The 213,501-nt window shown below is 70.3% G+C and carries 196 protein-coding genes and 4 tRNA genes (2 of these 200 only partly in view); 114 read left to right on the top strand and 86 right to left on the bottom strand.

The window, feature by feature from the left end; genetic code table 11:
- From folP to DEIGR_RS13570, 4 genes are all read left to right on the top strand, one after another.
- On the top strand, window positions 1-450 hold the 3' portion of the coding sequence (gene folP, locus DEIGR_RS13585) for a dihydropteroate synthase (protein WP_058978065.1). 411 nt of this gene lie to the left of the window's left edge; only the last 450 of its 861 coding nucleotides appear in the window; its start codon lies off the left edge, out of view; the stop codon is at window positions 448-450.
- Between the two features lie 23 nt (window positions 451-473).
- Window positions 474-857: a dihydroneopterin aldolase gene (gene folB, locus DEIGR_RS13580; protein ID WP_058978063.1), complete on the top strand. Its 384-nt coding sequence runs from the start codon at window positions 474-476 to the stop codon at window positions 855-857.
- On the top strand, window positions 854-1,369 hold the full coding sequence (folK, locus tag DEIGR_RS13575; protein WP_058978061.1) for a 2-amino-4-hydroxy-6-hydroxymethyldihydropteridine diphosphokinase: 516 nt from the start codon (window positions 854-856) through the stop codon (window positions 1,367-1,369). The genes folB and folK overlap by 4 nt, the downstream gene beginning before the upstream one ends.
- Window positions 1,370-1,460: 91 nt before the next feature.
- On the top strand, window positions 1,461-1,955 hold the full coding sequence (locus tag DEIGR_RS13570; protein ID WP_058978059.1) for a hypothetical protein: 495 nt from the start codon (window positions 1,461-1,463) through the stop codon (window positions 1,953-1,955).
- 210 nt (window positions 1,956-2,165) lie between these two features.
- Here the strand turns inward: DEIGR_RS13570 and DEIGR_RS13565 are convergent, their stop codons facing one another.
- Genes DEIGR_RS13565 through DEIGR_RS13550 form a run of 4 tightly spaced genes read right to left on the bottom strand, consistent with a single transcriptional unit; the run spans window position 2,166 to window position 3,921 of the window.
- On the bottom strand, window positions 2,166-2,480 hold the full coding sequence (locus DEIGR_RS13565) for a hypothetical protein (RefSeq protein WP_058978057.1): 315 nt from the start codon (window positions 2,478-2,480) through the stop codon (window positions 2,166-2,168).
- 24 nt (window positions 2,481-2,504) lie between these two features.
- A complete protein-coding gene (locus DEIGR_RS13560) occupies window positions 2,505-2,846 on the bottom strand; it encodes a YraN family protein (RefSeq protein WP_058978056.1) in 342 nt (113 codons plus the stop codon).
- On the bottom strand, window positions 2,843-3,508 hold the full coding sequence (locus tag DEIGR_RS13555) for an HAD family hydrolase (RefSeq protein ID WP_407638326.1): 666 nt from the start codon (window positions 3,506-3,508) through the stop codon (window positions 2,843-2,845). The genes DEIGR_RS13560 and DEIGR_RS13555 overlap by 4 nt, the downstream gene beginning before the upstream one ends.
- The gene (locus tag DEIGR_RS13550; protein WP_058978055.1) at window positions 3,505-3,921 is read right to left on the bottom strand and encodes a putative dsRNA-binding protein; all 417 of its coding nucleotides are present in this window, start codon (window positions 3,919-3,921) and stop codon (window positions 3,505-3,507) included. The genes DEIGR_RS13555 and DEIGR_RS13550 overlap by 4 nt, the downstream gene beginning before the upstream one ends.
- Window positions 3,922-3,951: 30 nt before the next feature.
- Here DEIGR_RS13550 and DEIGR_RS13545 point away from each other — a divergent pair, with 30 nt between their 5' ends.
- Both DEIGR_RS13545 and DEIGR_RS13540 read left to right on the top strand, forming a co-directional pair.
- Window positions 3,952-4,428: a hypothetical protein gene (locus DEIGR_RS13545; protein WP_058978054.1), complete on the top strand. Its 477-nt coding sequence runs from the start codon at window positions 3,952-3,954 to the stop codon at window positions 4,426-4,428.
- 105 nt (window positions 4,429-4,533) lie between these two features.
- Window positions 4,534-5,775 carry a uracil-xanthine permease family protein gene (locus DEIGR_RS13540; RefSeq protein ID WP_083524066.1) on the top strand — a complete coding sequence of 414 codons (1,242 nt, stop codon included), beginning with the start codon at window positions 4,534-4,536 and terminating at the stop codon, window positions 5,773-5,775.
- A gap of 64 nt (window positions 5,776-5,839) precedes the next feature.
- Here DEIGR_RS13540 and uvrB read toward each other — a convergent pair whose 3' ends face one another.
- Entirely contained in the window at window positions 5,840-9,421 is a 3,582-nt protein-coding gene (uvrB, locus tag DEIGR_RS21615; protein WP_174518662.1) for an excinuclease ABC subunit UvrB, read from the bottom strand.
- A 135-nt stretch (window positions 9,422-9,556) separates the two neighbouring features.
- Here uvrB and DEIGR_RS13530 point away from each other — a divergent pair, with 135 nt between their 5' ends.
- Entirely contained in the window at window positions 9,557-10,777 is a 1,221-nt protein-coding gene (locus DEIGR_RS13530) for a TCR/Tet family MFS transporter (RefSeq protein ID WP_058978052.1), read from the top strand.
- Window positions 10,778-10,836: 59 nt separating this feature from the next.
- Here the strand turns inward: DEIGR_RS13530 and DEIGR_RS13525 are convergent, their stop codons facing one another.
- Window positions 10,837-11,739 (bottom strand): LysR substrate-binding domain-containing protein, encoded by a 903-nt coding sequence (locus DEIGR_RS13525; RefSeq protein WP_058978050.1) that lies wholly within the window; start codon window positions 11,737-11,739, stop codon window positions 10,837-10,839.
- 154 nt (window positions 11,740-11,893) lie between these two features.
- On the opposite strand from DEIGR_RS13525, the gene aceE reads away from it, so the two are divergent.
- Together aceE and aceF are read left to right on the top strand one after the other, a co-directional pair.
- Complete coding sequence (gene aceE / locus DEIGR_RS13520) at window positions 11,894-14,584, top strand: pyruvate dehydrogenase (acetyl-transferring), homodimeric type (protein WP_058978755.1); 2,691 nt, start codon at window positions 11,894-11,896, stop codon at window positions 14,582-14,584.
- Between the two features lie 102 nt (window positions 14,585-14,686).
- A complete protein-coding gene (gene aceF, locus DEIGR_RS13515) occupies window positions 14,687-16,408 on the top strand; it encodes a dihydrolipoyllysine-residue acetyltransferase (RefSeq protein ID WP_058978048.1) in 1,722 nt (573 codons plus the stop codon).
- Window positions 16,409-16,480: 72 nt separating this feature from the next.
- Here aceF and DEIGR_RS13510 read toward each other — a convergent pair whose 3' ends face one another.
- From DEIGR_RS13510 to DEIGR_RS13500, 3 genes are all read right to left on the bottom strand, one after another.
- Complete coding sequence (locus DEIGR_RS13510) at window positions 16,481-17,344, bottom strand: carbohydrate ABC transporter permease (RefSeq protein ID WP_083524064.1); 864 nt, start codon at window positions 17,342-17,344, stop codon at window positions 16,481-16,483.
- A complete protein-coding gene (locus DEIGR_RS13505; RefSeq protein ID WP_058978047.1) occupies window positions 17,334-18,272 on the bottom strand; it encodes a carbohydrate ABC transporter permease in 939 nt (312 codons plus the stop codon). The genes DEIGR_RS13510 and DEIGR_RS13505 overlap by 11 nt, the downstream gene beginning before the upstream one ends.
- A 90-nt stretch (window positions 18,273-18,362) precedes the next feature.
- Window positions 18,363-19,658, bottom strand: coding sequence for an ABC transporter substrate-binding protein (locus DEIGR_RS13500; protein ID WP_083524063.1), 1,296 nt, complete (start codon window positions 19,656-19,658; stop codon window positions 18,363-18,365).
- Window positions 19,659-19,840: 182 nt separating this feature from the next.
- On the opposite strand from DEIGR_RS13500, the gene DEIGR_RS13495 reads away from it, so the two are divergent.
- Window positions 19,841-20,677: an NAD(P)H-binding protein gene (locus tag DEIGR_RS13495; RefSeq protein WP_058978044.1), complete on the top strand. Its 837-nt coding sequence runs from the start codon at window positions 19,841-19,843 to the stop codon at window positions 20,675-20,677.
- A 19-nt stretch (window positions 20,678-20,696) separates the two neighbouring features.
- On the opposite strand, the gene DEIGR_RS13490 is transcribed toward DEIGR_RS13495, so the two are convergent.
- A complete protein-coding gene (locus DEIGR_RS13490; RefSeq protein ID WP_058978042.1) occupies window positions 20,697-21,368 on the bottom strand; it encodes a glycerophosphodiester phosphodiesterase in 672 nt (223 codons plus the stop codon).
- A gap of 104 nt (window positions 21,369-21,472) precedes the next feature.
- On the opposite strand from DEIGR_RS13490, the gene DEIGR_RS13485 reads away from it, so the two are divergent.
- From DEIGR_RS13485 to DEIGR_RS13475, 3 genes are all read left to right on the top strand, one after another.
- Window positions 21,473-22,306, top strand: a complete 834-nt coding sequence (locus tag DEIGR_RS13485; RefSeq protein ID WP_058978041.1) for a MerR family transcriptional regulator — start codon at window positions 21,473-21,475, stop codon at window positions 22,304-22,306.
- Window positions 22,307-22,419: 113 nt separating this feature from the next.
- Complete coding sequence (locus DEIGR_RS13480; RefSeq protein WP_153013746.1) at window positions 22,420-23,355, top strand: SDR family oxidoreductase; 936 nt, start codon at window positions 22,420-22,422, stop codon at window positions 23,353-23,355.
- A 69-nt stretch (window positions 23,356-23,424) separates the two neighbouring features.
- Complete coding sequence (locus DEIGR_RS13475) at window positions 23,425-24,513, top strand: App1 family protein (RefSeq protein ID WP_058978037.1); 1,089 nt, start codon at window positions 23,425-23,427, stop codon at window positions 24,511-24,513.
- Between the two features lie 94 nt (window positions 24,514-24,607).
- On the opposite strand, the gene glgX is transcribed toward DEIGR_RS13475, so the two are convergent.
- From glgX to DEIGR_RS13460, 3 genes are all read right to left on the bottom strand, one after another.
- Entirely contained in the window at window positions 24,608-26,725 is a 2,118-nt protein-coding gene (glgX, locus tag DEIGR_RS13470; protein WP_058978035.1) for a glycogen debranching protein GlgX, read from the bottom strand.
- 250 nt (window positions 26,726-26,975) lie between these two features.
- A complete protein-coding gene (locus DEIGR_RS13465; protein WP_058978034.1) occupies window positions 26,976-27,797 on the bottom strand; it encodes a hypothetical protein in 822 nt (273 codons plus the stop codon).
- Window positions 27,798-27,879: 82 nt separating this feature from the next.
- The gene (locus DEIGR_RS13460) at window positions 27,880-28,854 is read right to left on the bottom strand and encodes an ABC transporter substrate-binding protein (RefSeq protein ID WP_058978032.1); all 975 of its coding nucleotides are present in this window, start codon (window positions 28,852-28,854) and stop codon (window positions 27,880-27,882) included.
- 121 nt (window positions 28,855-28,975) lie between these two features.
- Here DEIGR_RS13460 and DEIGR_RS13455 point away from each other — a divergent pair, with 121 nt between their 5' ends.
- Both DEIGR_RS13455 and DEIGR_RS13450 read left to right on the top strand, forming a co-directional pair.
- Window positions 28,976-29,215 carry a hypothetical protein gene (locus tag DEIGR_RS13455; RefSeq protein ID WP_058978030.1) on the top strand — a complete coding sequence of 80 codons (240 nt, stop codon included), beginning with the start codon at window positions 28,976-28,978 and terminating at the stop codon, window positions 29,213-29,215.
- A 48-nt stretch (window positions 29,216-29,263) separates the two neighbouring features.
- On the top strand, window positions 29,264-31,492 hold the full coding sequence (locus DEIGR_RS13450) for an esterase-like activity of phytase family protein (RefSeq protein ID WP_058978027.1): 2,229 nt from the start codon (window positions 29,264-29,266) through the stop codon (window positions 31,490-31,492).
- A 65-nt stretch (window positions 31,493-31,557) separates the two neighbouring features.
- Here DEIGR_RS13450 and DEIGR_RS13445 read toward each other — a convergent pair whose 3' ends face one another.
- The 3 genes from DEIGR_RS13445 to DEIGR_RS13435 all read right to left on the bottom strand — a co-directional run bounded on the left by DEIGR_RS13445 (window position 31,558) and on the right by DEIGR_RS13435 (window position 35,309).
- On the bottom strand, window positions 31,558-31,971 hold the full coding sequence (locus tag DEIGR_RS13445; protein WP_160329943.1) for a GNAT family N-acetyltransferase: 414 nt from the start codon (window positions 31,969-31,971) through the stop codon (window positions 31,558-31,560).
- A gap of 23 nt (window positions 31,972-31,994) precedes the next feature.
- The gene (proS, locus tag DEIGR_RS13440; protein ID WP_058978024.1) at window positions 31,995-33,479 is read right to left on the bottom strand and encodes a proline--tRNA ligase; all 1,485 of its coding nucleotides are present in this window, start codon (window positions 33,477-33,479) and stop codon (window positions 31,995-31,997) included.
- Between the two features lie 195 nt (window positions 33,480-33,674).
- Window positions 33,675-35,309, bottom strand: coding sequence for a carboxypeptidase-like regulatory domain-containing protein (locus tag DEIGR_RS13435; protein WP_160329942.1), 1,635 nt, complete (start codon window positions 35,307-35,309; stop codon window positions 33,675-33,677).
- 865 nt (window positions 35,310-36,174) lie between these two features.
- On the opposite strand from DEIGR_RS13435, the gene DEIGR_RS13425 reads away from it, so the two are divergent.
- The 5 genes from DEIGR_RS13425 to DEIGR_RS13405 all read left to right on the top strand — a co-directional run bounded on the left by DEIGR_RS13425 (window position 36,175) and on the right by DEIGR_RS13405 (window position 40,385).
- On the top strand, window positions 36,175-36,402 hold the full coding sequence (locus tag DEIGR_RS13425; RefSeq protein ID WP_160329941.1) for a VOC family protein: 228 nt from the start codon (window positions 36,175-36,177) through the stop codon (window positions 36,400-36,402).
- Between the two features lie 63 nt (window positions 36,403-36,465).
- On the top strand, window positions 36,466-36,966 hold the full coding sequence (locus DEIGR_RS13420) for an NADAR family protein (RefSeq protein WP_058978019.1): 501 nt from the start codon (window positions 36,466-36,468) through the stop codon (window positions 36,964-36,966).
- Window positions 36,967-37,017: 51 nt separating this feature from the next.
- Window positions 37,018-37,281 (top strand): DUF2171 domain-containing protein, encoded by a 264-nt coding sequence (locus tag DEIGR_RS13415; protein ID WP_058978017.1) that lies wholly within the window; start codon window positions 37,018-37,020, stop codon window positions 37,279-37,281.
- A 202-nt stretch (window positions 37,282-37,483) separates the two neighbouring features.
- Complete coding sequence (locus DEIGR_RS13410; RefSeq protein WP_058978015.1) at window positions 37,484-38,320, top strand: alpha/beta fold hydrolase; 837 nt, start codon at window positions 37,484-37,486, stop codon at window positions 38,318-38,320.
- Window positions 38,321-38,438: 118 nt separating this feature from the next.
- Window positions 38,439-40,385, top strand: coding sequence for an alpha-amylase family protein (locus DEIGR_RS13405; RefSeq protein ID WP_058978013.1), 1,947 nt, complete (start codon window positions 38,439-38,441; stop codon window positions 40,383-40,385).
- A gap of 16 nt (window positions 40,386-40,401) precedes the next feature.
- On the opposite strand, the gene DEIGR_RS13400 is transcribed toward DEIGR_RS13405, so the two are convergent.
- A complete protein-coding gene (locus DEIGR_RS13400) occupies window positions 40,402-41,589 on the bottom strand; it encodes a sensor histidine kinase (RefSeq protein WP_058978012.1) in 1,188 nt (395 codons plus the stop codon).
- 116 nt (window positions 41,590-41,705) lie between these two features.
- On the opposite strand from DEIGR_RS13400, the gene DEIGR_RS13395 reads away from it, so the two are divergent.
- Complete coding sequence (locus tag DEIGR_RS13395; protein WP_058978010.1) at window positions 41,706-42,140, top strand: response regulator; 435 nt, start codon at window positions 41,706-41,708, stop codon at window positions 42,138-42,140.
- A gap of 72 nt (window positions 42,141-42,212) precedes the next feature.
- Here DEIGR_RS13395 and DEIGR_RS13390 read toward each other — a convergent pair whose 3' ends face one another.
- Complete coding sequence (locus tag DEIGR_RS13390) at window positions 42,213-43,208, bottom strand: inorganic phosphate transporter (protein ID WP_058978008.1); 996 nt, start codon at window positions 43,206-43,208, stop codon at window positions 42,213-42,215.
- 8 nt (window positions 43,209-43,216) lie between these two features.
- A complete protein-coding gene (locus tag DEIGR_RS13385; protein ID WP_058978006.1) occupies window positions 43,217-43,855 on the bottom strand; it encodes a DUF47 domain-containing protein in 639 nt (212 codons plus the stop codon).
- Window positions 43,856-44,043: 188 nt separating this feature from the next.
- Between DEIGR_RS13385 and DEIGR_RS21170 the strand changes: the two genes are divergently transcribed.
- Genes DEIGR_RS21170 through DEIGR_RS20885 form a run of 4 tightly spaced genes read left to right on the top strand, consistent with a single transcriptional unit; the run spans window position 44,044 to window position 49,554 of the window.
- Entirely contained in the window at window positions 44,044-47,385 is a 3,342-nt protein-coding gene (locus DEIGR_RS21170) for an eCIS core domain-containing protein (protein WP_058978004.1), read from the top strand.
- A gap of 3 nt (window positions 47,386-47,388) precedes the next feature.
- Window positions 47,389-48,291 carry a hypothetical protein gene (locus tag DEIGR_RS13375; RefSeq protein WP_153013745.1) on the top strand — a complete coding sequence of 301 codons (903 nt, stop codon included), beginning with the start codon at window positions 47,389-47,391 and terminating at the stop codon, window positions 48,289-48,291.
- 59 nt (window positions 48,292-48,350) lie between these two features.
- Entirely contained in the window at window positions 48,351-49,247 is an 897-nt protein-coding gene (locus DEIGR_RS13370; protein WP_160329940.1) for a hypothetical protein, read from the top strand.
- Between the two features lie 16 nt (window positions 49,248-49,263).
- Window positions 49,264-49,554, top strand: a complete 291-nt coding sequence (locus DEIGR_RS20885) for a hypothetical protein (RefSeq protein WP_160329939.1) — start codon at window positions 49,264-49,266, stop codon at window positions 49,552-49,554.
- Window positions 49,555-49,614: 60 nt separating this feature from the next.
- Here the strand turns inward: DEIGR_RS20885 and DEIGR_RS13360 are convergent, their stop codons facing one another.
- A complete protein-coding gene (locus DEIGR_RS13360; protein ID WP_322787159.1) occupies window positions 49,615-52,689 on the bottom strand; it encodes an alpha-amylase family glycosyl hydrolase in 3,075 nt (1,024 codons plus the stop codon).
- Between the two features lie 98 nt (window positions 52,690-52,787).
- Between DEIGR_RS13360 and DEIGR_RS13355 the strand changes: the two genes are divergently transcribed.
- Window positions 52,788-53,072 (top strand): DUF427 domain-containing protein, encoded by a 285-nt coding sequence (locus DEIGR_RS13355; protein WP_058977996.1) that lies wholly within the window; start codon window positions 52,788-52,790, stop codon window positions 53,070-53,072.
- A 14-nt stretch (window positions 53,073-53,086) separates the two neighbouring features.
- On the opposite strand, the gene DEIGR_RS13350 is transcribed toward DEIGR_RS13355, so the two are convergent.
- Both DEIGR_RS13350 and DEIGR_RS13345 read right to left on the bottom strand, forming a co-directional pair.
- Window positions 53,087-54,433, bottom strand: coding sequence for a TrkH family potassium uptake protein (locus DEIGR_RS13350; protein ID WP_058977994.1), 1,347 nt, complete (start codon window positions 54,431-54,433; stop codon window positions 53,087-53,089).
- Entirely contained in the window at window positions 54,430-55,845 is a 1,416-nt protein-coding gene (locus DEIGR_RS13345) for a TrkH family potassium uptake protein (protein ID WP_058977992.1), read from the bottom strand. Before DEIGR_RS13345 ends, DEIGR_RS13350 begins: the two co-directional genes overlap by 4 nt.
- Before the next feature lie 52 nt (window positions 55,846-55,897).
- Between DEIGR_RS13345 and DEIGR_RS13340 the strand changes: the two genes are divergently transcribed.
- From DEIGR_RS13340 to DEIGR_RS13330, 3 genes are all read left to right on the top strand, one after another.
- Window positions 55,898-56,971, top strand: coding sequence for a methyltransferase domain-containing protein (locus DEIGR_RS13340; RefSeq protein WP_058977990.1), 1,074 nt, complete (start codon window positions 55,898-55,900; stop codon window positions 56,969-56,971).
- Between the two features lie 127 nt (window positions 56,972-57,098).
- Window positions 57,099-58,091 carry a Gfo/Idh/MocA family protein gene (locus tag DEIGR_RS13335; RefSeq protein ID WP_058977988.1) on the top strand — a complete coding sequence of 331 codons (993 nt, stop codon included), beginning with the start codon at window positions 57,099-57,101 and terminating at the stop codon, window positions 58,089-58,091.
- A 39-nt stretch (window positions 58,092-58,130) separates the two neighbouring features.
- Window positions 58,131-59,066 carry a hypothetical protein gene (locus tag DEIGR_RS13330; RefSeq protein ID WP_058977986.1) on the top strand — a complete coding sequence of 312 codons (936 nt, stop codon included), beginning with the start codon at window positions 58,131-58,133 and terminating at the stop codon, window positions 59,064-59,066.
- 42 nt (window positions 59,067-59,108) lie between these two features.
- Here DEIGR_RS13330 and DEIGR_RS13325 read toward each other — a convergent pair whose 3' ends face one another.
- Window positions 59,109-60,044 carry a phosphotransferase family protein gene (locus DEIGR_RS13325; protein WP_160329938.1) on the bottom strand — a complete coding sequence of 312 codons (936 nt, stop codon included), beginning with the start codon at window positions 60,042-60,044 and terminating at the stop codon, window positions 59,109-59,111.
- Window positions 60,045-60,109: 65 nt separating this feature from the next.
- On the opposite strand from DEIGR_RS13325, the gene xpt reads away from it, so the two are divergent.
- Together xpt and DEIGR_RS13315 are read left to right on the top strand one after the other, a co-directional pair.
- Window positions 60,110-60,691 (top strand): xanthine phosphoribosyltransferase, encoded by a 582-nt coding sequence (xpt, locus tag DEIGR_RS13320; RefSeq protein WP_058977982.1) that lies wholly within the window; start codon window positions 60,110-60,112, stop codon window positions 60,689-60,691.
- Between the two features lie 48 nt (window positions 60,692-60,739).
- Window positions 60,740-61,306: a peptidylprolyl isomerase gene (locus DEIGR_RS13315; protein WP_083524059.1), complete on the top strand. Its 567-nt coding sequence runs from the start codon at window positions 60,740-60,742 to the stop codon at window positions 61,304-61,306.
- Window positions 61,307-61,381: 75 nt separating this feature from the next.
- On the opposite strand, the gene DEIGR_RS13310 is transcribed toward DEIGR_RS13315, so the two are convergent.
- From DEIGR_RS13310 to gnd, 3 genes are all read right to left on the bottom strand, one after another.
- The gene (locus DEIGR_RS13310; RefSeq protein ID WP_058977979.1) at window positions 61,382-62,635 is read right to left on the bottom strand and encodes a cation:proton antiporter; all 1,254 of its coding nucleotides are present in this window, start codon (window positions 62,633-62,635) and stop codon (window positions 61,382-61,384) included.
- 73 nt (window positions 62,636-62,708) lie between these two features.
- The gene (gene rpoZ / locus DEIGR_RS13305) at window positions 62,709-63,008 is read right to left on the bottom strand and encodes a DNA-directed RNA polymerase subunit omega (RefSeq protein WP_046844154.1); all 300 of its coding nucleotides are present in this window, start codon (window positions 63,006-63,008) and stop codon (window positions 62,709-62,711) included.
- A gap of 120 nt (window positions 63,009-63,128) precedes the next feature.
- A complete protein-coding gene (gene gnd / locus DEIGR_RS13300; RefSeq protein WP_058977977.1) occupies window positions 63,129-64,604 on the bottom strand; it encodes a decarboxylating NADP(+)-dependent phosphogluconate dehydrogenase in 1,476 nt (491 codons plus the stop codon).
- Between the two features lie 127 nt (window positions 64,605-64,731).
- On the opposite strand from gnd, the gene DEIGR_RS13295 reads away from it, so the two are divergent.
- The 8 genes from DEIGR_RS13295 (at window position 64,732) to DEIGR_RS13260 (ending at window position 72,080) form a co-directional block, all read left to right on the top strand.
- Window positions 64,732-66,351 carry a glycoside hydrolase family 10 protein gene (locus DEIGR_RS13295; RefSeq protein ID WP_058977974.1) on the top strand — a complete coding sequence of 540 codons (1,620 nt, stop codon included), beginning with the start codon at window positions 64,732-64,734 and terminating at the stop codon, window positions 66,349-66,351.
- 232 nt (window positions 66,352-66,583) lie between these two features.
- Window positions 66,584-67,060, top strand: coding sequence for a flavin reductase family protein (locus tag DEIGR_RS13290; protein ID WP_058977973.1), 477 nt, complete (start codon window positions 66,584-66,586; stop codon window positions 67,058-67,060).
- 101 nt (window positions 67,061-67,161) lie between these two features.
- Window positions 67,162-67,398 (top strand): hypothetical protein, encoded by a 237-nt coding sequence (locus tag DEIGR_RS13285; protein WP_236704751.1) that lies wholly within the window; start codon window positions 67,162-67,164, stop codon window positions 67,396-67,398.
- 206 nt (window positions 67,399-67,604) lie between these two features.
- Entirely contained in the window at window positions 67,605-68,339 is a 735-nt protein-coding gene (locus DEIGR_RS13280) for a metallophosphoesterase family protein (protein WP_058977971.1), read from the top strand.
- Between the two features lie 4 nt (window positions 68,340-68,343).
- Window positions 68,344-69,252, top strand: a complete 909-nt coding sequence (locus DEIGR_RS13275) for a DUF5984 family protein (RefSeq protein ID WP_058977969.1) — start codon at window positions 68,344-68,346, stop codon at window positions 69,250-69,252.
- Window positions 69,253-69,319: 67 nt separating this feature from the next.
- Window positions 69,320-70,705 (top strand): D-alanyl-D-alanine carboxypeptidase/D-alanyl-D-alanine-endopeptidase, encoded by a 1,386-nt coding sequence (locus DEIGR_RS13270; protein WP_058977966.1) that lies wholly within the window; start codon window positions 69,320-69,322, stop codon window positions 70,703-70,705.
- Between the two features lie 93 nt (window positions 70,706-70,798).
- Window positions 70,799-71,398 (top strand): RdgB/HAM1 family non-canonical purine NTP pyrophosphatase, encoded by a 600-nt coding sequence (gene rdgB, locus DEIGR_RS13265; protein WP_058977965.1) that lies wholly within the window; start codon window positions 70,799-70,801, stop codon window positions 71,396-71,398.
- Window positions 71,399-71,537: 139 nt separating this feature from the next.
- Window positions 71,538-72,080 (top strand): hypothetical protein, encoded by a 543-nt coding sequence (locus DEIGR_RS13260; RefSeq protein WP_058977964.1) that lies wholly within the window; start codon window positions 71,538-71,540, stop codon window positions 72,078-72,080.
- A 65-nt stretch (window positions 72,081-72,145) separates the two neighbouring features.
- Here DEIGR_RS13260 and DEIGR_RS13255 read toward each other — a convergent pair whose 3' ends face one another.
- The gene (locus tag DEIGR_RS13255) at window positions 72,146-72,592 is read right to left on the bottom strand and encodes a SufE family protein (protein WP_058977962.1); all 447 of its coding nucleotides are present in this window, start codon (window positions 72,590-72,592) and stop codon (window positions 72,146-72,148) included.
- A gap of 138 nt (window positions 72,593-72,730) precedes the next feature.
- Between DEIGR_RS13255 and DEIGR_RS13250 the strand changes: the two genes are divergently transcribed.
- The 6 genes from DEIGR_RS13250 (at window position 72,731) to DEIGR_RS13225 (ending at window position 78,375) form a co-directional block, all read left to right on the top strand.
- Window positions 72,731-73,594, top strand: a complete 864-nt coding sequence (locus DEIGR_RS13250) for a sulfurtransferase (RefSeq protein ID WP_058977960.1) — start codon at window positions 72,731-72,733, stop codon at window positions 73,592-73,594.
- Between the two features lie 327 nt (window positions 73,595-73,921).
- Complete coding sequence (locus DEIGR_RS13245) at window positions 73,922-75,208, top strand: alpha/beta hydrolase family protein (RefSeq protein ID WP_236704750.1); 1,287 nt, start codon at window positions 73,922-73,924, stop codon at window positions 75,206-75,208.
- Window position 75,209: 1 nt separating this feature from the next.
- A complete protein-coding gene (locus DEIGR_RS13240) occupies window positions 75,210-75,464 on the top strand; it encodes a hypothetical protein (RefSeq protein ID WP_058977956.1) in 255 nt (84 codons plus the stop codon).
- Between the two features lie 91 nt (window positions 75,465-75,555).
- Window positions 75,556-75,978, top strand: a complete 423-nt coding sequence (locus DEIGR_RS20430) for a hypothetical protein (RefSeq protein ID WP_058977954.1) — start codon at window positions 75,556-75,558, stop codon at window positions 75,976-75,978.
- Window positions 75,979-76,046: 68 nt separating this feature from the next.
- Window positions 76,047-77,450: a DNA-3-methyladenine glycosylase 2 gene (locus DEIGR_RS13230; RefSeq protein WP_058977952.1), complete on the top strand. Its 1,404-nt coding sequence runs from the start codon at window positions 76,047-76,049 to the stop codon at window positions 77,448-77,450.
- A gap of 73 nt (window positions 77,451-77,523) precedes the next feature.
- A complete protein-coding gene (locus tag DEIGR_RS13225; RefSeq protein WP_058977950.1) occupies window positions 77,524-78,375 on the top strand; it encodes an isocitrate lyase/PEP mutase family protein in 852 nt (283 codons plus the stop codon).
- A 91-nt stretch (window positions 78,376-78,466) separates the two neighbouring features.
- Here DEIGR_RS13225 and lepB read toward each other — a convergent pair whose 3' ends face one another.
- The 3 genes from lepB to DEIGR_RS13210 are packed head-to-tail and all read right to left on the bottom strand — an operon-like array spanning window position 78,467 to window position 79,829.
- Window positions 78,467-79,177, bottom strand: a complete 711-nt coding sequence (lepB, locus tag DEIGR_RS13220) for a signal peptidase I (protein WP_083524057.1) — start codon at window positions 79,175-79,177, stop codon at window positions 78,467-78,469.
- Window positions 79,174-79,515, bottom strand: coding sequence for a hypothetical protein (locus tag DEIGR_RS13215; protein WP_058977947.1), 342 nt, complete (start codon window positions 79,513-79,515; stop codon window positions 79,174-79,176). The genes lepB and DEIGR_RS13215 overlap by 4 nt, the downstream gene beginning before the upstream one ends.
- The gene (locus DEIGR_RS13210) at window positions 79,512-79,829 is read right to left on the bottom strand and encodes a PadR family transcriptional regulator (protein ID WP_058977945.1); all 318 of its coding nucleotides are present in this window, start codon (window positions 79,827-79,829) and stop codon (window positions 79,512-79,514) included. The genes DEIGR_RS13215 and DEIGR_RS13210 overlap by 4 nt, the downstream gene beginning before the upstream one ends.
- Window positions 79,830-79,947: 118 nt before the next feature.
- Between DEIGR_RS13210 and DEIGR_RS13205 the strand changes: the two genes are divergently transcribed.
- The 7 genes from DEIGR_RS13205 (at window position 79,948) to DEIGR_RS13180 (ending at window position 87,086) form a co-directional block, all read left to right on the top strand.
- Window positions 79,948-81,312, top strand: a complete 1,365-nt coding sequence (locus DEIGR_RS13205; protein WP_058977943.1) for an FAD-binding domain-containing protein — start codon at window positions 79,948-79,950, stop codon at window positions 81,310-81,312.
- A gap of 218 nt (window positions 81,313-81,530) precedes the next feature.
- Window positions 81,531-82,046, top strand: a complete 516-nt coding sequence (locus tag DEIGR_RS13200; RefSeq protein WP_236704749.1) for a DinB family protein — start codon at window positions 81,531-81,533, stop codon at window positions 82,044-82,046.
- Entirely contained in the window at window positions 82,043-82,420 is a 378-nt protein-coding gene (locus DEIGR_RS20425) for a hypothetical protein (RefSeq protein ID WP_153013743.1), read from the top strand. The genes DEIGR_RS13200 and DEIGR_RS20425 overlap by 4 nt, the downstream gene beginning before the upstream one ends.
- A gap of 135 nt (window positions 82,421-82,555) precedes the next feature.
- Window positions 82,556-83,008: a hypothetical protein gene (locus DEIGR_RS19715; protein WP_153013742.1), complete on the top strand. Its 453-nt coding sequence runs from the start codon at window positions 82,556-82,558 to the stop codon at window positions 83,006-83,008.
- Window positions 83,009-83,033: 25 nt separating this feature from the next.
- The gene (locus DEIGR_RS13190) at window positions 83,034-83,618 is read left to right on the top strand and encodes an NUDIX domain-containing protein (protein WP_058977941.1); all 585 of its coding nucleotides are present in this window, start codon (window positions 83,034-83,036) and stop codon (window positions 83,616-83,618) included.
- Between the two features lie 2 nt (window positions 83,619-83,620).
- Complete coding sequence (locus DEIGR_RS13185; protein WP_058977939.1) at window positions 83,621-84,235, top strand: IMPACT family protein; 615 nt, start codon at window positions 83,621-83,623, stop codon at window positions 84,233-84,235.
- A complete protein-coding gene (locus DEIGR_RS13180) occupies window positions 84,228-87,086 on the top strand; it encodes an ATP-binding protein (protein WP_058977937.1) in 2,859 nt (952 codons plus the stop codon). Before DEIGR_RS13185 ends, DEIGR_RS13180 begins: the two co-directional genes overlap by 8 nt.
- A gap of 9 nt (window positions 87,087-87,095) precedes the next feature.
- Here DEIGR_RS13180 and DEIGR_RS13175 read toward each other — a convergent pair whose 3' ends face one another.
- From DEIGR_RS13175 to DEIGR_RS13165, 3 genes are all read right to left on the bottom strand, one after another.
- Complete coding sequence (locus DEIGR_RS13175) at window positions 87,096-87,551, bottom strand: hypothetical protein (RefSeq protein WP_058977935.1); 456 nt, start codon at window positions 87,549-87,551, stop codon at window positions 87,096-87,098.
- Between the two features lie 34 nt (window positions 87,552-87,585).
- On the bottom strand, window positions 87,586-88,056 hold the full coding sequence (locus DEIGR_RS13170) for a hypothetical protein (RefSeq protein ID WP_058977933.1): 471 nt from the start codon (window positions 88,054-88,056) through the stop codon (window positions 87,586-87,588).
- Window positions 88,057-88,212: 156 nt separating this feature from the next.
- Entirely contained in the window at window positions 88,213-88,977 is a 765-nt protein-coding gene (locus tag DEIGR_RS13165; RefSeq protein WP_058977931.1) for a diguanylate cyclase domain-containing protein, read from the bottom strand.
- A 168-nt stretch (window positions 88,978-89,145) separates the two neighbouring features.
- On the opposite strand from DEIGR_RS13165, the gene ispF reads away from it, so the two are divergent.
- From ispF to DEIGR_RS13140, 5 genes are all read left to right on the top strand, one after another.
- On the top strand, window positions 89,146-89,664 hold the full coding sequence (gene ispF / locus DEIGR_RS13160; RefSeq protein ID WP_058977929.1) for a 2-C-methyl-D-erythritol 2,4-cyclodiphosphate synthase: 519 nt from the start codon (window positions 89,146-89,148) through the stop codon (window positions 89,662-89,664).
- Window positions 89,657-90,139 carry a tRNA (cytidine(34)-2'-O)-methyltransferase gene (locus DEIGR_RS13155; RefSeq protein WP_058977927.1) on the top strand — a complete coding sequence of 161 codons (483 nt, stop codon included), beginning with the start codon at window positions 89,657-89,659 and terminating at the stop codon, window positions 90,137-90,139. Before ispF ends, DEIGR_RS13155 begins: the two co-directional genes overlap by 8 nt.
- A gap of 89 nt (window positions 90,140-90,228) precedes the next feature.
- Window positions 90,229-90,471 carry a hypothetical protein gene (locus DEIGR_RS13150; protein WP_236704748.1) on the top strand — a complete coding sequence of 81 codons (243 nt, stop codon included), beginning with the start codon at window positions 90,229-90,231 and terminating at the stop codon, window positions 90,469-90,471.
- Window positions 90,468-91,049: a DUF2087 domain-containing protein gene (locus tag DEIGR_RS13145; RefSeq protein ID WP_058977923.1), complete on the top strand. Its 582-nt coding sequence runs from the start codon at window positions 90,468-90,470 to the stop codon at window positions 91,047-91,049. The genes DEIGR_RS13150 and DEIGR_RS13145 overlap by 4 nt, the downstream gene beginning before the upstream one ends.
- Before the next feature lie 10 nt (window positions 91,050-91,059).
- Window positions 91,060-92,307 (top strand): aminopeptidase, encoded by a 1,248-nt coding sequence (locus DEIGR_RS13140; protein ID WP_058977921.1) that lies wholly within the window; start codon window positions 91,060-91,062, stop codon window positions 92,305-92,307.
- 63 nt (window positions 92,308-92,370) lie between these two features.
- On the opposite strand, the gene DEIGR_RS13135 is transcribed toward DEIGR_RS13140, so the two are convergent.
- The 4 genes from DEIGR_RS13135 to DEIGR_RS13120 all read right to left on the bottom strand — a co-directional run bounded on the left by DEIGR_RS13135 (window position 92,371) and on the right by DEIGR_RS13120 (window position 96,132).
- On the bottom strand, window positions 92,371-93,288 hold the full coding sequence (locus DEIGR_RS13135; protein ID WP_046844179.1) for a ferritin-like domain-containing protein: 918 nt from the start codon (window positions 93,286-93,288) through the stop codon (window positions 92,371-92,373).
- 167 nt (window positions 93,289-93,455) lie between these two features.
- Window positions 93,456-93,662: a hypothetical protein gene (locus DEIGR_RS13130; protein WP_058977920.1), complete on the bottom strand. Its 207-nt coding sequence runs from the start codon at window positions 93,660-93,662 to the stop codon at window positions 93,456-93,458.
- Window positions 93,663-93,818: 156 nt separating this feature from the next.
- A complete protein-coding gene (locus DEIGR_RS13125) occupies window positions 93,819-94,811 on the bottom strand; it encodes a malate dehydrogenase (RefSeq protein WP_058977918.1) in 993 nt (330 codons plus the stop codon).
- A 499-nt stretch (window positions 94,812-95,310) separates the two neighbouring features.
- Window positions 95,311-96,132 carry an enoyl-CoA hydratase/isomerase family protein gene (locus tag DEIGR_RS13120; RefSeq protein ID WP_058977916.1) on the bottom strand — a complete coding sequence of 274 codons (822 nt, stop codon included), beginning with the start codon at window positions 96,130-96,132 and terminating at the stop codon, window positions 95,311-95,313.
- 145 nt (window positions 96,133-96,277) lie between these two features.
- Between DEIGR_RS13120 and DEIGR_RS13115 the strand changes: the two genes are divergently transcribed.
- Window positions 96,278-96,928, top strand: a complete 651-nt coding sequence (locus tag DEIGR_RS13115) for a CAP domain-containing protein (protein ID WP_058977914.1) — start codon at window positions 96,278-96,280, stop codon at window positions 96,926-96,928.
- 66 nt (window positions 96,929-96,994) lie between these two features.
- Here DEIGR_RS13115 and wrbA read toward each other — a convergent pair whose 3' ends face one another.
- On the bottom strand, window positions 96,995-97,603 hold the full coding sequence (gene wrbA, locus DEIGR_RS13110) for an NAD(P)H:quinone oxidoreductase (protein WP_058977912.1): 609 nt from the start codon (window positions 97,601-97,603) through the stop codon (window positions 96,995-96,997).
- 134 nt (window positions 97,604-97,737) lie between these two features.
- Window positions 97,738-98,751 (bottom strand): class II fructose-bisphosphatase, encoded by a 1,014-nt coding sequence (gene glpX / locus DEIGR_RS13105; RefSeq protein ID WP_058977910.1) that lies wholly within the window; start codon window positions 98,749-98,751, stop codon window positions 97,738-97,740.
- Between the two features lie 306 nt (window positions 98,752-99,057).
- Between glpX and pgm the strand changes: the two genes are divergently transcribed.
- From pgm to DEIGR_RS13055, 10 genes are all read left to right on the top strand, one after another.
- A complete protein-coding gene (gene pgm, locus DEIGR_RS13100; RefSeq protein ID WP_058977908.1) occupies window positions 99,058-100,707 on the top strand; it encodes a phosphoglucomutase (alpha-D-glucose-1,6-bisphosphate-dependent) in 1,650 nt (549 codons plus the stop codon).
- A gap of 451 nt (window positions 100,708-101,158) precedes the next feature.
- Window positions 101,159-101,968, top strand: a complete 810-nt coding sequence (locus tag DEIGR_RS13095; RefSeq protein WP_058977906.1) for an MHYT domain-containing protein — start codon at window positions 101,159-101,161, stop codon at window positions 101,966-101,968.
- A gap of 156 nt (window positions 101,969-102,124) precedes the next feature.
- Window positions 102,125-102,487: a response regulator gene (locus DEIGR_RS13090; RefSeq protein WP_058977905.1), complete on the top strand. Its 363-nt coding sequence runs from the start codon at window positions 102,125-102,127 to the stop codon at window positions 102,485-102,487.
- Window positions 102,487-102,867 (top strand): chemotaxis protein CheW, encoded by a 381-nt coding sequence (locus DEIGR_RS13085; RefSeq protein WP_058977903.1) that lies wholly within the window; start codon window positions 102,487-102,489, stop codon window positions 102,865-102,867. The genes DEIGR_RS13090 and DEIGR_RS13085 overlap by 1 nt, the downstream gene beginning before the upstream one ends.
- Window positions 102,868-102,919: 52 nt before the next feature.
- Entirely contained in the window at window positions 102,920-105,136 is a 2,217-nt protein-coding gene (locus DEIGR_RS13080) for a methyl-accepting chemotaxis protein (protein ID WP_058977901.1), read from the top strand.
- Window positions 105,137-105,152: 16 nt separating this feature from the next.
- The gene (locus tag DEIGR_RS13075; RefSeq protein WP_153013741.1) at window positions 105,153-107,864 is read left to right on the top strand and encodes a hybrid sensor histidine kinase/response regulator; all 2,712 of its coding nucleotides are present in this window, start codon (window positions 105,153-105,155) and stop codon (window positions 107,862-107,864) included.
- On the top strand, window positions 107,861-108,613 hold the full coding sequence (locus DEIGR_RS13070; RefSeq protein WP_058977897.1) for a DUF4388 domain-containing protein: 753 nt from the start codon (window positions 107,861-107,863) through the stop codon (window positions 108,611-108,613). The genes DEIGR_RS13075 and DEIGR_RS13070 overlap by 4 nt, the downstream gene beginning before the upstream one ends.
- Window positions 108,610-109,515, top strand: a complete 906-nt coding sequence (locus DEIGR_RS13065) for a response regulator (protein WP_058977895.1) — start codon at window positions 108,610-108,612, stop codon at window positions 109,513-109,515. The genes DEIGR_RS13070 and DEIGR_RS13065 overlap by 4 nt, the downstream gene beginning before the upstream one ends.
- Before the next feature lie 293 nt (window positions 109,516-109,808).
- Entirely contained in the window at window positions 109,809-110,030 is a 222-nt protein-coding gene (locus tag DEIGR_RS13060; RefSeq protein WP_058977893.1) for a hypothetical protein, read from the top strand.
- Window positions 110,027-110,857 carry a DUF421 domain-containing protein gene (locus tag DEIGR_RS13055; protein WP_083524051.1) on the top strand — a complete coding sequence of 277 codons (831 nt, stop codon included), beginning with the start codon at window positions 110,027-110,029 and terminating at the stop codon, window positions 110,855-110,857. The genes DEIGR_RS13060 and DEIGR_RS13055 overlap by 4 nt, the downstream gene beginning before the upstream one ends.
- Window positions 110,858-110,956: 99 nt before the next feature.
- Here the strand turns inward: DEIGR_RS13055 and DEIGR_RS13050 are convergent, their stop codons facing one another.
- From DEIGR_RS13050 to DEIGR_RS13000, 11 genes are all read right to left on the bottom strand, one after another.
- Window positions 110,957-111,340: a 2Fe-2S iron-sulfur cluster-binding protein gene (locus DEIGR_RS13050; protein WP_058977891.1), complete on the bottom strand. Its 384-nt coding sequence runs from the start codon at window positions 111,338-111,340 to the stop codon at window positions 110,957-110,959.
- A 258-nt stretch (window positions 111,341-111,598) separates the two neighbouring features.
- Window positions 111,599-113,248, bottom strand: a complete 1,650-nt coding sequence (locus DEIGR_RS13045; protein WP_058977889.1) for a sensor domain-containing diguanylate cyclase — start codon at window positions 113,246-113,248, stop codon at window positions 111,599-111,601.
- A gap of 107 nt (window positions 113,249-113,355) precedes the next feature.
- Window positions 113,356-115,023 carry an adenine deaminase gene (locus DEIGR_RS13040; RefSeq protein WP_058977888.1) on the bottom strand — a complete coding sequence of 556 codons (1,668 nt, stop codon included), beginning with the start codon at window positions 115,021-115,023 and terminating at the stop codon, window positions 113,356-113,358.
- A 49-nt stretch (window positions 115,024-115,072) separates the two neighbouring features.
- Window positions 115,073-115,987 carry a DUF1266 domain-containing protein gene (locus DEIGR_RS13035; RefSeq protein ID WP_058977886.1) on the bottom strand — a complete coding sequence of 305 codons (915 nt, stop codon included), beginning with the start codon at window positions 115,985-115,987 and terminating at the stop codon, window positions 115,073-115,075.
- A 72-nt stretch (window positions 115,988-116,059) separates the two neighbouring features.
- Window positions 116,060-116,875, bottom strand: coding sequence for a hypothetical protein (locus DEIGR_RS13030; protein WP_058977884.1), 816 nt, complete (start codon window positions 116,873-116,875; stop codon window positions 116,060-116,062).
- A gap of 75 nt (window positions 116,876-116,950) precedes the next feature.
- Window positions 116,951-117,802, bottom strand: coding sequence for a serine protease (locus tag DEIGR_RS13025; protein ID WP_058977882.1), 852 nt, complete (start codon window positions 117,800-117,802; stop codon window positions 116,951-116,953).
- 84 nt (window positions 117,803-117,886) lie between these two features.
- Window positions 117,887-119,422, bottom strand: a complete 1,536-nt coding sequence (locus tag DEIGR_RS13020) for a S8 family peptidase (RefSeq protein WP_058977880.1) — start codon at window positions 119,420-119,422, stop codon at window positions 117,887-117,889.
- Between the two features lie 682 nt (window positions 119,423-120,104).
- A complete protein-coding gene (gene tmpR / locus DEIGR_RS13015) occupies window positions 120,105-120,860 on the bottom strand; it encodes a bifunctional dihydropteridine reductase/dihydrofolate reductase TmpR (protein ID WP_236704747.1) in 756 nt (251 codons plus the stop codon).
- Entirely contained in the window at window positions 120,857-121,267 is a 411-nt protein-coding gene (locus tag DEIGR_RS13010) for an NUDIX domain-containing protein (RefSeq protein WP_058977878.1), read from the bottom strand. Before DEIGR_RS13010 ends, tmpR begins: the two co-directional genes overlap by 4 nt.
- A 46-nt stretch (window positions 121,268-121,313) precedes the next feature.
- Complete coding sequence (locus tag DEIGR_RS13005; protein ID WP_058977876.1) at window positions 121,314-122,795, bottom strand: ABC transporter permease subunit; 1,482 nt, start codon at window positions 122,793-122,795, stop codon at window positions 121,314-121,316.
- Complete coding sequence (locus DEIGR_RS13000; protein WP_058977874.1) at window positions 122,792-123,718, bottom strand: DMT family transporter; 927 nt, start codon at window positions 123,716-123,718, stop codon at window positions 122,792-122,794. Before DEIGR_RS13000 ends, DEIGR_RS13005 begins: the two co-directional genes overlap by 4 nt.
- A gap of 250 nt (window positions 123,719-123,968) precedes the next feature.
- Between DEIGR_RS13000 and DEIGR_RS12995 the strand changes: the two genes are divergently transcribed.
- The 4 genes from DEIGR_RS12995 (at window position 123,969) to DEIGR_RS12980 (ending at window position 127,040) form a co-directional block, all read left to right on the top strand.
- Window positions 123,969-124,775: a hypothetical protein gene (locus DEIGR_RS12995; RefSeq protein ID WP_058977872.1), complete on the top strand. Its 807-nt coding sequence runs from the start codon at window positions 123,969-123,971 to the stop codon at window positions 124,773-124,775.
- Window positions 124,772-125,962, top strand: a complete 1,191-nt coding sequence (locus DEIGR_RS12990) for an XRE family transcriptional regulator (protein WP_083524050.1) — start codon at window positions 124,772-124,774, stop codon at window positions 125,960-125,962. The genes DEIGR_RS12995 and DEIGR_RS12990 overlap by 4 nt, the downstream gene beginning before the upstream one ends.
- A 120-nt stretch (window positions 125,963-126,082) precedes the next feature.
- A complete protein-coding gene (locus DEIGR_RS12985) occupies window positions 126,083-126,274 on the top strand; it encodes a hypothetical protein (protein WP_058977868.1) in 192 nt (63 codons plus the stop codon).
- Window positions 126,275-126,392: 118 nt separating this feature from the next.
- Window positions 126,393-127,040: an SRPBCC family protein gene (locus tag DEIGR_RS12980; RefSeq protein ID WP_058977867.1), complete on the top strand. Its 648-nt coding sequence runs from the start codon at window positions 126,393-126,395 to the stop codon at window positions 127,038-127,040.
- A gap of 58 nt (window positions 127,041-127,098) precedes the next feature.
- Here the strand turns inward: DEIGR_RS12980 and DEIGR_RS12975 are convergent, their stop codons facing one another.
- Genes DEIGR_RS12975 through DEIGR_RS12965 form a run of 3 tightly spaced genes read right to left on the bottom strand, consistent with a single transcriptional unit; the run spans window position 127,099 to window position 128,528 of the window.
- Window positions 127,099-127,569, bottom strand: a complete 471-nt coding sequence (locus tag DEIGR_RS12975) for a hypothetical protein (RefSeq protein ID WP_058977865.1) — start codon at window positions 127,567-127,569, stop codon at window positions 127,099-127,101.
- A 57-nt stretch (window positions 127,570-127,626) separates the two neighbouring features.
- Window positions 127,627-127,950: a hypothetical protein gene (locus DEIGR_RS12970; RefSeq protein WP_058977863.1), complete on the bottom strand. Its 324-nt coding sequence runs from the start codon at window positions 127,948-127,950 to the stop codon at window positions 127,627-127,629.
- The gene (locus DEIGR_RS12965; protein WP_058977861.1) at window positions 127,947-128,528 is read right to left on the bottom strand and encodes a TetR/AcrR family transcriptional regulator; all 582 of its coding nucleotides are present in this window, start codon (window positions 128,526-128,528) and stop codon (window positions 127,947-127,949) included. The genes DEIGR_RS12970 and DEIGR_RS12965 overlap by 4 nt, the downstream gene beginning before the upstream one ends.
- A 159-nt stretch (window positions 128,529-128,687) precedes the next feature.
- Between DEIGR_RS12965 and DEIGR_RS12960 the strand changes: the two genes are divergently transcribed.
- Together DEIGR_RS12960 and DEIGR_RS12955 are read left to right on the top strand one after the other, a co-directional pair.
- Window positions 128,688-129,773, top strand: a complete 1,086-nt coding sequence (locus tag DEIGR_RS12960; RefSeq protein WP_058977859.1) for a pyridoxal phosphate-dependent aminotransferase — start codon at window positions 128,688-128,690, stop codon at window positions 129,771-129,773.
- Window positions 129,770-130,114, top strand: coding sequence for a YkgJ family cysteine cluster protein (locus DEIGR_RS12955; protein ID WP_236704746.1), 345 nt, complete (start codon window positions 129,770-129,772; stop codon window positions 130,112-130,114). Before DEIGR_RS12960 ends, DEIGR_RS12955 begins: the two co-directional genes overlap by 4 nt.
- A 128-nt stretch (window positions 130,115-130,242) precedes the next feature.
- Here the strand turns inward: DEIGR_RS12955 and DEIGR_RS12950 are convergent, their stop codons facing one another.
- Window positions 130,243-131,475, bottom strand: coding sequence for a phosphotransferase (locus DEIGR_RS12950; RefSeq protein ID WP_058977857.1), 1,233 nt, complete (start codon window positions 131,473-131,475; stop codon window positions 130,243-130,245).
- A complete protein-coding gene (locus tag DEIGR_RS12945) occupies window positions 131,465-131,998 on the bottom strand; it encodes a flavin reductase family protein (protein ID WP_058977855.1) in 534 nt (177 codons plus the stop codon). The genes DEIGR_RS12950 and DEIGR_RS12945 overlap by 11 nt, the downstream gene beginning before the upstream one ends.
- 45 nt (window positions 131,999-132,043) lie before the next feature.
- On the opposite strand from DEIGR_RS12945, the gene DEIGR_RS20420 reads away from it, so the two are divergent.
- The gene (locus DEIGR_RS20420; RefSeq protein ID WP_058977853.1) at window positions 132,044-132,724 is read left to right on the top strand and encodes a hypothetical protein; all 681 of its coding nucleotides are present in this window, start codon (window positions 132,044-132,046) and stop codon (window positions 132,722-132,724) included.
- Window positions 132,725-132,892: 168 nt separating this feature from the next.
- Window positions 132,893-133,723: a CAP domain-containing protein gene (locus DEIGR_RS20880; RefSeq protein WP_160329937.1), complete on the top strand. Its 831-nt coding sequence runs from the start codon at window positions 132,893-132,895 to the stop codon at window positions 133,721-133,723.
- A gap of 57 nt (window positions 133,724-133,780) precedes the next feature.
- Here DEIGR_RS20880 and msrB read toward each other — a convergent pair whose 3' ends face one another.
- The 4 genes from msrB to DEIGR_RS12915 form a co-directional block, all read right to left on the bottom strand.
- On the bottom strand, window positions 133,781-134,233 hold the full coding sequence (gene msrB / locus DEIGR_RS12930) for a peptide-methionine (R)-S-oxide reductase MsrB (RefSeq protein WP_058977850.1): 453 nt from the start codon (window positions 134,231-134,233) through the stop codon (window positions 133,781-133,783).
- A 127-nt stretch (window positions 134,234-134,360) separates the two neighbouring features.
- Window positions 134,361-135,923, bottom strand: a complete 1,563-nt coding sequence (locus tag DEIGR_RS12925; RefSeq protein WP_058977849.1) for an acyl-CoA carboxylase subunit beta — start codon at window positions 135,921-135,923, stop codon at window positions 134,361-134,363.
- A gap of 139 nt (window positions 135,924-136,062) precedes the next feature.
- Window positions 136,063-137,070, bottom strand: a complete 1,008-nt coding sequence (gene zapE / locus DEIGR_RS12920) for a cell division protein ZapE (protein ID WP_058977847.1) — start codon at window positions 137,068-137,070, stop codon at window positions 136,063-136,065.
- Window positions 137,067-137,765, bottom strand: a complete 699-nt coding sequence (locus tag DEIGR_RS12915; RefSeq protein ID WP_058977846.1) for a S4 domain-containing protein — start codon at window positions 137,763-137,765, stop codon at window positions 137,067-137,069. Before DEIGR_RS12915 ends, zapE begins: the two co-directional genes overlap by 4 nt.
- Window positions 137,766-137,941: 176 nt before the next feature.
- Between DEIGR_RS12915 and DEIGR_RS12910 the strand changes: the two genes are divergently transcribed.
- The 3 genes from DEIGR_RS12910 to argB all read left to right on the top strand — a co-directional run bounded on the left by DEIGR_RS12910 (window position 137,942) and on the right by argB (window position 142,580).
- Window positions 137,942-140,566: a sensor domain-containing protein gene (locus DEIGR_RS12910; protein ID WP_236704745.1), complete on the top strand. Its 2,625-nt coding sequence runs from the start codon at window positions 137,942-137,944 to the stop codon at window positions 140,564-140,566.
- A gap of 225 nt (window positions 140,567-140,791) precedes the next feature.
- Window positions 140,792-141,778 carry an MBL fold metallo-hydrolase gene (locus DEIGR_RS12905; protein WP_058977844.1) on the top strand — a complete coding sequence of 329 codons (987 nt, stop codon included), beginning with the start codon at window positions 140,792-140,794 and terminating at the stop codon, window positions 141,776-141,778.
- 52 nt (window positions 141,779-141,830) lie between these two features.
- Entirely contained in the window at window positions 141,831-142,580 is a 750-nt protein-coding gene (gene argB / locus DEIGR_RS12900; protein WP_058977842.1) for an acetylglutamate kinase, read from the top strand.
- A 3-nt stretch (window positions 142,581-142,583) separates the two neighbouring features.
- Here the strand turns inward: argB and DEIGR_RS12895 are convergent, their stop codons facing one another.
- The 3 genes from DEIGR_RS12895 to DEIGR_RS12885 all read right to left on the bottom strand — a co-directional run bounded on the left by DEIGR_RS12895 (window position 142,584) and on the right by DEIGR_RS12885 (window position 146,701).
- Window positions 142,584-143,156 carry a GNAT family N-acetyltransferase gene (locus DEIGR_RS12895; RefSeq protein WP_058977840.1) on the bottom strand — a complete coding sequence of 191 codons (573 nt, stop codon included), beginning with the start codon at window positions 143,154-143,156 and terminating at the stop codon, window positions 142,584-142,586.
- Window positions 143,157-143,355: 199 nt separating this feature from the next.
- On the bottom strand, window positions 143,356-145,425 hold the full coding sequence (locus DEIGR_RS12890; RefSeq protein WP_153013740.1) for a cation:proton antiporter: 2,070 nt from the start codon (window positions 145,423-145,425) through the stop codon (window positions 143,356-143,358).
- Window positions 145,426-145,459: 34 nt separating this feature from the next.
- Window positions 145,460-146,701, bottom strand: coding sequence for a sensor histidine kinase (locus DEIGR_RS12885; protein WP_153013739.1), 1,242 nt, complete (start codon window positions 146,699-146,701; stop codon window positions 145,460-145,462).
- Window positions 146,702-146,944: 243 nt separating this feature from the next.
- On the opposite strand from DEIGR_RS12885, the gene DEIGR_RS12880 reads away from it, so the two are divergent.
- The 4 genes from DEIGR_RS12880 (at window position 146,945) to DEIGR_RS12865 (ending at window position 150,279) form a co-directional block, all read left to right on the top strand.
- Window positions 146,945-147,904: a carbohydrate kinase family protein gene (locus DEIGR_RS12880; protein ID WP_058977835.1), complete on the top strand. Its 960-nt coding sequence runs from the start codon at window positions 146,945-146,947 to the stop codon at window positions 147,902-147,904.
- The gene (gene mltG / locus DEIGR_RS12875) at window positions 147,901-148,920 is read left to right on the top strand and encodes an endolytic transglycosylase MltG (RefSeq protein WP_407638325.1); all 1,020 of its coding nucleotides are present in this window, start codon (window positions 147,901-147,903) and stop codon (window positions 148,918-148,920) included. Before DEIGR_RS12880 ends, mltG begins: the two co-directional genes overlap by 4 nt.
- Before the next feature lie 299 nt (window positions 148,921-149,219).
- Window positions 149,220-149,579: a hypothetical protein gene (locus DEIGR_RS12870; protein WP_058977833.1), complete on the top strand. Its 360-nt coding sequence runs from the start codon at window positions 149,220-149,222 to the stop codon at window positions 149,577-149,579.
- 76 nt (window positions 149,580-149,655) lie between these two features.
- Window positions 149,656-150,279, top strand: a complete 624-nt coding sequence (locus DEIGR_RS12865) for a hypothetical protein (RefSeq protein ID WP_058977831.1) — start codon at window positions 149,656-149,658, stop codon at window positions 150,277-150,279.
- Here DEIGR_RS12865 and mutL read toward each other — a convergent pair.
- The 4 genes from mutL to DEIGR_RS12845 form a co-directional block, all read right to left on the bottom strand.
- Window positions 150,266-151,936, bottom strand: a complete 1,671-nt coding sequence (gene mutL / locus DEIGR_RS12860) for a DNA mismatch repair endonuclease MutL (RefSeq protein WP_058977829.1) — start codon at window positions 151,934-151,936, stop codon at window positions 150,266-150,268. The two genes, DEIGR_RS12865 and mutL, sit on opposite strands and share 14 nt — an antisense overlap.
- Before the next feature lie 50 nt (window positions 151,937-151,986).
- Complete coding sequence (locus DEIGR_RS12855) at window positions 151,987-153,375, bottom strand: FAD-binding oxidoreductase (protein ID WP_058977827.1); 1,389 nt, start codon at window positions 153,373-153,375, stop codon at window positions 151,987-151,989.
- Between the two features lie 26 nt (window positions 153,376-153,401).
- Window positions 153,402-155,957, bottom strand: a complete 2,556-nt coding sequence (gene mutS / locus DEIGR_RS12850; protein WP_058977825.1) for a DNA mismatch repair protein MutS — start codon at window positions 155,955-155,957, stop codon at window positions 153,402-153,404.
- Window positions 155,958-156,027: 70 nt separating this feature from the next.
- Window positions 156,028-156,549, bottom strand: coding sequence for a hypothetical protein (locus tag DEIGR_RS12845; protein WP_058977823.1), 522 nt, complete (start codon window positions 156,547-156,549; stop codon window positions 156,028-156,030).
- 61 nt (window positions 156,550-156,610) lie between these two features.
- On the opposite strand from DEIGR_RS12845, the gene DEIGR_RS12840 reads away from it, so the two are divergent.
- From DEIGR_RS12840 to DEIGR_RS12810, 7 genes are all read left to right on the top strand, one after another.
- A complete protein-coding gene (locus DEIGR_RS12840; RefSeq protein WP_058977821.1) occupies window positions 156,611-157,339 on the top strand; it encodes an SDR family oxidoreductase in 729 nt (242 codons plus the stop codon).
- 228 nt (window positions 157,340-157,567) lie between these two features.
- The gene (locus DEIGR_RS12835) at window positions 157,568-157,798 is read left to right on the top strand and encodes a twin-arginine translocase TatA/TatE family subunit (RefSeq protein ID WP_058977819.1); all 231 of its coding nucleotides are present in this window, start codon (window positions 157,568-157,570) and stop codon (window positions 157,796-157,798) included.
- Window positions 157,799-157,818: 20 nt separating this feature from the next.
- Window positions 157,819-158,604 carry a twin-arginine translocase subunit TatC gene (tatC, locus tag DEIGR_RS12830; protein ID WP_058977817.1) on the top strand — a complete coding sequence of 262 codons (786 nt, stop codon included), beginning with the start codon at window positions 157,819-157,821 and terminating at the stop codon, window positions 158,602-158,604.
- 103 nt (window positions 158,605-158,707) lie between these two features.
- Window positions 158,708-159,628 (top strand): prolipoprotein diacylglyceryl transferase, encoded by a 921-nt coding sequence (gene lgt, locus DEIGR_RS12825; protein ID WP_058977816.1) that lies wholly within the window; start codon window positions 158,708-158,710, stop codon window positions 159,626-159,628.
- A 115-nt stretch (window positions 159,629-159,743) separates the two neighbouring features.
- A complete protein-coding gene (glmU, locus tag DEIGR_RS12820) occupies window positions 159,744-161,192 on the top strand; it encodes a bifunctional UDP-N-acetylglucosamine diphosphorylase/glucosamine-1-phosphate N-acetyltransferase GlmU (protein WP_058977815.1) in 1,449 nt (482 codons plus the stop codon).
- Between the two features lie 89 nt (window positions 161,193-161,281).
- Window positions 161,282-162,070, top strand: coding sequence for an ABC transporter ATP-binding protein (locus DEIGR_RS12815; protein WP_058977813.1), 789 nt, complete (start codon window positions 161,282-161,284; stop codon window positions 162,068-162,070).
- Window positions 162,067-163,758 carry a putative ABC transporter permease subunit gene (locus DEIGR_RS12810; RefSeq protein ID WP_058977811.1) on the top strand — a complete coding sequence of 564 codons (1,692 nt, stop codon included), beginning with the start codon at window positions 162,067-162,069 and terminating at the stop codon, window positions 163,756-163,758. Before DEIGR_RS12815 ends, DEIGR_RS12810 begins: the two co-directional genes overlap by 4 nt.
- Window positions 163,759-163,765: 7 nt before the next feature.
- Here the strand turns inward: DEIGR_RS12810 and DEIGR_RS12805 are convergent, their stop codons facing one another.
- On the bottom strand, window positions 163,766-164,062 hold the full coding sequence (locus DEIGR_RS12805) for a YciI-like protein (protein WP_058977809.1): 297 nt from the start codon (window positions 164,060-164,062) through the stop codon (window positions 163,766-163,768).
- Between the two features lie 76 nt (window positions 164,063-164,138).
- The gene (locus tag DEIGR_RS12800) at window positions 164,139-165,356 is read right to left on the bottom strand and encodes a saccharopine dehydrogenase family protein (RefSeq protein WP_058977807.1); all 1,218 of its coding nucleotides are present in this window, start codon (window positions 165,354-165,356) and stop codon (window positions 164,139-164,141) included.
- A 152-nt stretch (window positions 165,357-165,508) separates the two neighbouring features.
- Here DEIGR_RS12800 and DEIGR_RS12795 point away from each other — a divergent pair, with 152 nt between their 5' ends.
- From DEIGR_RS12795 to DEIGR_RS12765, 7 genes are all read left to right on the top strand, one after another.
- Window positions 165,509-165,829, top strand: coding sequence for a hypothetical protein (locus DEIGR_RS12795; protein ID WP_160329936.1), 321 nt, complete (start codon window positions 165,509-165,511; stop codon window positions 165,827-165,829).
- A gap of 120 nt (window positions 165,830-165,949) precedes the next feature.
- Window positions 165,950-167,569 carry a catalase gene (locus tag DEIGR_RS12790; RefSeq protein WP_083524049.1) on the top strand — a complete coding sequence of 540 codons (1,620 nt, stop codon included), beginning with the start codon at window positions 165,950-165,952 and terminating at the stop codon, window positions 167,567-167,569.
- 477 nt (window positions 167,570-168,046) lie between these two features.
- On the top strand, window positions 168,047-168,934 hold the full coding sequence (locus DEIGR_RS12785; RefSeq protein WP_058977802.1) for an FAD binding domain-containing protein: 888 nt from the start codon (window positions 168,047-168,049) through the stop codon (window positions 168,932-168,934).
- Window positions 168,931-169,494, top strand: a complete 564-nt coding sequence (locus DEIGR_RS12780) for a (2Fe-2S)-binding protein (RefSeq protein WP_058977801.1) — start codon at window positions 168,931-168,933, stop codon at window positions 169,492-169,494. The genes DEIGR_RS12785 and DEIGR_RS12780 overlap by 4 nt, the downstream gene beginning before the upstream one ends.
- The gene (locus DEIGR_RS12775) at window positions 169,491-171,863 is read left to right on the top strand and encodes an aerobic carbon-monoxide dehydrogenase large subunit (RefSeq protein ID WP_201785753.1); all 2,373 of its coding nucleotides are present in this window, start codon (window positions 169,491-169,493) and stop codon (window positions 171,861-171,863) included. The genes DEIGR_RS12780 and DEIGR_RS12775 overlap by 4 nt, the downstream gene beginning before the upstream one ends.
- Before the next feature lie 155 nt (window positions 171,864-172,018).
- Window positions 172,019-173,149: an XdhC family protein gene (locus tag DEIGR_RS12770; RefSeq protein WP_058977799.1), complete on the top strand. Its 1,131-nt coding sequence runs from the start codon at window positions 172,019-172,021 to the stop codon at window positions 173,147-173,149.
- A 105-nt stretch (window positions 173,150-173,254) separates the two neighbouring features.
- Complete coding sequence (locus DEIGR_RS12765) at window positions 173,255-173,944, top strand: HAD family hydrolase (protein ID WP_058977797.1); 690 nt, start codon at window positions 173,255-173,257, stop codon at window positions 173,942-173,944.
- A gap of 51 nt (window positions 173,945-173,995) precedes the next feature.
- Here the strand turns inward: DEIGR_RS12765 and DEIGR_RS12760 are convergent, their stop codons facing one another.
- Together DEIGR_RS12760 and DEIGR_RS12755 are read right to left on the bottom strand one after the other, a co-directional pair.
- Complete coding sequence (locus DEIGR_RS12760; RefSeq protein ID WP_058978728.1) at window positions 173,996-176,479, bottom strand: glycoside hydrolase family 3 C-terminal domain-containing protein; 2,484 nt, start codon at window positions 176,477-176,479, stop codon at window positions 173,996-173,998.
- 294 nt (window positions 176,480-176,773) lie between these two features.
- Entirely contained in the window at window positions 176,774-177,199 is a 426-nt protein-coding gene (locus DEIGR_RS12755) for a hypothetical protein (protein WP_058977795.1), read from the bottom strand.
- 131 nt (window positions 177,200-177,330) lie between these two features.
- Here DEIGR_RS12755 and DEIGR_RS12750 point away from each other — a divergent pair, with 131 nt between their 5' ends.
- The 4 genes from DEIGR_RS12750 to DEIGR_RS12735 are packed head-to-tail and all read left to right on the top strand — an operon-like array spanning window position 177,331 to window position 181,404.
- Complete coding sequence (locus tag DEIGR_RS12750) at window positions 177,331-178,299, top strand: NAD-dependent epimerase/dehydratase family protein (RefSeq protein WP_058977793.1); 969 nt, start codon at window positions 177,331-177,333, stop codon at window positions 178,297-178,299.
- Window positions 178,296-179,108 (top strand): MBL fold metallo-hydrolase, encoded by an 813-nt coding sequence (locus DEIGR_RS12745; RefSeq protein ID WP_058977791.1) that lies wholly within the window; start codon window positions 178,296-178,298, stop codon window positions 179,106-179,108. The genes DEIGR_RS12750 and DEIGR_RS12745 overlap by 4 nt, the downstream gene beginning before the upstream one ends.
- Entirely contained in the window at window positions 179,105-180,409 is a 1,305-nt protein-coding gene (locus DEIGR_RS12740) for a F390 synthetase-related protein (protein WP_058977789.1), read from the top strand. The genes DEIGR_RS12745 and DEIGR_RS12740 overlap by 4 nt, the downstream gene beginning before the upstream one ends.
- The gene (locus tag DEIGR_RS12735) at window positions 180,406-181,404 is read left to right on the top strand and encodes a 3-oxoacyl-ACP synthase III family protein (protein ID WP_058977787.1); all 999 of its coding nucleotides are present in this window, start codon (window positions 180,406-180,408) and stop codon (window positions 181,402-181,404) included. The genes DEIGR_RS12740 and DEIGR_RS12735 overlap by 4 nt, the downstream gene beginning before the upstream one ends.
- Before the next feature lie 270 nt (window positions 181,405-181,674).
- Here the strand turns inward: DEIGR_RS12735 and tnpC are convergent, their stop codons facing one another.
- Window positions 181,675-183,069: an IS66 family transposase gene (gene tnpC / locus DEIGR_RS19705; protein WP_083523938.1), complete on the bottom strand. Its 1,395-nt coding sequence runs from the start codon at window positions 183,067-183,069 to the stop codon at window positions 181,675-181,677.
- A gap of 240 nt (window positions 183,070-183,309) precedes the next feature.
- Here tnpC and aroA point away from each other — a divergent pair, with 240 nt between their 5' ends.
- The 5 genes from aroA to DEIGR_RS12705 all read left to right on the top strand — a co-directional run bounded on the left by aroA (window position 183,310) and on the right by DEIGR_RS12705 (window position 191,397).
- The gene (gene aroA / locus DEIGR_RS12725) at window positions 183,310-184,635 is read left to right on the top strand and encodes a 3-phosphoshikimate 1-carboxyvinyltransferase (RefSeq protein WP_058977785.1); all 1,326 of its coding nucleotides are present in this window, start codon (window positions 183,310-183,312) and stop codon (window positions 184,633-184,635) included.
- A gap of 267 nt (window positions 184,636-184,902) precedes the next feature.
- Window positions 184,903-185,184, top strand: coding sequence for a YiaA/YiaB family inner membrane protein (locus DEIGR_RS12720; protein WP_046844247.1), 282 nt, complete (start codon window positions 184,903-184,905; stop codon window positions 185,182-185,184).
- 78 nt (window positions 185,185-185,262) lie between these two features.
- The gene (locus tag DEIGR_RS12715) at window positions 185,263-186,381 is read left to right on the top strand and encodes a PQQ-dependent sugar dehydrogenase (RefSeq protein WP_083524048.1); all 1,119 of its coding nucleotides are present in this window, start codon (window positions 185,263-185,265) and stop codon (window positions 186,379-186,381) included.
- 229 nt (window positions 186,382-186,610) lie between these two features.
- A complete protein-coding gene (locus DEIGR_RS21080) occupies window positions 186,611-191,002 on the top strand; it encodes an SNF2-related protein (protein WP_058977783.1) in 4,392 nt (1,463 codons plus the stop codon).
- 149 nt (window positions 191,003-191,151) lie between these two features.
- Window positions 191,152-191,397, top strand: coding sequence for a hypothetical protein (locus DEIGR_RS12705; RefSeq protein WP_058977781.1), 246 nt, complete (start codon window positions 191,152-191,154; stop codon window positions 191,395-191,397).
- A gap of 63 nt (window positions 191,398-191,460) precedes the next feature.
- On the opposite strand, the gene DEIGR_RS12700 is transcribed toward DEIGR_RS12705, so the two are convergent.
- On the bottom strand, window positions 191,461-196,080 hold the full coding sequence (locus DEIGR_RS12700; RefSeq protein WP_058977779.1) for a DNA-directed RNA polymerase subunit beta': 4,620 nt from the start codon (window positions 196,078-196,080) through the stop codon (window positions 191,461-191,463).
- A gap of 122 nt (window positions 196,081-196,202) precedes the next feature.
- Window positions 196,203-199,658: a DNA-directed RNA polymerase subunit beta gene (rpoB, locus tag DEIGR_RS12695; protein WP_058977778.1), complete on the bottom strand. Its 3,456-nt coding sequence runs from the start codon at window positions 199,656-199,658 to the stop codon at window positions 196,203-196,205.
- Window positions 199,659-200,005: 347 nt separating this feature from the next.
- On the opposite strand from rpoB, the gene DEIGR_RS12690 reads away from it, so the two are divergent.
- Genes DEIGR_RS12690 through DEIGR_RS12665 form a run of 6 tightly spaced genes read left to right on the top strand, consistent with a single transcriptional unit; the run spans window position 200,006 to window position 203,217 of the window.
- Window positions 200,006-200,797 carry a tetratricopeptide repeat protein gene (locus DEIGR_RS12690; protein ID WP_058977777.1) on the top strand — a complete coding sequence of 264 codons (792 nt, stop codon included), beginning with the start codon at window positions 200,006-200,008 and terminating at the stop codon, window positions 200,795-200,797.
- The gene (locus DEIGR_RS12685; protein WP_058977776.1) at window positions 200,794-201,303 is read left to right on the top strand and encodes a hypothetical protein; all 510 of its coding nucleotides are present in this window, start codon (window positions 200,794-200,796) and stop codon (window positions 201,301-201,303) included. The genes DEIGR_RS12690 and DEIGR_RS12685 overlap by 4 nt, the downstream gene beginning before the upstream one ends.
- A gap of 23 nt (window positions 201,304-201,326) precedes the next feature.
- Window positions 201,327-201,743, top strand: coding sequence for a hypothetical protein (locus tag DEIGR_RS12680; RefSeq protein WP_153013735.1), 417 nt, complete (start codon window positions 201,327-201,329; stop codon window positions 201,741-201,743).
- 60 nt (window positions 201,744-201,803) lie between these two features.
- Window positions 201,804-202,355 carry a DUF2239 family protein gene (locus DEIGR_RS12675; RefSeq protein WP_058977771.1) on the top strand — a complete coding sequence of 184 codons (552 nt, stop codon included), beginning with the start codon at window positions 201,804-201,806 and terminating at the stop codon, window positions 202,353-202,355.
- The gene (locus DEIGR_RS12670; RefSeq protein ID WP_058977769.1) at window positions 202,352-202,657 is read left to right on the top strand and encodes a GIY-YIG nuclease family protein; all 306 of its coding nucleotides are present in this window, start codon (window positions 202,352-202,354) and stop codon (window positions 202,655-202,657) included. The genes DEIGR_RS12675 and DEIGR_RS12670 overlap by 4 nt, the downstream gene beginning before the upstream one ends.
- Window positions 202,615-203,217: a hypothetical protein gene (locus tag DEIGR_RS12665; protein WP_153013734.1), complete on the top strand. Its 603-nt coding sequence runs from the start codon at window positions 202,615-202,617 to the stop codon at window positions 203,215-203,217. Before DEIGR_RS12670 ends, DEIGR_RS12665 begins: the two co-directional genes overlap by 43 nt.
- Window positions 203,218-203,264: 47 nt before the next feature.
- Here the strand turns inward: DEIGR_RS12665 and rplL are convergent, their stop codons facing one another.
- The 12 genes from rplL to DEIGR_RS12605 all read right to left on the bottom strand — a co-directional run bounded on the left by rplL (window position 203,265) and on the right by DEIGR_RS12605 (window position 208,850).
- Window positions 203,265-203,627, bottom strand: a complete 363-nt coding sequence (rplL, locus tag DEIGR_RS12660) for a 50S ribosomal protein L7/L12 (RefSeq protein ID WP_058977765.1) — start codon at window positions 203,625-203,627, stop codon at window positions 203,265-203,267.
- Between the two features lie 66 nt (window positions 203,628-203,693).
- On the bottom strand, window positions 203,694-204,188 hold the full coding sequence (rplJ, locus tag DEIGR_RS12655) for a 50S ribosomal protein L10 (RefSeq protein WP_058977763.1): 495 nt from the start codon (window positions 204,186-204,188) through the stop codon (window positions 203,694-203,696).
- A 225-nt stretch (window positions 204,189-204,413) separates the two neighbouring features.
- Window positions 204,414-205,115 (bottom strand): 50S ribosomal protein L1, encoded by a 702-nt coding sequence (gene rplA, locus DEIGR_RS12650; protein WP_058977761.1) that lies wholly within the window; start codon window positions 205,113-205,115, stop codon window positions 204,414-204,416.
- On the bottom strand, window positions 205,108-205,542 hold the full coding sequence (gene rplK, locus DEIGR_RS12645) for a 50S ribosomal protein L11 (RefSeq protein WP_046844262.1): 435 nt from the start codon (window positions 205,540-205,542) through the stop codon (window positions 205,108-205,110). The genes rplA and rplK overlap by 8 nt, the downstream gene beginning before the upstream one ends.
- Before the next feature lie 186 nt (window positions 205,543-205,728).
- Entirely contained in the window at window positions 205,729-206,301 is a 573-nt protein-coding gene (nusG, locus tag DEIGR_RS12640) for a transcription termination/antitermination protein NusG (RefSeq protein ID WP_058977759.1), read from the bottom strand.
- On the bottom strand, window positions 206,298-206,477 hold the full coding sequence (gene secE, locus DEIGR_RS12635) for a preprotein translocase subunit SecE (RefSeq protein WP_046844264.1): 180 nt from the start codon (window positions 206,475-206,477) through the stop codon (window positions 206,298-206,300). The genes nusG and secE overlap by 4 nt, the downstream gene beginning before the upstream one ends.
- Before the next feature lie 78 nt (window positions 206,478-206,555).
- The gene (gene rpmG / locus DEIGR_RS12630; RefSeq protein ID WP_022800165.1) at window positions 206,556-206,723 is read right to left on the bottom strand and encodes a 50S ribosomal protein L33; all 168 of its coding nucleotides are present in this window, start codon (window positions 206,721-206,723) and stop codon (window positions 206,556-206,558) included.
- A gap of 348 nt (window positions 206,724-207,071) precedes the next feature.
- Window positions 207,072-208,289 (bottom strand): elongation factor Tu, encoded by a 1,218-nt coding sequence (gene tuf / locus DEIGR_RS12625; RefSeq protein ID WP_058977756.1) that lies wholly within the window; start codon window positions 208,287-208,289, stop codon window positions 207,072-207,074.
- Window positions 208,290-208,450: 161 nt separating this feature from the next.
- Window positions 208,451-208,525, bottom strand: a tRNA-Thr gene (locus DEIGR_RS12620).
- A 16-nt stretch (window positions 208,526-208,541) separates the two neighbouring features.
- Window positions 208,542-208,614, bottom strand: a tRNA-Gly gene (locus DEIGR_RS12615).
- 7 nt (window positions 208,615-208,621) lie between these two features.
- Window positions 208,622-208,707, bottom strand: a tRNA-Tyr gene (locus DEIGR_RS12610).
- Between the two features lie 70 nt (window positions 208,708-208,777).
- A tRNA-Thr gene (locus DEIGR_RS12605) sits at window positions 208,778-208,850 on the bottom strand.
- A 348-nt stretch (window positions 208,851-209,198) separates the two neighbouring features.
- Here DEIGR_RS12605 and DEIGR_RS12600 point away from each other — a divergent pair.
- Both DEIGR_RS12600 and DEIGR_RS12595 read left to right on the top strand, forming a co-directional pair.
- The gene (locus DEIGR_RS12600; RefSeq protein WP_058977754.1) at window positions 209,199-211,121 is read left to right on the top strand and encodes an ABC transporter ATP-binding protein; all 1,923 of its coding nucleotides are present in this window, start codon (window positions 209,199-209,201) and stop codon (window positions 211,119-211,121) included.
- Window positions 211,118-212,977 carry an ABC transporter ATP-binding protein gene (locus tag DEIGR_RS12595; protein ID WP_058977752.1) on the top strand — a complete coding sequence of 620 codons (1,860 nt, stop codon included), beginning with the start codon at window positions 211,118-211,120 and terminating at the stop codon, window positions 212,975-212,977. The genes DEIGR_RS12600 and DEIGR_RS12595 overlap by 4 nt, the downstream gene beginning before the upstream one ends.
- A gap of 80 nt (window positions 212,978-213,057) precedes the next feature.
- On the opposite strand, the gene DEIGR_RS20875 is transcribed toward DEIGR_RS12595, so the two are convergent.
- Window positions 213,058-213,501 carry the end of an extracellular catalytic domain type 1 short-chain-length polyhydroxyalkanoate depolymerase gene (locus DEIGR_RS20875; protein ID WP_160329935.1) on the bottom strand. Its footprint extends 1,386 nt past the window's final position, so only the last 444 of its 1,830 coding nucleotides appear in the window; the start codon falls outside the window, past its right edge — the gene reads right to left on this strand; the stop codon is at window positions 213,058-213,060.

Here is a 213,501-nt window from a genome sequence, read left to right as displayed (position 1 = left end):
CGCGCGGTCTGTGCCGACGCCGGAGCGCCCGCCTGCGTGATGCACATGCAGGGCGAACCGCGCACCATGCAGCGCGACCCGCACTACGCCGACGTGGTGCAAGAGGTGCATGATTACCTGCACGTCCAGGCGCGCGAGGCCCTGGCCGCCGGGGTGCCGGACGTGATCCTCGACCCGGGCATCGGCTTCGGGAAGACGCTGGAGCACAACCTCGCGCTGCTGCGGGCCCTGCCCGACCTGACAGGCGGGCCGCACCCCGTCCTGATCGGCGCGAGCCGCAAACGCCTGATCGACTTCATTGCGGACGTTCCGGTCGCGGCCGACCGCGATCCAGGCAGCCTCGCGCTGCACCTGCACGCCGCGCGCGGCGGCGCGGCCATCGTGCGCGCCCACGCCGCCGCCGCGCACGTGCAGGCGCTGCGGGTCCAGACCGCACTGAACGCGGGCTGACCCGCACCCACTACACTCGTGAGATGACGACCCCCACCCCCCCGCACAGCCGCGTCGTGCTGCAGGGCCTGGAATTCCACGCCCGGCACGGCGTGTTCGACACCGAGGCCGTCCTGGGCGCCCGCTTCATCGTGGACGCCGAACTGCACTACCCCTTCGCCGGACTGACCGACGACCTGAACGAGGCCGTGAACTACGCCGAGGTGTACGCCGCCATCCAGCAGGAAGTCACCGTGCCCCGCCATCAGCTGATCGAGGTGCTCGCCGACCGGATCGCGCGGCGCGTCCTGCGCGACCAGCCCAGGGTGACGCACGTCACCGTGCGCGTCCACAAGCCCTTCGCGCCGCTGCCCGGCGTGTTCCGCGACGTGTACGCCGAACTGACCCTGCGCCGCGAGGACCTGTGACCACCCCGCAGACCGCCGCGTTCATCGCGCTGGGCGCCAACCTGGGCGACCCCTTGACCACTCTGCGCCGGGCCGTGACCGAATTGCGCACCCTGGGCACCGTGAAGGCCCTGTCGCGGCTGTACCGTACCGCGCCCGTCGGCGGGCCCGCCGGGCAGCCCGAGTACCTGAACGCCGCCCTCTGTCTGCACACCCCCCTGAGCGCCCACGCCCTCCTGGCGGGCCTGCACGACATCGAGGCCCGCGCCGGACGCACCCGCACCGAACGCTGGGAGGCCCGCACCCTGGACCTCGACCTGATCCTGCACGGCACCCTGATCAGCGACAACCCCGCCCTGCACCTGCCGCACCCGCGCGCCTGGGACCGCGCGTTCGTGCTGGCCCCCCTGAGCGACCTGCACCCGCACCTGCCGCACCCCGTGACGGGCGAGACCGTCAGTGCCGCGCTGGCCCGCGCCGACCGCCGGGGCGTGGAAGCCCACATCGACGACTGGTTCAACGACTGGCACTGACCCGCGCCCTGATTCGTTCCCCGACCGGTGACCACACTGCGGCGCCGCCCGCCATTCCCAGGCGGCGCGGGACGCTATGCTGGGCGGTGACATGAGCAAGCACACCACATCCACCAGCCACGGAGGCGCTGGCCGCGCGCTGCTGTGGGTTGCCATCATCCTGACCGTGGCCCTCCTGGGCTTCGTGACCGCCACCGCCGTCCGCGCCAACCCCATCTACAGCGACCGGGACGCCAACGGCATCAGCAAGTACAAGTTCATCGAGGCCTGCAAGGAAATCGCCGAGGACACCGAGGAACTCACCGTCGGCGCCATGGGTCAGGCCATTCCCCTGAAGACGCTGGTCGAGCAGAGCAGCCCCCTGAAAGCCGGGGATGAACTGCACGCCGCCGTGGAGGCGGAACCCGCCGAGATCATCAAGGCCACCCAGACCGTCGAGGGTGGCGGCTGGACCCTCACCGCGCCCGTCACGATCGCCGTGCACAGCGGCGAACGCGTGAACACCCTGGGTCAGCTGCCCATGGCCTGCACGCACGACAAGAAGACCGGCAAGACCACCGCCACCCTGAACCTCCCCGGCCAGTAAGTACGAGACACAGCAAGGCCCCGGCAGACGCACTGCCGGGGCCTTCGCCTGTTCCGGTGACAGCCCGGCGCCCTTATAAGGATTCCGTCTGTTTCGTTGACAGATCGGAACGCCACCGATCTGCCAACTCCACGCCCGGAACCCGCTTCGCTCCTTCTCGCATCCGCTCGGGTTGAACGGTTTTTGCAAACCATTCAACCGGAGTCCGTATTACAGCACGACGTCCAGGCCGCTCAGGCACTCCTCGGCAATCGCGCGGGCCAGCGGATCACGCGTGCTGCGCGCGTAACTGACGCCCAGCTGCAGGTGCCGCTGTCCATCCGGGCCGCCCAGCAACTCCAGCGTCTGGTAGAACGCCAGGTGCGTGTGCGCCAGCAGCACGTCCCGCGTCCGCTCGGGCGGCAGCACGCACAGCAGGTCCAGCGCCTCGCGGTACAGGCGCAGCGCGCGGCCCTGATCGCCCTCCACGGCACTCTCCCGCCCCAGTTGCAGGGCGCGGGCGGCCGACAGGTAATCACTGCGCATGCCGGGGATTCTAGCGCGGGCCAGTCACTCAACCGCGTGCAGGCTCAGCGTGCCGTCCCCGGCGCTGCCGTCGATGGTCAGCACCTCCAGGCGGCACGGGAGGTCGTCGCGGCCCAGTTCGCGCGTCAGGTAGGTCAGCGCGGCGCGCTGCATCAGCGCCAGCTTGCGCGGCGTGACGGACTCCGCCGCGCTGCCGAAACGCGCCGAGCGGCGCTGGCGGACCTCGGTGAACACCAGCGTCCCGCCCGGCTCGCGCGAGATCACGTCGATCTCCCCGCCGGGAATGCGGTAGTTGCGGGCCAGCACCTCGCGGCCCAGCCCGCTCAGGAACGCGGCGGCGCGGTCCTCGGCCTGCGCGCCCTTCACGCCAGCCAGTCGGGCCAGGACGTGAAGTCCGCCGCGGCCAGCGCCGCCCCCGCCGCCAGCAGCGCCGACTCCGGCGCGGTGGTCGTCAGGGCCACAATCCGGCAGCCCGCCCCGGCCGCGCTGCGCACGCCGTTCACGGCGTCCTCGTGCGCGAGGCAGTCGGCGGCATTCAGGCCCAGCCGCTGCGCGCCCAGCAGGAACGGCTCCGGGTGAGGTTTGCCGCGCGTGACGTCCTCGCCCAGTACCCGCGTCACGAAGCGCGGCCCGAAACCCAGCTGCTCCATGCCGAACGCCACGTTCACCGCGTCGGCACTCGTGACCAGCGCGAACGGAATCCCCCGCGCGTCCAGGGCGTCCAGGTGGGCACTCAGGCCCGCCACCTCGCGCAGCGCTCCCGCCGCCAGTGACCGGTAGCGGCCCTCCTTCGCGTCGTGAAAGCGGGCGGCCAGCGCCTCGTCCGGGTAGGTGCCGGTCAGGCGCTCAATGATCTCCGGGTTGCGGCCCCCGTCCACCTTGTGATCCAGGTCCTCTTCCGAGAGGGTCAGGCCCAGCACCTCCAGCGCCACCTCCTGCCACGCCTGCCGGTGAAAGGCGTTGTTCGCGGTCAGGACGCCGTCCATGTCGAACAGCACCCCGGCGGGCCGCCACGGCCAGTCGCTCACAGCGGGTCCGGCCCGTGCCCCAGGTCCAGCAGCAGCTCGCGGTACAGGCGGCCCGCGTCGCGGCGCACGTCGTCCAGCGAGGCGTCCTCGTCCGCGAACTCCGCGGCCGTCTCCAGCGCGGCCTCCAGCACCCCCGCGTAGATCGGCCAGCGCCCGGTGGGGGCCTCGTCGAGCACCTCCTCGGTGTCCGCCATCGGCTCGCCGTCCAGCACGCGCAGCGCCGAATCCGCCGCCGCCCGCTCGGCGTCCTTGCGGCTGCGGCCCGATCCGCCCTCGCCCAGCGGCTCGCCGCCGATCCGCACCGTCACGTGGAACGTCCGCTGGTGGGGCGGACCGTCGGACGACACCTCGAATTCCGGCGCGCCCAGGCCCAGGCTCAGGGCGCGCGCGATCAGGTCACCTTTCGCGTTCATGCACCCCAGCCTACCCGCTACGCTGAAGGTATGCGCCTCCCGACCCTCCTGCTGCCCCTGCTGCTCGGCTCGGCCCTCGCCGCCCCGGCCCCCACGCCCGTCCAGCCGGGGCAGACCTGGACGCTGAGCGCCACCACCTTCGACGGCGAGGTGCTGAGCACGGCCCTGCGCCTGACCGCTGCGCCGCCCACCCCCACCGCGCCCGGCACCTACCGCGCCGACCGGGGCAGCCTGCTGCTCGATGCGACCGCCGACACGCTGATCGCCCTGGACCTGAAAGACGCCCGCGAGGGCGGCCTGGGCCTCGCCTGCGCGCTGCGCCTGAGCACCCTGGTCCAGCCCGGCGCGACCGGCGTGCTCGCCAGCGGCCCCCTGAGCGACCTGCCCGCCGCGCTGGAACGTGTCCTGGCCGTTCTGGACGTGACCCGCACGCCGCAGGAACAGGCCGACGCCGCGCGCGAACTGCGCCTGGGCCAGTGCACCCTGACGCGGGCCCCCACGCCCTGACCACCCGCCGCACGGCCGGTGCGCTACCCTGAACCCCCGGAGCAACGCCGCCCCCACCCGCCCACGTGTGCGGGTGCCGACCCATGCCCTCCGGAGGCCCCCGCCGTGACCCTGACCCCCACCCGCCCCAGCGCCCGCCAGATCGTGCTGGGCCTGCAACACTCCATCGCCATGTTCGGCGCGACCGTCCTGGTCCCCATCCTGGTCGGCCTGTCCCCCAGCGTCGCGCTGTTCGGCGCGGGCGTCGCCACGCTGATCTTCCACCTGCTCACGCGCGGTCAGGTCCCGATCTTCCTGGGCAGCTCGTTCGCGTTCATCGCGCCCACCGCGCTGGTCGTCAAGGAATTCGGCCCTGCCGCCGCCGGGGGCGGCCTGATCGCCGCCGGAGCCATGTACCTGCTGTTCAGCGGCCTCGTGAAACTCCTGGGTACGGACAGGCTGCTGCGGGTGTTCCCGCCCGTCGTGACCGGCCCCGTCATCATCGTGATCGGCCTGGGCCTCAGCAGCGTCGCCGTGAACCAGGCCAAGACGAACTGGTGGCTGGCCCTCGTCACGCTGGCTGCCGCCGTCATTGCCAGCATCTACGGGAAGGGCCTGTTCCGCATGATTCCCATCCTGGTCGGCGTCGTCACCGGGTACGTCGTGTCCCTCCTGACCGGGCAGGTGACCCAGGACGGCCTGAACGCCATCGCCGCCGCGCCCCTGCTGGGCCTCCCGGACTTCCACGCGCCCACCCTGGACTGGCGGGCCGTGGCGATCATCGCGCCCGTCGCGGTCGTCACGTTCATCGAACACGTCGGCGACGTCATCGTGAACGGCCGCGTCGTCGGAAAGAACTTCCTCGAGAAACCCGGCCTGAGCCGCACCCTGTTCGCCGACGGGCTGGCGAACATGAGCAGCGCCGCGCTCGGCGGCCCCGCCGCCACCACCTACGCCGAGAACACCGGCGTCCTCGCCCTCACCCGCGTGTACGACCCGCGCGTCCTCCAGATCGGCGCCGTGTTCGCCGTCCTGTTCGGCTGCTCCCCGAAACTCGCCGCGGTGCTCAAGAGCCTCCCGCAGGGCGTGCTGGGCGGCGTGAGCATCCTGCTGTTCGGCATGATCGCCTCGGTCGGCATCCGCACCCTCAGTGAGGCGCGGATCGACTTCGCGCACAGCCGCAACCTCATCATCGTGTCCCTGATCCTCGTGCTGGGCCTCGGCGGCGCCGCGTTCCCCATCAGCGTCGCGGGCACCAGCCTCGAACTGCACGGCATGGCCCTCGCCGCGCTGGTCGGCATCGTCGCGAACCTCATCCTGCCCGCGCAGACACCCGAAACGGACGAACCCGGACGCACCCTGCACTGACGTCCACGCATGAGCGGCGGGCCACCCCGGATCAGAGGGTGGCCCGTCGCTTCATGGCTGTGGGTCAGCGTCTGCCCTTGCGGCGGACCTTCTGCCCAGGGACGGTGGCCTGCTGGAACTCCTTGCCCTGGAGTTTCGCCTCGATGGCGCGGATCTGGTCGCGTAGGCTAGCGGCGCGTTCGAAGTCGAGGTCCTCGGAGGCCTGCCACATGTCGAGTTCCAGGTCCGTGAGCTGCGCGGACAGAGCGTCGCGGTCGTCGCCGACGGTGGCGGAGCTGATCTCGCCCGGCTGCTCCTCGCCGCGGATGACGTCGCGCACACCCTTGATGACGGTGGTGGGGGTGATGCCGTGGGTCTCGTTGTACGCCATCTGTTTCTCGCGGCGGCGGGCGGTCTCGTCCATGGCGAACTGCATGGCGGGCGTGATGGAGTCGGCGTACAGGATGACCTCGCCGTTCACGTTGCGGGCGGCGCGGCCGATGGTCTGGATCAGGGCGCGTTCACTGCGCAGGAAGCCGGGCTTGTCCGCGTCGAGGATGGCGACCAGCGAGACCTCCGGCAGGTCGAGACCCTCGCGCAGCAGGTTGATGCCGACCAGCACGTCGTAGTGTCCCAGGCGCAGGTCGCGGATGATCACCTGACGCTCGACGCTGTCGATGTCGCTGTGCATGTAGCGCGCCTTCACGCCCTTCTCCAGCAGGTACTCGGTGAGGTCCTCGGACATCCGCTTCGTGAGGGTCGTGACCAGGGTGCGTTCGCCCTTCGCGCTGCGTTCGCGGACGCGGCCCAGCAGGTCCTCGATCTGACCCTGGATGGGCCGGATGCCCACCGGCGGGTCGATCAGGCCGGTCGGGCGGATGATCTGATCGGCCACGCTGTCACTGTGCTCGCGTTCGTACGGGCCGGGCGTGGCGGACACGAACACCAGCTGCCCGGTCTTGCTCATGAACTCGTCGAAGTTCAGCGGGCGGTTGTCCATCGCCGACGGCAGGCGGAAGCCGTAGTCCACCAGCGTCTGCTTCCTGGCCCGGTCGCCGTTCGCCATCCCACCGATCTGCGGGACCGTCACGTGCGACTCGTCGATGAACGTCACGAAGTCATCCGGGAAGTAATCCAGCATGGTGTACGGCGTGTGCCCCGCCGCGCGCCCGTCGATGTGCCGCGAGTAGTTCTCGATGCCCGAGCAGTACCCCAGGACCTTGAGCATCTCCAGGTCGTAGAGGGTGCGTTCCTTCAGGCGCTGCGCCTCCAGCAGCTTCCCGGTGGACTTGAAGTACTCCAGCCGCTCGTCCAGTTCCTGCTGGATGGTCACGATGGCCCGCTCGATGTTCCCCGCACTGCTCACGTAATGCTTGGCGGGGTAGATGACGGTCGCGTCCAGATCCGCCAGCCGGTCCCCGGTCAGCGGATGCACCACGCTGATGCGTTCCACGTCGTCGCCCCACAGTTCCACCCGCAGGGGCTGCTCGTCGTAGGCGGGCCACACCGTCACCACCTCGCCCTTCACCCCGAAGCGGCCCGGCATGAGTTCCACGTCGTTCCGCTCGTACTGCATGTTCACCAGCCGCCCCAGCAGCTCGTCGCGCGGCATCTGCCCGCCCTTCTTCAGGATGGCGTTCAGCGCCGTGTACTCCTTCGGGTCGCCCAGGCCGTAGATGCAGCTGACACTGGCGACCACGATCGTGTCCCGGCGCGTCAACAGACTGCGCGTCGTCGAGTGCCGCAGCCGCTCAATCTCCTGGTTGATGCTGGCGTCCTTCTCGATGAACAGGTCCTTGCCCGGCACGTACGCCTCGGGCTGGTAGTAGTCGTAGTAACTGATGAAGAACTCCACCGCCGCGTCCGGGAAGAACTCCCGGAACTCGGATGCCAGTTGCGCCGTGAGGATCTTGTTCGGCGCCATGATCAACGCCGGTCGCTGGGTTTCCTCGATGACCTTCGCCATGCTGTAGGTGTTGTGGACGAACAGGCCGCCCCGACCGGTCAGGAAGGTCTCGAAACCGTCCACGCTGAAGTCGTACACGAAGGGCGTCTCGGGCGCCATCGTCTCGTTGGTCTCGACTGGCGACCAGTGAACATCGGCCAGCCCCGTGAAGGCCGCGTCGGTCACGTTCAGCGCCTCGCACAGGCGGCGGAACAGACCCGCACTGGGGGCGCGGATGCCGCACTCGACCGCCGAGACCATCGTGCGCGTGCAACCTGCGGCCTGCGCCACCTGCCGCTGCGACAGCCCAGCCCGCTCCCGTTCGGCCAGCAGGCGCCCACCCACGCCGGGAACCACATCCACGTTCGTGTTGCCCTCACCGGCCCGGTCCAGCAGGTCCGCGAGCGCCGCCTGCTTGCGGGCACTCAGGAACCCGACCCCTTCCTGGAATGCCCGCAGGTTCTCGGCGCCGGACACCGTGACCCTGTGGTACGTGCCCAGCGTGCCGTCCGGGCGGCGCTTCTGCACCTCGCGCAGACGCGCCCACACCCCGAAACGCAGCAGCGCCTCGGCCAGTTCCCCGGCCAGCCGCGCGCTGTTCGTCACGGCCGTGACCGCGCCGCCGTCCACCCCGCCGTCCCCCTCGAAGTACGCGCGGAGCACGCCCGCCAGGAAGGCGTCCGGGAACGCCGCGAAGTTCACCGGCAGACGCTTCTCGCCGGAACGCTCGCCCATCAGTCGGGCCAGCACCTCCCGCCACACCCGGCCCGACAGCACGAAATCACCGTCCGCGCGGCGGAAATACCCGGCCTCCAGTTCGTCCAGCGCCGCTGTGAGCTGCGCCTGTACGTCCGCGTCCCGCACGGAGATCAGCGCGCAGCCCGGCGCGGCGTGCCCCTCCGCGACGTACTGCCCGAGCAGCAGCGCCAGTGCGGGCGTCAGGGGCAGCTGCCCGGCCACGCTGACCGACCGGGCCGAGACGCGCGCCTCGGCAGCGACCGCCAGTCCCTGCGCGACCGCCGCGCGGGCCGCCGTGACGCTCAGGCCACCGCCCCTCTTCCCACGGCGCAGGGCGTGCAGTTTCCCGTCCGGGCGGGCATGATGCCCACGCACGAGATCACGCCACTCCGGGTCACGGTCCGGCGTGTACGGTACCGCCACGTGGAAGGGCGTGCCGTCCAGCAGCGCCAGCGTGTCCAGATGCGTGACCGTCCCGTCCGGTTGCGGCACCCGCCGAGGCACCGGCAGCGCGTCACCGGGCCGCACGTCATCCCCCGCGACCAGCTGAACGTGCCCGCCTCGCAGGACCCACACGCTGTGATCCGCCGTGACCGTCACCTCCCGCCCGCACGCGGTGACCAGCCGGTGCAGCCGCTCCGGCGCGCCGTGCCGCGTCAGGGCTGTCACCGTCCGCCACGCCACCGCGCCGTCCGCCGCGTTCCACGCCAGCACCCGCATCGGATCGGGCGGCGGCAACTCCAGCGAATCCTCGTCCTGCGTGGGCGTGCCGAACAGCCCGTCAATCAGTTCACCGATGGGCAGGCGCCGCACCTGCCCGGCGACCTCCACTGTGACGGGCTCGTGCCACGCCACCGACTTCCCGGTGCCGGTCGCCCCGAGCAGGGTCTGGAACCGGAGGCCGGAGTCCAGGCCGTCGACCAGTGAGCGGATGGCGGTGGGTTGATCCCCGGAGGGCTGGAACGCGGACTTGACCTTGAGCATGGAACCTCCGGAGGGTGGGGGAGAGGGGGTGGGCGCGGCCCGAACGAATCCGCTTATTTTACGCCCCGGACGTAAGTGGATGGTAAGCGAGATGGCTGAAGGGAACCTTGACCTGCGCGCCGTACACTGCCCCCCATGCGCGCCCGTCCTGCTGCCCTGATCTTCATTCTGCTGACCGCCCTGATCGACATCGTCGGGATCGGGCTGATCATCCCCGTGCTGCCGGGGCTGGTGAAGGAACTGGCGGGGTCGGAGGTGGCGGGCGCGCGGACGATCGGGCTGCTGACGGCGGCGTACGCGGTGATGCAGTTCATCTTCGCGCCGATCCTGGGGGTGCTGAGTGACCGCTTCGGGCGGCGGCCGGTGCTGCTGTTCGCGCTGAGCGGCATGGCGCTGGATTACCTGCTGCTGGCGTTCGCGCCGAATCTGGCGTGGCTGTTCGTGGGCCGCATCCTGGCGGGGATCACCGGGGCGAGCCTGACGGTCGCGAACGCGTACATCGCGGACGTGTCCCCGCCGGAGGACCGCGCGAAGAACTTCGGGCTGCTGGGCGCTACGTTCGGGGTGGGGTTCATCCTGGGCCCGGCGCTGGGTGGCCTGCTGGGCGAGTACGGACTGCGGGTGCCGTTCATGGTCGCGGCGGCCCTGACGGGCCTGAACGTCCTGTACGGCCTGTTCGTGCTGCCCGAGTCGCTGCCCGAGAGCAGCCGCGCGCGTGGCCTGCGGCGCGCGGACCTGAATCCGCTGCTGCCGCTGCGGGCGCTGGGCGAGTACCCGATCCTGAGGTCCCTGACGCTGACGTTCGTGCTGCTGGGCCTCGCGGGGCAGGTGATCTTCAGCACGTGGGTGCTGTACACCGAGGGCGTGCTCCGCTGGACGCCAGGGCAGAACGGCGTGGCGCTGGCATTCTTCGGGCTGCTGACCGCCGCCGTGCAGGGCGGCCTGATCGGGCCGTTCATCGCGCGCTTCGGCGAGCGGCGCACCATCATGACCGGACTGGTCAGCAGCATCCTGGAATTCACGGTGCTCAGCGTGGCCCGCAGCGGCGCGCTGCTGTACGCCTCACTGGTCGTGGGCGCGCTGGGCGGCCTCGCGAACCCAGCCCTGCAGGGCCTGATCTCCCGTCAGGTGGGCGAGACCGAGCAGGGCCGCGTGCAGGGCGCGATCACCAGCCTGAACAGCCTCGTGGCGGTCGTGGGTCCCGTCGTGGCGACCAGCGTGTACGCGTTCGGCGTCACGCACGACTTCCCCGGTGCGGCCTTCACCCTGGGCGCGCTGCTGTCCGTGGCGGGCACGCTAGTGATCCTGGGTGTCCTGCGCGGCATGCCGGACACGGGAAAGCCGCAGCAGGGGTGACGGTCAACGGCACTCCCGCGACCTGAGCGCTCACCCCGCCCGAGCCCACTCCCCACTGCCTACTTCCCACTTCCCTCCCGCAGCACTTCCTCCGCGACGGTCAGGAACGCGCGGATGACGGGGTTCTTGCCGTCGCCGCGTCGCCACACGGCGACGATGTCCACGGTGGGGGCGTCCTCGATGGGGCGGTAGGCGACGCCGGGCAGGGACAGGCGGCTGAAGAATTCGATGGGGAGGAACACGCCGACGCCCGCCGCGACCAGGGAGAGGAGGGTGGGGACCTCGATGGCTTCCTGGACGACGTGGGGGGTGAATCCGGCTGTGGAGCACCAGCGCATGACCTGATCGAAGTACGTGGCGCGGATCTGGCGGGGGAAGAACACGAACGGTTCGGCGCGCAGGTCGCTGATCTTCAACCGGCGTTTGCGGGCGAGGGGGTGCGCGGCGGGCAGCGCGGCGACCAGGGGTTGGCGCCAGAGGGCGCGGGAGTCGAGGGTGGGGTCGCGGACGGGCAGCAGCATCAGGCCGATGCCGACCTGCCCGCCGCGCAGCGCGGCTTCCTGTTCCTGCGCGGTGAGTTCGCGCAGGTCCACGCTGACGTTCGGGTACAGCTCCCGGAAGCGCCGTACGATCTCCGGCAGGCCCCCGAACGCCAGGCCGCTGACGAAGCCGACGCTCAGGCGGCCCACCTCTCCGCGGGCGGCGCGGCGGGCGCGTTCGACGGTCTGTCCGGCCAGGGCGAGCGTCTCGCGCGCGCCGATCAGGAATTCCTGCCCGGCGGGGGTCAGTTGCACGCGGCGGGTGGTGCGCAGCACCAGGGGCACCCCGACCTCCTCCTCCAGGTTGCGGATGGAGTTGCTCAGAGCCTGCTGCACGACGAACACGCGTTCGGCGGCCCGCCCGAAGTGTTCCTCCTCGGCGAGGGCCACGAAGTGCCGCAGGTGACGCAGTTCGACCGACATCAGGGACAGCGTAGCGTCCGCCACCCACCAGTGTCAGTGGTGAATCCCATGAGAATTCCCTGTTGGAAGTGTGGGACCGGCGGGGCCTATGCTGGGCAGCATGACGCAGTCTCCCCAGAAGTCGGCACCGCCGAACCGGCCCGCGCGCGCCGGGATGAACGCGCAGGAACGCCAGCAGCTCAACGCGGTCGAGACGCAGGAGTGGCTGGACTCCCTGGCGTACGTGTTCGCCGACGCCGGGGACAACCGCGCGGCGGAACTGCTGGAGGAACTCGATCACTACGCGTACTTCCACGGCGCGCCGATCACGTTCAAGCAGAACACCCCCTACATCAACACCATCGACGTCGATCAGCAGCCCGAGTACCCCGGTGACGCCGAGATCGAACGCCGCATCCGCAACATCATCCGCTGGAACGCCGTCGCCATGGTCATCAAGGCGAACAAGAACAGCGACGGGATCGGCGGGCACCTCAGCACGTACGCCAGCGCCGCCGAGCTGCTGGAGGTGGGCTTCAACCACTTCTTCCGCGGCCACGGCGCCGGGCAGGACCGCGACCTGATCTTCTACCAGGGCCACGCCAGCCCCGGCGTGTACGCCCGCTCCTTCCTGGAGGGCCGTTTCGACGAGGCCCGCATGAACCGCTTCCGCCGCGAACTGCAGCCCGAGGGCGCGGGCCTGAGCAGCTACCCGCACCCCTGGCTGATGCCCGACTACTGGGAATTCCCGACCGTCAGCATGGGCCTGGGTCCCATCCAGGCGATCTACCAGGCGCGCTTCATCAAGTACCTCGAGAACCGCAGCCTGAAACCCAAGGGCGACGCGAAGGTCTGGGCGTTCCTCGGGGACGGCGAGATGGACGAGCCGCAGAGCATCGGCGCGATCCGCTTCGCGGCGTACGAGAACCTCGACAACCTGATCTTCGTGCTGAACGCGAACCTCCAGCGCCTCGACGGGCCGGTGCGCGCGAACAGCAAGGTCATCCAGGAGTTCGAGGCGCTGTTCCGCGGCGCGGGCTGGAACGTCATCAAGGTCATCTGGGACAGCAAGTGGGACGAACTGCTCTCCCGGGACTACAACGGCCACATCGTCAAGCGCTTCGAACTGCTCGTGGACGGCGAATCGCAGCGCTACGCGGCGTTCGGCGGGAAGGAACTGCGCGAGAAGTTCTTCAACACCCCCGAACTCAAGGCCCTGATCGAGGGCTGGAGCGACGCGGACCTGGAACTCCTGAACCGCGGCGGGCACGACATCCACAAGATCTACGCCGCGTACGCCTCGGCCGTGCAGCACAAGGGCAGCCCGACGATCATCATCCCGCGTACCATCAAGGGCTACGGCCTGGGCGAGAGCGCGCAGGCCCGCAACGTCGCCCACCAGGTCAAGAAGCTCGACTTCCACACCCTGAAGGACCTGCGTGACACGCTGGAACTCCCCCTGACCGACGAGCAGGTCGAGCACCTCGAGTACTACCACCCCGGCCCCGACAGCCCCGAGGTGAAGTACGCGCTGGAACGCCGCGCCGCCCTGGGCGGGCCGATTCCCGCCCGCAAGGTCGAGTACCCGCACCCCACCATCCCGAACGGCGAGTTCTACGAGGAGTTCGCCAAGGGCAGCGGCGACCGCCAGGTGAGCACCACCATGGCCGCCGTGCAGATCATCAGCAAACTGCTGCGCGACAAGGAGATCGGCAAGCTCGTCGTGCCCATCGTGCCCGACGAGGCCCGCACCTTCGGCATGGACGCCCTGGTGCCCCGCATCGGCATCTACAGCCCGCGCGGCCAGACGTACACCCCGGTCGACAGCGGCTCGCTGATGGCCTACAAGGAAAGCGTGGACGGCCAGATGCTCGAGGAGGGCATCACCGAGGACGGCGCGATGGCCTCCTGGATCGCGGCGGGCACCGCGTACGCCAACCACGGCGTGCCGACCATCCCGTTCTTCGTGCTGTACTCCATGTTCGGCATGCAGCGCGTCGGTGACCTCGTCTGGGCCGCTGCCGACCAGCGCGCCCGCGGCTTCATCCTCGGGGCGACCGCCGGACGCACCACCCTGGCGGGCGAGGGCCTGCAGCACCAGGACGGCAACAGCCACCTGCAGGCTTACGTCGTCCCGAACCTCAAGACGTACGACCCGGCCTTCGCGTACGAACTGGCCGTGATCATCGAGAGCGGCATCCAGCGCATGTACGTGGACGGCATCGACGAGTTCTACTACGTCACCGTCGACAACGAGAACGAGGTCCAGCCCGCCATGCCCGCCGACGGCCGCAGCCACGAGGAGATCCGCGAGGGCATCGTCCGCGGCCTCTACCGCCTGAACCGCAGCCCCATGAAGAAACCCAAGCTCCAGGCGCAGATCCTCGCCGGGGGCCCCGCCATGGGCGCCGCGCAGGAAGCCGTCACCATGCTCGAGAAGTACGGTGTGGCCGCCGACCTGTGGTCGGTCACGAGCTACAAGGAACTCCACCAGGACGCCCTGCTCGCCCAGCGCCACAACATGCTCCACCCCACCGCCGAACCCCGCGTGCCGTACGTCGCGCAGCAGCTGAGCCGCGAGAACGCCCCCGGCGTCCTGATCTCGGTCAGCGACTACATCAAGCTCGGCGCGGACGGCCTGAACGGCCACCTCGACCGCAAACTCTGGACGCTCGGCACCGACGGCTTCGGCCGCAGCGAAGCGCGCAAGGAACTCCGCGACTTCTTCGAGGTGGACGCCAAGCACGTCGTCCTCGCCACCCTGTACGCCCTCCAGCGCGACGGCAAGATCAAGGGTGAAGTGGTCGCCCAGGCCATCGCCGACCTCGGCATCGACACGGAACGCGACGCTCCGGTACTGCGCTGACGCGCAGCGTCCAAGGGTCTGAGGGTCGAAGGGTCAACCAACCTCACCTCTTAGACCCTTGGACACCCAGACTCTTCACCCCTCTCCGAAGGAGAACCAATCATGGCGACTGAACTGAAACTGCCCGACGTGGGCGACAACATTGAGCAGGGCACGGTCGTGACGGTGCTCGTGAAGGCCGGGGACAGCGTGACCGAGGGCCAGCCGATCATCGAGATCGAGACCGACAAGGCCGTCATCGAGGTGCCCGCCGAGGCCGCCGGGACCGTCGAGGCCGTGAACGTGAACGTGGGCGACACCGTGAAGGTCGGCGGCGTGATCGCCACCCTGAGCGGCGGCAGTGCCCCGGCCACCCCCGCCGCACCGGCCAGCGGCCCGGTCGACGAGGCCGAGGTCGGCAGCAGCAAGGCGGTCGCGCAGGCGCAGCAGGACGCGCAGAAGGAACAGGCCGGTGAAGCGGCCGCGCCCGCCACCTCCGCTCCGGCCGCAAGCGCGGGCGGTCAGATCACCCTGCCGGACGTGGGGGACAACATCGAGCAGGGTACCGTCGTCAGCGTCCTCGTGAAGGAAGGCGACACCGTCAGCGAGGGCCAGCCCGTCATCGAGATCGAGACGGATAAGGCCGTCGTGGAAGTCCCCGCCAACGCGGGCGGCACCGTGACCGGCGTGAACGTGAAGGTCGGGGACACCGTGAAGGTGGGCGGCGTGATCGCCACCCTGGGCGGCGCCAGCGCCCCCGCTGCTGCGCCTGCAACCGCACCGGCACCTGCTGCCCCGGCAACTGCGGCCGCACCGGCCAGTGCCCCCAGCGTCGTGAAGGTGAACATCAGCGGCGGTGAGCAGCCCGCCGCGCAGTTCCCCAAGTCGCAGGGCACCCAGAACCCCCAGACCTTCGACGGCCGCACCGTCGTGGCCGCCGCGCCCAGCGTCCGCCGCCTCGCGCGGGAACTCGGCGTGGACATCCACGCCGTGCACGGCACCGGCATCGCCGGGCGCATCAGCGAGGAGGACGTGCGCCGCACCGGCGGCACCCCCACCGTCACTGCCCCCGCCGCCGCCCCGGCCACCAGCGCCGCCGCCGCACCTGCCGTGGCCGCCGCGCCGCTCCCCGACTTCACGAAGTGGGGTAACGTCACCCGCGAGGACATGAGCGGCATCCGCAAGGCCACCGTCCGCTCCATGACCGCCAGCACCGCCATCCCCATGGTCACGCACTTCGACAAGGCCGACGTGACCGTCATGGAAGAGGTCCGTAAACGCTTCGGCGCCCGCGTGGAGAAGGCGGGCGGCAAGCTCACCATGACCCACATCCTCATGAAGGTCGTCGCGAACGCCCTGCGCAAGTTCCCCAAATTCGGCGCGAGCCTCGACCTCGACGCCCAGCAGGTCATCTACAAGGACTTCGTGAACATCGGCGTCGCCGTCGACACGCCCGTCGGTCTGCTCGTCCCCGTCGTCAAGGACGCCGACCGCAAGAGCATCACCGACCTCGTCCTCGAACTGAGCGAACTGGCCGGGAAAGCACGCGACCGCAAACTGAAACCCGACGAGATGCAGGGCGCCACCTTCACGATCAGCAACCTCGGCGGGATCGGCGGGCACGCCTTCACGCCCATCGTGAACAGCCCCGAAGTCGCCATCCTCGGCGTGAGCCGCGGCGGCATGGAACCCGTCTGGAACAGGGAGAAGGGTGAGTTCGAACCCCGCAACATGCTCCCCATCAGCCTCACCTACGACCACCGCCTGATCGACGGCGCCGACGCCGCCCGCTTCGTGCGCTTCATCTGCGAGTCGCTGGAAGACCCCTTCCTGATCTCGCTGTAAAGTAGGCTGAAGGCAACAGAGAAGACCCCCGTCCGAGTGGCGGGGGGCTTCTGTCTCTCGTGTGTATGCGGCCTACTTGTCCTCGCTGAGGGCGAAGCCGCGGCTGAACTGTTCCTGCAGGGCGGTGAACACGATCAGGGGGGGCAGCATGGTGATGACGGCGCCCGCCATGACGGCGCCCCAGTCGGTCTGGCCGCCCACCTCGATGAGTTTGCGTAGGCCGGCCTGCACGACCTGGTGGTCGTCGCGCTGCATGATGACCAGTGGCCAGAGGTACTGGTCCCAGGCGTACACGAACTGGATGACGGCCAGCGCGCCGATGGTGTTCCAGCTCATGGGGATGAGGATGCGGGTGAGGTAGCGCAGGGGGCCGCAGCCGTCGATGCGGGCGGCGTCGGCGAGGCTGGCGGGGATGTTCAGGAAGTGCTGGCGGAACAGGAATGTGCCGGTGGCGCTGGCGAGGAACGGCACGATGATCGCGGCGAATGAGTCGGCCCAGTTGAGGTCGCGGCTGACGAGGTCGAACAGCGCGACGATGAGGACCTCGGTGGGGAGCATCAGGGACACGAGGACCAGGGCGAACGCCGCGCCCTTGAGGGGGAAGCGGAAGTACACGAAGGCCAGCGCGGCCAGCAGGGCCAGGATGGTCTTGCCGGTGGTGACGGTGACGGCCACGATGAGGCTATTGAGCATGGAGCGGCCCAGGTGGGCGTCCACCCACACGCGCTCGAGGTTGCTCAGGAAGGCGCCGCCGGGCAGCAGGGAGGGGCTCAGGACGGCGCTGGACGGCTGCGTGGCCTTGATCAGCGCCAGGAGGAGCGGGGCGCTGATGAGCAGCGCGGCCAGGATCAGCGCGGCGTGGGTGCCCCAGTCGCCCCGGCGGGCGCGCGGGGACGTGGCGGTGCGGGCGCGGGGCAGGTGGCGGTCACGCACCATAGTGCACCCGCCGTTCGCCCAGCCGGAACTGCATGAACGTCACGAACGCCACGAGGGCCAGCATCAGCGCGCCCTGCGCGGCCGCCGCGCCGGTCCGGAAGTTCACGAAGCCGTCCTGGTACAGCTGGTACACCAGGAACGTCGTGATCCCCGCGTGGCCCACGTACGGTCCGCCGCGCGTGAGCAGGTCGGTCAGCGCGAACGAGTCGAACAGCGCCGCGACGATGTTCGTGAACACCAGGAAGAACGTGACCGGGCTCAATAGCGGGAACGCCACGCGCCAGAACACCTGCGCGGGGGTCGCCCCGTCGATCTGCGCGGCCTCCATGACGTCGGTCGGGAGGTTGCGGATGCTCGCCAGGTAGAACACGATGTTGTACGCGAGGCCCTTCCAGATGGCCGCGACCGTCACCAGCGCGAACGCCAGCAGCGGCGTGTCCAGCCAGCGGGGGCGCACGCCCGCCAGTTCGCCAAGGATCTGGTTCACCACGCCGATCTCCGGGTTGAACAGGAACAGCCACAGCGTCCCGGCAATGGCGGGACTCAGCGCGTACGGGTAGATGAGCAGCAGCCGGTACGCGCGTGACCCCCGGACGGGACGGCTGGCGAGCCACGCCAGCCCCAGCGACAGCAGCAGCCCGCCCGTGACGCTCAGCAGCGTGAACACCAGCGTCTGCAGCGCCACCTGCCGGTACGTGGGGCTGCCCAGCAGGTCCGTGATGTTCCCCAGGCCCACCCACTGCTCGGTGCCCAGGATCAGGTTCGCGCGGTACCCTGCCAGCCGCAGCGTGCGCAGGGTCGGCAGGTAGATGAACACCGCCAGGATCAGCAGGCTGGGCAGCAGGAACAGCCACGGCAGCGCGGCGCCCCGGAACACCGCCCGGTCCTCGCGCCCGCCCGCGTCCCTTTTCTGGCGGACGCTCAGCACGCCGCGCCCCTCGAATCGTCGGTCATACCCTCTCCTTCAACGCCGGGCGCGACCCACCCCCGGTCGGGGCAGGTCGCGCGGGGAGCGCTGTTATTTGAAGTTCGCGTTGTACTCGCCCAGCGCGGCGTCGGCGCGGGCCTTGGTGTCCTTCAGCGCGGCGTCCACGCCCTGGCCGCCCAGCACCTTCTGGAGACCTTCCTCGATGATGCGGCGGGTCTGGATGGCCGCGCCGTTCAGGCCGCCAGCCGTGGCGGGGCTGGGCACGGTGCGGGTCAGCTGGTTGAACGCCACGAGTTGCAGCGGCGTCTGGCTGAACCAGCCCTGCTTGCGCAGCAGGTCGATGCTGCTCTGGCGCACGGGGTAGTACCCGGTGAGTTTGTGCCACTCGGCCATGTTCTGCGTGTTCGTCATGAACAGCGCGAAGTCCAGCGCGCCCTCGGCCTGGGCCTTGCTGACACCTTTGCTGATCCACAGGCTGGCCCCGCCGATCACGACGCCGTTGCGCTTGCTGCCGTCCGGGATGGGCAGCGCGCCCACGCCGACCGTGAAGCCGTTTTTCTTCGCCGCGTCGCGGATGTTGCCGATGTCGGCGGTGGACGTGATGTGGAACGCGGCCTTCTGGTTCGTGAAGATGGCGTCGCTGCCGTCCCAGTCTTCCAGTTTGCCGGTGTAGGTGTAGTAGCCGCGGTCCTGCATGGTCTTGAAGAAGCTGAAGATGTTCTGCGCGGCTCTGCTGTCCAGGGTGGTGCTCGTGGCGCGGCCCTGGCGGCCGTTGCCGTTGTTCAGGAGGGTCTGGCCCTGCTGCGCCATCCACTGCTCGACGAACCAGCCGTTCAGGCTCATGCCGAAGCATTTGGCGTCCAGTTTCGCGGCCTCGATCTTCTGACAGGCCTTCATCAGCGCGCCGAAGGTGGTGGGCGGCGTCCTGGGGTCCAGGCCCGCTTTCTTCAGCAGCTCCTGGTTGAAGTACAGGACCGGGCTGCTGGAGTTGAACGGCAGGCTGTTCACCTTCCCGCCGATGGTGTAGTAGTTGATGACCGGCTTGATGTAGTCGCTGAAGTCCACGTTCTTCACGCTGCTGACGGGCTGGAACGCGCCGCTGTCCAGCGCGAGCTGGCTGCCCACCTCGAAGATCTGCACGAGGGCCGGGGCCTTGCCCTGCCGCGCGGCCAGGATGGTCGCCTGGAGGCTGTCGTTGTAGCTGCCCTTGTAGCTGGGCACGACCTTCACGCCGGGGTTGGCCTTGTTGAATGCGTCGGCGCGCGCCTGGATCCAGCCGCTGCGTTTGGCGTCCCCGAAGGAATGCCAGAACTCGACGACGGTCTGGGCCTGGGCGGCGGAGGCGGCGGGCCCGACCAGGGCCAGCGTCAGCAGGAATTTCTTCACGTTCCGGAGGCTAGACTCTCATGTTCAGGCGACCATCAGCGGCGCGTGACGGGACGGTCAGCGCGCTGTCGGCCCCCGGTCAGCTGGGGCCGCGGCGACATGAGGCGCAGGTCAGGGGACCTTCAGGGCGAATCCTGCGGGATGATACGCACGCCGCCGGGCGCGGGGCGTACCGTCAGGGCATGATTCTCGTGACTGCCGCGACCGGAAACGTGGGCCGTGAACTCGTGCCCGGGCTGCTCAGGGCCGGGCTGCCCGTCCGCGCCGGGAGCCGCCACCCCGACCCGGCCCGCTGGCCGGACGCCGAGGCGATCCCCCTCGACCTGACCGATCAGGACAGCGTGCGGGCCGCCGCGCAGGGCGTCACCGCCGTGTACCTGATCGTCCCGGAGACGCTGGAGGCCGCGGACGTGCAGGCCACGCTGCGGACCCTGCGAGACGCGGGCGTGGCGCGCGTGGTCCTCCAGAGCGGCTTCGGCGTGCAGGGCGAGGGGAACCTGCTGGGCGACGCCGAGGCCGCCGTGCGCGCCAGTGGCCTGGAGTGGACGATCCTGCAGCCGAACTGGTTCATGCAGAACTACAACCAGATGTTCCGCCGCGGCGTCCGTGACCGTCACGAGTTCGCGGAGCCCGCCGGGACGCACCGCACGAGCTTCATCGACACGCGCGACATCGCCGCTGCTGCCGTGACGGTCCTCACGGGGGACGGGCACGCGGGGCGCGTGTACCCGCTGACCGGCCCGGCCGCCCTCGACCGGCACGAGGTGGCGGCCGCGCTGAGCCGCGCGCTGGGCCATCAGGTCACGTACCGCCCGGTGGACGACGACGGCTTCGTGGACTTCCTGGTGTCCACCGGCGAGAGCGACGAGGAGGAGGCGCGCGCCATCGCCTCGATCTACCCGCCCATCCGCGCGGACGTCACCGCGCCCGTCACGGACGACCTGCCGCGCCTGATCGGCCGCGCCGGGTACACCATCGACGACTTCGCCCGGCACTACCGCGCCGACTGGCAGGCCTGAGCGACCCCAGGCTCGCCCCTCAGCGCACGGTCAGGAGCACGTCCGGGTGATCCCCGATCAGGGCGTGGACGCCCAGCGCGCTCAGGCGGGCGGCCTCGGCGGGGTCGTTCACGGTCCAGGTGTTCACCTGCCAGCCCCGTCGGCGCGCGGTGGTCATCAGGGCCGCGTCGATCAGGGCGTGGTGGGGGTGCAGGGCGGCGCTGCCGGTCCAGGCCATCGCGGCGCGCACCAGCAGCGGCGGGTAGGGCTTGTGGATCAGGAGGCCGCGTTCGATCTCCGGTGCGGCGTCTCGTGCGGCGCGCAGCAGGGTCGGCATGAAGGAACTCACGATCACGCGCCGCGAGACCCCGTGCGCGCGGATGGCGTCCAGCGTGCGGCCCACCCGGTCGTCGGGCCGGGCGGCCTCGTGCTTGAGTTCCACGTTCACGAAGGCCCCGGTGTCCACCGCCCAGGCCAGCACGGCGTCCAGTGTGGGCACGAACGCGGGCAGCTCGGCGGCGCGCAGCGTGGGGAGCGCCCGCCCATCCGCTAGGTGCGCGTCGTGATGCACGACCAGCGTCCCGTCGCCCAGGCGGCGCACGTCCAGTTCCACGCCGTCCAGTCCGGCGTCCAGCGCGGCCTGAAAGCCGGTCAGGGTGTTCTCGCGGTGCAGGGCAGGCGTGCCCCGGTGGCCCAGCAGGAGTGGCGTCATCCCCGCCACGCTACCGCCCCCGCGTCAGGGGTGTGCCCTCCCCCTTGACCTTCCCCCAGGGGCAGGGCGCACGCTGGGGGTACCTCCGGAGGTTTCGCCCGCCCATGACCACACCAGCCCGCATGACCATCGGCTCGTTCGCGCAGGCGACCGGCCTGAGCGCCAAGGCGCTGCGCCTGTACGACGACCTGGGCCTGCTGCGCCCCGCGCAGGTGGACCCGGACAGCGGGTACCGCCGCTACGACCCGGCGCAGCTTACGGACGCCCGCCTGATCGGCCTGCTGCGCCGCGCCGACCTGCCCCTGAACGACATCCGCCTGTTGCTGGACACGCCCGCCCCAGAGCGCCCGGCCGCACTCCGCGCCCACCTCGCCCGGCTGGACCACTTGCACCGCGAGCGGCGCGACCTGACCCTGTACCTGATCTCACGCCTGCAAGGAGAGACCCCCATGACCCTGCCCCCCGTCCAGACCCGCTTCCAGCCCGAGCAGAACGTCGCCAGCCTGCCCCGTCACGTGTTCGTCGCTGACCTGCCCGCGGCCATTCAGGGCGGCATGCAGACCCTGCTGGACCACGTCGCCGCGCAGGGCACGGTGGCGGGCGCGCCGTTCGTGATCTTTCACGGCGAGGTGAACGCCGACAGCGACGGTCCCATCGAGATCTGCGTGCCGTACGGCGGGCCGGTCACGCCCGGCGGGGACGTCGCCCTGCGCGTCGAACCCGCCCACCACGAGGCGTTCGTGGCCCTGACCCGCGAGCAGTTCGAGTTCCCGCAGATTCTCGCCGCGTACGACGCCACCTGCGCCCACGCGACCGCGCACGGCACCTGCACGCTGCGCCCCCGCGAGGTCTACGGCTACGACTGGGACGGCGCCGCGCCCGGCGAACCGGTCGGGGACGTCGCGTGGCCGTACGAACCGGCCCCGGTGACCTCGTGACGGTGACCTCGTGACCGCGTGACCGCGACCTCCTGACCGCCCCGCCCCATTCCCGAGCTGCCCTTCACGTCCCTGTCACGCCCCGCTGAGGCGCGTGCGGGACGCTGGAGGGCATGAGCGACCAGGACAGCACCCCACCCGGCAACATCACGCCCAGCGCGAACCAGTTCGGGATGCAGGACCCGCGCGCGCAGTACCCCGCGCCGCCCTTCCCGCGCCAGCCGCAGGAGGCGCCGGGCAGCGTGGGGGCCATGCAGCCCCGCCCGGATCACGGCGAGCAGAGTTACGTGGGCTTCGGCCGCCTCAGGGGCCGCCGGGCGCTGATCACCGGCGCGGACTCCGGCATCGGCCGCGCCGCCGCCATCGCCTTCGCCCGCGAGGGCGCGGACGTGGCCCTGAACTACCTGCCGGACGAGGAGGAGGACGCGCGGGAGGTCGTGGCGCTCATCGAGGCGGCGGGCCAGCGCGCCGTGGCGATTCCCGGCGACCTGAAGGACGAGGCGTTCTGCCGGGACCTCGTGCAGCGCGCCGTGCAGGAACTGGGCGGACTGGACATCCTGGTGAACAACGCCGGGAAGCAGGTCAGCCAGGAGCGCATCGAGGACATCACCACCGAGCAGTTCGATGGGACGTTCCGCACGAACGTGTACGCCATGTTCTGGATCACGCAGGAGGCCGCGCGGCACCTGGGGCCCGGCGCGAGCATCATCAACACCAGCAGCATCCAGGCGTACCGGCCCAGCCCGAACCTGCTGGACTACGCCAGCACGAAGGCGGCGATCGTGGCGTTCACGCAGGCGCTCGCGCAGCAGCTCGGGCCGCGCGGCATCCGCGTGAACGCCGTCGCGCCCGGCCCCTTCTGGACGCCGCTGCAACCCAGCGGCGGGCAGCCGCAGGAGAAGGTGCAGCAGTTCGGGGCGTCCACCCCGCTGGGCCGCCCGGGGCAACCGGCGGAGCTCGCGCCGCTGTACGTGTTCCTGGCGTCGCAGGAGAGCAGTTACAGCAGCGGCGGCACCTTCGGCGCGACCGGCGGGCAGGTGCTGTTCTAGACGGGAAGGTCAGCGAAGAGCAAAGGAGCCCCTCGCCCCGGGGCCCGGGGGGCCGCTTAGACTGGGCGGGTGTTCAAGACCGCTTTCAAGGCCCTGCTGCCCCTGCTGGAGCGCGGCGCGCTGACCGCCGACCGCGCCTTCAGCGGGTACGTGCAGCCCCGCCGGGCGCGCGGGAAGCTGCTGCTCCAGCCGTACGTGGGCTGGGGCACCCCGGGCCGCGTGGAACTGCGCGGCCGGGTGCTGCTGCCCCGCACCGTCGCGCCCGCGCGCCGCACCGACCCCCGCCTGCGCAACGCGCAGAACGTCCTGCGCCGCCTGTTCTCCCGCGAGGTGGGCGGCGTGACCGTCAGCGGCGTCCTGAACGGCCAGCGGGCCGCTGCAGTCAGTGACAGCGACGGGTACTTCACGCTGGAGTTCACGCCGCCCAGCCCGCTGCCCGGCGGGTGGCATCAGGTGCCGCTGCAACTCGACGGGCGCGAGGTGCAGGCCAGCGCCCGCGTGCAGGTCGTCGCGGACGCCCGCTTCGGCGTGATCAGCGACTTGGACGACACGGTCATCCAGTCGGACGTGACCAGCGTGCCGCGCATGCTCAGCACCGTCCTGACCGGCAACGCCCGCACCCGCCTGCCGTTCCCCGGCGTGGGCGCCCTGTACCGCGCCCTGACCCGCGACGGCGAGGCCCGCAACCCGATCTTCTACGTGTCCAGCAGCCCCTGGAACTTCTTCGACCTGCTGTGGCAGTTCCTGGATTACCGCCGCATTCCGCTGGGCCCGCTGTTCCTGCGCAACTGGGGCATGGACCTGCTCGGCGGGCACGGCGGGTACAAGCACGGCGTGATCGAACAGATCTTCCAGCGCTTCCCCGACCTGAAGTTCGTGCTCGTGGGGGACAGCGGCGAGAAGGACCCGGAAATCTACGCCGAGGTCGTGCACCGTCACCCGGGCCGCGTGCTGGCCGTGTACATCCGCGACGTGACCGAAGCGCACCGCGACGAGGGCGTCCTGAAACTCCGCGAGGAGGTCCGCAAGGCCGGCGTGGACCTCGTGCTGGCCGCCGACAGCCTGAACGCCGCGAGTCACGCCATGGCCATGGGCCTGATCACGCCCGGCGAGTACCGCAGCGTCCTGACCAGCGTGGCCCGCAGTTACGAGACCTGAGGGGGGAAGTGGGGTGTGGGTGGTGGGGAGTAGGACAGGCAGGAACAGAGGAGAGGCGGCCCGCACACTGGGGCCGCCTCTTTCTATCGGGTCGTTACTTTCTGGGGCAGCGGTACAGCTTCACGCTGCGGGCCGCGAGGTTGGTCTCCTCACCGGCCTTCACGGTGCCGCCCGCGTGGTCGTCGGTGGTGTCGAGTTGCAGGTCCCACGCCTGGCACCCGGCCAGGTCCGGCAGGCGGAAGGGGAGATCCACGTGCGAGGCGTTCAGCAGCAGCAGCAGGTGGTCGTCCAGCAGCGGCTCGCCGCGCTCGTCCACGTCGTCCAGGCCGTTGCCGTCCAGGAAGATCCCCATGCTCTGCGTCTGGGGGTTGTTCCAGTCCTCGTCGCTCATCTCCTCGCCGTCAAAGCGCAGCCACACGATGTCGCGCACGTCCTCACCGCGGATGGTGCGGCCACTGAAGAACTTGCGGCGGTGCAGCGCCGGGTGGGACTTGCGCAGCCCGATGACCTTCTTCGTGAATGCCAGCAGGTCCTCGTCGAGGTTCGCCCAGTCGTACCAGCTGATCTCGTTGTCCTGGCAGTAGGCGTTGTTGTTGCCGCCCTGCGTGCGGCCGATCTCGTCGCCGCCCAGGAGCATCGGCGTGCCCTGACCCAGGAGCAGGGTCGCCAGGAAGTTCCGCTGCTGCTGGCGTCTCAGGGCGTTGATGGCGGGGTCGTCCGTCTCGCCTTCCGCGCCGCAGTTCCAGGTGATGTTGTGGTTGTGGCCGTCGTTGCCGCCTTCCTGGTTGGCGTCGTTGTGTTTCTGCTCGTACGTGACGGTGTCGCGCAGCGTGAAGCCGTCATGGGCGGTCACGAAGTTGATGCTCGCGTAGGGTTTACGGCCATCGTTCTGGTACAGGTCACTGCTGCCCGTCAGGCGGTAGCCGATCTCGGAGGCCAGTCCGCCGTCGCCCTTCCAGAAGGCGCGCATGTCGTCGCGGTAGATGCCGTTCCACTCGGCCCAGTTGACGGGGAAGTTCCCGACCTGGTAGCCGCCCTCGCCGACGTCCCAGGGTTCGGCGATCAGCTTGACCTGCCCGATGATGGGGTCCTGGTGGATGATCGTGAAGAAGCCCGACAGCTGATCCACCTCGTGCAGGCCGCGCGCCAGGGTGGAAGCCAGATCGAAGCGGAAGCCATCCACGTGCATGTCCGTCACCCAGTAGCGCAGGCTGTCCATGATCAGCTGCAGGGTCTGCGGGTGGCGGACGTTCAGGCTGTTGCCGGTGCCGGTGTAGTCGAAGTAGAAGCGGGGGTCCTCGGCGACCAGCCGGTAGTACGTGGGGTTGTCGATGCCCTTGAACGACATGGTGGGCCCCATGTGGTTCCCTTCGGCGGTGTGGTTGTACACCACGTCCAGGATGACCTCGATGCCGCTGGCGTGCAGCGCCTTGACCATCTGCTTGAACTCGTCCACGGCCCCGGCGGGGTTCCCCTTGCGGGCCTCGGCGCTGTAGCGGACGTCCGGCGCGAAGAACGACAGTGTGCTGTACCCCCAGTAGTTCGTCAGGCCCTTGTCGAGCAGGAAGGGGTCGTCCACGTGCTGGTGCACGGGCATCAGTTCGATGCTCGTGATGCCCAGTTCCCGCAGGTAGAAGAGGATCGGTTCGGTGGCGATCCCGGCGTACGTGCCGCGCAGCTCGTCGGGCACGTCCGGGTGGGTCATGGTGAGGCCCTTGACGTGCGCCTCGTAGATCACGGACTGGTGGAAGGGCACGTCGGGTTTCTGGCTGTCGCCCCAGTCGAAGCAGGGGTCCACGACGATGCCCAGGGGCGCGCCGCGCTGCTCCTCTTCCTGCATGACGCTGTCCTCGCCGCCGGGCACGTAGCCGAACACGCCCCGGTCGAACTGCTCGGTGCCGTCCAGCGCCTTGGCGTAGGGGTCGAGCAGCACCACGTTCGGGTTGAAGCGCAGGCCGCGTTCCGGGGCGTACTCGCCGTGCACGCGGTAGCCGTAGCGCTGACCCGGTTTCACGCCGGGCAGGTAGCCGTGCCACACGAAGGCGGTCTGTTCACGCAGCGGCACGCGGGTTTCCACGCCCTGCTCGTCGAAGAGGCACAGCTCGATGCCGGTGGCGTTCTCGGAGTACAGGGCGAAGTTGGTGCCTTTGCCGTCCCAGGTGGCTCCCAGGGGGTAGGGTCGGCCGGGTCGGAGGATGGGGGGGGTGGTCATCAGGCTGCGCTCTCCTTTCGTGGCGGGGCAGGCGCGGGAGCGCCGCCCGGAACGTGGAAACGGTACCAGACCACCCCGCGCAGACCACAGTCACGGGCACAAACCCAAGCGAAGCCCAAGAGGGCTCTCATGCGGCTCACGGGCTCCCGACCGCCGCCTGGACGCCGATTGACAGACGAAAAAGCCTCCACGCAGGTGCCGGAGGCTCTCAGATGAGGGACTTCTTAGTGGGGCGTCAAGCTGGCCTGAATCAGAACTCCAGGCGGCCGCGCGGTCCGCTCAGGCGGTACAGCTTCTCCGGCGTCCACAGTTCGTAGGTGTACATCGGGTACTGCCGCTTGAAGCGGCCCACGCGGTCCCAGACCTCGCGCGACTCGAACGGCACGACCAGGATCAGGCGGATCACGCTGTCCTCGTAATCGTAGATGTAGAAGTCGAAGTGGAAGGTCTGCTCGCCGCCCCGGTCCGTGAACAGCGGGAACGAGAACGGCCGGTAGCGCCACGCCTTGTTCTTCTCCGTCAGGATCTTCGCGGCCACGCGCTTGAGGTTGCTGTCCGGGAAGGTCATCTTCTCGTCGTCCCGGTCCGTGAAGACCGTGTCGGGCGCGGGCGCGTCGAGCTGCACGCGCTTGAGTTCCGGCAGGGCCTTCTTCACCTTGGGCGGCGCGGCGCGGCGCGGCCCGCTCCCGGGGCGACCGCCCGCGCGGCCCTCCGAGGTGCGGCCCTCACCGCTGCCCTGGGCGGCCTCGCCGGGCTTGCGGCGGGCGGGGTTCGTGCCGCCGCGCGCGCCGCTGCCGCCGCTCTTGGACCCGCCGGTCCGCGTGCCGCCGAACGGACCGCCGGACTTCGCCCCGCCCGTGCGGGCGTCGCCGCCGCGGGCCGGGCTGCGGCGCGGTCCGCCGGTCCCGCTCAGCTCGGTGCGCACGGGACGACTGTCGCCGCGAGAGTCGTTGCGGCTCCCCTCGCTGCGTTCGCGCGCCGGGCGGGTCGTCTCGCGGGTCGCGCCGCCCCGGCCCTGCGCAGTGTTTCGTTTGGGGGCACGGCCCCGTGAACCTTTCTTTGGCCCCGTCATAGCGTCCCAGTGTAGTGCACCCGCGCCAGAAAGGGCGAACGCCGCCCCCGGTGACGTCGGGGGCGGCGCGGACGAAGCCTGTTTACTTCGCGAGGCTGCGGATCAGGTCGAGGTTCACGAAGCGGTTCAGGTCCGGCACGTCCCGCGCGAAGCCCGCCTCCTTGTTCAGCTGCGCGTACTCCGCGAGGGTCTTGAGGTTGATGTCCCAGGTGACGCGCGTGCGGGCCAGCGCCTTGAACAGCTCGTTGGTGTTGGGGCGCTTGCCGGTGAAGGTGTAGATCTGCTCGGCGATGGCTTTCTGCGCGCCGGCGTTGCTGCCCTTGATGTAGGTGATCGCGGCGAGGTGGCCCTTCAGGAGGCCCTTGACGGTGTCGGCGTTCGCGGCGGCGTACTTCGTGTTCACGGTCAGGACGGTGGTGGTGTAGTTGCCGCCCTCCCAGATGCCCTTCTCGTTCACGATCAGCTTCGCGCCCTGGGTTTCCATGACGGCGCCCCAGGGTTCCTGCACGAGCGCGGCGTCCACCTGTTTCGCGGCGAACGCGGCGGGCATGTTCGCCGGGTCAATGGGGACGATGCTGACGGTGCCGCCCTCGTCGGTGGCTTTCAGGCCGTTCTCGTGCAGCAGGTGCCGCAGGCTGATGTCCTGGGTGCTGCCGCGCGTGGGCACCGCGACCTTCTTCCCGGCCAGCCCCTTGACGTTCCGCACGCCGCTGTCCTTGCGGGCGACCAGCACCGCCCCGGCGTTCGCGGCGCCCGCGTACACCTGGATGGGCACGCCGCGCATGAAGGCGTTCATGGCGGGGCCGGGGCCGACGTACGCGGCGTCGATGGCGCCCGCGGCGAAGGCCTCGTTGATCTGGCTGCCATTGGCGAATTCCTTGACGACCAGTTTCACGCCGTCCGGGAGGTTCTTCTGGATCAGGCCGCGCTGCACGCCGACCAGTCCGGCAGCGTGGGTGACGTTCGGGAACACGCCCAGGCGCAGTTCTTTCGCCTGCTGCGCGCTGGCGCTGGCGATCAGGCTGAGGGTCAGGAGGGGGAGCAGGGCACGCTTCATATCCTCACAGGATACCAGACCAGTTGAGTAAACTTGTCAACTGGATTGGATTTCGCCAGTGCACGGGCCAGTCACGGGACGGTCACGCTCCCCGAACGACACTCGGGCCAGGAGGAGACCCATGCTCGCCACGCTGCTCGCCCTGCCGCTGTCCGTCCTGCCGCTCTTCACCGCCGCCCCGGCGATCCGCGCCAGCCTGAACGCCGCGCCAGCCGCGTTCCACGTCACGTACTCCCCGGATCGGTCCAGTTGCGCCGCCCTGCGGTGGCGGCACCCGCCCGTCACGCTCGGGGCGCAAACCCTGATGCCCGTCATCCTGCGGCCCCCGCCCGGAGCCTGCCCACCCCTGACCGCTCCCTGACCGGGCGCGCACACGCCCCTGACCACCCGGCGCGAGGGTGGACGGCACATGCGACCCCTGAAGACCGCCCTGCTGGCCCTGACCCTCTCGCTGGGAGGCGCGTGCGCCGCCACCCTGCCTGCCGTCACCCTGACCGGCTTCGCGCAGCTGCCCGCCGACACCCTCGCCGACGGACCGGCCAGCGGCGCCTGGAACGGCGGTCTGCGCGGCCAGACCCGCTTCCAGGGGCAGCCGGTGCAGGGCTTCAGCGGAGTACAGTTCACGGCAGGCGGCGAGTACCTCTTCCTGAGTGACAACGGCTTCGGCGCGAAGAACAACAGCGCCGACTACCTCCTGCGCCTGTACCGCCTGAGCGTCGCGCCGAACACCGCCGCGAAGGACGGGACCGGGCAGGTCGGCGTGCGCGGCTTCATCAACCTGCGCGACCCGGACCGCCGCGTGCCGTGGCAGATCGTGAACGAGGCCACCCCCGACCGCCTGCTGACCGGCGCGGACTTCGACCCGGAAGGCTTCGTGGTCGCCCCCGACGGCACCCTGTGGATCGGGGACGAGTTCGGCCCGTACCTGCTGCACTTCAGCGCCGACGGCCGCCTGCTGGGCGCCCCCACCCCCACCCCGAACCTGCACGGGCGGCCCACCCTGCGCGGCCAGAACCCCATCGTGATCGCGCACCGCGGCAGCAGCGGCACCCGCCCCGAACACACCCTGGACAGCTACCGGGTCGCCATCGAGGGCGGCGCGGACTTCATCGAACCCGACCTCGTCGTCACGAAGGACGGCGTGCTCGTCGCCCGCCACGAACCCGTCATGGTCGTCCTCGACAAGGACGGCAAGGTCACGGAGGCCACCACCGACGTCGCCACCCGCCCCGAGTTCGAGGACCGCGTGCGGACCAAGACGCTCGACGGGACCAGCGTCACCGGGTACTGGGTGGAGGACTTCACCCTGGCGGAACTCAAGACCCTGCGCGCCGTGGAACGCCTCCCCGCGCTGCGCGGCCGCGCCTTCGACGGCCGCTTCGAGGTCCCCACCCTCGCCGAGATCATCGCGCTCGTCCGCGACACGGAAACCCGCACCGGCCGCAAGGTCGGCATCTACCCCGAAACGAAACACCCCACCTACATGAAAGCCGCCGGGTTCGACACGGGCCAGCTGCTGATCGACACGCTGACCCGCGAGAAATTCACCGACCCCGCCCGCGTGTTCATCCAGTCGTTCGAAACCGCCAACCTCCGCGAACTCAAGACCCGCATCATGCCCGCCGCGGGCGTCACCCTGCCGCTCGTGCAACTCGTCAGCGGCCACACCGAGGCCCCCTACGACTGGACCGCCAGCGGCGACACCCGCCGGTACGACGCCCTGACCACCCCCGAGGGCCTGCGTGACCTCGCCACGTACGCCAGCGGCGTCGGCCCCACCAAACGCTGGATCATCACCGACAGGGGCGACACCACCGACTTCGTCACCCGCGCGCACGCCGCCGGGCTGCTCGTGCACCCCTGGACGCTGCGCAGCGAACCCACCTACCTGCTGCCCACGTACGCCGGGAACCCCGAAGAGGAAATGCGCCAGCTGCTGCGCGCCGGCGTGGACGGCTTCTTCACCGATTTCCCCGCCACCGGCGCGCGCGTCGCCGCGCAGATGGCCGCGCCCGAGGTCCGCAGCCCCCAGCACCCCGCCTTCACGCAGGGCACCAGCAGCGCCGACGCCACCCTGGGCGCCAGCGGCGGTTTCGAGGGTCTCGCCCTGAGCGCCGACGGCACCACCCTGTACGGCCTGCTGGAAAAGACCGTCACCGGCGACCTGCCCGGCCAGCTGCGCCTGAACGCCCTGAACCTCGCCACCCGCCAGTGGAGCCTCGCGGGCCGCTACGCCCTCGACGCGGGCAGCGACGCCATCGGCGACCTCGCCACCGTCAACGACACCCAGTACCTCGTGCTGGAACGCGACAGTAAGGTCCACACCGACGCCCGCAACAAACGCGTGTACCTGATCGACCTCAAACGCCTGAACGCCGACGGCACCTTCCAGAAGACCCTGATCGCCGACCTGATGAACATCGCCGACCCGCAGGGCCTCGCGCCCGACACGCGCGGCGGCACCCTGACCTTCCCGTACGTCACCATCGAGAACGTCACCCTTCTGAACCCCACCACCCTCCTGATCGCCAACGACAACAACTACCCCGCCACCGGCGGACGCGGCCCCGGCGTGAAGGACGACACGCAGTTCCTGTGGCTGCGCCTGGGCGAGCCCCCGAACCTCGGCGGACGCTGAACCCACAGCACAAGGAAGGAGGCCACCCGGTCAATCTGGGTGGCCTCCTTCCTTGCCGCGCTGCTTCAGGGCCGGACGAGCAGCACCATCCGCCCCGCCCGCCGGAACCCGAGGTGGCTGTAGAACGCCTCGGCCGGTGACTCCCGCGCGGTCAGGAGCGACACGTTCGTCACCCCACGCGCCGAAGCAGCCGCCAGATGCGCGTCCAGCAGCGCCCGGCCCACCCCGCCGCGCTGACGTTCGGGCCGCACGAACATCTCCTGCACCTCGTGCGACAGGAACGAATCCCGCACCTGATCGCGTCCCAGCACCGCCCCCACGCACACGGCCCCGTCCCAGGCGACCAGAGCGGCACTCCGGGGCGTGGCGAGCAGGTCACTCAGGGCCGCGCGGGCCGATTCGTCCGTCCACGCCTCGTTCCACGGCGCCGCGCCGAACGTCGCGCGGAACGCGTCGGTCAGGGCAGGCAGATCAGCCACAGAGGCGGGGCGGAGATCCATCCTCAGTACTGGCGGCCGAAGATCACGCGTTTGCCGTACGCGGCGGGGCGGCCGGTGTGCACGCACACGCCCTCCTCGGCCTCGTTGAAGAACTCCGCGTCGTCCAGGGGGACGTTGCGGGCGGTCGCCTTGGTGTCTTCCTTGATCTGGCGCTCGCTCTCGGGGTCGCCGCAGTGGAAGGCGCGCACCCACTTGCCCGCCTCGATGGCCGCCTTGAACTCCTCGTAGGTGTCCACCGTGACGGTGTTCTCCAGCATGAAGGTCGTGGCGCGTTCCAGCAGCCAGTCGTGAATGCCGTCCAGGCGCGCGGTCATGCCAGTCACGGCCTCGGCGCGGGGCAGGGTTTCCTTCTCGTCGCCGTTGCGGTTCTTCACGACGACCACGCCGCTCTCCAGGTCGCGGGGGCCGAGTTCGATGCGGACCGGCACGCCCTTGAGTTCCCAGTCGTTGTACTTGAAGCCGTTCGTCACGCCGTCACGTTTATCGACCTTCACGCGGACGCCCTGGGCGCGCAGTTCGGCGGCCAGCTTCTCGCCCTCGGCGACCATCTCGTCGAAGTTGTCCTTGCGGCCCACGGGAATCACGACCACCTGAATGGGCGCGATGCGGGGCGGCATGATCAGCCCGAAGTCGTCACCGTGCGTCATGATGATCGCCCCGATGATGCGGCTGGAAATGGCCCAGGAGGTCGTGTGCGCGAACTCCTCGCGCTGCTCGCGCGTCTGGAACTTCACGTCGAACGCTTTGCTGAAGTTCTGACCCAGGTAGTGGCTCGTGCCGCTCTGGAGGGCCTTCCCGTCACGCATCATGCCCTCGATGGAGTACGTGGCGACCGCCCCGGCGAAGCGCTCGCTGGCCGTTTTCTCGCCGCGCACCACGGGCAGCGCCAGGACGTCCCGGCAGAACTCGTGGTAGATGTCCAGCATCTGCCGCACCTCGCCGCGCGCCTCGCTCTCGTCGGCGTGCGCGGTGTGGCCCTCGTGCCAGAAGAACTCGCTCGTGCGCAGGAACGCCTTCGTGCGCAGCTCCGCGCGGAACACGCTGCCCCACTGGTAGTGCAGGAACGGCAGGTCACGGTAGGAGTTCAGCCAGCCGCTCCACATGTGCCCGATGATCGTCTCGGACGTGGGGCGCATCACGTACGGCTCGGCCAGTTCCTCGGTGCCGATCTTGTTCACCGTGAACAGCTCCGGCGCGAAGCCCTCCACGTGATCCGCTTCCTTGGTAATGAACCCCATGGGGATCAGCGTGGGGAAGATCAGCGACTCGTGCCCCGTCGCCTTGAACCGGTCGTCCAGCCAGCGCTGGATGTTCTCCCACAGCGCGCTACCGTACGGGCGCACGACCATCGCCCCCGCCACCGGGCTGTTGTCGGCCAGGTCGGCCTTCTTCACGACCTCGTTGTACCAGTCGTTGAAATCCACGCTCTGGGGCGTCACGCCGTACTGCTGCGCCTTCCTGTCCTGTTTGCCGCCGTCTTTCGTCATCGCCCCGCATGATACCGGGCGCGAGTCGGATTGTTCGGGAAGCTCTGGCATAGGAAACGGTGGCAAGGATGGGGTCCGGGAGACATTTCAAAAAGGTACCGGTTCCTCAACCGATTGAAGGGGCTGAGGAGCCGGTACTCTTCCTGCCGAGTGGATCGGCCGGGGATTTGGTTCAGCGTACTTTTGGTCCGGAGATCAGGGCAGAGAGATCGGGTGCTTGACGCCCGGTGTCCGCTGGACCTGTTCGGAGGCGCCAACGGTCGAGATGGTGTTCACCGGAACGAGTTTCGGGGTGTTCGGATCCGTCAGGTCCAGGGTGAACACGGTCCACAGATCGCCCTGTCCGCTGGGTACGTTATAGGTCGCGATCAGCGCAGTGCCGCGGAAGACCTGCACCCGTGCGCCTGAGCTGCTCAGGGCTCCGGACTGGCTGTCGCCCCGGTCGCTGTAATCGTGCACGGAGTACCGCAGCAGTCCTTCGGGCGTTTCCGTCACGGTGATCGTCTCCGGGCCGTAACTGTCGGTATCGTCCACATCGAGATTCACGCTGCCGAGGCTGTCCGTCGAGGTTCGTGCGTACCATGCCACATGGAACCGGCTGCCGTCCGCCGCCGGGCCAGTCAGGTGAGAGTCGAGGTCGGAGGGCTCCGCTCCCCAGTTGAGGACAAAGCGCCACTCTCCGCTGCCGGTGAGTTCGGGACTCAGGGCGCGGTCGCCCACGTCCACGGTCTGCTGACCGATGACAGAAACGGTGCTGGAGGTGCTGATGTAGCCCGACTTGCTGGCGGACAGGGCGTAATACCCGGTCGGCAGTGTCAGCGAGTAGCGGCCACTGGCATCGCTGGTGACGCTCTGCGTGACCTGACTGCCGCTCAGCCCGGCGCGGGCGGTGATCGTCACGCCAGCCAGTGCGGCGCCGGTGGTGGCGTCCAGGACGCGACCATGAACGGTGCCGTCTCCCTGGATCGCCTGGTCAAGAGCCAGGAATGGTTCCAGAACCGTCGTCTGCCCCGCGGGCACGGTGAGGTTCAGGTACTCGCCCTCACGGTATCCGTCCTTCCGGATGACCAGACGGGCGTAGGTGTCACCGGGGACGTCCAGATTGTAGACGCCGGCCGGATTGTCCGCTGGTCTCACCGTGACGCAGGTCGGTGTGGTGCGGCAGAATTCGAAGGATACGCCGGACAGGGCGGCTCGTGTCGAGGCGTCCCTCACCGTCACCTGCATGGTGCCGCGCGCCGCGGGCGCTGTAACGGTCAGGGTGAGCGCGGGTGAGGTCACAGTGCCACTGCGGGCAGTCAGGCTGGTCTGCCCGGGCGTGACACCGGTCACCACACCGCCAGGGCTGATGGTGGCGACCGCCGCGTTGCTGCTCCGGAACTCGAACGCGGGTTGCGTGGTCAGCGGTGCGCCGGCGGAGTTGAGACCGCGGGCTGTGCAGGTCGACGTTCCGCTTGTCTCAATGCTGTCCGCCGAGCACGTGAGCTGAATGGAGGCCAGCGTGTTGTCCTGAGCGACGGTGACGCTCACGGCGTTGGACGTCACGGATCCGCTGCGGGCGATCAGGTTGGCTGTCCCTGCTTTCACGCCCGCAGCGGTCATGGCTCCCGACACGGCCAGCACGTCGGGTGCACTGCTGGTCAGGCTGATGGCCGGGGGGCTGGTCATCACAGCGCCTGAGGACGTCTTGGCCTGGGGCGTGCAGGTGGTCGTCGCGCCGACTGTGATGGCTTGTGGCGTGCAGGCCAGCGTGATGGAAGCGAGGGTATCTGGCACCGGTGGATCGATGCGGCAGGAACTCAGCAGGCCGGTGCAGATCAGGGCAGTCATCCAGGGAAGGGAGCGTCGTGACATGGGAATCCTCCAGGTGGCAAGGTGGGCGGGTGTTGTCATGACCGTCTGCGCGCAGCTGAGCAATCGTGTCCTCACTTCCTCCCCAAGTTCGTTGGCGTGGATGCACTGGGCTGCGCTGTGCGGCACAGTAGGGAAGGAGGCGTGACCGCACCGTGACTGTATGGGGCGGCCGGGCAAGGCGCTGCCTGATGTGACCGGCCGCCCTGTTGTTCTGCGCGGTCTGTCTAGACCCTGTGCTCGGCGGGCAGGTGGTGGGGCGTCGCGACTAGACCTTGAGAGCGGTGATCAGAAGCGGTAAGGGGCTTCGTCAAGGCCTCTGACAGCGGTTTTCAGGGGTGTTGAGGGGCTCCCTCAGCATCCCTGAAACGAGCAGAGCGAGTACCCGCATACAACAGCGGTTGGAAGTGGAATTGAAGGGCGTGCTGTTGGCCCTTCAATGGAACTGGAAACCGCTGTGATAAGGGTTTCAAGTGATTTACGTTCAGGGTCGCCGGGTGGCCCCCTCACCCTTCCGCCCTGTCGCTCTTCCACTGCGCAGCTCTACGGCTCCTTCCCTCTCTGCGACGCATCTCTTCGAGTCCCTGGGGCAGAGGGGACAACGGAACGGGATCACGGTGCAGGCAAGTCAATCTGATCCCGTCTGACACGAGCTGAGCGAGAACCCGTCAACACCAGCGGTTGGGAATGGTGTTGAAGGGCGTGGTGTTGGCCCTTCGGTGGAACTGGAGACTGCTGTGAACGGTGCAGGCATGGAGCGGCGCCTCTCGCTCCGTTTGGTGAACGGCCAGCCGAGCCTCTCGCCGGTTGCCGACCGGAGGGTGCGTTCACTCCGTGCCCTGGGATGGACGGGTATGTAATCCGCTCGTGTCACGCTCTGTCCGTCCGGGAGCAGGCGGCGGAAGTCACCCGCCTGCTCGCGCTGGGGGCCACGCGGCCCGACTGGACGTACCCGCCGGACTCGGACTTCGTGGTGCTGGCCGACCCGGACGGGCACCGCTTCTGCGTCGTGCAGGTGGGCGCCGTGCTCCCCTGGCTGGGCGGATCTGCGGACGTCCCCCCGGTCACCTGAACAGCCCCTCACTGAGCCACACGGCCGATGCGACGGCAAGTCCACCTGAAGGAAACTGGGCACATGAGCGCCGAGCCCGTGTTCTTCTACCGCACCGCGCATCCGTTCTCGAACTTTCACCCCAGCGTGTTCACGGAAGGCGGGGTCACGTACCAGTGGGCCGAACAATACCTGATGGCCCGCAAGGCTGCGCTGTTCGGGGATGAGGTGACCCGGCAGGCGATCCTGGCGGCCCGCACGCCCGGCGAATGCAAGGCGTTGGGCCGCCGCGTGAGCCCCTACGACGATGATAGCTGGGCGGCGGAGCGGTTCGGGGTGGCGCTGGACATGCTGCGTCTGAAGTTCGGGCAGAACGCGCGGCTGCGGGCGGCGCTGCTGGGCACTGGCGTGGCGGAACTGGTGGAGGCCGCCCCGAACGACCGGGTCTGGGGTGTGGGGTTCAGCGAGCAGGACGCGCCGGGTGCGCGGCAGGCGTGGGGGGCGAACCTGCTGGGTCACGCATTGATGGCGGTCCGGGCGGAGCTGACGGCGGATGACGGTTCCCTCAATGTCGGGTCAGGCTGACCTGAATGGTCCTGTCATGGGGGGGCCATGTTCGCGGCCCAGACTGCCCGCATGACGAAGATGAACGCCGGAGAGATCAGCGACCACATCGCGCAGTCCGTGAAGGCCCGCTTGGAGCAGGGTGGCGAGCACCTTCAGGTGAAGGACGTCAACGGTGAGCACGTCGGGACTGTGGATCACATGGACGGTGACCGCGTGAAGCTCACGAAGACGGACAGTGCGGACGGGCAGCACCATTACCTGAGCCTCGATCAGGTGGAGAGCGTGGATGACGTGGCGGTGTACCTCAACGTGGAGCGCAGCGCCGTCTCGTAATCCCGACTGTTGAACCCCCGGCGGCGTGACGAGCAGGTCGCGCCGCTTTTTTCGTGCCCGTCCGGAACGTTCAGGTGGCCTCAAGTGTTCCTGAGGGGGCGTGAAGGTGCGCCTCAGGGAGCGGCCCGGACCGGCGCTTAGGGTGATGGGCGGAACGGTTCAACGTCATACGACCTCATTCACGCGACCCCTGGAGGTCCCCATGCCCACGATTCAGACGAAGCACGCCCACGCCCCGCAGACCGAGCTGTACTACGAGACCTACGGCCAGGGCCGCCCGGTCGTGCTCATCCACGGGTGGCCTCTGTCGGGCCGCATGTGGGAAGGGCAGATCGACGCGCTGCGCCACGCCGGGTATCAGGTCGTGTCGTACGACCGCCGCGGCTTCGGCCAGAGCGGCAAGACCGCCACCGGCTACACCTACGACGTGTTCGCCAGTGACCTGAAGGACCTGCTGGAGGCACTGAACCTGACCGACGTGACGCTGGTGGGCTTCAGCATGGGCGGCGGCGAGGTCAGCCGCTACGCCGGGCTGTACGGCACCGAGCACGTGCGCAGCGCGATGCTGGTGTCGTCCGTCGCGCCGTACCTGCTCAAGACCGCTGACAACCCCGACGGCGGCATGAGCCTGGAGGATATCGAGGGCATGGTGGGGCAGGTGGCGCAGAACCGCCCGCAGTTCCTCGCGGGCTTCACGAAGAAGTTCCTGAACTGGGACGAGAACGGCGCGAAGCTGGGTGACGAGTTCCTGGATTTCGCGGCGTCGATGTACATGCAGGCGTCCCCGGTGGCGACGCAGGAGTGCGTGCGGGCCTTCGGCGAGACGGACTTCCGCGCGGATCTGGCGAAGCTGAGCGTGCCGACGCTGGTCGTGCACAGCGACAAGGACCAGATCGTGCCGCTGGAGGCGAGTGGGCAGCGCGTGCCGCAGTACGCGCCGAACGCCGAACTGCACGTGATGAAGGGCGCGCCGCACGGCCTGAACGCCACGCACAACGACGAGTTCAATGCCCTGCTGCTGGACTTCGTGGCCCGCTGAGGCAGGCCTGATCTGGGGGCGGTCTGGCCGGGTGCCGGGCCGCCCCTTTCGTTGGTGGGGGAGGGGGAGACCCCCCATCTTGGAAACAGTTCCAAAATCTGGGTATGCTGGGGGGGCCATGCCTCAACCTGCCCTTTCCCGGACGCTGATGACCGGGGCGCTGCGCGCCGCCTTCGACGACGACCGCGACGCCGACACCTTCGCGCTGCGCCTGGACCGCTACGGCCCGGAACTGCTCGCCAGCCTCCAGCCCGCCTACGGTGAGCAGGCCGAGCCCCTGCTGGCGCAGCTGCTGGAGGTCATGCTGCACGCCTACCACACCCGCCCCGCCGACCTGAAACGGCTGGACGAGGCCCGTCTGCTGACCCCCGACTGGCTCCAGCGGCCGGACACGGTGGGGTACGTGGCGTACACCGACCGCTTCGCGGGCACCCTGAAGGGCGTGCAGGGCCACCTCCCGTACCTGGAGGACCTGGGCGTCACGTACCTGCACCTGATGCCGCTGCTGAAACCCCGGCCCGGCGAGAACGACGGCGGTTACGCCGTGATGGACTACCGCGCCGTGCGCGACGACCTGGGCAGCATGGACGACCTGTCCACGCTGGCCGCCGACCTCCGGGCGCGCGGCATGAGCCTCGTGCTCGACCTGGTACTGAACCACGTCGCGCAGGAGCACGAGTGGGCCGAGAAGGCCCGCGCGGGCGACCCCACGTACCGCGCGTACTTCCACATCTATCCCGACCGCACCGAACCCGACGCCTTCGAACGCACCCTGCCGGAGGTCTTCCCGGACTTCGCGCCCGGGAACTTCACCTGGGACGACGCCGCGCAGGGCTGGGTGTGGACAACCTTCAACACGTACCAGTGGGACCTGAACTGGGCCAACCCCGACGTGCTGCGCGAGTTCGTGGACATCATCCTGCACCTCGCCAACCGGGGCGTGGAGGTCTTCCGGCTCGACGCCATCGCGTTCCTGTGGAAACGCCTGGGCACCGACTGCCAGAACCAGCCCGAGGTGCACCACCTGACCCGCGCGCTGCGCGCCTGCGCCCGCATCGTCGCGCCCGCCGTGGCCTTCAAGGCCGAGGCGATCGTCGCGCCCGACGACCTGATCCACTACCTGGGCACCCGGGACCACCACGGGAAGGTCAGTGACATGGCGTACCACAACTCGCTGATGGTGCAGCTGTGGAGCAGCCTCGCCAGCCGCGACACCCGCCTGTTCACGCAGGCCCTGTCCGCCTTCCCGCCCAAACCCACGAACACCACCTGGGGCGTGTACGTCCGCTGCCACGACGACATCGGCTGGGCGATCAGCGACGCGGACACCAGCGCCGTGGGCCTCAGCGGGCCCGGGCACCGGCACTTCCTGTCGGACTTCTACAGCGGCGAGCACCCGGGCACCTTCGCGCGGGGGCTGGTGTTCCAGTTCAACCCGCAGACCGGGGACCGCCGCATCAGCGGGACGCTCGCCAGCCTCGCCGGGCTGGAGGCCGCGCTGGACAGTGGCAACCCCACCGCCGTGGATCACGCGGTGCGGCGCATCCTGCTGCTGCACGCCGTCATCCTGGCGTTCGGCGGCGTGCCGCTGCTGTACATGGGCGACGAACTGGCCCTGCTGAACGACCACGCCTTCGGCGACGCGCCCGAGCACGCCGCCGACAACCGCTGGGTGCACCGCCCCCGCATGGACTGGACCCGCGCGCAGGACGCCGCCCGCGACGTCACGACCCCGCACGGCCGCGTGAACGCCGGACTGCGCCACCTGATCCACGCGCGCCGGGCGCTGCCGCACCTGCACGCCAGCATCGAGAGCCGCCCCCTGCCCAGCCCCGACCCGTGCGTGCTGCTGCTGCGCCGCGACCACCCCCAGGGCACGTTCCTGGGCGTGTACAACTTCAGCGAGCACACCATCCAGTTCCCCGCCCACGTCCTGCGGGACGTGCTGGGCGAGCACGCCGTGGACCACGTCGCCGGAAGTGCCTTCAGTTTCGGCGCGCAGCCGGTCGTGCTGGACCCCTACCGGGCGCTGTGGCTGACCGCCGGGACCGGCCCGCTGGCCTGACCGGCGCCAGGGGCGGTCACTCCGGCGCGGACGCCCCGTCGCCCGGCCGGGCGGGCAGCGTGAAGTGCACCTGCACCCCCTCGGGGCGCGACTCGATCCAGATGCGGCCCCCGTGGCGTTCCACCACGCGGCGGCACACCGCCAGCCCGATCCCGTTCCCGCCCGCCGCCGCGCGCGAATGCAGCCGCTGGAACATCCCGAACACCTGCTCGGCGTGCTTCGGCGCGATCCCGATCCCGTTGTCCGTCACCGTGAACTGCACCCAATCGCCCTGCTCCTGCGCGGACAGGTGCACCCGCAGCGGCCGGTCCGCGCGGAACTTCAGCGCGTTCCCCAGCAGGTTCGTCAGCAGCTGCCGCACCTGCGGCGCGTTCGCGTGCACCTCCGGCAGGTCGTCCCGCGACACCCGCGCGCCCTCCGGCCAGGGCAGCGCCCGGCACGCCTCGTCCCACAGCGGCCCCAGGTTCAGCGGGCTCAGGGGCGGCTGGGTGGCCACGTTCGACAGCGTCAGGATGTCCCGCACGAGCTGCCGCGCCCGGAACGCCTGCTCGGTGATGCGCTGCAGGTACGTGTCGGCCCGCTCGTCCAGCACCTTCCCGGCGTAGCGGTGGCGCAGGATGTCCGCGTATGCCCCCAGCGTCCGCAGCGGCTCCTGCAGGTCGTGACTGGCCACGTACGCGAACTGCGCCAGCGCCTGGTTGCGGTCCTCCAGCTCGGCATTCTGCCGTTCCAGCGCCGCCTGACTGGCCGCCAGCGCCCGCGTGCGCTCCTGAATGCGGCTTTCCAGCTCCAGGGTCAGCTCGGCGGCCTCCAGTTCGGCCAGTTTGCGCCGCGTGATGTTCTCGTGCGCCACCAGCGCGAACTGCGCGCCGTCCTGCGTGAACGCCGTGACGCGCGCCACGAAGAACCGCTGTTCGGTCGGCGAGTGGCAGGGGTACTCCAGTTCGAACAGGGCCGCCCGGCCGCCCAGCACGTCCCGGATGCCCGCCGCGATCCGCTGCGCGTCCCCCTGATCGGCCCCCAGCGCCGCCTCGCACACCGAGAGGTAATTCACGCCCAGCTCGTCCCCACCGCCGTTCTCCTGCGCGAAGGCCCGCCACGCCGCGTTCACGGCCAGGATCACGCCCCGGTCGTCCACGATGGCGATGTTCGCGGACAGGGCGTCGAACGCCGCGCCCGCAAAGCGCTGCGGCACCGTCGTCACACCCGGCCCAGGGCCACGAGGCAGGCGCGGCGGCCGGCGCAGGCAGTCATGATGTCACCCTAGCACCTTCCCGACAGGCGCGTCCCCCACCCCGCCCCATGCGCTAAGGTGAGGCGATGTCCAGACCCTTCACCGTCCTGCTGGTCGAGGACGAACTCGCCGACGCCGAACTGTTCCAGGATCTGCTGTCCGAAGTGGCCGCCGATATTCACGTGGAACACGTCGAGAACGGTCAGGCCGCGCTGGAACTCCTGCAACGCCCCGGCGCCCAGCGCCCCGACCTGATCGTGCTCGACCTGAACATGCCCGTCATGAACGGCCTCGACTTCCTGTCGCAGGCCAAGGCCGTCGCGGATCTGCGCGCCATTCCCGTCATGGTCCTCTCGACCAGCGACCACCCGGACGACATTCACCGCGCGTACGACGGGTACGCCAGCGGGTACGTCGTCAAGCCGGGCAGCTACCAGGAGTACACCCAGGTGCTCGACACCGTGCAGGCCTACTGGCGCGGCCTCGTGCGCCTGCCCCGCCTGGAGGACCTGGCCCGCTGAGCGCCCCCCGGGCACAGCAGAGAGGAGGGGCACCCACATCGGGGTGCCCCTCCTCCTTGACGCGGTCTGGCCTCAGATGAAGGCCAGGATCGCCTTGTGCACCAGCCAGCCCAGCGCGATGCACACCGGGATGGTGTAGATCCACGCCTGCACGATCCGCCCGGCGACCTGCCACTTGACCTTCCTGAAGCCCTTGGTGGTGCCGACGCCCATGATCGCGGTGCTGATGGTGTGCGTGGTGCTGACCGGGATGCCCAGTCGGCTCGCGCCGTCGATGATCAGCGCCGCGCCGGTCTCGGCGATGAAGCCGTCCACGGGTTTGAGGTCCACGACCTTGAAGCCCATGGTCTTGATGATGCGCCAGCCGCCCACGGCAGTGCCCGCCCCCATGGCGGCGGCGGCGGACAGGATCACCCACAGCGGCACCGTCTCTATTTTCGTGCCGGTGTACGCGGCCAGCGCGAAGGTGATGATCCCCATGGTCTTCTGCGCGTCGTTCCCGCCGTGACTGAAGGCCATGAACGCGGCGCTGAAGATCTGCAGCGTGCGGAACGTGCGGGTCACCACGCGCGGTTTCATCCAGCGCAGCACCAGCCAGGAGATCAGCAGGAACAGCAGGATCGGCACGATGAAACCCAGCGCCGGACTGGTCACCAGGCCCGTCAGGGTCTTCTGGACGCCCTTGGGGATGATGATGCCCCAGCCGCCGGCCGCGACGCCCGCGCCCACCATGCTGAACACCAGTGCGTGACTGGAGCTGCTCGGCAGGCCCTTCCACCACGTAAACAGGTTCCAGACGATCGCGCTGACCAGCGTGGCCCCCACGAGGTGCAGCGTGGCGTAGTCCTGCGGGATGATGTCCTTGCTGATCGTCTTGGCGACCGCCGTGCCCGCCAGCGCGCCCACCACGTTCAGCACGGCCGCCATGGCGATGGCCTGCGCGGGTGTGAGGACCTTGGTGGCGACCGACGTGGCGATGGCGTTGGCGGTGTCGTGGAAGCCGTTGATGAAGTCGAAGATCAGCGCCAGCGCCACGATGACGATCAGGCTGAGAAGTGCAGTGTCCACAGCAGTCCTCAGGCGTTCTTCAGCAGGATGCTTTCGACAGTCTTCGCGACCCGCTGCGCCTGATCGCTCGCGTTCTCGATGAGCGCCACGATCTCGCCGCCGCGCATGGCGCGGATCATGCCCTGCACGTCGTTCACGCCGTGGTACAGGGTGCGCTGCACCTCGTCGCTGATCGTGTCGCCCCGATCCTCCAGCGCGCGGATCTCCTTGGCGATGCGGGCCAGTTCACCGACCTTGTTGTTCTGCTCGATCATGGGCATGCCCTGCGCCAGCAGCGCGCACTGCTGCTCGACCACGCGCGCCAGGCGCGCCATGGCGGGCAGCGGGGCCTCCACGCCGTACAGGCTGAGCTTGCGCGCGGCGTCCTCCATGTCGTCGACCAGATCGTCCAGTTCGTCGTTCAGGGCGATGATGTCCTCACGGTCGAAGGGCACGATGAACGACTCGGCCAGCAGGCTGGTGACCTCGCCGCTCAGGCGGTCGCCCTCGTGCTCCAGGTCCCGCACGCGCTGGACCTTGGCGTCGACGTCGGTGTAGTTCTCCAGCAGATCCACCAGGGCCTGCGCGGTCGCGTGCGCGTTGCGGGCGGCGGCCGTGAACTTCTCACTGAACTTGGGGTTGCTGGGCATGAATTTAGACAGAACCATGACAATCCTCCCGATTCTCCACCCGAATGTCATGGGAATGTCAGCCCGGGCGGTCAAGGTGAGGCGGGAGGGCCAGTCTGGTCGCCTCCCGCGTTGTACAGACACTACACTTCACGTCTCCTAAACACCAATCCCGTCCTGCTGACCTGCGGCACAGCAACGCCGCAGTGCCACGTATCATGCCGCTCATGGCTGAATTCCAGCACCGCTCACGGACCCCGGACCGCCGCGCCGCGCACCGGACCAGACTCGGCCCCAGCCCGGAGCTAGCCGAGACTGCTGCGCAGCGCGCGGCTGCGCCGCTGCAGCGGTTCCTGAGCACGCCCGTCCGCGCGCAGGGTCAGGCCGCCCGGCCCGTCCTGCGCGCCGCCACGCTCCAGCGGCAGGAGGAGGCCCACCTGTCGGGTGCCCGCGCCGTGGTGCAGCAGCAGGTCGCGGCCCTGGGTGACGTACCCCCCGTGCAGCGGCACGCCCAGACGCCTCTCCCCGCGCGGCCCGTCACGCCGTCCGACTGGGTCACCGTCATGCGCCACCGCGCCGAGAGCGTCGAGGGGCAGCGTCTGGACACCCGCACCTTCGGGGACTTCCACACCCTCCAGCGGCAGGTCGCCCAGTCCCTGAGTCAGGGCTTCCGCATGGACCGGGGTGAACCCGCCACTCGCTACGCCACGTACGGGGAGCACCTCGCCACGCTGCAACGCCACGCGCTGAGCGCCCCGGTCTCCCGCGTGGTGCTGAGCATGGTGCCTCCCGCCGAGCGAGTGCCCCTCCAGCGGGCGACAGACGAGGCCCTGCACCGTCAGATGGCGCAGGAGCAGGCAGTCCTGAACTTCGACACCCTCGCGTCCCTGCAACGCCAGCTGGCCGAACTGGACACCGAGGCCACCCAGCCTGTCCTGCAGCGGATTCAGGCGCGACGGGGCGCGGGGAACCCCCTCCCAGAGACCGTCCAGCGGCATCTGGAGCAGGGATTGAATCATGACCTGAGCCGCGTGCGGATTCACGACGACGCGGAAGCGGACAAGCTGGCCAAGGGGGTGAATGCGGTGGCGTTCACGACGGGCACGGACATCTTCTTCCAGTCGGGACGGTTCGACCCGAACACGCAGACTGGCCTGGAGTTGCTGGCGCACGAGGTGACACACACCGTGCAGCAGAGCCAGGGGCGCGTCGGGAAAGGCATCGACCCGGACGCCGGACTGGAAGCCGAAGCGCGGAGTATGGGCGCCAGACTCGCGCAGAGCGGCCCGCAGTTCGGCACGAAACACATCCCCAGGCCCCGCGCGGCCCTCCTTGCCCCCACCGCACCCGCCACCCCCACCGTGCAACGCTGGGCGAACCCCCTGAACCACCTCCGGAAACTCAAGGAGAAAGCGAAGACTGCCGTCAGGCAGGTCATCCGCACCGTCCGCGAACCTGCCGCCCGCAAAGCCGCCCTGAACGCCATCAAGCGCGCCGTGCCTACGCAGATCCGCCGCAGCGTCCAGACCGCCATCCAGAAAGGAAAAACGCGCGTCGAGGCCGCCAGCAGCCGCGTCACGCAGGTCGTCCGCCGCGCCCCGCAGGTGCAGAAGCTCCTCAAGGTCGCCAATGGCCTCCCCGCCCGTGCCCGGACGGCCATCACCGCCGCTGCCGCCCGCACCCGGCAGGCCGCGCAGACCCTCGGTACCGCCAGTGGCCGCGCCCGCCTCGCGCAGCGCGCCCGCGCGGCCGCCCAGCAGACCCTCCAGGCCGCCGCCCGCCGCCTCCCACCCCGCGCGCAGGCCACCCTGGGCAGGATCGGACGCACCGCCACCGCTGCCACCCACAACCTCAGGCAACTGGGCGTCAGCGTCCGCAGTTTCACCACCGACCCCACCTACCGCAAGAAAACCCTGACCCGCCTCACGCAGACCCCCATGGTCAGCGGGCTCGTGAAGGTCGGCGGGAACCTGAAGCGCTTCACCACCGACCGCGCCTACCGCGCCCATCAACTCCACCGCCTCGCGCAGGCCGGACAGCGCATCACCCTGCCCGTCACGCAGCTGGGCCGCGACATCAGCAGCCTCGGCAAGAACGCCATGGTCAGCGTCGTCCAGAAAAGCAAGGAAGCCATGGCCTGGGCCACCAGGAAATTCGAGCAGGCCAAAAACAGCAAGGTCGGCCAGAGCATCCAGAAAAGCTGGGCGTGGATGAAAAGCACCGAGGGCAAAGCCACCCTGGCCAAATTCGGCACGGCCATCGCTACGGGCGTCGCCGTAGTCGCCGTCGTCGGCACCGGCGGCGCCGCCCTTCCCCTCGTCCTGGCCGCCGCCGGAGTCGCCAGTGGCGTCGCGGGCAGCCTCGCCGAGAACGCCGTCCTGCGCAAGTCCGGCGAAAAGAAATACGCCGGACGCAAACTGACTCACGGCATCACCCCCACCACCATGCTCGTTGACGGAGCGCTGGGTGTCGCCCTCGGCCCCGCCGCCCGCATCGTCGGCGGCGCCGCCAACCGCCTCGTCGGCAGCGCCGTCAGGTACGCCGGCGGCGGCCTGAAAGTCGCCGGTAGATACGCCGGAGCAGGACTGCACAATCTCAGGACGGAGGCGATGCGCCGCCTTGGCTCGATGCAGAGCACCAGTTACAGGACGATGCAGCAGGTGCAGCAGGAGTCATCGCACATCTGGCAGGCCACCCGGCAGGGCGTACAGACCTACAACCGCGCTATCTCGGCGCAAGTCCGTGCCGGTATCCGGGGGGACATGCTCGGCAACGCGGGCTGGCGTGGCATGGCCCAGCGGGACGCCGCGACCCTGCTGGCCGGAACGGACGTGCTGAGGAAAGCCGTCAATCAGGTGGCCCGCGCGCGCGTGAAGGCACAACTGAGCGGTCCGATGGGCAAGACCCTGGCCCGTCAGCGCCTGAACATGCCCGGCGCCAGCACCCGCAAGCTTCAGGCGGCGCTGTTCAACGAACTGAAGGCCAATTCGCCCGATGACCTGCTCGCCGCGGCCTGGAAAGCCAACGCCCAGCTGCGGCGCGCGGCCTACAGTGAGACTTTCCGGGGCATCGGGCGTCAACTGAAGCAGGTGGCGTTCGGCAACGCCAGTACTCTGCCGGGCAAGGCGCTCAATCTGGCCACCATGGGCCCAAGGCTGGTCGCTGGCAATGTCGCGCAGAAAGTGGGCCACCACTACGGAGCCTTTGCAACTGGCGGTTTCGCTGGAGGTGCGGGAACCCTGGCCGGAAGTGCCAGCGAGGAACTGGTGAAGTTTGCTGGCCTCAAATTCTCACAGAATGTCAAGGCAGATACACAGAAGAATCCAGAGTCCAGTATTCCTGGCGCGGCGAAAGCCACACTTGAAGAATTTGGAAAATCCTCTACTTACAGGGACGCCGCATTGCAGGGAATCCTCGGAGTATCACCGGAACTTCTTGGCAAAGAAGGCATGCTGCCGGGTGCAGCAGGGTATGACCTGATATTCAAGCAGGCGGGCGCCAGCCTGGGCAACACTCTGGGTGGGGATATTCACGAGGTTGCAGATGCGTCTTCGGAAGAGGAAAAGTAAAGTATGTTTGGCAAAATTTTGCGAGGTGTATTTGGCCAGCCGAAGGATTTACCAGCGCAGTTCTCTGGTGACTCTTATGAGGCATTCGTGGATTTTCTCGAACGGTCTTGCCCTCATCAGGTATTTATCGGAAGCGGCTTCGTTGAGTTGCAGGCGAAAGATCGAAAGCCGGTTAAAATAACTCGATCTGGAAATAAATCTTTTCTTGTGGAGTATGAAACGCAAGGGTTAGATACCGACCTAACTGACGTGGATTATTTCGACCCGTTCTTTGCCGTGGTCCGCGTAGGCGAAAAAGTCGTAATGACGAGGCAGTTCAATTTTGATTTCCAGGGCGATATAAAGGATGTCTCGGAGAAGCTACTTTTCCACATCTCCGAAACGATGATGGGCGAAAAATATGGCGGCAAACTTATTCATTTTCGTCCGTATCTGAATGGGAAGACGTATGGTGCGGCGTGGCAGGCGTTCTCGCATTTCATGCAGGAAATCAAGGGTGATCGTGTCACGTCGGAGGCCAGCAACTACATCTCGTTCGATACCGGCGGTGTGCCCCTGGGACTGCAGAAGTCGGATAACAGTCAGGAAATCATCATTTCCTATGATCTGCGGGATTACGAGGGGCTGTACGACGAGTATCGGGAGCAGATTCTGGAGTTGATCAACGGGGTGGCGTTGCGGCACCGGCAGATCTGTTTCCTGATTGACCGGGAGCGGCTGCTGATCTGCAATAAGTTCTACGTGTCGCCGGAGACGGACGCGTTGAATCTGTTCACGGCGCAGTTGCAGGCGATTCATGATGCGCTGTTGGATTACCTGACGACGGTGCAGGACGCGCCGGAGACTGCGTGGTTGCGGGCGGCCAGGGAAGCGTTCGTGCGTGGGCAGCCGTTGCCGCGCGCGTGACTGGGAGCGGGTGAAATGATGATTTTTGGGTCGAAAACGGCTTCTTCGTGTGGTGAAAAATGTTGAGTAAGGTATTCAGGGGAATGTTTAGGCAGCCAAAAGACCTGCCAGTGCAATTTGATGGAGATCCTGAGGAGATATTAAATGAATTTATAGAAAGATATCAATTTGAGACGACTAAATCGAGTGGTCGTGTGGTTATTAAGGGCGGCGGATTTGAAGCTCAATTTGCTGTCAATAGGCAGAATTCATCATTATTATTTATAAGAGAATTGCCTGAGAGAAAAGACATATCTCCACACCCTGATTTCGATCCATACTTTTGCCTGATCGAATTAGAAGGTGGGGTATTTATGAGTCGGGAAATCTCGATGAGGCATCAAGGCGACCCCTTTGATGTCATCGAGAAGGCGGTAGATCACGTTGCGATGGCCTGTTTCGGGATCACCCGCCCGCACCGGGGAGGCCATTTTCGTCCGTATCTGAATGGAAAGACGTATGGTACGTCCTGGCAGGCGTTCGCGCATTTCATGAAGAACATCAAGGGCGACCGGGTCACATCGGAAGCTGGCCATTACATCTCGTTCGATACTGGCGGGTTGCCCCTGGGACTGCAGAAGTCGGATAACAGTCAGGAAATCATCATTTCCTATGATCTGCGGGATTACGAGGGGCTGTACGACGAGTACCGGGAGCAGATTCTGGAGTTGATCAACGGGGTGGCGTTGAGGCATCGGCAGATCTGTTTCCTGATTGACCGGGAGCGGCTGCTGATCTGCAATAAGTTCTACGTGTCGCCGGAGACGGATGCGTTGAATCTGTTCACGGCGCAGTTGCAGGCGATTCATGATGCGCTGTTGGATTACCTGACGACGGTGCAGGACGCGCCGGAGAATGCGTGGTTGCGGGCGGCCAGGGAAGCGTTCGTGCGTGGGCAGCCGCTGCCGCGCGCGTGACTGGGAGGGGATTTGTATGACTCAGGTGAAGTTTGGTCGGCAGTTGAATGAGCGGGCTCCGTTCGAGGTGAATGGTCTGGTGTTTTCCGGGTTGCCTTTGTCGCTCTCGGAGGAGCGTCTGCTGGCGGGTGCGGGTGAGGGGGGCAGTGAGGTGGAGTTGATGGACGCGGTGCTGGAGGTGCTGGCGCAGGTGTTGAACGCGCGGGCGCAGGCGGAGCGGGTGGATGCGGGGTGGCTGCTGGAGAATCTGGCGCCGTCGGATGTGGAAGGCATCCTGGATTACCTGCGGGCGACGCCAGTCGCGTGAGCAAATGAGGAGGAGGGCGTGCCGGTCAAAAACCGTGCACGCCCTCTCTGCTGGTGAGGTTCAGGGCAGCTTGAGGGGTTCCGTGAACGTGGCGCGGCAGGAGCCATAGCAGTCGGTGATGGTGTTCGCGCCTGCCGGGGTGCTCTTCGCGTCGGGGATGATGTCGCCCGCGCCGTAGCCGTCCCCGCCGAAGATGCCGCCCATCAGGCCGGTCCCGGCGGCGGGTCTGCCGCTCAGGCCCAGCGCCGTCCAGGGAATCGCGAGTTCCACGGTCTGATCGGGGGCCGCGCCGCTGCTGGCCTGCAGGTAGTCGGCGGCGTTCACCTCGGGCGTGGCGGTGTCGCTCTGCACGAGGCGCAGTTGGGCTTTCTCGGTGCCGTAGCGGGCGATGAAGGCGTTCACGCCGTCCACCTGCCCGCCGAAGGTCGCGGCGCGTTTCCAGGCGTCAAAGCTGTCGGCCTGTTTCGCGCCGCCGGGCGCGGTGTCGAGGTACAGGATGGCGCTGTTGCCGTCCACGCGGTACGTGTACGCGAGGTACAGGTACTGGGCGTCGCGGTCGGCCCGCAGGCTCAGCCAGTTGTTGTTCGCGCCGAAAGTCCCCTCGGCGGGGCTCTGCACGCTGACGGCGGGAGCGGTCCAGTCGCTCAGGTCGCCGTCGATGTTGTACTTCGTGCGCAGGTCGCGCGCCAGGTCGATGTTCGCGTCCTGCGCGGGCGCCGTGACGGTCAGCGTGCCGTCCAGGTATCCACCCGCGCTGGCCTTGAGGGTCTGCGCCCCGGCGGGCACGCGCAGGGTGTACGTGCCGTCCGGGAAGGTGATCGCGTAGTTCAGGGCCGGGTTGGCGCTGGTCGCCTCCACCAGGGCGCCGCCCAGGTTCTGCCCGCCGCCCGTGACACGCCCGGTGACGGTGGCGGCCGGGACGGGCTGCTCGGTGAAGTCGTACGTGCCGCTGTAGGCGTTCCCGTTCGTGCCGACCACGTGGGCGCGGTCACCCTGGCCCGGGGCCTCGTACCCGCCGTTCTTCGCGCCCGCGCTGTCGTTCCCGAACTTGAACTTCACCTCGCGGAACAGTGGCAGGTCGATGCTGGTCTTCCACACGCCCGGGGTGTCCTGGGTCATGGGGTACTCGATCTGGCTGCCGGTGTCGAAGCGGCGCAGTTCGATGGGGCCGTTGCCCTGCGTGCGGGCGTCCACGGTGAACGTCACCTTCGCGGTGTTCTTGCTGCTCGGCGTGCCGGTAGCCGTCACACCCTTGCTCTCGGCTCCGGCGCTGTCCACCGTCACCACGCGGAAGGTGGTGGTCACGTCGTTCGTCAGGCCGCGCACCAGGAAACTGCCCTGCGTGGCGGGAATGGGCGCGAAGTTCACGAGGCGCTCGGTGCTGCCCGCCCCCTTCACGTACACGCGGTACCCGGCGACCTTCGCGTCGGTGCTCGGCGTCCAGGTCAGCTGCGCGGCGCTGTCCCCGGCCTGCACGGTCAGGCCCGCGACCTCCGGCAGGGCCGCGTTCACGGTGCCGGTCGCGCCGGACCCGCCGGGTGCGGTGACGGCCAGGACGCTGCGGGCGGGCACGCGACCCACCAGTTTGCCGCCGCTGACGCTCAGGGTGTTGGCGCGGCCCGTCACTTCGGTCAGGGCGCTGCCGGAGAAGGTGCCCAGCAGCGGAATCCCGCCGCCGCTCAGGCTGCCCAGATCCAGTTCCGTGTCGCCGTTGTTCACGACGAACACCACGGGCTGCCCCGCTACGCCCTGCACGCCGCTGATCACGCGGCGGTAGGCCAGGACGGGCGCGCCGCCGTTGGGACGCCAGAGTTCCTGCTGCGCGCCGCGCGTCAGGGCGCGGTACTTGCCGCGCGCGGCAGCCAGGGCGCCCAGGCGCTCGTCGAGCGTGCTGCCGCCCAGGCGGGTGAAGTCCATGTCCTCGCGGTTGCCCTGTCCCAGCGGGTAGTCGTAGGGGTCGCCCTTGCCGGGCTGGGCGTACTCGGTGCCCTGCCAGACGCTGGGCGTCCCGCGCGAGAAGTACATGGTGGACAGCGCCATGTCCAGGCGCTCGGCGGCCTGCGCGGCGCTGCCGCCCCGTTCGGTCACTTCGGTCACGAAGCGGCGCACGTCGTGGTTGTCCACGAAGGTCGTCAGGCGGGTCGGGTCGCGGTACACGCCGTCCTGCGCGAACACGTCCGCCATGCGGTCCAGGTTGCCGCCCGCGCTGCTCATCTGGTCCTTGAACGAGAAGTACAGCGCGAAGTCGAACACGCTGGGCGAACCGAGGTCGTTCATGAAGCGAGCGAGGTAGGCGGGGTTCCCGTCGAACACCTCACCGACCGACCAGATCTTGGCCGGGTCGCCCGCGCCGCCCGCCTTGAAGAACTGTGTCCAGTAGGCGTCGGGCACGTGCTTCATGGTGTCGATGCGCAGCCCGTCGATACCGGTCGCGCCGCGCCAGTACGTCACGAAGTCGTTCAGGTACGCCGTGACGGCCGGAAGTTCCTGTTTGAAGTCCGGCAGGCCCGCCAGGTCGCAGTCGGTGGTCTTGTTGCTGGACGCGTCGCAGTCGGCTTTCGTGTGGAACCAGTCGGGGTTCGTCTTGGTGAGGGTCGCGCCGTACCCGGCGTGGTTCACCACGATGTCCTGGATGACCTTGATGCCGTTCCTGTGTGCCGTGTCGATCAGGGCCCTGTACTCGTCCAGGGTGCCGAAGTGCGGGTCGACTTTCTTGAAGTCCTCGGCCCAGTAGCCGTGGTATCCCGCGAACGGTCTGCCCTGGCTGGGGCCACTGCCGGTGTTGATGGCGGGCACCTGCAGCACGACCGGGCTGACCCAGATGGCCGTGAAGCCCATCTTCTTGAAGTATCCGTCGTCGATCTTGGCTTTCAGGCCCGCGAAGTCCCCGCCGTGCCACGCCAGGGGGTTGGTGCGGTCGGCGCGGTCCCCGGCGTCGCGGTTCGGGCCGTTGTCGTTGGCGGGGGTGCCGTTGGCGAAGCGGTCGGTCATCGCGAAGTAGATGACCTCGTCCTGCCAGGCGCGAGGGGTTGCGTTGGGAGCCTTGAACAGGCTACAGGCCGACAGGGACAGCGTGAGGGCCGCCAGGGCGCCCGCGCGCCCGACCATATGGAAGCGTTTCATGTAGGCTTTCATTGAAAGCGGAAGCGCTTCCGGAAGTCAACCTTCACCGTTCGCTCACGCCGCGAGGTCGCTGACAGTCACCGCCCCCCGCTTCCCGTAGCGTGACCCCTATGAAAGCCACCTGGAACGGCGCCACCATCGCCCAGTCCGACGACACCGTGGTCGTTGAGGGCAACCACTACTTCCCGGCGGACAGCGTGAACCCCGAGTACCTGCGCCCCAGCACCAACCACACCACCTGCCCCTGGAAGGGCGAGGCCAGCTACCACAGCGTCCACGTGAACGGGCAGGACAACCCCGACGCCGCGTGGTACTACCCCACGCCCAAGGACGCCGCGCGGCAGATCGCGGGGCGCGTCGCCTTCTGGAAGGGCGTGCAGGTCACCCAGGACTGACCGGCCCGGTCGGGTCAGCCCACCAGAATGTCCCGCTCCGGCGGGTACTTGATCACCCCGCGGGACGTCTCGCGGAGGTTCAGCGCCAGCGCGAAGGTCACCGGCCCGATGCGGCCCAGGTACATCAGCGCGCACAGCACGGTCAGGCCCGCGTCGTTCAGGCGGTGCGTCACGTCCAGGCTCAGGCCCACGGTCGCGGCGGCACTGACCGTCTCGAACAGCAGCGGTGTGAACCCCAGCGCGGGGTTCGTGACCAGCATCAGGAAGAAGCCCGTGAACACCAGCAGCGTGTAGATGGTCGTGATCGTCCCGGCCCGCACCACGTTCTCGGGCACGATCTGCCGCCCGAACGCGATCAGTTCCGTGCGGCCCCGGATCAGGTTCCAGGCGCTGACCAGCAGGATCGCGAAGGTACTCGTCTTGATCCCGCCGCCCGTGGAACCGCTGTTCGCGCCGATGAACATCAGCGCGATCATCACGAAGACGCTGCCCGGCGCCAGGGCCGTCATGTCCACCGTGGCGAACCCCCCGGAGCGCGGCGTGACGCTCTGGAAGAACGCGGCCAGCAGCTTCCCGCCCGTCCCCAGACCCCTCAGGGCCCCGGTCCACTCCAGCCCGAGCAGCACGGCCGTGCCCAGCACCAGCAGCGCCCCGGTCGTCACCAGCGTCAGGCGGCTGTACACCATCAGGCGGTTGCGCCGCGGGTTGGCCAGGTGCGTCAGGACGTTCAGCTGCACCAGGAAGCCCAGGCCGCCCAGCACGATCAGCAGCGCGATCACCCCGCTGACCAGCGGGTCCTGCACGTACGGTGTCATACCGCCAGGCAGCACCACGAACCCCGCGTTGTTGTACGCGCTGACCGCGTGGAACACCGACTGGTACAGGCCCTCGCCCAGCCCGAACTGCGGTACGAAGCGCAGCGCCAGCAGCAGCGTTCCCACGCCCTGCGCCGCGAAGGTGTACAGGACGATGATCCGCAGCAGCCCCAGCACGCCGCCCACGTCCAGCGCGTTCACCTGCTGCGCCAGCTGCTGACGCTCGCTGAAGTTCACGCGCCGACCGGTCAGCAGCGCGAACAGCGTCCCGAACGTGATGATCCCCAGGCCACCCACCTGCGCCAGCAGCAGGATCACGACCTGCCCCAGCCGCGTGAAGGTCTCGCCCGTATCCGCCACGACCAGTCCCGTGATGCAGGTGGCGCTGGTCGCCGTGAACAGCAGGTCCACGCTGCTGAGCGCCGCGCCGGGCCGCGTCATGCCCGGCAGGTGCAGCGCCGCCGCGCCCAGCGCGATGCCCAGCAGGTACACCAGCGCGATCAGCTGCGGGGGATTCAGGCGTCTCCGCCGCAGCCGGCGGCTCATCCGATCAGGATGTCCTTGTCCGCCGGGTAGCGGATCAGCGCGCGGCTGTCCGGGCGGTTGAACGCCACGGCGAACGTCAGCGGCCCGATGCGGCCCAGGAACATCAGCAGGATCAGGACGATGTGCTGATCGGGATTCAGCAGCGGCGTGGTGTTCATGCTCAGGCCCACCGTGCCGAACGCGCTGACCGCCTCGAAGAACAGGTTCACGAACAGCACGTCCCCGCGCGTGTTGAACACCAGCAGCAGCAGGAACATCCCGTTCACCAGCCCGATGCTCAGCAGGCCGACCGTCATGGCCCGCAGGATCGTGTCCGTGTCGATGCGCCGCCGGAACAGCGTCGTGTCGCGCCGCCCGCGCACCATGCTCCAGGCCGAGGCCATCATCACGTAGAAGGTGCTCGTCTTGATGCCGCCGCCCGTCCCGCCGGGGTTCGCCCCGATGAACATCAGGATGATCGACATGAACAGCGTCGAGAGGTGCATCGCGCCGTAATCCAGCGTGTTGAAGCCCGCCGTGCGCGTCGTGACGCTCTGGAAGAAGCTCGCCAGCAGCTTCTCCCCGAAGCCCAGCGGCGCCAGCGTCTTCGGGTTGCTCCACTCGAACACGAGGTACACCAGCGTGCCGATCACCAGCAGCGCCGCCATCATGGTCAGCACCAGTTTGCTGTGCACCATCAGGCGGTTGCGGCGCGGGTTCATCAGGTGCGCGACCACGTTCAGCTGCACCAGGAAGCCCGTGCCGCCCAGGATGATCAGCAGCGCGATCACCACGCTCACCAGCGGGTCGTCCACGAAGCCCATCAGGTTGTCGCTGTACAGCGCGAAGCCCGCGTTGTTGAAGGCGCTCACCGAGTGGAACAGCGCGTAGAAGATGCCCCGGCCCCAGCCTTCCAGCGGCACGAACCGGAACGCCAGGAGGGCCGCGCCGACCAGTTCGATCACGAAGGTGTACAGGAAGATGCTGCGGATCAATCCCAGCACGCCCCCGGCGTTCAGCGCGCCCACCTGCTGCGCCACCCGCAGGCGCTCGGTGAAGTTCACGCGGCGGCGCGACAGCAGCGCGAACGACGTCCCGAACGTGATGATCCCCAGGCCCCCCAGCTGGATGAGCAGCATGATCACCAGCTGCCCCGCCCGGTTGAAGTCCCGGCTGGGGTCGATGACGTTCAGGCCCGTCACGCACAGCGCGCTCGTGGACGTGAACAGCGCCTGCAGGAAGTTCACGCTGCGGCGCGTGCCGTCCTCGTTCACGCCGTGCAGGCCCGGCAGGGTCAGGATCAGCCCGCCCAGCAGGATCGCCACGGCGAACGACAGCGCGATCAGCTGCGGCGGGTTCAGGCGGGCCAGCAGGGGTTTACGGCGACTGGCGCGGCCCGGTTCCGGCGCGTGGGGTGGGGGAGAGGCGCTCATAGGTGCGGCCCGGATTCTACGCCCCGCCGCGCAGCCCGTATACTGATCTGCTATGCCGCGCCCTGCCCGCCCCGACCGAAACGCGCCCAAGGGCCGCCCCCGCCCCAAAGTGGACCACCGCACCCGCCAGCCCGCCCGCGAGTACGAACTGGACGTCCTGGCCGGACTGGAAGACGTCGCCGCGACCGAACTGAGCGGCGTGCCGCTGGCCCGCGACGTGCGCGGCCTGCGCTTCTGGTTCCCCGGCAGCCCCGAACGCCTGACCCGCCTGCGCAGCGTCGTCGCCGTGTACCGCATCCAGACCTGGGACGTGCCCCGCCCGCGCGGCCTGCTGGGCAACCAGCAGCTCTCCGAACTCACCGCGTACCTGCGCGAGGTCATCGAGGTCGGCGGGCACCAGTCCTTCCGTTTCGGGGCGGCCGGGAAGGACAGCCCCGTCATGCAGCGCCTCGCGGAGGAACTCCAGGGGACCCTGAACCTCCCGCACGACCCCGAGGCAGGTGAACTCCTGATCCGCCTGCGCCCCAGCGGCGACGGGCAGGGCTGGGAAGTCCTGGCGCGCATCACCCCCAGGCCCATCAGCGCCCGCCCGTGGCGCGTGTGCAACATGGCGGGCGGCCTGAACGCCACCATCGCGTACGCCGCGCACAAACTCGCCGGGCAGCGCGACGCCGACCGCATCTTCAACCCCATGAGCGGCAGCGGCACGCTCCTGATCGAACGCGACCTGATGGGACCCAGCGCCGCCCTCGTCGGCGTGGACATCAACCCTGAAGCCGTGCGGTGCGCGCAGGAGAACATCCGCGCCGCCAAGCGGCAGATCGAGGTCGCCCACCGCGACGCCCTGCACACCGACCTCCCCGCCCGGTCCTTCGACCTGATCATGGCCGACCTCCCCTGGGGCGACGCCATCAGCAGCCACGGCGCGAACGAGACTCTGTACCCCGCCTTCCTGACCGAGATGCACCGCCTCACCAGCCAGCGCGGCCGCCTGTGCGTCATCACCCACGAGATCCGCCTGTTCGAACGGGTGCTGCAGAACCAGCAGAAATGGCACGCCCACGAACTCTTCCAGGTCGCCAGCGGCGGCCACCACCCCAAGGCGTACCTGCTCAGCAAGAGGTGAGTGGGGAGTAGGGAGTGGGCAGTGGGTTGTGGAGGGGCCCTGACGCGGGCGGGTTCGCCGCGCAGTCGCTGTTGACCATCTGCCATCCGCCATCCGCTATCCGCTATCCGCCTGTTACGCTGCTCGCATGACTGACAGGCCGTTCCGCTGGGGGCTGCTGGGCGCTGCCCGCATTGCCCGCGCCCTGATTCCCGCGATCCGCGAGGCGGGCGGTGAGGTCGTGGGTTTCGGCGCGCGGGACCCGCATTCCGCGCGGGCACAGGCCTTCGCGCAGCAGTGGGACGTGCCGGTGCTGGGCACGTACGAGGACGTGATCGCGGCGGACGTGGACGCCGTGTACAACCCCCTCCCGAACGATGCGCACCTCCCGTGGAGCGAGGCCGCGCTGCGCGCCGGGAAGCACGCCCTGACCGAGAAACCCGTCGCGCTGAACTCCGCGCAGGCGCAGGCCCTCGCGGACGCCGCGCGCGACACCGGGCGGCTGCATCTGGAGGCGTTCGCGTACCGCTTCCAGCCGCACGTGGACCGCGTGCGCGAGATCGCCGCGCAGGACCTTGGGGAGATCCGCGCGGTGCGGGGCCTGTTCGGGTTCCACATGACCAACCCCGACGACTTCCGCTGGAACGCCGACCAGGGCGGCGGCGCGCTGCTGGACGTCGGCACGTACCCCGTGAACCTCATCCGGCTGCTGCTGGGTGAACCCGGCGCCGTGACCGCCCAGGCCCGCTGGACGCCCGGCGGGGTGGACCTCGGCCTGAGCGGCACCCTGGAATACCCGCACGCCCTGGCGAGCCTCGACTGCGGCTTCGACTGGGACGGGAGCGGCAGCACCCAGCGCCTGACCGTGATCGGTACGCGCGGCACGCTGGACGTGGACGGCGTGTTCCACAGCCACACCCAGCACCCCACCACGCTGCACGTCCAGGTGGACGGCCGGTCCCGCACCGAGCAGGTCGGCCCCGGCAACGGCTACGCGCGGATGGTCGCGCACTTCCAGCGCGCCGCGCGCGGTCAGGAGACGCTGCGCTTCACGCCGGACGACGCGGTCGCGCAGGCCCGCGTCCTCGACGCTCTGCTGCAGGCCGCCCACACCGGGCAGCGCGTCCCCCTGGCCCCCTGACGGGGGAGGGGAGGCCCGCAGGCCCGTAGAATGCCGCTCATGACCGACATCCTCCAGGGCTGGCAGCCCGCGCCCGCCGGGCACAAGCACGTCGTGAGCGTCAGCCTGGGCAGCAGCGCCCGCAACGCCCGCGAAAGCGTGACCGTGCTGGGCCAGCCGTTCATCATCGAACGCCTCGGTACCGACGGCGACCCGAAGAAGATGGCGGCGCTGTTCCAGGCCCTCGACGGCAAGGTGGACGCATTCGGGCTGGGCGGCGCGGACCTGTACGTCATCGCGGACGAGAAGCGCTACACCTTCCGCAACGTCCGCGCCCTCGTGAAGAACGCCGTGCAGACCCCCGTCCTGGACGGCTCGGGCCTGAAGAACACCCTGGAACGCGACGCCATCGCGCAGCTCGACCCCATCCTGAACTGGCGCACGCAGAAGGTGCTGATGGTGTCCGCCGTGGACCGCTTCGGCATGGCCGAGGCCCTCGCGCAGCACCACGCGGACATCGTGTTCGGGGACATCGTGTTCGGCCTGAACCTCGACCGGCCCCTGCGCAGCATCACTTCCCTGCGCCGCGTCGCCAAACTCGTGCTGCCCGTCATCACGCAGCTCCCGCAGGACTGGTTCTACCCCACGGGCGCCAAGCAGGAAAGCAGCGTGCAGGGCAGCGGCACGAAGTACTACGCCTGGGCGGACGTGATCGCCGGGGACACCCACTACGCCAAACGCTACGCCCCGCAGGACCTCAGCGGGAAGACGATCCTCACGCAGACCATCACCGCCGCCGACCGCGACTGGATGAAGCAGCGCGGCGTCAAGCGCCTGATCACCACCACGCCCCGCATGGGCAGCCGCAACTTCGCCACGAATGTCCTGGAAGCCATGTTCGTCGCCCTGAGCGGCAAACGCGAGGCCCTGACCGGCCCCGAGTACCTGGGGTTCATCCGGCAGGTGGGCTTCAGACCCGAGGTCAACGAGCTGTGAGGGTGCGGGCGGTGGGCGCGCTGCGGCGCATCACCGCAGGGCTCACTGCCGCAGTGCCTCCAGCCACTGCGGGACGCGCGGACTGACCCGCAACAGTTGCATCAGCGTGGTGGCGGGGCGGGTGTACCACAGGTCGCCGTTCTCGTGCGCCTCCGGCTGCCGGGTGAGGTAACGGGTCGCGTTGTCCAGCGTGTACGCCAGCACCCGCAGGGTCAGCGCGTCGTCTGCGGTGCCGGTGGCCTCGTGGTATCCGGCGAGCAGGTCCGGCACGGCCAGCGGCCCGGCGTAACTGAGGTCCAGGGCCGGGTCGCCCCACCCGGCGTCGCCCCAGTCGATCAGGGCGCTGACCGCGCCGTCATCCGTGACCATCAGGTTCCCGGCGTGCAGGTCGTCGTGCAGGAAGGCGAGGCGTGCGGGCGGCGGGTTCTCGCTCAGGAGGCGGGCGGTCAGGCCGGTCGCCCAGTCCGCCTCGGCGGTGCCCAGCCGCTCGCCGGTCAGGACGCGCGCGCGGGTGCGGGCCGGGTCGGGGGGCGTGATGGATTTCAGGTGCCCGTGCGGGTCGGGTGCGCCTTCCACGCCCGCGTGCAGGGCGGCCAGGGCGCGGCCCGCCTCCCGCCACGCGCGGGACAGGCGCGGATCGCCGTGCGCCCAGCCCAGGCCGTCCAGGCTGCCGCCCGGCGCGAAGGCGTACACGCTGACCGGCGCGTCCACCACCGCCCGTGAATCGTCGAAGACCAGCAGTTCCGGCGTCGGAATGCCCGCCCGCACCGCTGCGGGCACGGCGACACTCTCGGTCAGGGCGTCCGCTTCGTCGCCGGGCAGGGGCACGCGCAGCACCACGTCCTGCCCGGCGCGGCGGGCGCGGTACACGCGGTTCACGATGCCCACGCTGGGCAGGCGCGTCAGGAGCCCATCCAGGCTGAACTGCTGCGCGAAGGCCGACAGCTCGGCGGGGGTCAGGTCAGGCAGGGCAGGCACGCGCCCCAGCATGCCGCGTAGGCGACCCGCCGGGCATCCGCCAGGTGGCGGGTACACTCCGGGGCATGCAGGCACTCGTGGACGCCATTCGGCAGCAGGGCGAGATTCTCCCCGGCGGCATTCTCAAGGTGGACGGACTCGTCAACCACCAGCTCCTCCCGCACCTGACGCGCGAGATGGGGGAGACCTTCGCGCGGCACTTCGCGCCCCTGAACCCCAACAAGATCGTGAACATCGAGGTCAGCGGCATCGCGCCCGCCATCGCCACCGCCATGGTGCTGGGCGTGCCCATGGTGTACGCCCGCAAGAAGAAACCCGTCACCATGAAGGAACCCGCGTTCACCGCGCAGTCCGTCAGCCGCACCAAGGGCGGCGTCGTGGACCTGTACGTCAGCAGCGAGTTCCTGGGCGCAGACGACCGCGTGGTCGTGATCGACGACTTCCTCGCGTCGGGCGGCACGCTGCGCGCCCTGGCGGGCATGATCGACGTCAGCGGCGCGCAGCTGCTCGGCATCGGCTGCGTGGTGGAAAAGCAGTTCGAATCGGGCCGCGAGAAACTCGCCGACCTGAACGTCCCCATCCACACCCTGGCGAACATCGTCCGCATGAGCGAGGCCGCAGGGATCGAGGTCGAAGCCGGACGGTGAAGGCGGGCGCAGGGGACGCCGTGGGGGGCGGGCGGTACAATGCCCCCCATGAGTGACCACTACCAGCAGGATGGCTTCACCGTCACCCCCGAACTGAGCGCCGAGCGCCAGACCCGCTTCAACGCGGCCCCCGAACTCGGGGACGGCATCGAACCCGGCAAGAGCTACCGCGCCGTGCTGGAAACCAGCAAGGGCCGCATCGTCGTCGAACTGTTCGCGGACGACGCGCCCGTCACCGTGAACAGCTTCGCGTACCTGCTGCGCCACCACTACTACGACGGCATCAAGTTCCACCGCGTGATCGACGGCTTCATGGCGCAGGCCGGCGACCCCACCGGCACCGGCGCCGGCGGCCCCGGCTACGACTTCGAGGACGAACCCAACGACCACCGCCACCGCGGCAAGGGCATCCTGAGTATGGCCAACCGCGGCCCGAACACCAACGGCAGCCAGTTCTTCATCACCTTCGTGGACACCCCCCACCTCGACGGCCGCCACACCGTGTTCGGCAAGGTCGTCGAGGGGCTGGACGTGCTCGACCGCCTCACCCGCATCGAGCCGGGCCGCCTGGGCACCGCCGACGTGATCGAAACCGCGTACCTCGTCGAGAAGTAAAGAAGTAGAAGGTCGAAAGTTGATGGTAGATGGATCGGGGCACCCCCCAGTCCATCAACCATCAACTGTCGACTATCAACCCTCTTCGGGTGTGGCGTCCACCGCGCGGCGTACGAGCGGCATGATCGTGAGGCCCTGCACGGCGATGGTGAACAGCACGATGGCGTACGTGACGGTCACGAGGTGCGTGCGGTACGGGCTGTCCGGCAGGCCCAGCGCGAGGCTGATGGCGATCCCGCCGCGCAGGCCGCCCCAGGTCAGCAGGCGCACCGTGTACGCCCCGTAGCCCTCGCGGGCGCGCACGAGGGCGAACGGCAGCGCCACGCTGATCCAGCGGGCGGCGAGCGCCACGCCGATCAGCAGGACGCTCGCGAGGATCTGCGCGCCGGTCGTCTCGGTCAGCAGCACGTCCAGGCCGATGAACGCGAACAGGACGATGTTCAGCACCTGATCGATGGTCTCCCAGAAGCCCTCCACGAGTTCCTGCGTGCTCGGCGTGAACAGCGTGTGCTTGTACGCCGAGATCACCAGCCCCGCCACGACCATCGCCAGCGGCCCGCTGATGCCCAGCGCGGCGGCCGCCACGTACCCACCCACGACCAACGCCAGCGTCAAGAGGATCTCCACGGCGTGCTCCTTCACGCCGCGCAGCAGCACGAAGCCCAGGCCGCCCAGCAGCGCCCCGAACGCCAGCCCGCCCAGCGCCTCCTGCGCGAACAGGCCCGCCACGCCCGCCGCGCTGACCTCCGCGCCGTGCCCACCCAGGCCCGCCGCGCCCGCCAGCGCCAGGAAGATCACCACGCCCACCCCGTCGTTGAACAGGCTCTCCCCGGCAATCAACGTCTCGATCTTCACCGGCACCCGCGCCCGCTTCAGCAGGTCCAGCACCGCCACGGGGTCCGTCGGGCTGATCAGCGCGCCGAACAGCAGCGCCCACATCAGCGGCACGTCCAGCCCCACCAGCGCGAACACCCCGTACGCCGCGAACCCGATCAGCGCCGTGCTGATCAGCGTGCTCAGGAACGCCAGCAGCAGGATGCTGCGCCGCTGCCGCAGCATCTGCCGCGCATTCAGGCTCAGCGCCCCCGCGAACAGCAGCACGCTCAGAATCCCGTTCAGCACGAACTCCGTGAAATCCAGCGTCTCCAGCACCCCCGCCGCCCACCCCCGCAGGCCCGGCAGGCCCAGCGCGTCCAGCACGATCAGCAGGATGCTCGCCAGCGCCCCCGCCAGCGTCACCCCCACCGTCGTCGGAAAATGCAGGAACCGGTCGTTCAGGTACGCCAGCAGCGCGGTCACGCACAGCAGCACGGCAAAAGCACTCAGCATCCCCCACACCATACCGCCCGCCGCAGGGCACGAAAAAACGCCCCACAGGGGGGCGCTTTCCGGCACGGAAGGATCAGTCCCGTTCGCGTTCGCGTTCGGCGTTCAGCTGCGCCTGCAGCTGGGCCTGACGCTGCCGCACGTAATCCTGATGGAACCGCTGCTCGTCGATCATGTTCGTGCCGACCGTGAGTTTCCCGGTCGCCAGTTCCCGCATCGCCTGCGTGACCAGATTCCGCGTGCGGACGCGCTGCTCGACCGGCAGCACGCTCGGCGCGCCACTGCGCAGCTGCAGCGCCCGCTTGGCGGTCACGACACTCAGTCGGTACTTGCTGTCGGTCAGTGACAGCAGCTTGTCAATATCTCGTTCTGCCATGATGCACAACCTCCCTGGAAGCCACCGGACCCTGCACCGGTATCAGCCCCCCACTCTAGCCCACGCGCCGCGCCCCGGCCAACCCCCGCCCGCACAGTTGCGCGCAGGGGCGCGAGGGGCTCAGGCGTTGTACGTCGTGCTGGCCGTGTCCCCGCCGCGCCCGGTCCAGTTCGTGTGGAAGAACTCCCCGCGCGCCCGGTCCGTCCGCTCGTAGGTGTGCGCCCCGAAGTAGTCGCGCTGCGCCTGGATGAGGTTCGCGGGCAGCACCGCCGAGCGGTACCCGTCGAAGTACGCCAGGGCGCTGCTGAACGCCGGGACGGGCACGCCCCCGCGCACGGCGGCCGCCAGGGTGTCGCGCCACGCGCCCTGCGCGCCCTGCACCGCGTCGCGGAAGTACGGCGCGACGAGCAGGTTCGGCAGGTCCGGCTGCGCGTCGTACGCCTCCTTGATGCGGTCCAGGAACGCCGCGCGGATGATGCACCCGCCGCGCCACATCTGCGCGATCCGCCCGTAGTCCAGCGTCCACCCGGCGTCCTGCGCGCTCAGGTGCAGCAGCTGGAAGCCCTGCGCGTACGCGGCGATCTTGCTGGCGTACAGCGCCCGGCGGACGCCCTCCACGAACGCGTCACGGTCAGCGGGCGCGGCGAAGGTCGGGCCGCTCAGGACCGCGCTGGCGGCCACGCGCTCGGCCTTCAGGGCACTCATGGCCCGCGCGTACACCGCCTCGGTGATCGTCGCGGCGGGACTCCCGGCGTCCAGCGCCGCCACCGACGTCCACTTCCCGGTGCCCTTCTGCCCGGCGGCGTCCAGGATCACGTCCACGAGGGGCTGCCCGGTCTCGTCGTCGGTCTTGCGCAGGATGTCGGCCGTGATCTCGATCAGGTAGCTGTCCAGTTCGCCCTCGTTCCAGCGGGCGAAGACCTCCCCGGCCTCTGGCGCGCTGAGCCCGGCGGCGCGCAGGAGCTGGTAGCTCTCGGCGATCATCTGCATGTCGGCGTACTCGATGCCGTTGTGCACCATCTTCACGAAGTGCCCCGCGCCGTCCGGGCCGACCCAGTCGCAGCAGGGCGTGCCGTCCGCCACGCGCGCCGCGATCCCCTGGAAGATGGGCTTCACGGCCTCCCAGGCCTGCTCGTTCCCGCCGGGCATGATGCTCGGGCCGGTCAGGGCGCCCTCCTCGCCGCCGGAGACGCCGGTGCCGATGAACAGCAGCCCCCTCTCTGCCAGTTCGCGGGTGCGGCGCGTGGAGTCCGCCGGGTGGCTGTTCCCCCCGTCGATGATGATGTCCCCCTCGGACAGCAGCGGCGTCAGGTGCCCGATGAACTCGTCCACGGCGGCGCCCGCCTTGACCATCAGCATCACGCGGCGCGGCGGCTTGAGCAGCGCCACGAAGGCCGGCAGGCTGTCCGCGCCCAGGATGCGCTGACCCCGGGCGCGACCCCCGGTAAAGGCGGTGACCTTGCTGACCGTGCGGTTGAACGCCGCGACCGTGAAGCCCCGGCTTTCCATGTTCAGGATGAGGTTCTCGCCCATCACCGCCAGTCCGATCACGCCGATGTCCGCCTGCCCGCCTGCCGCCTGCACGTCCGAGGTCATGCCGCAAGTGTACGGCGGACACCAACGCCGTCATGAGGGCGCTGTCCGCACAGCCCCGCCCCCTCTGTCCCCCCCACGCGCCCGGCTCACCCTTCGCGCGGCGGGGTGCGCTAGCCTCCCGGCACCCATGCCCCGCCCCCCGCTGCGCGCCCTGCTCCTGCCCCTCCTGCTGGGCGTTCCCGTTCCCTCCGCAGCCCAGAGCGCGGCCCCGGGCACCCCGGCACCCAGCACCCCCGCACCGGGTACACCGGCGCCCGCTGCGGCCCCTGCGCCCGCCGCCCCGACCGCTGCTGTCCCGGCCCCGGAGGCCCAGCCCGGCTCGGCGCTGCGCGGCCTGTGGATCGACGCCTTCGGCCCCGGCCTGAAGACCCCCGCGCAGGTGAATCAGACCGTGCAGGACGCCGCGCGGCTGGGCGTGAACACCCTGTTCGTGCAGGCCATCCGCCGCGCCGACTGCCTGTGCCTGAAGGCCAGCGTGCCGCCCATCAGCGACGCCGACCTGACCCCCGGCTTCGACCCGCTGGACGCCATCACCACCCAGGCCCACGCGCGCGGCATGCGGGTCATCGCGTGGCTCAGCGTGACCGGCGTGGCGAACACCACCGTCCCCAACACCAGCGCCGACCACCTCATGCGCGCCCACGGACCCGACGCGGGCCGCGCGTCCTGGCTGGCCCGCCGCCCCGACGGCACCTGGCTGGAAGGCAAGGACGCCTGGCTGGACGCCGCCATTCCCGACGCCGCCGAGTACATGACCCAGGCCGCCGTGAGCCTCGTGCGGCACTACCCCGTGGACGGCATCCAGCTCGACCGGATCCGCTACCCGGACGGCGGCGCGTGGGGCTACGACCCCAAGACGCTCGCCCGCTACCGCGCCGAGAGCGGTCGCCCCGGCACACCCGCCGCCACCGACCCCACCTGGCAGGCCTGGAAACGCGAGCAGATCACCAACCTCGTGCGCCGCATCACGCTGGAGGTCAAGGCGGTGCGCCCCGACGCCTGGATCAGCGCCGCCACCATCACCTACAACGACGCGCCCGCCGACCTGGACGGCTTCCGCAGGACCCGCACGTACACCGACGTGATGCAGGACTGGCCCACCTGGATGCAGACCGGCCTGCTCGACCTGAACGTCCTCATGAACTACAAGCGCGATACGGTGACGCCCCAGGGCGCGTGGTTCGACCGCTGGAACGCGTTCGCGCAGCAGGTCCAGACCCGCCCCGACGGGCAGCGCGTCGCCCTCGCGTCAGGCACCGCCATGTACCTGAACGCCCCGAAGGTCACCGCCGCGCAGGCCGCCCGCAGCGTCAGGGCGGGCCTCGGCTGGGTCGGGTACTCCTACCGCACCCCCACCGCCGACGTGTACGGCCAGCGGCAGGACACGCCCGCCGGACTGGGCGCCGTGCAGGCCGCCCTGACCGCCCCCGGCGGCGTCCTGAACACCCCGCGCCCCTGGACGGAATCCCCCGTCACCACGCGCGGCCTGCTGGGCCGCATCACCGGCGCGGGCACGCCCGGCGGCCAGACCGTGCAGGTCCTGCGTGACGGCAAGGCCATCGCGCAGGCGCAGACCGACGCGCTGGGCTACTACGGCTTCGCCACCCTGACCCCCGGCCCGGTCGAGGTGCGCGTCAGCGGGCAGCGCTGGCTCGACCGCGTGCCCGAACGCGGCGTGGTGCGCCTCCCGGACCTGCTCGTGCGGTCCGTGCAGATCATCCCCAGCCTGCCCCCCGCCAGACCCTGACGGCAGCCCGCCCCGCGTTCATGTACCACTGATACGGATTCCGTCTGTTTCGTTGACAACCCGGAAGGGCGCCGGGTTGCCAACTCCACGTCCGGAATCCGCTTTTCTCCTGCTCGCATCCGCTCGGATCGAATGGTCTTTGCAGCCCATTCAATCGGAGTCCGTATGATGTCCCGCGCCGATGTCCGGGGCAGCCGACCCGCCCGGGCAGCCCGCCGGGTACACTCCCGGCATGACCGACACCGGCCTCTCCCCGCAGGAATTCCGTCAGACGCTGGGCCGCTTCGCGAGCGGCGTGACCATCATCACCGCCAGGGGGGACGAGCGGCGCGGCATGACCGCCAGCGCCTTCGTGTCCGTCAGCCTCCAGCCGCCCCTGATCCTCGTCAGCGTGGACACGCGCGCCCACATGCAAGCCCTGCTCCTCCAGGACGACGTGACGCACTTCGGCGTGAACGTCCTGTCCGCCACGCAACGCCACCTCAGCGATCACTTCGCCGGACGCCCCGGCCCCGAGGATCAGGTGCCGTGGTTCGAACACGAGGGCCTGCCCCTGATCGGCGGCAGCGTCGCGCAGCTCGTGTGCCGCAAGGACCGCGTCATCGAGGCCGGGGACCACACGCTGTTCCTGGGCTTCGTCGAGTACAGCCGCTACACCGACGACGACCCGCTGGTGTATTTCCGCGGGCAGTACCACGAACTGGGGTAACACGAACCGGGGTCAGCGGCCAGGGTGCACACCGGCGGCCCTGGCCCGCCGCCCATAATGGTCCCGTGCCCCCCTAAGCGCTGCAACTGCTGATCGCGCTCGTGCTCGTCGGCGTCACCCGCCTCGTCGCGTACCCGCTGACCGTGGGGAGCGGCGTGGTGGACGCCCTGGACGCCGTGCTGATGATGCTGGCCCTCGTGAACCTGCGCCTCGCGTGGACGGGCGCGAACGCCTCGGGCGGCGGACGCGCCCCGGCGTGGTTCGTCGTGGCGGGCCTCGTCACGGCGGGCCTGATCACCCTGGCGATGGTCGCGGCCCTCACGCCCCGCGCCGCCTGACCCGGAATGCGCCTGATAAGGACTCCGGTTGAAAGGTTTGCAAAAACTTTCAACCCGAGCGGAGCGAGTAGGAGACAAACGGGTTCCGGGCGTGGAGTTGGCAGATCGGTGATTTTCCGATCTGTTAACGAAACAAACGGAATCCGTATGAGACGCCTGCCGGGTTTGCGCGGGGCGCGCCCCAGCGCTGGGCTAGACTCCGGGGCATGATTCGCCTCGCCATTCTCGCGGACCTGCACGCCAACCTGGCGGCGACCCTCGCGGTCCACGCAGACATTCAGCGGCGCGGCCTGACGGACATCTGGGTGCTGGGCGACCTGGTCGGCAAGGGACCACGCCCGCGTGAAGTGCTGGACTGGACGCAGGCGCACGCCACCCGCGTCATCCAGGGCAACTGGGACGCCCGCGTCGCGGGCGCCACGCACCGCCCGCAGGACCTCTGGCCGCGCAGCAAACTCAGCCCCGAAGGGCTCGCGTACCTCGGCGCCCTCCCGTACGGCATCGAGGAACAGTTCGGCGGTGCCTGGTGGCGCTTCGTGCACGCCAGCAGCCGCGGCCTCTTCCACCGCCTGTACCCGCACAGCAGCCTGCACGACCAGCTGGAAGCGTTCGCGCCCAACGCGCAGTTCGGCCTGACCGCCCACGCGGACGCGTTGGTGTACGCCGACATGCACGAGGCGCTGATGCTGGACGTCGAGGGCCGCCCCCTGATCAACTGCGGCAGCGTCGGCAACCCGCTGGACTCCACCCTGCCGTGCTACCTGGTGCTGGAATTCGACCCGCACGGCCCGTCGCACAGCGCCACGTACGTCCGCCTGACGTACGACCGCGACGAGGAGATCAGCGCCGCCGAGGCCAGCGGCATGCCGTTCACCCGCGAGTACGTCGCGGAACTCCTGACCGGCGCGTACCAGAAACGCCGCGCCCGCACCGGCGAGTAGTGGCGTGCGGCCCCTGTTCGAGTTCCAGCTTCAGGACCTCGGGGTCGTGCGGGACGGCTGGGGGGCGCGCATTGCGGCTGAATTCCCGGAGTCGCGTGTCGAGACGCTGCTGTATGAAACCGGTTGGGGGACGTATCACCTGAACACGCCGGGCGGCCACTTCCCGCAGGTGGATTCCGCCTGGCAGGCCGCCTTCGTGCAGCGGCAGTGGGAGGCGTGGGGCCGGGCCGCCGCTCCCGAGGCGCTGGAGGGCCGCTGGAAACAGGACCGTGAGCGGCGCAGGTCGCAGCACAGCGTGCTGGACTTCGCCGAGAAACTGGGCGGCGCGGCGGGCCTGACCCTGAGGCACCTGCCCGCCCCGCTGGAGGACTGGATCGCCTCGGGCTCCTGGGCGCGCTGGATGGCGAACCTGCGGCGGCAGGTCGAGGCGACCGGCGAGATCCGCCCGTCAGAGCGGCGTGCCAGGAAGCGGCTGATCAAGCGGCTGGACCGGGATGTCGAACCGGCCAGGGTCGAGATCGCGTACGCGCACGACAACGTGAGCACGACTTTCTACGTACGCTTCCGGCCCGTGGGGACCGACGTGCTGGTCTCGTGGCATCCCCCGGACGAACCGGACGACGATTCGTGGCGGTCCTGGTTGCCACAGACCGGGCAGCTGACCGTGCCCGCCGACGAGTTCCACGCTCAGGTGCGGGCGTTCCGGGACGCCGTGCGGCTGGAGATGGGGGGGCGCCTGCTGACCCTGGCCGGGCAGGGGGCCGCGACGTTCAGCGAGGCGGCCCTCGGGAAGCACGTCCTGAGCCGCGACCTGGGGCCGGTCGAGGTGGCCGCGCCACTGGAACCGGCCGCCGTGCTGGCCCGCGTCCGCTGGATGGAAGTGACGTTCGGGGTGCGCGTCGAGGACTGCTGACGGGACAGAGGGAGGGTCGCCCTGAGCGGTCGTCATGCCCTCACGTTCTGCCCTTATCCTGGGCGGCATGCGCCGCGCCTTCCTGATTGCCGCCCTGCTGGGTCTGACCGGGGCGGCGCAGGTGGCCGCCCCCGCCGCGGAGGCGCCGGTGACGCTGCACCTGTCGCGCGAGCCGGGCCTGAGTGCGGGGGTGCGCGCGGCCCTGCGGGGACTGCCGGGGGACGTGGAGACGGTGGTGCTCGTGCAGGACCTGCGGACGCGGGCGGTGCTGGAGGCGCGGCAGCCGGACCGGGCGCTCATTCCGGCGAGCACCACGAAACTGGTGACGGCCGCGGCCGTGCTGGACGAGCGGGGCGGCGCGGGCGGCTGGTGGAGTGCCGAGCTGACCGTTCCGGCGGCGCAGGTGGGCCGGGCGTCGGTGAAGGCGGTGACGCTGCGCGGCAGTGGCGACCCGACCCTGAGCGTGGCCGACGGCGCGTACAGCCTGCGGGCGCTGGCGCGGCAGGCGTACGCGCGGGGACTGCGCGAGGTGGGCGAGGTGCGCGTGGACGACCTGGGGTTCGACTCGGCGGCGTGGGAGGTGCCGCTGGGGGCGCCCATGACGGCGCTGCGGCTCGCGGCGTGGCACGACGATCCGCCCGTCTCGGCGCAGGCGGCGCGGGAGCGGCTGGGCGCGGCGCTGACCGCGCAGCTGCGTGCGGCGGGCGTGCGGGTCACGCGGGAGGACGTGGGGCGCGCCGCTCCGTGGCAGGCGTGGGTGCCGCCCGCCCGGACGGATGACCAGGGGCGGGTGCTGCCGCCGGATCCGGTGACGCCCGCCGCTGCCCGCCCGGAGCAGGGAATCGCCAGTGTGCGCAGCGCGTCGCCGTTCCGGGTGCTGGCGGCTACCCTGCGCCCCAGCGACAACCTGCGTGCCGAGGAACTGCTGGGCACCCTGGCGCACGGCGCGAACGGCACGCTGCGTGGGGCGCTGGCGCGCGAACGGGCGTACCTGCGCCGCATCGGCGCGGACCTCAGCGGGGTGGAACTGCACGACGGCAGCGGCCTGAGCCGCGACAACCGCCTGAGCCCGCGCGTGCTGGTGGCCGTGCTGCGCGAGCAGTTCGACCTGCCCGCGCCGCTGCCCGGGAAGGCGGGGCTGCCGGAGGCGCTGTACCGGGCGCGCGGGAACGCGTTCGCCGAGGCCCTCCCGCAGGCGGGAACGGGCGAGAACGTCCCGGAGCACGACGGGCGCGGCGGGACGATGGCGCTGCGGCTGCGCGGCGCGGGCCTGGACGTGCGCGCCAAGACCGGCACGCTGCCCGGCGTGAGCGCCCTGGCCGGGTTTGTGACGGGCCGCAGCGGGCACGTGCTGGCCTTCGCGGTGATCATGAACGGCCCGGAAGAGACGCCGATCCTGACCCTGCGGGCCGTGCAGGACGACGTGGTTCGCGCGGTCGCGGCGGCGCACTGACCCCGGGCCCCCCACCGGAGGGGGCGCGGCCGCGCTTCATGCAGCGGCTCGGCCTGATCCCCTACACTGCGGGGCGTGACGACTGATGCGGGCATGAACGTGGTGGTGGCGACCAGCAACGCCGGGAAGGTCCGGGAGATCGAGGAGGCCCTGCAGGGCACCGGCTGGACCCTCAGCCCGCTGGGCAGCCTGCCCCTGCCGGACGAGACTGGCGCGACGTACGAGGAGAACGCGGCCCTGAAGGCCTGCGCCGCCGCGCTGATGACCGGGCGGCCCGCGCTGGCGGACGACAGCGGCATCGAGGTCGAGGCGCTGGGCGGCGAGCCCGGCGTGTACTCCGCCCGTTACGGCAACCGCGACAACGACGTGGAACGCAACGTGTACCTGTTGGAGAAACTGCGCGGCGAGAAGAACCGCCGCGCGAAGTTCGTGTCCGTCGTGATCCTGGCGTACCCGGACGGGCACCTCGAAACGTACCGCGGTGAACTGCCCGGCACGCTGCTCGAAGGCCCGCGCGGCGCGAACGGCTTCGGGTACGACCCGCTGTTCGTCCCGGACGGCGACACCCGCACCCTGGCCGAGATGACGGTGCCGGAAAAGCGCGCGGTCAGCCACCGGGGCCGGGCGCTGGCGGCCCTGCGTGACGCGCACCGCAGCGGCCTGCCCGAACGGGACGTCACCCCGATCGTCTGACCGGATCTGAACGCGTGGGGCCACCTCTGACTTGGGGGTGGCCCCACGTTCATGTTCCGCTGACGGCCCTTGCAGCTTTCCTTCACCCTGGGCCCCGCGTTCCAGTTGCCGCCCCGGGCGGCTGGGTACGGTGGGCGGCATGAGCGCATACCGGAACGTACTGGCGGGACTGATCGGCGGGGCCGTGGGCACACTGGCCATGGGGCAGTACTGGACGCGCGTGGCGCCACTCGTGGAAGGCAGGAGCGAGGACGGCGGCGATCAGCGGAAGGAACCGGAGAAGGACGAGCATTCCATCTCGGTGATCGGGCAGCAGCACCAGCCCGGCGAGAGCAGCACCGCCGCCATCGGCCGCGTCGCGTACGAGAAGACCGAGGGGCACGCGCCCGGCAGGCAGACCCGCGCGGCCCTCAGCGAGGCGGTGCACTGGGGCATGGGCATCGGCAGCGGCGCCCTGTACGGCGCGCTGGCCGGGCGGGGCAACCCCGTCAAGGGCGCGGCGTTCGGCGTGGGCCTCTGGGCACTGGTGGACGAAGGGATCGTGCCGCTGCTGGGCCTGCAGGACGGCCCGGCCGGGACGCCCGCGAAGGGCCACGCGAACCGCCTGGGCGCGCACCTCACGTACGGACTGGCCCTGGGCGTGACCGCGCTGCTCATTGACGCGCTGCTGCCCGAGGACTGAACCGGGGATGACTGAAGCGGGCCGCCTCCCGGACAGGGGAGAGCGGCCCGTTTCGCTGGCGGTCCTTAAGCTTTGGCGTGCTCGCGGACGTCGTTCTTCAGGCGCATCAGGATGGCGCCCATCCCGCGCAGGCGCATGGGGGTGATCAGTTCGGTCAGGCCCATGTCCATGTAGAACTGGTCCGGGATGCTCAGGATCTCCTCGGGCTGCGCGCCGTCCAGCGCCTCGTGCAGGATGCCGGCGTAGCCGCGGACGGTGGGGGCTTCCTCGGGGACCTTGAAGTACAGGTGCATGCCGCCCTGCTCGTCCTGCTCGGTGACGAGGAAGAAGGGGCTGGTGCATTCGGGGACGGGCTGGAGGAACTCGGGGTGCTCGAGGTACTTCTCGGGCAGGCCGGGGAGTTTCTTGCTGTATTCCAGCAGGGCCTGGAGGCGCAGGGGTTTGGGGGCGCTGCGGAACATGCTGACGATGCTCTGGAGTTTTTCCGGCAGGGCGGGCGCGGCGTCGGTCATGCGCGGAGTGTAGCGCCGCCCCCGGGGCGGGATTGGGTGGGCCTGTCCAGTTGACCTCTTTTGTCAATAAGTCGGGAGTCAGGGTACAATCCTGGGGCACTCGGCAGTTCCACCCCCACTCACAGGAGGCACCACACCATGGACTACGCGAAAGACGTACTCGTCAGCACCGACTGGGTCGAACAGAACCTCAACACGCCCGGCATCCGCCTGATCGAGGTGGACGAGGACATCCTCCTCTACGACACCGGCCACGCCCCCGGCGCCGTGAAACTCGACTGGCAGGTCGACCTGTGGCACCCCGTCGAACGTGACTTCATCACCCCCGACAAGGTCAGCGACCTGCTGGGTCGCCTGGGCATCCAGGCCGACGACACCATCGTGCTGTACGGCGACAAGAGCAACTGGTGGGCCAGCTACGCCTACTGGTTCCTGTCCTACAGCGGCATCAAGAACACGATGAAACTCATGAACGGCGGCCGCCAGAAGTGGGTCGCGGAGGGCCGCCCCACCACCACCGACGCCCCCAGCGTCGAGGCGACCAGCTACCCCGCCCTGACCCGCGACGACAGCCTGCGTGCCTACCGCGACGAGGTCAAGGCCCACCTGGAGAGCGTCAGGGGCGGCACCGGCGCGCTGGTGGACGTCCGCAGCCCCGACGAGTTCAGCGGCAAGGTCACGCACATGCCCAACTACCCGCAGGAAGGCGTGCTGCGCGGCGGGCACATCCCCGGCGCGCGCAGCATCCCCTGGGCGAAGGCCACCAACGAGGACGGCACCTTCAAGTCGGCCGACGAACTCAAGGCCCTGTACGAGGGTGAGGGCGTCACCGCCGACAAGGACGTCATCGCGTACTGCCGCATCGCCGAACGCAGCAGCCACAGCTGGTTCGTGCTGCGCGAACTGCTCGGGTACCCCAAGGTCCGCAACTACGACGGCAGCTGGACCGAGTGGGGCAACGCCGTGGGCCTGCCCATCGAGAAGAGCTACAGCGAGGCGTAACCCCCCCACCCCGCACCCCCGGCCACCACAGGTCGGGGGTGTTGTCATGCCGCCACAGCACCGGTCACCGGGGACAGAGGTGCACTTTGCCGGGCGAATGAAGCCGCCGTGTGACGGTGTCACTCTGGACGCCGTCCCGGATCGGCGTGCGTCCGCCCCCGTTCGGGGGTATGCTGCGCTTCGTTTCACCAACTGATTCAGGTTTCACAGCAATCGATCCGTCTGCCTGCCCCGTCTGCCTGCCCCGCCCGCGCGGCGGCGTGCAGACCGCCACCCCCGGAGGAACACCCGATGCGCCGCCTTGCCCTGTGCCTTAGCTTGACCCTGATGACCGCCACTGCCCCGGACGCCGCCGCCCAGACCGCCCCCACCACCCCGAACACTGCGGGGCCCCAGACGGCCGCGCCGTTCCTGCCCGGCGACGCCCGCCCCGACGCGCCGGAACTCGCCGCGCGCGGCAGCTTCGCGGTGGGCGTGCGCACCGTCACGCTGGTCAACCCGGGCCAGCCCGACCTCGCCCGCGCGCCCCAGAGCGGGCCCGTGCCCCGCGCCGACCGCCGCCTGACCGTGGAAGTCTGGTACCCCACCGCGAACGGCGCGAAGGAAACCGTCACGTACACCGACACCCTGACCAGCGGCAAGGCCTTCACCTTCGACGGCCGCGCCGCCCGGGACGCCAAGCCCCTGAGCGGGCAGGCGTTCCCGCTGGTCATCGTGTCGCACGGGTACACCGGGAGCCGCTACCTCCTGACGTACCTCACCGAGCACCTCGCCAGCCGCGGGTACGTCGTGGCGGCCATCGACCACACCGACAGCACCCACGACAACCGCGGACCGTTCAACAGCACCCTGGTGAACCGCGCGCCCGACATCAACTTCACCCTCGACCAGATCGCCAAGCTCGGCGCGCCCGGCAGCGGCTCCCCGCTGAGCGGCACCCTTGACGCCAGCCGCGCGGCCGTCCTCGGGTACTCCATGGGCGGCTACGGCGCGCTGAACGCCGCCGGGGCCGGGTACGCCCCCAAGGTCGCGGCGCTGCTGCCCGGCGGGACCCTGACCCCCCGCCAGACCGGCGCGTTCACGCCCGACCCACGCATCCGCGCCGCCGTCGCCTTCGCGCCGTGGGGCGGCCCCAGCGCCGCGCGCGGCCTGGGCGTCCCCACCGGCGAGTACGGCTTCTGGGACGCCAGAGGGCTGGAGGGCCTGAAAGTCCCCACCCTGTTCGTCGTGGGCGACCATGACGACGTGTCCGGCTTCGAGGAAGGCGTCAAACCGCTGTTCGAGAACGCCGTGAACGCCGACCGGTACCTGCTGGTGTACCAGAACGCCCGCCACAACATCGCCCCGAACCCCGCGCCCAGCCTGCCGGGCCTGAGCTTCGCCGACCACGAGCACTACGCCGACCCGGTGTGGGACAGCGCCCGCCTGAACAACCTCAACCAGCACTTCGTCACCGCCTTCCTGAACCTGAACCTGAAGGGCGACGCGGGCGCCGCCGCGTACCTGAACGTCCCCACGCCCATCGCCGCGAACGCCACCGGGCAGAACGCCTGGAAGGGCTTCGCGCCCCGCACCATGCTGGGCCTGGAGCTGTACCACCTGCGCCCCCGCTGACGTGACCGACATCCGCCGCACCCTCTACCACGTCCAGGCGGGCGGGCAGCACCTGCGCGTGCACCTGCTGCGCAGCGGCGCCGTCCGCCTGGACCTGGACGGCGTCACGCACGACGAACCCACCCTGGAAGGCGCGCTGGACGCCGCCGCCGCGTGGCCCGCCGTGCCCGGCGCCCTGTACGGCGCGCTGGCGTGGGAACTGGACCTGAGCGCCACCCGCGGCGGCCCGTGGACGCCGGACAGCCCGCCCCCCTGACGCGCCCCGCCGGGTCGTGAAGAACGCCACAGGACCGCGCCCGGACCGGGGGATACCCACCCCCACCCCGGGCGCGTTACCCTGAAACGCGATGCTGGTCCTGCTGATCACCCTGCTCCTGCTGGCCGCCGCCGCGTTCGCCTGGCGGGCCACGCGCCGCGCCGCGCCCCCCACCCCCCCGGCCGCACCCGCACCGGTCACGTCCGAACCGGCCGCGCCGCTGCCCATTCAGGACGTGCGCCCCACCGCGCCCACGCTGGTCGTGTCCGGCGGGAACACCGACCTGCTGCACGACGCGCAGAGCGAGATGCTCGCCGACGTGGACGCCGCGCAGCTGCAACGCCTGATGGCCGCCGTGCCCGAGGACGTCATGGGCCGCGCCATCGGGCAGGAGGACCTGACCAGCCACGCGCCCGTCACCGCCGAGCAGCGGCAGGAACTCCAGGGGCTGGGCAGCGCCCTGGACGACCTGGACTTCTGGAACATGGACGGCAAGGACCCACCCAAGGCCTGACGCCCGCCGAGAATTGCCCCGGAGCTTTCCGGTAGAGGCCGCCCCGGAGTGCGCGGCACAATGCGGGCATGACCCTGCCGTACGCGCGTGACTTCATGCTGGGCCGCATGTTCGCGGCGGACGCGGCGTTCGACGGGCTGTTCTACACCGGCGTGACGAGCACCGGGATCTACTGCCTGCCGTCCTGCCGGGCCCGCAAGCCCCGCGCGGAGCACGTGCAGTTCCACGCGTCGCCCCATGAGGCGCGCGCGGCGGGTCTGCGTGCCTGCCGCCGCTGCCACCCGGACGCGTACCGGGGCGTACCGCTGCCCGAGGCGGCGCTGCTGGCCGCGCTGGGCGGCGTGAGCGTGCCCGACGTGCCGGGCGTGCGGGCGCTGGCCGATGCGCTGCACCTGGGCGAGAGTGCCCTGCACGCCCAGTGGCGCGACCTGTTCCAGGTGACGCCCGGCGAGTGGCTGGCCCGCGAGCGGGTGCGGCTGGCCGCGCGAGCCCTGCGGGACAGCGGGCGCAGCGTGGCGGAGGTGGCGTTCGCGGTGGGCTTCGGGAGTCTGTCGGCGTTCGGCGCGCAGTTCCGCCGCGGGATGCACCTGACCCCGCAGGCGTGGCGGTACGCCGGGACGGGCGGCAGGCTGACGCTGACCCTCCCGGCGGGGTGCCCGCTGGAGGTCGTGTGGCGCGACCTGGGCCGCGACCCGGACAGCGTGACGCAGCGGGTGGAGGCGCAGGCTGGCCGCGTGGCCTTCGCGTGGACCCTCCCCGGCGGGCCGCAACGGGTCACGCTGCACGTCACCGCCGGGCAGGTCGAGGTGCACCCGGACGTCCCCGACGCCCTGACGCCCACCGACTGGGAGGCGCTGCACGCCCTGACCGTCCGCGCGCTGGGCCTGCACGCGCCCCTGGCCGGTGGCGACTGGCCGGTCCCGCTGGTCCCGCAACCCTTCGACGGGTTGATCTGGGCGGTGGCGGGGCAGCAGGTCACGTTCGCGCAGGCCTGCCGCATCCGCCGCACGCTGACCCTGCGGTTCGGCACGCCTGTCGCCGGGGGCCTGACCGCGCCGCCCACCGCCGCGCAGCTGGCCGCGCTGGACGACGCCGCCCTGCGCGCCTGCGGCCTGACCGACGCGCGCGCCGCCCTGCTGCGCCGCCTCGCCGGGCGGGTCGCGCGGCATGAACTGAACCTGGACGCCCTGGCGCGCGGCACGGTCGGCGCGGCCCGCCGCACGCTGCTGGCCGTGCCCGGCATCGGCCCCTGGACGGCGGACTACGTGCTGCTGCGCGTCCTGGGCTTCCCCGACGTCGTGCCCGAGGGCGACGCCGCGCTGGCCGCCAGCCTGCGCCGCACCCACGCCCTGCCCGCACGGCCCACGCCCGCGCAGGTGCAGACGCTGCTGCAGACGCTGCTGCAGACGCACGCGCCGCGCCGCAGTCAGGCCGTGCTGCGCGCGTGGCACGCCGCTCTCGACCCCACGTAACACCTCTCGTTTTCGCTATCCGGCGCCACGACGGGGCCGGATGACCTTTCCCCATGTCTTCAGGAGCCCACCCATGATCCGACCCGACCACGCCCGCACCCTCCACCTCGCCCACCGGGAGGGCCTGATCCTCCCGAACGCCTGGGACGCCGCCAGCGCCCGCACCCTGGAGCACGCGGGCGCGCCCGCCATCGGCACCACCAGCGCCGGGATCGCCTTCGCACTCGGGGAGCCCGATGGGCAGGCCGCGCCCGTGGAGGACCTGCTGGACGCCCTGGCCCGCATCGTGCGGGCCACCTCCCGGCCCGTCACCGCCGACCTGGAAGGCGGGTACGCCCCTGACCCCGACGGCGTCGCGCGGATCGTCACCCGCGCGCTGGGGCTGGGCGTGGCGGGCCTGAACCTGGAGGACGCCACCGACACGGGCACGCTGCGGCCCGTCGAGGACCAGGTCCTGCGGCTGCGCGCCGCCCGGCAGGCCGCCGACACCCTGGGTGTGCCCGCGTACCTGAACGCCCGCACCGACACGTACCTCGCCGGGTTCGGGACCACCCCCACCGAACGCTTCACGGAGACCGTCCGGCGCGGCCGCGCGTACCTGCACGCCGGGGCGGACAGTGTGTTCGTGCCCGGCCTGACCGACCCCGCCACCCTGCGCGAACTGCGCGGCGCGCTGGGCGGCCCGGTCAGCGTGATGCTCCTGCCCGGCGGCCCGGACGCCCACACCCTGCTGCGCGCCGGGGCCAGCCGCGTCAGCACCGGCCCCGCGCTGATGCTCGCCGCGCTGGGCCACACCCTGACCCTCACCCGCGACCTGCTCGGCCCCGGCACGCCGCCCGCCACGCCCGGCCCCAGCTACGCGCAGGTGCAGGGGTGGTTCACAGCAGAATTCAGAGGGATTGAAGGTCTTTCTCAATCCCTCTGAATCGAGCGGAACGAGCACCTGAGAAGGACAGCGGTTGGAGGTGGAGTTGAGGGGCGTGCCTTTGGCCCCTCAATGGAACTGGAAACCGCTGTCAGTCGCCCATCAGGAGGCGCGGATTCCAGTGGGCGGCCCCGCTGAGCTGCACGCGCCGCTCGGGGTGCGCCTGCCCGTCGCAGGGGGCCTGCGCGTGCTCGGGGGCCATCAGGGGCCACACGCTGGCGACGGCCCGCCCGGCGATGTCGGCGGTGTCCACCGGGCCGAACACGCGGCTGTCGAGGCTGCCGCCCTCGCTGCGGTTGTCGCCCATCACGAAGTACGCCCCGGCGGGCACGGTGACGGCGGGCGTGTTCGCCAGCGGACTGGCGGTGTCGTGGCAGCTGGCGTCCCAGTACGCCTGCGTGCGCGGCTCGGGGAGCGGCTGGCCGTTCACGAGGACGGTGCCGCCGCGCACCTGAACCCGGTCGCCGGGCAGCCCCACCACGCGCTTGACGAGGTACGGGCGGTACGCCCAGGGGAGGGTCACGCCCCGGTACTCGCGCGTCCACTCGGCGGCGGCGCTGCGGGGCGGTTTGAACACGACCACATCGCCGCGTGCGTACGTGCCCAGCCCGGCGCGGTGCGCCCAGCCCTCGACCTTCGGGACGACCAGCTGTTCGCCGTGGCGCAGGCCGGGCAGCATGCTCGCGCCGTCCACGCGCACGGCAGTCGCGCCGAACTGCGTGAACAGCAGCGCGACCAGAACGGGCGAACCCCACTCCTGCCAGAGGGTCCGCAGCCGACCCGGGCGGGGGGGGCGAGTCACCGGCTCACCTGCGCGGCGGGTGCGGGGGTAGGCGGGGTGTGGGTGCCGAGCGCGTACGCCGCGCCGCCCAGCAGACCCGCCGCGAGCAGCCAGCGCAGCGCCAGCCCCAGCGTGTACGTCCGCGCGAAGCGCAGCGCGGTCAGGGGGGCGGGGCCCGCGTCCCGCACCGCCTGCGCCCAGGCCTGCGGCTCGTCCAGGCCGCGCACGCGGGCGTTCAGCATGTCCAGGTGCAGGTGCCCCAGCAGTTCGGCCCGCACGACCCGCGCGGCGCGGGGTGGGATCAGGCAGGTCACGCGGCGCAGGTAGGCGCGCACCGCACGTGGGGGCTCGCTGCTCACCAGAGGCCCCGCAGCGCCCGGTCGAACGCGTGGTAGCGCTCGCGACGCCGGGCGAGTTCCTCGCGGCCCGCGTCCGTCAGGGTGTACGTCCGCACCGGGGGGCCGCCGCGCGCGGGGCTGGTCTCCTGGGCGCGCAGGAATCCGGCGCGTTCCAGGCGGTGCAGCGCGGGATACAGGCTTCCCGCGTTCAGGCGGATGTGCCCGTCCGTGCCGCTCTGGACGCGCGCGGCGATGTCCTGCCCGTAGCCGCCCTCGCGTTCGAGGACGCTCAGGAGGATCAGGTCGAGGTTGCCCTTGAAGAGGTTCGGATCCACGGGTATCAGAGTCCGATATCAGCATGTGATGACGGTGAGTCGCCTCCCTCTTGCCTCCCCCTCACCTCTGCACGCGACCGTACGGTCTGACCGGGCGGCGCCCTGCCATGCTGACCGCATGACCGCCCCGCCCGCCGACGTGCCCCTGGACCTCCCGGACGCGCAGCTGCCCGGCGTGCTCGGCGCCGCCCTGGCGGGCCTGTACACCGGCGAGCCGCGCCTGCCCGCCCGGCCCGGCGGGCGCGCGGCGGGACTGGCGGCGCTGCACGCCTGGACCGGCGCCGGGTACCGCGAACGCAACCACCTGTCGGGGAACGTGTCGCGCCTGAGCATGTACCTGCGGCACGGCATGATCGGCATCCGCGAGGTCGCCGCGCCCGCCCGCCACGTCCTGCGGGGCCGCGAGCAGGACGAGTTCCTGCGGCAGCTCACCTGGGGGGAGTTCTTCCGGCTGGTGCTGCGCCAGGAGGGCGCGCGCGTGCTGGACAACCTGGAGGAACCCAAGTACCCCGCCCGCTGGACGGACGCCCTGCCGGACGATGTCCGCGCGGCGCGCACGGACCTGCCCTGCGTGGACGCCTGGGTCACGCACCTGATCCGGGACGGGTGGCTGCACAACCACGAGCGGCTGTGGTTCGCGGCGTACCTGATCCACTGGCGCGCGGTGCACTGGCGGGCCGGGTACGCCTTCTTCCGCGAGCACCTGCTCGACGGGGACATCGCCAGTAACGCCCTGTCGTGGCAGTGGGTGGCGAGTACCTTCAGCAACAAGCCGTACTTCATGAATCAGGAGAACATAGAGCGCTTCAGCGGGAGCCGCTGGTGCCGCACCTGCACCGCGAATTGCCCGTTCCGGGGCAGCTACGAGGAGCTGGAGGCACGCCTGTTCAGCGGCCGCCTGCCCGAGGAGGCGCTGTCCGGTGAGGCCGGAGCCCCGCCCCGCGCCGCGCCAGCAGAGGAGCCAGCAGCAGAGGTGGTGCCCGCGCCGATCCAGCCGACCGGGCTGGCCTCCCCGCGCGTGGTGTGGGTGCACGGCGACGGGCTGTCCGTGACGGACGCGGCCCTGAGCGCCTGCCCGGACGCCCCGGCGCTGTTCGTGTTCGACCGGCCGTTCCTGTCGGGGGTGCCCATCGCGTTCCCCCGGCTGGCGTTCATGTACCAGGGCGTGCGGGACCTCGCCGCCGCGCGCCGCGCGCCCACGCACGCGCGGGTGGGCGCGGTCGCCGGGGAACTCGCGGCGTTCGCCCGCGCGTACGGGGCGGGGGAACTGCACGTCACGCGGAACTTCACGCCGGAATTCACGCGCATCCTCGCGGGCGTACGCGCGGCGCACCCGGACCTGCGGGTGGTCGTGCACGAGCCCGAACGCCTGACGTCGTACGACGGGCCGGTGCGGCGCTTCTTCGGCTTCTGGAAGAAGGTGGAACGCGAGGTGCTGCAGGGCGCCCCCAGCCCGGACGCCCCCCGGCGCGGCCACCGCTGACACGGACTCCGGTTGAACGGTGTGCAACAACGTTCAACCCGAGCGGACTCGGAGCGCAGCGCGGCAGAGCGGGCAGGAGCGAAACGCCCCTCCGGGCGTGGAGCTGACAACCCGGTTGTGAACGAAACAGACGGAATCCGTATGACCCACCCCGGTCCTGGGGGCGGGTGTCCATCTGGCGGATGTGCCCGCCCGCCGGGGTGGGGGAGACTGCGCGCATGACCGCACTGAATGCCGATCTGCGCGCTGCGTACGCCTGGGCCCGCGTGGGCCGCGAGCGCCTGCTGGCGTGGCTGGAGACTGTGCCGGGCGACGTGTACACCCTGGAACGCCCGGAGTTCGCGTTCGGCAGTCTGCGGAACGTGCAGGTGCACGTCGCGGACTGCTACCGCATGTGGATCGCGGCGCGCGGCCTGGGCGACCCGGTCACGCGGCTGGACGCGCGGGCCCTGCCCGACGTGGCGGCCCTGCGCGCCGCCTTCGCGGACGTGGACGCCCTGGTGGACCGGGCGCTGGATGCCTTCGTCAGCCCGGACGAGCCGCGCCGCGTGCCCTTTGGGGACCGAGAACTGGAGGTCACGGGCCGCTGGCTGGTGATGCATCCCCTCACGCACGAGTTCCACCACAAGGGCCAGCTCCTGACGATGGGGCGCGTGCTGGGCTTCCCGTACCCGGCGGGGCCGGACACGGACCTGGGCCTGCCGGAGGAAGCGGCGGAGCTGCTGAGCTCTTGAACGTCCTGAACATCCCGGTGGACGCCGCGCTGCTGGCGGCGTGGCGCGGCTGGCTGGCCCCGGCGCGGCAGCCGTTCTACCTGACCGCAGCCGAGGCGGAGGCGCTTGGTCTGGACACGGTGCCGCGCGCCGGGCTGACCCTGACCCCAGAGGAACGCGACACCATCACCGAGTGGAATATCGCCCCGGGGGCGGACCGGGTGGCGTGGCTGACCCTGGCGGACGTGGACGCCCTGCCGCCCGCGTCGCGCCGGGCGCTGCTGCGCGCGCAGGTGCGCCATGGGCGGGGGAACGTGCCGCTGGGCCGCGCCTTCCCGGAGCTGGGCCTGCCGCCGGGCCGGTTCCTGTGGCGGCCCGAGACGGACTCCGGTTGAAAGGTTTGCAAAAACTTTCAACCCGAGCGGAGCGAGCAGGAGCGAAACGGGTTCCGGGCGTGGAGTTGGCAACCCGGTGTGGTTCCGGGTTGTCAACGAAACAGACGGAATCCGTATGAGCAGCTGACCGCCGGGGTGCTGGCGCGGGTCGTCGCGGCGTCGGGCGTGCCCTGTCAGCGGTCGGAGTTGCCGCCGGAGGTGTGGCGCGCGGCGCGGGAGGTCCTGCCGGGCGCGCGGGCGCTGGCGGGTTCGTTCCCGCGGGGCAGCGCGGGGAACTGTTTCGGGACCGTGATGGGCGCGGCAGGGGTGCCCGGTGCGGCGGCCGAGTGGATGCAGCGCGAGCCGTTCGAGGCGTTCCTGCATGAGCGCACCCGGCCCGGCGGGCGGGACGGTCAGCCGGGCACGGTGCTGCTGTGGCGCTCCCGGGACGGGCTGGCGCAGCATGCCGCGGTGACGCTGGGGGGCGGCTGGGCGCTGCACAAGGCGGCGCAGACGTGGTGGACGCCGCGCGTGGTGCTGCCCACGCCCACGCTGATCCGCGCGTCGCGGTCGGTGGGCTGGCGGCTCTCGCGGCGTCAGCTGCGTTGAACGGGTGGTCTGGTAGCCTGCGGGCATGATTCATCCGAACTGGGCGGCGCTGGTCGAGGATGACACGCAGCCGTGGGCGACGCTGGAGTCCCGGCAGATCGTGTCGGGGTTCCGCACGGTGTTCGAGGACCGCGTGCGCCTCCCCAGCGGCGTGGAGACCACCTACCAGTACCGGCCGCGCGGGCCGCGCGCGGTGTTCGTGCTGCCCGTCACCGCAGCGGGCGAGGCGGTCCTGATCCGCCAGTACCGTTACCCGCTGCGCGCGACCGTCACCGAGGTCGTCGCGGGCGGCGTGGAACGCGGCGAGGACCTTCTCGCGGCGGCGCAGCGGGAACTGCACGAGGAGGTGGGGGGCGTGGCGGCCGAGTGGGTGCCGCTGCCCGGCTTCTACCCGCAGCCGAGCATCAGTGGCGTGATCTTCTACCCGTTCCTGGCGCTGGGCGTCACGCTGGGCGACATGCACCACGAGGACACCGAGACCATCGAGCGCGTCGTCGTGCCGCTGGCCGAGGCATATCGTCGCCTGGACGCCGGGGAGATCCTGGACGGGTCGAGCAGCCTGGCGATGTGGCACGCGCGGGCCGTGCTGGCCGGGCGGGGCCTCCTCTGACCGTGGCGGACACCGACCTGCCCGCGCCGTTCACGACCCTGGCCGGACCGCACCGCTTCGACGCGGTGATCGAGAACAGCGAGTTCCTGACCTTCGCGGACCGCGCCGACACGCCCGAGGACGCGCTGGCGCAGCTGGCGGCGCTGCGGGCGCGTTACCCGGACGCCACGCACCACTGCTGGGCGTACCGCATCGGCGGTGCGTACCGCTTCAATGACGACGGCGAGCCGGGCGGCACGGCGGGCGCGCCGATCCTGCGGGCCATCGAGGGTCAGGGCGTGGACCGCGTGATGGTCGTCGTGGTGCGCTTCTACGGCGGCGTGAAACTCGGCACGGGCGGGCTGGTCCGCGCGTACGGGGGCGGCGCGGCCGAGTGCCTGCGGACCGCCGAGCGGCTGGAGGTCCGCCCGCGCCGCACCGTGCGGGTCGCGGTGCCGTTCGATGCGGTCAGCGGCCTGTACCACCTGCTGGGCACCTGGGACGTCACGCGCGGCGAGGAGGCGTACACGGCGGGCGGGGTGGAACTCGACGTGCACCTTTATCCCGAGGAAGCCGGGGCCTTCGCGGCGGCCCTGCGGGACGCGACGCGCGGCGCGGCGGTGACCGACCTTGACTGAGCCTGCCTCCACCCTCACCCCCACGACCCCGGCGCTGAGCACGCTGGGCGGCCTGGACCTGGGCGGCTTCCGCAAGGTCAAGTCCCTGCTGCTGCTCGTGTACGTCGCCCTGGAAGGTCCGACTCCGCGCCGGACCCTGGCGACCCTGCTGTGGCCCGGCGCGGCCCGCCCGGAAGGCAGCCTGCGCGTCGCCCTGCACGCCCTGCGCGAGGTCCACCCGGACGTGCTGGGCGGCGAGGACCGCCTGATCACCCCCCTGACCAGCGACGCGGCGCATCTGCTGACCCTGCGCGGCGAGGCCGCCTGGAACGCCTACGCCGGGCCGTTCCTGCACGGCGTACCCCTGACCGGCGTGTCCGCCGAGTTCGAGGAATGGGTGGAGACGCAGCGCGAACGTCTCGCGCGGCACGTGCAGCAGGAAGCCCTGCGCGCCGCCGAGACCGCCGACCCCGCCCGCGCCGCCGACTGGGCCGCCCGGGCCCACCGCACCCCGGGCGCCCCGCCGCCCGACGCGGACGTCCTGCGCCGCCTGCTGCCCCTGACGCTGCCCGGCTCGCCGCTGGAGGCGGAGATCCGCGCGGAACTGGGCGAACTGACCGAACTGGACGCCACCCCGCCCACCCCCACCCGCCCGGCCCGCGCGGCGGCGCGCATGCTGGGCCGCGAGGCGGAACTCGACACGCTCCTCGCCTGGACCCTCGCCCCGCAGGCGGACCCCCCGGCGGGCGGCGCGGCCCTCATCACCGGCCCCGGCGGCATCGGCAAGAGCACCCTGACCCGCGAACTCCTGCGGGAACTCACCCGCCTGGATCGCCCCGCGACCCTCGTGGACGCCGAGGGGGCCGCCAGCGCCGCCGAACTGAGCGCCCGCCTCGCCGCCACCCTCACCCCCGGACAGGCCGCCCCGCCCACCCTGGCCGCCCTGAGCGACCACCTGCCCCCGCACGCCACGGTCCTGCTGGACGGCGCGGACGCCCTGAACGACCTCCCGGACCTGCTGCGCGCCCTGCGCCGCGACCTGCCCGGCGTGCGCTGGGTGATCAGCAGCCGCCGCAGCCCCCCCGGCCTGCTGGGGGAAGGGGACCTGCTGCTGCCCCTCGCGGGCCTCCCGCAGGCCCCGCCGGAAGCGGACCTCGCGCAGATCGCCGCGAGCAGCGCCACGCAACTCTTCCTGCGCGAAGCGGCCCGCACCCGCCGCGACCTCACCCTGACCGCCGCCAACGCCGCCCTGATCGCCGGGATCACCCGCCGCCTCCAGGGTCACCCCCTCGCCCTGGCCCTGGCCGCGTCCTGGCTGCGCGTCGAGCACCTGGAGGCCGTCTACGCCCGCGTCCTCACCGAGGCCGCCCAGCTGACCCCCGAGGGCGGCGGCAGCGACGGACGGCGCGGTCTGAACGCCGTCGCCCGCCGCTCCTGGGACCTCCTGAGCCCCGAACAGCAGCACGCGGCGCTGCGCCTGACCGTCACCAGCGACCTCGACCCCGCCGACGCCCCCCACCTGGGCGTCCCCGCGCACCTCATCGACGAGCTGCTCACGCACAACTTCCTCGAAGCGCACCAGCCCGGCACCGAACGCCTGCGTCTGTACCCCGCGCTGCGCGGCCTCCTGACCGAACAGGCCGCCGCGCACCCGGACCTGATCACGCAGGCCCGCGCCGACCACGCCCGCCACTACCTGACGTGGTTCACCGCCCAGCCCCCCGAAGCGCCCCCGGTGGACGCCGAACGCGACAACATCCTGGCCGCCCTGCACACCGCACTGGAACGCGGAGACGCCACCGCCACGCAGATGGACCACTTCCTGGCCCACCACGACCGGCGCGGCCTGCACGCCAGCGGCACCGACACCTTCGCCGCCCTGGCCGACGCCGCCGAGGACGCGTGCGCCCCGGACAGCGTGCAGGCCGCCGCGCAGATCGCCAGCATGTGGCTCGCGTACCGCGCCGGACGCCTGCTCGACGCCCAGACGCTCGCTGGGCACTTCCTGGCCGGACCACTGGCCACCGACCCCACCAGCCGCATGAAAGTCCTGAACACCCTGTCGGCTGTCCGCGCGGTGCAGGGGCAGATGCAGAGCGCCACGGACCTGCTCAGGCAGGCGCTGGCACTGGCGGTCGAACTGGGCGATCAAATGCGCGCCGTGTTCTACCGGGTGAACATTATGTCCAACTTGGCATTTGTCGGGACGCCCGAGCAGGTGCAGGAAATCGTGGCCCAGCTGCGCGCCGAAGTGCCGAGCCTGCCCGAGGGACTGGCGTGGATGGTGCGCGAACGGCTGTTACAGTCAGAACTGTACACGCCGGGAGCCGATACGAACCAGCTGCTGACGGAAGTGCAGCAGCTTACGGAGTACGCTGAACGAGCAGGCAACGTCCAGACGTTCCATCAGGCGACGCTGATGCAGGTCCGTCTGCTCTTGCGGCAGCAGAAGATACGTCAGGCCGAGCAGAAACTGAACGACTGGCGGAAGCACCTGACCGAGGACGGTCAGCCCGGTGACCGCATGGAATGGCATCTGCTCAGCGCCGAGGTCGCCTACGCCCGTGGACGGGCGGAACAGGGACGCACGCATGCACGTCACGTTCTGCACCTTTTAAACCAGTTCCCGCAACCATGGGAACTGGTGGAACTGTGCCTCGTGCTGGTCGACGACCTCGAAACGCGCGCTCCGCAGCAGACGGCGCGGCTGTTGCGGAGCATTCGGGATACCGCCTCACTGCACCAGTGGCAGCGCTGGCGGGCGGGCCAGTCTCTGGCCTCGCGCTTCCCAGGAGAGAGGAGCAGTGAGGTCACTGAGTTTCAGCTGCCTCAGATCCTGGCATGGCTGGGCGAACAGCTTGGCACGCCCTGAACGGAAGACTTACGGCCCGAGATAATTGATCGGCCCACCATCGTCGTCACCGCTTCCCAGTTCGGTAGGAGCGGGTTCGGTGGAGGCGGCCTGAGTCAGCTGGGCAATGGTGGCCGGTTGGAACAGGGCGGGCTGTTCCGTCTTGGCGCCCTGTGGAACGCCATCGACGTAGTACAGCGGGTAACCGTTGCAGGTCTGCTGGCTGTAGTTGAACCACTGGTCACCCGTTCGCATTTGCTGACTGAAGGTGAGTCCCTGGATGGTGGGTGGGTCGGTGACGGTCTGCAGGGGAACGTACTGCTTCACGAAGGACAGGAGGTACGCCGACCAATCGTACCCGGCCTCGACGCTCTGGCCTCCCTTCACGAGGGGGAACACGAACAGGGCCAGATCCTTGCCCTGTCGTCTGGCGTACAGCTGGCCGTTCTTCTCGTAGATGCTGTCTTTCTGTGGACCTTCAGTCATGGAACCTCCGTTGAAGTGTGGTGCGTGTTTCATGCTAGGGCCCGTGGGGGCGGTGGTGCGGGCCGGGCAGGGGGGCCTGATCCAGGCGGACGGGCGTGAACAGGTGCGGCACGTCGCCGCAGGGGGGCTGGCCGGGGCGGTCGTGGGCGTACAGGTACAGGGGCCAGCCCTGGTAGGTGGTGTGGTCCCAGGTGCGTAGCCCGTGCGGGTCGCGGCCCTGCGCGTGGACCGTGCCGGGCAGCGGGTGGGGGCCGGGGGGCAGGGTGGGCAGCGGGACGTACTGGTACAGGAACGCCTTGAGGTGCTCGGGCCAGTGGGAGGCGCTGGGGACGTTCTCGCCGGTCAGGAGGGCCATCTGCAGGGGCGTGAAGCGGTAGACGGGCAGGGGGCCGCGCGTGGTGTGGACGCTCAGGTGCGGGCCGTCGGGGCTCAGGTGGTGCAGGTCGGCGGGGGGCAGGGGCTGGCCGAGGCGGCGGGTGTGCGGCGTGGGGTACGTGTGGGTCATGCGGGGCTCCGTGACGGGGTTATACGGATTCCGTCTGTTTCGTTGACAGATCGGAACTCCACCGATCTGCCAACTCCACGCCCGGAACCCGCTTCGCTCCTTCTCGCATCCGCTCGGGTTGAACGGTTTTTGCAAACCATTCAACCGGAGTCCGTATTACAGGGCGAGCATGGGGTGGGTGGGGGTGGGGTTCAGGAGGCGTTTCAGGCTGTCCAGGGGGCGGCGGGTGGGGTGGGTTCCGGCGCGGTCCTGCGCGGCGGTGAGCAGGTCGGCCAGGGTGCGGCCGTCGTGCGGGGCGTCGCTCAGGCCGACTCTGGGTTCGGCGGTGCGGCCCAGGGCGCTCAGGTGCGCGTGGATGCGCCGCGTGACCGGGGCGAGCTGGTCGGGCGTGAGGGGCTGGGGGCTCAGGAGGGTGAAGTCGTGCGTGCCGGTGCGGTACGCGCTGGCGTTCCAGTCGCGCGCGGCGGTTTTCAGTTCGCGTGCGGCGCGGCGCAGGGCCTGATCGACGGGCGCGTCGCCCAGCTGGCGGCGGTGGTCGTGCAGGGGGGGCAGGCGCAGCGTGGCGAGGGTGGTGACGCCGTGCGTCTGGGCGGCGTCGTGCAGCAGCGCGTCCCGGTCGGGCAGGTGCGTGACGGGGTCGAGGTGGTAGCTGTGGACGTCCTCGATGAGCAGGATTCGGTCCCCGTTCGGGAGGCTGCGGAGGTTCAGGCGGCACACGCGCCGCTCGCCGGTGTGGGTGAGCAGGCGGGTCTGGTGGGTGCCGTCCGCCCAGGTGGTGACGGGGGCGGGCAGGGCGCCGGGGTGGTAGGTGCGCTGGTAGGCGGGGTTGGGCTGGGCGTGCGTGGGGGCGTGGGCGGGCCAGCGCAGGCCGGGCAGGGGCAGCAGGTGGAACAGGTCGTCTTCGAGGTGCAGGTGGGTCATGCTGGGTCTCCCTGGGAGTGGGGGTGTGGGGTTGCTGTGGGGGCAGCATGCCGGGTGGGGCGTTAATGGGGCGTTATGCCGATGGTGCGACGCGGGCGCGTCAGGAAGTGACGTGCCGGGCTGCGCTTTCAGACTGGACTGTGGGTGTGGGCGGGCTACACTCCGGGCATGAGTTCGTGGCCGTTCAGGGTTGGGTTCGGGGAGGACGCGCACCGTCTGGAGGCGGGGCGGCGGCTGGTGCTGGGCGGCGTGGACGTCCCGCACGCGGCGCTGGGTGCGGTGGCGCACAGTGACGGGGACGCGGTGCTGCACGTGGTCGCCGACGCCCTGCTGTCGGGGCTGGCGCTGGGCGATATCGGGGGGTACTTTCCGGATACCGCCGAGCAGTGGCGTGGGATGGATTCGCGCGTGATCGTGGAGCGGGCGCTGGCGCTGGTGAGGGAGCGCGGCTGGGTGCCGGTGAACGTGGCGGTCGTGGTGACGCTGGACCGCCCGAAGCTGGGGCCGCTGCGCGCCGAGATCGCCCGGTCGGTCGCGGCGCTGCTCTCGCTGCCGCCAGGGGACGTGGGCGTCAGTTTCAAGACGTCGGAGGGTCTGGCGCCGCTGCACGTGCAGACGCGCGCGACCGTGCTGCTGGCCCGGCTGCTGGCCCGCGTGGAGGCGGCGCCGGGGGTCGGCGGTGAGTGACGCGGCGCCGGGCAGGGAGGGGCCGCTGCTGCGGGTGGTGCTGTTCGAGCCGGAGAAGGCCGGGAACGTCGGGAACGTCGCGCGGACGTGCGCGGTGCTGGGCGCGGACCTGCACCTGATCCGCCCGTTCGGCTTCCACCTGCACGACCGGGAGTTCCGCCGCGCGGTGATGGATTACCTGGAGGGCGTGACGCTGCACGAGCACGCCAGCTGGACGGCCTTCCAGGGCACGCTGGGGGCGGGCGCGCGGGTGTGGGCGTTCAGCACGCACGCCACCGACCTGCACACCCGCGCGGGTTTCCGGCGGGGCGATTACCTGCTGTTCGGTCCGGAATCGCGCGGGCTGCCCGCGTGGCTGCGCGACGCGCTGCCGAAGCTGAAGCTGCCGCAGCCGGGCGGGGGCCGCAGCCTGAACCTGAGCGTGGCGGCGGGTGTCGCGGCGTTCGAGGCGGGGCGGCAGATCGAGGGCTGGTAACGCCCGGCCCGGACCGAGCGGGGGCACTGCGCCATCCGGCTTATTTCGACAGGCATCGAACCGGTCATGATGATTCGAGGAGGATCGAAATGACTGACACTGCCGACCCCACCCCACAGGCCCGCATGAACGCCCTGTACCACCGCCTCGTGACGGGCATCCGCACGAACGCCGAACGCGACCTGCGCCTCGCCTGCGCCGCCGGGAACGCCGCCGATCAGGCCCGCGCGCAGGCCCGCCTGGACACTCTGAACGCCGCGCTGGGCATCTACGAGGGCGCGCACCGCGCCGCGCACGGCACCCGCCCCTGGCCCCGCGAACCCCGCCCATGAGCGCCGACCTCACCGCCCGCGCCGCGCTGTTCCGCGCGCTGTCCCACCCCGCACGCCTCAGCCTGCTGCGCCTCGTCTGGACGCGCGAGGCCAGCGGCGACGAACTCGCCCGCCTGATGAACCTCGCGCCCGCCACCGTCAGCCACCACCTCGCGCATCTCACCGAGGCCGGACTGATCCTCACCCGCAAAGACGGCCACCACCGCCTGCACCGCGCGCACGCCGCCGCGCTGGACCTGAACCTCGCGGACGTCGTGCGCGGCGCCGCCCCCGCCCCCACGCCCGACGACCCCTACCGCGACCGCGTGCTGCGCGCCTTCCTGAAAGGCGGCCGCCTGACCACCCTGCCCGCCCAGCGCAAGAAGAAGGACGTCATCCTGCACGAACTCGTCACCCTGTTCGAGCACGGCCGCCACTACCCGGAAGCCGAGGTGAACGCCATCCTGGGCGACGTGTACGCCGACGTGTCCACCCTGCGCCGCGAGATGATCGGCCTGGGCGTCCTGAACCGCGAACGGGGCGTGTACTGGCGGCCCGCAGCGGACGCCGATCCCGCTTCCCCCGGGGACGCCGGGTAGAGTGACGGTCATGACCTCAACTGATTTTCAGACGCGACTGGCGCGCTACGCCGAACTGCTTGTCCGGACCGGCGTGAACCTCCCGCAGGGTGGCCGGGTCCGCATCAGCGCGCCCGTCGAGGCGACCGAACTGGTGCGGCTGGTGGCGCGCGCCGCGTACCGGGCCGGGGCGCAGGACGTGCGCGTCACGTACCTGGACCCGCACCTGAACCTCGCGCTGTTCGAGGACGGCACCGACGACGCCGTGCAGTACCTGCCCGCGTGGTTCGCGCAGGAAGCCGAGGCGATGGTGGAAGACGGGTACGCGTCCATCGGGATCATCGGTGAGGACCCCTCGCTGCTGGCGGGCGTGGACCCCGCGCGGATCGCGGCGCGCAGCAAGGCCACCGCGCAGGCCATGCGCCGGGTCAGCGAGGCGAGCGGCAGCTTCCGCGTGAACTGGACGGTCGGCGCGATGGCCACGCCCGCCTGGGCCGCCCGCGTGTACCCGGACCTGCCGCAGGACGAGGCCGTGGCCCGCCTGTGGGACGACATCTTCACGGTGACCCGCGCGGATCAGCCCGACCCGGTCGCCGCGTGGGACGCGCACCTGACCCGCCTTCAGCGCCTGACCACCCACCTGAACGGCAAACAGTACGCCGCCGTGCACCTGCGCAGCGACCTGGGCACCGACCTGACCGTGGGCCTCGCCCGGAACCACGTGTGGCAGGGCGGTGCGGAAACCGCGCAGAACGGCGTGCGCGGCGTCCCGAACCTCCCCACCGACGAGGTCTTCACCGCCCCGCACCGTGACCGCGTGGATGGTGTGGCGGTCGCCAGCAAGCCCCTGAGTGCGCGCGGGCAGCTCATCGAGGGCATCCGCATGCGTTTCGAGGCTGGGCGCGCCGTCGAGGTCAGCGCCACGCGCGGCGAGGAGACCCTGAAAGCCCTGATCGCCACCGACGAGGGCGCCGCCCGCCTGGGCGAGGTGGCCCTGGTGCCCGCCAGCGCGCCCGTCGCGCAGACCGGGACGCTGTTCCTGAACACCCTGTTCGACGAGAACGCCGCGTCGCACATCGCGCTGGGCCGCTGCTACCCCACGAACGTGCAGGGCGGCACCGACCCCGCCACGCTGGACGCGGCGGGCGGGAACCACGACAGCCTGATCCACGTGGACTGGATGATCGGCACGCCCGCCACCGACGTGGACGGCATCACGAAGGACGGCACCCGCGAGCCGCTGATGCGCGCGGGCGAGTGGGTCATCGAGGGGCTGTAAGGAACAGAAAAAAGGGAAGAGGGGAGCCGGTCGCGGCTCCCCTTCCCCTGAACGGCGTGTGCCTTACAGTGCCAGGATCGCGCTGAAGTTTCCGCTGAGGCCGTCGGGGTAGAAGCCACCCTTCGTCGCGCCGGGCGCGAGGAACACGATGTTCCCCACCTGACGGGGCGTGCGGCTGTACGCGATGCCGTTCGCGTCGGCCAGGACGATGTTCGCCTTGCCGCCCTCGACGATGCCCTGATCCACGTCCGTGTCGCCGTCCACGCTGTCACGCAGGTTGCTGATCGCCTGCACGACGTCACTGACCTTCAGGCTGGCCGTGACGTCCGTGTTGCGCTGCTGGTACAGCAGGGTGCGGATCATGCCCGAGTGGTACGCCTCGACGGCCAGGATGCCCGCCGCGTTCTCCAGGTTGCCGCCCGCGCTCGTGTCGGTCAGCAGGCGCGCCGCGCCCTTGTACGCGCTGACGCCCACGTCCTCGAAGATGAACGCGCCGTGCAGGAAGAACAGGTCGTTCGCGAAGGGGTTGAAGTTCGCGATGGCCCCGCCCGACGCGGCCTTGCCCGCCGCGACGAACGCCGGACCCAGGTCCAGGGTGGGCTGCGCGACAGCCGCGGCCCCCAGCACCTTGCGGATGACCTTCACGTGGTTCAGCTCGTCCGTGGCGATCTCCTCGGCGTAGGCGCGCACGTCGGCGGACGCGAACGGCACGCCGTTCCCGTTCTTGCCGGTGAAGCCCGCAGGCAGGATGACCTTGCTGCTGTCGCCACCCGCGGCGTCCAGTTCCTGCAGGCGGCCCACGGCCGCCAGGTAGAACGCCGCTTCCAGGTACTCGAGGTTCAGCGCGAAGTTGAAGATCATGGCGTCCAGGTTCGCCTTGGGCGTGGCGCTCAGGGCGGGCGTGCAGCCGGCGAGCAGACCGGTGGCGGTGACGGCCCCGGCGGCCCCGAGGAACTTACGGCGGTTCATGGCGTCGGACATGGTGATCCCTCCAGAAGGTGAAAGAAACGGTTCGGACACGAGGACACCCCCACCGGCGCAGGCGGATTCCTGCCCCGGGCTTGCTGATCGTGTCGCTCTGATCAGCTCTATGCACTCCGCCGGAAACCGGATCACCTCGGCGCGCAACCGTGAAGATCCCATGAACATCAGCTGGGCGGCGACCCCGGTCCGGACTGCCCGAACGCGTTCTCCTGCACCATGCGTTCCAGCGCCCGGGCCCGCTCCAGCTGCGCGCCCAGCGCCGCGTGCCGGTCCTCCAGCGACCGGATCGCGCCCCCCAGCCGCGCCAGCACGTCCGCCTTCAGGGCCGGGAGAGACGCCGGGTCCGGCGCCTCGCGCTGCACCGAGACCATAGAAGAAGCGGACGACCCTCAGGCCATCCGCTCCCTCAATCTCTCGTCTGACTTCAGTTCCGCCACTGCGGGAACATTACCCGCAGTCGCTGCACTTCCGTCAGCCGTTCACCATGCCTGCTCGCTACGCTCGGGGTGCAGGCACCCGGCAGGTGTTTACTTCACCAGGCCCAGTTTGCGCACTTCGTCGCGTTCCTCGGTCAGTTCCTGCGCCGTGGCGTCCATCTTGCCGCGGCTGAAGTCACTGACGGGGAGGCCCTGCACGATCTCGTACTTGCCGTTCTTGCAGGTCACGGGGAAGCCGTAGATCAGGCCCTCGGGAATGCCGTAGCTGCCGTCGCTGGGGATGCCCATGCTGACCCACTCGCCCTCGGGCGTGCCGAGCGCCCAGTCGCGCATGTGGTCGATCGCGGCGCTCGCGGCGGACGCGGCGCTGCTCAGGCCGCGCGCCTCGATGATCGCCGCGCCACGCTTGGCGACCGTGGAGATGTAGCTGTTCTCGTACCAGTCGCGGTCCACCTGATCCAGCGCAGGCTGACCGTCCACCGTCGCCTGCGACAGGTCGGGGTACTGCGTGCTGCTGTGGTTCCCCCAGATCGTCAGGTTCTTGATGCTGCTCACGGGCTTCCCGGTCTTCTCCGCCAGCTGGCTGATCGCGCGGTTGTGATCCAGACGCACCATCGCCGTGAACTGCCCCGCGTCCAGATCAGGCGCGTTCTGCTGCGCGATCAGCGCGTTCGTGTTCGCGGGGTTCCCCACCACGAGCACCTTCACGTCACGGCTCGCCACGGCGTTCAGCGCCTCACCCTGCGGCTTGAAGATCCCACCGTTCGCGCCCAGCAGATCCCCGCGCTCCATGCCCGCCTTGCGGGGCATCGCGCCGACCAGCAGCGCGTAATCCGCGTCCTTGAACGCCACCATCGGGTCATCGCTCGTCACGATGTCCGCCAGCAGCGGGAACGCGCAGTCACGCAACTCCATCACGACGCCGTTCAGCGCCTTCAGTGCGGGCGTGATCTCCAGCAGCTGCAGAATGACCGGCTGGTCCTTGCCGAGCATATCGCCCGACGCGATGCGGAAAAGAAGGCTGTAGCCGATCTGGCCAGCGGCGCCGGTAACGGCAACGCGGACGGGTTGTTTGGTCGTCATGGGTATCCCTCCTGAGGATGGTTTTACGGCTCACGATAACGCGCGGCGGGACGCTTGAGGGAAAAGTTCCCCGGACGGGGACAGGGGGCTGTGCTTCCCGGCGGGTGGCCCCACCCCCCAGCCCCCATCCCCAGGGGGGACGGGGGGGCTTCCGTTGCACTAGGCAAGAGTTTTGACTGGCGCGGCGGAGTTGCTGTGGGCGGTGACGGGTCCGGCCTCGACGCCATCTCTTGCCCCCGTCGCTTGCCCGCGCGCTGCGCGCACGACGGCCGGGGGCAGTCAGCGGTTAGCTGTCGTGGAGGACACTTCGCGCCGCTGATCGACTGTTCTCGCTTCAGCAGAAGCATGTGTCCAAGGCTCCCCTTTGACTCGCAGAGCCCGCAGGGAGGGGAGCTGTCGCCGTAGGTGACTGAGGGGTCCTGCGAAGCAGCTGTGTTGCCCTTCCCGCTGCGTAGCAGCCTCCTTTCCCACTTCCCACAACCCACTCCCCACTTCCCTTTTACAGCGGCGCGTCGTCGGCGAAGTTCGGTGCGCGTTTTTCGCGGAGGCTGCTGAGGCCTTCGCGGACGTCGGGGCCGGTGAAGCCGAGGAATTCCAGCGCGAGGGATGCGTCGAAGGTGGGTCCGGCTTGTCTGAGCCAGTTGTTGAGGGCGTACTTGGTCCAGCGGGTGGCGGTGGGGCTGCCGCTGGCGAGTTGCCGGGCGACCTTCCAGGCGCGGTCCAGGAGTTCGTCGTCGGGGACGGTGAGGCTGACGAGGCCGATGCGTTCGGCTTCGATGCCGCTGACGGGTTCGCCGGTCATGAGGTGGTACTTGGCTTTGTTGAGGCCGCACAGGAGGGGCCAGATGATCGCGGCGTGGTCCCCGGCGGCGACGCCCAGGCGGACGTGGCCGTCGAGGAGGCGGGCGGTGTGTGCGGTGATGCTGACGTCGGTGAGCAGGGCGACGGCGAGTCCGGCGCCGACGCAGGGGCCGTGGATGGCGCTGACGATGGGTTTGCTGCAGTTGATGACGTTGTAGACGAGGTCGCGGGCTTCTTTCCAGACGCGGGTGAGGGCGGTGAAGTCGCTGCTCATCTCCTCGATCAGGGTGAAGTCGCCGCCGCTGCTGAACCCGCGTCCGTCGCCGCGTACGAGGACGCAGCGGATGCCTGGGGTGTCGTCGATGTCGCGCCACACGCGGGTCAGGGCGCGGTGCGCGTCGGCGTTGACGCTGTTCAAGGTCTTGTCGCTGCGGATGACGACTTCGAGGATGCCGCCGTCGTGCAGCTGGAGGGTCAGGCCGGGGTACGCGCCGGGCGCGGTGAGTTGAGCTGTGGTCATGCGGGCAGGGTAGCGGCTGGGCCGGTCTGGGCGCGCGGTGGTGTCCGGTGGGGTGGGATGCGGGGTTCATGTGGTGGGGGGGAGTGCGCCCCCGGGGTGGTCAAATCAGGCAGCGGGGCGGGGTGTGGTGTGCCTACGCTGGGGCATGACGCGTGCGTGGTGGGTGGTGGGGCTGGTGTCGGCGGTGCTGGTGGGGTGCGGGGGTGGGGGCGCGCCGGATGCCGAGCGGGTGGAGGACGGGCCGGTGACGGTGATGGTGGAGGACGGGTTCTACGGCGTGAACTTCTCGTATACGACGTCGGCGTCGTTCACGCCGCTCCGGGCGCCGTTGCCGGGCTTTGCGCAGTCCCAGGCGGAGCGGGAGATGCTGGCGGCCATCAATGCGGAGCGGGCGCGCGGTGGGGTGTGTCCGAGCGGGGTGTTCCCGGCGGCGGCGCAGCTGAAGTTCGAGGGTCACCTGCACAAGGCGGCGACGCAGTACGGGCAGGAACTGGCGGCGTCCGGGCGGCTGGAACTGCCGCACCGCAGCCGGGTGGACAACCGGGTGCCGTCGCAGCGGATGGTGGACGCCGGGTACCGGCCGGTGCCGCCCGCGAACGTGAAGTGGGTGTTCGAAGAGAGCCTCGCGGCCGGTGAGGGCTTCACGGACCCTGCCGAGGTGATCGCGGCGTGGAAGGGCAGCCCGTCGCACTGCCGGGCGCTGTTCGAGAACATCGGGAACGGCGCGGTGGCGCGGGTGGACGGCGCGGCCGGGACGTTCTGGGTGCTGAACATCGCGGGCTGGGAGAACGAGTAGGTTCCGCCCGGATGGTGAACGGGAGGCCCGCACGTCATGTCCGTGCGGGCCTCCCGGGTTGGATCGTCAGTTCTTGAGTTTCGCGGTGACCTCGACGAGGCGCCGGGCCTGGTGGGCGATGGTGGCGAGGTCCTCGCCCGTGAGGGGCTGGCCGTTCGCGGTGACGCTGGCGCCGTAGGGGTTGCCGCCGGACGCGAAGATGGCGGGGTCGGTGTACCCGGGCGCGACGATGATCGAGCCCCAGTGCATGGCGGTGATGTACAGGGTCTGGAGGGTGGTTTCCTGGCCGCCGTTGGGGTTCTGGGCGCTGGTCATGGCGCTGAAGGTCTTGTCGGCGAGTTTCCCGGTGCCCCACAGGCCGCCGAGCGTGTCGATGAAGGCGCGCATCTGGCTGGCGGCGCCGCCGAAGCGGGTGGGGGCGCTGAACAGGTAGGCGTCGGCCCATTCGAGGTCGGCGGGGGTGGCGGTGGGCACGTCGGCGGTGCGTTCCTGCTGGGCCTTCCAGGCGTCCTGCGTGTCGATGACGGCCTGCGGGGCGGTCTCGGGGACTTTCAGCACGCGGACCTCGGCGCCGGCGGCGCGGGCGGCCTCGGCGGCGGCGTGGGCCATGGCGTGGTTGGTGCCGTAGGTGGAGTAGTAGACGATGGCCAGTTTGACGGGGTTGGGTGTGGTCATGGGGGCAGCGTAAGCCTGACCGGGCGTTCATTCAATATTGAAGTATTTAGACTGCATTGAGCGAATTCTCATCCAGTGAAGGGGAGGGGCACCCGGCGCAGCGTCACTGCCGGGTGCCCCTCTCTCTCCAACGGTCAGACGCGGATGGTCACGCGCGCACCGTCGTCCTCCAGGTGCACCGTGTCGATGAAGCGCACCACACGCGTCGCGTAGCCCATCACCAGCGTGTGCGTGCGCGCCCCGCCACCGAAGCGCCGCACGCCGCTGAGCAGTTCGCCGTACGTGATCCCGGTCGCGCTGAACACCATCTGCTTGCCGGGGGCCAGGTCGTTGGTCTTGTAGACCCTGTTCTCGTCCACGCCCATCGCCCTGAAGCGCTCGCTCATGGCGTCGTCCTCCGCGATGAAGCGGCCCTGGATCTCCGCGCCCAGGCACTTCATGGCCGCCGCCGACAGCACCCCCTCGGGCGCGCCGCCCGACCCCATCAGCGCGTGCACGCCCGTGCCGCGCACGCCCACCTGCAGGCTGGCGACCACGTCCCCGTCCCCGATCAGTTTCACGCGCGCCCCGGCGGCCCGCACGCGGCGGATCAGGTCCGCGTGCCGCTCGCGGTCCAGGATCGTGATCATCAGGTCGTCCACGTCGCGTTCCAGGCTCTGCGCCAGGACGTTCAGGTTCGCCTCGACCGGCCAGTCCAGGTTCACCTTCCCGGCGGCGGGGGGCGGCACGACCAGCTTGTCCATGTAGCAGTCCGGCGCGTGCATCAGCCCGCCCCGCTCGGACAGGGCGATCACGGCCAGTCCGTTCGGGAGGCCCTTGGCGGTCACGCTGGTGCCCTCGACCGGGTCCACGGCGATGTCCACCTCGTACTGGCCCTGCCCGACCTTCTCGCCGATGTACAGCATGGGGGCCTCGTCCATCTCGCCCTCGCCGATCACGACCGTCCCGCGGATATCCAGGCTGTTCAGCAGTTCGCGCATGGCCTCGGTGCCCGCGCCGTCCACGGCGTTCTTGTCGCCCATGCCCATCCAGCGGCTGGCAGCCAGGGCGGCGCCCTCGGTCACCCGGGCCGTTTCCAGGACCAGGGCGTGCTCGAAGTGGTTGGTGTCCACGCGGCTCTCCGCGCCTTGCTTCCGCTTGACCGTCATGCCGTTAACGTAACACGCACACGTGAAAAACCACTTCCGGGAGCGGTTCCAGTGGGTGATTGGTGTGTCACTCCGGGGGGGAATCCGGCCGGGTCAGCGCAGCACACCCGCCCACACCAGCAGCACCCACAGCACCACCGGGATCGCCAGCGAGCCGACGATCAGCTTCAGCAGCCGCCACCAGTCGTTCAGGAACTCCTTCACGCCCTCCAGGGTAGCAGCCGCCCGCCCGCGCGACCGGGTGCGCCTTCACGCTGTCTTGCCCCTGGGCCGCCGCGCCGGGGCGCAGTCCGTACACTGGCGGGTATGACCCTCAGCCCCCTGGCCGGTAAACGCGCGCCGCAGAGCCTGCTGACGAACATCCCCCGACTGGTCGCCCACTACTACGAGACCCGCCCGGACATGCATGATCCCCTGCAGCGCGTCGCGTTCGGGACCAGCGGGCACCGCGGCACCAGCATCAGCGGCAGCTTCAACGAGTCGCACATCCTGGCGGTCACGCAGGCCGTCGCCGAGCACCGCGCCGCCGCCGGGATCCGGGGGCCGCTGTTCATGGGCCTGGACACCCACGCGCTGTCCGAACCCGCCTGGATGACCGCGCTGCAGGTCCTCGTCGCCAACGGCGTGCAGGTGCGCGCGCAGGCGGGCTCGTTCACGCCCACGCCGCTGATCAGTCACGCGATCCTCGAACACAACCGCCCCGGTCGCGAGGGGAAACCCGACCACGACTGGGCCGACGGGATCGTCATCACGCCCAGCCACAACCCCCCGCAGGACGGCGGCTTCAAGTACAACCCCCCCTCCGGCGGCCCGGCCGACACCGACGTGACGGGCGCCGTGCAGGCCCGCGCGAACGCCATCCTGGAGAACGAGCTGCGCGACGTGCAGCGCGTCTCGCTCGAGGACGCCCTGGCGGGCCTGACGGACTTCGACTTCATCACCCCCTACGTGTCGCAGCTGGGCACGGTCGTGAACCTGGACGCCATCCGCCAGAGCGGCGTGCGGATCGGGGTGGACCCGCTGGGCGGCAGCAGCCTCCCGGTGTGGCAGGCCATCCAGGCGCAGCACGGCCTGAACCTGCAGATCGTGAACGAGGACATCGACCCGCGCTTCGCGTTCATGAGCGTCGACCGCGACGGGAAGATCCGCATGGACTGCTCCAGCCCGTACGCCATGGCGGGCCTGCTGTCCCTGAAAGGCGACTTCGACGTGGCGATCGGCAACGACCCGGACGCCGACCGGCACGGCATCGTGACCCGCGCGGGCCTGATGAACCCCAACCATTACCTGGCGGTCATGATCGAGTACCTGTTCAGCCACCGCCCGGGCTGGCGCGCGGACGCCGCGATCGGCAAGACGCTGGTCAGCAGCGCCCTGATCGACCGGGTGGGCGCCGGCATCGGGCGGCGCGTCGTGGAGGTCCCGGTCGGCTTCAAGTACTTCGTGGAGGGTCTGCTGGACGGCTCGTTCGGCTTCGGGGGAGAGGAGAGCGCCGGGGCGAGCTTCCTGAGACTGGACGGCACGCCCTGGAGCACCGACAAGGACGGCCTGATCCCCGGCCTGCTGGCCGCCGAGATGACCGCCGTGACCGGCAAGACGCCCGGCGAACGCTTCGCGGACCTCACCGCCCGCTACGGCGAGACCGCCTACGACCGCCAGGACGCCCCCGCCGACGCCGCACAGAAGAAGATCCTGTCCAGCCTCAGCCCCGAGCAGGTCACGGCCACCACGCTGGGCGGCGACCCCATCACCGCGAAACTCACCCGCGCGCCCGGCAACGGCGCGGGGATCGGCGGGCTGAAGGTCACCACCGACCAGGCGTGGTTCGCCGCGCGGCCCAGCGGCACCGAGGACGTGTACAAGATCTACGCCGAGAGCTTCCGCGGCGAAGGGCACCTGAGGCAGGTCATGGCGGAGGCCCGCGACGTCGTGAGCGCCGCCCTGACCGGGCCGTGACCGCGCCCCCCACCACCCGGCCCCGCTGACCCGGCCCGAGCTGCCGCCCCGACCACACCAGGCCGGGGCGGCATCTTCATGTGCCGTCATGAAACTCATGCCATAGACTGGACGGCACTCATACGGACTCCGGTTGAAAGATTTGCAAAACCTTTCAACCCGAGCGGAGCGAGCAGGAGAGAAACGGGTTCCGGGCGTGGAGTTGGCAACCCGGTGTCCTTCCGGGTTGTTAACGAAACAGACGGAATCCGTTTCACACAGCCGCCGCGCCCCCGCACCCCCCACCGGGCGGACGCGGCCCGCCCCATGCCGCGTCCTCATGAGTGCAAATGCGAAAAATTCCGCACCCTGACGCAGGAATCAGTAAGTTTTATGTGAGTTCGCATTGCCTATGTTTGGATATCGAAACTCCGGGCACCGACCCTGCCCGCGCCCCACAGGAGGAACACCGATGGAACATGAGATGCTGCACCACAACTGGATGGGTTCGTACATCCTCCTCTCGTACGCGATCGCCGTCGCCGCGTCCTACATGTCCCTGGAACTCGCCGGCCGCGCCGGTCGCGTCTTCAACAGCGCCTCCAGCCGCTTCTGGCTGATCGCGCAGGCCCTGGTCCTCGGCTACGGCATCTGGGCCATGCACTTCGTGGGCATGATGGCCTTCCAGGTGAACGCCGCCACCAGCCTGAACTACCCCATCACCGTCCTGTCCGGCCTGATCGCCGTGGCCTTCGTGTACCCCGCGCTGCTCGTGCTGCACAGCGGCGCGTTCACCCTGCGGCGCCTGGGCATCGCGGGCGCCATCGCCGGGACCGGCATCGTCGCCATGCACTACAGCGGCATGGCCGCCTACCGCATGCCCGGCACCGAACTGCAGATCAACGTCGTCGCGCTGATCGCCTCGGTCATCATCGCCGTGGGCGCCAGCATGGCCGCGCTGTTCCTGTTCCACACCCTGACCAGCGACTGGGCGCGCCGCCAGACCAAGATGCAGCTGAACCTCGTCAAGGTCGGCGCGGCCGCCGTCATGGGCGTCGCCATCACCGGCATGCACTACACCGGCATGGCCGCCCTGCAGTTCAAGGTCGTCGACGAGATGAAGCTCGGCATCGCCGCCGACGGCATCGACACCACGCTGCTCGCGCTGGTGATCGGCGTCGTGTCCTTCCTGCTGATGGGTCTGGCCGTCACCAGCGTGCTCATGGACGCCGGGCGCGGCGGTGACCTCGACGACCTCGACTTCGGCAGCGCCGCCGACTGAAGCGCCACCGACCGGCGCGCGGCCGACCCACCCTGACCGCGCGCCCGGCCGGACCGCACACCACGCCTCATCTCTCCCTCACGCCAGCGTCCGCTCGCGTATCCTCTGCACCCTGCGGCGCGCCACCCTCACGCACGCCCGGAAAGGAACCCCACCATGGCCCGAATCCTGATCGTTGACGACTCCCCCGCCGACCTGAAATTCATGGAAGCCGCGCTGAAAGGCACCGCCCACAGCGTCACCGCGCTGAACGACCCCGCCCAGGTGGAAACCGTGGCCGACCAGCTGCGCCCCGACCTGCTGCTCGTGGACGTCGTCATGCCCGGCCGCAACGGCTACGAGGTCGTGCGCGGCCTGCGCCGCCAGCCCGGCATGGAAGCCCTGAAGGTCGTGTTCGTGTCCAGCAAGGGCAACGAAACCGACGTGAAATGGGGCCTGCGCCAGGGCGCCGACGACTACATCGTCAAACCCTACACCCCCGAGCAGGTGCTCGGCGTCGTGAACCGGCTGATCGGCTGATGCCCGACGCGCTGCTCGTCCGCGTGCAGGACACCCGCCTCGCGCTGCCCCTCTCGGGCGAGCAGACCATCGCGGAGGTCGGCCCGCTCGCACCCCTCCCGCACGGCCAGCCGCTGCTGCGCGGCCTGACCACCCTGCAGGGCCGCGCCGTGCCGCTCCTCGACCTCGCGCCGCTGCTCGGCCACCCCGCCGCCACCTCCCAGCTGATGGTCCTGACCAGCCTCGAAGGTGAACGCGTCGCGCTGCTCGTCGACGAGATCTACGGCGTCAGCAGCCTGCCCACCCCCCCGCCCGGCACGGCCCTGCTGCTCGACGTGCCCGGCGGTCCCCTCCTGAACCCGGCCGCCCTGGCCCGCGACCTGCGCGACCACCTCGGCTGAGCGCACCCGCACCCCCCCGCCCCTCACCCGCTCCCCGTCCGGAGGCCCACCCATGCAAGGAACCGTCCCCGTCAACCGCGCGCAGCGCCGCGCCAACCGCAACACCAACGCCCAGCGTGTCGGCTGGCTGGGACAGCTGCGCGTGGGTCAGAAGCTCTCCCTGACCGCCTTCGCGTTCGCCATTCCCCTCACGGTGCTCGTCAGCACCCTGCTCGTGCAGCAGCAGAGCGACATCAGCTTCACGCAGCGCGAACTGAGCGGCCTGCAGCAGTTCGCCCCCCTGCGCGACATCAACTCGAACCTCGCGGGCTTCGTCACCACCGCGCTGCGCGGTGACCAGGCCGGCGCGCAGAAGGCCGCCGCCGGCGTGGACCGCGCCATCGACCAGCTCGAAGCGCAGGTCTCCCCCGAGTACCGCGAGCGCGTCCAGGCGCTGCGCCGCGACTGGAAGACCCTGCCCGACTCGATCGGCACGCAGCCTGACCTCGCCATCCTGCAGACGTACGCGCAGCTGCTCAACACCTACCAGCGCGAGCTGAGCGAGGACCTGCTCACCCAGTCCGGCCTGATGCTCGACCCGGTCGCCGGGTCCTTCCACACCATGGAAGCCACCCTGCGCATCCTGCCGCGCCTCTCCACCGGCATGAGCCTCGCCGCGCTCACCACCGAAGCCGGACGCCGCGAACCCGGCGACGACAGCGCCTACCTGAACGTGCTGCGCGACCTGAACGTCAGCCTGCAAGAAGCCCTGGCGTCCTACAACGCCAGCGTGGACCGCATCGTCCGCGCCGACCCCGACGGCGCCAAGGGCATGAGCGAGGCCGCGCAGAAACTCAGCGACGCCGTCACGCCCGCCCTGGCCGACCTGGGCGGCGCCATCGAGGCCGGCAACCTGAACGGCGTGGACCTCCAGGGCATCCAGAACGGCGCGCTGCTGCAGGTCGGCGCCGCCTTCAACACCGGCAGCGAGACCCTGGCCCGCCAGCTGCAGACGCGCGTGGACGACACCCAGCGCACCCGCCTGCTGTCCCTGATCGCGATCATCGCGGCGCTGATCGTCGCCTTCACGCTGCTGATCCGCCTGTCGCGCGCCATCGTCAAGCCGCTGGGCGAACTGACCCGCGCCAGCCGCGCCGTGTCCGGCGGGGACCTGAACGTCGTGGTGCCCGTCCAGACCCGCGACGAACTGGGCTACATGGCCCACACCTTCAACAACGCCACCACCCAGCTGCGCAGCAACGAAGAGAAGAACGCCGCCGAACGTGACGAGGCCGCCAAGCTCCAGAACAACATCGGCTCGTTCCTGGACGTCACCATGGACATCGCGGGCGGCGACCTGACCCGCCGCGGCGTCGTCACGGACGACGTGCTGGGGAACGTCGTCGACTCCATCAACCTGATGGTCGACGAGCTGGGGCAGGTGCTCGGGGAAGTGCAGAAGGCCTCCGTGTCCGTGACGGACGCCAGCCGCGACATGCTCTCCACCACCGACCAGATCGTGCAGGGCGCCGACACCACCACCCAGGAGACCCGCCGCGTGGCCGAACAGGTGCGCGCCGTGACCGACGGCTTCCGCGAGATGGCCGAAGCCGCCCAGCAGAGCGCCGAGTCCGCCCGCCAGGCACTGGAAGCGTCCCAGCAGGGCCGCGAGGCCGTGCTCGGGACGCTGGACGGCATGCAGAACATCCGCCGTGAGGTGCAGGGCGTGGCCCGGCGCATCAAGACCCTCGGGGAACGCTCGCTGGAAATTCAGGAAATCGTCGACACCATCTCCCGCCTGTCCAGCCAGACCAACCTGCTGGCACTGAACGCCTCCATCGAGGCGGCCGGTGCAGGCGCCGCCGGCAGCCGCTTCGCGATCGTCGCAGACGAAGTGCGTAAACTCGCGGACTCCTCCGCGCAGGCCACCGCGCGCATCGCCAGCCTGATCCGCACGGTGCAGCTGGAAATCACCGAGGTGGTCACCAGCGTGGAAGACAACACCCGCGAGGTAGAACAGGGCTACCGCGTCGCCGCCGTCGCCGGGGAACGCATCGAGCAGCTGGGCAAACTCGCCGCCGAATCCGCGCAGTTCGCCGAGCGCATCAACACGGCCACCACCGAACAGGTGCGCAGCGTCGAACAGGTGAGCGAGGCCGTGCAGCAGATCGGACAGGTCGCCGAGAACTCCAACGAGAGCGTCGAGCAGGGCCGCGCCGCCGCCCGCCGCCTGCAGCACCTCGCGCAGAACCTGCTGCAGAGCCTCTCGCGCTTCAAGATCCCCAGCTGAGCCATAAGGAGCCGATGTGACGTCCCTCACCTCCCCGGTCATGGACCCGGAACTGACCGCCACCTACCTGCAAGACGCCCGCAGCGTCGCCGCCGGACTGGAGGACGCCACCGTCGACCTGTGGGTCCCGGACGACCGCGCCCGCGCCCTGGACAGCCTGTGGGTCCTCAGCCACCGCCTGCACGGCACCGCCGGCCTGTACGGCCACCCGCAGACCGCCGCGCTCGCCGCGCTGCTCGAACGCCTCATGGAAGGCCGCGCGCACCTGAACACCGACGCGGCCGTTCCGGTCCTCACCGGGATCCTCGAGCGGGCCGGCACCTGCTTCGCGCAGGCCCTGAACCGCATCGAGCAGGGCAGCAGCGAGGGTGACGTGGGCCTGATGTTCGCCGACCTGGGCGGCCCCGCCCAGGTGACCGAACTGCTGCGCACCCAGCCGTTCGCGCTGCAGGCCCGGCAGGCCCGCAGCGAGACGCAGGAGGAACCGCCGTTCGCGGTCGTGAACGCCGCCATCTGGGAGGACTTCGGGCCCGAGGCGGCCGAACTGACCGCCACGCTGCGCGCCGGTCTGCACGCCGACACGCCCGACCTGACCGCCCTGTTCCGCGCCGCGCACACCCTGAAAGGCAGCAGCGCCATGGTGGGCCTCGCCGAGATGGCCGAGGTCGGGCACGCCATGGAAGACCTGCTGGGCGCCGCCCGCGAGGACGCCGTCACCCTGGACCGCGCCCTGCCGCTGATCGACGACGGCCTGAACGTCGTGGACCTCGTACTCGCCCACGCCGAGGGTCAGGTCCGCGAGGCCCCGCAGGCCCGCATCCAGGCCTACCGCGCCGCCGTGAGCGCCCTGCTGAGCGGTCAGGACCCGGCGACCCTGATCCCCGCTGCCGAGGCCGCCGCCACCCCCGTGCCGGAAGCGCGCCTGAGCGTCCGCGTGGACAGCGCCCGCCTGGACGGCATGCTCGACGACGTCGCCGGACTGGTCGCCGCGCGCGCCCGCCTGAACGGCCTGCTGCTGCGCCAGCAACAGGTCGCCCGCAGCCTCGACGCCGCGCACGAACGCGTGCAGCGCACCGTCCGTGACTTCGAGGAACGCTACCTGAACCCCAACCTGACCCCCGGCGGGGCCAGCGCCGGCGTGCCCCTGGACCGCCTGCCCGGCCAGGCCCGCCCCGGCACGGACCTGGGCCTGCAGGACCGCCTCGCGGACTTCGGGGCGCTGGAACTCGACAGTTACGACGACCTGAACATCCTCGCGCGCGCCGTGACCGAGCTGAGCGCCGACCTCGTGGAGGTCCGCGCGCAGACCGCGCAGGCCATCGGCGCCCTGGGCGACGAACTGACCGGCCTGGAAAAACTCACCCGTCAGCTGCGCGTGGAACTCAGCCGCGCCCGCCTCGTGCCCCTTGAGCGCGTCACCGCGCCCCTGCACCGCTGGGCGGGCCGCCGCGACGACCTGACACTGACCGTGCACGGCGAGGACAGCCTGATCGACGCGCAGTACGCCGCGCCGCTCGGGCAGGCGCTGCTGCACCTCCTGACGAACGCCGCCGTCCACGGCGCGCAGAGCCCCGATGAGCGCGCCGCGCACGGCAAGCCCGCGCTGCTGCAGGTCGGCGTGGACGCCCACGTCGCCGACGGCCACCTGCACGTCACCGTGCGCGACGACGGGCGGGGCCTGAACTACGACGCGCTGCGCCAGCGCGCCCTGCAGTCCGGGCACCTCAGCGCCGGGGAACTGAACGCCATGACCGACGCGCAGACCGCGCAACTGGTGTTCCTGCCCGGCCTGAGCACCGCCGCGCAGGTCACGCAGGAAGCCGGGCGCGGCGTCGGCATGGACGTCGTGCGCGAGGCCATCACCCGCCTGGGCGGCCGCGTCAGCATCAGCAGCGTCCCCGGAGAGGGCACCGCCACCACCCTGCACGTCCCGGTCGCGCAGCAGATCGCCGACGTGCTCGTCCTGCGCGCCGGTGCCCAGCGCGTCGCCGTGCTCGCCAGTCAGGTGCAGGGCATGACCGTCCTGGACGGCGACGCCCCGCACGGCAGTGTGGACCTCAGCGACCTGTGGGGCGAGGCGCCCGCCCAGACCCGCTACGTGGCCCGCCTGTCGGTCCCCGAAGCGGACGGCGGCACCCTGCATGTCATCGTGGACGAATTCCAGAGCATCGAGGAAATCGTGCTGCGTCCCGCCGGGAACCTCCTGAGCCCCCTGGAGTACCTGAGCGGCATGACCACCCTGAACGACGAGCACGGCCAGGCGTACCCGGTCGCCGTGCTGAACCCGGCCGGACTGCGCCGCGCCCGCGCCGCCCAGCGCACCGCGACCAGTGCCGCCACCCAGAGCGCCGGACGCATCCTGCTCGTCGACGACAGCCTCAGCGTGCGCCGCCACGTGGGCCGCAGCCTGGAACGCTTCGGGTACCAGGTCGCCACCGCCAGCGACGGCCAGGAAGCCCTGGAACGCCTGCTGGCCGGCGAGCAGGCCGACCTGCTCCTGAGCGACCTGGAAATGCCCCGCATGAACGGCTTCGAGCTGCTGCGCGCCGTGCGCTCCAGCCCCGCCCACGCGCAGCTGCCCGTCGTGATCATGACCACCCGCGCCGGGGAGAAACACCAGCAGCTGGCCATGGAACTCGGCGCGAACGACTACCTCGCCAAACCCGCCGAGGAACGCCTGCTGCACCGCCGCCTCGACGCCCTGATCGCCGCCGGGGTCCGCGCATGACCGCGGGCGACGGGGCCGCCTGCCTGGTGGTGTCCCCCCAGCTGTCGCGCGCCCTGTCGCACGCCGCGCTGATCGAAGCGGCCGGCTGGAGCGCCACCACCGCCACCGGCGGCCTGCACGCCCTGACGCAGATCGAACGCGAGAAACCGTACCTCGTGACCATCGACCCGCTGCTCGAGGACCTCAGCCCCGCCGACCTGCACGAGATCCTGCGGGACGACCCGGCCACCGCCGAGACCATCGTCCTGATTCCCGGCGCGCAGCGGCCTGCCCGCTACGGCGGCCCGTTCGACGTGACGGTCCCGGCCGGACTGACCGCGCCCGACGCGCTGGCCCTGGCGCTGCAGGTGCTGGGCGGCGCCACCGCCCCGCGCTGGCACGACCCGGAGAGCGCCGCGCTGAGCGGCGACCTGAGCACCCTGCCCCTGACCGAGATCCTGCTGTGCGCGCAGGAACTGCAACTCTCGGGCCTGCTGCTGATCCACGCGGCGCAGCCCGCCCACGTGGTCCTGCGCCGCGGGGAGATCATCGACGCGGAATGCGGCGACCGCACCGCCCAGCAGGCCGTCACGCATCTGCTCAGCAGCCGCCTGCCGGGCAGCTTCCGCTTTCACCTCATGTCCCCGGACCCGCTCGGCGCGTACCCTCGGGGAGTGACGGTCCCCACCGCCCGCCTGCTCATGGAGGCAGCCGTGCACGAGGACCACGCCCAAGCCGCTCCGCACCAATCCGCCCTGGAGGCCTCATGAACCCAGCTGACATCAACCCACCCATCACCGTTCTGGTCGTGGACGACTCCGTGAGCGTCCGCAAGGCCCTGGAACGCATCCTGGCCCCCCAGGGCTACCTGATCCGCATGGCCGACAGCGCCGAGAACGCCCTGGAGAGCCTCGAACCCCTGCCGGACCTCGTGCTGGCCGACATCCTGATGCCCGGCATGAGCGGCCTGGAGCTCACGCGGATCATGGGTGACCGCGGCCTGAACGTCCCCGTGATGCTCATGAGCGGCATCGTGGACGAGGTCACGCAGCGCGACGCGCAGACGGCCGGGGCGCGCGGCGTGCTGCGTAAACCCTTCACGCCCGCCGAACTGATGCCCACCATCGAACCGCAGGTCATGGCCGCCCTGGACGCCCGCGCGCAGCGGGACGGCGCCGCGCCCGCCGCCACGCCGCCCACGCCCGTCACGCCCATGCCCGCAGCGGCCGCGCCCGCGACGCCGATGGCGGCGCAGCCCGCGCCCGCCCCTGTCCAGCCCAGTGCCGCCCAGACAAGCGCCGCGCAGCCCGCTCCGTTCCAGCCCGCCCCCACCTTCACGCCCGCCCCGCCCGCGCACAGCGGCCCGCTGGCCGGACTGAACGCCGTACCCGGCGTGCTGGGCGCCACGCTGTACGACGCCGACGGTGAACGCCAGGACCAGTTCGGCCCGGACCTGCCCGAAAGCTTCGCCATGTACGCCCGCTTCATGGTGACGGCCGCCGCCACCGCCAGCCACCACCTGAACCGCGGGGACCTGGGCAGCATCCTGCTCAGCTACGCCGGTCAGACCCTGCTGCTCAGCCCCCACCGCGACGGGCAGCTCGTCACGCTGCTCGCCAGCAGCGACGCCGCGCCCGCCGCGCAGCGCTGGCAGGCCGCGCAGCACAACTGATACGGATTCCGTTTGTTTCGTTAACAGATCGGAAAATCACCGATCTGCCAACTCCACGCCCGGAACCCGCTTCTCTCCTCCTCGCTCCGCTCGGGTTGAAAGTTTTTGCAAACCTTTCAACCGGAGTCCGTATGAATCAGCCGGAGCTGAAAGGCTGCGCCGCAGCGAGGGGCACGCGGGAGGGGAACAGTCACGTGCCGTTCCCCTCCCGACCCGTGTGGACGGCCTGCGGTCGGCAGGCATGAAGGATTGCCCGCGGGCGGTCCGCGCGCCGCGCGGCCTACACTGCCCGCATGACTTCCCGCACGCAGACCGACCGGCTGCGGCTGCGCAACGCCCTGTGGCAGCAGCTGCGGACCACCGAACCGGACACGGCCGGGTTCGAGCAGGCGCTGGCGCGGCTGGCTGACCTGACCGGCTGGGACCGCGCCCGCATCCTCGCCGGCCTGGGTCTGGACGGACCGGCGCGGGCGGCGACGGCAGCCCCGGACCGCCCTGCCCGGAGGGACGGATGAACGCCGAGGTGGTGCCCTTCGACTGGGCGCGGATGTTCCTGGGGGACACGCCGCCACTGTTCCTGCTGGAGATCGTCTTCCGGACCACCGTGATCTTCGGGTGGCTGCTGCTGCTGCTGCGGTTCACGGGCAAGCGCGGCATGGCGCAGCTCAGCCCGCTGGAACTGGCGATCGTGATCGGCCTGGGCTCCGCCGCTGGCGACCCGATGTTCTACCCGGAGGTCCCGCTGCTGCACGCCATGCTGGTCATGACGCTCGTGGTGGGCCTGCAGGCCCTGATGGCGCGGCTGGTGATCCGCAGCGAACGCGTGGAGACCTTCATGGAGGGCGTCCCGGTGGAACTCGTGCGGGACGGCGTGCTCAGCGGCCGGGCGCTGGAGGCGTCGAACCTCAGCCGCGAGGACCTGTTCGAGCGTCTGCGCGCCCAGGGCGTGCGGCAACTGGGCGAGGTGCAGCGCGCGTACTTCGAGCAGGACGGGAACCTGACGGTGTTCACGCACGCGCAGGACGCCCCGCCGGGCCTGCCGGTCGTGCCGCCCTGGGACCTGGAACCGCCCCCGGTCGTGCAGCCCGGCGAGCCCGTGCGCGGCCCGCTGGCCTGCCTGGGCTGCGGCACCACCCGCGACCCGGACCCGTCCGGGCAGCAGGACGCGGGGGCGCTACAGGCCTGCGCGTGCGGCAGTGACCGGTTCACCCCCGCCACGACCGACCCCCTGGCGCCCCCCTCAACGGCCAGCGAGGCGCCGGGTACCGCGGATGACCGCGCCCCGGGCCGCGACGGCGGCGGCCGCGGCCCGCTGGCTGGCTCCGGCCCCGGCAGCGGCTGAAAAGCCAGGAGAGCAGGTCCCGGCGACCTGAACAGCGCGGGTGTGGGTGCGCGGCGCCACAGCGGCCCCTGGCGCCGCGCGCCGACCCTGCCTGCCGGGTCAGCCCTCGGTGGAGGCGCCGGGGCGGGTGGTCCACACCGGGTCGGGCTCGATCTGCTCGGCGGGGGCCTTGCCGGGCTCCAGGCTGCTGCTGCTCGCCGTCTGGAGCGGCGTGACGCTCATGCCGGGCGCGCACTCGATCTGGCAGGACAGGCGCGCCTGCCCCAGCAGGCCCTTCTCGGTCAGCTTGTCGAACTCGGCGGCGGTCATGGCGTCCGGCTCGCCCTCCTGAAAACTGACCCGGCAGGTCGTGCAGCGCGCTGCGCCCCCGCAGCGGTGCAGGACGTCCACGCCGCCCCGCTCCAGGGCCAGCACCAGCCGCTCCCCGGCGTTCGCCTGAATCTCCCCGAAGCCCTGCACCTGCACCGTCAGCTGTTGCGTCATGCCTCCCAGCATGCCACGCGGGGGCGGGCCGCTCACAGCGGTTTCCAGTGCCACCCTGGGGCCAACACCACGCCCTTCAATTCCACTGCCAACCGCTGGTGTTGTCATACGGATTCCGTCTGTTTCATTTACAACCCGGAACATCACCGGGTTGTAAACTCCACGCCCGGAACCCGTGTTTCTCCTGCTCGCTCCGCTCGGGTTGAAAGTTTTTGCAAACCTTTCAACCGGAGTCCGTATCAGGTGCTCGCTCTGCTGTCAGCGGAACAGGGTGGGCATGGTGACCTCGCCGTCCAGCCACACGCGGCCCTTCCCGCGCCGCTTGCCGCGGATCAGGGCGGTGTCCGCGCGGGCCAGCAGCTGCCCCGCCGAGCCGCCCTGCCCGGGCTCGGCGAAGGCCAGTCCGGCCGTGGCGTCCAGGTCGTGCGCCGTGCCGTCCACCACGACCGGTTGCCGCGCGATGGCCTGCAGCACGCCCTCGACCCGCAGGCGGATCTCCTCGCGGGAGGGCGCCTGCACCAGCAGCGCGAACTCGTCCCCGCCCAGGCGGCCCAGGGTGTCCCCGGCGCGCAGCGCCGTGAGCATCCGCGCGCCGACCGCGTGCAGCACCTCGTCCCCGGCGTGGTGCCCGAAGGTGTCGTTCACGCTCTTGAAGCCGTCCAGGTCGAAGATCGCCACGGCCAGCAGGCCGCCCTCGCGGCGGGAGTCGTCCAGCTGCGCCAGGAAACTCGCGCGGTTGGGCAGGCCGGTCAGCGGGTCCGTCGTCGCCTGACGCTGCAGCGCCTCGATGGGCCGCGTGGCGCGCAGCACCAGCAGCCACGCCAGCAGGCTGCCCGCCAGGCTGACCAGCAGCACGAACGCCAGCGGGCGCGGCCGGGCCGGACCGGGGAAGTCGGCGGTGGGGGCGTACACCCCGACCGTCCAGGTGACGCCGGGCTGGACCTCGAAGGGCCGCAGGACCACGCCGTACGACTCGCCGCCCACCCGGAACCAGTGCGTGCCGCTGCCCGGTGTGAGGCGGCTGCGGTCGTCGATCAGCGCGCGCAGGGCGGGGTCGGCGACCTCGCGCAGCAGCGGCACGCGGCCCTCCACGGTGACTGGCCAGGCGCGGCTCGCGGCGATCGCGTGCCCGCCCGCGTCGGTCACGAACGCCCGGCCGCGCGCACTGACCCGCAGGCCCGTCAGGAACGACGCGAGCTGCCGCAGTTGCACGTCGGCACCGACGACCACGGTCCCGCCGGGGCTCATGGCGCTCGCGGCGACCGTCACGCCCGGCTGCTGCGACGACGCGAACACGTACGGGTCGGTCCAGATGGTCTGACCGGGCCGCGCCTGCGCCTGCCGGTACCAGGGGCGGGTGCGGGGGTCGTAGTCGCTGGGGGCGCTGTCCTGACTGGTGGGCAGGCCGCGCGCGTCGTAGCGGGTGGTCGTGACGCGCCGCTGCGGGCGGACCTCGATCACGCGGGCGTATCGGCCGGTGTCGCCGGGCCCGTCGCGGCGCAGGAACGTGAAGCGGCCGTCCGGGTGGCCGACCAGCATGCCGTTCAGCTGCGGGACGTTGTCCAGCAGCGCGTGGAAGTTCGTCAGGAGGCTGGAGGGATCGTCGGCGCTGAGCAGGCCCGACTGCACGTTCGCGCGGTTCACCTGCACGATCTGCGCCGCCGAGCGGAGGTAGCCCTGCACGTTGTCGGACGTGACCCGCACGAGCTGTTCCAGCGCCCCCTGGGTCTGTGCGCGCTGCGCCCGGGCGCTGAACTGCTGCTGCCCGATCAGCGCGACGAGCAGCGTCAGGCCCTGGGTGAGCAGCAGGGCCAGCAGCAGCCACACCCGCGTCTGCACCGGCAGGCGCGCGGCCTGCCGGGCCGAGACGGCGCGGGCAGCGGGGGGCGTGTGGGGTGGGGCGCGCAAAATCAGATCAGTCTAGGCGCTGACCGGGTGTCCACCTATCCCCCGTCAGGCGGGTGGACTGGACAGCGCCCGGAGCCGGGCCTGACCGGGCAGGGCGCACGCGCCGGTCAGGCCCGGGTCGGCGCTTCACGGGGCAGCAGCTGCCACGCCGTCACGTCCAGCAGGCCGCGCGGCGTGAGCTTCAGCGCCGGGATGACCGTCAGGCCCAGGAACGCCAGGGTGGTGACCGGGTACGGCAGCACGCAGCCGTGCGCGCGGCAGGCGTCGGTCACGCGGCCCAGCGCCGCCGCCGCCTGCGCGGGCGGCAGGTCCGTCATCAGGCCCGCGAACGGCAGGGGCAGCTGCGCGCGGACCTCGCCGCCCGACACGAGCACGATCCCGCCGCCCAGCGCCTCCAGCGCCCGGCCCGCCGCGCGCACGTCGTCGTCCGATCCGCCCAGGAACGCCACGTGGTGCGCGTCGTGCAGCACGCTGACGCCCAGCGTCGCGCCGCGCAGGCCCGTCCCGGACGTCCAGCAGGCCGACCACTCGCCGCGCCCGTAGCGGTCCGCGACGACCAGCCGCGCGTCCCCGCTGCCCGGCGCGCCCACCCCGGTCGTGATCTGATCCGCGCTGACCTGCATGACCGGCCAGTGCGCGGGCACGTCGAAGGCCGCCGCCGCCCACCCGCTCCCCAGGTTCACGCCGCCGCCGGGCAGGGGAGGGGTGACGGTCCCCGCGCGGGCCTCCTGACCGCCCACGAAGGTCTCCAGTACCTCGAAGCCCTGCAGGTCGCGCAGCAGCACGAAGTCCGCGTGATACCCCGGCGCGACCAGCCCCACGTCGTGCAGACCCCAGTACTCGGCCGGGTTGCAGGTCACCAGCGCCACCGCGTCCGCCGGGTGCAGCCCGCCCGAGACGCACATCCGCAGCAGGCGGTCCAGGTGCCCCAGCTCCAGCAGTTCGTCCACGCTGACGTCGTCACTGACGAGCATCGCGCGGCGCGGGCGGTCGCGCAGCACCGGCAGCAGGGCGTCGAGGTTCCGCGCCGCCGAGCCCTCGCGCACCATCAGCCACAGCCCGGCGCGCAGGCGCTCGCGGGCCTCCTCGGGCGTCGTCGCCTCGTGATCCGAGTGCAGCCCGGCCGCCGCGTAGCCCATCAGGTCGCGGCCGCGCACGCCCGACGCGTGCCCGTCCAGCCGCAGGCCCGACGCCCGCCCGGCCTCCAGCACGGCCCACACGCCCGCGTCGCCGCCCAGCACACCGGGGTAGTTCATCATCTCCGCCAGGCCCAGCACGCCCGGCACGCGCAGCATCCGCGCGGTCTCCTCGGCCCCGATCACGGCGCCGCCCCGCTCGAACTCACTGGCGGGCACGCACGACGGCGCCGACGCCCACACCCGCAACCCCGACGACCGGCCCGCCGCGAGCATCCACTCCAGGCCGCCCGCGCCCAGCACGTTCACCAGTTCGTGTGGCTCGGCCACCACCCCGGTCGTGCCGCGCGGCAGCACCGCCCCCGCGAAGCCCGCCGGGGTCAGCAGACTCGACTCGATGTGCACGTGCGCGTCGATGAACCCCGGCGCCAGGAACGCCCCGCGCGCCTCCACGACCCGCGCCGCCTGGAACCCGCCCCCCAGCGCCGCCACGCGCCCGTCGGCGACCAGCACGTCCGCCTCGAACACCTCACGCGTGGCGGGCTGCACCACCCGCGCGCCGCGCACCAGCAGGTCGCCCCGCTCCTCACCGCGCGCCACGCGCACCAGACGCCGCCGATCTTCCCCGGTTCCAACCATGACGCAGTGTAGAGAAGTGCCCGCACCACGCCAACCCCGGCCCCGGAGCTCAGTTCAGGGCCGAGGCTTCGCTGCCCGTGCCCACCGCCGCCAGACCCCGGTCGAGCGGCTGGCCGGGCGGCGGCCAGGGGTCGCGGCGCCAGGGGCTGTCGTCACGGGTCAGCAGCGCCTTCACCGCGTCGGCGTACCCCCGGTTGCGGACCGGGTTGGCGTTCCAGAAGGCCGCGCCCGCCTGGAAACTCCGGCCGTAGTGCGCCCAGTCGCGAAACGGCGCCTCCCGCGCCACCTGACGGCACTGGCCCAGCACCTGCCAGCCCTGCCGGTCGCTCAGGTACCCCAGCGCCACGCCCTGCGCGGCGATGTCCGCCGCCCGGGCGAGGTCGAAGGCCAGGCCGCCCACGTCCCCCACCTCCGGCTCCCACTGGCGCACGACCTTCACGTGCCGCCGGTCGAGGCCCGCCGTGTCCTGACCGTGCAGGGCGCGGCGCACCTGCTGGTACGGCTCGTGGTGGCCGCCCCCGCCGAGCAGCCACGCGAGGCTGGACATGGCCGACGCGTGATCCGTGACGCCCCACCCGGACTCCAGGGACGCCGACAGTTCCCGCAGGGCCTCCTGGCGGGCCTGCGGGGTCTCGCCGGGCGGCGTCACCTGATAGAAGTACGCCGCGGGCCGGTGCGTGGCCGTCTCGAAGATGTCGAGCCACAGGGACGTGAACGGCGCCCGCAGGTTCAGCGCGAAGCGGTCGGCGTCACTCAGGGCCAGCGCGGCCGCCTCGACCTCCGCCCGCCGGGCGTCGGCGTCCCGGGCCGCCCGGGCGTCCCGCTCGGCCTGTTCCTGCGCCAGCTCGGCGTCCGCTTCCCGAAGGCCCTCGCGCGCGCCCTCCAGCATGGCCTTGCCCACCCACCACAGCGCGGCCAGCGCCAGTCCGGCCGCGACGGGAATCAGCACTGTCCAGAGGGTCACCCGGGCAGCATACCCCCCGGTCCCGCGCCGCCCGCGCGCAGATGACGCACCGGCAGGCTCGCCAGCGGCGGATCAGGTCGAGCCCTTGAAGCCGCGCAGCAGCGAGCCGCGTTCCGCCAGCGCCCGCTCGAACAGCGCCTGCTGGAACGCGCGGGCGTCGTTCACGCCCGACGCCGACTGCGCCGCCTGAAGCTGCGCCTTGGCGGGTTTGGGAATGGGCGAGAGCGTCCCGAAACGCCGCGCGCGGAACATGCCCGGGTGTTCCTCGAACACCACCGTCACGCCGTCCGGCAGGCCCCGCACGTGCGCGGCGAACGTCTGCTCCTGCACGAGTTCCGCGTGCGCCGCGCCCGCGCCCAGTTCGGTCAGCAGCCGGTCGATCAGGGTGAACACGCCCGCCGCGTAGGCGTCCACCTCCGCGCGGGTGGGCAGCGCGCCCCGGTGGATCACGCGGTTCCGGAAGTCCGTGCCCAGACCTTTGGGCGTCAGGAAGTCCGGTTCGCGGCCCTCGCGCAGCAGGTACGCCAGCGCGAACATGCCCAGCTGCCGCTCGGACTGACTGGAGACGTGCCGCCACGTGCCCTCCAGCGCCGACAGGGCGGCCTCGAAGGACCCCTCGCGCCCGGCGGCCTGCTCCAGCGCGAAGGCCCGCACGTAGAACTCGAAGAAGCGTTCCAGGGCCGCCGCGAAACTCGCGACCGCCTCCCGCGCGTAGCCGTCCATCAGCGCCCGGGTGCCCAGGTCGAACAGCACCTCGAACTTCTGCTTGCGCACCAGCACGCAGTACCGCGCGCCGCACCGCGCGCAGCGCAGGTCATGCACGCTGCTGTCCGCGAACTCCGCGCGGTTCACATGTGCGCACTGCGGGCAGGTCGTCGGGAAATCCATGCCCCGAGCATAGAGTGCCCCGCGCGGGCACGGCGAAGGCCCCCACACGCGGTGGGGGCCTTCATGCCAGAGTCGTTACTGCGCGGTGACGCCGGTGTAGCTGTTGATCCAGTTGATGTACCCGTTCACGCGGGTGTACACGCCGTACCCGCGGCACTCGGCGGGGCCGTAGGACACGATGCCCAGCACGTAGAACCTGCTGTTGTAGGGCGCGGCGAGCGGGCCGCCGCTGTCGCCGTTGCAGGAGTCCTTCCCGGCGGAGTACTTGCCGCAGATGGTGTTGCTGGGGCGGGTGCCGCAGTCGCTGCCGGTGGGCGTGATCGGGATGGTGACCTCGCGCAGCGCGCGGTTGCTGTACGCGCCGGTCTCGGTCCTGCCCCAGCCGCTGACGGTGGCGGACTTGCCGTTCACGTCCAGGACGCTCTCGGTGGTGTTGTTCGGCAGCGCGGCGGTCGCCACGGTGCTGCCCAGCGTGAACGCGGTGCCCACGCGGATCAGGGCGATGTCGTACGCGTAGGTGCTGCTGTTGTAGCTGGGGTGACGCACGATCTGCGCGGCGGTGCGCAGCTGGCCGCTGCTGGTGGTCAGGTCGTTGATCCCGGCGCGGACGCGCATCTGGCTGGCGCTGTAGCCCTCGACGCAGTGCGCGGCGGTCAGCACCCACGTGGAGCTGATCAGGGTGCCGCCGCACCAGCCGCCCGACAGTTCGGTGCTGGGCGTGACGCTCACCTGGTAGGGGCGGTTGGTGACGCTGGTGACCGTGCCGTACACGATCTGGCTGCCGATCGTGTCCGTGAAGGCCTTCTCGGTGCCGGTGACCGTGAGGGTCTCCTCGGGCAGCGTGGCCTGCGGGGCGGTCTGGGTGGAGCAGGCGCTCAGGGCCAGGATGCCCAGGGCGGTCAGGGCGGCGTGCAGGGGTTTGAACATGATGGAACCTCCGGGAAGGGGGACGGGGGAGAGGACGTGAATCGGGGATCAGGTTCGTGACCACCTGATCCCCGGCTGGAGGGCTTACTTCGTTTCGACGAGGGTGTAGCTGCCGCTGCCGCTGTAGCCGTACACTTCCCAGCGGTAGGTGCCGCTGGCGGCCGTGTAGGTGATGGCCTCGCTGCTGGTGCCGCTCTCGCTGGCGGCGACGTCGGCCCAGGTGCTGCCGTTGTACTTCTGGAGGTACAGGTCGAAGTCGGTGCCGGAGGGGCCGCTGAGGGTGCCCTTCAGGGTGCCGCCCGCGTAGCTGAAGCCGGCGGTGCCGGGCTTGTAGCTCGCCGTGCCGGCGCTGACCGTGCCCGTGTAGGTGGTGGTCGTGCCGGTGGGGGGCGTGACCGTGCCAGTGCCGGTGAACAGCAGGCGGGTGGTGCTGCCCGTGCCCGCGTTCGTGACCTTGCCGCTGGTGGCGTTGTTCAGCATGGCGCTGGTCACGGCGCTGTTGGTGGTGTTCCCGGCGGCGATCAGCAGCGCGGCGGCGCCCGCGACGTGCGGGGTGGCCATGCTGGTGCCGCTGATGGTGTTCGTGGCGGTGGTGCTGCCGATCCAGGTGCTGGTGATGCCGGTGCCGGGCGCGAAGATGTCCAGGCAGCTGCCGAAGTTGCTGTAGGTGGTGTCGCGGCTGTCGGTCTTGGTGGTGGCGCCGACGGTGATGGCGCTGGCGGCGCTGGCGGGGGAGACGTTGCAGGCGTTCTGGTTCTCGTTCCCGGCGGCGACGGCCATCACGAGGTTCTGGCCCGCGGCGCTGTTCACGGCGTCGTTCACGGCCTGGCTGAAGCCGCCCCCGAGGCTCATGTTGGCGACGGCGGCTGCCGTGCCCTTGTTGCTCACAGCCCAGTTCACGCCGGCGATCACGCCGGAGTTCGTGCCGCTGCCGTCACAGCCGAGCACCTTCACGGCGACCAGGGTGACGCCCTTGGCGACGCCGTAGGTGCTGCTGCCGACGGTCCCGGCGACGTGCGTGCCGTGCCCCTGGCAGTCGCTGTTGTTGCCGTCGCCGGTGGTGTTGGTGCCCCAGATGGCGCGCCCGCCGAAGTTGGTGTGGGCGGTGTTGATGCCGGTGTCGATGATGTACGCCTTCACGCCGCTGGCGGTGCTGCCATAGGTGTAGCTGCTGTCCAGGGGGAGGTTGCGCTGGTCGATGCGGTCAAGGCCCCAGGTGGCGCCGGTCTGCGTGGCGGTGGCGTGCATCATGGCGTCCTGCTCGATGTATTTGACGCGCTTGTCGGCCTGCAGCTTCGCGAGGTTTTGGCTGCTGAGTTTGGCGGCGAAGCCGTTCAGGGCCGCGCCGTACACCTGCTGCACCTGCACGCCCTGCGGGTCGAGGCCCAGGGTGCTGATCAGGCCGCTGGCGCTCTGGCTGCTGAGGTCGGCGGCGGCGCCGTCGCTGAAGACGACGATGTACTGGCCGGGGATCGCTTCGGGGTTGCTGGTGCCCAGGAGGGGCGCGCTGGTCTGGCCGCGGGAGACGACGTCGGTGGTGGGAGCGGTCTGCTGGCTGCCGCAGGCGGCGAGGAGCAGGGTCAGTGCAAGGGTACCGAGGGTGCTGGTGCGTGCGTTCATGGTGGCGACCTCCTGGGACAGTTCCGCAACCGTGACAGATGGGAGTATGGCCGTGGAGTGCACGGCTGATGGGACGCTGTCAAGCGAAATTGGGAACTTCGGAGATGATACGCAGCTGAACGTCCGGTGTGGATGAACGCCGCAGAACGGCGTGCACAGTCGGCTTTTTACAGTTCAAAAATCACAGAATTCTGACGGCAGATCGAACAAAATGAGTGTCCTGAATAACCGAACGGCCTCTCCGCGCAGCTCGCCGGGCTGACCCTTCTCTCATCTTGCTCATCTGACCGAATATGCATATATCTGTCATGGAGTGGGCTGGAAGGCCGCTTTACCTGTCAATTGAAAATATGCTTCGACGGTGAACAAAAGAATCTTGACTCTTCAGTCTCCGGCCTGCCCCGCAAGGGACAGAAGGCCTGCCCCGCATGAGACCAGCACCACATGAAATCGGCTGCGCATGAAACACACCCAGGCAGCCGACCTCCGGGACGCCACAGCGCAGGGCCGCGGTCCAGACCGGCCATGCCGCTGTGAGGGCACGCCGGACCCCTGCCGCCCACGACCACCCTGTCCCCGGCGCCCTCCTCTGCGGAACGGGACAGCGCCACGGGTCGCTTCCGCTGGGACTTGACGGGTGCCCATCCAGTCGGCGCCGGTACCGGGTTACAGGTGCCAGTCTCTACAGGTGCCAGCCGCCCGCGACCTCCAGGTTCTGCCCGGTCACGTAATCGCTGGCCCGCACGAAGTACAGCGCCGCCCCGACCAGTTCCGCCACCGTCCCCACCCGCCCCGCCGGGATCTCCCGCACGGGCTGGCTGACACTCGTCTCGATCACGCCGGGACTGACCACGTTCACGCTCACGCCGCTGCCCGCCAGCGTCACCGCCAGTGACCGCGACAGCTGCGCCACGCCCGCCTTCGCGATCACGTACGGGACGATCCCGGGCCGCGCCACGTCCGCCGACGCGCCCGCGAACCCCAGGTTCACGATCCGGCCCCAGCCGCGCGCGCGCATCAGCGGCGCCGCCTCCTGACAGGTGGCGAACGTGGCCGTCAGGTTGCTGCCCAGCATGTCCGCCCACTGCTCGTCCGTCACGTCCAGCAGCGGGCGGTTCACGTAGTTCCCCACGTTGTTCACCAGCACCGCCAGCCCGGACTCCGGGAACGCCGCGTGCGCCGCACGCACCAGCGCCCGCGCCCCCGCCGGGCTGCCCAGGTCGGCCCTGAGGGGCACCGCCCGCACACCCAGCGCCCCACACTGCCGGGCGGTTTCATGGGCGTCGGCCTCGCTGGAGCGGTAGTGGACCGCCACGTCGAAGCCCTCGGCGGCCAGCGCGACCGCGAGCCCGCGCCCGATGCCGCGCGCCGCGCCGGTCACCAGCGCCGTGCCCCGACCCGCCGGGTGCGGCGCCCCCCCGCTCTGGCGGCCGGTCACGCCTCGCCCTGCCGCAGCGCCAGGGTCACCAGCGAGCGCGTCACCGCGTTCAGCGGGTACGCCAGCGCCTCGTGCAGGTGCACCCAGGCCCACTCCTCGATCTCCTCGTTCGGGGTGACGTCGTGATCCGCGGTCGTCGCCAGGAAATCCACCAGCAGCATGTGCGCGGGTTTGTGGAACTCCTCGCTGAGGACCGACTCCTGCGTCTGCGCGTACTGCACGTCCTCCAGCCGCAGGCCGACCTCCTCCTGAAATTCGCGCTGCACGGCGTCCAGCAGCGTCTCGCCCCACTCGACCTTTCCGCCCGGCACGCCCCACAGCCCGCGCCACTTCGTGGTACGCACGAGCAGCACCCGTCCGTCCTTGCCCCACACGAGCGCCCCCACACACACCAGCGGTCTCTCCATGCGCGCCAGCGTACCGCCGCGCCCGCCGGGCCGTCCGGGTGAACGCCTACCGACCCCGGCGGCGCATCACGCGGCGTTCCAGGCCCGTGATCACCGCGTACACCAGCACCCCGTACCCGATCAGCAGCGCGATGGCCGCGAACTGCCCGGCCTTGTTCTGGTACGTCCCGGCGACCTGCACCGCCAGCCCCAGGCCCTTCTGGTTCGGGTCCACGAATTCCCACACGACTGCCCCGATCAGCGCCAGGCTGGCCGCCAGCCGCAACCCGCCCAGCAGCACCGGCAGCGCGCCGGGGAACTCCAGGCGGGTCAGGCGCTGCCAGCGCGAGGCGCGCAGGGTGCTGAACAGCTCGTGGAAGGTCGCCTCCAGTTCCCGCACGCCGACCAGCGTGGCGACCAGCATGGGGTACAGGGCGCTCAGGGCCGACACGATCACCGCCGGGAGGAACCCGAAGCCCAGCCACGACACGAGCAGCGGCGCGAGCACCACGATCGGCGTGCTCTGCGACGCCACGATGAACGGGCTCAGGAAGCGCTCCAGGGCCCGCCAGCGCGCCAGCGGGTACCCGATCAGTACGCCCGTCAGTGCGCCCAGCAGCGTGCCCACCAGCGCCGTCTTCACCGTCACGCCGAACGCCGCCAGTAACCCCGGGGCGGTGCGGACCCCCTCCTGCCACACCGCGCCCGGCGTGGGCAGCAGGAACGGCTGATTCAGCGCTGAGGCCCCCAGCTGCCACGCGACCCCCGCGAGCAGCACCGCCAGCGCGGGCAGCAGCCACGCCGCGCTGCGCTCCGCACGCGCCTCGGCCCGCAGCCGCGTGGAGTCCCCGGTGCCCAGCACCGCGCGCAGGTGCGCCTCCAGCCCGTCCGTGTAGGCGCTCACGCGGCCCTCACCGCGCGTGTCGAGCACCTCCACGATCCGCCCGCCACGCAGCACCGCCACCCGGTCGGCCAGCCACACCGCCTCGCGGATCGAGTGCGTCACGAGCACCGTCGTCCGGCCCGTCTTCTCGTGCAGGTGCCGCAGTTCCGCGTTGAAGCGCTCGCGGACCAGCGCGTCCAGCGCCGCGAACGGCTCGTCCAGCAGCAGCACGTCCCCGCTCTGCGCCAGCGCCCGCGCCAGCGCCACCCGCGCCCGCATCCCCCCGGACAGCTGCGCCGGGAAGTACGGCCCGTACGCCTCCATCCCCACCAGTTGCAGCGCCTCCGGGGCGCTCAGGCCACCCCCGGCGCCCAGATCGGCGGGCAGCTGCACGTTTCGCAGCGCCGTACGCCACGGCAGCAGCCGGTAATCCTGGAACACCAGCGCGGGCGGCGTCCCGATGTGCACCGACCCCGATTCGGGGCTCAGCAGCCCGGCCAGCACCCGCAGCAGCGTGCTCTTCCCGCCGCCCGACGGACCGATCAGCGCCAGGAACTCCCCCCGGCGCACGTCCAGCGTCACGCAGCTGAGGATCACCTCGCCGCCCAGCCGCACCGTGACGTCCTGCACGGCCAGCGGCGCGTCCGTGACGGGCAGCCCGCTCACGCCTTCACCTCACGTGCCGCGTCCGGGACAGGGGCCGGGGCGGGCCGCCCGCGCGTGTTCACGAGCACCACGCCCGCCACCGCCACCACGCCCCCCAGCAGCGTCAACAGGGTGGGCACCTCGTTCAGCCACGCCCACGCGATCAGCACCGCGAACACCGGCGACACGTACAGGAACGACGTCGTCACGCCCGCTCCCACCCGCGACAGGGCGAACGTCCACGTCAGGTACGCCAGCGCCGCCGGGAACAGCCCGATGTACACCATCGCCAGGTGCGCGCCCAGCGGCGCCGCGCGCAGCTCCGCCCCGAACCCCGGCAGGAACACCAGCATGGGCACCGTCCCGGTGATCAACGACCACACCGTGAAATGCAGCGGGTTCATCCGGGCCAGTAGGGGCTTCTGGAACACGAAGTACACGCTGGTGAACAGCGCCGCCGCCAGGATCAGCAGCGCCCCTTTCGTGAAGCTCAGGCCCTGCCCGCCGCCCAGCACGATCAGCGCCACGCCGCCCAGACTGACCAGCGTGCCCAGCCAGCCCAGCGCGTTCAGCCGCTCACCGGCGAAGCGCGTGGCGAGCAGCGCCGTGATCACCGGCCCCGCCGCGATGATCAGGCTGGCCGTGCCCGCCGGGACCGTGACCTCGCCGTAGTTCAGGCACACGTGGTACAGCGTAATCCCCGAGAAACTCAGCAGCGCGATCCGGCCCAGGTCCCGCACGGGCGGCACCGGAATCCGCGCCAGCAGCGCGTACACGCCCAGCGCCAAGCTGGCCACCAGGAAGCGGTACAGCGTCACGTGCCCCGGCGAGAACGCCTCCAGCCCCGCGCGGATGCCCGCGAACGCCGACGCCCAGAACACGATCGTGACCAGGATGGCCCCCAGCGACAACGGATCCAGACGGCCAGCAGCGGGAGCACGCATATGGCGGCCAGCATAGAGCAGCCCCCACCCCGCGCGGCATCGGCTGAGACGATGAAGCGAAGCTCTGTCGTCTGCCTTTAGCGGATTGACAGAGGATGTGTGAATAATTCGACAAAACTTCTATGCGAAATGCCGTTTGCGCTGGGGTTCTTCTAGTGACGCAAGTTAGCGTTATCGCCCATTCCGCAACTATTCTGCCGAAACGCTTTACCCGCTAGACAAAATTGTTTGTATTCGCTCATAATGAGGCATGCCACCTCGCGGACGATGGAAGCAGGTCAATTACACCCCCGAGCAGAAGGAACTTCACCAACGCATCGAGCAGCACTGCACGCAGATCAGCGCCGCCCTCATCGTCAATGCCGTCCGCGAGGCCTTCAAGGAAGCGCGGGCCTGGGCACTGAGAGACACCGACCCCGAAGCCATGAAGCAATCCTTCGCGGCCGTCCTCCCCTCCTGCATCAACCGGCACCTGCGCAACATCGTCTGGCCCAAAGGCGCCGGGCTGTTCGTCCGTCCCGCCTTCAACGCGACCCACACCAATGTGTTTTCCTTCATGAGCCTGGGCCCCATCAAGTGCATCCCCGCTAAGCTCAAAAGTCCCGTCACGCAGGCCGGGAAAAACGTGTATCGTCGCCTCCACCGTGAACGCGGCAAGATCACCCTCCTCCACCCAGAGGAGGAAATCACCGCGCTGAAGGACGACATTCCCAGTCTCCTGACGTACGGCTACAACTGGGACCTCGGCGTTCCCGCCGAACCTGACTTCATCACGCTGGCCCCCTATGTGGACGGCACACAGAAGTACGCTCTCTCGTTTGACCTCATCCAGCATGCCGCCGGCAAGATGGCGCGCGTCCAGGAAGAGAAGGTCATCACGCCCCTTATCGCCCCCGCCGAAGCCGAGCCCGTGCTGGCCACTGCGGTTCGTCGCCGCAACGAGCCCAAGAAACGCGATCAGGTTGAAACCCCTGTCCTCACAAGCCTCAAGCGCAAGCGCAACGAGCCAGCCGCCCAGGACGAAGCTGAAGCACAACAGGAGCCGAAGATCTCATGACCCCCCTCCCCAGACCAAAGAACCTTCCGTTATTCGGTTCGCAGGTCTTCAATGGGGAACGTCTCAGACAAGCCAGAGAGGCTCAAGGCCTGACGGCCACCACTCTGGCCGAGCGCATCGGTAAATCCAAACAGGCCATCTCCCGCTACGAAAATGGCGTGGACCTGCCTTCTGGAGAGGTCATCCTCGCGCTCGCCGCCGCCCTCGAACAGCCAGTCCAGTTCTTCAGCGATCCATTCCGCGCTGACGCACACCAGTCCATCACGTTCTACCGGCGCCTCAAACGGGTTACCGGACCAGAACTCCGCCGGGCCAACGCCTGGCGCAGCTGGCTGGAGGACTTCACCCTGTTCTTGGAAGAGTATGTCGCGTTCCCCAAGGAAGACGTGCCGGACTCGTTTTCCTTCCGCGCCAACTACGACCTCCTCGACCTCAACATCATCGATAGCATCGCCCTCGACCTCCGCCGCCACTGGCGACTGGGTATCGCACCCATCGAACACCTGACTCGGACCGTGGAACGTCACGGCTTCCTAGTTTCCCGTTTCGACGTTGGAGCCGACGACATCGACGCATACTCCTTCCGCGCCCGGAACGGTCGTGGCGTCATCGCCCTGAACGATTACAAGGTTAACCACTTCCGCTCACGCTTCGACCTCGCCCACGAGCTGGGGCACCTGCTCCTGCACGGCGATGTCAAGCAGAAAGATCTGGATGATGCCCAGAAGTACGAACGCCTCGAACGTCAGGCCCATCGCTTCGCGGCGGCCCTGCTGCTCCCGGCTGAGCCGCTCTTGGCGGACGTGTACTCCCTGGACCTCGACGCCCTGCTCCTCCTGAAACAGAAATGGGGCGTCTCCATTGGCGCGATCCTGTACCGCCTCATGGATCTCGACATCATCTCCCGGGATGACCATGAGCGACTGCGCCGCAGCATGAGCCGCCGCGGCTGGATCAAGCGCGAACCTCTGGACTTCTCCACTGATCCGGAAGACACCTCCGCACTCCGGCAGGCCGTCAACACACTCATCCAGGACGCGGACTTCGCCAAGAACGACATCCCGCACGACCTAGTCCGATCACCCGAGACCGTCCGCCGCCTTGCCAATCTGCATGTCCACTTTTTCAAGGAACCGGAAGAGGTTGAAGTCGACTTGCACCAGCAATACGCTCTGCACTCCGGTTAGAAATTGCCTGTCTGGTATGTTCCACCGTGACGTATATCTTCTAATGGGTCGGCGTTCTGGGATAAATAAGCAACAAGGCCCCCCACACCCGCCTGCCCACCCATACGCGAAGGATGAGGCATGACCGATCCGAACCCGCCCAGCACCCCGGAAACCGCGCAGGAGCACACGGGCAGCGACCACGCCACGCACGGCGCGAACACCAACCTCACGCCCGACGTGCAGGGCGGCCCCACCGGCGGTGAGGACCGCGCCGCGACCGAGACCATCACCGATCAGCACGCGCATCAGAACGGGAACCAGCCGGGCTGACGCCCCGTAAGGTCAATTGGCCCCACCCGGGCCGGAAGCGGGCCTTAATCTTCGTTGGGCGTGGCTTCACGCGCGCCCCCACTGCACTTCATACACTGCCCCCACGGAGGGAACCACCATGACGAACAGCACCACAGGAATGGATCAGAACCGCATGATCAGCGGCGCCGCCGGAGGCGCCCTGCTGCTGATGGGCCTGCGCAAGCGCGGCGTGCTCGGCCTCGGGATGGCCGCTGTCGGCGGGTACCTCGCCTACCGCGCCGCCACCGGCAACGATCCCGTGATGGCCGCCGCCGGCCTGAGCGGCAACGCCACCGCCGCCAAGCCCATCTTCGTGGAGCACAGCGTCGTCATCGACCGACCCGCGCAGGCCGTGTACGACTTCTGGCGCAAGCTGGAGAACCTGCCGCAGATCATGAGCCACCTCGAGAGCGTCACCGCGCTGGACGAGAAGCGCAGCCGCTGGGTCGCCAAGGCCCCGCTGGGCACCCACGTCGAGTGGGAAGCCGAGATCGTCAACGACAAGCCCGGCCAGCGCATCGGCTGGCACTCCCTGCCCGGCGCCACCGTGGACAACGCGGGCAGCGTGCAGTTCGAGTCCCTGCCCAGCGGCGGCACCCGCGTGCACGTCGCGCTGTCCTACCGTCCGCCCGCCGGGCCGCTGGGCGCTGCCGTCGCCAAGCTGTTCGGTGAGGAACCCAGCCAGCAGATCGCCGAGGACCTCCAGAAGTTCAAGGCCGCCTTCGAAGGCAGCGCCAAGAACTGACGTGAGTGAAGGAGGGGGCGCGCGGCGTTCGGCTGCGGGCCCCCTCCTCATTTGCTGATTACCAGTTCAGGTCGATGCTGGTGAACGGCGTGCCGTTCTTGCCGGGCGTAACGCCACTCATGAGGGTCCAGCCGGGCTTGAGGTTGAAGACGTCACTGCCGTCTTTCTTGTTCAGGCCGCTCTTCGAGTACACGAAGGTGCGGCTGCCCGTCTTCTGCTCGCCGTTGTCGTAGCGGAGTTTGGTGCCGGTCTCGCCGTCCACGTAGGCGAACAGTTCGTACGCGCCGTCCTCGGGGGTGTTCGGGAAGCTGATGGCGTACACGCGCTTCTCGGGGTTCAGGGTGCCGAGGTTGCCCTGGTCGAGCGCGGGGGTCTGCACGCCGCTGAGCGTCACGCCGCGCAGCGCCATGCGGATGGTGCCGCTGGGCTGGGTGCCGAGGATGTTGCCGGACACGTCTCCGTCGGGAATGCCGAGGTAGTTGCAGGAGGCCATCGCCAGGGGCAGGAGCAGCAGGGCAGCTTTCTTCATGCTGCTCACCCTAGAGGTGCGGCGTGAAGTGACTGTGAGCCCAGGCTGACCGGACTCTCATGAATTCTCATCGGGTCCGGCCGGGGCTTCCGGCACGTCCGCCGCGCCCTCCTCGATGACCGTCAGGGACCGCAGCGTCGCGCCCTGATGCCAGCCGTACGTGGGGTTGCGCAGCGCCAGCGCCGCCGCGACCGCCTCGGCGGCGCTGCGGTCCGGCTCGCCGTCCAGGCAGAACAGCAGGAACTTGCGCCCACCCGGCGCGATCCGCACGAACAGGTCCTCGCCGATCTCCAGCTGCTGCGTGCGCGCCAGCCGCTCGGCGCGCCCCTGCGCGTACCGCAGCGCCTCGCGGATCGGGACCGTCACCGTCGGGTGGCTCATGCGCGCAGCCCCGAGAGCAGCATCTCCGCGAACTGATCGGCCACCTCACGCGGGCTCATGGACCCGCCCGGGCGGTACCACGTGTACGCCCAGTTCACCGCCGACAGGATCAGGTACGCCGTCATCTTCACGTCCAAATCCGCGCGGAAGGTGCCCTCCTGGACGCCCTGCGTGACCAGTTCGCGGTAGAAGCCGTCGATGGTGTCGCGCCAGCCCGTCACGCGGCCGTACGCCTCGGGGGACAGGTGCTTCCACTCGTGGAAGAACACGGTCGCGCTGTCCATGTTGTCCGCCACCACCCGGATGTGCCGGAACATCGCCTCGCGCAGCTTCTCGTCGGCGCGCATCGGCTCGCCGCGCAGCGTGAACAGCGCCTCGTCGAACTGCCGCGACGCCTGGTTCACGATTTCGATCAGCAGTTCCTCCTTGGACGCGATGTGCGCGTACAGGCTGCCGCCCTGCATGCCCAGCTCGCCCGCCAGGTCACGCATGCTCGTGGCGTGGTACCCACGCTCGGAAAAGAGGCGGCTGGCCGAGTCCAGAATCTGCTCGCGGCGGGGTTTGGCAGTGTCAGTCATGGTGGGGGAGGGGCCGGCTCGGCCTGATCCGCACAGCCTAGCACGCCCGACCCAAACGACCGTTAGGCCCATCCGGGTGCGTGCTGGACAGGGTCCGCCCCCCCGGCGGGTTTCCCATCACTGGACGGCCCTTCACGCGCGGGTGGTAGAACGGACGGTATGACCACCGAGCCCCTGACCAGCCCGCAGGCCGCGCCCGCCGGGGTGCGCGCCGCCGTGCGCGGCGTGCCCGCCTACCCGTTCACGCCGCTGGACGTGCCCACCAAACTCGACCAGAACGAGAACCCCTACGACTTCCCCGAAGCCCTGAAGGCCGAGGCGCTGCGCCGCATGGCCGCGCGCCCCTGGAACCGGTACCCGGACCTGCACGCCGACGAACTGCGCCGCCGCATCGCCGCCTTTGAGGGCTGGGACGAGCGCGGCGTGGTCGTCACGCCCGGCAGCAACGTCCTGATCAAACTGCTGACCGAACTCGCCGGGATCTCCCAGACGGTCCTGACCGTCAGCCCGACCTTCAGCGTGTACACCCTGGAAGCGCAACTGCTCGGCGCGACCCTCGTGCAGGTGCCGCTGAACGCCGACTTCAGCCTGCCCGTGGACGCCCTGAAGGCCGAACTGAAACGCCACCAGCCGGGCGTGCTGTACATCACCCAGCCGCACGCCCCCACCGGCCACGTGGACGCGGACGCCGCCATCCGCGACCTCGTGGACGCCGCCGGGGACTGGGTCGTCGTGCTCGACGAGGCGTACCACCAGTACAGCCGCACCGACCACAAGGACCTCGTACTCGCGGGCGGCAACCGCCTGAGCCTGCGCACCTTCAGCAAGGCCTGGGGCCTCGCCGGACTGCGCCTCGGGTACGCACTGGCCACGCCGGAACTCGCCGGGCAGCTCCAGAAACTCGTGCCCGCCTTCAACGTCAGCACCCTCGCGCAGGCCGCGCTGGAAGTCGCCCTGGAACAGCCCCAGTACGTGCAGGAACGCGTGCAGGAGGGCGTCCGCGAACGCGACCGCGTCCTCGCGGCCCTCGCGGATCACCCCACCTGCCGGGCGCTGCCCAGTCAGGCGAACTTCTTCCTGCTGCGCACCCCCGACGCCGCCGCCGCGTACACCCACCTGCTTAGCGAGGGCATAGTCGTGCGCCGCCAGGACAGCCTTCCGGGGCTGACCGGCTGCCTGCGCGTCGCCATCGGCACGCCCGCCGAGAACGACGCGCTGCTCGCTGCCCTGGCCGACCTGACGTGACCACCCGCGGGCCGCTCCGCCTGACCCCCGAGGCGCAGGCCCGCTTCACGCCGCCCCCCGGGTACGCGCCGCGCAGCCCCGTCACGACCGACTGTACGGCGTGCGGGGCCTGCTGCGCCGCGCCGGACATCCACGCGCTGAACAAACCCCTCGGTGTGCCCTGCGTGAACCTCGGCCCCGACGAGGGCTGCGGGCACCTCTGCGCCATCTACGCCACCCGGCCCGGCGTGTGCCGGGGTTACCAGCCGGACTGGGTGTGCGGCGAGGTCGCCCCTCTGCCCACCCTGGCCGCCCGCACCCGGCGCTTCCTGGAGATCTACGGGTTAGAGCAATTGCCATGAAGACGTGTTCTTCGTGGCCGGGTGGAGCGAGTGATTTTTGTTGAGCAGGATGGACTGGAACAGCTGCGGAGCAGAGAATGGAGGCATCAGAAGTTTGTTTTTCTGATGCCGTAATTCGGAAAACTGCTCTACAGCCTGACGGCCTCCCGTAACGCCTGCCGCAGTGAGAACGGCGTGAAGTTCGGGCGGACGCCCGGCACGGTCCCCGTCCAGTCGCGGTAGGCCGCGTCGAACAGGACGGCGCGGTGCAGGTGCGCCAGCGGCAGCGACCGCCACAGCAGCCCCGCCGCGTCTCCGGCCCCCAGGGCACGCAGGTACGCTCCGGCCAGTCGCTCGGGCAGGTCCGGCGTGCCCGAGCGCACGGGGAGCGCCGCGCGGGCGGGGTGCAGGGTGAACCCCAGGAACCACCCGGCGTCCATGAACGGGTGTGCCAGGGCCGCCTCGCTCCAGTCGAACCACACGCTGCCCCGCTCCGGGCCGTGCAGGGCGTTGCGGGGGTGCGCGTCCCCATGCGCGGGCAGGCTGGGCAGGCCGTGCGCGTGCAGGTCACGGAACGCGGCGGCCACGGCCGGGCGCAGGTCACGCATCGCCGCCACCTCGTCGGGATTCAGGCCCCAGGCGCGCAGGGGCGCAGGGTCGGCCAGCAGGGCGTCCACCCGCGCCGCCATGTCCGGCACCGTCAGGGTGGGCGCGCCCAGGTCGGTCAGGGCCGGGGCGTCCGCCGCGCGCTGGAAGGAGGCCAGCCGCTCCAGCGCGCCGGTCCACGCCGCCGGGTCGGGTACCCCGTCGAGCAGCGTGCCGCCGTCCAGGGTCAGCAGCGTCGCCTCCTGCGGGTCGGCGTGCAGGACGGGCGGCAGCAGCTCCGGGTGCCGCGCGGCGAGGTGCGCGGTCAGGGCCGCCTCGCGCCCGTCCGCGCTGACCTTCAGCCACGCCCGGCGACCTTCCTCCAGCGGCACGCGGTGGATGCCCATCAGGTCGTGACTGAAACCGGGGTTCACCGGTCCTGTTCGGGTCAGGCCCAGCGCACCCAGTCGGGCGTCCACGCTGGCCGTCGCGACCTCCGGCCAGTCGGGCCGCTGCCAGGGCCGCGCGCCCGGCGGGACGTCCGGGAGGTGCGTGCTCCAGCCGCCGGGCCACGTCACCTCTGTCCCGTCGGTCAGGCGGACATGCAGCGTCCCGCGCTGCCCGAAGCCCAGTCCGCCGTCGTGCAGCAGCCACGCGCCGGGCGGCAGGTCCGCGCGCAGCACGTCCGGCAGGGCCGCCGCGTCCGGGACGTTCAGGGTCGGCAGGTCGCCCGCCGGGGTGCGCCACACCTCGCCCCGCGCGTTCCACAGGGCCAGCGGGCTGGGTTCAGCGGCCATGTTCCGCGCGTTCGGTGCTGGTGGTGGTGTAGGTGCTGCGCCCGAGGTAGATGGCGGGCGGCGCGACGAGCAGGCCCGCGTCGTCGTAGGCGTCCGGGTCGAAGTGCACCTGTTCGACGTGGCCCACGAACAGGTCGTGGTCGCCGGTGGGGGTGACGGCGCTGACGCGGCAGGTGTAGTGCAGGTACGCGCCGCGCAGCGCGAGCGGCTGTCCCGGCAGGGTGTCGAGGTTCAGCAGGGCGTGTTTGTCCACGCCGCCGTGCAGGCTGTGCAGGCCCGCGCCCTGCACGGCGTCCGCGTGGGCGAGGGGCAGGAAGTTCACGCCGAAGGTGCCGCCCGCGCGGATCAGGGCGTGCGTGGCGCGTTCACGCCCGACCGCCACGCCGTACAGGGGCGGGTCGGCGCTCAGGGCGGTGTGCCACCCGGCGGCCATGACGTTGCGCTGCCCGTCGTGCGCGGCAGTGATCAAGGCGACGGTGCCGGGGTAGTACCCGAAGAAACGGTCGGTGGTGGCGCTGAGCATGTGTGCGGCCACTATGCCGCGCGGGGCGGGCGGTACGCTGGGCGGATGCTGCCCCCCACGCTGACTGACCTGCTGGAGTTCCACGCGCCGCTGTCCGCCGTGCAGCGCGAGCAGGGGGGCGCGGTGACGCTGCTCACGCCGGGCGTGAACGTGCTGGCGCTGAACGCGACGTTCCTCCCGGCGGACCTGCGCGGGGTGGACATCGCGGCGGTCCTCGACTGGCACGAGGGGCAGGGCGTGCCGCCGCTGGTGGCGACGGTGGGGCCGCTGGTGGGTCTGCCGGGGCGGGAGGTGGCCCGCGTGCGCGTGGGTCAGGCCGACCCCGCGCCGTGGGCAGGGGAGGGCGTGCCGGGGGAGGGCGTGGTGGTCGAGCAGGTGTCGCGCCTGCACCTGCGCCCGTGGGCGGAAGCCCTGACGCGCGCGCACGGCACGCCGGGCTGGGGCGAGGGGCTGGCGCGGCAGCTCGCGGCGCGGCTGGAGGGGGACCGGGACTTCGTGCCGCTGAGTGCGTACCGGGACGGCGAGGTGGTGGGCGCGCTGCTGTGGCACTCCCGCGCGGGTGGGGGGGCGGCGCACCTGTGGGGCGCGGCGGATGCGGCGGTGGAGGCGGCCCTACTGCGGGCGGCGGGGGCGCTGGCCCCGACCCTGATCATGTCTAGGCAGCAGCATGAGCCGGTGGTCGGGTCCGCAGGTGAGGTAGTTCACTACAGCCTGCTGCAACTGTGAGATTTCTCTCCTCATGAGCCACCATCCGCGCGACAAGTGTGAGAGAAACACAGTCGAATTCGCCTGCTGCAGAAGGTTTCTCCCGGCAGGGACGACGCCCGGAGTGGCGTGAGAAGGCCTCGAAAAACTCTCATGTTCATGCAGCCTTGAACCCGCTTTAATGACCGCATGCCCACCGCACTTCTGCGGGGCAGCGCCGCCGCGCTGCTCGCCCTGACCCTCGCCGCCTGCGGCAGCACCGGCACCGGCACCCCCGGGGCGGACGCGCCCGCCACCAGCCAGCCCGGCACCACACTGGCTGCCCTGGCCGTCGCCACGCCCGTCGCCCTGACCGCCGGGCAGACCCTGCAACTGAACGTCACCGTGAACGGCCAGCCCGCCCAGCCCGGCCAGCTGAAATGGACCACCAGCAACGCCGCCGTCGCCACCGTCACCCAGACCGGCCTCGTCACCGCCGTCTCGGCGGGCAGCGCCACCATCCGCGCCGCACTCGCCACGAACACGGCGTCGTTCATCGACTTCCCCGTGACCGTCACCGCCGCCAGCGCGCCCGCGCCCGCCCCGGCCCCCAGCACGCCCAGCGCGTTCGCGCAGCAGGTCCTGGACCTCACGAACGCCGCCCGCGCCGTGCCCCGCAGCTGCGGCGCCACCAGCCACGCCGCCGCCGCCCCGCTCACCTGGAACGCGGCGCTCGGGCAGGCCGCGCAGGGCCACGCGGCCGACATGGCCGCCCAGAACTACTTCAGCCACACCAGCAAGGACGGCCGGACCTTCTCGCAGCGGATCACGAACGCCGGGTACACCCCCTACCGCACCATCGGCGAGAACATCGCCGCCGGACAGGGCACCCCCCAGCAGGTCGTGGACGGCTGGCTGAAGAGTGAAGGGCACTGCCGGAACATCATGAACCCCAACTTCAAGGAACTCGGCGTCGGCTACGCGTACACGACCACCAGCACCTACAGGCACTACTGGGTGCAGGACTTCGGCGCCCGCTGACGATCAGAACAGGGGAGGGGGAGGCTGCAACCGGCCTCCCCCTCCTCGCGTTCGGATTTACCCGAACAGCGCCCGGAACTCGCCATACCCCTGCGCGTCCAGCTCCGACACCGGCACGAACCGCAACGCCGCCGAATTGATGCAGTACCGCAACCCCCCATGCTCACGCGGGCCGTCCGGGAACACGTGCCCCAGGTGCGAATCCGCCCCGGCCGACCGGACCTCGGTGCGCGCGTACCCGATCTTGTAATCCGTGTTCTCCGTCAACGCCACGCTGGGAATCGGCCGCGTGAAGCTGGGCCACCCGCACCCCGCGTCGTACTTATCCAGGCTGGAAAACAGCGGCTCACCGCTCACCACGTCCACGTAGATGCCGTCCTCCGTGTGGTCCCAGTACTCCCCAGTGAAGGCCCGCTCGGTGCCCTCGTGCTGGGTCACGCTGTACTGCATGGGCGTCAGCCGCTCCCGCAGCTCCGCATCCGACGGCTTCACGAACGGCTTCTCAGTCATGCGGGCAGTCTAGGCGCGCGGGGACGCCGGGACGGTAATGGAAAGTAGGAAGTGGGCAGTGGGAAGTGGGAAATGGATGGGACGCTGGCCCCGACCCACTCCCTACTTCCCACTCCCCACTGCCCGTTTACAGCGGAATGTTGCCGTGTTTCTTGTAGGGCCGCGCCTCTTCCTTGTCGCGGAGCATTTCGAAGGTCTGGATGAGGACGCGGCGGGTGTCTTCCATGGGGATGACGTCGTCGATATAGCCCTTGCTGGCGGCGACGTAGGGGTTGTCGAAGGCGTCCTTGTACTCGGCGATCTTCTGCGCGCGGGTGGCGTCGGGGTTGTCGCTGGTCTGGATGTCGCGGCGGTAGACGATGTTCGCGGCGCCCTCGGCGCCCATGACGGCGACGGCGGCGGTCGGCCAGGCGTACACGACGTCGGCGCCCATGTCGCGGCTGTTCATGGCGAGGTACGCCCCGCCGTAGCTCTTGCGGGTGATCAGGGTGACCTTGGGGACGGTCGCCTCGGCGTAGGCGTAGAGCATCTTCGCGCCGTGGCGGATGATCCCGGCGTGTTCCTGTGCGACGCCCGGCAGGAAGCCCGTGACGTCCACCAGCGTCAGGATGGGGATGTTGTAGCAGTCGCAGGTGCGGATGAACCGCGCGGCCTTGTCCGACGCGTCGATGTTCAGCGTGCCCGCCATGACGCGCGGGTTGTTCGCCACGATGCCGACCGACTCGCCGTTCAGCCGCGCGAAGCCCACGACGATGTTCTTCGCCCAGTTCGGCTGGATTTCCAGGAAGGTGCCGTCGTCCACGAGTTCGTGGATCACGTCGTGCATCGCGTACGGTTTGCGTTGGTCCGGCACGACGATGTCCAGCAGCCGCTCGTTCGTGCGGGTGGCGGGGTCCTGGGTGGGGTGTGCGGGGGCCTTCTCGTGCGCGTTCTGCGGCAGGTACCCCAGCAGGTCACGGATGCCCGCCAGGACTGCCTCGTCGCCGTCGTACGCGAGGTGCGCGACGCCACTCTTGCGGGTGTGGACGTCCGCGCCGCCCAGCTGGTCGAAGGTGACGTCCTCACGCGTCACGGACTTGATGACCTCGGGCCCGGTGATGAACATGTAGCTGCTGCCCTCGCTCATCAGGATGAAGTCCGTCAGTGCCGGGGAGTACACCGCGCCGCCCGCGCAGGGCCCGAGGATCGCGCTGATCTGCGGCACCGCGCCCGAGTAGATCGCGTTCCGGTAGAAGATCTCGCCGTAGCCGCTTAAAGAGTCCACGCCCTCCTGGATGCGGGCTCCGGCGCTGTCGTTCAGGCCGATCACGGGGCAGCCGGTCCTGGCGGCCATGTCCATGATTTTCGTGATCTTCGCGGCGTTCATCTTGCCTAAAGACCCGCCCAGCACCGTGAAGTCCTGGCTGAACACGAACACCTGCCGCCCGTCGATGGTGCCGCGCCCGGTCACGACGCCCTCGCCGGGGGCGTCCACGCCCTGCATCAGGCGGCCGCCGCGGTGCTCGACGAAGGTGCCCATCTCCAGGAAGCTGCCGGGGTCCAGCAGCGCCTCGATCCGCTCGCGGGCGGTGAGTTTCCCCCCGGCCTTCTGTTTCTTCAGGCGTTCGGGGCCGCCGCCCTGTTCGACCCGCGTGCGGCGCTGCTCCATCGCCGCGATCAGTTCCTGTAACTCTGCGCCCGCTTTCGTCATGCGCGCATGCTACTCAAACGGGCGTTAGGTGCGCGCGTGACCGGGGCGGGAACAGCCAGGACCCCGCGTTCCCTGGACCTCTGGTCCCTCGCCCCTTGGACTCTCAGACCCTTCGACCCTCAGACCCCGGGACCGGCCCCTACCGCTCCTGCCGGGCCTCTTTCAGCAGTTCCGACAGGCGGGACAGGCAGCGGCTGTACTTCTTGGCGTACGCGCCGTGCCGGTACGTGTCGCTGAACAGCCCGCTCAGGTTCGTGCCGGTGAAGGCGGCGTGCAGGCCCAGGTCGTACAGCTTGTCGATGAAGTGCACGAAGCGCAGCGCGACGTTCTGGTCCGGCATGGGGGTCAGGTCGGTCACGGCGACGGCACCCACGCCCGCCAGCAGGCGGCTGAAGCGGCTGGGGTGCACCTGCAACAGGTGACGGCTCAGGTCGCGGTGGTTCAGGCGGGCCAGCGTCGCGCCCTGCTGCCGGGCCTCCCAGGCGGTGAACTCGGCGGGCGTCAGGACGTCCTCGGGGCGCACGCCGCGCTGCCGGTAGTCCGGTCCGTCGATGCGGTGCGTCTCGAAGCGGCTGGCGATCGCCTGGATCTGCCGCTGGAAGTCGCTGGCGTTGAAGCGCCCCTGGCCCAGCGCGCCGGGTTCGGTGTTGCTCGTGGCGATCACGCTCGTCCCGCCGGGCATCAGCTGCCCCAGGAACGTGTTCGCCATGTGCGTGTTGCCCGGGTCGTCCAGTTCGAACTCGTCGATCAGGAGCAGGTCGTGCCCGCGGAACGCGTCCACGGCGCGGGTCATGCCCAGCGCCCCGATGATGTACATCAGGTCCTGGAAGCTCATCAGGGCCGCGCGGCCCGGCGCCTCGTGCCACGCGCTGGCCAGCAGGTGCGTCTTGCCCACCCCGAAGCCCCCGTCGAGGTACAGGCCCCGCCCCTCGGGCTTGGCGCGCCGGAACAGGCGAAAGCCGCCGGGCCGCACCTGCGCGCCCTTCAGGAACGCCTGCGTGGCCACGCGCGCCTCCTCCTGGCTGGGGTACGCCGCGTTCGGATGGTACGTGGCGAACCGCACGCCCTGGTAGCGGGGCGTGGGGGCCAGTTCGGCCGTCAGGGCCTCCGGGTCCAGGCTGGGATTGCGGGACAGCAGGTCGATCATCGGTGGACGTCGAGTTCGACCTTGTAGTTGCCGCGCCGCGTCTCGTTCACCACGCGTTTGAAGTCGATGCGGCCCAGGCCGTCGGCGGCGAGACTGTCGCCCTCGCGGATCTCGCTGCTGGCCCGGGCGGGCTGGCCGTTCAGGCGGACCTTGCCGCCGTCGATGCCCTGCTGGAAGTACGCGCGGCTCACGCCGAAGCCCTTGGCGCCCACGACGTCCACGCGCATGCTGGGCACCACGACCTCGCGCAGTTTGCTGCCCTTCCCGGCGCTCTCGCCGACCGGTTCCACGTCCACGTCGCGCCCGCCCAGGCTGGTCAGGTCGGCGACCTGCTGCGCGGCCTTGCCGGTCGCGGCGATCAGGAAACTGCCGCGGTCCTCGCGCAAGTCACCCAGGCCGTCCTCGTCCAGGCCCAGGCGTTTCAGTTGCACCGCGAAGTCCTGCGCGTCCCACGCGGGGCCGCCCTCGTGCGGTGTGACGCGGTACACGGTCACGCCGCCGTCCACCTCGGGGATGTGCTCGGGGTGCAGCGTCAGCACCACGCGGCGCGCGTCCGGGAAGCCCCCGGCGAGCTTGTGGCGGACCTCCGGGTCGTTCAGCAGGCGGCGGTCGATGTCGTCGCCGTCCACGAAGGGCGTGCGGATCACGCGCCCGCCGCGCGCCTGGGCGATCAGGGTGGAGAGTTTCTGCTTCATGCCCACAGGATAAGTCCCGCGCCCCAGTGGGGGCAGCCGGGGGGGGTGGTCGTGATGAATCCCGCACAGGTCACCGATGGTGAATGATGGTGGTAAGAGTCCGGATGTCAGGATTCCCGGCGTATGCGCCTCACCCGTCCCGCCGCCCCCTCCCCGCTGGTTCGAGGTACCCCATCGTGACTCCCGCAGCCTTCACCGCCGTGCAGGCGGCCCTGAGTGACCTGATGCGCGTCCACACGCCCCGCGCCACCCTCCTCGCCTCGCTGGGCGACGAGGTCCTGCGCGTCCGCGCCGACACCCCCCCCGAACGGGCCGGACTGGACCTCGTGCCGCCCGACGAGTGGTTCGAACGCGGCGAGATGACCTGGCTCACGCGTGACGGCGCGCTGCTGGGCCTGCTGTGGCAGGAGGACGGCCCGCCGCCCGACGCCGCCGTGCAGGTCCTGACCATGCTGCTCGCCGCCGCCCGCGCCGACGGCGTGCACCGCGAAACCGAGGTGCTCATCACGCAGCTGCCCGTCGCGACCGCGTGGCTGACCGGCGACCTGGTGTTCCGCAAGGTCAGCCGCCCGTTCCTGGAACTGTTCGCCCTGGCCGAACCGGACGTGACCGGCCGCCCCGTGCAGGACGTGTTCCGGGACCGCCCGGCGCTCGTGCAGGCGCTCATGCAGGCGGGTGCGGGCCGCTCGGTGCGTCTCCCGGACGAGCAGATCACGCACGCCGGGCACGCCGCGTGGGTGCGCGGCGAGGCGAGACCGTACTTCGGGGCGTCCGCTGCCGGGGTCATGCTGACCCTACAGGAGGTGACCGGCGAGTACGAACGCGCCGCGCGCGTCTCCGCGCTGCTGGACACCGACACGCCCGCCGCGCTGCTCTCCGAGTCCGGCGCGGTGCTGCAGGCCAGCCAGGGCTTCCTGAGCCTGCTGCCCGCCGGGGCCCCGGTCGTGACCGGCGCGCCCCTGTGGTCCTGGGCGTGCTTCGCGGACGTGCCCAGCGACCCCGTGCGGGACCTCGTGCGGCTCGCCGCGGCCGGCGGCGCCGCCCGCGCGGACGTGGAACTCGCCGGGGGCGGCAGCCTGAACCTGCGCGTGCGTCGCACCAGCGAACCCGGCCTGCTCGTCGCCGAGGGCGAGGCCGCCGCGCGGGACGGCCTCGCCCCGCTGGGCGTCATGAGTCAGGTGCTGGCCCTCTCGGAGGACGCCACCATCCTCGTGGATCATGCCGGGCGCGCCCAGCTGGTCAGCGAACGTGCCGCGACGCTGCTGGGCCTGGAGGCCGCGCGGCTGGTCGGGCTGGCCGTCACGCGCGTCATGACCGAACTGGGCGTCAAGATCTTCACGCCCGAGGGGGAACCGCTGGCCCTGCCCGACTGGAAGGAGATTCCCCTCCCCATGCGGCGCGAGGTGCTGCTGGCCCTCCCGGACGGCACGGTCCGCCAGATGGAACTGCGCGCCACCGGCGTGGGCGGCGAGGCCGGCGGCGCGCGCGGCAGCGTCCTGCTGACCCTGCGTGACCTGACGGCCCTGCGCCGCGCGCAGGCGAAGATCCGCCACGACGCCCGCCACGACGCCCTGACGGGCCTCCTGAACCGCACCGGGGTGCGCGAGGCGCTGGGCCGCACCGGCGAGCGTGGCGCGGCTGTCTGCCTGGACCTCGACGGTTTTTCCGAACTGAACGCCGCGCTGGGCCGCACCGCCTGCGACCGCCTGCTGATCCAGGTGGCGGCCCGCCTGAACGACCTGAGCAGCGAGGCTCACGGTCTGTCCGCCCGGCTGGCCGACGACTCGTTCATGGTGTTCCTGCCGGACGTGGGCGCCGCCGCCGCCCTGAACCGCGCCGGGGCCGTGCTGGACAGTCCGCTGCGCGTCGGGCAGCGCGACGTGCAGCTGACGGCCGCGCTGGGCGTCGCCGACCGCCCGGACGACGCGGCGAACGACGCGGTGCTCGCCAACGCCGAGGTCGCCATGCAGCACGCCAAACGGCAGGGCCGCGCGCAGCGCAGCGTGTTCCAGCCCGCCCTGCGCGACGAGGTCGCCCGCGCCTTCGAACTGGAAGAGGCGCTGCGCGGCGCGCTGGACAAGGACCAGTTCACGCTGCTGTACCAGCCCGCGCTGTCCCTGAAACGCGACCGGGCCTTCAGCGCCGAGGCGCTGCTGCGCTGGAACCACCCCACCCTGGGCCTGCTCGGCCCGGCCCGCTTCCTGGACCTCGCCAGCCGCAGCGAACTGATCACGCACGTCAGCGAGTGGGTCGTGCAGGAGGCCGTGCTGGGCCGTCAGGCGGTCCGCGCCGCGCTGCCGGACCGCCACGCGAACTGGACGGTCAGCGTGAACCTGAGCCTGGAGGAACTGCGCCGCTCGGCCGGGCTGCGCCGCCTGCTGCCGCTGCTGTCCACCGAGGGCGCGCCCGACATCGAGGTGAGCGCCGGGAGCCTGCTGGATCACAGCCAGGAGACGCTGGGCCTGCTCGAACAGCTGCGCTCCCTGGGCGCCCGCCTGAGCGTGGACGACTTCGGGGACGGCGCGAGCAGCCTCGCGGCCCTGACGCGCTTCCCGCTGAGCGCCGTGAAACTCCACCCCACCCTGACCGCCCGCCTGCCCGGCGACGAGAAGTCCCTGACGCTCGTGCAGGGCACCATCGACCTGGCACACAACCTGGGCCTGCAGGTCGTGGCGGTCGGTGTGGAAACCGCCGACCAGCTGGGCATCCTGCGGGAACTGGGCTGCGACGCCGCGCAGGGCTACGCCATCACGCCCCCACTGTCCGGCCCGGACCTGATCAGCTGGCTGCGCGAGCACTGACCGGACGGGGGTCGGTCGGCGGGCAGGGCACTCGGCCTGCCCGCCGACTCCTGTCAGGGCGCAGGGGCGGAAAACGGGTGGCGCAGTCTGCCGACAGGGCTGCGGGGGCCGTGAAGGATCGCTCAAGGCCCGGCGGGGAAATGGCAGGCTGGCTGACATCTCCGGCCCGCCCGGGTCGTTTAACGTGAACGCGTTTTTCACAGTTCACCCCCCGGAGGTTCACGCATGCCCCAAGACGACCGCACCCCCCGTCCCGCCCGCCGCGACACGCTGCGCTTCCTGACCGCCACCGGCGCCGCGCTGGCCGCCGCGCCCCTGGCCCGCGCCCAGACCGCCCCCGCCACACCGGCCACCCCCGCCGCCGCGTCCGGCGCGATGGCCATGAACGGCAGTGGCTTCTACCGCCAGAAGATCGGCGACATGACCCTGACCACCGTCAGCGACGGCACCGCCCCACTGGCCGCGCTGCTGCCCACCTGGGGCGCCAACCCCGACCGGCAGGCCGAGTTCGCCGCGACCCTCGCCGAGTACTCTGTGCCCGCCACGAACACCGTGAACCACTTCAACCCGGTCCTGCTGGAGATCGGCGGGAAACGCATCCTGATCGACACCGGCCGCGGCGGCGCCAGCGGGCAGCTGGTCGCGAACCTGCGCCGCGCCGGGATCGAACCCGACACGATCAGCGTCGTGTTCATCACGCACGGGCACGGCGACCACATCGGCGGCCTGACCACGAACGGCAAACCCACCTTCGCCAACGCCCAGCACATGATCAACGAGGCCGAATTCAACTTCTGGGTCACGCAGGCCAACCCCAACGACGCCGTGAAGAACAACCTGATCGGCCTGAAGGACAAGTTCAAGCTCCTGAAAAGTGGCGAGGAGATCGTGCCCGGCGTCCTGACCGTGGCCACGCCCGGCCACACCGCGGGCCACCACAGCGTCCTCGCGCAGAGCGGCGGCCAGAGCGCCCTGATCCTCGGGGACGCCGGCGGGCACTTCCTGATCTCCCTGAAACACGAGGGGGCGTACGTGGGCTTCGACACCGACGGCGCGCAGGCCGCCCGCACCCGCCAGGAGATCTTCGCGCGCATCACCGACGGCAAACTCTGGGTGACCGGGTACCATTTCCCGTTCCCGGCCATCGGGCACCTGCGCCGCCTCGCGCCCGGCTCGTTCGAGTACGAACCCACCGTCTGGAACTGGAGCTGAGCCCCATCGTCTGAACGCATTCCGCAGTCACCCCCGGCGCTACACTCCGGGGGTGATCGTCAAGTACGGCGGGAATGCCATGAAGAGTCTGGACCTGCGGCGCGCCGTCGCCGCCGAGATCGCCGCGCTGCGCGCCGGGCAGACCGTCGTCGTCGTGCACGGCGGCGGCCCCGTCATCGAGCGGGAACTCGCCGCGCGCGGCATCCCCAGCGAGTTCCGCGCCGGGCTGCGCGTCACCACGCCCGAGGCGATGGACGTCGTCGAGATGGCGCTGTGTCAGCTGAACAAGCAGCTCAGCCAGGACGTGGGCCGCGCGGTGGGCCTGATGGGCCGCGACTCGGAACTGCTGCGCGCCGAGGTCTTCGACCCCACGCTGGGCCGCGTGGGCCGCGTGACCGGCGTGAACGCGGACGTGCTGCGCGCCCTGCTCGGCGCGGGACTCACGCCGGTCGTCGGCTGCGTGGCCGTCGGCCCGGACGGGGACGCCCTGAACGTGAACGCCGACACCGCCGCCGGGGCCGTCGCGGGCGCCCTGAACGAGGGCATCGTGTTCCTGACCGACGTAGACGGCGTGTACCGCACCTACCCCGACCCCGAGAGCCGCGCTGCGCACCTGACCCGCGCCGAGGTCGAGGGGGGCATTCAGGACGGCTGGATCGCGGGCGGCATGATCCCCAAGGTCCGCGCCGCCCTGGACGCCCTGGACCGCGGCGCGCCCTTCGCCGTGATCGCCAGCGGCATGCACGCCGGGGCGCTGTCCGCCGCCGCGCGCGGCGAGGCCGGCACGCGCATCACGCCCTGAACGTCAGCGGACGCGGCTGAAGATCAGCGTGTCGCGCGGCGCCGAGCCGTCCGCGGTCACGTCGTCGTTCACCAGCCGGGCGTCCAGCGTGTAGCCCAGCGCCGGGGGAATGCGGGCGCTGCGCCCGTTGGCGGGATCGCAGCGGATCTCCAGGCGCCGCAGGCCCAGGCCGCCCGCCGCGCTATCTGTCAGGGCCAGGTCGGTCAGGGCCTGCACGACCTCGCGCGCGTAGCCCTGCCCGGCGTGCGCCGTGGCGATCCAGTACCCGATCTCGCCCTTCGGGACGCGCCAGTCCAGCGCGTGGTACCCGCTGCTGCCGACCAGCTCGGTGCCCTCGGCGTTCCACACGTGGTAGCGCAGGTTCTCCCGCGCGTCGAAGCGTTCGGCGGCGCCCGTCAGGTTCTCGCGGGAGGCGTCCAGCGTCATGGGCGCCTGCGCCCACACCATCCACTCGCGCAGCTGCGGCAGCGACGCGTTCACGGCGGCCACCAACGCCTCCGCGTCCGCCGGATCGGGGCGGCGCAGCCGCAACCTGGGCGTGACGATCTCGGTGGGCACGGCGCTGGGAGCAGTCATGCGCGGCAGTCTACGGGACCGCGCGGGCAGGCGCGTCCGCCCATGGGCGCAGGGTCGTCCCGCGTCATACGGATTCCGTTTGTTTCGTTAACAGATCGGAACACAGCCGATCTGCCAACTCCACGCCCGGAACCCGTTTCTCTCCTCCTCGCTCCACTCGGGTTGAAAGATTTTGCAAACCTTTCAACCGGAGTCCGTATCATTTCGTCCAGCGGTGCTCGTAGCAGTACGCCCAGTCCTCGCCGGGTTCGGCGCTGCGGATGACCGGGTGCCCCTGCCCCTGCGCGTGGCGGGTCGCGTGGCGGTTCTTGCTGGAGTCGCAGCAGCCCACGTGCCCGCAGGTCATGCAGACCCGCAGGTGCACCCAGGTGTCGCCCAGTGCGACGCATTCCAGGCACACGTCCGCCTCGGGCGTGACCGGCCCGGCGTTGTGCACGGCGTGCTCGCACTGGGCGCGCTGCGTGGCGCTCAGGGTCACGGGCGGGTGCTCGGCGAGGTGGCGGGACAGTTCCGTCCGCGTGACCTCCGGCGGGGTCAGCAGGTCGAGGATGCCCGCCGCGACCTCCTTGTGCGCGCTCAGGATGTGCTGCGCGCCCAGCGCCTGCAACCCCGCGACTCCCTCGGGCGAGGTGGCGCGCGTGATGACCTGCACCTGCGGCGCGACCGTGCGCAGCACACTCAGGGTGCGTTCGGTCATCTCGGTGTCGTCGTCCGCGATGACGACCGCGCGGGCCGAGTCGATGCCCAGGTCCCGCAGCAGCCCCGCGCGGGTGTAGTCCGCGATCAGGACCGGCGCGCCGCGCCCCTGGAGTTCACTCGCGCCGTCCGGGTTCCGGGTGACCACTGAGTACGGCTGCCCCGCGCGGCTCAGGGCGCGGGCCGCCAGGCGGGCGTGCGCGCCGTACCCCAGGAACACCACGCGGCCCGCGACCGGCAGGCCATGCGCGCCGTCCCCGTGCCGCTCCCCGCCGGACGGCCCGGTACCTGCGGCTCCCGTGCCCGCTTCCCCGGGGGCAGGGGAGGGCAGACGGGCCAGCAGCGGTCCGCCCAGCGCCGCCAGGCCCGGGGTCAGCGCCATCAGCAGCACCGTCGCCGCAATGAACACCCCTGAGCCCTGCTCGCCCAGCCCGGCGAAACTCAGGCCCAGGGCCGCGCCGGTCGTGGCGAGCACGAACGAGAACTCCCCGACCTGCCCGGTCAGCAGCGCCACGGGCAGCGCCGTGCGCCAGTCCTCGCCCAGCAGCCGCACGCTCAGGGACGTCACCACGACCTTCAGCAGCGCGATCAGCGCCGCCGCGCCCAGCACCAGGCCCAGGTGACCCAGCACGAACCGCAGGTCCAGCTGCACCCCCACCGACAGGAAGAACGCCGCGCTGAACAGGATCTGCAGCGGCAGGATCTCACCCATCGCCTGCGCACCGTAGCGGCTCTCGCTGACGAGCAGACCCGCCAGGAACGCCCCCAGCGCCAGACTCACGCCCGCCAGCGCGGTCAGGCTGGCCGTGCCGAAGCACAGCGCCACGACCGCCAGCAGGAAGATCTCCGTGCTGCACGTCCGCGCCACGACCTCCATCAGGGGCGGCACCACCCGCCGCGCCGCGACGAGCACCAGCGCGATGATCCCGCCCGCCTTCGCCAGCGCGATCAGCACGCCCGCCGCGCCGCCCCCCTGCCCGGCCAGCATGGGAATCAGCAGCACCATCAGCACCACCGCCAGATCCTGAAAGATCAGGATGCCCAGACTGACCTGCCCCGTCCGGGCGTTCGTCTCGCCCCGCTCGCCGAGCAGTTTCATCACGATCGCGGTGCTCGACAGGGCCAGCAGGCACCCCGTGAACACCGCGTCCGCCGCGCCCACCCCGAAGGCCAGCAGCGCGCCCGCCGCCGCCAGGACGGTCAGGCCCACCTGCAACCCCCCACCCAGGAAGATCAGCCGCGCGATCCGCGACAGCCGCTCCAGGCTGAACTCGATCCCGATGGTGAACAGCAGCAGCATCACCCCGACCTCCGACGCCGCCGAGATCAGCTGCGGATCCCGGATGAGGCCCAGCGCGCCGGGACCCACCAGCACCCCCGCCAGCAGAAAGCCGATGATCGGCAGCAGCCTGAGCCTGAACGACCCGTACGCCGCCGCCGCCGACACGATCAGCAGCAGCGTCAGTTGCACCAGGAACGCGGGTGGTCCCGCGTGCGCCGCCTCCGCGCCTGCTCCCTCGGCGCCCGCCGTGCCCAGCAGTGCCAGCGCCCCCCACATCCACCAAACCGTCATGCCCCAGCATGACAGCCCGGCCCGCTCCGGCGCGTCAGTCCGGCAGGTGGAACGCCACGCGGACATCCAGCCCGCCGCCCGGCGTGTCGTGCAGCGTGATCTCCGCGCGGTTCACCTGCGCCAGCCGCCGCGCCAGCGGCAAGCCCAGCCCCCGCCCGGGCACGTGCGTCGCCAGGCGCGTGCCGGGCTGGAACGCCTGCTCGTGCAGGCTCGGGTGCAGGCCCGGCCCGTGGTCCGTCACGCGGATCACCGGTCCCCACAGCGCCGTCGGCGGGTCCAGCGTCACCGTGATCGGCCCGTCGCTGTACTTGATGGCGTTCTCCACGAGGTTCTCCACGATCTGCTGCACCTGGGTGGCGTCCACCATCCACAGCAGCGGCCCCGACGGGCGGCGCACCCGCACGCGCATGTTCTCGTGCCGCGCGACCAGCGCCGTCAGGTCCGTCATGACCGGCAGGGCCGTCATCTGCACGTACATGGCGTCCAGGCGTTCCAGTTCGCTGCGCCGCGCCATCTGCTCGGCGGCCCCCTCGATGCTGCGCAGCAGCTTCTCGCGCGCGCGGGCGTTGTCGGTATGGCGCAGCGCGTCGGTGGCCAGCAGCAGCGCCTGCATGGGGCGGCGCAGCTCGTGCGCGGCCATGCCCAGCGCCTCGCGCTGCTGGGACTCGTTGCGTTCCCGGGTGTGCCGCTCGTGCCCCGCGCGGTTCAGCGCCGTGAGGATCAGGATGCTGCCCAGCAGCCCGCTCAGGAGCCCCGCGAGCAGCATGGTGCTCTCCAGCGCCTGCAGGTTCCGCTTCAGGGTGAGCCGCGCCTGATCCTGCTCCGCACGGCTGCGCTCATCGAGCGCCAGCACGATCTGCAGCGCCCGCTGCGTGTCGGCCGGGGTGCGCCGCTCGATCAGGGGCGCGACCGCCTTCAGGCGCCGGGCCGCCTCCTGCTCGTCGCTCTGCGGCTCACCCGCCTGCTGATCATCCCCGCCGGAGTCCGGGTAGCGCTGACTGTCGCCCAGCAGACTCAGCACCTCGCGCCGCCTGGCGTCCAGCGTCACCGCCGGGGTGTCCGCGCTGACCTCCAGCGCCGCGTACCGCACCAGGGTGGTCAGCAGCGTCTGGTACGGCGGGTTCCACATCGCCTCGTCCTGCGCCAGGGCGCCCCGGGCGGGCAGGAACGCCGCGACGATCAGCACGCCCGACAGCAGCATCGGCAGCAGCGCCATGAGCAGATTCGCCCGGCTCTGCTGCGACAGGTCCCACAGCGGCGCGCGGTCCGGCGTCACGTGCCCCGCGGCCCGCCCACGCCCGCCCCCCGGCCCGGGCGCGCGCGGCGCGCACAACGCGCCGAGAGAAGGCAGAGGGCAGAGGCGGGGACGCCGGGAGGAAGGCGGCGTCCGCCGGCCCGGCCACCCGGACGGGCAGCGCCCGGCAGCGTGCGGACGTGTGGGGGGAACACGCCGCGCATGTTAGCGAGTTCCCGCCGGGACGCTCAAGCAGTCCGGCGCGCGGTATGCTGCCCCACGGACATGACTGAACGACCGCTGGTTTCGCTGGGGGACCTGACCTGGGACGTGCTGGCGAAGCCGGACACGCTGCTGCTGCCCGGAGGGGACAGCACCGGCAGGATTGAACTGTCAGGCGGCGGAAGCGCCGCGAACCTCGCCGTGTGGGCCCGCCGCGCCGGTGCCACGCGCGCCGTGCATTTCGTCGGGAAGATCGGCCAGGACCGCTTCGGGGAACTGGCCACCGCGGAACTCCAGGCCGAGGGGGTCAGCGCCGACGTCATCGAGAGCGCCGAGCACCCCACCGGCGTGATCCTGGGCCTGATCGACCGCCGCGGGCAGCGCGCCATGCTGACCGGGCAGGGCGCCGACTGGGAACTCCTGCCCCACGAACTGCCCGCCGAGACCCTGCGCCGCTGCGGGCACCTGCACCTGACCGCCTGGAGCCTGTTCCGCGACCCGCCCCGCTCGGCCGCGCTGCACGCCGCGCAACTGGCCCGCGCGGGCGGCGCCACCCTGAGCCTCGACCCGGGCAGCTTCCAGATGATCCAGAGCATGGGCCGCGAGGTGTTCCTGCGCATCCTGGACCGCCTGCCGGTGGACGTGCTGTTCCCCAACGACGACGAGGCCCGCGCCATGAGCGGCCGCGGCGACCGAGCCGACGCCATGGACTGGTTCCGCACCCGCTTCCCGGACGCGCTGATCGTCATGAAACTCGACGAGGACGGCGTGCTGATCGAGGGTCCCGCGCAGGCCCGCGTGCAGGTGCCCGCCACGAACGACCGCGCCGTGGACGCCACGGGCGCCGGGGACGCCTTCGGCGGCGCGTTCCTGACCGGCTGGCTGGCCCACGGGGACGCCGTGCGGGCCGCGCAGCTGGCCGTGCAGGTCGGCGGCTGGGTCGTGTCGCGCTTCGGGGCGCGCCCCCCCACCGACGAGGACCTCCTGGCCCGCGTCGCCACGCACGGCGCGGGGGCCGCGTGAGGCGCGGCGGCGCCGGGTGCCTGCGCGTCCTGGCCGTCTTCACGCTGCTGCTGTTCGGCGCGGTCGGCGGGGCGCTGTGGTACGTGCGCGGCCTGCTCGGCCCGGCCGGCGGGCCCGCGTACACCCTGGAGGTCAAGCCCGGCGACACCCTGTCCGGGGTGGCGGGCACGCTGCAGGCCCAGCGGATCGTGAAGAACGGCGACGTGCTGCGCTTCCTGATGCGCCGCAGCGGCACCGCGGGCAGCCTGAAAGAGGGCCTGTACGACCTGAACGGGCAGATGACCGCCGAGCAGGTCGCCGCGAAACTCGCCGGGCCCGCCCGCATTCCCACCGTCAGCGTCACCATCCCCGAGGGGCGGCGCGTACGCGACCTGAGTGCCATCTTCCAGAAGGCCGGATTCGACGGCGCGGCCATCCTGAAGGTGCTGAACGATGCGGCCCTCAGCCCCTACGCCAGCGGCAAGCAGCAGACCCTCGAGGGGTTCCTGTTCCCCGCCACGTACGACCTGCGCCCCCAGGCCACCCCCACCCAGATCGTGCAGACCCTGCTGGACCGCATGAACCAGGAATTCACGCCCGACCGCGTCGCCAGCGCCAAAAAACTGGGCCTGAGCGTCCGCGACTGGGTGATCCTGGCCAGCATGGTCCAGGCCGAGGCCGCCAACGACGCCGAGATGCCCGTCATCGCCGGGGTGTTCCTGAACCGCCTGCGCGACGGCATGACCCTGGGCAGCGACCCCACCGTCGCCTACGGGCTGGGCAAGGACCTCCCGGAACTCGACCGCAGCGCCGGGGACTTCCGCCGGGACACCCCGTACTCCACGTACACCCGCGCCGGACTGCCCGCCGGACCCATCAACAACCCCGGACAGGCCGCGCTCCTCGCCGTCCTCAGCCCCAAACGGACCCTGCCCGATGGGCGCGACGCCGTGTACTTCCTGCACGGCCTGAACGGCCGGATCTACGTGAACCACACCTACGCCGAACACAACCGCGACATCGCCCGCTACCGCTGACCGGCGCGCACCCCACACCCGGAGGCCGTGAGGAGAGTTCCCGCGGCCTCTGACTGCTGCTGTGAGGCGCCCGGGCCGCAGGTGTGATACGGATTCCGTTTGTTTCGCTGACAATCCGGAACTTCACCGGATTGCCAGCTCCACGTCCGGAACCCGCTTTGCTCCTTCTCGCATCCGCTCGGGTTGAAAGGTTTTGCAAGCCTTTCAACCGGAGTCCGTATGACACACCTGTCTGACCTGCAGCTGACGACGTGACAAACTTCGTCACGGAACCGGCCTGCGCCCGGTACAGTACGGACATGATCCTGACAACGCTGCTGCTGGTCGCTGGCCTGGCGGCCGCCGCCCTCCTGCTGCGCCGCGTGCTGGGCGGCGGTGAACGCTACGAGCGGATTCCGCGCGGTCCGGGCCGCCGCGACAGCGCCCAGGACGTGTACTGGGAAGCGCGCGTCCTGGCGGCCCTGAACGGTAACCGCGCCGCGCTGGAACGTCACGTGCTCGGCAAGCAGCGCCAGAAACCCGGCCTGAAACGCTGGGAACTGCTGCGACTTGTGCACCTGGACCTCACGCGGCGCGGCGCGGCCCGCCCCGCAGAGCGTCCCGCGACCGAACGCCGCCGCGCCAGCCCGCGTGGCGGGACGTTCCGCACGCACTTCTAGATCAGCGGCCCGCGCCGCGTGATGAACTTCACGCGGGCCGACACGGCATTGACGTGCGGGCGGCAGCCTGCGGCGCGTGAAGCGCGTCCTGATGACCCTCCTGCTCGGCACCGTCACCCTGGCCCCCGCCGCCTCATTCAGCCTGGGCGGGCAGCTGCGGAACCCCGCGCAGGCCCGGCCGCTCGGCAGCGGCCCGCTGACCGTGCTGCTCACGAACCTGGGGGGCGGCTGGCTGCTCGGCATGGGGCCCCTGAAAGGCGAGCGGTTCAACGTGGTCGTGCCGTCCGGGTTCAGGCCCCCGGTGCAGCCGCTGGAAGTCTGTGACGGCGTGACCGTGCAGCCCGCCGGAGCCCGCACGTACACCGCCGAGACGCTTCTGCTCTTCAGCGCCGCGTCGAACGCGGTGGCGACGCTGGTGCAGGCCGACCACCCGACCGTCGCCACGCAGCGCGGGCAGTGGGTGTACAGCGACCGCACCGTCACCCTGCGGGGACGCTGCGCGGGCCTGAACACCTACTACGACCTCACGCTGCGGCCCGGCTGGACCGGCGTGACCACCGAGAGCCGCGACGGCCGCTTCGACATCCGCAACGCCACCGTGAACCTGCCGTACTGGGTGCAGCCGGTCCTGACCCGCGACGCCCGCGCGACCTTCCCCACGCTGTTCAGCGGTCAGCGCAGCGCGTTCAGGAACCGCTGACGCCCGGCCCGCCGGTCGGGGCGGCGTCCCGCCCGCGCGGCACGTCCCGCGCACCCCGCCGCCCGAACGCGTGCGCCAGATCCCGCTCGCCCAGGCGCAGCACGGTGGGCCGCCCGTGCGGGCACGCCCACGGATGCTCGCAGGCGGCCAGGGCGTCCAGCACCGCCTGACCCCGCCCCAGGTCCAGCATCCCGGCCTTCAGCGCGGGCGCGCAGGCCAGCCGCGCCAGCACGTCCCGGCGCGGGTCCGGACCGTCCCCCAGGGCACTCTCGACGATCTGCTCGTGGAGCCGGGGCACGTTCAGCGGGGCCAGCGCGGCGGGCAGCGTGCGCAGCCGCGCCAGTCCCGCCCCGAAGTCCTCCAGCGTCAGGCCCCAGCCCTGCAACTCGGGGCCGCGCTCGTGCAGACGCGCGGTCTGCTCGGGGGTCAGGTGTAGCAGCTCCGGCTCGGGCAGCTCCGCCGGGGGGGCGGCGCCCAGCGTGCGGGTCAGGTGCTCGAACAGCGCCCGCTCGTGCGCGGCGTGCGCGTCCACCACCCACAGGTCCCCCTCGCCCTGCGCGAGCAGGTACAGCTCCTGGTACACGCCCAGCAGCGTCAACGCCGGGAACGCCGCGTGCCCCGGCGCCGGGGCGGGCTCCGCCGCCGGGCGCAACGCCGGCAGCGCCCGCGCCAGCGGGTGTGCGGAGAGCGCCGCCGCCACCGCCGCCCGCACCCGCGCCGCCACGCCCGGCAGGTCCGCCAGCGCCACCACCTGCTTCGCCGGATGCACGTTCGGGTTGTGATCCCCGGGCGCGACCGTCACGTCCAGCACGCACAGCGGCGCCACGCCCGCCGGGAGCAGCTCGCCGAAGCCCTCGATCACCGCGCGTTCCAGCTCCGGCGGAGCCAGCACCGGCCGCCCGTTCACGCTGACATGCATCCGGTCCCGCCGGGCGCGCGTCAACTCCGGGCGGGACACCACCCCGCGCACCCCCTCGCCCGACACGGCCAGCACGCGGTTCGCGCTGAGCGGACCGTACACGCTCGCCACCGCGCCCCGGTGATCGCTGGGCGCGTGCGTCAGGCGCACCTCGCCGTCCACCGTCAGGCGCCAGTGCAGGCCCGGGTGGTGCAGCACGTACCGGCCCAGCAGCGCCGTCACCTCCCGCACCTCCGACGCCGCCGGAGCCTGCGTCCGCAGCCGCCCCGGCAGCCGCGCGAACAGGTTGCGGACCGTCACGGTCGTTCCCGCCGGGGCGGACGCGCGGGCCACCTGCACGTCCTCACCCTGCGCGAGCACCTCGCACGCCCCCACCTGCGCCGCCGGACGCGACACCACATGCAGCTCCCCGGCCTGCGCCGCCGCCCACAGCGCCTCGCCCCGGAAGCCCAGCGTCGTCACGCCCTCCACCGACCGCGCCTGCGGCGACAGCTTGCTCGTCGCGTGCCGCAGCGGCGCCAGCCCCACCGACCCCGCCGGGATGCCCCCCCCGTTGTCCCGCACCCGCACCAGCCGCAGCCCCCCGCCGTCCACCTCGACCTCAATGCGGGTCGCCCCGGCGTCCAGCGCGTTGTCCACCAGTTCCCGCACCACGTCCAGCGGACGCGACACCACCTCGCCCGCCGCGATCAGACGCGCCACATGAGCCGGAAGGACGTGAATGTCAGGCGAGGTCACCCGGTCAGGGTAGCGGGTCACGGGCCGGCACTTTCCGCCTCAGGTCGCGATCAGGCCGGGTCGGGCAGCACCTTCCCCGGATTCAGCAGGTTCAGCGGGTCCAGCAGGGTCTTGACCTCGCGCATCAGCTCCACCGCGTCGCCATGCTGGGCGCGCAGGAACCGGCGCTTGTGCAGGCCCACGCCGTGCTCGCCGCTGCACGTGCCGCCCAGCGCCAGCGTCCGCTCGACCAGCCGCGCGTACAGCGCGTCGATTCGCGCCCAGTCGCCCGAGCCGCGCGGCGCGTGGAACAGCACGTGAAAATTCCCGTCCCCCACGTGACCCAGCACGCTCGCGTCCAGCCCCTCGGCCCGCAGGCCGTCTTCCGTGAAGGTGAGGATGTCCGGCAGGGCGTCCAGCGGCACGCACAGGTCCGTGCTGAGGAACGCCTCGCCGGGGTACAGCGCCTTCAGCGCGTAGAACGCGTGATGCCGCGCCCGCCACAGCGCCTCCAGGTCCTCGGGCTGCCGGGCGACCCGCACGTCCAGCGCGCCCGCGTCCCGGCACAGTTCCTCGCACAGCGCCCGGACGTCCTCCAGCGCGCCCGCCGAGGCGCCCGCCAGTTCGATCCAGAGGGTCGGCACCTCCGGCTCAGTCAGGCCCAGGTGGCGGTTCACGGCCCGCAACCCCCGCGCGTCCATCAGTTCCAGCCGCTCCGGCTGCGCCGCCGCGCCCATCACCGCCGTCGCCGCCCGCGCCGCCGAGCCCACGTCCGGGAACGCGCAGCGCAGCGCCAGCCGCGCGGTCGGCAGCGGCCACAACCGCACCGTCAGCTCCGTGATCACACCCAGCGTGCCCTCCGCGCCCAGGAACAGGTGCCGCAGGTCGTACCCGGCGCTGCTCTTGCGCGCCCGGCTGCCCAGTGACAGCACCCGCCCGTCCATCAGCGCCACCCGCAGCGCCAGCACGTTCTCCCGCGTCGTCCCGTACCGCACCGCCGCCGTGCCGCTCGCGTTCGTGGACGCCATCCCGCCCAGCGTCGCCTCCGCCCCCGGATCCACCGGGAAGAACAAGCCGTGCGCGCGCACGGCGCGGTTCAGCTGCGGGTACGTCACGCCCGGCTCCACCGTCGCCTGAAACGCCCCCGGGCGCACGTCCAGCACGCGCGTCATGCCGCTCAGGTCCAGGCTCAGCGCGCCCGGCGGCGGAATCAGCTGCCCTTCCAGGCTGCTGCCCGCCGCGAACGGCACCACCGGCACCCGGAACTCCCGCGCCAGCGCCAGCGCGTCCACCACGTCCGCCTCGGTCCGCGCGAACAGCACCGCGCCGGCCCGCACGACCTCCAGACCACTCTCGTCCCGCCCATGCGCGTCCAGCGCGGCGTCCGCCGTGCTCAGCGCCTCCCCGAACCGCGCCCGGAACGCCCCCAGCGCCGCCCCACCCAGCTCCGCTGCTGTCATGCGCCCATTGTGCGCCTGCGTGTCCCTCAGCCCGGTGTGGACTCTGCTCCTGTCACCTCGCGCTGCCAGCGGTGCAGCAGGTCGAGGGCCTGCATCGGCGTCAGCCGGGCGAGGTCCAGCGTGGCGAGTTCCCGCGTGAGGCGCGTGTCGGCGCCCTGCGCGCCCAGCGCGGTCAGCAGGCGCGCGGCGCGGGTGGTGACCTGGGCGGGCAGTCCGGCAAGGCGCGCGACCTCCACGCCGTAACTCTGGCGGGCGGCGCCGGGCACGACCTGATGGTAGAAGGTCAGGCCTCCGCTCCCGGCGGCGCCGTTCTCAAGCTGCACTTCCTCGGCGGCGACGTGGAGGTTCACGAGGCCGGGCAGGTCGCTTTCCAGTCGGGTGAGTTCGAAGTAGTGCGTGGCGAACAGCGTGTGCGCCCCGGCGGCGTGCAGGTGTTCCAGCGCGGCCTGCGCGATGGCGAGGCCGTCGAGGGTACTCGTGCCGCGCCCGATCTCGTCGAGGATCACGAGGCTGGCGTGCGTCGCGCCGTGCAGGATCGCGGCGAGTTCGCTCATCTCGACCATGAACGTGGAGCGCCCGCCCGCGAGGTCGTCACTGGCGCCGATGCGGGTGTGCACGGCGTCGTACACGGGGAGTTCGGCGTGGTCGGCGGGGACGAACGAGCCGATCTGGTGCAGCAGCGCGCACAGGGCGGCGGTACGCAGGTACGTGCTCTTGCCCGCCATATTCGGCCCGGTCAGCAGCACCGCGCGCCGGGTGGGGTCGAGGTGCACGTCGTTCGGCACGAACCGCCCGCCCAGGCTGCGTTCCACGACCGGGTGCCGCGCCTGCACCAGCCGCAGGGGGCCGTCACTGGTCACCGGGCGGATCCAGCCGTGCTCGGCGGCCACGTCGGCCAGCGCGGCCAGCACGTCCAGTTCGCTCAGCGCCCCGGCGGCGTCCGCCAGCGCCTCGGCGTGCGCGGCGAGGCTGTCGCGCAGCTCCGTGAAGACCTCCTGCTCCAGGCGGCTCGCGGCGGCCTCCAGCCGGGCGATCTCCCGTTCGCGTTCGCGCAGGTCCGGGCGGGTGAACCTCGCGCGGTCCTTCAGGGTCGCCACCTGCCGGTAATCGGCGGGCACCTTGCCCAGGTGCGCGCCCGTGACCTCCAGGTAGTACCCGAACACGCTGTTGTACCCGACCTTCAGGCTGCCAATCCCGGTGCGCTGCCGCTCGGTGACCTCCAGGTCCGCCAGCCACGCGCGGTGCCCGATCGCGGCGGCGCGCAGCTCGTCCAGCTCGGCGTGGAAGCCGTCACGGATCAGGCCGCCGTCACCCACGCGGATGGGCGGCTCGTCCACCAGCGCCGCGCGGATGCGGGTCACGACGTCCGGCAGGGCCGACAGGCGCTCGCGTACGCCGCCCAGCAGCCCGCCCTGCGCGCCCAGCAGGTCGGTCGCCTCGGGCAGCAGGTCCAGCGTGCGGGCCAGGGCCGCCACCTCGCGCGGCGCGGCCCGCCGGGTCGAGACCCGCGCCGCGAGCCGCTCCAGATCGTGCGCGCGGTACAGCAGGGACCGCACCGCGCCGCGCAGGTCCGGCGCGCGCGTGAACGCCTCCACGGCGTCCAGCCGCGCGCGGATGCTCAGTTCGTCCAGCAGCGGCGCGCGCAGCCACGCCCGCAGCCGCCGACGCCCGCCCGCCGTGCGCGTCTGCCCCAGCACGTCCGTCAGCGTGCGGCCCTGCGGGGACTGCGCCTGGAACAGCTCCAGCGCCCGCACCGCCGCGTCCGGCAGGCGCATGTGCGCGCCCGGCTCAAAGCGCACCACGCGCCGCACCATGTCCAGCCGCCCCTGCTGCGTCACCCGCGCGTACCCGAGCACCGCCCCGCACGCCCGCCGCAGCGCCCCCGACGACAGACTCGCCGGGACCTCGCCCAGCGTGACCCGCAGCGCCTCGTGCGCGTCCGCCTCCTCGAAACTGGCGGGGGAGAGCATCACCGGGAAGCGCGCCTGGAAATCCGCCAGCAGCGCGGCGTTCCCGGACAGTTCCGGCGCGAGCAGCACCTCCCGCGCCCGGCAGCGGCCCAGCTCGTCGTACAGGGCGAGGCGGGTGTGGAACGCCGCGCAGCGGAACTCCCCCGTACTGACGTCCAGCAGCGCCAGCGCGTACCCGTCCCCGGTCGCCACCGCCGCCAGGTAGTTCTCGTCCGCGCCCAGGTGCCGCTCCTCGGTCACCGTGCCCGGCGTGAGCAGCTGCGTCACGCGGCGGTCCATCAGGCCCGAACCCGGCTCCTCCACCTGATCCGCCACCGCCACGCACACCCCGCACGCCAGCAGGCGCTCCACGTGACTGTCCAGCGCCCGCAGCGGAATGCCCGCCATGGGCGTGCTGAAATCCCGGCTGCTCTTGTGCGTCAGCGCCAGCCCCAGCAGCCGCGCGGTGCGCTCGGCGTCCTCCCCGAACGTCTCGTAGAAATCCCCCACCTGGAACAGCAGCAGCGCGTGCGGCAGCTGCGCCGCCACCTCGTCCCGCATCCGCACGTACTGCTCCAGCATCGGCGGCAGCGCCCCCGACCCGGTTCCCTTCAGGACAGTCTGAGCCCGCATCCCGCGCAGGATAGCCGCCCCCCGCAGGCCACATGGCGAGAGGGGCACCCTTGCCCCGCGCAGGGGCCGGTCAGTTGTCGAACCAGAACACCAGCCGCAGGTCCGCCGGGTCCGCCACCTGAGTCTGAAGGTACGGCACGACGCGGCTCAGCAGCCCCGTGGCCTGTCCCAGGTCGCGGTAGGTGCGCACGTCCCGTTCCAGGCGGCGCTTCACGCTCACCTCGCTCAGGTCGAGATCCCGCAGCGGCTGATCCCAGTCGAAGCGCAGCAACTCGTCCAGCGTCAGCCACGACGGGTGATGACACCAGACCTCCGCTTCTGCCCAGGCAGCCTGGAGGGCGGCGCTGAGATCGCCCGGCACGCCGCGCGGGGCGGTGATGGGCTCGATCTCGATGGTGTTGCGGACGCCGGCCAGCAGCGCGAAGAGGTCGTAATCCCGGCCCAGCTCCAGCGGATGCCCCCAGTGGGCTTCAAAGATCCGATCTTCCTCTTCCAGGCTCATTCCGCTGGTGTCCGGCATTGGGTTGAGGTCGGCTGGCTCCCACACGCCGTTGCGCCGCATCTCGTAGTACTCGTGAATGTCGCAGCCCATAGCCCCGAGCATGCCAGTTCCGCCTGCCGTGTGTGCGGCCCGCGCGGTGTACCCTCGGCGCATGAGCCTCTTTCAGCTGAACGGGAAACGCGCCCTGGTGACCGGCGGGAGCCGCGGCATCGGGCTGGCCGCCGCGCACGATCTGATCCGCCTGGGGGCGCAGGTGACGCTGGCCGCCCGCAACGAGGACGTGCTGCGCCGCGCCGCCGACGCCATCGGCGCCCGCTGGGTCGTGGCGGACGTGGGCACGCAGGAAGGCGTGGCGTCGGCGGTGGAGGCGGCCGGGCAGGTGGATATCCTCGTCAGCAACGCGGGCGGGCCGCCCCCCGCGCAGCCCAGCGCCGTCACCGAGGAAGCGTGGGCGCAGGGCTTCCAGACGACTTTCATGAGCACCGCGCGGCTGGCGACGGCGGTGCTGCCCGGCATGCGCGAGCGCCGCTGGGGCCGCATCATCGCCGTGACCAGCCTGACCGTGGGCCGCCCCGCGCTGAACCTCCCGGTCAGCAACGCCATGCGCGCCGCCGTCACGAACCACCTGCGGACCCTGGCGCTGGAAGTCGCCGCGGACGGCGTCACCTGCAACACCGTCGCGCCCGGCTACACCGCCACCGAACGCCTGAACGCCCTGCATGCCGACCCGGCCGACGCCGAACGTCTGAAGGCCCGCATTCCCGCGCGGCGCTTCGGCGAACCGAACGAGGTGGGCGCCGCCGTCGCGTTCCTCGCCACGAACGAGGCGGCGTACATCACGGGTCAGGAGATCCTCGTGGACGGCGGCTGGAGCATCTGAAGCTGGTTGGCCACAGGGGGAGGGCCGGGGCATCTGGACCGCGCCTGCCGGGGCACGCTGGGGGCCGCGCGGGGCCTTCACCGTCGTTTGACCAACCGCCATTAAGGTTTGATAGGTGAGCTGCCCTCCATCCGATCGGCCTCCGCTCGCATACCTTCAGGGTAAGACGGCCCCGCACCCCCACACCTCACTCGATCCTGCCCGCGCGGGCAGTGCAAGGAGCAGAACATGAGCCTCGGACCCCTGGAAATCATCCTGATCATCGCCGTGATCGCCCTCATCTTCGGTGCCAAGAAACTCCCGGAACTCGGCAAGGGCCTCGGGCAGGGCATCAAGGAATTCAAGCGTGAAACCCACAAGGAACAGGCCGTGACCGATGTGCCCTCGCGCCCGCTGGATCCCGTGACGCCTGCCACGCCCGTCACCCCGGTCAGCGAGCCCATCAGCGACCGCCGCTGAGTCCCGCAAAGGAGCGCGTCATGTCCGCCATTCCCCCCAAAGAACTGAGCAGCGCCCCGCTGTTCGATCACCTGGATGAACTGCGCAAACGGATCATCATCAGTGTGATCTTCCTGGCGGTCGGCATGGCCGTCGCCTTCCAGTACCGCGTCCAGCTGATCGAGTTCTTCAAAGAGCCCCTCACCCACTCCGTGCTGTATCAGGCGGACAAGGTCAAGCTGGTCGCGCTGCAACTCACCGAGCAGCTCATGCTGAGCCTGAACATGTCCTTCTGGGCGGGACTGGCGCTGGCCCTGCCGTTCATCCTGTGGCAGGTGTGGGCCTTCATCGCCCCGGGTCTGTACGTCCACGAACGTCGCTGGGCGCTGCCCTTCATCCTGGGTGCCGGCGTGGCCTTCCTGGGCGGCGCGCTCTTCGGGTACAAGATGGTGCTGCCCACCATGATTCCCTTCCTCGCGGACTTCATGGGCGGCACGGTCGAAGGGTACTTCAGCATCGGCTCGTACCTGGGCATGGTCACGACCTTCCTGATCTCCTTCGGGCTGGCCTTCGAGATGCCCATCCTGGCCGTGATCCTCACCCGCATCGGGATTGTGAACCACACCATGCTGCGCGGCGGGTGGCGGATCGCGCTGGTCGTCATCATGATCGCCGCCGCCGTGATCACGCCCACGCCGGACCCCATGAACATGCTGCTGGTCGCCGCGCCCCTGTACGTCCTGTACGAACTCAGCGTGATCCTCTCGCGCGTGTTCCGCGTTGTGCCCACCGAGGAGACCGAGACGCCCGCCCCACTGAGCTTCTGACCCCCGGGGGCTCCCACCCCACTGACTCACTGAGCGCGGCCCCCTGCCTCCGGGCGGGCGGGCCGCGTTCCCACGGCGAAGGCTCTACACTGCGAGGCGACCTATGGATCCCATCTTCCTGCAAATCGGCAATTTCACGATTGCCTGGTACGGCGTGCTCATCACCCTGGGCATCGTCGCCGGCGTGTGGGTCGGCACGCGCATGGCCCGCGAACGCGGCCTGAACGTCGACCTCTTCAATGACCTCATTCTCTGGATGATCGTCTGGGGCCTCGTGGGGGCCCGGCTGGTGTTCGTGGTGACCTCCTGGCACCAGTTCGAGAACATCCCCTTCCCCCGCGTGCTGCTGGACATCGTGAACCTCCGCCAGGGCGGCATCAGCATCCACGGCGGATTGATCGGCGGCATTCTCGTGATGCTGTACTACGCCCGCCGCAAGGGCATGGACTTCTACCGCTACGCGGACCTGTGCGTGCCCGGCGTGGCCTTCGGGATCATCGGCGGGCGCATCGGGAACATCATGAACGGCACCGACACGGTGGGCCGCGTGACCGGCTGGCCCATCGGGTTCCGCTGGCCGGACAGTGCCCGCGCCTTCCATGACGGCATGTGCATCAAGAACGCCAACCCGGACATGGACCTGTCGCAGTACTGCCAGCAGATCGGCGGGCAGCTCGTCATGACCGCGCCCGTGCACTTCACGCAGCTGTACGGCGTGATCATCGGGATCATCCTGTCCGTCGCGGCGTTCTTCTGGCTGCGCAGCCGCATCCCCGGCTGGGTGTTCTGGCAGTTCTGGCTGTGGTACTCCATCCTGCGCGCCGGGTGGGAGGAGACCTTCCGCCTGAACCCCCTGTCGCCCAGGGCGTACCTGAATCAGGGCCTGGACGCCCCCGGCATCGGCCTGTTCACCGACACGCACATCATCAGCATTCCGCTGATCATCGTGAGCATCTGGATGCTGATCCGCCTGCGCCGCAAGGGCCCGCCCGCCCCGGCAGCCCCGGCCGACGCGCCGGCCTGAGCCGCCGTCACCTGCACAGAGGGTGTCCCCACCGCCGGGGGCACCCCTTTTCGTGTGGGTCGCTCAGGTCTGCCCGCGCCCGGCCCGACCGGGCGGTTGGTACAGTGGGCAGGCTATGACTGAACAGATCCGTCCGCTGGACGTCGTGATTCTCGCCGCCGGGCAGGGCACCCGCATGAAATCCAGCCTGCCCAAGGTGCTGCACCCCGTCGCGGGCCGCCCGATGGTCGCCTGGGCCGTGAAGACCGCCCGTGACCTGGGCGCGCGCAACGTGGTCGTCGTGACCGGCCACGGCGCCGACCGCGTCGAGGCCGCGCTACAGGGCTCGGGCGTGGTGTTCGCCCGGCAGGAGCAGCAGCTGGGCACCGGGCACGCCTTCATCCAGGGTCTGGACGCGCTGGACGACCACCAGGGCGCCGACGTGCTGGTCCTGTACGGCGACACGCCCCTGCTGCGCCCCGACACCCTGGCCGCCCTGCTGGGGGACCACCGGGCGCGCGGCAGCGCCTTCACGGTCCTGACCGGAGAACTCGCGGACGCCACCGGGTACGGCCGCATCATCCGCGACGAGCAGGGCAACGTGGAACGCATCGTCGAGCAGAAGGACGCCACGCCCCTGGAACGCACCGTGCGGGAATTCAACAGCGGCGTGTACCTCATGGACGCCCGCGCCACCGACCTCGCGCACCGCATCACGAACGACAACGCCAGCGGCGAGTACTACCTGACCGACCTGCTGGGCCTGTACAAGGCCGAGGGCGCCGAGGTGCACGCCTTCAAACTCACCGACCCTGGCGAGGTCATGGGCGCCAACGACCGCACGGGTCTCGCGGAGGCCGAGAGCATCATCCGCGCGCGCATCACGCAGGAGCACATGCGCGCCGGGGTGACCATCCACATGCCCGAGACGGTGTACATCGAGGACACCGTGCAGATCGGCCGGGACGTGACGCTGGAACCCGGCGTGATCCTGCGCGGCGACACCCGCATCGCAGAGGGCGTCACTGTCGGCCCGTACAGCGTCATCACCGACAGCACCCTGGACGAGGGCGTGACCATCAAGGCCCACAGCGTCCTGGACGGCGCGGTCGTCGGCGCCGGCAGTGACGTGGGTCCCTTCGCGCGCCTGCGTCCCGGCACCGTCCTGGCGGGCGGCGTGCACATCGGGAACTTCGTGGAAACCAAGAACGCGCAGCTGGCGGCGGGCGTGAAGGCCGGGCACCTCGCGTACCTGGGCGACGTGGAGATCGGCGAGGAAACCAACGTCGGCGCCGGGACCATCGTCGCGAACTTCGACGGTGTGAACAAGCACCGCTCCACGGTCGGCGCGGGCGTGTTCATCGGCAGCAACAGCACCCTGATCGCCCCGCGCGTCATCGGGGACGCGGCGTTCATCGCGGCGGGCAGCGCCGTCCACGACGACGTGCCCGAGGGCGCCATGGCCGTCGCGCGCGGCAAGCAGCGCACCCTCGACGGCTGGTCACGCCGCTACTGGGGCGGCCTGCGCGAGAAGGTGCAGGTCAAGCTCCCCTGGCTGGCCGGCTGGCTGAGCCGCCAGGACTGACCAGGGCCGGGAGGGGGGACGGGTGCGCGGCCCCCCCCTCTCGGCAAATGTGACTGCGGCGTCAGAAGCGCGGGCGTACGCTGCCTCTCATGATTGAGGTCAGTGGGTACACGAAACGTTACGGGCGGCACGAGGCCGTCAGCAACCTGTCGTTCACGGTGCAGCCCGGCGCGGTGTTCGGCCTGCTGGGCAGCAACGGGGCGGGGAAGACCACCACCATCCGCGCGCTGGTCGGCCTGACCCGCCCGACCAGCGGCACGGTGCGCGTGGCGGGTTTCGACGTGTGGCGCGACCCGGTGAAGGCCAAGGCGGCGTTCGGGTACATCCCGGACCGCCCGTACCTGTACGGCAAGCTGACCGCCCGGGAGCTGCTGCGCTTCGTGGGGCAGCTGTATCAGGTGCCCAATTCGGATACCGAGATCGACCGCTGGCTGGAGTTCTTCCGCCTGACCGACTTCGGCAACGAGCTGATCGAGACGTACTCGCACGGCATGCGGCAGAAGGTGGCGATCGTCGCCGCGCTGCTGCCCGACCCGCCGGTCCTGATCGTGGACGAACCCATGGTGGGCCTCGATCCGCACGCGGCGCGGCAGGTGCGCGACCTGTTCCGTTCCCATGCCGACCGGGGCCGCACGGTGCTGCTGACCACCCACTCGCTGCCCGTCGCGGAAGCCGTCTGCGACCGGCTGGTCGTGCTTGACCGCGGCAAGGTCCTCGGCGAGGGCTCAATGGACGACCTGCGCGCCCGTACCGGCACCGAGGCGGGCGGCGTGCACGGCGACAGCCTGGAACGCATCTTCTTCCGCCTGCTGGAGGATGAACTGGAGGAAGGGCGACGCGCCCGCGAGGAAGCCGGAGTGGCCGGGGTGGGCGCTTGACCGCCACGCCCGCCCCCCGCCCCGCCCGCGCCACCCAGCCCAGCCTGAGCGCCCTGAAACTCCGCGCGCTGGCCCACACCATCCGCAAGGCCCCGAAGTGGGGCTACGCGCTCGTCGGCACGCTGGCCCTGCTCCTCGTGGTGGGCGAGGTGATCGGCACCTGGAAAGCCCTGACGTTCCTGGGCCGCTTCGGGGACATCGGCCTGAACGTGTTCGCGCGCGTGCTGGAGATCGGCCTGATCACCCTGAGCAGCGGCGTGACGTTCAGCGCCACCACCGCCGCCATCAGCACCCTGTACCTCAGCGACGACCTGAACTTCCTGCTGACCCAGCCCATCAGGACCACCCGCGTGTTCGCGCTGAAGGTCACCGAGACGTTCCTGAACGCCGCGCTGGTCCCCGTGTTCCTGACCCTGCCGCTGCTGCTGACCGTCGCCGCGTACTTCCAGGCGCCCGCCTGGGCGTACCCGGTCATGATTCTCGCCACGCTGCTGGTGTTCGCCGCGCCGGTGGGCCTCGGCGCGCTGCTGGCCGTGCTGCTCATGCGCGTCGCCCCGGTCGGCCGCGTCCGCGAGGTCAGCACCGGCCTGGGCGTGATCATCAGCGCCGCGCTGGTGTACGCCATCCGCGCCCTGCGGCCGGAAGTCCTCGTTCAGAAACTCCAGGACCCCACCAGGGTCGAGGCCCTGCTGCGCGACTTCGCCGGACCCAGCAGCCCCCTCCTCCCGCCCTCCTGGGCGGCGCAGGGCATCTGGCAGGCCGCCCACGGACACCTCGCCGCGCCGCTGCTGCCCCTCCTGCTGCTGACCGTCACGCTGCTCCTCGGCGCGACCCTCCTCGCCGCGAAGGCCTACCAGGACGGCTGGGCCCGCGCCCTGGACTCCAGCACCCCCAGACTCGACCCGCGCCCCCGCCGCGCCGGATTCAGCGAACGCCTGCTGACCCGCCTCGGCCCCGGCGGCGCGCTGGCCGCCAAGGACCTACGCGTCACCCTGCGCGACCCCACCCAGTGGAGCCAGCTGCTCGTGGTCGTGGCGCTGGCCGGCGTGTACCTCGTGAGCGTCAGGGCCGTGCCCATCCCGGTGCCGCAGTTCCGGGGCATCCTCGGGTACATCCAGCTGGCCTTCCAGGGCTTCATCATCGCGGGCATCGCCGTCCGCCTCGCGTTCCCCGCCGTCAGCACCGAGGCGCGCGGCTACTGGCTGCTGCGCACCGCGCCCATCGAGCCGCGCCAGATCGTCCTCAGCAAGTTCCTGGGCGTGCTGCCCGTCACCCTGACTGTGGGCCTCGTCATGGGCGTCGCCAGCGCCCTGAGCATGAACCTCGGCCCCACCTTGCTGCTGCTCAGCGTGCTGGTCAGCGTCAGCAACGCCCTCGTCATCACCGCGCTCGGCGTCGGCCTGGGCGCCGCCGCGCCCAAATTCGACGCGGACAACCCCGCCGAGATCGGCGTCAGCCCCGGCGGCCTCGCCTTCATGGGCCTCAGCCTCGCCTACTCCGTCCTGTGCCTCCTGCTGCTCGCCCGCCCCGCCGCCGGCAGCGTCCTGCGGCCCGACCTATACCCCGGCTACAGCGCCCTGACCACCATCGAAGGCATCCTCGGACTGATCGGCCTGCTGCTCGCCACCGTCCTCGGCACATACCTCAGCCTCCGCAGTGGCTGGCAGCGCCTCGACCAGCTGGAGTGACCGACCGTCAGGGCCGGTGCGCCGCGCCCGCCCCGACCACCGTGTGCCAGCGCCGCACCTCCCAGCTGCCGATCAGGCCGCCCAGCACGTAGGGGTCGGTGCGGGCGAACTGCTCGGCGGCGTCCGGGGTGTCGCCCTGGAACAGCAGGGCGGCGCCGTCCACCGGGTCGGTCAGCGCGCCTGCCAGCAGCAGTTCTCCCCGGTCGGCGGCAGCCTGTGCGTGCATGAGGTGGGCGGCCCGCAGCGGTTCGCGCCGCGTGACGTAGTCGGGGACGAGGTCGCGGTACAGCAGCAGGAAGTGCATGCGCGCAGTGTACCGGGGGCATAAAAGGACGTGCGCCGCCCGAGGAGGGAGCGGCGCACGGTCCTGATGGGGTGGTTCAGTCCTTGACGAGTTCGATGTCGGCCAGTTCGCTGATGGGCAGGCCCCACTTGTTCATGGCGTCGAAGAAGGGGTCGGGGTCGAGCTGTTCGACGTTCCAGACGCCGGGCTGCATCCACTCACCCTGAAGCATCAGCATCGCGCCGATCATGGCGGGCACGCCGGTGGTGTAGCTCACGCCCTGCGCCTGCACCTCGCGGTAGCAGTCGGCGTGGTCCTTGACGTTGTACACGAAGTGCACCTTGGGCTGGCCGTCCTTGCCGATGCCCTTGGCCTGCACGCCGATGCAGGTCTGACCACTGTACCCGGCGGCGAGGCTCTCGGGGGCGGGGAGCACGGCCTTCAGGAACTCGATCGGGGCGACCTTCATGCCGCGGAAGTCGATGGGTTCGATGGAGGTCATGCCGATGCCCTCGAGGACGTTGAGGTGCTTGATGTACGCCTCGCCGAAGGTCATCCAGAAGCGGGCGCGCTTGATGGTGGGAAAGTGCTTGACGAGGGATTCGAGTTCCTCGTGGTACAGCACGAAGCTCTTGCGGGTGGCGACCTTGGGGTAGTAGATGTCCTGGCTGATTTCCAGGGGCTGGGTCTCGACCCACTGGCCGTTTTCCCAGTAGCGGCCGTTGGCGGTGATCTCGCGGATGTTGATTTCCGGGTTGAAGTTCGTGGCGAAGGCCTTGCCGTGGTTGCCGTTGTTGCAGTCCACGATGTCCAGGTAGTGGATTTCCTGGAAGTGGTGCTTGGCGTGGTGCGCGGTGAACGCCTGGGTGGCGCCGGGGTCGAAGCCGCAGCCGAGCAGCGCCATCAGGCCCTTCTCCTTGAAGCGGTCCTGGTACGCCCACTGCCAGGAGTACTCGAACTTGGCGACGTCCTTGGGTTCGTAGTTGGCGGTGTCCAGGTAGTGCACGCCGGTTTCCAGGCAGGCGTCCATGATGGTGAGGTCCTGGTAGGGGAGGGCCACGTTGATGACCATCTTCGGGCCGAAGTCGTTGATCAATTTGACGAGTTCGGGGACGTTGTCCGCGTCGACGGTGGCGGTGGTGAACACGGCCTTGCTGTCGGGCATGTGCTCTTTGATCTCGGCGACGATCTTGTCGGCCTTGGCGACGGTGCGGGTGGCGATCAGCACTTCGGTGAAGACGCTGTCGTTCTGGGCGCATTTCTTGGCGACGACGTTGGCGACGCCGCCCGCTCCGATGATGATGACCTTGCTCATGGGGGTCAGTGTACCCTGCCTGCCCGCGGCGCTAGGGTGAGGGGGTGAGTCCGCGTCCCCGCCCGTCTGCCAAGCGAACTGCCCAGCCGTCTGCCCAACCAACTGCCCGGCCGGGGGGGCCGGGGTTGCGCGGGGATGGGGAGCTGCGCGAGGTGACGCCGGAGATGCGGGCGCGCAGTGTGCGGACGTTCGTGGTGGTGCTGGTGGTGTTCTTCGCGCTGGTGGGTGTGGTGGTGGCGACGCTGGCGTGGCAGGGGCGGGGCGTGCGGGATTACGCGGCGCGCGTGGCGGACGCTGTGCTGGCGGGGAAGCCGTCGCCGAACGTGGGGTTCACGCAGGCGTGCGTGGACGCCGTGCCGGGGCCGCTGCCCGCGCAGGCGCAATCGTGCGAGGTGCGGGTGGAGGACGGCGCAGCGCGGGTGACGGTGGGCGTGCAGGGTGGGCGGTCGTACGTGATCGAGCGGCGTCCGTGAGAACGGCGTGAGGGAGAGCTTCATGGAAGTCTGACGTCCCCCTCACTTTATTGAGAAGCATTCCTATTAAGTTTGGGGGGTCCGATGCCACCTCGCCCCCACCGAACCCAGGAGTGCGCCATGCCCGAGAAGAACGCCGCGTCCTACGCCCCCACCGAATCCCCCGACATGCAGACCACCGCGCCCCAGGCCCCCGGCGCGCCCCTGACCAACCACTCCGGGAATCTGGTCCCCAGCAACACCAACAGCCTCACCGCCGGACAGCGCGGCCCCGTGCTGCTGCAGGACTGGCACCTGCTCGAACGCATGGCGCACTTCAACCGCGAACGCGTCCCCGAACGCGTCGTGCACGCCAAGGGCAGCGGCGCCTTCGGCACCTTCCGCGTCACGCGCGCCATCCCGGAACTCACGGCCGCGAAACTCTTCCAGAAGGAAGGCACCGAGTGCCGCATGCTGGCCCGCTTCAGCACCGTCGCCGGGGAGAAGGGCTTCGCCGACACCGTCCGCGACCCGCGCGGCTTCGCGCTGAAGTTCTACACCGAGGACGGCAACTGGGACATGGTCGGCAACAACACCCCGATCTTCTTCGTGCGCGACGCCATCAAATTCCAGGACTTCATCCACAGCCAGAAACGCCACCCCGTCACCGGGCGGCGCAGCAACGCCATGCAGTTCGACTTCTGGGGCCTGCGCCCCGAGAGCCTGCATCAGGTCATGTACCTGTTCGGCGACCGTGGCCTGCCCCGCTCGTTCCGGTTCATGAACGGCTACTCCAGCCACACCTACAGCCTGTGGAACGAACAAGGCGAGCGCTTCTACGTGAAGTGGCACTTCCACAGCCAGCAGGGCGTGCAGAACCTCACCGAGGAGGTCGCCGCGAAGATCGCCGCCGCGAACCCCGACTACCACTTCCAGGACCTGTTCGACGCCATCGAACGCGGCGAGCACCCCAGGTGGACCGTCAGCATCCAGGTGATGCCCGAGGCGGACGCCGAGACGTACCACATCAACCCCTTCGACCTGACCAAGGTGTGGCCGCACGCGGACTACCCGCTGATGCAGGTCGGGGAATTCGAACTGAACGAGAACCCCCAGAACTACTTCGCGGAGATCGAACAGGCGGCGTTCGAACCCAGCAACATGCCGCGCGGTTTCGGCGCCAGCCCCGACAAGATGCTCCAGGCGCGCCTCATGAGCTACGCCGACGCGCACCGCTACCGCATCGGCATCAACTACGCCGCGCTGCCCGTCAACAAGGCCGCCTGCCCGGTCATGACCTACCACCGCGACGGCCAGACGCGCTTCGACGGGAACTTCGGCGGCACGCCCGTGTACGAACCGAACTCGTACGGCGGCCCCGCCGTCGCGGACGGCACCCCGCAGGAACCCCCCATGCCGCTGGGCAGCCTCGCCGACCGCTACGGCTGGCCCGAGGACGACACCGACCTGTACGGCCAGCCGCGCGACCTGTACGCCGTCATGCAGCCCGACGAGCGCAAGCGCCTCGCCATGAACTTCGCCGGCGCGCTGGCCGACGTGCCCGCCTTCATCGCCGACCGCTTCATCGGGCACCTGGAACGGGTCTCCGCTGAACTCGCCGGGAACGTCCGCGACGGCATCAGGCAGAAGAAGGCCGAGGGGCACCCGGAACTGAGCGGCATCCTCACCGAGACGCACACGAACGCCGCCGGGGGCGACCAGACCCCCTCGCGCGAGATGGTCGTCGGCGCCGACGACTGATACGGACTCCGGTTGAATGGCTTGTACAGCCGTTCAATCCGAGCGGATGCGAGTAGGAGAAGAACGGGTTCCGGACGTGGAGTTGGCAACCCGGTGTAGTTCCCGGTTGTCAGCGAAACAGACGGAATCCGTATGATACGGACTCCGATTGAATGGTTTGTGCAAACCATTCAATCCGAGCGGATGCGAGAAGGAGCGAAACGGGTTCCGGACGTGGAGTTGACAGATCGGTGATCTTCCGCTCTGTCAACGAAACAAACGGAATCCGTATGACCCACCCCCCAGGCACCCAGACCCACCCTGACCGGGGTGGGTTTTTTCTGTTCGCCCAGCTGCCTGCTGACCGGGCGTCCTGTAGTCATTCCCGCTGTACGAACCTTCAGAAAGGGTTCATACTCTTTATGGTCAAGATCACAGTTCATCCGGCACCGTTCGTTCGCGTGTCCGGCCCGCGCGCCGGTCCACAAGGGGGAAAACGTGTTTCCAGCTGCATTCGATTACATCCGCGCCCATTCCGCAGAGGAAGCCCTGGCCGCACTGGCCCGCCACGGCAGTGACGCCCGCATCCTGGCCGGCGGGCAGAGCCTGATCCCGGCCATGCGCTACCGGCTGGCCCGCCCCACCGTCCTGGTCGACATCGGCCCGCTGAGCGAACTGAAGTACCTGCGTGAAGAAGGCGGGTACCTGCGCGTGGGCGCCATGACCGCCGACGTGACCCTGGAACGCGACGCGAACGTCCGCGCCCGCTACAGCCTCCTGACCGACACCGGCGACGTCGTCGCTGACCCGGTCGTGCGCTGCACCGGCACGGTCGTCGGCAGCCTGTGCCACAACGACCCCAGCGGCGACTGGGGCGCGGCGGCCCTCGCGGCCCGCGCCGTCGTCATCGTGCGCGGCCCCGAAGGTGAACGCGAGGTGCCCATCGACGAGTGGCTGGTCGACTCCTTCCAGACCGACCTGCGCGAGGGCGAGATGGCGACCGAGGTCCGCTTCCCCACGCCCGGCGAACGCACCCACGGCGCGTACCAGAAGATCGAACGCAAGGTCGGCGACTACGCCACCGCCGCCGCCGCCGTGCAGCTCACGCTGGACGAACAGGGCCGCGTGACCGAGGCCGGGGTCGCCCTGACTGCCGCCGGACCGCGCCCCGTGCGCGTCGAGGCCGCCGAACGCATCCTGGTCGGGCAGACCCTGACCGAGGCGCTGATCCAGGCCGCCGCCGAGGAAGCCCGGCTGGCCAGCGACCCGTTCGCGGACACGCGCGGCAGCGCCGAGTACAAGAAGGACATGGCCCGCGTGCTCGTCGCGCGTGGCCTGCGCCGCGCCGCCGGGCGCCTGAACGTCACCCTGGGAGCCACCGCATGACCACCGCCGAAACCGGAGCGAAGACCACCGTCACCCTGACCATCAACGGCCAGACCCACACCCAGAGCGTCGAGCCGCGCACCCTGCTCGCGTACGCCATCCGCGACACCGGCCTGAAGGGCACGCACGTCGGCTGCGACAGCTCCTCGTGCGGGTGCTGCGTGGTGCTGCTCGACGGGGACACCCCCGTGAAGTCCTGCACCATGTACGCCGTGCAGGCCGAGGGCCGCGAGATCACCACCGTCGAGGGCCTCGGCGCGCCCGGCAACCTGCACCCCCTGCAGCAGGCGTTCTGGGACCAGCACGGCCTGCAGTGCGGGTACTGCACGCCCGGCATGCTCATGACCGCCAAGGCCATGCTGGAACACAACCCGGACCCGACCGATCAGGAGGTCCGCGAGTTCCTGGGCGGCAACCTGTGCCGCTGCACCGGCTACAACAACATCGTCAAGGCCGTCCAGCAGGCCGCGCGGGTCATGCGTGAGGACCAGGGCAGCCCCCTGGACGCCCTGACCGCCGCCGCCACCGGACAGGACACCGCCACGGGAGGCGCCCAGTGAGCACCGACACCAACAACGGCAGCGAGAAGCAGTGCTACAGCGTGGGCCGCAGCATGAAACGCAAGGAGGACCCGCGCTTCCTGACCGGCAACGGCAACTACGTGGACGACATCCGCCTGCCCGGCATGCTCAGCATGGTCATCGTGCACAGCCCCTACCCGCACGCCCGCATCCGCTCCATCGACAAGACGGCCGCGCTGGCCGTGCCCGGCGTGAAAGCCGTCATCACCGGCGAGGACCTCGTCGCGGCGAACCTCGGGTGGCTGCCCACCTTCCACGGCTTCGACAAGCAGATGGTCCTCGCCGTCGGCAAGGTCCTCTTCCAGCACCAGGAAGTCGCCGCGGTGTTCGCCGACACCCGCGAGGCCGCCCTGGATGCCGCCGAACTCGTCGAGGTGGACTACGACCCCCTCGACCCCGTCACCACGCCCTTCGACGCCATGAAGGACGAGGTCATCCTCCGCGACGACCGCGACAACAAGACCAACCACATCTACCACTGGGAAAGCGGCGACCGCAGCGGCACCGACGCCGCCCTGGACGGCGCCGAGGTCACCGTCAACGAACGCGTGTACGCCCCGCGCTGCCACCCCGCCCCGCTGGAACCCTGCGGCTGCGTCGCGCAGTTCGACGCGATGGGCCGCCTGCACTTCCACGTCACCAGTCAGGCGCCGCACGTGTACCGCACCGCGATCTCCCTGGTGACCGGCATCCCCGAAGACAAGATCCGCGTGGTCGCGCCCGACATCGGCGGGGGCTTCGGCAACAAGGTCCCGGTGTACCCCGGCTACGTGTGCGCCATCGTCGGCGCGCTGATCCTCAAGACCCCGGTCAAGTGGATCGAGACCCGCACCGAGAACCTCACCACCACCGGCTTCGCCCGCGACTACCACATGGACGTCACCATCGGCGCGAAAAAGGACGGCACCGTCACCGCCCTGAAAGTCAAGACGGTCGCCGACCACGGCGCGTTCGACGCCGCCGCCGACCCCACCCAGTACCCCGCCGGGATGTTCGGCATCGTCACCGGCAGCTACGACTTCCCCGTCGCGTTCACCGAACTCGACGCGTACTTCACGAACAAGGCCCCCGGGGGTGTGGCGTACCGCTGCTCGTTCCGCGTGACGGAAGCCAGCTACGCCATCGAACGCGGCATGGACATCCTGGCCCGCACACTCGACATGGACCCCGCCGAACTGCGCCACAAGAACTTCGTGCAGAAAGAAGCCTTCCCGTACCAGAGCGCGCTGGGCTTCACGTACGACAGCGGCGACTACGCCGGAACGCTCGACAAGGCCCTCAACCAGATCGGGTACGCCGACCTGCGCAAGGAACAGGCCGAGAAACGCGCCCGCGGCGAGTACATGGGCATCGGCATCAGCACCTTCACCGAAGTCGTCGGCGCCGGACCCAGCAAACACTTCGACATCCTCGGCATCAAGATGTTCGACAGCGCCGAGATCCGCATCCACCCCACCGGCACCGGCATCGTCCGCGCCGGCACCAAGAGCCAGGGCCAGGGCCACGAGACCACCTGGGCGCAGATCGTCTCCGAGGAACTCGGCCTGGACGCCGAGAACATCCTCGTGGAAGAAGGCGACACCGACACCGCCCCCTACGGCCTGGGCACCTACGCCAGCCGCAGCACCCCCGTCGCCGGCGCCGCCATCGCCCTCGCCGCCCGCCGCGTCCGCGAGAAAGCGAAGAAAGTCGCCGCGCACCTCCTCGAAGCGTCCCCCGACGACATCGAATGGACCGACCACAAGTTCCAGGTCATGGGCGCCCCCGACCGCTCCGTCACCATGAAAGACGTCGCGTTCGCCGCGTACACCAACCCCGGCGAAGGGGTTGAGCCCGGCCTGGAAGCCAGCCTGTACTACGACCCGCCCAACATGACCTTCCCGCACGGCGCGTACATCGCCGTCGTGGACGTCGACGCCGACACCGGCGAAGTCAAGGTCCGCCGCTTCCTCGCCGTGGACGACTGCGGCACCGTCATCAACCCCATGATCGTCGAAGGACAGGTCCACGGCGGCCTCACCGAGGGCTTCGCCATCGCCTTCATGCAGGAAATCCCCTACGACGAACAGGGCAACAACCTCGCCCCGAACTTCATGGAATACCTGATCCCCACCGCCGTCGAATCCCCCGTCTGGGAAACCGGCAGCACCGTCACCCCCAGCCCCCACCACCCCATCGGCGCCAAAGGCGTCGGCGAGAGCCCCAACGTCGGCAGCCCCGCCGCGTTCGTGAACGCCGTCATGGACGCCCTCGCCCCCCTGGGTGTCACGCACATCGACATGCCCCTGACCCGCGAGAAAGTCTGGCGCGCCGTTCGCGACGCCCAGAGCGCCACCGCGAGCGACTGACCAACTGCCCCCCTGACCCTCCTCCCTTCCTGGCTCCCCTCTCAGGGGAGCTGGCACCGCAGGTGACTGAGGGGTTGCAGGTGACTGAGGGGTTGCCCCCGGCATCAACTTGCGTCCCCGCCCCTCACCGGGCGGGTGTATCCATCGGAGACCGTATGACCCCTGATCCCCAGCGTCCCACCGGGGACACCGAATTCATTCCGGACCTGCCCGAGCGGCTGGCGGGGCTGGCGCGTGAGGGCGCGGCGGTGGTCGTGGCGACCGTCGTGTCGCGCCGCGCGCCGGTGTCGGCGCAGGTGGGCGACAAGGCGCTCATTCACGCGGACGGCCGCATGGAGGGCTTCGTGGGCGGCGCGTGCTCCCGAGAGATCGTGCGGCGGCAGGCGCTGCTGGCGCTCCAGGGTGGGCAGGCGCGACTGGTGCGGATCGTGCCGGGCGCCGCGCCGGACGCCGAGCACGCCTTTGCCGAGCGGGTCACGGTGCCGATGAACTGCGCGTCGGAAGGGCAGAGCGAGGTGTTCCTGGAACCGCTGCTGCCGCCGCGCCTGTTGGTCGTGGTGGGCCACACGCCGGTCGCGCGGGCCATCGCCGCGCACGCTGGCCTGATGGGTGACCGGGTGTGGCGCGTGCTGGACGACGACGAGGTGCCCGACGAACCGGAGGCCGTGCCGCTGGGCGCCCTGACGGCCCGTCTGGCGGCCCTGCCCGCCGCGCAGCGCGCCCGCGTGCGGAGCGTCGTGGCGTCCCAGGGCCACTACGACGAAACCGCGATCGAGGCCCTGCTGCGCGCCCAGCCGAACCCGGTGGGCCTGCTGGCGAGCGCGCGGCGCGCCGCGACCGTCCGCGACACGCTGCGCGTCCTGAGCGGCTTCAGCGACGCCGACCTGGACCGTATCCGCGCCCCCGCGGGCCTGCACCTGGGGGCCCGCACCCCGCACGAGGTGGCGCTGAGCGTCCTGGCGGAACTCGTGCAGCTGGACCGGGCCGGGCACGGGGCCGCCCCGCTGCCCGTCCCCGCCGCGCCGGAGGCCGAACCGACCACGCTTCCACCCGCAGCAGGCAGCACACCACCCGCCGCGCCCACCGGGCTGGCCGCGCAGGTCATGGGCCTCACCGAACTGCCCGTCCTGACGGGCGACAGCGCCGTGGACCCGGTGTGCGGCATGACCGTCACCCTGCCCGCCAAACACACGGCGGACCACGCGGGCGTGACCTACGCGTTCTGCTGCCCGCACTGCAAGGCCCGCTTCCTGAAAGACCCCGCGCGTTACCTCACGCCCAGCTGAATTGGGCTCCAGGGGAACCCCTCAGTCCGCTGCGCGGCCAGCTCCCCTCGAGGGGAGCCAGGTTCACAGGGGCACAGCCGTGCCGGGGGCCGTACAGTGGCGGGCATGATCGCCGCTTTCCTGAATCCCGAGGGGACCCTGCTGCACGCGGGGTCCGACGAGCTGGACCGCGTCGCGTCGGGCCTGTCGAGCCTGCTGCGCGCCGCTGAGCTGATTCCCGTGACGGCGCTGGACGAGGAGGCGCTGCTGAACGTGCCCGCCGCGTTCACGTCCTGGCAGGTGCTGCTGCACGGCGCGGTGCTGCTCGACCCGGACGGCGCGGAGGACCCCGCGTGGCGCCGCCTGACCGTGGAGACGCTGGACGCCGCGCAGGGCGCGCTGGAACTGGCCGCGCAGGCCGCCGGGCACGTCAGCGCCCTGGCGCAGCTGGACCTGGACCTGACCCGCACCGAGCGGCACGGGCGGCTGCTGCGCGTGGAACTGCGCCACCCGTACGGCCTGCCCCGCCCCCTCGATCAGGCCGAGCGGGAACTGAAGGACTGGCTGGCCGAGGGACCGCTGCGCGACACCCTGCGGCTGGAACGCACCCCGGACGCGCTGCGGTTGCTGCCGCGTGACCTGCGCCCGGAACTCGCCGTGAACTACCTGCTGTCGCAGCTGGACGCTGAGTTCACGCTGGGCGTCAGTGCACTGCCGGGCGACGCGGCGTTCCTGGCGCTGTGTGACTACGCGATGGTGCCGGGCAGCGCGGACCTCCTCGACCCCGCACCGGCCGAACGGGACGACGAGGAGTGAACGGGAGGGGGCGCGGTTGCTTCGGCATCGTGCCCCCCCTCGTTGTGACCGTCAGTCGGTGTCGGGCAGTGCCTCGCGCCACTCCTGTGGCAGGGTCAGCGTGACCTGCGTGGTCAGGTCGGCGCTGCTCTGGCCGACGTGCAGGACGTACTCGCCGGGGTCGGCCACCCACGCCTGCGCGGTCACGTCGAAGTATGCGAGGTCGCGCGGGGTGACGGTCAGCACGGCGTCCCCGGTCTCGCCGGGGTTCAGGTGCACCTTCGCGAAGGCGCGCAGTTCTTTCAGGGGGCGATCCACGCGGCCCTGCGGGGGCTGCACGTATAGCTGCGCGACGGTGCTGCCGGGCCGTGCTCCCGCGTTCGTGACCGGGACCGTCACGGTCGCCGCGCCCTGCGGGAACGCCGGGGCGTGCAGCCGCGCGGCGCCCAGCGTGAAGGTCGTGAAGCTCAGGCCGAAGCCGAACGGGAACATCGGCGTGACGCCCGAGCGGTCCACGTGGCGGTACCCGGTGTACAGGCCCTCGCGGTACTCGACGCGGCCGTCCTCGCCGGGGTACTGCACGTCCGGCGTGAGCGGGTGGGTGGGGTCGTCCGCCAGGGAGTGCGGGAACGTCTGCGGGAGGCGCCCGCCGGGCTCGGCCAGCCCGGTCAGGACGTCCGCGACGGCGTGCCCGACCTCCTGCCCCGCGAACCACGCCTGCATGGCGGCGGGCACGCGCGGGAGCCAGGGCATCTCGACCGGGCCGCCCGTCTGGAGGACCACCACGACGTTCGGGTTGACGTCCAGCACGGCCTCCACCAGCGCGTCCTGATCGCCGGGGAGGGTGAGGCCCGCGCGGTCCACGCCCTCGGTTTCCCACTCGCCGGTCGTGCCGACGCACAGCACCACCCAGTCCGCCTGCGCGGCCAGGGCGACGGCGCGGGCCAGCCGGTCCCCGTCCGGACGGGCGCGGAAACCCACCCGGACGGCATTGAAGGGCGTGATGCCGATGTCCATGACGTGCGGCGTGTACTCCACGCTCAGCGTGTGCCGCCCGGCACTCAGGTGAACGGGCGCGCGGCGCTCGCCGGACCCGAACGAGAAGTACAGCTCCCCGATGCTCCAGTCCTCCCAGTTGTTCACGGCGGGCTGGCCGTCCACCGACAGGCGGCTGAGGCCCGCGCTGCCCAGGCTCACCTCGTACTCGCCGCCCTGCGGGGCGTCCACCGTGACGGTCAGGGTCGCGTGGAACGAGTCCGGGTTCACGCCGTCCGGCAGGTCGAAGAACATCACCTCCGCCTGCGGGCGCGTGTCCTGCCCCATCACCGGGCCGCCCTCCTGATCGCGGTACTCGATGCGCGTCTCGACCTGCGGCACCGGCAGGTACCGCTCGTGCCCGGTGCCCTCGGCGCTGCCGACCACGCTCACGCGGCCCCCCTCGCGCAGGCCCTCGGCAGGGGAGACGCGGCGGTGGGCGTTCATCTGCGCGCTGCCGCCGCCCATCACCTGCGCGGCCTCGGCGTTCGGGCCGATCACCGCCACCCGCGCCCCTGCCGGTAGGGGCAGCGCGCCGCCGCTGTTCTTCAGCAGCACCAGTCCCTCCGCCCCCGCGCGGCGGATCAGCGCGCGCGTCTCCGGGTACTCGGTGTCGCGCTCGTGATCGTCCGCGACGTCCAGCGGCTCATCCAGGGTGCCGGTGCGGGCCAGCAGGTGCAGCACCGCCCGCGCCCGTTCACGCACGCCCGCGCGCACCTCCGGGTCCGCCTGCGCCTGCTCCAGCAGCGGCCTGCGGGCCACCGCCGGACCGGGCATCTCCAGATCCAGGCCCGCCAGGACGCCCTCGGCCGCCGAGTGCGTGCCGCCCCAGTCGCTCATGACCAGCCCCGTGAAGCCCCACTCGCGCCGCAGGACCTTCTGGAGCAGCCAGGGGTGCTGCGAGCAGTACGGGCCGTTCAGGCGGTTGTACGCCGTCATGATCGCCCAGGGCTGGGCTTCCTTCACCACGATCTCGAAGGGCCGCAGGTACAGTTCCCGCAGCGTCCGCTCGTCGATCACAGAATCGATGGTGCCCCGCTGGAATTCCGACTCGTTCCCCGCGAAGTGCTTCGGCGTGGCGCCCACCCCGCCCGCCTGCAGGCCCTGCACGTACGCCGCCGCGAGCCGCCCGGTCAGCACCGGGTCCTCGGCGTAGTTCTCGAAGTTCCGACCGTTCAGCGCCGAGCGGAACACGTTGATGGTCGGCGCGAGCAGCACCGTCGCACCCTTGTCCCGCGCCTCGCGCGCCAGCGACCCCCCGACCTCGCGCAGCAGGTCCGGGTTCCACGTCGCGCCCAGCGCGATCCCCACCGGGTACGCCGCCGTGCGCCGCCCCCCGATCAGCGGCCCGCCCCCCCGCACGCCCGCCGGGCCGTCACTCACCTTCAGCGGCGGGATGCTCAGGCGCGGCACGGCGGCGGTGCGCCACGCGTCCGCGCCGGACAGCAGGGCCACCTGTTCCTCCAGCGTCAGCTGGTCGAGCAGGGCGTCGGGATCGGGGTGGGTCGGAGTCTGGTTCATGAGGCACCTCAGGAGAGCGGGCGGAACGCTGAAACGGTTCATGCGGACTCCGATTGAATGGGCTGCAAAGCCCGTTCAATCCGAGCGGATGCGACTCGTACGAGCTACCCCGCAGAGAAGGAGAGAAACGGGTTCCGGACGTGGAGCCGGCAATCCGGTGACGTTCCGGATTGTCGGCGAAACAAACGGAATCCGTATCAGTGATGTCCGGCAGCGTACACCCGAAACCGTTTTCACGGAAGGACCTGTCCGGACCGCGCGGCCCTCGCTCCGGGGTGGAACTGATCCCCGCTGTCAGCGGCGGTTCGACTTGCCGAACAGGCCCCCCACGGGCGTCGGCGCCACCGCCCGCCCGATCAGGTCCAGCAGCTCCGCGAGGGTCAGGGTGAACACGCCCGCCTCGCCCCGGTCGGCCGCCTCGCGCCACTGGCGGTAGCCGCCCTCGTCGGCGGGCAGGGGAGCGTTCACCTCGATCAGGTCCAGCACACTGGCACGCAGTGCGTCCGCCGCGATGGGGGCGTGACCCAGTTCGGTCTGCACGCCACCCGGCAGGTGGGGGTTCCCCAGCCGCAGGCCGTCCAGCGCGATGTGCAGGACCGTTCCGGTCGCTTCGTCGTCGCGGCGCAGGATCAGCACGGTGCTCGTGTCCTCGCCGGGGCGGGTGCGGTACGTCCAGCGCTGACCGGCCTGAAAGTCGATCTGAACATCGGAAGTCGTCATGGGACGCAGCGTACCGGGCGGTTCCTGGCCTGTGCCTCGGCCGAACGGCGCAGGGTCCTGTGCGCCGCATGGCCTGAACGCCGTTCAGATCTGGCGGCGCCGTGCGGGCGGGGCGTCCATAATCACGAACGATGACCATTCTGGTGACGGGCGCGACCGGGTTCCTCGGCGGGGTGACCGCGCGGACCCTGGCCGCCGACGGATGGAAGGTGCGCGGCCTGGGCCGTGACCTACAGAGGGGCGCGGCGCTGGAGGCGGACGGCGTGCGTTTCGTGGCGGCCGACCTGCGCGGCGCGGACTGGGACGCCCTGCTGGATGGGGTGGAGGGGGTGGTGCACGCGGCGGCCCGCTCGACGCTGTGGGGGCACGCGGCGGACTTCCATGCGGACAACGTGGCCCCCAGCGCGGCACTGGCCCGGGCGTGCGCGCGGCGGGGCGTGCGGCTGGTGCACGTCAGCACACCCAGCGTGTACAACGCCACTGGCCGCACGGAACAGGTGCGCGAGGATACCCCGGTCGGCCCGCGCTTCGACAGCCCCTACGCCCGTAGCAAGTGGCAGGCGGAACAGGCGGTGCGTGCCGCGCTGCCCGACGCGACGATCCTGCGCCCACGCGGCATCTACGGCGTGGGGGATACCAGCATCGTGCCCCGTCTGGCCGCCGCGCTGCGTGCCGGTCGCCTGCCGCGCCTGACGGGTAGCGAGGTCTGGACGGAGTTGACCGACGTGCGCAACGTCGCCCACGCGATCACGCTGGCCCTGACCCGCCCCGCCCCCGGCGTGTTCAACGTGACCGATGGGCAGGCCATCCCGCTGTGGGCGACGCTGGACCGGCTGGCCGACACGCTGGGCGTCCCCAGACCGACCCGCCGGGTGCCCGCCCGGCTGCTGGAGGGAGTGGCGGCGGCGCTGGAATTCGGCGCGCGACTGCACCCCGACCGGCCCGAGCCGCCCCTGACCGCCAGCGGCGTGCGCCTGCTGACGCGGCCCATAACGCTGGACCTCACGCGCGCCCGCGAGCGGCTGGGGTATGCGCCGGTCGTCACGCCCGAGCAGGGTTTCGCGGACGTCTTTGCGGCCCTGCACGGAGGGGCAGCGTGACCGTCCGCGTCATTCCCCTGCGGGCCGGGTCGTGCCTGAACCTCGCGGCGATCACCGAACGCGGCGCGCCGTGGCGGGTGCAGGCGTACCCGGCGGGCTTCACGCTGATCCTGCACCCCACGCGCGGCCCCGTGCTGTTCGACACCGGCTACGGCGCGGACGTCGTGACCGCCATGCGCCGCTGGCCGGGCCTGATCTACGGCCTGATCACGCCCGTGCAGGTCGGGCCGCTCGACACCGCCCACGAGCAACTGCGGGTCATGGGCTTCCCCCCGGAGGAGGTGCGGCACATCATCGTTTCGCACCTGCACGCCGATCACGTGGGCGGGCTGCGCGACTTCCCGCACGCGACCTTCCACCTCGATCGCCGCGCCTGGGAGCCCCTGCGGGCGCTGCGGGGCGTGCGGGCCGTTCGGCGCGCGTACCTGCCGGAACTCCTTCCCGACGACTTCGAGGACCGCTGCACGTGGCTGGACTTCACGGACGCCGGGGTCGACCTGCACCCCTTCGCGGAGGTCGCGGACGTGTTCGGGGACGGCCTGCTGCGCGCCGTGCCGCTTCCCGGACACGCGCCGGGCATGGTGGGCCTCCTGGCGCAGGAGGAGGCGGGCCTGACCGTCCTGGCCGCCGACGCCGCCTGGAGCGTCCGCGCGGGCCGCGAGGGGCGCCCCGTGCACCCGCTGGCTCGCGTGGCCTTCCACGACCCCACCCAGGAGGCCACCAGCGGCGCGGCCCTGCGCGCCTTCCTGCACGCGAATCCCGCTGCGAGGCTGCACGTCAGCCACGACGCGCCCGAGGGCTGGACTTGAGCGTCGTCCTGACCCTGCTGGGCGCGCTGGACGACGCCCGCCTGACCTTCCGCAGCCGCGCGGCGCTGGACCGCCACCACGACCGCCTCGCGCACGATCACCTGCGCTGGGTGGCCGCGCACAGCCCCGCCGTCGCCGCCCGCTTCCGCGCCGCCGGACTCCCCCTGGGCCGCTGGCGCGACCTGCCCCCCACCGACAAGGCCGCCATGCTCGCCACGTTCGACACGCTGAACACCGTGGGCGTCACGCTGGACCGCGCGCTGGCGGTCGGGCGACAGGCGGAACGCACCCGCGACTTCACGCCCACCCTCGCCACGCCCGCCGGACCGGTCACCGTCGGCCTGTCCACCGGCACGAGCGGCACGCAGGGCGTCTTCCTCGTCAGCCGCGCCGAGCAGGCCCGCTGGGCCGGGACCGTCCTGCGCCACCTGCTGCCCGGCGGCCTGTGGGGCCTCCTGCGCCCGCAGCGGGTCGCGTTCTTCCTGCGGGCCGACAGCCCCCTGTACCGCAGCGTCCGCCGCCGCCAGCTGGAGTTCCGTTTCTTCGACCTGCTGCGCCCCCTGCCCGACCTGGCCGCCGAGGCCCAGGCGTACGCGCCCACCCTGCTCGTCGGGCCGCCCGGCGTGCTGCGCGCCCTGCACCGCACCGGCATCCAGCTGCGCGCCCGCGTGATCAGCGTCGCGGAAGTCCTCGACCCCGACGACGAGGCCGCCCTGCGAGGCTGGGGGGACGTCGTGCAGGTCTATCAGGCCACCGAGGGCCTGCTGGCCCTGCCGTGCCCGCACGGGTCGCTGCACCTGAACGAGGCGCACGTCCATTTTGACCTCGAACCGCTGGGGGACGGCCTGCACCGCCCCGTCATCACCGACCTGCGCCGCCGCGCGCAGCCGTTCATCCGCCACCGCCTCGACGACGCCCTGCGCCTCCACCCCGACCCGTGCCCCTGCGGGCAGGCCGCGCGCCGCCTGCACAGCATCGCCGGGCGGCAGGACGACGCCCTGCACCTGCCGGGCACGGCAGGGGAGAGGGTGACCGTCTGGCCGGACTTCCTGCGCGGCGCGCTGGCCGCCGTGCCGGACCTGCGCGAGTACCGCGCCGACCAGACCGGCCCCCACCAGATCACGCTGCACCTCGACCCGCACACGCCCGACACCCAGACCCACGCCCTGCGCGCCGTCCGGGACGCCCTGCACCGCAGCCACGCCGACCCAGGGCGCCTCACCCTCGATATCCGGCCCCTCGACCCGCCCCCGCCCGGCACGAAACGCCGCCGCGTCACCCGCAGCTGGAGGCCCGAATGAACCCAAACGACACTTTCCTCGGCGTGCGCCTCCTTGCCACCGCGCAGGCCCTGCCCGAACGACGCGTCCCCACCGCCGAGGTCGCCCGGCTGTGCGGCGTGCCCGAAGCCGTCGCCCTGAAACGCAGCGGCGTCCACGAGCGCCGCTGGCTCTCCGGCACCGAGACCGCCCTGACCCTCGGCACGCAGGCCGCCCGCGAAGCCCTGAACCGCGCCGGACTGGACATCGGCGACGTGGACGTCCTCCTGAACGCCAGCGGCAGCCAGCTGCAACCCATCCCCGACGGCGCCGCCCTCTACGCCCGCGAACTCGGCCTCAGCGGCGCCGCCACCTACTCGCTGCACGGCACCTGCCTCAGCTTCCTGCTGGCCCTCCAGCACGCTGCCCTGCTCATCCACACCGGACAGGCGCGGCACGTCCTGATCATCAGCAGCGAGGGCGGCAGCGTCGGCCTCAACCCCCACCAGCCCGAGAGCACCCTCCTGATCGGCGACGGCGCCGCCGCCATCCTCCTCGGCCCACCCACCCGCCCCAGCCAGGGCCTCCACGCCACCCGCATCGAAACCCACCCCGCCGGAGCCGACCACACCCGCATCAGCGGCGGCGGCACCCTCCGCCACCCCAACCACCCCGGCGCCGCCCCCACCGACTTCACCTTCGACATGCAGGGCCTGCAAGTCCTCAAACTCGCCAGCCGCGTCGTCCCGCCCTTCCTCGAACGCCTCCGACCCGGCCTGAGTCACGGCCTGCCGGGCATCACGCGCGTCATCCCCCACCAGGCCAGTCAGGCGGGCCTCGACCTGCTGCGCCGCTACAACTGGCCCGAGGAACAGGTCGAAGTCACCCTGCGCACCCTGGGCAACGTCATCGCCGCCAGCCTCCCCCTCACGCTGCATCAGGCGGTGGAGGCGAGGCGGCTGAAGGAGGGGGACACGGCGCTGCTGGTCGGCACGGGGGCGGGGCTGATCGCGGGTGGGGTGATCTGGGAGTTGTAACGGGGTTGGTCTGTGCGTTGCCCCACCCCCCAACCCCCTACCCCAGAGGGGCAGGGGGAGCAGCGTTGCACTGGGCAAGAGTTTCTTTCTGCGCGGCGTGTTGGTGTTGGACGGTGACGTGTCCGGCTTCGACGCCATCCTCCGCGCCCCCGCAAGGCCCGCGCGCTTCGCGCACGACGGCCGGTGGCTGTCAGCGGTCAGAAGCTGTGGCGGGACGCTTCGCGCCGCTGATTTACTTTTCTCGCCTTGTAACTGCTCAGCAGGGCAAGCTCAGGGGTTGAAGTTAGGCATGAGCACGTCACCCGTGAACACGCTGACCAAGCCCTCCCAGACGCTGAGACCTTGCTTCTGCAACGTGGAAATGTAACTCCTGATCCGAGCGAAATTGCACCCACCCTCCTCGGACCGGAATCCTCCAGATACCTTGCGTTTCACGCACCATGCCCGCACGTCCCGCTCCGCCTGATTGTTATCAAACGGCACTCGGCAGTCATGTAGGAACAGCAGCACCGCTGCGCGGTGCTGCTGGCACCGCAACGCCAGATTCCGCCCATGTGACTGCTTCGTCGGACCGCGTCGCCCTGGAACGGGCGGCGCGGCTGGGTTGGCCAGCAAGCCCTCCTCAAGCAGTTCATCAAATCGCCGTTCAAACGCCGTGCGGGCCTCTGGGCTCAGCGTCCCGGCGTTCAGGTCGTGATACACCGTCCTCAGCGATTCCCGAAGTGCGCCAGCCCACACCTGCCCATGGTGTTCGGCCAATCCCCGCAGCTCCCGCAACAGATGAGCTCCGCACAGGGCATGCTGTGCCGGAAGTTTGAAGTACGAGCTCCAGGCGTCGTGGACCAGGATGCCGGTGTACTTCGGCAGGACCTTCATGTGCTCCAGTGCCGCGAGGCCGCGCCGGGCATGCTGGCCGTAGAACGTGAGCTGCGCGCAGCTCACGACATGCATCCAGTGCAGCTTCCCGTTCACCGGGCTGCCGGTCTCATCTGCATGCAGCACCGGTTGATGTGTCAGGGCTGTCCTGAGTCGCCCTTCAAAGTCCTGCAGTCGCTCCGCTGCCAGATTCAGGTTCAGCGCGATGGTGCCATCACTCGGGCGTGCTCCGCAGACCGCGTGCAGGATTTCACTGGTGCGTTCGAGGGGCACGAAGTGCGCCACGTTCAGATACACCGTCAAGGCGTGGACCCGTGGACCGTATTGCACCTGAGCCGTGACGTGCGTGGGGAAGGGTGCTCGCTGCCGGGAACGACATCCAGGGCAGATCTTGACGTCGGCGCGGTATTCGGTGACCTGAAGGTGGAGGTCGGGGAGGTCATGAACCTGTCGAGCGACCTGGGTGTCGACTGGAACGTCATCCCAGGCCTGCCCGCAGGTGCAGTGTCCCGTCACCGGGAGATCGACGATGACGTCGGGATGCGCGGACATCTTGAGGGTCTTGCCGGGGTGATCGGGTTGAGCGCCAGAAGACCGGCCGGTCTTCTGGCGCTCACTCTTGGGCTGCCAGGGCTTGTCCTGACTGGGAGGCTGACTGGATGTGGTGCTGTTTCGGGCCAGTTGAGCTTTGATGGTGCGAAGTTCAGTCAGCACCTCAGCGAGCTGGGCTTCGAGTTCACGGACGCGTGCCTCGAGTCGTTTGCAGTTTGGGCAGGGGACCTCGCTGATGGTCCACCTTACCCAATCGACTCCGGAAAATCACCCTGCTGAGCAGTTACCTCGCCTTGGCAGAAGCGTGCTCTCCTGGCTCCCCTTTGAGGGGAGCTGTCGCCGTAGGCGACTGACTGGCACAGCTGCGAAGCAGAGGGGTCCCGCTGCGCAGCAGCCTCCCTTCCCACTTCCCACAACCCACTCCCCCTCCTGTACAGCGTCCCGGCGTGGTGTGGGCGTGCGGGCTACGCTGGCCCCATGAGTGCGGATGGCCTGCCGGAGAAGTTTGACGTGATCGTGCATCCCGCCGCGGAGTTGCGGGGGGAGTTGCGGGCGCAGCCGAGTAAGAATTACACGACGCGGTACCTGCTGGCGGCGGCGCTGGCGGAGGGGGAGTCGCGGGTGGTGGGCGTGGCGACCAGTGAGGATGCCGGGGCGATGCTGCGGTGCCTGGAGGACTGGGGCGCGGGCGTGGAGCTGGTGGGCGGGGACGCGGTGATCCGTGGATTCGGGAGCAGTCCGCGCTCGGGTGTGACGCTGAATCCGGGGAATGCGGGGGCGGTGGCGCGGTTCCTGATGGGTGTGGCGGCCCTGACGACCGGGACGGCGTTCGTGACGGACTACCCGGACTCGCTGGGGCGGCGGCCGCAGGGGGATCTGCTGGAGGCCCTGTCGCGCCTGGGGGCACGGGTGCAGAGCCGCGACGGCATGTTCCCGCTGTCCATCTCGGGGCCGGTGCGGGGCGGGGTGGTGGAGGTCAGTGCGGAGCGCAGCAGTCAGTACGCGTCGGCGTTGATGTTCCTGGGGCCGCTGCTCCCGGACGGGCTGGAGTTGCGCCTGACGGGGGACATTAAGAGTCACGCGCCGCTGCGGCAGACGCTGGACACGCTGGCGGCGTTCGGGGTGCAGGCGTCGGCCAGTGACGACCTGAGCCGCATCTCGATTCCGGGTGGGCAGGCGTTCCGGGCGGGGCGGGTGCTGGTGCCGGGGGATTACCCGGGCAGCGCGGCGATCCTGGCGGCGGCGGTCACGCGGCCCGGCGAGGTGCGCCTGTCGAACCTGCGCGAGCAGGACCTTCAGGGCGAGCGGGAGGCGGTGGCGGTGCTGCGCGAGATGGGCGCGGACATCGTGCGGGACGGGGACGTGCTGACCGTGCGGGGCGGGCGGCCCCTGCACGCGGTCACGCGCGACGGGGACGGCTTCACGGACGCCGTGCAGGCCCTGACGGGGGCGGCGGCGCTGGCGGACGGCACGACCACCTGGGAGAACGTGTACACGCTGCGCCTGAAGGAATGCGACCGCATCAGCGACACGCGCCGCGAACTCCAGCGCCTGGGCCTGACCGTCACGGAGACGCAGAACAGCCTGACCGTCACGGGCACGCCCAGCCTCGCCGGGGGCGTCACGGCGGACGGGCACGGCGACCACCGCATGATCATGCTGCTGACCGTGCTGGGCCTGAGTGCGCAGGCCCCCATCCGCATCACGGGCGCGCACCACATCCGCAAGAGCTACCCCATGTTCTTCCGTCACCTCGAAACGCTCGGGGCGAGGTTCGAGTACCCGGAAGCCACGCGCGCCTGACGGGCAGGCGACCGAAAAGCTGCCCTGAACTGGGGTGGCTTTTTCGTGTCTGGGAGAGGGGCGGAGCGGCTTTTTTGCAGTGCGTTCAGAAGCCGGAGTGGGACGGCTGTCCCGCTCCTATGCTGAGGCGAGCTGGGCGGCGGGTCACCAGCATGCCCGGCCGGAACGGCGCAAGGGCACGTGAGCGGCGCAGCGCGTGCCCGTCACGGCAGAATCCTCGGCAGTGCCCGTCACAGTCCGCAGGGCCCGTCACAGGAGGTTGTCCCCATGACGCAGTTCAGCAACCCGGATATCGTCGGTGATTCCCCCGCCTGGCTGAGTTTCATCTGGATCGCGTTCACGACCGCGCTGGGCCTGATGATCCTGGGCATCTACTTCATCCCGGTGGACTGGTGGATCAAGGGCTACCTGTACATGGGCACCCTGTTCCTGACCGCCAGCACCCTGACCCTCTCCAAGAGCCTGCGCGACCGGCACGAACACGAACGGCTCGTGAACCGCGTCAAGAGTGCGCGCACCGAGCAGGTGCTCAGCAAGTTCGACACCTGATCCGGACACTCCGGCCCGTGAAGCCGCACTTGAGCGCACCGGTATGCCGGGCTCATGAGCGGCTGATCTGCTGGAGGCATGCTCTTAACTCGACTGGCCTTCCCGGCGGCGCTGGCCGCCACGACCCTCGGCCTGCTGGGCACCGGCTGCGCGCAGAGCAGCACCGGCGTGGCGCAGAGCCTCAAGGTCCCCGCCGGATTTCAGGTGAACCTGTACGCGGACGGCTTCAGGAAGCCGCGCTTCATGGTGGTCGCCAGCAACGGGGACGTCCTGCTGAGTGACACGGGCGCCGGGATCGTGTACGTCCTGCCGGACCGCAACCGTGACGGGAAGGCGGACGGGAAGCAGGTGTTCGCCAGCGGGCTGAACCAGCCGCACGGGCTCGCCATCCGGGGCGGGTTCCTGTACGTGGCGAACACGGACGGCGTGGTGCGCTTCCCGTACAGGGCCGGGGACGTGAAGGCCAGCGCCGCGCCCACGAAACTGGTGGACCTGCCGGGCGGTGGTGGCCACTCGACCCGCACGGTGGAGTTCGGGCCGGACGGGCGGATGTACGTGTCGGTGGGCAGCACCTGCAACGTGTGCGAGGAAAGCGACCCGAAACGCGCCGCGATCTGGGTGTACGACGCGGATGGGAAAAACGGTAAACCCTACGCGACGGGCCTGCGCAACGCGGTGGGGATCGAGTGGTTCGGCGGGCAGCTGTACGCCACGAACAACGGCCGCGACCAGCTGGGCGACGACCTCCCACCCGAGGGGTTCTACAAGGTCAAGCCGGGCGGGTTCTACGGCTGGCCGTACTGCTACACCACCCAGCCCGGACAGGCGCAGGTGTGGGACAAGGATTTCGGGAAGAAGACCGCCGAGACCTGCAAGGCCGCCACGCCCGCCTTCGCGTTGACCACCGCGCACTCCGCGCCGCTGGGCCTGGCGTTCTACACCGGGAAGACCTTCCCCGCCACGTACCGCGGACAGATGTTCGTGGCGCTGCACGGCAGCTGGAACCGCAGCGAGAAGAGCGGCTACAAGGTGATCACCATCGACCCGCAGACCGGGCGGGTCACGGACTTCCTGACCGGCTTCCTGCGCGGGCAGACCGTGGTGGGCCGCCCGGTCGATCTGGCGGTCGCGGCGGACGGGTCGCTCCTGCTGACCGACGACGGCGAGGGCCGCGTCTGGCGCATCCAGGCCCGCTGAACCGCGCCGCCGGACGGGGTGGAGGGGGTGTTCACCGTCCCGCCCGGCGCGCTGCGGGGTGGTGGGGTTCGGACAGCTGTCCAGCCGACCCGCCGCTCTGTGCTGGACTGCGGATTCAGGATCAGGTGGGGCGCGGTACACTGGAGGGCGTGTTTGTTCCCGTCGTGATGGTCATTCCGTCCCGCCCGCAGGGGTGGACGCCTGACGCAGGTGTCCACGCGGGGGCCCGATGAAACTCAGTCGCCTGCCGCCAGGCTTCGCGCTCGACACCGCCGCGCAGGGCCTCGCGCTGCGCGAGGAGGCCGTCACCGACGTGCGCCGCGAGTGGACGGACGACGGCTGGCACGCCGAGGCGACCGTCACCGACGCGGGCGTGCCCTACCACGCGACGGTGGACCTGCTGCCCCCGCCGGACCCGCAACTGCGCGGCAGCTCCTGCACCTGCGGGCGCTACCGCTGCCGTCACGTGGCCGCGCTCGTGCTGGCGACCGACCCGCCCGCCGGGCCGCGCCCCGCCCCCCGCGACGCGGCCGACGGGGTAAAACCCGCCCCCGCCGAGGAACCGCTGGACGCCCGCACGCAGCAGTGGCTGGCGTCCTTCACGGACACCCGCAGCCCCAGCCGCGGCCGTCAGTTCGAACTGCGCTACGTGCTGCGTTCCCTGCCGCCCGGCTCGTCGGCGGGGGGGCGGCGCGTGGCGCTGCAACTCCTGCGCGTGCCCCTGCGCGGCGAGCAGCCGGACGTCAAGGGCGCCGAACGCTACCCGCTGCCCCGCAACCTCAGCAGCGCGCCCGCGTTCGTGCGCCGCGACTCGAACCTCCTGCGCCTGCTGGAAATGGCGACCACCGCCACGCACGAGCCGGGCCGCTGGCAGGAGGAACTGCACGCCCTGACCGACCACCCCGCCGCGGACCTGCTGCTGGAGCACCTGCTGGGCAGCGGCCGCCTGTGCTGGGAGCGGCCCGAGCAACCCCTGACGCGCGGCCCGGACCTCAGCGGGCAGCTGGCGTGGCTCAGTGACCCGCGCGGCGCGCAGACCCCCGCCGTGCACCTCCCGGACGCGCCGGACGCGCAGCTGCTCCCCGTCGCGCCCCCCTGGGCGGTGCGGCCCACGGCCCTGACCCTCTCGCGCGTGCAGACCGACGCCCCCGCCGAGGTCACCGCCCGCTTCCTGTCCGGCCCGGTGCTGCCGCCCGCGCAGGCCGTCGCGCTCGCCCACGCGATCACCGCCTCCGGCCTGAACCTGCCCATCCCGCAGACCGTGCAGGTCCGCGAGGAACGCCTGCCGTACACCCCACAACTGCACCTCCTGGCGCGCGAGGCCACCCACCACGCCTTCAGCGGCGCGCGGCACACCGTCACGCTGCCCCTGGCGGAACTCCGGCACGCCTACGCGGGCCTCACCGTCCCCGACGACCACGCGGGCACCGGCCCCGCCGTCTTCCGGAACGGCGTCCTGACCCGCGTCACCCGCGACCCCGAAGCGGAACGCGACGCCGCGCATACGGTCGCCCTGAGCGGCTTCATGCTCCTCGACGACGCCTACGGCCACGAATACACCGTTCCCGGCGGCGACCACCTCCTCACCCTCGGGGACGACGACGCCTGGATGGCCTTCATGCGCGCCGGGCGCGAGGACCTCGAAGCGCAGGGCTTCACCATCCACGTCCACCCGGACTTCCCACTGAACTTCGCGGAGATCACCGACTGGTACGGCGAGACCGACGACTCCCACGGCGGCTGGTTCACCCTCGACCTCGGCATCGTCGTGGACGGCCAGCGCCTCAGCCTCATCCCCATCCTCGCCGACCTGATCGCCCGCCAGCCCCAGCTGTTCACCCCCGAAGCCCTCGCCGAACTACAGGACGACGAGGTCCTGCACGCCTCCCTCGGCGACGGCCGCCGCGTCGCCCTGCCCGCCGGACGCGTCCGCGCCATCCTGGGCGTCCTCGTGGAACTCAACCTCCGCGACCTGCCCCCCGGCCCCCTGCGCCTCCCGCTCCTCGACGCCGCCCGCGTCGCCCAGCTGGAAGAAGCCGTGCAGGCCCGCTGGCTCGGCGCCGAACGCCTCCTCGACCTGGGCCGCCGCCTGCGCGACTTCCGGGGCGTGCAGGACATCACCCCCCCGCAGGGCCTGCGCGCCGACCTGCGCCCCTACCAGCGGCAGGGCGTCGCGTGGCTGCAATTCCTGCGCGAGTACGGCATGGGCGGCATCCTCGCCGACGACATGGGCCTGGGTAAGGCGCAGCCGCTCGACGCCCGCATCCTGACCCCGCTGGGCTGGCGCACCATGGGCGACCTACAGGTCGGGGATCACGTCATCGGGCGCGACGGTCGCCCCACCCAGGTGATCGGCGTGTACCCGCAGGGTGAACGCGACATCTACCGCGTGACCCTCACGGACGGAGCCAGCGTCGAGGTCGACGAGGAACACCTCTGGGCCGTGAACACCCCGGTCCGCAAGAAACGCGGACTGCCCGAGCAGGTGCTCACCACCGCGCAGATCAGGGGCACCCTGACCGACGCGGCGGGCAACCTGAAGCACTACCTGCCGGTCGTGGAGGCGGTGCAGTTCGCGTCCCGTGACCTGCCCGTCGATCCCTACACCCTGGGAGCGCTGCTGGGCGACGGGCACCTGAGCAACAGTCTGGCCATCACGACCGAGGACGAGATCGTGTCGGCCCTCGCGTTGCCTGAACCGGTCGCGGCCAATCACGCCATCCGCCTGACCCCGCAGGTCAGTACGTACCGCCTCACCACGCCCGGCCAGTGGACGCCCAACCCCCTCAAGGACGCCCTGCGGACCCTGGGCCTGCACGGCACCACCAGTCACTCCAAGTTCATTCCCCCCGACTACCTGCTGGGCAGCCCGGCCCAGCGCCTCGCGCTCCTGCAGGGCCTGCTGGACACCGATGGGCACGCGGGCGCGGTCGTGGAGTACACCAGCGTGTCCAGGGAACTGGCGCTCGGCGTGGTGGAACTCGTGCAGTCCCTGGGCGGCACGGCGCGGCTGAAACCGAAAGTCACCACCCACGTGTACCAGGGCGAGCGGCGGACCGGGCAGGCGTGGCGCGTCACCCTGAAACTCCCGGCGCACCTCGACCCGTTCCGGCTCCCGGCCAAACTGGCCGCCTACGCCCGTCCGACCAAGTACCCGCCCACGCGTGGCATCCGGCAGGTCGAGTACGTGGGTCGCAAGCCCGCGCAGTGCATCGCGGTGGCCGCCGCCGACCGCCTGTACGTCACCGACCAGTACATCGTCACGCACAACACCGTTCAGACCCTGTCGCACCTGCTGCTGGAGAAGGAGTCCGGCCGCGCGGACCGGCCCAGTCTGGTGGTCGCGCCGACCAGCGTGATCGGCAACTGGCAGGCCGAGGCGGCGAAGTTCACGCCGGACCTGCGGGTGCTGACGCTGCACGGCAAGGACCGCCGCGCGCAGTTCGCGCGGATTCCCGAGCATGACCTGATCCTCACGACGTACCCGCTGCTGCCGCGCGACATCTCGGAACTGGGGGCGTTCGAGTACCACCTCGTGATCCTCGACGAGGCGCAGAACATCAAGAACACCCGCACGGCCGCCGCGAAGGCCGCCGGGAGCCTCAGCGCCCGGCACCGACTCGCGCTGACCGGCACGCCGCTGGAGAACCACCTGGGCGAACTGTGGTCGCAGTTCAACTTCCTCGCGCCGGGCCTGCTGCACGACGAGAAGACGTTCCGCGAGCTGTACCGCACGCCCATCGAGAAGCGCGGCGAGGCGTCCCGCCGTCAGGCGCTCGCCGCCCGCGTGCGCCCGTTCATCCTGCGGCGCGAGAAACGCGACGTGGCGCGTGAACTGCCCCCCAAGACCGAGATCCCGGTGCGCGTCACGCTGGACGGCGACCAGCGCGACCTGTACGAGACGGTGCGCGTCACGACCGAGACCCGCGTCCGCGAGGAACTCCGCGCGCGCGGCCTGGCCCGCAGCACCATCGCCATCCTCGACGCGCTGCTGAAGCTGCGGCAGGCGGTCACCGACCCCCGCCTCGTGAAACTCGACGCAGCGCGCGGCGTGCAGAACAACGCCAAGTTCGACTGGCTCCAGGCGCACCTCCCGCAGATGATCGAGGAGGGAAGGCGCGTCCTGATCTTCAGCGGCTTCGCCACGCTGCTGCGCCACCTCGAGGACTGGCTGCGCGAACAGCGCATCCCGTACTCCATGATCACCGGCAGCACCCAGGACCGCCAGGGCCAGATCGACGCGTTCCAGAACGGCAGGACCCACGTGTTCCTGATCACCCTGAAAGCCGGGGGCGTCGGCCTGAACCTCACGGCCGCCGACACCGTCATCCACTACGACCCCTGGTGGAACCCGGCCGCCGAGGAACAGGCCACCGACCGCGCCTACCGCATCGGGCAGGACAAACCGGTGTTCGTGTACAAGCTGATCGCCGCGGGCAGTGTCGAGGAACGCATCCTGGACCTGCAGGCCCGCAAGGCGTCCCTGGCGCGCGGCATTCTCGACGGGGGCCTCAGCGACGCGACGCAGCTCACGTCCGCCGACCTGGACCGCCTGTTCGCGCCGCTGGAGGACGAGGACGGCGACCTGCCCGAACGCAGCGGGGTCGAGCAGGTCGGGTAAACCCGTCCCGACGGTCCGGGAGGGAGTCGCGCCGCGCGGCCCCTCCCGTTTCCGTGCTTCGCGGTCACGTGCCGGGCACGGCGTGGTCACGGGTGCGGGCGTGTCATGAACCCCGACTCCGCATTCACGGAGCCTCGGGGGACTGATCCATGAGTACCGTCCTGACCGCCGCCGCCCTCCGCCTCGGGACCGCCGCGCTGCTGCTCGCGCCGCCCACCTGGGACCGGGTGCTGCCCCTCCTGCCCACCGACCTGCTGACCGCGCCGGGGCACCTCGTGTGGCTGCTGGAGACGCTGCCCACCGACGACGCGCCATCCATGGCTGATCCACTGGGGAATGGTCCAGGGGAGAACTGTCCCACCGACGACTCCTGTGCCCGAACGGGGGAGAGGTGACCCCGAACAGACGATGCAAAACCCCCCACCCACAGGGGGCAGGGGGGTTCAAGGCGAGGAACCTTAGTTCGTGTAGGTGACGTTCTCGTTGACGACGCCGGGGCGGGTGTCGTCGTAGCTGCGGTTGCCGGTCACGGAGTCCGTGCTGGTGCTGCCCTCGCCGTACTTCTCGAGGGTGCGCTCGTCGGCGACCTGCATGTCCCGCACCGTCTGGAGGCCCGTCCCGGCGGGAATCAGCTTCCCGAGGATGACGTTCTCCTTCAGGCCGATCAGGTCGTCGACCTGGCCCTTCATGCTGGCTTCGGTCAGCACGTGGGTGGTGTGCTGGAAGCTCGCGGCGGACAGCCAGCTCTTGGTGGTCAGGCTGCTCTTGGTGATGCCCAGCAGGACGGGCTTCCAGGAGCTGGGGGTCTGGCCTTCCTCGAGCAGGTCGTTGGCCTGGTCGACTTCCCAGCGTTCCACGGTCTGCCCTTCGAGCAGTTCGGTGTCGCCGCCGTCGGTGATCTCGACCCAGCGGAGCATCTGGCGCACGATGACTTCGATGTGCTTGTCGTGCACCTTCACGCCCTGGCTGCGGTACACGCGCTGCACTTCTTCCACCAGGTAGCGCTGGGCGGCGTCGGTGTCCTTGTACAGCAGGAGGTCGTGGGGGTTGATGGCGCCGCGCGTGAGGGGCTGACCGGCTTCGACGCGGTCGCCGTCCTTGACGATCATGCGCAGGCCCTTGCTGATCTTCATGGCGGTCTTGCTGCTGTACTGGTCGTCGTCGGCCTCGATGCGCACGAGGTAGCGTTCCTCGTCTTCCTCGATGCGCACGACGCCGTCACGGTCGGCCACGGCTGCCGAGGTCTTGGGCTTGCGGGCTTCGAACAGTTCGATCACGCGGGGCAGACCCATGGTGATGTCCCCGCCGCCGCTGCCGGCGACCCCACCGGTGTGGAAGGTGCGCATGGTGAGCTGCGTGCCGGGCTCGCCGATGGATTCGGCGGCGACGACGCCGACCGCTTCGCCCATGCTGACGGGTTTGGCCTGCGAGAGGTCGTAGCCGTAGCACTTCTGGCACACGCCGCTCTTGACGCGGCAGTTCAGGGGGGTGCGGATGAACACGCTCTGGAGGGCCTTGGCGTTCTTGGTGATCGCCTTGACGTCTTCCAGGCTGAGCATCTCGCCCGCTTCGATGGTACGGCCGTCCACTTCCACGGCGTCGGACAGGGTGCGGCCGTAGATGCTGGTCTCGATCTCGCTGCTCTTGCGGGTGCGCCACTCGCCGGTCCGCTCGTCGGTCGCGCCCAGGGGCATGACGGTGTAGTCGGTGGTGCCGCAGTCCACGTCGCGCACGACGACTTCGTGGGCCACGTCGACCAGTTTGCGGGTCAGGTAGCCGGAGTCGGCGGTACGCAGCGCGGTGTCCGCACCACCCTTACGGGCGCCGTGGGTCGAGATGAAGTACTCCAGCACCGACAGACCCTCGCGGAAGCTGGCGCGGATCGGCACTTCGATGGTGCTGCCGTCGGGGCGGGCCATCAGGCCGCGCATCCCGGCGAGCTGCGTGATCTGCTGCGCGTTACCACGGGCACCCGACAGGCTCATGATCCACAGGGGGTTGAAGGGGTAGTTCTTGCCGAAGTTGTCGAACATGGCGTTCTTGACTTCGTCCTTCGTGTCGTTCCAGAGCTGCACGACCTGCTTGTAGCGCTCTTCTTCGGTCATGAAGCCGAACTCGAAGTTCTGCTCGATCTCGGCGACCTTGGCGTCCGCCTCGGCCAGGATCTCGGTCTTGGCGGGGGGGATGACGATGTCGTCGATGCCGATGGTGATGCCGGAGGTCGTGGAGAGCTTGAAGCCCGCGTCCTTCAGGCCGTCGAGCAGCCCGGCGGTCGCCTCGATCCCGAGGTGCTTGAAGCACGCCATGACCATGTCCTTGAGGTGGTCCTTCTCGTAGGCGGTCTCGAGGTTCACGAGGGTGTCGACCAGGGCGGCCTGGGTGCCCAGCGCCTCCTGCACGATCCGGCGGAACATCACGCGGCCCGCGCTGGTGTCGTAGGTGACGCCGTTGAGGCGGATGCGGACGTAGTCCTGGTGGTCGATCTCGCCGCGTTCGACGGCCATGACGGCCTCGTCGGGGTTGCTGAAGATGTACTTCAGGCGCCCGGGGCTGGTTTCCTGACCGGCGACGACGATGGGGCTGTTCAGCGCGACCTTCCCGCCTTCGAGGGCGGCCAGGGCGGCCTGCTCGTCGGCGAACTCGCTGCCCGCGCCGAGGTTGTCCTTGCGCAGCAGGGTCAGGGTGAAGATCCCCAGGATGATGTCGCGGCTGGGCTTGACGTTGGGTTCGCCGTTCGCGGGGGACAGCAGGTTGTGCGCGCTGAGCATCTGGATGCGCGCCTCGGCCTGCGCCTGGGCGCTGAGCGGCACGTGGATGGCCATCTGGTCGCCGTCGAAGTCGGCGTTGAAGGCTTCACAGACCAGCGGGTGCAGCTGGATGGACTGACCTTCCACCAGCACGGGCTCGAAGGCCTGGATGCCCAGTCGGTGCAGGGTGGGCGCGCGGTTGAGCAGCACGACCTTGTCCTCGATGACCTCTTCCAGGGCGTCCCAGACGCTGTCGCGGGTATCGCGGTAGCGTTCGAGCATCTTGCGGGCCTGCTTGATGTTCGTGACCTCACCCTTCTCTTCGAGCACCTTGAACAGGAACGGCTTGAAGAGTTCGAGCGCCATGCGCTTGGGCACACCGCACTGGTGCAGCTTGAGCTGCGGGCCGACCACGATCACGCTGCGGCCGGAGTAGTCCACGCGCTTACCCAGCAGGTTCTGACGGAAGCGACCCTGTTTCCCGCCGAGCAGGTCGGTCAGGGAACGCAAGGACCGGTCGGAACCGGGGTTCGTGACGGGGCTGCCGCGGCGGCCGTTGTCGATCAGGGCGTCCACCGCTTCCTGAAGCATGCGCTTCTCGTTGCGGATGATCATGTCCGGCGCGCCCTGGCTCATGAGCTTCTTCAGGCGGTTGTTGCGGTTGATCAGGCGGCGGTACAGGTCGTTCAGGTCCGAGGTCGCGAAGCGGCCGCCGTCCACCTGCACCATCGGACGCAGGTCCGGGGGCATGACGGGCACGGTGTTCAGGATCATCCAGCTGGGGTGGTTGCCGCTGCGCTTGAACGCGCGGGTCACTTCCAGGCGCTTGCGGGCCTTGGCGCGCTTGTGGCGGCTGGAGTCCTTCATCATCTCGTTCAGTTCGACTTCCAGCTCGTCGAGGTTCAGGTCGTCCAGGAGTTCCTTGACGGCCTCGGCGCCCATCTTCGCGTCGAAGTCGTAGGACTCGATGACGCGCACCTGCTTGCGCACGAGGTCGATCTCGATGCGGCCGCTGATCTCGCTGCGCAGGTCGCCGCCGTCGGCGAGCTCGTCACCGGGCTCGACGCGGTCGCCGTTCACGACGAGGGGCTCGTCGCTGTACGCGTAGACCTTCGCCTTGCTGACGATGATGCTGGCGGGGTTGTGCAGGGTGATGGTGCCGTCGGCGTCCGCGACGATCTCCTCTTCCTTGTCGATCGCGCCCACGACCTTCTGGCCCTTCTTGACCTCGCTGCCGTCCCCGATCAGGACGTGCATGGTGGGGTTGATGGGGTACTCGGCGCGGCGCGTCCAGTGCGCCTTGACCTGCACGTCGCCCTTCTTCTTGGGGAAGGTGACGCCACTCAGGCGGCTGTCGCGGCTGACGCGCAGGCGGGTGCCGCTCGCGGCGTCGGCCAGGGCGGCGCCGGCCTCGACGATCTCGCCGTGCACGACCTGCACGTTCATGCCGTGCGGGATGTACACGCGACTCAACACCTCACCGCTGGGGGTGCCTTCCTCGTCCACGCCCTCGCGCAGCTCGACCATGACGCTGTCCTCGCCCATCTCGTGCAGCACGACGGTGCCGTCCACGGGCGCGGTGATCGTGACGTCGCTTTCCAGCTCGGCGAGGATCTCACCGGCGCGGAACGCGTCCTGCTCGACCAGCGCCTCGGCGGGCACGGGCAGGGTCGCCTCGACTTCCTCGCTGTACGCGATGATCGCGCGGCGGGGGAAGCGGTACTGCGCCAGGCCATCCATCTTGCTGACGACGTTCCCGCCCAGGATCTGGCCCCGCGTGACGTACTCGCCGTCACGGATCTCGGCGTCGGTACCGTTGGGGACAGAGTACGTTTCCTGACGGCCGAAGCGCAGTTCACGGTACTCGTCGTCGCTCAGCAGCTCGCCGCGCTTGAGGGGACGGCCGTCCTTCTGGGCGTTGCGGGGGTCGGTGACCAGGAAGGAGCTGAAGTACAGCACCTTCTCCAGCTGACCGGCCGAGAGGTCGAGCAGCGTGCCGATCTTGCTGGGGGTGTCCTTCACGTACCAGATGTGCGCGGCGGGCGTCGCCAGGTCAATGTGACCCATGCGGTAGCGGCGCACCTTGCTGCTCGTGACCTCAACGCCGCAGCGCTCGCAGACCTTGCCCTCGTAGCGCTGACGCTTGTACTTCCCGCAGGCGCACTCGTAGTCCTTCTGCGGCCCGAAGATGCGCTCGTCGAACAGACCCTCGCGCTCGGGTTTCAGGGTGCGGTAGTTGATGGTTTCGGGCTTTTCAACCTCGCCGAACGACCACTCGCGGATCTTCTCCGGGCTGGCGATGGCGATACGAACTTTGTTGAAATCTTTCATTGAGACTCCTGGGTTGGGAGGCTTGGACTGTGGGTCTAAGGGTCTAAAGGTCTAGGGCGTGAGTACGCGGTTCTCTTGACTCTTGGACTTTTCGACCCTTAGACGGCGCGAATCAGCGCGCCTTAGCGCTTGGGCATCATGCCTTCGAAGATGTCGACGGCCTTGTCGCCGTTGTCGAGCACTTCGACGTCGAGGCCCAGCGAGTGGAGTTCCTTGACGAGCACCTTGAACGATTCGGGGATGGTGCTGCCCGAGACTTCCTCGCCCTTGACGATGCTCTGGTACGCGGCGTCGCGGCCGTCGATGTCGTCGGACTTGATGGTGAGCATTTCCTGCAGGACGTGCGCGGCGCCGTACGCTTCGAGCGCCCACACTTCCATCTCCCCGAAGCGCTGGCCGCCGAACTGGGCCTTCCCGCCCAGCGGCTGCTGGGTGATGAGGCTGTAGGGGCCGGTAGAGCGGGCGTGCAGCTTGTCTTCCACCATGTGGTACAGCTTCATGACGTACATGGTGCCGACCACGACGGGGCCGCTGATGGGTTCGCCGGTGCGGCCGTCGTACAGGACGCTCTTGCCGGTGCGGCTGAGTTCCATCTGGGACTTCTCGTAGTCGCCGCTGGTGTCGCTGATCACGCCGAGTTTCGCGGCGCGGTCGAGGACTTCCTGCTCGCGCTTGTCGAGTTCGAAGCCGTCGTCCTTGTTGCGCTGGATGCGTTCGGCGGCGGCCACTTCGAGCATTTCCTTGATGGTCGCCTCGGTGACGGAGTCGAAGACCGGGGTCTCGAACTTCTGCCCCGTGAGGCGGGCCACTTCACCCAGGTGGGTTTCGAGGATCTGCCCGAGGTTCATGCGCGAGGGCACGCCCAGGGGGTTGAACACGAGGTCGACGGGGGTGCCGTCTTCGAGGTAGGGCATGTCCTCGGGGGCCATGATCTTGGAGACCACGCCCTTGTTCCCGTGGCGGTTGGCGACCTTGTCGCCCACCTGCAGCTGGCGCTTCTGGGCCACGTACACGCGGACCATTTCACGCACGCCGGGCTTGAGGTCCACGCCCTCGTCGCCGCGGCGGAAGCGGACGGTCTTCACGACGATGCCGCCCTGGCCGGACTGCACGCGCAGCGAGGTGTCCTTCACTTCGCGGGCCTTCTCACCGAAGATCGACCGCAGCAGGCGCTCTTCGGGGGTGGGCTCGGACTCGCCCTTGAAGCTGGTCTTGCCGACGAGGATGTCGCCGGGTTTGACTTCGGCGCCCACGCGGACGATGCCGTCCTCGTCGAGGTCGCGCAGCGCGGCCTCGGACAGGCCGGGGATGTCGCGGGTGATCTTCTCGGGCCCGAGCTTGGTGTCGCGCGCCTCGATCTCGTCCTTCTCGATGTGCACGCTGGTGTAGAAGTCCTTGCGGACCAGACCCTCGCTGATGCAGATCGCGTCTTCGAAGTTGAAGCCGTCGAAGGGCATGATGGCAATCGTGATGTTCTGACCCAGCGCGAGGCGGCCGAGGTCGCTGGCGGGGCCGTCGGCGATGACCTGACCGGCGCTCACCGTGTCACCGATGTCCACGATGGGGTGCTGGTCGAGGTTGGTGCCCTGGTTGCTGCGCGTGAAACGCACGAGTTCGAAGGTGCGGACGTTGCCGGCGCTGTAGCCGATGGCGGGCGCGTCCTCGGTCAGGGTGACCTGGATGTTGCGGGCGTCCACGTACGTCACGCGGCCGGTCACGTCGCTCACGACGCTGGTGCCGCTGTCGGTCACCACGCGGCGCTCGACGCCGGTCCCCACGGCGGGGCTGTCGGCACGCACGAGCGGCACGGCCTGCGACTGCATGTTCGAACCCATCAGGGCGCGGTTGGCGTCGTCGTGCTCCAGGAAGGGAATCAGGGACGTGTTGATGGACACGATCTGCTTCGGGGACACGTCCATGTAGTCCACTTCTTCCGGGGTGTACCACAGCGGGTCGCCCTTGCGGCGGGCCAGGACGCGCTCGTCACTGAAGGTGCCGTCGTCGTTGAGGGGGCTGTTCGCCTGCGCGACGGTGTACCGGTCCTCGATGTCGGCGGTCATGTAGATCACGTCGTCGCTGACGCGGCCGTTCTCGACCTTGCGGTACGGGGCCTCGATGAAGCCCAGGTCGTTGACCTTCGCGTAGGAGGCGAGCGAGGAGATCAGGCCGATGTTGGCGCCTTCGGGCGTCTCGATCGGGCAGATGCGGCCGTAGTGGGTCCGGTGCACGTCGCGCACGTCGAAGCCGGCGCGTTCGCGGGTCAGACCGCCCGGCCCCAGCGCGGAGATACGGCGCTTGTGGCGCAGGTCCGACAGGGGGTTGGTCTGGTCCTTGAACTGGCTCAGCTGGCTGCGGCCGAAGAATTCGCGCATGGCCGCCACGATGGGGCGGTTGTTCACGAGTTTCGTGGGGGTCGCGGCGTCGGGGTTGCCCAGCAGCATGCGCTCGCGCACGCCACGCGCCATGCGGCCCATGCCCACGCGCAGCTGGTCGGCGAGCAGTTCGCCCACGGTGCGCACGCGGCGGTTGCCGAGGTGGTCGATGTCGTCCTCGCCCACGGGCACGTCGTGCAGTACGCCGTCGCCGTCGGCCATGCTGACGGTCTCGCGGCCGTACTGCAGCGCCATCAGGTAGCGGATGGTGTCCACCAGACCGGCGTCCGTGAACTTGCCGTCCTCGAAGTTCAGCAGGGTGCGCTCTTCACGCTGCACGCCCAGCTTGGTGTTCATCTTGAAGCGGCCGGGTTCGCCCAGGTCGTAGCGGCGCGGGTCGGCCAGCAGCCCGTACAGGTACTGGATGGCCTTGTCGCGCTTGGGCGGATCGCCGGGGCGCAGGACCGTGAACAGGCGCAGCAGGGCCTCGTCGGCGCCCATGCCCGCGCTCTTGTCCTCGGGGAGTTCCATGTCCGGCTCGAACTCCGTGAACAGCGCCTTGAGGCTGGCGTCGTCGTAGCCGAGGACGCGCAGCAGCATCGCCACGGGGAACTTGCGCTTGTTGACCTTCATTTCCAGGATGCCGCCCGCGAACTCCAGTTCGATCCAGGGGCCGCGCTTGGGCATGGGGATGATCGCGCCGGTGTACATCTTCTTGATGCCCTTGTAGGACGAGGTGAAGTACACGCCGGGGCTGCGGTGGATCTGGGAGATGATCACGCGGTCCGCGCCGTTGATGACGAAAGACCCGTCCTCGGTCATCAGGGGCAGGTCGCCCAGGAACACCTGATCTTCCTTGATGAGCCCCGAGTCCTTGTGGATCAGCTGGAGCTTGGCGTACATGGGCGCCTGGTAGGTGACGTCCTTCTCGCGGCACTCCTCGGGGGTGTAGGGCGGCTCGCCCAGACGGTACTCCAGGAAGTCCAGCACCAGACCGGTGCTGCGGCCCTTCTCGGTCTCGTCGATGGGGAAGACTTCCTTGAAGGCGCTCTGCAGCCCGACGTTGTCACGCCCGTCGGGGGCCCGGTCGGCCTGCAGGAAGGCCCTGAAGGAGTTCACCTGAATCTCGGTCAGGTTGGGAAGCGGAATCACGTCCGCGATGTCACCGAATCGCTCGATGCGGGGTCCTTTACCGGTCAAACTCATGTCCACCTCGCACGCCCTCTTGTGGATTCCCGCGTCTTTCCGGGGTGGAGAAACGACGCGTCCGGGAAGCGCGGCCCCTGTGTGGTGCGGGCGCGTTCCCTGGAAAATGAATTAGTTTTGCAGACCCGTTCGCCGCAAAGAACTCCTGATCCGACCCATCATGGTCAGCACAGAGCAGTATACGCCCGTCCGGCATGACCGGTCAACGGGCGGCCGCAACGCGGGGCGGGCGCGGGTGATGGCGCGAAGTATGCCGCACATCCCTCCCCGAATCAATCCACCCCGACCCTCAGGCGCACTTCACGAAACGGGCAGGTTTCTCCCCGCGCGCCCCGTAGCATGAGAGCGTGGACGCCCTTGCCCCCTACCTGCCACTGATCTACACCATCCTGCGCGGTCTGGCCCTGATCGGCCTGATCCACGCGATCGTCACGCGGCAGCAGGTGTACTGGATCGTCATGCTGCTGTTCGGCGCGCTGTTCGGCGGCCTGTTCGGACTGGCCTTCGCCGCCGTGTACACCTTCATGGTCCTGATCCCCGCCGCGCGCGGGGGCGGCCGCGTGGCCGGGCAGGCCGTCGCGCGCGGCGTCGAGGCCCTCAAACCCCTCGACACCCGCATCCGCGAGGCGCACGAACGCCTGCTTGAAAGCGACACCCTCCAGCACCGCGCCGACCTGGCCGCCTTGCAGGCCCGCGCGGGCCGCCCGGACGACGCGCAGGCCACCCTCGCGCCCCTCCTGAGCGGCATCTACGCCGACGACCCGGTCGTGCTGCTCACCAGCGCCGAACTGGACCTCGCCCGCAGCGACTTCAGCGCCGCCGAGAACAAACTCACCCGCGTGGACCTGCGCACCAGCGCCGCCACCCGCACCCGCACCCTGACCCTCCTGGCGCAGGCGCAGGACGCGCAGGGCAAACCCGACGCCGACCAGACGTACCGCGACGCCATCACGGGCGCCACCACCGAAGAACCCCGTGCCCGCTACGCCGCGTACCTGATCCGCCAGGGCCGCACCGAGGACGCCCGCGCGCTGCTCGAGCAGATCGCGAAAACCGAATCCCGCGCCACTAACCTGTACAGACGCCAGGAACGCGAATGGTTCCAGATGGCCGCCGGACTGCGCAAAGAGCTGAAGTGATCGCCGCGACGGTCTACCTGTATGACCATCCCAGCCCGCAGCGGCCCGCCCAGATCCGGCGGGTGGAAGGCAGCCAGACGATCTGGACGCTGCCCATCCCCGCCGGATTAACCCGGCAGTCCGCGCAACTGGGCCTGAGGGGACTGTGGGTCAGCCTGTGCCCCACGGGCAGCGTCATCGCGGCGTCCGCGTGCGAGACGTGGCAGCTGAACCCGGACACCGGCGCGCGCCTGAACAGCTGGTCGGGCGAACTGTGGACCGCGCAGACCGACGTGGTGGTGCTCGTCACCGAGCGGTCCAGCTCCTTCGACGCCCTGGACGTGTTCGCCTTCCAGGCGACCGTCGTGCAGGCCGCCGGGCCGCGCGCCGTGACCGGCCAGCTCAGCGCCCGGCCTCACTGCGGCGGGTTCGATGTGCTGGGCCTGCGCTGGATGGGGGAGACCCTTCGCCTGAGCGCCCGCGACGGCTGCGGCCTCTGGACGAAGCAGTTCGGAGGGACACCCTGACGGCACCAGATGAGGCCGTGGTTGTGGTGACTGAACTGAGTAAGTCCCGCGTGCCCGTCGGTGTGACCGGAGCAGGGGAGTGGGTGTACCTCGCGCGGGAAGGCGGGTGGTCGTCGCTGGCCGCCTCATCCCCGGTCTTTCTGGTCACGGTGTTGCCGCAGAGGGCCGCATTTCACTCCGAGCTGCGGAGTCGTCTGGTAGCCGTGGGCCTGAGCCCGGCGCTGGCCGATACTTTCCCGATTGATTCGAGTGTCCGGCTGGGCCTGACCTGGCTGACGGAGTTCTGGCAGCAGGCGGCCCTGGACTGGCTGGAGCGGGAAGGCGGGGGCGAGGCGTTTCTGCCTGAGCTGGAGGCCCTCGTGCATACAGGCGGGACGCCGCGGATTCGTCATGCCGCCCGGCGACTGGGACGGGCGGCCCGACAGCAGACACGCGAATAGGCCATCTTTATTACCCGGGTAGTATTGCCTTCTTGTAATTTACCCGGGTAATATCGGTGCATGGAAACTGAAGCGACCTTCACCACCTTCGAGGGGCCCACCCACCGCCTGACCGCGCCCCTCGCGGACACCCTCACCCTGCTGCACGCCGGGCCGCGAGCGGGCCTGCTGACCTTCGACGACCGCACTGGCCGCAGCGTGGACTTCGACCTGAGCGGCACCCTGGACGAGGTCCTGGCTCGCCACCTGCCACCCGAGCCGCGCAGTGGCCCGGGCCGCCCGAAACTGGGCGTCATGTCGCGCGAGGTCTCGCTGCTGCCCCGGCACTGGGAGTGGCTGGAACGCCAGCGGGGCGGGGCGTCCGCCGCGCTGCGCCGCCTGATCGACGAGGCCCGCAAAGCCGACCCGGACGGCGAACGCCGCGCGCAGGCCCAGGCGGCCACCGACCGCTTCCTGGGCGCGGTGGGCGGGGACCTCCCGGGCTTCGAGGCGGCGACCCGCGCGCTGTACGCCGGACAGCGCGCCGCGTTCGAGGCCGCGCTGGCCGCGTGGCCGCCGGACGTCCGTACTCACGCCCTGTACCTCGCCGCGCCCACTTTCGGGGATGCATGAAGCACACGCCCCGCCCTGGCATCTACCGCGTGCGGCACCTCGAATCGGGCCGCAGCCTGCTGGGGGGCAGCGTGGACGCCCCCGCGTACCTGAACCGGGTCCGCTTCGAGTTACAGCTGGGATCACACCGCACGCCCGCCCTTCAGCGAGACTGGACGCAGGACGGCGAAGGTGCCTTCGCGTTCGAGATGCTGGACGACCTGAAGCCCGGTCCGGCGGGCCGCGTGGACCCGGACGACCTGGAGGAACTGCTCGCGTTATGGCTGGAGAAACTGGACCTGCCCCCACACCAGCGGTACTGAACCCCCGCGCACCCGCGCCCGAACTGGCGGCGCTGGCGGAGCACCCGGACGCGGCGGTCCGCGCGCAGGTGGCGCGGCACCCGAACACGCCCGCCGCCGTGCTGGGCATCCTGGCCCCCGAGTTCCCGCAGGTCGTCCTGGCGAACCCGGCGCTGCCGCTGCTGCGACTGGCCGACCCGCACCTGCTGCGCGCGTGGCCGGACGGGGCGTTCCACGCGCTCCTGCGCCTGCCCGACGTGCCCGCGTGGGTGCGCGCGCACCTGATCCGCCACGGCCGCACCGAACTCCTGATTCCGCTGGCGCAGCACCCCGCCCTGCAGGAACCGGAGGTCCTGTCCCTGGCGCGGCACGCGGCGTGGCTGGTCCGCGCCCGCATCGCCGCGCGGCCCCACCTGCCCCCGGACCTGCTGGCCGCCCTGGCTGCCGATCCGGATTACGGCGTGCGACTGGCCGTCGCGTCCCGCCCGTCGCTGCCTGCCGGGGTGGCGGCGCTACTGCGGGAGGACACCTCGCGCTTCGTGCGGCAGGTTGCCGAACAGACCCACCCGGCACGGTACTAAAAAACCCCCAGCCGAAGCTGGGGGTTGCACTCCCGGTGAGGGGGGACTTACTTGAGTTCGACCTTGGCGCCAGCGGCTTCCAGCTGGCCCTTGATCTTCTCGGCTTCGTCCTTGCTGGCGCCTTCCTTCAGCACGCCGCCCTTCTCGCTCATGTCCTTGGCTTCCTTGAGGCCCAGGCCGGTGATGGCGCGGATTTCCTTAATGACGTTGATCTTGCTCGCGCCGGCGTCCACCAGGACGACATCGAACTCGGTCTTCTCTTCAACGGCGGCGGCGGGGCCAGCGGCGGGGCCGGCGGCGACGGCGGCGGTGACGCCCCAGGTTTCCTTCAGACCGTCGATGAGGTCCGCGAGTTCCATGATGGTGAGGGTGCCGAGCTGGTCGATCAGAGCCTGTTTGTCGTAAGCCATGTTGTATTCCTCCGGAATTGAAGTGGGTGGTGCGCGCCTGGGCTCAGCCCGGGCGCAGGGCCGGGTTTAGGCCTGGCCTTCGAGTTTTTCTTTGTACGCTTCGAGGATGCCCACGAAGTTGCTGAGGTGGGCGCTGAGCACGCCGACCAGTTCGCCCTGCAGGCTCTGCTTGCTGCCGAGGCTGGCGAGACGTTCCACAACTTTCACGTCCACGCGGTTGCCTTCGACGAAGCCGGCCTTCACGGCGGGGATGCCCTTGTCGTTGCCCTTGGCGGCGTCGCTGAGGGCCTTGGCCACTCCGGCGGGGTCGTCCTGAGCCACGACGATGGCGCTGGGGCCTTTCAGGGCGTCCGCGAAGTCGCGGCCGCTGTCCTGGAGGGCCAAGTTGATCAGGGTGTTCTTGGCAACGATGAGCTGCCCGCCCTTCTCGCGGATGTCTTTGCGCAGTTTACCCAGCTGGCCGGCGGTCAGGCCCTGGTAGTCGACGACGTAGAACGTCTCGACGCCCGAGAGGCTGCCTTTCAGGCTGCTGAGGGTCTGCTGGTTCTTTTCGTTCGCCACGCAGTACCTCCTTGGTGGGAACGAGGTCCAGGTGCACGGTCGCGCCCTGGCAACTCGGCGGGCTGTTTAAACCTGGCAAGGGTCCCCGCTGTCTTTGGTGCCTGAGAAGAAACGGATTGGAAAGGTGCGAGGTGCACCGGGGTGCCGAAGTAAGTCAATGGGTGAAGGTTGATGGTCAATGGTTTTTTCGATCAACCATCAACTGTTCACCATCAACGGTCCTGATCAGGCGTTGCTGCCGCCGCTGAGGGTCAGCTGGATGCTGGGGCCCATGGTGGTGGTCAGGTACGCGCTGCGCAGGAACACGCCCTTGGCGCTGCCGGGCTTGGCGGCTTCGAGGGCACTGATCAGCGCGCTGTAGTTGGCGCTGAGGTTGCCGGGTTCGAAGCTGGCCTTGCCGATGGGGGCGTGCACGACGCCGGTCTTGTCGTTACGGAACTCGATGCGGCCGGCCTTGAGGCCCTTGACCATACCGGTCACGTCGGGGCCGACGGTGCCGCTCTTGGGGTTGGGGAGCAGGCCGCGGGGCCCGAGCAGACGCGCGAGCTTCTGGCCGACCTGGGCCATCATGTCGGGGGTGGCGACGACGGCGTCGAAGTCCATGAACCCACCGGCGATGCGCTCGATCAGTTCGTCGCTGCCGACTACGTCGGCGCCAGCGGCCTCGGCGGCCTGCACGTTGTCACCCTTGGTGATCACGGCGACGCGCACGGTGCGGCCGGTGCCGTGGGGCAGGGCGACGGTGCCACGCACGTTCTGGTCGCTCTTGCGGGGGTCGATGCCCAGACGGAAGTGCACTTCGACGGTCTCGTCGAACTTCGCGCTGGCGATGTCCTTGACCAGCGCGGCGGCCTCGTCAATGGTGTACTGCTTGCTGCGGTCGACCTTGGCGGTCAGCGCCTGGTAACGCTTGCCGTGCTTAGGCATTGGGGGCCCCCTCGATGGTCACGCCCATGGAGCGGGCGGTGCCGGCGACGGTGTTCGCGGCGGCTTCGATGCTGCCGGCGTTCAGGTCGGGCATCTTCGTCTTGGCGATTTCCAGAACCTGATCCCAGTTCAGCTTGCCGACCTTGGCCTTGTTGGGGGTCGCGCTGCCCTTGGCCAGACCTGCGGCCTTGCGGATCAGGTAGCTCATGGGAGGGGTCTTGGTGATGAAGGTGAAGGAGCGGTCGGCGTAGATGGTGATCTCGACGGGGATGATCGCGTCACCCTTGTCGGCCGTCTGCGCGTTGAACGCCTTCGTGAACTCCATGATGTTCGCGCCGTACTGACCAAGCGCGGGACCCACGGGGGGGGCCGGGGTGGCCTTGCCCGCCGGGAGCTGCAGTTTGACAAGCCCTGCGACTTTCTTCATGTGGTGCCTCCTTAGCTCCCCCGGTCTGGTGCCGTGTGTGGCCCGGACGGGGTGCTGACGCTAAGTTCTGCGTCGTTCCTGGGCCGGAGTGTGCTCTGGCCTGGACCGCACAGCAACTTTTTCAGTGTACTGCCTGCGCCGCACTTTTACCAGTAGGGTGCGGGTGGGCGCGGGCAGTGTGGGGTATTACTTGGCGACCTGACCGAAGTCGAGTTCCACCGGGGTTTCACGGCCGAAGATGCTGACGAGCACCTTGACCTTCGCCTGGGGAATGTTGACCTCGCTGATGACGCCGCTGAAGTCCGCGAACGGACCGCCCGTGACGCGCACCATGTCCCCGGCCTTGAAGTCCACCTTGACCTTGGGGGCCTCTTCCTGCACGGGCTGCGTGGCGACGCCAACGCTGGCCAGCAGGCGCTGGACTTCCTCGTGCGACAGGGGCACGGGGCGGGTGGCGGTGCCGACGAAGCCGGTCACGCCGTTGGTGCCGCGCACGACTTCCCAGGACTCGCCCAGTTCGCCGGGCGCGTCGTCATCCTCGACGTCCATCTGCACGAAGACGTAGCCGGGGAACAGCTTGCGCGTGACCTCGACCTTCTTGCCGCCTTCCTGCAGTTCGACCGCCTTCTCTTCCGGCTGGATGACCTGGAAGATCTTGGTGCCGCGCATGCCGAGCTTGGCGGCGCGTTCCATCAGGTGCTGCTGCACGCGATCTTCCTGACCGACGTAGGTGTGCACGGCGTACCATTCGATACTCATGACAGCACCAGCCGGATCAGGTTCCCGAACAGCAGGTCGAGGGCGTACACGATCAGGGTGAGGGCGACGACGAAGATCAGCACGGCCTGCGTGCCTTCCAGCACCTGCTGGCGGGTCGGCCACGACACGCGCGAGAGTTCAGCGCGGGAGTCGCGGAAGTACTGAATCAAGTTCATGCATTCACCTGCGGGAGAAAAAGGCGTGGAACGAACCGGCGACGGGCCCCCCGGGCGAGCCGGAGGGCCGGGGCAGGATCAGACCTTCTTCTCTTTGAAGACCACGTGCTTCTTGGCGACGGGGTCGTACTTGCGCAGTTCCATCTTCGCCTGGGTGTTGCGGCGGTTCTTGGTGGTCGTGTAGTAGAAGCCGGTGCCGGCGCTGCTTTCCATTTTCACGATGATGCGGGGGCCGTCTTTCGCCATGAGATGCTCCTTCGCAGAGGGCCGATCTTCCCGGGCGGGATCACGGCGTGTCTGCTCCCAGCCACCCCGGAGCGGTATCCGGAGAGGTCCTTGCCCGCACGGTGGCGGGGTCGGACACGCTGGTAAAAGCCCGCCTTCTGGCGGGCAACATTCGAATTATAGGGAGTCCGGGGGCAGGTGTCCACTGTGCCCAGGACACCTGTCGGAAAAAGGCCGATGCCACGCCGGTTTTCTGCCCCGCTGCCCACCTGGGGTGTGGGCGTGACCCGGAAGGTGACCCGGGCGGGGCAGGGAAAAAGAAAAGGGGAGACCCGCAGGCCTCCCCCTCCCCGCGTCAGCGGATCTCGATTACTCGATGACCTTGGCGACGACGCCGGCGCCGACGGTACGGCCACCTTCGCGGATGGCGAAGCGCAGGCCCTCTTCCATCGCGATCGGCTTGATCAGTTCCACCACGAACGTGATGTTGTCACCGGGCATGACCATTTCCACGCCTTCGGGCAGTTCCACCACGCCCGTCACGTCCGTCGTGCGGAAGTAGAACTGCGGGCGGTACCCGCCGAAGAACGCGCTGTGACGCCCGCCTTCGTCCTTGCTCAGCACGTACACGCTGGCTTCGAACTTCGTGTGCGGCTTGATGCTGCCGGGCTTCGCCAGCACCTGGCCGCGTTCCACGTCGTCACGCGCCACGCCGCGCAGCAGCACGCCCACGTTGTCGCCCGCCATGCCGCTGTCAAGCAGCTTGCGGTGCATTTCGATCCCGGTGACGGTGGTCTTCTTCGTGTCGCGCAGACCGATGATTTCCACTTCGTCCTGGACCTTCACGACGCCACGTTCCACGCGGCCGGTGGCCACGGTGCCACGACCGGTGATCGTGAACACGTCTTCGACGGGCATCAGGAAGGTCTTGTCGGTGGCGCGCTCGGGGGTGGGGATGTAGCTGTCTACCGCGTCGAGCAGTTCCCAGATGCGGTCAACCCACTTGTCTTCGCCGCGGGCGGTCTTGGGGTTGGCCTGCAGGGCTTCGAGGGCCTGCAGCGCGCTGCCCTTGATGACGGGCAGGTCGTCGCCGGGGAACTCGTACTTGCTCAGCAGTTCGCGGACTTCCATTTCGACGAGCTCGAGGAGCTCTTCGTCGTCGACCATGTCCACTTTGTTCATGAACACGACGATGTAGGGCACGCCGACCTGACGGGCGAGCAGGATGTGCTCGCGGGTCTGGGGCATGGGGCCGTCAGCGCTGGACACGACGAGGATCGCGCCGTCCATCTGGGCGGCACCGGTGATCATGTTCTTGACGTAGTCGGCGTGGCCGGGGCAGTCGACGTGGCTGTAGTGGCGGGTGGGGGTGTTGTATTCGACGTGGGCGGTGTTGATGGTGATGCCGCGGGCTTTTTCTTCGGGGGCCTTGTCGATCTGGTCGTAGGCCAGTTTTTCGATGGTGGGGTCCATCGCGGCGGCCGTGAAGGTGATCGCGGCGGTCAGGGTGGTCTTGCCGTGGTCGACGTGACCGATGGTGCCCACGTTCACGTGGGGCTTCGTGCGCTCGAACGTTCCTTTAGCCATGAGTGTGTCCTCCTGAGAGTGGACTGCCCGCTGTGCAGGCAAGCCTTGACAGTGTACAGGGCCGCCGCGTGAACGCAAAGAGGGGTTCTTCGGCTTTCAGCGGGCTGCCAGGGAATGGGGGCCTAGAGAAGAGGCGCGACCCACAAGAGGCCGCGCCGTGTTGGAGCTTCTGGTCGGGATTGAACCGACGACCTCTCCCTTACCAAGGGAGTGCTCTACCACTGAGCTACAGAAGCGTTGGGGGGGTGAGAAAGCGGGAAACGAGACTCGAACTCGCGACATTCAGCTTGGGAAGCTGACGCTCTACCAACTGAGCTATTCCCGCGTGATCGTGGTGGGCAGGGGCGGATTCGAACCGCCGTACACTTACGTGAACAGATTTACAGTCTGTCGCCTTTAACCACTCGGCCACCTACCCGTATTGTACCCACTGTTTCGCCTTTCTCAAAGCGCACGTTCAGCCGTGTGGTGCGGATGATCGTGTGTGAAGCCACCCAGGAGAATCGAACTCCCAACCTTCCGATTACAAGTCGGGTGCTCTACCAGTTGAGCTAGGGTGGCACCGTTCCTCTCGAAAGCGCTGGAACGAATTCCGGCCTCTGGATGCGGTCGCTGCGGCGCTTTTCGGCGCGTTCACTTCCGGCTGTGAATAGTAGCAGTCACCCCCCAGGGTGTCAATCACCTCGCCGGTCGACTCCTGAACCGACCGCGCGGCCCCCAGCCGAACCGTCCCTGCCCGAACCAGCCCTGCGCTGTCCCCTTGAGCGTTCGCTCAGGCAGGCACAGGTATGCGCCACATGGCGCATTCGGCCGGGCGGCTGCGGGCGTATCCTCGCCTGCGCACCGGCCTGATGGCCGCTGGACGACCCCACCAGCCCCGCCCTCCCCCCGCCCCAGGAGGCACCACCCTTGGACAGTTTCCGCACCCTGCTCCCGTACCTGCGCCTGCACACGCGCCAGTACGTGATCGGGCTCATCGCCGTGGCCATCGCCACCGCCGTGAACCTGATTCCCTTCTACCTCATCCGCCTGACCATCGACGGCCTGACCGGACAGGTGGACGGCAACCCCGCCACGCCCGGCCTGACCGTCGCCACCGCCGGCATGTACGCGCTGGGCGTCGTGGCCGCCGCCGTCACCGCGGGCTTTTTCATGCTGGTCATGCGCCGCAACATCGTCGTGGCGTCCCGCCAGTCCGAGTACGAGATCCGCCGCGACCTGTTCGCGCACCTGCAGACCCTCGACAAGCACTACTACGACCGCGCCCGCACCGGCGACCTGATGAACCGCCTGACCGGGGACCTGAGCGCCGTGCGCGAGATGCTGGGCTTCGGCGCGTGGCAGATCGTGAACATCGCGGCGGGCTTCCTCTCGGCCTTCACGGTGATGTTCAGCCTGAGCTGGCAGCTGGCGCTGATCGTCGTGGCGATCGTGCCGGTCATCGTGGGCGTCCTGTCGTACCTCGCGCGGCAGATCAACGTCCGCCACCGCCTCGCGCAGGAACAGAACTCGCTGATCTCCGCCCGGGCGCAGGAGAACTTCAGCGGCGCGCGCGTCGTCAAGGGCTACGCCATCGAGGACCGCGAGATCGAGGACTACCGCGCCATGAACCTCGAACTCCTGCGCCGCAACATCGCCCTGACCAAGGTGGACGGCCCGCTGCGCTCCTTCATGAGTCTGCTGCTGGGCCTCGCGTTCGGGCTGATCCTGCTCGTGGGCGGACGCCTGATCCTGGAACCCGGCAGCACCTTCACGGTCGGGATGTTCGTGCAGTTCGTCGGCACCCTGGAACGCCTGACCTTCCCCATGCTGATGATCGGCTGGATCACCAGCATCGCGCAGCGCGGCCTGGCCTCCTGGCTGCGCCTGAAGGAGATCTTCGACGCCCAGCCCCTCGTGCGCGACGAGCCCGGGCGGGCCGACAGCCGCCTCCAGACCCTGCGCGGCGATATCAGCCTGGACCACGTCACGCTGCGCTACGGCCAGACCACCGTCCTGAACGACGTGACCCTGAACGTGCCCGCCGGGACCTTCCTGGGCATCACCGGTCCCACCGGCAGCGGCAAGACCGTCCTGGGTCAGCTGCTGACCCGCGCCATGGACCCCACGAGCGGCACCGTGCGCATCGACGGGCATGACCTGCGCACCATCCCCCTGGGCGCGCTGCGCGACGCGATCAGCGTGGTGCCGCAGGAGCCCTTCCTGTTCGGTGACAGCATCGCCAACAACATCGGCTTCGGCATCGAGGCCCGTGACCTGCCGGGCGTGCCCACCGGCGTCAGCGTGGTCGGCGCGCCCCCACCCGACGACATCCCCCAGACGCCCGACCCGGCCCGCGTGCGCGACGCCGCGCGCCTAGCGGGGCTGCTGGACGACGTGGAGGACTTCCCGCAGGGCTTCGACACCATGCTCGGCGAGCGCGGCGTCACCCTCAGCGGCGGCCAGCGCCAGCGCACCGCCATCGCCCGCGCGATCGTGCGTGAACCCGCCATCCTGATCCTCGACGACTCGCTGAGCGCCGTGGACACCGAGACCGAACGCCGCATCGTGGACGGCCTGCGCGAGGTCAGCCGGGGCCGCACCGTCATCCTGATCGCCCACCGCGTCAGCACCCTGCGCCACGCCGACCAGATCATCGTGCTCGAGGGCGGCCGCCTGACCGAACAGGGCAGCCACGACGACCTGCTGGCGCAGGGCGGCCACTACGCGCAGCTCGAGCGCCTCCAGCGCCTCGCCAGTGACCTCGACGGCGACGACGACCCCGTGGCCGACCCCGAAACGGCTGCCGACCAGCTCGAACACCTGACTCAGCCCCAGAAGGTGAACCGATGACCCGCCCCGATACCGACGCCTACCAGAAGGGCTTCGATGCCCACCTCGTGCGGCGCATCCTGCACTACGTCCGCCCGTACCTGCCGCTCGTGATCGGCGGGGTGCTGCTGGCCCTGCTGATCTCGCTGGCCTCGCCGCTGTTCGCGCTCATCCAGCGGCACGCCATCGACTCGTACCTCTCACCGCTGGCGCAGGGGCAGGCCAGGAGCCGTGACGCCCTGATCAGCGGCCTGACCACCACCGCCCTGGCCTACATGGGCCTGAAAGTCGTGGAATTCGCGCTGCAGTACGGCTTCATCCTCACCATCGGCTACCTGGGCCAGAACGTCCTGCGCGACATCCGCGCCGACGTGTTCGGCAAGCTCCAGCGGCTGCACCTCGCGTACTTCGACCAGAACCCCGTCGGGCGCCTGATCACCCGCGTGACCAGCGACGTGGACGCCATCAACCAGTTCATCACCGGCGGCCTCGTCAGCCTGATCCAGAGCACCTTCATCATCGTCGTGTACGTCGTGATCATGCTCAGCGTGAACTGGCGCCTGGCGCTGATCTCGTTCACGGTGCTGCCCGTCCTGTTCCTCGCCACCCGCTTCTTCCAGACCCGCCTGCGCGACTCGTTCCGCGTGACCCGCACCCAGCAGGCCATCGTGAACAGCAAACTGAACGAGAACATCACCGGCATGCTCACCGTGCAGCTGTTCGCCCGGCAGAAACGCAGCGCGCTGGACTTCAACCTCAGCAACCGCGCCCTGCTGAGCGCCAACGAGAACAGCGTCAAGTGGTTCTCGCTGTTCATGCCCGTCGTGGCCGTGCTCAGCCAGGTCGCCGTGGCGCTGATCCTGTACTTCGCCGCCCGGCAGATCCTCGGCGTGGACGGCGTGGTCGCCGGGGCCATCACGGTCGGGACACTGTTCGCGTTCGTGCAGCTCTCGCAGCAGCTGTTCCAGCCCATCCAGGATCTCGCGGACGTGTTCAACAACCTCCAGGCGGCCATGGCCAGCAGCGAACGCATCTTCGGCGTGCTCGACACCGAGGAAGCCATCCAGGACAGAGTCGGCGCCAAGACGCTGCCGGACTTCCAGGGCCGCGTCACCTTCGAGGGGGTCTGGTTCGCGTACGACCAGAGCGTCACCGGGACCACCCCCGACACCGACGACCGCTGGATCCTGCGCGGCATCGACCTCGACATCAGGGAAGGCGAGAGCGTCGCCCTGGTCGGCGCGACCGGCGCGGGGAAGACCAGCGTCACCGCCCTGGTCAGCCGCTTCTACGACGTGCAGCGCGGCGCGGTGAAGGTGGACGGCGTGAACGTCTGCGACCTGCAGCAGCACGACCTGCGCAAACACGTGGGCGTCGTGCTGCAGGACGTCTTTCTCTTCGCGGGCACCATCGAGAGCAACCTCACCCTCAACAACCCCGACATTCCCCACGAGCGCGTCGTGGAAGCCTGCCGCTACGTCGGCGTGCACGACTACATCCTCAGTCTCGAACACGGCTACCAGACCGAGGTGCGCGAACGCGGCGCGACCCTGAGCACCGGGCAGAAGCAGCTGCTGGCCTTCGCCCGCGCGCTCATCCAGAACCCCGACATCCTGCTCGTGCTCGACGAGGCCACCGCCAACGTGGACACCGAAACCGAACTGCGCATCCAGGCCGCGCTGGAACGCGTCATGCGCGGCCGCACCAGCATCATCATCGCCCACCGCCTCAGCACCATCGAACACTGCGACCGAATTGTCGTGATGCGTAAGGGCCGCATCGTCGAGCAGGGCAGCCACCGCCAGCTGCTCGACAAGGGCGGCTACTACGCCCGCCTGCACCGCCTCCAGTACGCGCAGGGGGACGCCGCCGACTGAGACGGAGGGGTGTGGGACGTGGGCTGTGGGGTGTGGGAGGAGCTTTCCCCACAGCCCACAGCCCACAACCTACAACCCCCTCAGCGGTACGTGACGTTCAGCGTGACCTGCGTGCCCTCGCCCAGCGTGAGGTAGTCGCTCAGGCCGTTGCTGCGCGCCGTGCCGCCCGTGAAGGCCAGACGCAGCTGCGTGCTGCCCGCCCGGTTGATCGCCGCGAGGCCAGAGGCGTTCAGCGGCGCGCTGAGGGTGGTGCCCGCCGCCGTGCCCGCAGGGGCCGCGAAGGAGGCGACACCGGCCGCCGTGACGGCCGCCGCGAAATCATCCGTGCCCAGCGCGCAGGAGGCGCCCAGGCAGCCGCTCCGCATGTCGACCCACAGCGTCGCGCCGCCCGCCCAGGGATTGCCGTTCGGCGCGAGGCTGTAGCGCACCGTCAGGGTTGCGCCGGTCACGGTCGCGCCGTCCGGCAGGCTGGACGTGTCGAACGACAGCACGCCCTTCCACGGGGCGTCCGCGTTGTCCCCCAC

This window comes from Deinococcus grandis (genome assembly GCF_001485435.1).
Classification (GTDB): Bacteria; Deinococcota; Deinococci; order Deinococcales; family Deinococcaceae; genus Deinococcus; species Deinococcus grandis.
This window is presented reverse-complemented; position numbering and strand designations above follow the sequence as displayed.

Excerpts from the sequence above, each read along its gene's own strand:
- DEIGR_RS12950 (WP_058977857.1), bottom strand. The coding sequence starts at position 131,475 with ATGGCCGCTGAACCCAGCCCGCTGGCCCTGTGGAACGCGCGGGGCGAG.
- DEIGR_RS12755 (WP_058977795.1), bottom strand. The coding sequence starts at position 177,199 with ATGACGACTTCCGATGTTCAGATCGACTTTCAGGCCGGTCAGCGCTGG.
- DEIGR_RS13465 (WP_058978034.1), bottom strand. The coding sequence starts at position 27,797 with ATGACGGGGCCAAAGAAAGGTTCACGGGGCCGTGCCCCCAAACGAAAC.
- rplA (WP_058977761.1), bottom strand. The coding sequence starts at position 205,115 with ATGCCTAAGCACGGCAAGCGTTACCAGGCGCTGACCGCCAAGGTCGAC.
- aceF (WP_058978048.1), top strand. The coding sequence starts at position 14,687 with ATGGCGACTGAACTGAAACTGCCCGACGTGGGCGACAACATTGAGCAG.
- DEIGR_RS12715 (WP_083524048.1), top strand. The coding sequence starts at position 185,263 with ATGCTCTTAACTCGACTGGCCTTCCCGGCGGCGCTGGCCGCCACGACC.
- rpoB (WP_058977778.1), bottom strand. The coding sequence starts at position 199,658 with ATGAGTTTGACCGGTAAAGGACCCCGCATCGAGCGATTCGGTGACATC.
- DEIGR_RS13485 (WP_058978041.1), top strand. The coding sequence starts at position 21,473 with ATGACCACACCAGCCCGCATGACCATCGGCTCGTTCGCGCAGGCGACC.
- DEIGR_RS12735 (WP_058977787.1), top strand. The coding sequence starts at position 180,406 with ATGAACCCAAACGACACTTTCCTCGGCGTGCGCCTCCTTGCCACCGCG.
- DEIGR_RS13340 (WP_058977990.1), top strand. The coding sequence starts at position 55,898 with ATGCCGCGCCCTGCCCGCCCCGACCGAAACGCGCCCAAGGGCCGCCCC.
- rdgB (WP_058977965.1), top strand. The coding sequence starts at position 70,799 with ATGAACGTGGTGGTGGCGACCAGCAACGCCGGGAAGGTCCGGGAGATC.
- DEIGR_RS13455 (WP_058978030.1), top strand. The coding sequence starts at position 28,976 with ATGCTCGCCACGCTGCTCGCCCTGCCGCTGTCCGTCCTGCCGCTCTTC.
- DEIGR_RS13145 (WP_058977923.1), top strand. The coding sequence starts at position 90,468 with ATGAGCGCCGACCTCACCGCCCGCGCCGCGCTGTTCCGCGCGCTGTCC.
- DEIGR_RS12720 (WP_046844247.1), top strand. The coding sequence starts at position 184,903 with ATGACGCAGTTCAGCAACCCGGATATCGTCGGTGATTCCCCCGCCTGG.
- DEIGR_RS12665 (WP_153013734.1), top strand. The coding sequence starts at position 202,615 with ATGGCTGGAGAAACTGGACCTGCCCCCACACCAGCGGTACTGAACCCC.
- DEIGR_RS12840 (WP_058977821.1), top strand. The coding sequence starts at position 156,611 with ATGAGCCTCTTTCAGCTGAACGGGAAACGCGCCCTGGTGACCGGCGGG.
- DEIGR_RS13170 (WP_058977933.1), bottom strand. The coding sequence starts at position 88,056 with ATGACCCACACGTACCCCACGCCGCACACCCGCCGCCTCGGCCAGCCC.
- DEIGR_RS13425 (WP_160329941.1), top strand. The coding sequence starts at position 36,175 with ATGGACGGGTATGTAATCCGCTCGTGTCACGCTCTGTCCGTCCGGGAG.
- DEIGR_RS13255 (WP_058977962.1), bottom strand. The coding sequence starts at position 72,592 with ATGACCGACGCCGCGCCCGCCCTGCCGGAAAAACTCCAGAGCATCGTC.
- DEIGR_RS13175 (WP_058977935.1), bottom strand. The coding sequence starts at position 87,551 with ATGACTGAAGGTCCACAGAAAGACAGCATCTACGAGAAGAACGGCCAG.
- DEIGR_RS12960 (WP_058977859.1), top strand. The coding sequence starts at position 128,688 with ATGACCACCGAGCCCCTGACCAGCCCGCAGGCCGCGCCCGCCGGGGTG.
- DEIGR_RS13310 (WP_058977979.1), bottom strand. The coding sequence starts at position 62,635 with ATGCTGAGTGCTTTTGCCGTGCTGCTGTGCGTGACCGCGCTGCTGGCG.
- DEIGR_RS13200 (WP_236704749.1), top strand. The coding sequence starts at position 81,531 with ATGACCGCACTGAATGCCGATCTGCGCGCTGCGTACGCCTGGGCCCGC.
- DEIGR_RS13355 (WP_058977996.1), top strand. The coding sequence starts at position 52,788 with ATGAAAGCCACCTGGAACGGCGCCACCATCGCCCAGTCCGACGACACC.
- DEIGR_RS13410 (WP_058978015.1), top strand. The coding sequence starts at position 37,484 with ATGCCCACGATTCAGACGAAGCACGCCCACGCCCCGCAGACCGAGCTG.
- DEIGR_RS13420 (WP_058978019.1), top strand. The coding sequence starts at position 36,466 with ATGAGCGCCGAGCCCGTGTTCTTCTACCGCACCGCGCATCCGTTCTCG.
- DEIGR_RS12750 (WP_058977793.1), top strand. The coding sequence starts at position 177,331 with ATGACCATTCTGGTGACGGGCGCGACCGGGTTCCTCGGCGGGGTGACC.
- DEIGR_RS13225 (WP_058977950.1), top strand. The coding sequence starts at position 77,524 with ATGATCCGACCCGACCACGCCCGCACCCTCCACCTCGCCCACCGGGAG.
- DEIGR_RS12945 (WP_058977855.1), bottom strand. The coding sequence starts at position 131,998 with ATGCTCAGCGCCACCACCGACCGTTTCTTCGGGTACTACCCCGGCACC.
- DEIGR_RS12985 (WP_058977868.1), top strand. The coding sequence starts at position 126,083 with ATGACCGATCCGAACCCGCCCAGCACCCCGGAAACCGCGCAGGAGCAC.
- DEIGR_RS12925 (WP_058977849.1), bottom strand. The coding sequence starts at position 135,923 with ATGACGAAAGCGGGCGCAGAGTTACAGGAACTGATCGCGGCGATGGAG.
- msrB (WP_058977850.1), bottom strand. The coding sequence starts at position 134,233 with ATGACTGAGAAGCCGTTCGTGAAGCCGTCGGATGCGGAGCTGCGGGAG.
- DEIGR_RS13095 (WP_058977906.1), top strand. The coding sequence starts at position 101,159 with ATGGAACATGAGATGCTGCACCACAACTGGATGGGTTCGTACATCCTC.
- DEIGR_RS12700 (WP_058977779.1), bottom strand. The coding sequence starts at position 196,080 with ATGAAAGATTTCAACAAAGTTCGTATCGCCATCGCCAGCCCGGAGAAG.
- DEIGR_RS13165 (WP_058977931.1), bottom strand. The coding sequence starts at position 88,977 with ATGACCCACCTGCACCTCGAAGACGACCTGTTCCACCTGCTGCCCCTG.
- DEIGR_RS13115 (WP_058977914.1), top strand. The coding sequence starts at position 96,278 with ATGACGCGTGCGTGGTGGGTGGTGGGGCTGGTGTCGGCGGTGCTGGTG.
- DEIGR_RS13435 (WP_160329942.1), bottom strand. The coding sequence starts at position 35,309 with ATGACTGCCCTGATCTGCACCGGCCTGCTGAGTTCCTGCCGCATCGAT.
- mutS (WP_058977825.1), bottom strand. The coding sequence starts at position 155,957 with ATGCGGGCTCAGACTGTCCTGAAGGGAACCGGGTCGGGGGCGCTGCCG.
- aceE (WP_058978755.1), top strand. The coding sequence starts at position 11,894 with ATGAACGCGCAGGAACGCCAGCAGCTCAACGCGGTCGAGACGCAGGAG.
- DEIGR_RS12705 (WP_058977781.1), top strand. The coding sequence starts at position 191,152 with ATGAGTACCGTCCTGACCGCCGCCGCCCTCCGCCTCGGGACCGCCGCG.
- DEIGR_RS12670 (WP_058977769.1), top strand. The coding sequence starts at position 202,352 with ATGAAGCACACGCCCCGCCCTGGCATCTACCGCGTGCGGCACCTCGAA.
- DEIGR_RS13055 (WP_083524051.1), top strand. The coding sequence starts at position 110,027 with ATGAACGCCGAGGTGGTGCCCTTCGACTGGGCGCGGATGTTCCTGGGG.
- DEIGR_RS12995 (WP_058977872.1), top strand. The coding sequence starts at position 123,969 with ATGCCACCTCGCGGACGATGGAAGCAGGTCAATTACACCCCCGAGCAG.
- DEIGR_RS12915 (WP_058977846.1), bottom strand. The coding sequence starts at position 137,765 with ATGAAGCAGAAACTCTCCACCCTGATCGCCCAGGCGCGCGGCGGGCGC.
- DEIGR_RS12790 (WP_083524049.1), top strand. The coding sequence starts at position 165,950 with ATGCCCGAGAAGAACGCCGCGTCCTACGCCCCCACCGAATCCCCCGAC.
- DEIGR_RS12975 (WP_058977865.1), bottom strand. The coding sequence starts at position 127,569 with ATGAAGAAAGCTGCCCTGCTGCTCCTGCCCCTGGCGATGGCCTCCTGC.
- DEIGR_RS13230 (WP_058977952.1), top strand. The coding sequence starts at position 76,047 with ATGACCCTGCCGTACGCGCGTGACTTCATGCTGGGCCGCATGTTCGCG.
- DEIGR_RS13060 (WP_058977893.1), top strand. The coding sequence starts at position 109,809 with ATGACTTCCCGCACGCAGACCGACCGGCTGCGGCTGCGCAACGCCCTG.
- tuf (WP_058977756.1), bottom strand. The coding sequence starts at position 208,289 with ATGGCTAAAGGAACGTTCGAGCGCACGAAGCCCCACGTGAACGTGGGC.
- DEIGR_RS12780 (WP_058977801.1), top strand. The coding sequence starts at position 168,931 with ATGACCACCGCCGAAACCGGAGCGAAGACCACCGTCACCCTGACCATC.
- DEIGR_RS12770 (WP_058977799.1), top strand. The coding sequence starts at position 172,019 with ATGACCCCTGATCCCCAGCGTCCCACCGGGGACACCGAATTCATTCCG.
- DEIGR_RS20880 (WP_160329937.1), top strand. The coding sequence starts at position 132,893 with ATGCCCACCGCACTTCTGCGGGGCAGCGCCGCCGCGCTGCTCGCCCTG.
- DEIGR_RS12965 (WP_058977861.1), bottom strand. The coding sequence starts at position 128,528 with ATGACTGACACTGCCAAACCCCGCCGCGAGCAGATTCTGGACTCGGCC.
- folB (WP_058978063.1), top strand. The coding sequence starts at position 474 with ATGACGACCCCCACCCCCCCGCACAGCCGCGTCGTGCTGCAGGGCCTG.
- gnd (WP_058977977.1), bottom strand. The coding sequence starts at position 64,604 with ATGACCTCGGACGTGCAGGCGGCAGGCGGGCAGGCGGACATCGGCGTG.
- DEIGR_RS12805 (WP_058977809.1), bottom strand. The coding sequence starts at position 164,062 with ATGCACTTCCTGCTGCTGTACCGCGACCTCGTCCCCGACTACGTCACG.
- DEIGR_RS12595 (WP_058977752.1), top strand. The coding sequence starts at position 211,118 with ATGACCCGCCCCGATACCGACGCCTACCAGAAGGGCTTCGATGCCCAC.
- wrbA (WP_058977912.1), bottom strand. The coding sequence starts at position 97,603 with ATGACCACACCCAACCCCGTCAAACTGGCCATCGTCTACTACTCCACC.
- lgt (WP_058977816.1), top strand. The coding sequence starts at position 158,708 with ATGGATCCCATCTTCCTGCAAATCGGCAATTTCACGATTGCCTGGTAC.
- DEIGR_RS13450 (WP_058978027.1), top strand. The coding sequence starts at position 29,264 with ATGCGACCCCTGAAGACCGCCCTGCTGGCCCTGACCCTCTCGCTGGGA.
- DEIGR_RS13375 (WP_153013745.1), top strand. The coding sequence starts at position 47,389 with ATGTTTGGCAAAATTTTGCGAGGTGTATTTGGCCAGCCGAAGGATTTA.
- DEIGR_RS13290 (WP_058977973.1), top strand. The coding sequence starts at position 66,584 with ATGACCGACACCGGCCTCTCCCCGCAGGAATTCCGTCAGACGCTGGGC.
- DEIGR_RS21080 (WP_058977783.1), top strand. The coding sequence starts at position 186,611 with ATGAAACTCAGTCGCCTGCCGCCAGGCTTCGCGCTCGACACCGCCGCG.
- DEIGR_RS13070 (WP_058977897.1), top strand. The coding sequence starts at position 107,861 with ATGACCGCGGGCGACGGGGCCGCCTGCCTGGTGGTGTCCCCCCAGCTG.
- DEIGR_RS13525 (WP_058978050.1), bottom strand. The coding sequence starts at position 11,739 with ATGTCGGTCGAACTGCGTCACCTGCGGCACTTCGTGGCCCTCGCCGAG.
- DEIGR_RS12800 (WP_058977807.1), bottom strand. The coding sequence starts at position 165,356 with ATGAGCAAGGTCATCATCATCGGAGCGGGCGGCGTCGCCAACGTCGTC.
- DEIGR_RS13490 (WP_058978042.1), bottom strand. The coding sequence starts at position 21,368 with ATGACGCCACTCCTGCTGGGCCACCGGGGCACGCCTGCCCTGCACCGC.
- DEIGR_RS13405 (WP_058978013.1), top strand. The coding sequence starts at position 38,439 with ATGCCTCAACCTGCCCTTTCCCGGACGCTGATGACCGGGGCGCTGCGC.
- DEIGR_RS12765 (WP_058977797.1), top strand. The coding sequence starts at position 173,255 with ATGATCGCCGCTTTCCTGAATCCCGAGGGGACCCTGCTGCACGCGGGG.
- DEIGR_RS12980 (WP_058977867.1), top strand. The coding sequence starts at position 126,393 with ATGACGAACAGCACCACAGGAATGGATCAGAACCGCATGATCAGCGGC.
- DEIGR_RS13480 (WP_153013746.1), top strand. The coding sequence starts at position 22,420 with ATGAGCGACCAGGACAGCACCCCACCCGGCAACATCACGCCCAGCGCG.
- DEIGR_RS13020 (WP_058977880.1), bottom strand. The coding sequence starts at position 119,422 with ATGAACGCACGCACCAGCACCCTCGGTACCCTTGCACTGACCCTGCTC.
- DEIGR_RS13010 (WP_058977878.1), bottom strand. The coding sequence starts at position 121,267 with ATGGAGAGACCGCTGGTGTGTGTGGGGGCGCTCGTGTGGGGCAAGGAC.
- DEIGR_RS13530 (WP_058978052.1), top strand. The coding sequence starts at position 9,557 with ATGCGCGCCCGTCCTGCTGCCCTGATCTTCATTCTGCTGACCGCCCTG.
- DEIGR_RS12895 (WP_058977840.1), bottom strand. The coding sequence starts at position 143,156 with ATGACTGCTCCCAGCGCCGTGCCCACCGAGATCGTCACGCCCAGGTTG.
- DEIGR_RS21170 (WP_058978004.1), top strand. The coding sequence starts at position 44,044 with ATGGCTGAATTCCAGCACCGCTCACGGACCCCGGACCGCCGCGCCGCG.
- DEIGR_RS13395 (WP_058978010.1), top strand. The coding sequence starts at position 41,706 with ATGTCCAGACCCTTCACCGTCCTGCTGGTCGAGGACGAACTCGCCGAC.
- DEIGR_RS12970 (WP_058977863.1), bottom strand. The coding sequence starts at position 127,950 with ATGAGCCACCCGACGGTGACGGTCCCGATCCGCGAGGCGCTGCGGTAC.
- DEIGR_RS13295 (WP_058977974.1), top strand. The coding sequence starts at position 64,732 with ATGCCCCGCCCCCCGCTGCGCGCCCTGCTCCTGCCCCTCCTGCTGGGC.
- DEIGR_RS13050 (WP_058977891.1), bottom strand. The coding sequence starts at position 111,340 with ATGACGCAACAGCTGACGGTGCAGGTGCAGGGCTTCGGGGAGATTCAG.
- DEIGR_RS13570 (WP_058978059.1), top strand. The coding sequence starts at position 1,461 with ATGAGCAAGCACACCACATCCACCAGCCACGGAGGCGCTGGCCGCGCG.
- DEIGR_RS20885 (WP_160329939.1), top strand. The coding sequence starts at position 49,264 with ATGACTCAGGTGAAGTTTGGTCGGCAGTTGAATGAGCGGGCTCCGTTC.
- proS (WP_058978024.1), bottom strand. The coding sequence starts at position 33,479 with ATGACGAAAGACGGCGGCAAACAGGACAGGAAGGCGCAGCAGTACGGC.
- DEIGR_RS12990 (WP_083524050.1), top strand. The coding sequence starts at position 124,772 with ATGACCCCCCTCCCCAGACCAAAGAACCTTCCGTTATTCGGTTCGCAG.
- DEIGR_RS12815 (WP_058977813.1), top strand. The coding sequence starts at position 161,282 with ATGATTGAGGTCAGTGGGTACACGAAACGTTACGGGCGGCACGAGGCC.
- tatC (WP_058977817.1), top strand. The coding sequence starts at position 157,819 with ATGTCCGCCATTCCCCCCAAAGAACTGAGCAGCGCCCCGCTGTTCGAT.
- DEIGR_RS13345 (WP_058977992.1), bottom strand. The coding sequence starts at position 55,845 with ATGAGCGCCTCTCCCCCACCCCACGCGCCGGAACCGGGCCGCGCCAGT.
- rpmG (WP_022800165.1), bottom strand. The coding sequence starts at position 206,723 with ATGGCGAAAGACGGCCCCCGCATCATCGTGAAAATGGAAAGCAGCGCC.
- DEIGR_RS13360 (WP_322787159.1), bottom strand. The coding sequence starts at position 52,689 with ATGAAAGCCTACATGAAACGCTTCCATATGGTCGGGCGCGCGGGCGCC.
- DEIGR_RS13130 (WP_058977920.1), bottom strand. The coding sequence starts at position 93,662 with ATGGTCTCGGTGCAGCGCGAGGCGCCGGACCCGGCGTCTCTCCCGGCC.
- DEIGR_RS13330 (WP_058977986.1), top strand. The coding sequence starts at position 58,131 with ATGACCGACATCCTCCAGGGCTGGCAGCCCGCGCCCGCCGGGCACAAG.
- DEIGR_RS13460 (WP_058978032.1), bottom strand. The coding sequence starts at position 28,854 with ATGAAGCGTGCCCTGCTCCCCCTCCTGACCCTCAGCCTGATCGCCAGC.
- DEIGR_RS13250 (WP_058977960.1), top strand. The coding sequence starts at position 72,731 with ATGGACTACGCGAAAGACGTACTCGTCAGCACCGACTGGGTCGAACAG.
- nusG (WP_058977759.1), bottom strand. The coding sequence starts at position 206,301 with ATGAGTATCGAATGGTACGCCGTGCACACCTACGTCGGTCAGGAAGAT.
- DEIGR_RS13565 (WP_058978057.1), bottom strand. The coding sequence starts at position 2,480 with ATGCGCAGTGATTACCTGTCGGCCGCCCGCGCCCTGCAACTGGGGCGG.
- rpoZ (WP_046844154.1), bottom strand. The coding sequence starts at position 63,008 with ATGGCAGAACGAGATATTGACAAGCTGCTGTCACTGACCGACAGCAAG.
- DEIGR_RS12870 (WP_058977833.1), top strand. The coding sequence starts at position 149,220 with ATGATCCTGACAACGCTGCTGCTGGTCGCTGGCCTGGCGGCCGCCGCC.
- DEIGR_RS12905 (WP_058977844.1), top strand. The coding sequence starts at position 140,792 with ATGCCCCAAGACGACCGCACCCCCCGTCCCGCCCGCCGCGACACGCTG.
- DEIGR_RS12760 (WP_058978728.1), bottom strand. The coding sequence starts at position 176,479 with ATGAACCAGACTCCGACCCACCCCGATCCCGACGCCCTGCTCGACCAG.
- DEIGR_RS13120 (WP_058977916.1), bottom strand. The coding sequence starts at position 96,132 with ATGACCACAGCTCAACTCACCGCGCCCGGCGCGTACCCCGGCCTGACC.
- DEIGR_RS13280 (WP_058977971.1), top strand. The coding sequence starts at position 67,605 with ATGATTCGCCTCGCCATTCTCGCGGACCTGCACGCCAACCTGGCGGCG.
- DEIGR_RS13335 (WP_058977988.1), top strand. The coding sequence starts at position 57,099 with ATGACTGACAGGCCGTTCCGCTGGGGGCTGCTGGGCGCTGCCCGCATT.
- DEIGR_RS13350 (WP_058977994.1), bottom strand. The coding sequence starts at position 54,433 with ATGAGCCGCCGGCTGCGGCGGAGACGCCTGAATCCCCCGCAGCTGATC.
- glpX (WP_058977910.1), bottom strand. The coding sequence starts at position 98,751 with ATGACGGTCAAGCGGAAGCAAGGCGCGGAGAGCCGCGTGGACACCAAC.
- DEIGR_RS13030 (WP_058977884.1), bottom strand. The coding sequence starts at position 116,875 with ATGGATTTCCCGACGACCTGCCCGCAGTGCGCACATGTGAACCGCGCG.
- DEIGR_RS13260 (WP_058977964.1), top strand. The coding sequence starts at position 71,538 with ATGAGCGCATACCGGAACGTACTGGCGGGACTGATCGGCGGGGCCGTG.
- DEIGR_RS13385 (WP_058978006.1), bottom strand. The coding sequence starts at position 43,855 with ATGGTTCTGTCTAAATTCATGCCCAGCAACCCCAAGTTCAGTGAGAAG.
- rplK (WP_046844262.1), bottom strand. The coding sequence starts at position 205,542 with ATGAAGAAAGTCGCAGGGCTTGTCAAACTGCAGCTCCCGGCGGGCAAG.
- DEIGR_RS13080 (WP_058977901.1), top strand. The coding sequence starts at position 102,920 with ATGCAAGGAACCGTCCCCGTCAACCGCGCGCAGCGCCGCGCCAACCGC.
- DEIGR_RS13545 (WP_058978054.1), top strand. The coding sequence starts at position 3,952 with ATGCGCCTCCCGACCCTCCTGCTGCCCCTGCTGCTCGGCTCGGCCCTC.
- DEIGR_RS13025 (WP_058977882.1), bottom strand. The coding sequence starts at position 117,802 with ATGTTCAAACCCCTGCACGCCGCCCTGACCGCCCTGGGCATCCTGGCC.
- rplL (WP_058977765.1), bottom strand. The coding sequence starts at position 203,627 with ATGGCTTACGACAAACAGGCTCTGATCGACCAGCTCGGCACCCTCACC.
- secE (WP_046844264.1), bottom strand. The coding sequence starts at position 206,477 with ATGAACTTGATTCAGTACTTCCGCGACTCCCGCGCTGAACTCTCGCGC.
- DEIGR_RS12675 (WP_058977771.1), top strand. The coding sequence starts at position 201,804 with ATGGAAACTGAAGCGACCTTCACCACCTTCGAGGGGCCCACCCACCGC.
- DEIGR_RS13000 (WP_058977874.1), bottom strand. The coding sequence starts at position 123,718 with ATGCGTGCTCCCGCTGCTGGCCGTCTGGATCCGTTGTCGCTGGGGGCC.
- DEIGR_RS13090 (WP_058977905.1), top strand. The coding sequence starts at position 102,125 with ATGGCCCGAATCCTGATCGTTGACGACTCCCCCGCCGACCTGAAATTC.
- DEIGR_RS13270 (WP_058977966.1), top strand. The coding sequence starts at position 69,320 with ATGCGCCGCGCCTTCCTGATTGCCGCCCTGCTGGGTCTGACCGGGGCG.
- uvrB (WP_174518662.1), bottom strand. The coding sequence starts at position 9,421 with ATGCTCAAGGTCAAGTCCGCGTTCCAGCCCTCCGGGGATCAACCCACC.
- DEIGR_RS13245 (WP_236704750.1), top strand. The coding sequence starts at position 73,922 with ATGACCGCCACTGCCCCGGACGCCGCCGCCCAGACCGCCCCCACCACC.
- DEIGR_RS13190 (WP_058977941.1), top strand. The coding sequence starts at position 83,034 with ATGATTCATCCGAACTGGGCGGCGCTGGTCGAGGATGACACGCAGCCG.
- DEIGR_RS12845 (WP_058977823.1), bottom strand. The coding sequence starts at position 156,549 with ATGGGCTGCGACATTCACGAGTACTACGAGATGCGGCGCAACGGCGTG.
- DEIGR_RS12835 (WP_058977819.1), top strand. The coding sequence starts at position 157,568 with ATGAGCCTCGGACCCCTGGAAATCATCCTGATCATCGCCGTGATCGCC.
- ispF (WP_058977929.1), top strand. The coding sequence starts at position 89,146 with ATGAGTTCGTGGCCGTTCAGGGTTGGGTTCGGGGAGGACGCGCACCGT.
- zapE (WP_058977847.1), bottom strand. The coding sequence starts at position 137,070 with ATGATCGACCTGCTGTCCCGCAATCCCAGCCTGGACCCGGAGGCCCTG.
- DEIGR_RS20420 (WP_058977853.1), top strand. The coding sequence starts at position 132,044 with ATGCTGCCCCCCACGCTGACTGACCTGCTGGAGTTCCACGCGCCGCTG.
- DEIGR_RS13135 (WP_046844179.1), bottom strand. The coding sequence starts at position 93,288 with ATGTCCGACGCCATGAACCGCCGTAAGTTCCTCGGGGCCGCCGGGGCC.
- aroA (WP_058977785.1), top strand. The coding sequence starts at position 183,310 with ATGAGTGCGGATGGCCTGCCGGAGAAGTTTGACGTGATCGTGCATCCC.
- DEIGR_RS13495 (WP_058978044.1), top strand. The coding sequence starts at position 19,841 with ATGATTCTCGTGACTGCCGCGACCGGAAACGTGGGCCGTGAACTCGTG.
- glmU (WP_058977815.1), top strand. The coding sequence starts at position 159,744 with ATGACTGAACAGATCCGTCCGCTGGACGTCGTGATTCTCGCCGCCGGG.
- xpt (WP_058977982.1), top strand. The coding sequence starts at position 60,110 with ATGCAGGCACTCGTGGACGCCATTCGGCAGCAGGGCGAGATTCTCCCC.
- DEIGR_RS13140 (WP_058977921.1), top strand. The coding sequence starts at position 91,060 with ATGACCTCAACTGATTTTCAGACGCGACTGGCGCGCTACGCCGAACTG.
- DEIGR_RS13040 (WP_058977888.1), bottom strand. The coding sequence starts at position 115,023 with ATGGTTGGAACCGGGGAAGATCGGCGGCGTCTGGTGCGCGTGGCGCGC.
- DEIGR_RS13065 (WP_058977895.1), top strand. The coding sequence starts at position 108,610 with ATGAACCCAGCTGACATCAACCCACCCATCACCGTTCTGGTCGTGGAC.
- DEIGR_RS20430 (WP_058977954.1), top strand. The coding sequence starts at position 75,556 with ATGCTGGTCCTGCTGATCACCCTGCTCCTGCTGGCCGCCGCCGCGTTC.
- DEIGR_RS12855 (WP_058977827.1), bottom strand. The coding sequence starts at position 153,375 with ATGACAGCAGCGGAGCTGGGTGGGGCGGCGCTGGGGGCGTTCCGGGCG.
- pgm (WP_058977908.1), top strand. The coding sequence starts at position 99,058 with ATGACCCTCAGCCCCCTGGCCGGTAAACGCGCGCCGCAGAGCCTGCTG.
- DEIGR_RS13415 (WP_058978017.1), top strand. The coding sequence starts at position 37,018 with ATGACGAAGATGAACGCCGGAGAGATCAGCGACCACATCGCGCAGTCC.
- DEIGR_RS12880 (WP_058977835.1), top strand. The coding sequence starts at position 146,945 with ATGACTGAACGACCGCTGGTTTCGCTGGGGGACCTGACCTGGGACGTG.
- glgX (WP_058978035.1), bottom strand. The coding sequence starts at position 26,725 with ATGACCACCCCCCCCATCCTCCGACCCGGCCGACCCTACCCCCTGGGA.
- DEIGR_RS12890 (WP_153013740.1), bottom strand. The coding sequence starts at position 145,425 with ATGACGGTTTGGTGGATGTGGGGGGCGCTGGCACTGCTGGGCACGGCG.
- DEIGR_RS13205 (WP_058977943.1), top strand. The coding sequence starts at position 79,948 with ATGACCGCCCCGCCCGCCGACGTGCCCCTGGACCTCCCGGACGCGCAG.
- DEIGR_RS13510 (WP_083524064.1), bottom strand. The coding sequence starts at position 17,344 with ATGGTGCGTGACCGCCACCTGCCCCGCGCCCGCACCGCCACGTCCCCG.
- DEIGR_RS13150 (WP_236704748.1), top strand. The coding sequence starts at position 90,229 with ATGACTGACACTGCCGACCCCACCCCACAGGCCCGCATGAACGCCCTG.
- DEIGR_RS13370 (WP_160329940.1), top strand. The coding sequence starts at position 48,351 with ATGTTGAGTAAGGTATTCAGGGGAATGTTTAGGCAGCCAAAAGACCTG.
- DEIGR_RS13125 (WP_058977918.1), bottom strand. The coding sequence starts at position 94,811 with ATGACGACCAAACAACCCGTCCGCGTTGCCGTTACCGGCGCCGCTGGC.
- DEIGR_RS13085 (WP_058977903.1), top strand. The coding sequence starts at position 102,487 with ATGCCCGACGCGCTGCTCGTCCGCGTGCAGGACACCCGCCTCGCGCTG.
- DEIGR_RS13550 (WP_058978055.1), bottom strand. The coding sequence starts at position 3,921 with ATGAACGCGAAAGGTGACCTGATCGCGCGCGCCCTGAGCCTGGGCCTG.
- DEIGR_RS13315 (WP_083524059.1), top strand. The coding sequence starts at position 60,740 with ATGAGTGACCACTACCAGCAGGATGGCTTCACCGTCACCCCCGAACTG.